General features: G+C 73.7%; 206 protein-coding genes and 7 pseudogenes. 104 read left to right on the plus strand and 109 right to left on the minus strand.

Features of this window, described 5'->3' with window-relative positions; all coding sequences use genetic code 11:
• Positions 1-178: 178 nt before the first annotated feature.
• Entirely contained in the window at positions 179-2263 is a 2085-nt protein-coding gene (locus tag IE94_RS0117990; protein WP_078606519.1) for a DUF1996 domain-containing protein, read from the minus strand.
• 109 nt (positions 2264-2372) lie between these two features.
• Positions 2373-3386, minus strand: coding sequence for a zinc-binding dehydrogenase (locus IE94_RS0117995; protein ID WP_030185254.1), 1014 nt, complete (start codon positions 3384-3386; stop codon positions 2373-2375).
• 113 nt (positions 3387-3499) lie between these two features.
• Between IE94_RS0117995 and IE94_RS0118000 the strand changes: the two genes are divergently transcribed.
• From IE94_RS0118000 to catB, 21 genes are all read left to right on the plus strand, one after another.
• On the plus strand, positions 3500-4084 hold the full coding sequence (locus tag IE94_RS0118000; protein ID WP_030185255.1) for a TetR/AcrR family transcriptional regulator: 585 nt from the start codon (positions 3500-3502) through the stop codon (positions 4082-4084).
• 201 nt (positions 4085-4285) lie between these two features.
• A complete protein-coding gene (locus tag IE94_RS0118005; RefSeq protein WP_030185256.1) occupies positions 4286-5086 on the plus strand; it encodes an SDR family NAD(P)-dependent oxidoreductase in 801 nt (266 codons plus the stop codon).
• A gap of 107 nt (positions 5087-5193) precedes the next feature.
• Positions 5194-5847 (plus strand): class I SAM-dependent methyltransferase, encoded by a 654-nt coding sequence (locus IE94_RS0118010; RefSeq protein ID WP_030185262.1) that lies wholly within the window; start codon positions 5194-5196, stop codon positions 5845-5847.
• Positions 5848-5889: 42 nt separating this feature from the next.
• Positions 5890-6207: a gas vesicle protein GvpO gene (locus IE94_RS0118015; protein ID WP_030185264.1), complete on the plus strand. Its 318-nt coding sequence runs from the start codon at positions 5890-5892 to the stop codon at positions 6205-6207.
• Positions 6208-6243: 36 nt separating this feature from the next.
• A complete protein-coding gene (locus IE94_RS0118020; protein WP_030185266.1) occupies positions 6244-6759 on the plus strand; it encodes a gas vesicle structural protein GvpA in 516 nt (171 codons plus the stop codon).
• A complete protein-coding gene (locus tag IE94_RS0118025; RefSeq protein WP_030185268.1) occupies positions 6756-7568 on the plus strand; it encodes a GvpL/GvpF family gas vesicle protein in 813 nt (270 codons plus the stop codon). Before IE94_RS0118020 ends, IE94_RS0118025 begins: the two co-directional genes overlap by 4 nt.
• A gap of 4 nt (positions 7569-7572) precedes the next feature.
• A complete protein-coding gene (locus IE94_RS0118030; RefSeq protein ID WP_030185271.1) occupies positions 7573-7851 on the plus strand; it encodes a gas vesicle protein GvpG in 279 nt (92 codons plus the stop codon).
• Positions 7848-8441: a hypothetical protein gene (locus IE94_RS0118035; RefSeq protein ID WP_030185274.1), complete on the plus strand. Its 594-nt coding sequence runs from the start codon at positions 7848-7850 to the stop codon at positions 8439-8441. Before IE94_RS0118030 ends, IE94_RS0118035 begins: the two co-directional genes overlap by 4 nt.
• Complete coding sequence (locus IE94_RS0118040; protein WP_030185275.1) at positions 8438-9415, plus strand: SRPBCC family protein; 978 nt, start codon at positions 8438-8440, stop codon at positions 9413-9415. The genes IE94_RS0118035 and IE94_RS0118040 overlap by 4 nt, the downstream gene beginning before the upstream one ends.
• A gap of 21 nt (positions 9416-9436) precedes the next feature.
• The gene (locus IE94_RS0118045) at positions 9437-9781 is read left to right on the plus strand and encodes a gas vesicle protein (RefSeq protein WP_030185278.1); all 345 of its coding nucleotides are present in this window, start codon (positions 9437-9439) and stop codon (positions 9779-9781) included.
• The gene (locus IE94_RS0118050; RefSeq protein ID WP_030185280.1) at positions 9778-10650 is read left to right on the plus strand and encodes a GvpL/GvpF family gas vesicle protein; all 873 of its coding nucleotides are present in this window, start codon (positions 9778-9780) and stop codon (positions 10648-10650) included. The genes IE94_RS0118045 and IE94_RS0118050 overlap by 4 nt, the downstream gene beginning before the upstream one ends.
• Entirely contained in the window at positions 10647-10895 is a 249-nt protein-coding gene (locus tag IE94_RS0118055) for a gas vesicle protein (RefSeq protein WP_209441074.1), read from the plus strand. The genes IE94_RS0118050 and IE94_RS0118055 overlap by 4 nt, the downstream gene beginning before the upstream one ends.
• Positions 10892-11194, plus strand: a complete 303-nt coding sequence (locus IE94_RS0118060) for a gas vesicle protein K (protein ID WP_030185284.1) — start codon at positions 10892-10894, stop codon at positions 11192-11194. The genes IE94_RS0118055 and IE94_RS0118060 overlap by 4 nt, the downstream gene beginning before the upstream one ends.
• Before the next feature lie 115 nt (positions 11195-11309).
• Positions 11310-12413 carry a substrate-binding domain-containing protein gene (locus IE94_RS0118065; protein ID WP_030185285.1) on the plus strand — a complete coding sequence of 368 codons (1104 nt, stop codon included), beginning with the start codon at positions 11310-11312 and terminating at the stop codon, positions 12411-12413.
• 125 nt (positions 12414-12538) lie between these two features.
• Positions 12539-13870, plus strand: a complete 1332-nt coding sequence (locus IE94_RS0118070) for an ABC transporter substrate-binding protein (RefSeq protein ID WP_030185287.1) — start codon at positions 12539-12541, stop codon at positions 13868-13870.
• 25 nt (positions 13871-13895) lie between these two features.
• On the plus strand, positions 13896-14882 hold the full coding sequence (locus tag IE94_RS0118075) for a carbohydrate ABC transporter permease (RefSeq protein WP_030185290.1): 987 nt from the start codon (positions 13896-13898) through the stop codon (positions 14880-14882).
• Entirely contained in the window at positions 14879-15742 is an 864-nt protein-coding gene (locus tag IE94_RS0118080) for a carbohydrate ABC transporter permease (RefSeq protein ID WP_030185292.1), read from the plus strand. Before IE94_RS0118075 ends, IE94_RS0118080 begins: the two co-directional genes overlap by 4 nt.
• A gap of 53 nt (positions 15743-15795) precedes the next feature.
• Positions 15796-16776: a hydroxyacid dehydrogenase gene (locus tag IE94_RS0118085; protein ID WP_051777545.1), complete on the plus strand. Its 981-nt coding sequence runs from the start codon at positions 15796-15798 to the stop codon at positions 16774-16776.
• Positions 16773-18668 carry a DUF2264 domain-containing protein gene (locus tag IE94_RS0118090; protein ID WP_030185298.1) on the plus strand — a complete coding sequence of 632 codons (1896 nt, stop codon included), beginning with the start codon at positions 16773-16775 and terminating at the stop codon, positions 18666-18668. The genes IE94_RS0118085 and IE94_RS0118090 overlap by 4 nt, the downstream gene beginning before the upstream one ends.
• Positions 18669-18882: 214 nt before the next feature.
• A complete protein-coding gene (locus IE94_RS0118095; protein WP_030185301.1) occupies positions 18883-19110 on the plus strand; it encodes a hypothetical protein in 228 nt (75 codons plus the stop codon).
• Positions 19111-19244: 134 nt separating this feature from the next.
• Positions 19245-21524, plus strand: coding sequence for a catalase CatB (gene catB, locus IE94_RS0118100; protein WP_030185304.1), 2280 nt, complete (start codon positions 19245-19247; stop codon positions 21522-21524).
• A 54-nt stretch (positions 21525-21578) separates the two neighbouring features.
• Here catB and IE94_RS0118105 read toward each other — a convergent pair whose 3' ends face one another.
• Both IE94_RS0118105 and IE94_RS0118110 read right to left on the minus strand, forming a co-directional pair.
• Positions 21579-22460 (minus strand): diacylglycerol kinase family protein, encoded by an 882-nt coding sequence (locus tag IE94_RS0118105; protein WP_030185309.1) that lies wholly within the window; start codon positions 22458-22460, stop codon positions 21579-21581.
• Positions 22461-22532: 72 nt separating this feature from the next.
• The gene (locus IE94_RS0118110) at positions 22533-24131 is read right to left on the minus strand and encodes an FAD-binding oxidoreductase (RefSeq protein WP_030185312.1); all 1599 of its coding nucleotides are present in this window, start codon (positions 24129-24131) and stop codon (positions 22533-22535) included.
• Between the two features lie 70 nt (positions 24132-24201).
• On the opposite strand from IE94_RS0118110, the gene IE94_RS0118115 reads away from it, so the two are divergent.
• The gene (locus tag IE94_RS0118115) at positions 24202-24819 is read left to right on the plus strand and encodes a TetR/AcrR family transcriptional regulator (RefSeq protein WP_030185315.1); all 618 of its coding nucleotides are present in this window, start codon (positions 24202-24204) and stop codon (positions 24817-24819) included.
• The gene (locus IE94_RS0118120; RefSeq protein ID WP_030185316.1) at positions 24816-26396 is read left to right on the plus strand and encodes a glycerol-3-phosphate dehydrogenase/oxidase; all 1581 of its coding nucleotides are present in this window, start codon (positions 24816-24818) and stop codon (positions 26394-26396) included. Before IE94_RS0118115 ends, IE94_RS0118120 begins: the two co-directional genes overlap by 4 nt.
• A gap of 91 nt (positions 26397-26487) precedes the next feature.
• On the opposite strand, the gene IE94_RS0118125 is transcribed toward IE94_RS0118120, so the two are convergent.
• Positions 26488-26766 (minus strand): hypothetical protein, encoded by a 279-nt coding sequence (locus tag IE94_RS0118125; protein WP_030185318.1) that lies wholly within the window; start codon positions 26764-26766, stop codon positions 26488-26490.
• A 175-nt stretch (positions 26767-26941) separates the two neighbouring features.
• Here IE94_RS0118125 and IE94_RS0118130 point away from each other — a divergent pair, with 175 nt between their 5' ends.
• The gene (locus IE94_RS0118130) at positions 26942-27307 is read left to right on the plus strand and encodes an STAS domain-containing protein (RefSeq protein WP_030185320.1); all 366 of its coding nucleotides are present in this window, start codon (positions 26942-26944) and stop codon (positions 27305-27307) included.
• An 8-nt stretch (positions 27308-27315) separates the two neighbouring features.
• Here IE94_RS0118130 and IE94_RS0118135 read toward each other — a convergent pair whose 3' ends face one another.
• Positions 27316-27744, minus strand: coding sequence for an ATP-binding protein (locus IE94_RS0118135; RefSeq protein ID WP_030185322.1), 429 nt, complete (start codon positions 27742-27744; stop codon positions 27316-27318).
• 417 nt (positions 27745-28161) lie between these two features.
• Between IE94_RS0118135 and IE94_RS0118140 the strand changes: the two are divergent.
• The 3 genes and pseudogenes from IE94_RS0118140 to csnA all read left to right on the plus strand — a co-directional run.
• A pseudogene (locus IE94_RS0118140) lies at positions 28162-28521 on the plus strand (SpoIIE family protein phosphatase); the annotation flags it as partial.
• A gap of 121 nt (positions 28522-28642) precedes the next feature.
• A complete protein-coding gene (locus IE94_RS0118145) occupies positions 28643-31390 on the plus strand; it encodes a SpoIIE family protein phosphatase (protein ID WP_209441075.1) in 2748 nt (915 codons plus the stop codon).
• A gap of 149 nt (positions 31391-31539) precedes the next feature.
• Positions 31540-32382: a chitosanase CsnA gene (gene csnA, locus IE94_RS0118150; RefSeq protein ID WP_030185337.1), complete on the plus strand. Its 843-nt coding sequence runs from the start codon at positions 31540-31542 to the stop codon at positions 32380-32382.
• A 113-nt stretch (positions 32383-32495) separates the two neighbouring features.
• On the opposite strand, the gene IE94_RS35775 is transcribed toward csnA, so the two are convergent.
• Positions 32496-32669: a CsbD family protein gene (locus IE94_RS35775; protein ID WP_037922932.1), complete on the minus strand. Its 174-nt coding sequence runs from the start codon at positions 32667-32669 to the stop codon at positions 32496-32498.
• 164 nt (positions 32670-32833) lie between these two features.
• Between IE94_RS35775 and IE94_RS39305 the strand changes: the two genes are divergently transcribed.
• Positions 32834-32980 (plus strand): hypothetical protein, encoded by a 147-nt coding sequence (locus IE94_RS39305; RefSeq protein WP_167343967.1) that lies wholly within the window; start codon positions 32834-32836, stop codon positions 32978-32980.
• Between the two features lie 31 nt (positions 32981-33011).
• Here the strand turns inward: IE94_RS39305 and IE94_RS0118165 are convergent, their stop codons facing one another.
• The gene (locus IE94_RS0118165; RefSeq protein ID WP_030185340.1) at positions 33012-34481 is read right to left on the minus strand and encodes an MFS transporter; all 1470 of its coding nucleotides are present in this window, start codon (positions 34479-34481) and stop codon (positions 33012-33014) included.
• A gap of 240 nt (positions 34482-34721) precedes the next feature.
• On the opposite strand from IE94_RS0118165, the gene IE94_RS0118170 reads away from it, so the two are divergent.
• Complete coding sequence (locus IE94_RS0118170; RefSeq protein ID WP_030185342.1) at positions 34722-36086, plus strand: FAD-dependent oxidoreductase; 1365 nt, start codon at positions 34722-34724, stop codon at positions 36084-36086.
• Positions 36087-36176: 90 nt separating this feature from the next.
• Here IE94_RS0118170 and IE94_RS0118175 read toward each other — a convergent pair whose 3' ends face one another.
• Genes IE94_RS0118175 through IE94_RS0118190 form a run of 4 tightly spaced genes read right to left on the minus strand, consistent with a single transcriptional unit; the run spans position 36177 to position 38333 of the window.
• Positions 36177-36551, minus strand: coding sequence for a roadblock/LC7 domain-containing protein (locus IE94_RS0118175; protein WP_030185344.1), 375 nt, complete (start codon positions 36549-36551; stop codon positions 36177-36179).
• Between the two features lie 41 nt (positions 36552-36592).
• Positions 36593-37117 (minus strand): roadblock/LC7 domain-containing protein, encoded by a 525-nt coding sequence (locus IE94_RS0118180; protein WP_030185346.1) that lies wholly within the window; start codon positions 37115-37117, stop codon positions 36593-36595.
• A gap of 38 nt (positions 37118-37155) precedes the next feature.
• Complete coding sequence (locus IE94_RS0118185; protein WP_030185348.1) at positions 37156-37941, minus strand: hypothetical protein; 786 nt, start codon at positions 37939-37941, stop codon at positions 37156-37158.
• On the minus strand, positions 37938-38333 hold the full coding sequence (locus IE94_RS0118190) for a hypothetical protein (protein ID WP_030185351.1): 396 nt from the start codon (positions 38331-38333) through the stop codon (positions 37938-37940). Before IE94_RS0118190 ends, IE94_RS0118185 begins: the two co-directional genes overlap by 4 nt.
• 193 nt (positions 38334-38526) lie before the next feature.
• Between IE94_RS0118190 and IE94_RS0118195 the strand changes: the two genes are divergently transcribed.
• Positions 38527-39627: a YihY/virulence factor BrkB family protein gene (locus IE94_RS0118195; protein ID WP_037922975.1), complete on the plus strand. Its 1101-nt coding sequence runs from the start codon at positions 38527-38529 to the stop codon at positions 39625-39627.
• A 30-nt stretch (positions 39628-39657) separates the two neighbouring features.
• Here the strand turns inward: IE94_RS0118195 and IE94_RS0118200 are convergent, their stop codons facing one another.
• Entirely contained in the window at positions 39658-40452 is a 795-nt protein-coding gene (locus tag IE94_RS0118200; RefSeq protein ID WP_030185355.1) for an SDR family NAD(P)-dependent oxidoreductase, read from the minus strand.
• 194 nt (positions 40453-40646) lie between these two features.
• On the opposite strand from IE94_RS0118200, the gene IE94_RS0118205 reads away from it, so the two are divergent.
• The 4 genes from IE94_RS0118205 to IE94_RS0118220 all read left to right on the plus strand — a co-directional run bounded on the left by IE94_RS0118205 (position 40647) and on the right by IE94_RS0118220 (position 46183).
• Positions 40647-41804, plus strand: coding sequence for a hypothetical protein (locus tag IE94_RS0118205; protein ID WP_106977901.1), 1158 nt, complete (start codon positions 40647-40649; stop codon positions 41802-41804).
• A 668-nt stretch (positions 41805-42472) separates the two neighbouring features.
• Positions 42473-43036, plus strand: coding sequence for a 2Fe-2S iron-sulfur cluster-binding protein (locus tag IE94_RS0118210; RefSeq protein ID WP_030185365.1), 564 nt, complete (start codon positions 42473-42475; stop codon positions 43034-43036).
• On the plus strand, positions 43033-44025 hold the full coding sequence (locus tag IE94_RS0118215) for an FAD binding domain-containing protein (RefSeq protein ID WP_030185367.1): 993 nt from the start codon (positions 43033-43035) through the stop codon (positions 44023-44025). Before IE94_RS0118210 ends, IE94_RS0118215 begins: the two co-directional genes overlap by 4 nt.
• Before the next feature lie 28 nt (positions 44026-44053).
• A complete protein-coding gene (locus tag IE94_RS0118220) occupies positions 44054-46183 on the plus strand; it encodes a xanthine dehydrogenase family protein molybdopterin-binding subunit (RefSeq protein WP_037922936.1) in 2130 nt (709 codons plus the stop codon).
• 67 nt (positions 46184-46250) lie between these two features.
• Here IE94_RS0118220 and IE94_RS35780 read toward each other — a convergent pair whose 3' ends face one another.
• Positions 46251-47678: a hypothetical protein gene (locus tag IE94_RS35780; RefSeq protein WP_106977903.1), complete on the minus strand. Its 1428-nt coding sequence runs from the start codon at positions 47676-47678 to the stop codon at positions 46251-46253.
• A gap of 203 nt (positions 47679-47881) precedes the next feature.
• On the opposite strand from IE94_RS35780, the gene IE94_RS0118235 reads away from it, so the two are divergent.
• From IE94_RS0118235 to tgmB, 3 genes are all read left to right on the plus strand, one after another.
• Positions 47882-48181: a DUF1232 domain-containing protein gene (locus IE94_RS0118235; protein ID WP_030185373.1), complete on the plus strand. Its 300-nt coding sequence runs from the start codon at positions 47882-47884 to the stop codon at positions 48179-48181.
• Positions 48182-48300: 119 nt separating this feature from the next.
• Positions 48301-48492 carry a putative ATP-grasp-modified RiPP gene (tgmA, locus tag IE94_RS0118240; protein ID WP_003978169.1) on the plus strand — a complete coding sequence of 64 codons (192 nt, stop codon included), beginning with the start codon at positions 48301-48303 and terminating at the stop codon, positions 48490-48492.
• A gap of 16 nt (positions 48493-48508) precedes the next feature.
• On the plus strand, positions 48509-49495 hold the full coding sequence (gene tgmB / locus IE94_RS0118245) for an ATP-grasp ribosomal peptide maturase (protein WP_030185379.1): 987 nt from the start codon (positions 48509-48511) through the stop codon (positions 49493-49495).
• Positions 49496-49510: 15 nt separating this feature from the next.
• Here tgmB and IE94_RS0118250 read toward each other — a convergent pair whose 3' ends face one another.
• From IE94_RS0118250 to IE94_RS0118275, 6 genes are all read right to left on the minus strand, one after another.
• Entirely contained in the window at positions 49511-49726 is a 216-nt protein-coding gene (locus IE94_RS0118250; protein WP_030185381.1) for a hypothetical protein, read from the minus strand.
• A gap of 108 nt (positions 49727-49834) precedes the next feature.
• On the minus strand, positions 49835-50326 hold the full coding sequence (locus IE94_RS0118255; RefSeq protein ID WP_030185382.1) for a membrane protein: 492 nt from the start codon (positions 50324-50326) through the stop codon (positions 49835-49837).
• Positions 50327-50578: 252 nt separating this feature from the next.
• Positions 50579-50842: a DUF5133 domain-containing protein gene (locus IE94_RS0118260; RefSeq protein ID WP_030185384.1), complete on the minus strand. Its 264-nt coding sequence runs from the start codon at positions 50840-50842 to the stop codon at positions 50579-50581.
• A gap of 134 nt (positions 50843-50976) precedes the next feature.
• A complete protein-coding gene (locus IE94_RS0118265; RefSeq protein WP_030185391.1) occupies positions 50977-52746 on the minus strand; it encodes an ABC transporter ATP-binding protein in 1770 nt (589 codons plus the stop codon).
• Between the two features lie 181 nt (positions 52747-52927).
• Positions 52928-53473, minus strand: a complete 546-nt coding sequence (locus tag IE94_RS0118270; protein ID WP_030185393.1) for a hypothetical protein — start codon at positions 53471-53473, stop codon at positions 52928-52930.
• A 28-nt stretch (positions 53474-53501) separates the two neighbouring features.
• Complete coding sequence (locus IE94_RS0118275) at positions 53502-53969, minus strand: ATP-binding protein (protein ID WP_245235276.1); 468 nt, start codon at positions 53967-53969, stop codon at positions 53502-53504.
• Positions 53970-54209: 240 nt separating this feature from the next.
• On the opposite strand from IE94_RS0118275, the gene IE94_RS0118280 reads away from it, so the two are divergent.
• Positions 54210-54437 (plus strand): DUF397 domain-containing protein, encoded by a 228-nt coding sequence (locus tag IE94_RS0118280; RefSeq protein WP_030185398.1) that lies wholly within the window; start codon positions 54210-54212, stop codon positions 54435-54437.
• Positions 54438-54560: 123 nt separating this feature from the next.
• Positions 54561-55481, plus strand: coding sequence for a helix-turn-helix domain-containing protein (locus tag IE94_RS0118285; RefSeq protein WP_030185401.1), 921 nt, complete (start codon positions 54561-54563; stop codon positions 55479-55481).
• A gap of 91 nt (positions 55482-55572) precedes the next feature.
• Here IE94_RS0118285 and IE94_RS0118290 read toward each other — a convergent pair whose 3' ends face one another.
• The 10 genes and pseudogenes from IE94_RS0118290 to bdeA form a co-directional block, all read right to left on the minus strand.
• Positions 55573-56391 carry an SAM-dependent methyltransferase gene (locus IE94_RS0118290; RefSeq protein ID WP_030185403.1) on the minus strand — a complete coding sequence of 273 codons (819 nt, stop codon included), beginning with the start codon at positions 56389-56391 and terminating at the stop codon, positions 55573-55575.
• A 147-nt stretch (positions 56392-56538) separates the two neighbouring features.
• Positions 56539-57834 (minus strand): ABC transporter substrate-binding protein, encoded by a 1296-nt coding sequence (locus IE94_RS0118295; RefSeq protein ID WP_030185406.1) that lies wholly within the window; start codon positions 57832-57834, stop codon positions 56539-56541.
• A complete protein-coding gene (locus IE94_RS0118300; protein WP_037922941.1) occupies positions 57831-58991 on the minus strand; it encodes a branched-chain amino acid ABC transporter permease in 1161 nt (386 codons plus the stop codon). The genes IE94_RS0118295 and IE94_RS0118300 overlap by 4 nt, the downstream gene beginning before the upstream one ends.
• Complete coding sequence (locus tag IE94_RS0118305) at positions 58984-59883, minus strand: branched-chain amino acid ABC transporter permease (protein WP_030185410.1); 900 nt, start codon at positions 59881-59883, stop codon at positions 58984-58986. Before IE94_RS0118305 ends, IE94_RS0118300 begins: the two co-directional genes overlap by 8 nt.
• Positions 59880-60116, minus strand: a complete 237-nt coding sequence (locus IE94_RS41865) for an ABC transporter ATP-binding protein C-terminal domain-containing protein (protein WP_425337973.1) — start codon at positions 60114-60116, stop codon at positions 59880-59882. Before IE94_RS41865 ends, IE94_RS0118305 begins: the two co-directional genes overlap by 4 nt.
• Positions 60117-60179: 63 nt before the next feature.
• A pseudogene (locus IE94_RS41870) lies at positions 60180-60626 on the minus strand (ATP-binding cassette domain-containing protein); the annotation flags it as partial.
• Positions 60627-60673: 47 nt separating this feature from the next.
• A complete protein-coding gene (locus tag IE94_RS0118315; protein ID WP_030185415.1) occupies positions 60674-61465 on the minus strand; it encodes an ABC transporter ATP-binding protein in 792 nt (263 codons plus the stop codon).
• Between the two features lie 632 nt (positions 61466-62097).
• Complete coding sequence (locus tag IE94_RS0118320) at positions 62098-63384, minus strand: PucR family transcriptional regulator (protein ID WP_030185417.1); 1287 nt, start codon at positions 63382-63384, stop codon at positions 62098-62100.
• A gap of 120 nt (positions 63385-63504) precedes the next feature.
• Complete coding sequence (locus tag IE94_RS0118325) at positions 63505-66396, minus strand: helix-turn-helix transcriptional regulator (protein ID WP_030185419.1); 2892 nt, start codon at positions 66394-66396, stop codon at positions 63505-63507.
• A gap of 134 nt (positions 66397-66530) precedes the next feature.
• On the minus strand, positions 66531-67463 hold the full coding sequence (bdeA, locus tag IE94_RS0118330; protein WP_030185421.1) for a bis(hydroxyethyl) terephthalate hydrolase: 933 nt from the start codon (positions 67461-67463) through the stop codon (positions 66531-66533).
• Positions 67464-68192: 729 nt separating this feature from the next.
• On the opposite strand from bdeA, the gene IE94_RS0118335 reads away from it, so the two are divergent.
• Positions 68193-69074 carry a Gfo/Idh/MocA family protein gene (locus IE94_RS0118335; RefSeq protein ID WP_030185425.1) on the plus strand — a complete coding sequence of 294 codons (882 nt, stop codon included), beginning with the start codon at positions 68193-68195 and terminating at the stop codon, positions 69072-69074.
• A gap of 45 nt (positions 69075-69119) precedes the next feature.
• On the opposite strand, the gene IE94_RS0118340 is transcribed toward IE94_RS0118335, so the two are convergent.
• Positions 69120-69491, minus strand: coding sequence for a hypothetical protein (locus IE94_RS0118340; RefSeq protein ID WP_030185428.1), 372 nt, complete (start codon positions 69489-69491; stop codon positions 69120-69122).
• A 280-nt stretch (positions 69492-69771) separates the two neighbouring features.
• Between IE94_RS0118340 and IE94_RS0118345 the strand changes: the two genes are divergently transcribed.
• Positions 69772-70974 (plus strand): beta-1,3-glucanase family protein, encoded by a 1203-nt coding sequence (locus IE94_RS0118345; RefSeq protein ID WP_030185430.1) that lies wholly within the window; start codon positions 69772-69774, stop codon positions 70972-70974.
• 257 nt (positions 70975-71231) lie between these two features.
• Positions 71232-72341 (plus strand): PP2C family protein-serine/threonine phosphatase, encoded by a 1110-nt coding sequence (locus IE94_RS0118350; protein WP_030185432.1) that lies wholly within the window; start codon positions 71232-71234, stop codon positions 72339-72341.
• On the opposite strand, the pseudogene IE94_RS0118355 reads toward IE94_RS0118350, so the two are convergent.
• Positions 72313-72688, minus strand: a pseudogene (locus IE94_RS0118355) (MMPL family transporter); the annotation flags it as partial. The gene IE94_RS0118350 and the pseudogene IE94_RS0118355 overlap by 29 nt on opposite strands.
• Positions 72689-72794: 106 nt before the next feature.
• On the opposite strand from IE94_RS0118355, the gene IE94_RS0118360 reads away from it, so the two are divergent.
• Complete coding sequence (locus tag IE94_RS0118360; protein WP_030185434.1) at positions 72795-73016, plus strand: hypothetical protein; 222 nt, start codon at positions 72795-72797, stop codon at positions 73014-73016.
• 55 nt (positions 73017-73071) lie between these two features.
• Here IE94_RS0118360 and IE94_RS0118365 read toward each other — a convergent pair whose 3' ends face one another.
• From IE94_RS0118365 to IE94_RS0118380, 4 genes are all read right to left on the minus strand, one after another.
• Positions 73072-73548, minus strand: coding sequence for a DUF5709 domain-containing protein (locus tag IE94_RS0118365; protein WP_030185436.1), 477 nt, complete (start codon positions 73546-73548; stop codon positions 73072-73074).
• Positions 73549-73620: 72 nt separating this feature from the next.
• The gene (locus tag IE94_RS0118370; protein ID WP_030185437.1) at positions 73621-75138 is read right to left on the minus strand and encodes a hypothetical protein; all 1518 of its coding nucleotides are present in this window, start codon (positions 75136-75138) and stop codon (positions 73621-73623) included.
• Between the two features lie 164 nt (positions 75139-75302).
• Positions 75303-77681, minus strand: coding sequence for a glycoside hydrolase family 65 protein (locus IE94_RS0118375; RefSeq protein WP_030185439.1), 2379 nt, complete (start codon positions 77679-77681; stop codon positions 75303-75305).
• Positions 77678-78418, minus strand: coding sequence for a beta-phosphoglucomutase family hydrolase (locus IE94_RS0118380; protein ID WP_030185441.1), 741 nt, complete (start codon positions 78416-78418; stop codon positions 77678-77680). Before IE94_RS0118380 ends, IE94_RS0118375 begins: the two co-directional genes overlap by 4 nt.
• Positions 78419-78471: 53 nt before the next feature.
• On the opposite strand from IE94_RS0118380, the gene IE94_RS0118385 reads away from it, so the two are divergent.
• Positions 78472-79149: a nucleoside/nucleotide kinase family protein gene (locus IE94_RS0118385; RefSeq protein WP_037922945.1), complete on the plus strand. Its 678-nt coding sequence runs from the start codon at positions 78472-78474 to the stop codon at positions 79147-79149.
• Between the two features lie 5 nt (positions 79150-79154).
• Here IE94_RS0118385 and IE94_RS40400 read toward each other — a convergent pair whose 3' ends face one another.
• Positions 79155-79328 (minus strand): hypothetical protein, encoded by a 174-nt coding sequence (locus IE94_RS40400; RefSeq protein WP_167343968.1) that lies wholly within the window; start codon positions 79326-79328, stop codon positions 79155-79157.
• A 720-nt stretch (positions 79329-80048) separates the two neighbouring features.
• On the opposite strand from IE94_RS40400, the gene IE94_RS0118395 reads away from it, so the two are divergent.
• Positions 80049-80966 carry a MurR/RpiR family transcriptional regulator gene (locus tag IE94_RS0118395; protein WP_030185446.1) on the plus strand — a complete coding sequence of 306 codons (918 nt, stop codon included), beginning with the start codon at positions 80049-80051 and terminating at the stop codon, positions 80964-80966.
• Between the two features lie 303 nt (positions 80967-81269).
• Entirely contained in the window at positions 81270-81650 is a 381-nt protein-coding gene (locus IE94_RS0118400; RefSeq protein WP_030185448.1) for a hypothetical protein, read from the plus strand.
• A 23-nt stretch (positions 81651-81673) separates the two neighbouring features.
• On the opposite strand, the gene IE94_RS0118405 is transcribed toward IE94_RS0118400, so the two are convergent.
• Both IE94_RS0118405 and IE94_RS0118410 read right to left on the minus strand, forming a co-directional pair.
• On the minus strand, positions 81674-82162 hold the full coding sequence (locus IE94_RS0118405; RefSeq protein ID WP_030185451.1) for a flavin reductase family protein: 489 nt from the start codon (positions 82160-82162) through the stop codon (positions 81674-81676).
• 101 nt (positions 82163-82263) lie between these two features.
• On the minus strand, positions 82264-83097 hold the full coding sequence (locus IE94_RS0118410; RefSeq protein ID WP_030185455.1) for an ATP-grasp domain-containing protein: 834 nt from the start codon (positions 83095-83097) through the stop codon (positions 82264-82266).
• Between the two features lie 130 nt (positions 83098-83227).
• On the opposite strand from IE94_RS0118410, the gene IE94_RS0118415 reads away from it, so the two are divergent.
• Positions 83228-83962: a TetR family transcriptional regulator gene (locus tag IE94_RS0118415; RefSeq protein WP_030185457.1), complete on the plus strand. Its 735-nt coding sequence runs from the start codon at positions 83228-83230 to the stop codon at positions 83960-83962.
• 190 nt (positions 83963-84152) lie between these two features.
• Positions 84153-84575, plus strand: a complete 423-nt coding sequence (locus tag IE94_RS0118420; RefSeq protein ID WP_030185460.1) for a Zn-ribbon domain-containing OB-fold protein — start codon at positions 84153-84155, stop codon at positions 84573-84575.
• A 23-nt stretch (positions 84576-84598) separates the two neighbouring features.
• Here the strand turns inward: IE94_RS0118420 and IE94_RS0118425 are convergent, their stop codons facing one another.
• Positions 84599-85006, minus strand: a complete 408-nt coding sequence (locus IE94_RS0118425; RefSeq protein WP_030185462.1) for a PPOX class F420-dependent oxidoreductase — start codon at positions 85004-85006, stop codon at positions 84599-84601.
• A gap of 48 nt (positions 85007-85054) precedes the next feature.
• On the minus strand, positions 85055-86233 hold the full coding sequence (locus IE94_RS0118430; protein ID WP_030185464.1) for a MalY/PatB family protein: 1179 nt from the start codon (positions 86231-86233) through the stop codon (positions 85055-85057).
• A 150-nt stretch (positions 86234-86383) separates the two neighbouring features.
• Here IE94_RS0118430 and IE94_RS0118435 point away from each other — a divergent pair, with 150 nt between their 5' ends.
• Complete coding sequence (locus IE94_RS0118435) at positions 86384-87727, plus strand: S1 family peptidase (RefSeq protein WP_030185465.1); 1344 nt, start codon at positions 86384-86386, stop codon at positions 87725-87727.
• A 72-nt stretch (positions 87728-87799) separates the two neighbouring features.
• Here IE94_RS0118435 and IE94_RS0118440 read toward each other — a convergent pair whose 3' ends face one another.
• The 3 genes from IE94_RS0118440 to IE94_RS0118450 all read right to left on the minus strand — a co-directional run bounded on the left by IE94_RS0118440 (position 87800) and on the right by IE94_RS0118450 (position 89815).
• A complete protein-coding gene (locus tag IE94_RS0118440; RefSeq protein ID WP_030185467.1) occupies positions 87800-87985 on the minus strand; it encodes a hypothetical protein in 186 nt (61 codons plus the stop codon).
• 178 nt (positions 87986-88163) lie between these two features.
• On the minus strand, positions 88164-88859 hold the full coding sequence (locus IE94_RS0118445) for a L,D-transpeptidase family protein (RefSeq protein ID WP_030185470.1): 696 nt from the start codon (positions 88857-88859) through the stop codon (positions 88164-88166).
• Between the two features lie 155 nt (positions 88860-89014).
• Complete coding sequence (locus tag IE94_RS0118450; protein WP_030185473.1) at positions 89015-89815, minus strand: SDR family NAD(P)-dependent oxidoreductase; 801 nt, start codon at positions 89813-89815, stop codon at positions 89015-89017.
• Between the two features lie 50 nt (positions 89816-89865).
• Between IE94_RS0118450 and IE94_RS0118455 the strand changes: the two genes are divergently transcribed.
• Positions 89866-90405 carry a hypothetical protein gene (locus IE94_RS0118455; protein WP_030185476.1) on the plus strand — a complete coding sequence of 180 codons (540 nt, stop codon included), beginning with the start codon at positions 89866-89868 and terminating at the stop codon, positions 90403-90405.
• Here the strand turns inward: IE94_RS0118455 and IE94_RS0118460 are convergent.
• From IE94_RS0118460 to IE94_RS0118480, 4 genes are all read right to left on the minus strand, one after another.
• Entirely contained in the window at positions 90389-91315 is a 927-nt protein-coding gene (locus tag IE94_RS0118460; protein WP_030185482.1) for an SDR family oxidoreductase, read from the minus strand. The genes IE94_RS0118455 and IE94_RS0118460 overlap by 17 nt on opposite strands.
• Positions 91316-91483: 168 nt before the next feature.
• The gene (locus tag IE94_RS0118465; protein WP_030185485.1) at positions 91484-92113 is read right to left on the minus strand and encodes an MBL fold metallo-hydrolase; all 630 of its coding nucleotides are present in this window, start codon (positions 92111-92113) and stop codon (positions 91484-91486) included.
• On the minus strand, positions 92113-93201 hold the full coding sequence (locus tag IE94_RS0118470) for an S-(hydroxymethyl)mycothiol dehydrogenase (protein WP_030185487.1): 1089 nt from the start codon (positions 93199-93201) through the stop codon (positions 92113-92115). The genes IE94_RS0118465 and IE94_RS0118470 overlap by 1 nt, the downstream gene beginning before the upstream one ends.
• 234 nt (positions 93202-93435) lie before the next feature.
• Positions 93436-93720: a hypothetical protein gene (locus IE94_RS0118480; protein WP_030185489.1), complete on the minus strand. Its 285-nt coding sequence runs from the start codon at positions 93718-93720 to the stop codon at positions 93436-93438.
• Positions 93721-93893: 173 nt separating this feature from the next.
• Here IE94_RS0118480 and IE94_RS0118485 point away from each other — a divergent pair, with 173 nt between their 5' ends.
• Positions 93894-94259 (plus strand): nuclear transport factor 2 family protein, encoded by a 366-nt coding sequence (locus IE94_RS0118485; protein WP_030185491.1) that lies wholly within the window; start codon positions 93894-93896, stop codon positions 94257-94259.
• 60 nt (positions 94260-94319) lie between these two features.
• On the opposite strand, the gene IE94_RS0118490 is transcribed toward IE94_RS0118485, so the two are convergent.
• Positions 94320-94982, minus strand: a complete 663-nt coding sequence (locus IE94_RS0118490; protein WP_030185492.1) for a TetR/AcrR family transcriptional regulator — start codon at positions 94980-94982, stop codon at positions 94320-94322.
• Positions 94983-95163: 181 nt separating this feature from the next.
• Here IE94_RS0118490 and IE94_RS0118495 point away from each other — a divergent pair, with 181 nt between their 5' ends.
• Positions 95164-96432, plus strand: a complete 1269-nt coding sequence (locus IE94_RS0118495; protein ID WP_030185493.1) for a YncE family protein — start codon at positions 95164-95166, stop codon at positions 96430-96432.
• Positions 96433-96670: 238 nt separating this feature from the next.
• On the opposite strand, the gene IE94_RS0118500 is transcribed toward IE94_RS0118495, so the two are convergent.
• Entirely contained in the window at positions 96671-97171 is a 501-nt protein-coding gene (locus IE94_RS0118500; RefSeq protein ID WP_030185495.1) for a metallophosphoesterase family protein, read from the minus strand.
• 122 nt (positions 97172-97293) lie between these two features.
• On the opposite strand from IE94_RS0118500, the gene IE94_RS0118505 reads away from it, so the two are divergent.
• Positions 97294-97878 (plus strand): hydrolase, encoded by a 585-nt coding sequence (locus tag IE94_RS0118505; protein WP_030185497.1) that lies wholly within the window; start codon positions 97294-97296, stop codon positions 97876-97878.
• Positions 97879-97893: 15 nt separating this feature from the next.
• On the opposite strand, the gene rfbB is transcribed toward IE94_RS0118505, so the two are convergent.
• The 5 genes from rfbB to IE94_RS0118530 form a co-directional block, all read right to left on the minus strand.
• Complete coding sequence (gene rfbB / locus IE94_RS0118510; protein ID WP_030185498.1) at positions 97894-98868, minus strand: dTDP-glucose 4,6-dehydratase; 975 nt, start codon at positions 98866-98868, stop codon at positions 97894-97896.
• A gap of 154 nt (positions 98869-99022) precedes the next feature.
• A complete protein-coding gene (locus tag IE94_RS0118515; RefSeq protein ID WP_030185500.1) occupies positions 99023-99202 on the minus strand; it encodes a hypothetical protein in 180 nt (59 codons plus the stop codon).
• A 96-nt stretch (positions 99203-99298) separates the two neighbouring features.
• The gene (locus IE94_RS0118520; RefSeq protein ID WP_030185501.1) at positions 99299-99718 is read right to left on the minus strand and encodes a CBS domain-containing protein; all 420 of its coding nucleotides are present in this window, start codon (positions 99716-99718) and stop codon (positions 99299-99301) included.
• Between the two features lie 93 nt (positions 99719-99811).
• Positions 99812-102325 carry a SpoIIE family protein phosphatase gene (locus IE94_RS0118525; protein WP_030185503.1) on the minus strand — a complete coding sequence of 838 codons (2514 nt, stop codon included), beginning with the start codon at positions 102323-102325 and terminating at the stop codon, positions 99812-99814.
• 317 nt (positions 102326-102642) lie between these two features.
• Positions 102643-103884, minus strand: a complete 1242-nt coding sequence (locus IE94_RS0118530; RefSeq protein WP_030185505.1) for a S1 family peptidase — start codon at positions 103882-103884, stop codon at positions 102643-102645.
• Between the two features lie 581 nt (positions 103885-104465).
• Here IE94_RS0118530 and IE94_RS0118535 point away from each other — a divergent pair.
• From IE94_RS0118535 to IE94_RS0118575, 9 genes are all read left to right on the plus strand, one after another.
• The gene (locus tag IE94_RS0118535; RefSeq protein ID WP_030185506.1) at positions 104466-104681 is read left to right on the plus strand and encodes a hypothetical protein; all 216 of its coding nucleotides are present in this window, start codon (positions 104466-104468) and stop codon (positions 104679-104681) included.
• 136 nt (positions 104682-104817) lie between these two features.
• Complete coding sequence (locus IE94_RS0118540) at positions 104818-105624, plus strand: HlyD family efflux transporter periplasmic adaptor subunit (protein WP_030185515.1); 807 nt, start codon at positions 104818-104820, stop codon at positions 105622-105624.
• Positions 105621-107843, plus strand: a complete 2223-nt coding sequence (locus IE94_RS0118545) for an NHLP family bacteriocin export ABC transporter peptidase/permease/ATPase subunit (RefSeq protein WP_030185518.1) — start codon at positions 105621-105623, stop codon at positions 107841-107843. The genes IE94_RS0118540 and IE94_RS0118545 overlap by 4 nt, the downstream gene beginning before the upstream one ends.
• Before the next feature lies 1 nt (position 107844).
• A complete protein-coding gene (locus IE94_RS0118550; RefSeq protein WP_030185519.1) occupies positions 107845-110667 on the plus strand; it encodes an NHLP bacteriocin export ABC transporter permease/ATPase subunit in 2823 nt (940 codons plus the stop codon).
• Positions 110668-110697: 30 nt separating this feature from the next.
• Complete coding sequence (locus IE94_RS0118555) at positions 110698-111732, plus strand: Ppx/GppA family phosphatase (RefSeq protein WP_030185521.1); 1035 nt, start codon at positions 110698-110700, stop codon at positions 111730-111732.
• 16 nt (positions 111733-111748) lie between these two features.
• Complete coding sequence (locus IE94_RS0118560) at positions 111749-111928, plus strand: hypothetical protein (RefSeq protein ID WP_030185523.1); 180 nt, start codon at positions 111749-111751, stop codon at positions 111926-111928.
• A gap of 55 nt (positions 111929-111983) precedes the next feature.
• The gene (locus tag IE94_RS0118565; protein ID WP_030185524.1) at positions 111984-113015 is read left to right on the plus strand and encodes an iron-containing redox enzyme family protein; all 1032 of its coding nucleotides are present in this window, start codon (positions 111984-111986) and stop codon (positions 113013-113015) included.
• A 30-nt stretch (positions 113016-113045) separates the two neighbouring features.
• Positions 113046-113690: a HemK2/MTQ2 family protein methyltransferase gene (locus IE94_RS0118570; RefSeq protein WP_030185525.1), complete on the plus strand. Its 645-nt coding sequence runs from the start codon at positions 113046-113048 to the stop codon at positions 113688-113690.
• Complete coding sequence (locus IE94_RS0118575; RefSeq protein WP_030185528.1) at positions 113671-113919, plus strand: CDGSH iron-sulfur domain-containing protein; 249 nt, start codon at positions 113671-113673, stop codon at positions 113917-113919. Before IE94_RS0118570 ends, IE94_RS0118575 begins: the two co-directional genes overlap by 20 nt.
• Before the next feature lie 157 nt (positions 113920-114076).
• Here the strand turns inward: IE94_RS0118575 and IE94_RS0118580 are convergent, their stop codons facing one another.
• Positions 114077-114511, minus strand: a complete 435-nt coding sequence (locus IE94_RS0118580) for a protease inhibitor (RefSeq protein WP_030185529.1) — start codon at positions 114509-114511, stop codon at positions 114077-114079.
• Between the two features lie 358 nt (positions 114512-114869).
• On the opposite strand from IE94_RS0118580, the gene IE94_RS0118585 reads away from it, so the two are divergent.
• Positions 114870-116039 carry a lactate 2-monooxygenase gene (locus IE94_RS0118585; protein ID WP_030185531.1) on the plus strand — a complete coding sequence of 390 codons (1170 nt, stop codon included), beginning with the start codon at positions 114870-114872 and terminating at the stop codon, positions 116037-116039.
• Positions 116040-116090: 51 nt separating this feature from the next.
• Here the strand turns inward: IE94_RS0118585 and IE94_RS0118590 are convergent, their stop codons facing one another.
• From IE94_RS0118590 to IE94_RS0118600, 3 genes are all read right to left on the minus strand, one after another.
• Complete coding sequence (locus IE94_RS0118590) at positions 116091-117701, minus strand: RICIN domain-containing protein (RefSeq protein ID WP_030185533.1); 1611 nt, start codon at positions 117699-117701, stop codon at positions 116091-116093.
• A 336-nt stretch (positions 117702-118037) separates the two neighbouring features.
• On the minus strand, positions 118038-120281 hold the full coding sequence (locus tag IE94_RS0118595) for a cellulase (protein ID WP_030185537.1): 2244 nt from the start codon (positions 120279-120281) through the stop codon (positions 118038-118040).
• Between the two features lie 179 nt (positions 120282-120460).
• On the minus strand, positions 120461-123547 hold the full coding sequence (locus IE94_RS0118600) for a glycoside hydrolase family 2 TIM barrel-domain containing protein (protein WP_030185540.1): 3087 nt from the start codon (positions 123545-123547) through the stop codon (positions 120461-120463).
• 277 nt (positions 123548-123824) lie between these two features.
• On the opposite strand from IE94_RS0118600, the gene IE94_RS0118605 reads away from it, so the two are divergent.
• Both IE94_RS0118605 and IE94_RS0118610 read left to right on the plus strand, forming a co-directional pair.
• Complete coding sequence (locus IE94_RS0118605; protein WP_030185543.1) at positions 123825-126206, plus strand: SpoIIE family protein phosphatase; 2382 nt, start codon at positions 123825-123827, stop codon at positions 126204-126206.
• A gap of 158 nt (positions 126207-126364) precedes the next feature.
• The gene (locus tag IE94_RS0118610) at positions 126365-127033 is read left to right on the plus strand and encodes a DUF4232 domain-containing protein (protein WP_030185546.1); all 669 of its coding nucleotides are present in this window, start codon (positions 126365-126367) and stop codon (positions 127031-127033) included.
• Between the two features lie 69 nt (positions 127034-127102).
• On the opposite strand, the gene IE94_RS0118615 is transcribed toward IE94_RS0118610, so the two are convergent.
• The 3 genes from IE94_RS0118615 to IE94_RS0118625 form a co-directional block, all read right to left on the minus strand.
• Positions 127103-128071, minus strand: a complete 969-nt coding sequence (locus IE94_RS0118615) for an aldo/keto reductase (RefSeq protein WP_030185549.1) — start codon at positions 128069-128071, stop codon at positions 127103-127105.
• Between the two features lie 78 nt (positions 128072-128149).
• On the minus strand, positions 128150-128713 hold the full coding sequence (locus IE94_RS0118620) for a flavoprotein (RefSeq protein ID WP_030185550.1): 564 nt from the start codon (positions 128711-128713) through the stop codon (positions 128150-128152).
• 9 nt (positions 128714-128722) lie between these two features.
• Positions 128723-129160, minus strand: a complete 438-nt coding sequence (locus IE94_RS0118625) for a nuclear transport factor 2 family protein (protein WP_030185551.1) — start codon at positions 129158-129160, stop codon at positions 128723-128725.
• A gap of 95 nt (positions 129161-129255) precedes the next feature.
• On the opposite strand from IE94_RS0118625, the gene IE94_RS0118630 reads away from it, so the two are divergent.
• Positions 129256-129840, plus strand: coding sequence for a TetR/AcrR family transcriptional regulator (locus IE94_RS0118630; protein ID WP_030185555.1), 585 nt, complete (start codon positions 129256-129258; stop codon positions 129838-129840).
• Here IE94_RS0118630 and IE94_RS0118635 read toward each other — a convergent pair.
• From IE94_RS0118635 to IE94_RS0118660, 6 genes and pseudogenes are all read right to left on the minus strand, one after another.
• The gene (locus IE94_RS0118635) at positions 129740-130945 is read right to left on the minus strand and encodes a hypothetical protein (RefSeq protein ID WP_157849361.1); all 1206 of its coding nucleotides are present in this window, start codon (positions 130943-130945) and stop codon (positions 129740-129742) included. The two genes, IE94_RS0118630 and IE94_RS0118635, sit on opposite strands and share 101 nt — an antisense overlap.
• Entirely contained in the window at positions 130932-132134 is a 1203-nt protein-coding gene (locus IE94_RS0118640) for a hypothetical protein (RefSeq protein ID WP_030185559.1), read from the minus strand. Before IE94_RS0118640 ends, IE94_RS0118635 begins: the two co-directional genes overlap by 14 nt.
• On the minus strand, positions 132119-134788 hold the full coding sequence (locus tag IE94_RS0118645; RefSeq protein ID WP_030185560.1) for a serine protease: 2670 nt from the start codon (positions 134786-134788) through the stop codon (positions 132119-132121). Before IE94_RS0118645 ends, IE94_RS0118640 begins: the two co-directional genes overlap by 16 nt.
• A 7-nt stretch (positions 134789-134795) precedes the next feature.
• Complete coding sequence (locus IE94_RS0118650) at positions 134796-135101, minus strand: trypco2 family protein (protein WP_051777541.1); 306 nt, start codon at positions 135099-135101, stop codon at positions 134796-134798.
• Between the two features lie 146 nt (positions 135102-135247).
• A pseudogene (locus IE94_RS0118655) lies at positions 135248-135436 on the minus strand (ferredoxin); the annotation flags it as partial.
• A 12-nt stretch (positions 135437-135448) separates the two neighbouring features.
• A complete protein-coding gene (locus tag IE94_RS0118660; protein ID WP_030185568.1) occupies positions 135449-136702 on the minus strand; it encodes a cytochrome P450 in 1254 nt (417 codons plus the stop codon).
• A gap of 392 nt (positions 136703-137094) precedes the next feature.
• On the opposite strand from IE94_RS0118660, the gene IE94_RS0118670 reads away from it, so the two are divergent.
• Entirely contained in the window at positions 137095-137544 is a 450-nt protein-coding gene (locus IE94_RS0118670) for a nitroreductase family deazaflavin-dependent oxidoreductase (protein WP_030185572.1), read from the plus strand.
• A gap of 86 nt (positions 137545-137630) precedes the next feature.
• Here IE94_RS0118670 and IE94_RS0118675 read toward each other — a convergent pair whose 3' ends face one another.
• Positions 137631-138551: a cation diffusion facilitator family transporter gene (locus IE94_RS0118675; RefSeq protein ID WP_030185577.1), complete on the minus strand. Its 921-nt coding sequence runs from the start codon at positions 138549-138551 to the stop codon at positions 137631-137633.
• A 285-nt stretch (positions 138552-138836) separates the two neighbouring features.
• On the opposite strand from IE94_RS0118675, the gene IE94_RS0118680 reads away from it, so the two are divergent.
• Both IE94_RS0118680 and IE94_RS0118685 read left to right on the plus strand, forming a co-directional pair.
• Positions 138837-139862: a glutathione S-transferase family protein gene (locus tag IE94_RS0118680; RefSeq protein WP_030185579.1), complete on the plus strand. Its 1026-nt coding sequence runs from the start codon at positions 138837-138839 to the stop codon at positions 139860-139862.
• A gap of 52 nt (positions 139863-139914) precedes the next feature.
• Positions 139915-140214 carry a DUF4235 domain-containing protein gene (locus IE94_RS0118685; protein WP_030185582.1) on the plus strand — a complete coding sequence of 100 codons (300 nt, stop codon included), beginning with the start codon at positions 139915-139917 and terminating at the stop codon, positions 140212-140214.
• Between the two features lie 39 nt (positions 140215-140253).
• Here the strand turns inward: IE94_RS0118685 and IE94_RS0118690 are convergent, their stop codons facing one another.
• Positions 140254-140649, minus strand: coding sequence for a VOC family protein (locus IE94_RS0118690; protein ID WP_030185591.1), 396 nt, complete (start codon positions 140647-140649; stop codon positions 140254-140256).
• Positions 140650-140855: 206 nt separating this feature from the next.
• Here IE94_RS0118690 and IE94_RS0118695 point away from each other — a divergent pair, with 206 nt between their 5' ends.
• Both IE94_RS0118695 and IE94_RS0118700 read left to right on the plus strand, forming a co-directional pair.
• On the plus strand, positions 140856-141797 hold the full coding sequence (locus IE94_RS0118695) for an NADP-dependent oxidoreductase (protein WP_030185593.1): 942 nt from the start codon (positions 140856-140858) through the stop codon (positions 141795-141797).
• 170 nt (positions 141798-141967) lie between these two features.
• Positions 141968-142354: an anti-sigma factor antagonist gene (locus IE94_RS0118700; protein WP_030185596.1), complete on the plus strand. Its 387-nt coding sequence runs from the start codon at positions 141968-141970 to the stop codon at positions 142352-142354.
• On the opposite strand, the gene IE94_RS0118705 is transcribed toward IE94_RS0118700, so the two are convergent.
• Positions 142320-143273 (minus strand): ribose-phosphate diphosphokinase, encoded by a 954-nt coding sequence (locus IE94_RS0118705; RefSeq protein ID WP_030185597.1) that lies wholly within the window; start codon positions 143271-143273, stop codon positions 142320-142322. The two genes, IE94_RS0118700 and IE94_RS0118705, sit on opposite strands and share 35 nt — an antisense overlap.
• 201 nt (positions 143274-143474) lie before the next feature.
• On the opposite strand from IE94_RS0118705, the gene otr(A) reads away from it, so the two are divergent.
• Both otr(A) and IE94_RS0118715 read left to right on the plus strand, forming a co-directional pair.
• On the plus strand, positions 143475-145382 hold the full coding sequence (otr(A), locus tag IE94_RS0118710) for a tetracycline resistance ribosomal protection protein Otr(A) (RefSeq protein WP_030185600.1): 1908 nt from the start codon (positions 143475-143477) through the stop codon (positions 145380-145382).
• Positions 145383-145399: 17 nt separating this feature from the next.
• A complete protein-coding gene (locus IE94_RS0118715; protein ID WP_030185602.1) occupies positions 145400-146083 on the plus strand; it encodes a DUF4230 domain-containing protein in 684 nt (227 codons plus the stop codon).
• A gap of 28 nt (positions 146084-146111) precedes the next feature.
• On the opposite strand, the pseudogene IE94_RS0118720 reads toward IE94_RS0118715, so the two are convergent.
• The 3 genes and pseudogenes from IE94_RS0118720 to IE94_RS0118730 all read right to left on the minus strand — a co-directional run.
• Positions 146112-146600 (minus strand): annotated as a pseudogene (locus IE94_RS0118720) (complex I subunit 5 family protein); the annotation flags it as partial.
• A gap of 256 nt (positions 146601-146856) precedes the next feature.
• Positions 146857-147165 carry a sodium:proton antiporter gene (locus IE94_RS0118725; RefSeq protein ID WP_030185609.1) on the minus strand — a complete coding sequence of 103 codons (309 nt, stop codon included), beginning with the start codon at positions 147163-147165 and terminating at the stop codon, positions 146857-146859.
• Positions 147166-147220: 55 nt separating this feature from the next.
• The gene (locus IE94_RS0118730; protein WP_030185611.1) at positions 147221-147403 is read right to left on the minus strand and encodes a hypothetical protein; all 183 of its coding nucleotides are present in this window, start codon (positions 147401-147403) and stop codon (positions 147221-147223) included.
• Positions 147404-147616: 213 nt separating this feature from the next.
• Between IE94_RS0118730 and IE94_RS0118735 the strand changes: the two genes are divergently transcribed.
• Entirely contained in the window at positions 147617-148156 is a 540-nt protein-coding gene (locus tag IE94_RS0118735) for a VanZ family protein (RefSeq protein WP_030185614.1), read from the plus strand.
• Between the two features lie 130 nt (positions 148157-148286).
• Positions 148287-149561, plus strand: a complete 1275-nt coding sequence (locus IE94_RS0118740; protein WP_030185617.1) for a glycoside hydrolase family 16 protein — start codon at positions 148287-148289, stop codon at positions 149559-149561.
• Between the two features lie 30 nt (positions 149562-149591).
• Here the strand turns inward: IE94_RS0118740 and IE94_RS0118745 are convergent, their stop codons facing one another.
• Entirely contained in the window at positions 149592-149828 is a 237-nt protein-coding gene (locus IE94_RS0118745; RefSeq protein WP_030185628.1) for a hypothetical protein, read from the minus strand.
• 161 nt (positions 149829-149989) lie between these two features.
• Between IE94_RS0118745 and IE94_RS0118750 the strand changes: the two genes are divergently transcribed.
• From IE94_RS0118750 to IE94_RS0118765, 4 genes and pseudogenes are all read left to right on the plus strand, one after another.
• Entirely contained in the window at positions 149990-151003 is a 1014-nt protein-coding gene (locus IE94_RS0118750) for a PHP domain-containing protein (RefSeq protein ID WP_030185631.1), read from the plus strand.
• Between the two features lie 93 nt (positions 151004-151096).
• Entirely contained in the window at positions 151097-151753 is a 657-nt protein-coding gene (locus IE94_RS0118755; protein ID WP_030185634.1) for an HAD family hydrolase, read from the plus strand.
• Positions 151754-151832: 79 nt separating this feature from the next.
• Positions 151833-153099, plus strand: a pseudogene (locus tag IE94_RS35785) (FUSC family protein).
• 357 nt (positions 153100-153456) lie between these two features.
• On the plus strand, positions 153457-154488 hold the full coding sequence (locus IE94_RS0118765) for an SDR family oxidoreductase (RefSeq protein WP_030185637.1): 1032 nt from the start codon (positions 153457-153459) through the stop codon (positions 154486-154488).
• Between the two features lie 63 nt (positions 154489-154551).
• On the opposite strand, the gene IE94_RS0118770 is transcribed toward IE94_RS0118765, so the two are convergent.
• Both IE94_RS0118770 and IE94_RS0118775 read right to left on the minus strand, forming a co-directional pair.
• Positions 154552-154860 carry a hypothetical protein gene (locus tag IE94_RS0118770; protein WP_030185641.1) on the minus strand — a complete coding sequence of 103 codons (309 nt, stop codon included), beginning with the start codon at positions 154858-154860 and terminating at the stop codon, positions 154552-154554.
• 110 nt (positions 154861-154970) lie between these two features.
• A complete protein-coding gene (locus IE94_RS0118775; protein ID WP_030185644.1) occupies positions 154971-156260 on the minus strand; it encodes an ROK family transcriptional regulator in 1290 nt (429 codons plus the stop codon).
• A 192-nt stretch (positions 156261-156452) separates the two neighbouring features.
• On the opposite strand from IE94_RS0118775, the gene IE94_RS0118780 reads away from it, so the two are divergent.
• From IE94_RS0118780 to IE94_RS0118795, 4 genes are all read left to right on the plus strand, one after another.
• Positions 156453-156947: an FBP domain-containing protein gene (locus tag IE94_RS0118780; protein ID WP_030185647.1), complete on the plus strand. Its 495-nt coding sequence runs from the start codon at positions 156453-156455 to the stop codon at positions 156945-156947.
• A gap of 107 nt (positions 156948-157054) precedes the next feature.
• Positions 157055-158311, plus strand: coding sequence for an FUSC family protein (locus IE94_RS0118785; RefSeq protein ID WP_030185649.1), 1257 nt, complete (start codon positions 157055-157057; stop codon positions 158309-158311).
• Between the two features lie 60 nt (positions 158312-158371).
• Entirely contained in the window at positions 158372-159418 is a 1047-nt protein-coding gene (locus IE94_RS0118790) for a hypothetical protein (protein ID WP_030185651.1), read from the plus strand.
• 25 nt (positions 159419-159443) lie between these two features.
• On the plus strand, positions 159444-160667 hold the full coding sequence (locus IE94_RS0118795; RefSeq protein ID WP_030185653.1) for a lactonase family protein: 1224 nt from the start codon (positions 159444-159446) through the stop codon (positions 160665-160667).
• On the opposite strand, the gene IE94_RS0118800 is transcribed toward IE94_RS0118795, so the two are convergent.
• Together IE94_RS0118800 and IE94_RS0118805 are read right to left on the minus strand one after the other, a co-directional pair.
• Positions 160635-161360 (minus strand): DUF2470 domain-containing protein, encoded by a 726-nt coding sequence (locus IE94_RS0118800; protein ID WP_030185654.1) that lies wholly within the window; start codon positions 161358-161360, stop codon positions 160635-160637. The two genes, IE94_RS0118795 and IE94_RS0118800, sit on opposite strands and share 33 nt — an antisense overlap.
• 118 nt (positions 161361-161478) lie before the next feature.
• Positions 161479-162087 carry a TetR/AcrR family transcriptional regulator gene (locus tag IE94_RS0118805; RefSeq protein WP_030185655.1) on the minus strand — a complete coding sequence of 203 codons (609 nt, stop codon included), beginning with the start codon at positions 162085-162087 and terminating at the stop codon, positions 161479-161481.
• Between the two features lie 120 nt (positions 162088-162207).
• Between IE94_RS0118805 and IE94_RS0118810 the strand changes: the two genes are divergently transcribed.
• Complete coding sequence (locus IE94_RS0118810) at positions 162208-163776, plus strand: cytochrome P450 (RefSeq protein ID WP_030185656.1); 1569 nt, start codon at positions 162208-162210, stop codon at positions 163774-163776.
• On the opposite strand, the gene IE94_RS41545 is transcribed toward IE94_RS0118810, so the two are convergent.
• The 10 genes from IE94_RS41545 to IE94_RS0118860 form a co-directional block, all read right to left on the minus strand.
• A complete protein-coding gene (locus tag IE94_RS41545) occupies positions 163738-164586 on the minus strand; it encodes a pentapeptide repeat-containing protein (protein ID WP_030185659.1) in 849 nt (282 codons plus the stop codon). The genes IE94_RS0118810 and IE94_RS41545 overlap by 39 nt on opposite strands.
• 56 nt (positions 164587-164642) lie before the next feature.
• Positions 164643-165599, minus strand: coding sequence for an RNA polymerase sigma factor SigJ (sigJ, locus tag IE94_RS0118820; RefSeq protein WP_425337974.1), 957 nt, complete (start codon positions 165597-165599; stop codon positions 164643-164645).
• 58 nt (positions 165600-165657) lie between these two features.
• The gene (locus tag IE94_RS0118825; protein ID WP_030185663.1) at positions 165658-166401 is read right to left on the minus strand and encodes a PIG-L deacetylase family protein; all 744 of its coding nucleotides are present in this window, start codon (positions 166399-166401) and stop codon (positions 165658-165660) included.
• Between the two features lie 58 nt (positions 166402-166459).
• Positions 166460-167761, minus strand: a complete 1302-nt coding sequence (locus IE94_RS0118830; protein ID WP_030185665.1) for an alpha/beta fold hydrolase — start codon at positions 167759-167761, stop codon at positions 166460-166462.
• Between the two features lie 114 nt (positions 167762-167875).
• Entirely contained in the window at positions 167876-168901 is a 1026-nt protein-coding gene (locus IE94_RS0118835; protein WP_030185672.1) for a LacI family DNA-binding transcriptional regulator, read from the minus strand.
• Positions 168902-168992: 91 nt separating this feature from the next.
• On the minus strand, positions 168993-169313 hold the full coding sequence (locus IE94_RS0118840) for an L-rhamnose mutarotase (protein WP_030185674.1): 321 nt from the start codon (positions 169311-169313) through the stop codon (positions 168993-168995).
• Between the two features lie 35 nt (positions 169314-169348).
• Positions 169349-170431 (minus strand): rhamnose ABC transporter substrate-binding protein, encoded by a 1083-nt coding sequence (gene rhaS / locus IE94_RS0118845; protein WP_030185677.1) that lies wholly within the window; start codon positions 170429-170431, stop codon positions 169349-169351.
• A gap of 41 nt (positions 170432-170472) precedes the next feature.
• A complete protein-coding gene (locus IE94_RS0118850; RefSeq protein WP_030185679.1) occupies positions 170473-171486 on the minus strand; it encodes an ABC transporter permease in 1014 nt (337 codons plus the stop codon).
• Positions 171479-172519 (minus strand): ABC transporter permease, encoded by a 1041-nt coding sequence (locus tag IE94_RS0118855; protein WP_030185681.1) that lies wholly within the window; start codon positions 172517-172519, stop codon positions 171479-171481. The genes IE94_RS0118850 and IE94_RS0118855 overlap by 8 nt, the downstream gene beginning before the upstream one ends.
• Positions 172516-174033 carry a sugar ABC transporter ATP-binding protein gene (locus tag IE94_RS0118860; protein ID WP_030185682.1) on the minus strand — a complete coding sequence of 506 codons (1518 nt, stop codon included), beginning with the start codon at positions 174031-174033 and terminating at the stop codon, positions 172516-172518. Before IE94_RS0118860 ends, IE94_RS0118855 begins: the two co-directional genes overlap by 4 nt.
• A 277-nt stretch (positions 174034-174310) precedes the next feature.
• On the opposite strand from IE94_RS0118860, the gene rhaI reads away from it, so the two are divergent.
• The 8 genes from rhaI (at position 174311) to IE94_RS0118900 (ending at position 184257) form a co-directional block, all read left to right on the plus strand.
• Positions 174311-175471 (plus strand): L-rhamnose isomerase, encoded by a 1161-nt coding sequence (gene rhaI / locus IE94_RS0118865; protein WP_030185684.1) that lies wholly within the window; start codon positions 174311-174313, stop codon positions 175469-175471.
• Positions 175472-175589: 118 nt separating this feature from the next.
• Positions 175590-177629, plus strand: a complete 2040-nt coding sequence (locus tag IE94_RS0118870; protein WP_030185687.1) for a bifunctional rhamnulose-1-phosphate aldolase/short-chain dehydrogenase — start codon at positions 175590-175592, stop codon at positions 177627-177629.
• Complete coding sequence (locus IE94_RS0118875; RefSeq protein WP_030185689.1) at positions 177626-179080, plus strand: rhamnulokinase; 1455 nt, start codon at positions 177626-177628, stop codon at positions 179078-179080. The genes IE94_RS0118870 and IE94_RS0118875 overlap by 4 nt, the downstream gene beginning before the upstream one ends.
• A 78-nt stretch (positions 179081-179158) precedes the next feature.
• Entirely contained in the window at positions 179159-179914 is a 756-nt protein-coding gene (locus tag IE94_RS0118880) for a (Fe-S)-binding protein (RefSeq protein WP_030185691.1), read from the plus strand.
• A complete protein-coding gene (locus IE94_RS0118885) occupies positions 179911-181389 on the plus strand; it encodes a lactate utilization protein B (protein WP_030185693.1) in 1479 nt (492 codons plus the stop codon). The genes IE94_RS0118880 and IE94_RS0118885 overlap by 4 nt, the downstream gene beginning before the upstream one ends.
• Positions 181386-182033: a LutC/YkgG family protein gene (locus tag IE94_RS0118890; RefSeq protein ID WP_030185695.1), complete on the plus strand. Its 648-nt coding sequence runs from the start codon at positions 181386-181388 to the stop codon at positions 182031-182033. Before IE94_RS0118885 ends, IE94_RS0118890 begins: the two co-directional genes overlap by 4 nt.
• 124 nt (positions 182034-182157) lie before the next feature.
• Positions 182158-182943, plus strand: coding sequence for an ABC transporter ATP-binding protein (locus IE94_RS0118895; RefSeq protein ID WP_030185698.1), 786 nt, complete (start codon positions 182158-182160; stop codon positions 182941-182943).
• Positions 182944-182946: 3 nt separating this feature from the next.
• Positions 182947-184257 carry an ABC transporter permease gene (locus IE94_RS0118900; RefSeq protein ID WP_030185700.1) on the plus strand — a complete coding sequence of 437 codons (1311 nt, stop codon included), beginning with the start codon at positions 182947-182949 and terminating at the stop codon, positions 184255-184257.
• Between the two features lie 81 nt (positions 184258-184338).
• On the opposite strand, the gene IE94_RS0118905 is transcribed toward IE94_RS0118900, so the two are convergent.
• From IE94_RS0118905 to IE94_RS0118920, 4 genes are all read right to left on the minus strand, one after another.
• On the minus strand, positions 184339-184698 hold the full coding sequence (locus IE94_RS0118905; RefSeq protein WP_003978039.1) for a cupin domain-containing protein: 360 nt from the start codon (positions 184696-184698) through the stop codon (positions 184339-184341).
• Positions 184699-184777: 79 nt separating this feature from the next.
• A complete protein-coding gene (locus tag IE94_RS0118910; protein WP_030185704.1) occupies positions 184778-185755 on the minus strand; it encodes a pyridoxal-phosphate dependent enzyme in 978 nt (325 codons plus the stop codon).
• Positions 185756-185763: 8 nt separating this feature from the next.
• On the minus strand, positions 185764-186444 hold the full coding sequence (locus IE94_RS0118915) for a helix-turn-helix transcriptional regulator (protein WP_030185706.1): 681 nt from the start codon (positions 186442-186444) through the stop codon (positions 185764-185766).
• 111 nt (positions 186445-186555) lie between these two features.
• Positions 186556-186861: a hypothetical protein gene (locus IE94_RS0118920; protein WP_030185708.1), complete on the minus strand. Its 306-nt coding sequence runs from the start codon at positions 186859-186861 to the stop codon at positions 186556-186558.
• Between the two features lie 144 nt (positions 186862-187005).
• Between IE94_RS0118920 and IE94_RS0118925 the strand changes: the two genes are divergently transcribed.
• Together IE94_RS0118925 and IE94_RS0118930 are read left to right on the plus strand one after the other, a co-directional pair.
• Positions 187006-188667, plus strand: a complete 1662-nt coding sequence (locus IE94_RS0118925; protein ID WP_030185711.1) for an alkaline phosphatase D family protein — start codon at positions 187006-187008, stop codon at positions 188665-188667.
• A 197-nt stretch (positions 188668-188864) separates the two neighbouring features.
• Positions 188865-190241 (plus strand): alpha-lytic protease prodomain-containing protein, encoded by a 1377-nt coding sequence (locus IE94_RS0118930; RefSeq protein WP_030185713.1) that lies wholly within the window; start codon positions 188865-188867, stop codon positions 190239-190241.
• Positions 190242-190303: 62 nt separating this feature from the next.
• Here IE94_RS0118930 and IE94_RS0118935 read toward each other — a convergent pair whose 3' ends face one another.
• The 7 genes from IE94_RS0118935 to IE94_RS0118965 form a co-directional block, all read right to left on the minus strand.
• On the minus strand, positions 190304-191401 hold the full coding sequence (locus IE94_RS0118935) for a serine hydrolase domain-containing protein (RefSeq protein ID WP_030185716.1): 1098 nt from the start codon (positions 191399-191401) through the stop codon (positions 190304-190306).
• Positions 191398-192318 (minus strand): DUF6895 family protein, encoded by a 921-nt coding sequence (locus IE94_RS0118940; protein ID WP_030185717.1) that lies wholly within the window; start codon positions 192316-192318, stop codon positions 191398-191400. The genes IE94_RS0118935 and IE94_RS0118940 overlap by 4 nt, the downstream gene beginning before the upstream one ends.
• Complete coding sequence (locus IE94_RS0118945; protein ID WP_030185718.1) at positions 192315-193280, minus strand: DUF6895 family protein; 966 nt, start codon at positions 193278-193280, stop codon at positions 192315-192317. Before IE94_RS0118945 ends, IE94_RS0118940 begins: the two co-directional genes overlap by 4 nt.
• Entirely contained in the window at positions 193277-193984 is a 708-nt protein-coding gene (locus IE94_RS0118950; RefSeq protein ID WP_030185723.1) for a hypothetical protein, read from the minus strand. The genes IE94_RS0118945 and IE94_RS0118950 overlap by 4 nt, the downstream gene beginning before the upstream one ends.
• Before the next feature lie 20 nt (positions 193985-194004).
• A complete protein-coding gene (locus IE94_RS0118955; protein ID WP_007390169.1) occupies positions 194005-194193 on the minus strand; it encodes a hypothetical protein in 189 nt (62 codons plus the stop codon).
• Between the two features lie 112 nt (positions 194194-194305).
• The gene (locus IE94_RS0118960) at positions 194306-194941 is read right to left on the minus strand and encodes a class I SAM-dependent methyltransferase (protein ID WP_030185727.1); all 636 of its coding nucleotides are present in this window, start codon (positions 194939-194941) and stop codon (positions 194306-194308) included.
• Positions 194942-195081: 140 nt separating this feature from the next.
• A complete protein-coding gene (locus tag IE94_RS0118965) occupies positions 195082-196083 on the minus strand; it encodes a mechanosensitive ion channel family protein (protein WP_030185728.1) in 1002 nt (333 codons plus the stop codon).
• Between the two features lie 142 nt (positions 196084-196225).
• Here IE94_RS0118965 and IE94_RS0118970 point away from each other — a divergent pair, with 142 nt between their 5' ends.
• On the plus strand, positions 196226-196420 hold the full coding sequence (locus IE94_RS0118970; protein ID WP_030185730.1) for a hypothetical protein: 195 nt from the start codon (positions 196226-196228) through the stop codon (positions 196418-196420).
• Positions 196421-196534: 114 nt separating this feature from the next.
• The gene (locus IE94_RS0118975) at positions 196535-196960 is read left to right on the plus strand and encodes a TIGR03618 family F420-dependent PPOX class oxidoreductase (RefSeq protein WP_030185732.1); all 426 of its coding nucleotides are present in this window, start codon (positions 196535-196537) and stop codon (positions 196958-196960) included.
• Positions 196961-196981: 21 nt separating this feature from the next.
• Here the strand turns inward: IE94_RS0118975 and IE94_RS0118980 are convergent, their stop codons facing one another.
• Both IE94_RS0118980 and IE94_RS0118985 read right to left on the minus strand, forming a co-directional pair.
• Positions 196982-199072, minus strand: coding sequence for an MMPL family transporter (locus IE94_RS0118980; RefSeq protein WP_030185734.1), 2091 nt, complete (start codon positions 199070-199072; stop codon positions 196982-196984).
• A gap of 74 nt (positions 199073-199146) precedes the next feature.
• A complete protein-coding gene (locus IE94_RS0118985) occupies positions 199147-199641 on the minus strand; it encodes a MarR family winged helix-turn-helix transcriptional regulator (protein ID WP_030185736.1) in 495 nt (164 codons plus the stop codon).
• A 104-nt stretch (positions 199642-199745) separates the two neighbouring features.
• Here IE94_RS0118985 and IE94_RS0118990 point away from each other — a divergent pair, with 104 nt between their 5' ends.
• Entirely contained in the window at positions 199746-201296 is a 1551-nt protein-coding gene (locus IE94_RS0118990) for an SDR family oxidoreductase (RefSeq protein WP_051777543.1), read from the plus strand.
• A 102-nt stretch (positions 201297-201398) separates the two neighbouring features.
• Here the strand turns inward: IE94_RS0118990 and IE94_RS0118995 are convergent, their stop codons facing one another.
• From IE94_RS0118995 to IE94_RS0119005, 3 genes are read right to left on the minus strand one after another with little or no spacing between them, the layout of a single operon-like run.
• On the minus strand, positions 201399-201836 hold the full coding sequence (locus IE94_RS0118995; RefSeq protein WP_030185742.1) for a hypothetical protein: 438 nt from the start codon (positions 201834-201836) through the stop codon (positions 201399-201401).
• A complete protein-coding gene (locus IE94_RS0119000; RefSeq protein WP_030185745.1) occupies positions 201829-202170 on the minus strand; it encodes a DUF3140 domain-containing protein in 342 nt (113 codons plus the stop codon). Before IE94_RS0119000 ends, IE94_RS0118995 begins: the two co-directional genes overlap by 8 nt.
• A gap of 14 nt (positions 202171-202184) precedes the next feature.
• Complete coding sequence (locus IE94_RS0119005; protein ID WP_030185748.1) at positions 202185-202412, minus strand: hypervirulence associated TUDOR domain-containing protein; 228 nt, start codon at positions 202410-202412, stop codon at positions 202185-202187.
• A gap of 181 nt (positions 202413-202593) precedes the next feature.
• Between IE94_RS0119005 and IE94_RS0119010 the strand changes: the two genes are divergently transcribed.
• Complete coding sequence (locus IE94_RS0119010) at positions 202594-203394, plus strand: thioesterase family protein (protein ID WP_030185751.1); 801 nt, start codon at positions 202594-202596, stop codon at positions 203392-203394.
• Between the two features lie 26 nt (positions 203395-203420).
• On the opposite strand, the gene IE94_RS0119015 is transcribed toward IE94_RS0119010, so the two are convergent.
• The 3 genes from IE94_RS0119015 to IE94_RS0119025 all read right to left on the minus strand — a co-directional run bounded on the left by IE94_RS0119015 (position 203421) and on the right by IE94_RS0119025 (position 205607).
• A complete protein-coding gene (locus tag IE94_RS0119015; protein WP_030185752.1) occupies positions 203421-203873 on the minus strand; it encodes a VOC family protein in 453 nt (150 codons plus the stop codon).
• Positions 203874-203959: 86 nt separating this feature from the next.
• Positions 203960-204961, minus strand: coding sequence for an NADPH:quinone reductase (locus IE94_RS0119020; RefSeq protein ID WP_078606520.1), 1002 nt, complete (start codon positions 204959-204961; stop codon positions 203960-203962).
• A 109-nt stretch (positions 204962-205070) separates the two neighbouring features.
• Complete coding sequence (locus IE94_RS0119025; protein WP_106977912.1) at positions 205071-205607, minus strand: DUF2269 domain-containing protein; 537 nt, start codon at positions 205605-205607, stop codon at positions 205071-205073.
• A 190-nt stretch (positions 205608-205797) separates the two neighbouring features.
• On the opposite strand from IE94_RS0119025, the gene IE94_RS0119030 reads away from it, so the two are divergent.
• Positions 205798-206223, plus strand: a complete 426-nt coding sequence (locus tag IE94_RS0119030; protein WP_030185760.1) for a hypothetical protein — start codon at positions 205798-205800, stop codon at positions 206221-206223.
• Positions 206224-206558: 335 nt separating this feature from the next.
• A complete protein-coding gene (locus IE94_RS0119035; protein ID WP_030185763.1) occupies positions 206559-207224 on the plus strand; it encodes a fascin domain-containing protein in 666 nt (221 codons plus the stop codon).
• Here IE94_RS0119035 and IE94_RS35790 read toward each other — a convergent pair.
• Positions 207199-207876: a PfkB family carbohydrate kinase gene (locus IE94_RS35790; protein ID WP_425337972.1), complete on the minus strand. Its 678-nt coding sequence runs from the start codon at positions 207874-207876 to the stop codon at positions 207199-207201. The genes IE94_RS0119035 and IE94_RS35790 overlap by 26 nt on opposite strands.
• Positions 207877-208115: 239 nt before the next feature.
• Between IE94_RS35790 and IE94_RS0119045 the strand changes: the two genes are divergently transcribed.
• The 4 genes and pseudogenes from IE94_RS0119045 to ilvC all read left to right on the plus strand — a co-directional run.
• Complete coding sequence (locus tag IE94_RS0119045; RefSeq protein ID WP_030185766.1) at positions 208116-208517, plus strand: hypothetical protein; 402 nt, start codon at positions 208116-208118, stop codon at positions 208515-208517.
• 163 nt (positions 208518-208680) lie between these two features.
• Complete coding sequence (locus IE94_RS0119050) at positions 208681-209310, plus strand: LysE family translocator (RefSeq protein WP_030185769.1); 630 nt, start codon at positions 208681-208683, stop codon at positions 209308-209310.
• A 31-nt stretch (positions 209311-209341) separates the two neighbouring features.
• A complete protein-coding gene (locus IE94_RS0119055) occupies positions 209342-210073 on the plus strand; it encodes a GNAT family N-acetyltransferase (protein ID WP_245235278.1) in 732 nt (243 codons plus the stop codon).
• Positions 210074-210370: 297 nt separating this feature from the next.
• Positions 210371-210959, plus strand: a pseudogene (gene ilvC / locus IE94_RS35795) (ketol-acid reductoisomerase); the annotation flags it as partial.

Consider the following 210959-nt stretch of genomic DNA (forward strand, 5'->3'; position numbering starts at 1 on the left):
CACCGCACCAGCGTCCTGTTCGCCATGCTCCGCGACGGAACCTTCTACGAACCCCGAACCCCACAGCTCGCTTGACGAAAGACATAGAGGCACCCCCCCCCCGCGATGGCGTGTTCGACGCGAGGTGTGGGCGGGGAAGGTTCCGCGCCCACACCTCGTCAAGCCGGAGCCGCACTCGTCACAGCGCGCGCCGCCTGGAACGGATCAGCAGCACACACCCGCCGGCGAAGAGCACCCCGCCGATCGCCGCGGGCCACAGGCCCAGCCCGGATCCCGTCTCGGCGAGCCCGCCCTGCGCCTGGGGCCCGGGCGCCGGCCCGGTGCCGTCGGCGTCGCCACCGCTGCCGGCGTCCCGGCTCGCCCCGGTGGCGGCCGCGGCGCCGCTCACACCGTCCGGGGTGCGGGCGGCCGGCGTCGCGGCCCTGGGCGCGGCGCTCGCGGACGCGCGGGCGTCCTGGTCGTCGGCCGGGGGTACGGACTCGTCCCCGCCGGTCCGCCCCCGGTCCGGCTCCTGGTCCTGCTCCTGGTCCTGCTCCTCGTTCTGGCCGGGCGCCTTTCCGCCGTCCTTCCCGTCGTCCTTCCCGCCCGCCTGACCGTCCTGACCGGTGTCCGTGGGTGCCGAGGCGGTGGCGGTCTGTTCGGCCGGGGGCTCGGCGGTCTGGCCGCCGTCGTCGCCGCCCGGCTGCTCCTCGCCCTCGCCCGGCTCGGACCCCGGGGGTGTGTCCGGGCCGCACGTACGGCCGGAGTTGATGCACTCGGCCATCTCGCGCATCAGGTCCTCGTCGAAGACGTTGATGAAGTCGCTGTGGTCGGTGACCGGCTTGTGCAGCTGCTCGGGGAAGGAGTCCACGGCGAACAGCGGAACGGTCCCGCCCCCGTCCTCCAGGCTGGGCGCGGCCACGTCGTAGACCACCCGCTGCACCAGTCGCGGGACGGCCCGGAACCCTTCCGGGCAGCTGCCGTCGGCGGCGGCGAAGGCCATGTGGGTACGGTGGTTGGCGCTGTCGATGTTGCGGCCGTCCCAGCAGCTCTGGAAGGTGAAGGTGCGCACCACGTCGCTGTCCTCGGGGCAGAGCGGGTACTTGTCCTTCAGCTGCCGGTCCTCGAAACCGGTGCAGCTCCAGGAGGCGTTCGCGTTGATGTCGCCGTTCACGAACGCCTTGGCGTCGCCGGTGATGATCCGCAGCAGCCGCGGCATCTCCGTGACCTTGCCACGCTCGTTGCCCTCGAACGTGAGGGTGACCTCGGCCGGCGTGACGATCTCGCCCGCGTTGCCCTCGATGCCGCCGCCCGGTGACTGGGCGTCCTGTTCGGCGGTGCCGTTCTGGAGCCGCAGCACGGGCCAGTAGTACGAGGACTTGTCGCCCTGGTCGGCGCAGCTCGTGTCACCGGCGGCCAGGTCGTCGTCGCCGGCCAGGGCGTTGTTGGCCTGGTTGCCGACGTAGTCGTGGAAGTGGTGGGCGCCGTTGCTGACCCCGGGGGCGGCGATCAGGTTGTCCGAGTTGAACAGGCCCTCGGCGTTGACGCCGCAGCTGGTGGCGAAGGAACCGGTCGAGGCCTTCTTCTGCCGGGGCGCCCGCACGACGTTGGGCTCGACGGACTCGATGTCGACGTAGTCCGCCGCCACGGGGCCGTTTCCCGCCTGTCCGCCGTTGCCGGGCTGCTGCTGACCGTCACCGGGCTCTCCACCCCGGCCGTCCTGCTGCCCCTGCTCCTGGCTCTGCCCCCCTTGCTGCTCCTGACCCGGTGCCTGCCCCGGCACCTGCTGGTCCGGGCTGCCGCTCCCCGGCGCCGCCGAGGTGATCTCGGTGCGGCGCAGGGCGCATTCGGCCAGGGTGTCCAGGCCCTCGGGGCGGCCCCCGGCCTTCTCGACGGCGGCGGCGACGCGCTCGATGGTCGCCGCGCGCTCCTTCTTCAGGGGGTCGAGGATCGCGCCCTCGTCGAGGGTGCCGTCGTCCGCGGTGCGCGCGGCGCCCTGGAGAGCGCGGTAGGCGGCGGCGATCTGCTCGTCGAGGTGGGCGAGTTGGGTGTCGACCTCCGGCCGGGCCTGCTCGGGCACGGCGGTGAGCCGTTCGCTCAGGTCGGGGCAGTCGACGGTGGCCGCCACTCCGGAACTGCCCAGGGGGACGGCCGCGTCGCCCGACTCGGTCGCGGAGGCGAAGACGTTCACGGCCACCAGGCCGCTGCCTCCCAGTATCAGCGCGACCGCTCCGAAGGTCGCGCGCCGCGCCCCGGTCGGGCGTCTGCGCCTGTTGTGTCCCAAGGCGTGCTCCTGTGTCGTGACGGACTCGGACGTGAAAGGCCCCCGGCTCCATACGGAACCGGGGACCGGAGCGTTCAAGTGCCGCTGGAATTCCCAGCGTTCCCTCACGTCACGGGCGCAGCACCAGCCGGATCGGGTCGCCCTCCTTCTTCTCCAGCCGGGCGACCGCAGCGGCGGCCTCGGCGAGCGGCAGCACCCCGCTGGCGGACCCGGAGAAGTCCAGCCGGCCGCCCTGGATGAGCCGCAGGAGCTGAGGCAGGGCCACCGGCATGTCGGAGCCGTAGTGGCCGAGGATGCGCTGCTGGAGGTAGCTGAAGCGGGTCCCGTCCGTGACGGTGAGCGGCTTGTCGGTCAGGCCCACCAGGACCAGCCGCCCCTTGGGTGCGAGGACGGAGACCGCCTGCTCCCGCACGGGCGGCACGCCGGCGAAGTCGAAGGCGGCGGCGAGTCCGAGGCCGCCGGTCGCCGCGCGGACGGTCCCGCGCAGCTCGGGGTCCGCGGAGTCCAGGGCGAGGTCGGCGCCGGCCGCCAGGGCGCGTTCACGGGCGACGGGGCTCGGGTCGACGGCCACGACCGGGCAGGCACCGATCGCCCGGAGCAGTTGCACGGCGTGGACGCCGAGGCCGCCGATGCCCCACACGCCGACCGCCTCGGCGGGCCGGACGGCGCCGCTCTCGGTGATCGCGCCCCAGGGCGTGGACACGGCGTCCGGGATGATCGCGCCCTGCTCGAAGGGGATGGTGTCGGGCAGCGGTGTCATGGCGTCGGCGGCGGAGAGGGCGTACTCGGCCCAGCCGCCGTCGTAGTCGACGCCGCGGGTGTACGTGACGCCGTCGCGCGTCTCACCGGCGTGCAGCACGACCCGCTGCCCCGGCGACCAGGCGGTGACACCGGCCCCGGTCTCGGCGACGGTGCCGGAGACCTCGTGGCCGAGGGTGACGGTGTCGCCGCGCAGCAGCAGGGGGCTGAGGGTGCCGTCGATGAGGTGCACGTCGGACAGGCACACACCGGCCGCCTCCACCTTGACCAGCACCTCCCCCGGGCCGGGCTGCGGGCGGGGCACCTCTTCGAGCCGCAGGGTGCGGCTCGGGACGTGCAGGCGGGCGGCGAGCATCTGCGCCATGACGGGACCTCCTCGGTGCGGTCGCGATCCTGGACGGCCCTCAGCGGTCCATCGCAGGTCGACTTGCGTTAACCGTACACCCAACGCAGGAAGACTTGCTTTACGCTGGTCCGATGAGCTCACCGGAACCCGTCGCCCCGCCCCTGCGCCGCCGCGGGGAGCGGATGCGCAGGGCCGTACTGGCCGCCGCGGTGGACCTGCTGTCCAGCCAGGGCCTGGCGGGCGCGACGGTCGGTGCCGTGGCCCGCGCGGCCGGGGTGCACGAGACCTCCGTGTACCGGCGGTGGGGGACGCGCGAGAACCTGATCCTGGACGCGCTGACCACGGAGCTGGACGCCACGCTGCCGGTCCCGGACACCGGGCGGGTCCGCGACGACCTGCTGGCCTTCTTCTCCGCGCTGGCCCGGCTCCTCGTCACCGCGCAGGGCCGGGCGCTGCTGCGGCTGAGCGTCGAACAGGACGACGCCCTGGAGGACCGGCGCGGTCCCTACTGGAGCGAGCGTCTCGACCGCGCCGTGCTCATGGTCCGGCGGGGCGTCGAGCGGGGCGAGCTGGCCGCGGACACCGATCCCGGGCTGCTGATCGAGGCGGTCAGCGGTCCGCTGTTCGTGCGGGTGCTGCTCAGTGGGGCGCCGCTGGACGAGGTGCTCGTGCGGGGGCTGGTGGACCTGGCGCTGGACGGGGCCCGACCCCGGTGAGCGATCGCTCCGACCCCGTTCCGGACGACGACCCGTGCCGGACGACGGCCCCTTCCGGGCGGCGGCCCCTTCCGGGCGACGGCACCGCCCGGGCGACGGCACCGCCCGGGCGACGGCACCGCCCGGGCGGTGAGGTGAAGGCGGGGATCGGGGGAACCCGGCGGTCGTCAGGGGCGCGGGTGCGCCGAGGACGGAGGAGCCATGGACGGCAGCAGGCCGCTCGCCCTGGTCACCGGGGCGTCCAGTGGAATCGGGTACGAACTCGCCGCGCTGTTCGCGGAGCGCGGCTACGACCTCGTGGTCAACGCCGAGGACGAGCGGCTGGAGCACGCCGCCGAACGGCTGCGGGAGACCGGCGTGGCGGTACGGCCGGTGCGCGCGGACCTCCGGACCCCCGACGGCGTGGACCAGCTGGTCGCCGCCCTGACCGGGCTCGCGGTGGACGTGGCGGCCCTGAACGCCGGGGTGGGGCGGGGCGGCGCCTTCGTCGACACCGGCCTCGCGGACGACCAGTCCGTCATCGACCTCAACGTGACGTCGACCGTGCGGCTCACCAAGCCCCTGCTGCGGGACATGGTGGCGCGCGGGGTCGGGCGCCTCATGTTCACGTCGTCGGTCGCGGCGACGATGCCGGGCTCCTTCCAGTCGGTCTACAACGCGTCGAAGTCGTTCGTGCAGTCCTTCGCGCAGGCCCTCCAGGAGGAGGTCGCGGACACCGGTGTCACGGTCACCTCCTTCATGCCGGGGCCCACCGAGACCGACTTCTTCCGGCGGGCCGGCATGGCGGGCACCAAGGTCGGCACCATGGCGAAGGACGACCCCGCGCAGGTCGCCCGGCAGGCGTTCGACGCCGTCATGAAGGGCCGCGGAAAGCTGGTCACCGGCTCGGCGAAGACCAAGGCCCAGGGGGTGGCGGACAAGGTGCTGCCGGACCGCGTCAAGGCCGCCGTCCACCGCCGCATGGCCGAGCCGGGCACCGCGCGGGACACGGGCGACCGCTAGCACGTCCCGCGGGGACCTGTCGCCCGAAGGGCCCCTTGTGGGCGGCTCGCTCCCGGTGGAACGATGCCCGGGCACCGGCTCACCGCACCGGAACCGGAGGGACCACCGTGACCGACGACCGGGAACGCCCGCGGGCCGCCGCCGCGTTCGACGCCCTGGGTGTCGAGTACGAGAAGGCGTTCGCCGCGTCCAAGCCGCACCGCCGCTCACTGGACTGGCTGCTGGAGCGGCTCGCGCCGGGCAGCCGGGTGCTGGACGTGGGCAGCGGCACGGGCCGGCCCACCGCCGAGACCCTCGCGGGCGCCGGGCACGACGTGCTGGGCGTCGACATCTCCCCGGTCATGGTGGAGCTGGCCGCCCGGCAGGTGCCGGCCGCCACCTTCCGGTGCGCCGACATCCGCGACGTACCGCTGGCGGAATCCTCGTTCGACGCCGTCTGCGTGTACTTCTCCCTGCTCCAGCTGGACCGGGAGGAGCAGGCGGACCTCGTACGGCACCTGGTGCGGTTGCTGAGGCCGGGGGGCTACCTGGTCCTGGCCACCGTGCCGCTGGACGTGGAGGACGTCGACGCCACCTTCATGGGTCAGCCCGTGCGCGTGACCAGCTTCCCCGCCCCTGCCCTGATCGACCTGGCCGAGGAGTCCGGCCTGGAGGTGCTGGCGCAGGAGGCGTCGATGTTCACCCCGGTCCACCCGGACGCCCATCCGGAGCCGCACCTCTTCCTGCACTGCCGGCGCTCGGGCCTGCCCCGGATGGGGTAACTGCGCACGCGGGGATCCGGATCCCACGGTCACAGTGGGCACATGACCGAACCTGGCGAGCGACGGCGCCGCAGCACTTCCACGACCACGCGCGAGCGTGGCGTGCCCGACGCCCGGGACGCCGCCCGGCGCGCCGCCGACGCCCTGTCCGAGCTGATCCGGCACCGCCTCGAAGGGGTCTCCGCGGTGTGCCGGAGCGAGGAGGGCGGCTGGAGCGTCCACGTGGACGTGCTGGAGGTGGCACGCATCCCCGACACCACCAGTCTGCTCGCCACCTACGAGGTCGAGTTGGACCCGGCGGGCGACCTGGTCCAGTACCGCAGGATCGCACGCTACCGGCGTGGTGCCCAGGACCAGTGAGCGGGCCGTGCGGCCCGCACCCGGAAGGACCCCCGCATGATCACCTACGACGACGAGGTCGTCTGCGCGCCCCGCGCCGGAACCCTCTACGACGTCCTCGAACTCATCCTCGACCGCGGCATGGTGATCGACGTCTTCGTGCGCGTCTCCCTGGTCGGCATCGAGATCCTCAAGGTGGACGCGCGCATCGTGGTCGCCAGCGTCGACACCTACCTCCGGTTCGCCGAGGCCTGCAACCGGCTGGACCTGGAGCACGACGTGCGGTCCAAGACCGTGCCCGAGATGTTCGGCAGCCCGGTGGCCAAGACCGTGGGCAAGGCCGGCGCCAGGCGGACGGCACGTTCCCTGACCGACAAGGTGCGCGACGTCCTCACGCCCGAGCACGAGGAGGAAGCGGAGGCGGAGGCGGAGCCCACAGCCCGTCCCCGCGAACGGGCGGAGCGCGGCAGGAGCCCGCAGCGAGCCCGCGGCCGGACCGCCGCGCGCCCCCGCGACGAGGACGACCGCCCCCGTTCCCGCCCCCGCAGGCGCACCGATGAGGAGGACCGATGACCGCGCCCGCCACCACCGACACCGCCGCCGACACCGCCGCCGACACCGCCGTCTCCCCGGACGCACCGGCGCCCGCCCCGAAGGCAGCCCTGTACGTCTACGGCATCGCCCCCGCCGGGATCCGCGCGCCCCGCGCTCCCGGCGTCGACGGCGCCCCGGTGCGGCTGCTGACCGAGTCGGGACTGTGTGCCGCGGTGTCCGACGCACCCCCGCGGCTGCGTCCCCGGCGCCGTGACCTGCTCGCCCACCAGGCCGTCCTGGCCGAACTGGCGGCCCGGGGACCGGTGCTGCCCATGCGGTTCGCGGTGCTCAGTCCGCGGTCCGACACCCTGCTCTCCCAACTGCGTTCGGACTGCCAGCACTTGACGACGCAGCTGGAAGGTGTGCGCGGGTGCGTGGAGCTCAACGTCAAGGGCACGGTGGTACCCGGCCACTTCGCCGACCTGGTCCGCCGGGACGACAGGCTGCGCGGCCTCGCCCTGCGGACCCGGCGCCGGCCCGACTACGAGGCCAACGTCCGGCTGGGTGAGGCGATCGCCCTCGGTGTGCGCCGCGAGGCCCGGCGCGCGGCCCGGGAGGTCGTCGACCGGCTGGCCCCGCTCGCCGTGCGCATGGCAGGAGGCACGACCGACGACGAGCAGGTGCTCAGCACGTCGTTCCTGCTGCGCTCGGCCGACGAGACGCGGTTCCGGGAGGCGGTGGCGGCCCTGGCCCGGACCTGCGGGGACCGGCTGGCCCTCAGCGTGACCGGGCCGCTGCCCTGCTACAGCTTCGTCGACCCGTGTCCCGCGTCACCGGCCGGCCGGTGACCGCATGGGCATCGTGAGCGGCCTCCTCCTGCTGCCCCTGGCTCCGGTGCGCGGTACGGCGTGGATCGCCGACCACCTGCTCCAGGAGGCCCGGCGCCAGGCACACGACCCGCGCGCCGTCCAGGCGCGGCTGGCCGCACTCAACCGAGCCCTGGACGAGGGCACCGTCGACGAGGCGGCCTTCGAACGCGAGGAGGACCGTCTGCTCACCCTCCTCGAACGCCAGACCCGGCCCACCGGCCCTACGGCCACCACGAACCCAGCACGGAGACGACACGTATGAACGACAGCAGGACGACCATGGCGGCCGCCGTGGCGGGCGGATACCTCCTCGGACGCACGAAGAAGGCCAAGCTCGCCTTCGCGGTCGGCTCCTACCTGGTGGGCCGTCGCGTCGGCCTCTCCCCCGGCCAGGTGCTCGGCCAGGGACTGGGCAGTCTGCAACGGGCGCCGCAGTTCCAGGAGTTGAGCGAGCAGGTGCGCGGCGAGCTGCTGACCGCCGGACGCGCGGCGGTCACCGCCGCGGCGAACCGTCGGCTCACCGGCCTCGCGGACAGCCTCCGCGACCGTACCGACGCGCTCACCGGCGAGGGACGGAGGGACGACGCCGGCGACGACCGCGACGACCACGACGAGTCCTGGGACGAGGACACCCCGGACGAGGACGCCTACTTCGACGAGGAGGACCGGGCCGCGGACCGTCGGCCCGCGCCGGCGCCGTCCCGCAGGACGGCCGAGAAGGCCGCGAAGAGGCCACCGGCCAAGAAGTCCCCCGCGAAGAAGGCCCCGGCGAAGAAGGCGGCCGCCAAGAAGGCCGTACCGGCGAAGCGCCCGGCGGGCCCCGGCGGCAGGCGCGGAGGTGGGCGCGGATGACCCCCGACCGGCAACAGGGCGACGGCGGACCGTCGCCCCTCGGCGACCTCAAGGACGCCCTGGGCGGCTACCTCTCCGCCGCGGGCCACGGGCTCGTCGGCAGGGCGGGGGACCGCATCGGCTCCCTGACCGACCGTCTGACCGACTCCGCCGACGGCGGAGGTTCCGAGGGGGGCGGCGGATCCGCGGGAGGGGGCGGTTCCGCGGGAGGCGGTGGCGGTGGCGGTGGCGGTGGTTCGAAGGGCGGCGGCGGCAGCGTCAAGGCGACGCACATCATGGAGACCGTCGACATCGGCGTCCCCCTGCGCACCGTCTACGACCAGTGGACCCAGCTCCAGGACTTCAGCGGCTTCACCAAGGGCGTCCAGAGCGTCAGCCCGCACGACGAGGTGAGCTCGGACTGGACCGCCAAGATCGCCTTCTCGACCCGCAGTTGGAAGGCGACCGTCCAGGAGCAGATCCCGGACCAGCGGATCGCCTGGACCTCCGAGGGCGCCAAGGGGAGCACCAACGGAGTGGTCACCTTCCACGAGTTGGCGCCCCGGCTGACCCGGGTCGTCGTGGTCGTGGAGTACTACCCGGCGGGCTTCTTCGAGAAGACCGGGAACCTCTGGCGCGCCCAGGGACGCCGACTGCGACTGGACCTGAAGCACTTCGCGCGGCACGTGACCATGACGGACGGCGAGGAGGTCGAGGGCTGGCGCGGCGAGATCCGCGACGGCGAGGTCGTCATGAGCCACGAGGAAGCGCTGGAGGAGGAGAACTCCCAGGACTCCGACGACTACGACGACGCCGAGGACGGGGACGACGCCGAGGACGGGGATGACGCCGAGGACGAGGACCGGTACGAGGACGACGAGGAAGGCGAGTACGACGACGAGGAGGAGCCGTATGCGGACGAGGAAGACGCCGAGGACGAGGACGACGAGGAAGACGACGACGCGGACGACCGGCGCGCCCGCCCGCATCGCTGACGCCGCCCCGGGGAGCAGGCGGTGACCGACCTCGACCACCGGTATCCGGGCCCGGAGGCAGAGCCCTACGGGCCCCCTTCGGGAAGCCTCGCCGACCTCCTCGAACGCGTCCTCGACAAAGGCATCGTCATCGCCGGCGACATCAAGATCGACCTTCTCGACATCGAACTGCTGACGATCCGGCTGCGGTTGTTCATCGCCTCCGTGGACACCGCCAAGAAGGCGGGCATCGACTGGTGGGAGACCGATCCCGCGCTGTCGTCCCGGGCCGCGCGGGACGCGCTCGCCGAGGAGAACGCGCGGTTGCGGGAGCGCCTCGACGCCCTGGAAGGGGCCGCCGACCAGACGGCGGGAGCCGTGCGGTGAGCGCGTCCACCGCCGGACCGGCGGCCATCGACCTCGTGTGCGCCTTCGCCGTCACCCGCACCCCGCCCGACCCGGCCGGTCTGGCGGCGGCCAGGGGGCACGAGGAAGGCGGTCCGCTGCGCGTCCTGCGCGCGGGCGGCCTGTGCCTGATCGTGCAGGACGTCCCCGCGGCCCTGTTCGACGAGTCGGCGCTGGCCGAACGCCTCAACCGGCCCGCGGACCTCGAACGCTGCGCCCGCGCCCATCACCGGGGCGTCGAGGCCGCGGCCGGGCGGGGCCCCGTGGTGCCGCTGCCGATGGCGACGCTGTACCGCGGCGACCTGACCGCGGCGCGGGCGGTGACCGCCCGGCAGCCGGTGCTGAACACGCTGCTGGACCGTCTCCGGGACCGTACGGAGTGGGCGGTGAAGGTGCACGCCGCCGAGGCCGCGCCCGAGGCCAGCGGGGACCGCGGCACCGGCGCCGCCACCGGTTCCGGCTCCGGCTCCGGCTCCGGCTCCGGCTCCGGTGGTCGCGTCTACCTCAGCCGGGTCAGCGCACGGCGGCGCGAACAGCGGGGTGCGCACGGGAAGGCGCTGGCCGAGGCGGAGGCCGTCGACGCGGCGCTGCGGCGCCACGCGGTGGCCGCGACCCGGCACCGCCCGCAGAGCGAGCGGCTGACGGGCCGCCGGGCCCCGCAACTGCTCAACGCGGCCTACCTGGTGGCGGACGCGCGGCGCGCCGAGTTCACCGCCGCCCTGGCCCGGTTCACCGCCGGCGGAGCGTATCCGGCCGTCCGGGTGGACGCCTCGGGCCCGTGGATCCCGTACTCCTTCGCCCGCTGGGACGAGGACCCGCGGGCCGACCCGGACCAGGAGGTCCCCTCATGACCGTCCCGGACGCCCGTACCCCGGGCCCGGCTCCCGTGCCCTGGGACGGTCCGGAGCCGTACGCACCGGTCGGGGTGCCCCTGGTCGACCTGCTGGACCGGGTGCTGGCGACCGGGGTCGTGGTCAGCGGCGATCTGGTCCTGGCCGTCGCGGACGTACCGCTGGTGCGGATCTCCCTGCACGCGCTGCTGTCGTCCGTGAGCGAGCGGGTGCCCGCTCCCTGGCCGGACAGCGGGCCGCTGTGACCGCGCCCCGCGACCGTGCCGCCCATGCCCTCGACCTTGACCCCGAGCGGGTCACCAACGACCTCGCCGCGCTGGTCCTGACCGTGGTGGAGCTGCTGCGCCAGCTCATGGAGCGGCAGGCCGTGCGCCGCTTCGACGAGGGGACGCTGAGCGCGGAGCAGGAGGACCGGCTCGGTACGGCGCTCATGCTGCTCGACGAGCGCATGGACGACCTGTGCGCGCAGCACGGCTTGAGCCGCTCCGACCTGAACCTCGACCTGGGCCCGCTGGGCCCCCTGCTGGCGGACCCGGAGCCGTAGGGCACGGCGACGGTGCGGCACCCCGGGCGTGCGGGAAGGCCCGGACACCCGGGACGAGCGATCGTTATGATGGCGCGGAATCGCTCAAACGAACATTCTCGGGTGGGGAGACCTGATGCGGGAGCCGGTCGATCTCAGGCGCCAGCGGATACTGGCGGCGGTCCAGGCGCGCGGTACCGCGCGGGTGCGTGACCTCGCCGACGAGTTGCAGGTCTCGGTGGTCACCGTGCGCCGGGACGTCGAGGAGCTGACGCGCGAGGGCCGGCTGAGCCGGGGCCACGGGGTCGTGCGGTCGACGCTGCCGGCCCGGGAGACCGTCGCCGAGGCGGTCCCGGCGGCCGGGGACCGGGTGGCCGTGGTGGTTCCCGTGCGGCACTCGTACCTGACCGAGACCCTGCACGGGGCCCGCACGGTCCTGGAACGGGCGGGGGTGCGCATGGCCCTGCACCTCGCGCCGCAGGCCTCCGGCGCCGAACGCCCGCTGGTGGAGCGGGCGCTGGCGGACGGCGCGGACGGGCTGCTGATCGCGCCGCGGTGGCGCGCGCGGGCCGACGAGGAGGCCGACCACGAGTGGCTGGCCGGGGTCGGGGTGCCGACGGTGCTGATGGAGCGCCGCCCGTGGCGCGGCAGCGCGCTGCACGCCCTGGACTCGGTGTGCTCGGACCACTGGTACGGCGCGCATCTGGCGGTGGAGCACCTGGTGGGGCTGGGGCACCGGCGGATCGTGTTCGCCACCCGGCACGACAGCCCCACCGCACGCGCGCTGCGTGCCGCGTTCACCGAGATCGCCGGGGCGCATCCCCTGGTGGAGCGGTGGGCGTGGGCGCTGGTGGCGCCGGAGGCCGGGGTCGACGGGCCGTACGGCGCCGACGAGACCGCCGAACCGGCCGCGCTGATGCGCGGGGTCGGTGCGACCGCGATGGTGCTGCACGGCGACGTGGACGCGCTGATGGTCGTCCAGCGGCTCGCGGAGGAGGGCGTGCGGGTGCCGGAGGACTGCTCGGTGGTCGCGTACGACGACGTGGTGGCCGGTCTCGCCTCGCCCCCGCTGACGGCCGTGTCGCCGCCGAAGGCCGAGGTGGGGCACACGGCGGCGGAGCTGCTGCTCCAGCGGCTGGCCGAGGCGCCCGGGAGCCGGCCGGGCCGGCGGGTCGAGCTGCTGCCGCGGCTGATGGTCCGCGGGTCGACCGACCGGCCGTGCGAAACGCTCGGCGAATGAGCGTTTGAGCGTTTCTTTTTCTTCTGATCGATCTATTGACCGTTTGGGTCGGGGCGTTCAGGATTCCCGTGTCTCGAAGAGTCGTGTCCGCACCCGCGCGGACCCGCAGGAGCCGCGGAGGCGCCATGCCCGGACGACCCAGCCGTCGCTCCGTGCTCGCCGCGATGACCGCCCTACCCCTGGCAGGAGCCGCGAGCGCCTGCACCGGGGGGAACGGAGCATCGTCGGCCCGCACGGGCACCACCACCCGCATCACCTTCTGGTCCGCCCTGCGCGGCAGCCAGGAGGTGGTCGACGCGTTCAACCGCACGCACCGCACCGTCCAGGTGGAGTTCCAGCAGATCCCCTCCGGCGGACAGGGCGGATACGCCAAGCTCAGCAACGCCGCCCGGGCCGGGAACGCGCCCGATGTCGCCACCCTGGAGTATCCGCAGGTGCCGGGGTTCGCCATCGACGGCGTCGCCCGCGACATCACCGACCTGGTCAGTGACGGTCTGCGTCGCAAGCTGCTGCCGCAGGCGCTCGGCCTGACCACGTTCGAACGCAGGGTGTTCGCCGTGCCGCTGGACGTCGAGCCCATGGTGATGCACTACCGCGCCGACCTGTTCGACCGCTACGGGCTGGAGGTCGCCCGCACCTGGGAGGAGTTCGCCGAGCAGGCCGCGACCGTGCGCCGCAAGGCACCCGACCGCCGGCTGGTGCTCTTCCCCACCGACGGGATGACCCAGTTCGCCTGCTACGCCTGGCAGGCGGGCGCCCGGTGGTTCGACACCTCCGAGGGCGCCTGGAACGTCTCCCTCGCCGACGCGCCCTCCCGGCGGGTCGCCGAGTACTGGCAGGGGCTGATCGACCGCGACGACGTCTTCGTGAACGCCGTCGAGAGCAGGCAGTCCGACGCGCAGATCGGCAACGGGCTGGTCCTCACCCGGCTCAGCGGCGCCTGGGACGCCGGCGCCCAGATGAACGCGCGACCCGGGCAGAAGGGCCAGTGGCGGATCGCGCCGCTGCCGCAGTGGGACCCGGCGAGCCCCTCGGCCGGCACCCACGGCGGCTCGACCTTCGCGGTCACCAAGGACAGCCAGCACCCGGAGGCCGCGATGGAGTTCATCGAGTGGCAGGTCTCCCACCCCGACGCGCTGCGCGCCCGCCTCTCCAGCGGCACCAGCAGCCAGTACCCGGCGGCGCCGGGACTGGTCTCCGTGGGCCGCGACGCCTTCGACCGCTCGTACTACGGCGGTCAGGACATCTACTCCCTGTTCGAGCGGGAGGCCGCGAAGATCGGCGACCAGTGGCTGTGGGGCCCGCGGATGAGCGCCACCCAGAAGGTCATGCAGGACTCCTTCGCCCGCGTCGGCGGCGGCCAGGGCAGTCTCGTCGAGTCGCTGCGCACCGCGCAGGAGGGCACCATGCCCGATCTCAAGGCCCTCGGCCTGTCCACCACCCAGCGCAGCACCTGAGCCGACGAAAGGCAGGTGACACCCCATGACCACGACGACCCCCGCACGGGTGGCGACCGGCGCCTCGCGCGCCACCGCCCCGGACGGCCCCGCCTCCGGGCTGCGGGCCCGCAGAGCGGCCAAGCGCCGTCAACTGACCGCCGCCGGCGTCCTCATGACGCCGTTCTTCGCCCTGCTGATCACCGTCTTCCTGATTCCCGTCGGCACCGCCGTCTACCTCAGCTTCTTCAGCGACGACCAGCCCGGCCTCGGCTTCGGCCCCGAACGCACGGTCTTCGTCGGTCTGCGCTCCTACGCGGCCGTGCTCACCGACCCCACCTTCCTCGGCGGCCTCGGCACGGTCGCCCTGTACTGCCTGATCTACATCCCGCTGATGGTCCTCGGCGCACTCGCGCTCGCCCTGCTGCTCGACTCCGGCGTGGTGCGGCTGCGCGCCTTCGCCCAGCTCGGCCTGTTCCTGCCGCACGCGGTGCCCGGCATCATCGCGGCGCTGATCTGGCTGTACCTGTACACGCCCGGCATCAGTCCGGTCATCGAGCTGTTCGCGAAGGGCGACATCACGATCGACTTCCTGGGCGTGCACACGGTGGTCCCGTCCATCGTGAACATCGCCCTGTGGAGCAACCTCGGCTACAACATGGTGGTCTTCTACGCCGCGCTCCAGGCCGTGCCGCGCGAGGTGATCGAGGCGTCCGTCGTCGACGGCGCCGGGCCGGTGCGCACGGCGCTCCAGGTCAAGACGCCGCTGGTGCGGGCCTCCATCGTGATGGTCTCGATCTTCACCCTGATCTGGGCGCTCCAGCTGTTCACCGAGCCGATGCTGCTCAGCCAGTCCTCCCCGATGATCAACTCGCGCTTCTCGCCCAGCATGTACATCTACGACGCGGCCTTCACGCGCAACAACTACAGCCTCGCGGCGGCCGCCTCGGTGGTCCTGCTGGTGTGCACCATCGCCCTGTCGTACGGCGTCACCCGCTTCACCAGCCGCGCCGACTCCGAGGAGGTCCGATGAGCGCCGCCGACAGCTCCCTGCTCCGCCCGAAGATGCTGGGCCGGGCGACCGTCAACGTGGTCGTCGCCGTCTCCGTCCTCTACACGCTGCTGCCGGTGCTGTGGCTGGTGCTCGCCTCGGCCAAGAACCGGGACGCGCTGTTCAGCAGCGACCTGCTCTCCCTGAGCGACTTCTCCTTCCTCCAGAACCTGAAGGACGTCTTCGCCATGGACGGCGGGCTGTACGGCCGCTGGTACGTCAACAGCCTGCTGTACGCGGTGATCGGCGCCGCGGTCGGCGCGCTGGTGAGTGTGGCCTGCGGCTACGCCTTCGACAAGTACCGCTTCCGGCACAAGGAGAAGCTGTTCGGCCTGGTCCTGGCGGCGGTCATGGTGCCGCAGACCGTGCTCGCGCTGCCGCTGTACCTGATGGCCTCCGAGGCCGGCCTGGTCAACACCTTCTGGGCGGTCTTCGTCCCGGTGCTCTTCAATCCGTTCGGCGTCTACCTCGGCCGGATCTTCGCGCGGGGCTACGTGCCCGACGAGGTGCTGGAGGCGGCGCGCGTGGACGGGGCCGGGGAGCTGGTGACGTACGCCCGGGTGGCGCTCAGGATGCTCGGCCCCGGCCTGATCACGGTCTTCCTCTTCCAGCTGACCGCGATCTGGAACAACTTCTTCCTGCCCATGGTGATGCTGTCCGACCAGGACCTCTATCCCGTCAGTCTCGGGCTGTACCAGTGGAACAGCTCGGCGTCGGTGTCGCCCGAGTACTACCCCGTGGTGATCATGGGCTCGCTGCTCGCCGTACTGCCGCTCATCCTCGCCTTCGTGCTGCTCCAGCGTTTCTGGCGCAGCGGCCTGACCGCCGGAGCCGTCAAGTGACCGTGCACGCCCCCGACTCCCCCGGCGGGTCCCGGCCCCGCGCCGCCGTGGCCATGTCCCCGGACGCGGCCTCGGCCGTCCTGGACCCCCAGTCGCTCGCCGCGTTCCGCCGGGTCTGCGACCTCGCGCCGTTCCCGGTGCTCGACGACCTGACCACGGCGCGGGCCGCGTCCGTACTGGCGGACGTGGAGCTGCTGATCACCGGGTGGGGCTGTCCGCCCCTGGACGCGCGGGTGCTGCGGGCGGCGCCCGGGCTGCGGGCCGTGGTGCACACGGCGGGCAGTGTCCGCGGCCACGTCACGGACGCGTGCTGGGAGCGGGGCGTCGAGGTCTCCTCGGCCGCCGCGGCCAACGCGCTGCCCGTGGCGGAGTACACGCTCGGCATGATCCTGCTGTCCGGCAAGCGGGTGCTGGAGCGGGCCCGCGACTTCCGGGTGTCCCGGACCCGCGGCAACTGGCTGCGCACCTCGCGCGGAGTGGGCAACTACCGCCGCACGGTGGGGATCCTGTCGGCGTCGCTGATCGGCCGCCGGGTCGTGGAACTGCTGCGGCCGCACGACGTGGAGGTCCTGCTGCACGACCCGTACGTCACCGACGCGGAGGCCGCCGCGCTGGGCGTCGAGAGCGTGGGGCTGCCGGAGCTGTTCGCGCGCTGCGACACCGTCAGCGTGCACACCCCGCTGCTGCCCACGACCCGTGGTCTGGTGAGCCGTGCGCTGATCGACGCGATGCCCGCCGACGCGGTGCTGATCAACACCTCCCGCGGTGCGGTCGTCGACCAGGAGGCGCTCACCGACGCCGTGACGGCGGGCCGGATCAGGGCCGTGCTGGACGTCACCGACCCCGAGGTGCTGCCGCCGGACCACCCGCTGTGGGACTGCCAGCACGCCCTGATCACCCCGCACCTGGCCGGTTCCGAGGGCAACGAGTGGCGCCGGCTGGCCGACCTCGCCCTCGCCGAGACGACCCGCTGGGCGTCCGGCTCCGGCTTCCTCCATCCCGTACGACGCGAAAGGCTGGCGTTCCTGGCATGAGCATCCCGTTCGAACTGCCCACCGAGGACCGTGCGTCGAGCCCGTACACCGGTTACACCCGGGCCCACTGGGAGGCCGTCGCGGACGGGCTGCTGTGGTCCGCGTGGCGCTGGAGCACCCCGGGCCGCGCCCTGCTCGACCTGCCGGGGCGGCCCTCGCGCTCGGGGGTGCGCTCCGACGGTCTGGAGGGCTTCGCGCGGACCTTTCTCGCGGCGGGCTTCCGCGTCGCGGGCGCGGACGGCGCGGATCCGCACGGCTGGCTGGACCGCTACGCCGAGGGCCTCGCCTCCGGCACCCGCACTCCGGGCCGCGAGGACACCGAGTCCTGGCCGCTGATCCTCGACCACGATGTGCAGGGCCAGCCCATGGTCGAGTCGGCCTCGGTGGCGCTGGGGCTGCGGCTGACCGCGCCCTGGCTGTGGAAGCACCTGGACTCCGGGGTGCAGGACCGGGTGGAGGAATGGCTGCGCGGGGCGCTGCGGCATGTCCCGGCCCCCAACAACTGGTACCTGTTCCCCTACACGGTCGCCGGGTTCCTGGAGTCGGTCGGCCGCGGCGACGCCGAGACCGCCGCCGCCAGGGCCCGCGCGCTGGAGCTGATGGAGGGCTGGTACCGGGGCGGGGGCTGGTACGCCGACGGCGACGGACGCGCCTTCGACCACTACAACGGCTGGGCGCTGCACCTGTACCCGGTGCTCGACGCCCACCTCGGCGGCGACACCGACGCACGCGGCCGGTACGGGGAGCGGCTGCGCGCCCACCTGGACGGCTTCGCCCTGATGTTCGGCTCCGACGGGGCGCCGCTGCACTTCGGCCGCTCGCTCACCTACCGTTTCGCCGCGTCGGCGGCCGTGGGCCTGGGAGCGCTGACCGGTCACACCCCGCTGACGCCGGGTGCCTCGCGGCGACTGGTCAGCGGCAGTCTGCGGTACTTCGTGGACCGCGGGGCGCTGACGGACGAGGGGGTGCTGAGCCTGGGCTGGTACGGCCCGCACGAGGCGACCCTGCAGCCGTACTCCGGCCCGGCCTCCCCGTACTGGGCGTCCAAGGCGTTCGTGTCGCTCCTCGCCCCGGCGGACCACCCGCTGTGGACCGCGCCGGAGGAGCCCGCGCCGGTGGAGGAGGCGGACCGCGTCCTGGCCCTGCCCGCGCCGGGACTGCTGGTGCAGGCGACCCGCGGCGACGGGATCGTGCGGCTGCACAACCACGGCAGCGACCACGTCCGGCCGCACGAGGGCGAGTCGGCCGCCGAGGACGACCCGCACTACGGCCGACAGGCCTATTCGACCCGGACGGGTCCCACGGCCGGGGACAACGCGGCGGACAACCACCTGTCGGTCGAGGTGGGCGGCCGGTCCAGTGTGCGGCGCCGGGTCCGTCCGCTGGGGGCGGGGCAGGGCGACGGATGGGGCTGGGCCGCGTCCTGGCACCGGCCCGTCTTCGTGGCCGGGCCACCGATGGTGCCGGGGCTGCGGGTGGAGAGCGTGACGGTGGCCCGGGGGCCGTACGAGCTGCGGGTGCACCGGGTCCTCGGGGCGCCGCCCGGGGCGCGGGTCACCCACACCGGCTGGGCCACCGGTCCCGAGGAGCCCCTGAACTCGGTACTGCACGGCCTGTACGGCTGGGAGCCGGAGGCGGAGACCGTGCGTGCCCCGCAGGGCACCGCGTATGTGCCGTGGGCGGAGCTGCCCCGGCTGTCCGGCCCGGCGGGCGGCACCTCCGTGCACGTCAGCCTGGCCGCGCTGACCGGTGAACCGGTGAGCGTTCCGGCTGCCGACGCCGTGGCGGAGGTGGTGCCGGCCGAGGACGGCGTGGAGGTGGTCTGGTCGGCCGACGGCGCCCGCACCCGGGTGTCGTTCGATCCGGTGGGGGTGACCCACACGCAGGCGTAGACCCGTACGGCGCTTCGAGGGCTCCGACCCGCGTCCGCGGTCGGAGTCCTCCCGCACGCGCCCTCCCGCACGCACCCTCCCGCACGCGCTCTCCCACCTGCGCCCTCCCGCACGCGCCCTCCGCGTGCCTCCTCCCCCGGGCGCGCCACCCCGGTGGCGAGCCGCGCCCGGGCCGGTGAGGCTGGGACGGCACCGGTGAGAAGGAGCCGTCCCCATGCGCAAGTCGTCGTGCACCGTGATCGCGGCCCTGGCCCTTTCGGTCCTGTGCGCCACCGGAGCGCGGGCCTCGGTGCCGCGCGCCCCGGTCCTTCCGAGCGAGGTGACGGCGACCGAGTGCGTCGAGGGCGGCGGAGTGATCGTCATCTCGGCGGACGGCGACGGGAGCGGCGCCTTCACGACGCTCTGCCAGGGCGGCGTCCACGACGGACAGGCCGTCACCTGAGCCGACCGCCTCCGTCGCGCGCGCCCATGCCTTGAGTGCCGAACACTGGGTACGCGGTCACGGCCCACCACGGCAGTCGCTACTCGAACACGACCGGGCGCGTGCAGCGGCCCGCCCAGAACGGAGAAAGGCCGATGAGCGAGGCCAATCCCCTCAAGCGAGCAGTCCACAAGGTGACCGAGGGCCTGCACGGCGAGGCCGGCGGTCCGCCGGACGGCATTCCGGGTCGGCCCGGCCCCCAGTCGCCCCCCGTCGCCGAACCCACCGAGCCCCGTGAGCCGCTGCCCCCCAAGCCTGACCAGAGCGGCCCGGACACCGTGTCGCCGACCGGTCAGCCCACGGGCGCCGACCAGGCACGGGTGGCACAGTCCGGCAGCTACCTGACGGACGCTCAGGGAACGCGGCTGTACGACACCGACCACTCGCTGAAGGCCGGGCCGCGCGGTCCCGTGCTGCTCCAGGACCACCATCTGCGCGAGAAGGTGATGCACTTCGACCACGAGCGCATCCCGGAGCGCGTGGTGCACGCCCGGGGCGCCGGCGCCCACGGGGTGTTCCAGAGCTACGGCACGGCGGCCTCGGTGACCAAGGCCGGTTTCCTGGCCGCGGACGTGGAGACACCGGTGTTCACCCGCTTCTCCACGGTGGTGGGCTCCCGGGGGTCCTCGGACACCGTGCGGGACACCCGCGGGTTCGCGACGAAGTTCTACACCAGTGAGGGCGTCTTCGACCTGGTCGGCAACAACATCCCGGTCTTCTTCATCCAGGACGCCATCAAGTTCCCGGACGTCGTGCACGCCGCGAAGCCGCACCCCGACCGGGAGATCCCGCAGGCGCAGAGCGCGCACGACACCTTCTGGGACTTCGTCTCGCTGCACACCGAGGCGACCCACCACACCCTCTTCTTCATGGGCGACCGGGGCATCCCGCGCTCCTACCGGATGATGGAGGGCTTCGGCGTCCACACCTTCCGGCTGGTCAACGCCCAGGGCGCCACGACGCTGGTGAAGTTCCACTGGAAGCCCAAGCTGGGCGTGCACTCGCTGGTCTGGGACGAGGCGCAGATCATCAACGGCGTCGACCCGGACTTCCACCGCCGGGACCTCGCCGACGCCATCGAGGCGGGCGCGTACCCGCAGTGGGAGCTGGGCATCCAGACCTTCCCCGACAACCCGGAGCAGACCTTCGAGGGCATCGACCTGCTGGACCCGACCAACCTCGTGCCCGAGGAGTTGGCGCCGGTGCAGCCGGTCGGGCTGCTGACCCTGAACCGCAACCCGTCCAACTTCTTCGCCGAGACCGAGCAGGTCGCCTTCCACGTCGGCCACCTGGTGCCCGGGATCGACGTCACCGACGATCCGCTGCTCGCGGGGCGGCTGTTCTCCTATCTGGACACGCAGATCACGCGTCTGGGCGGCCCCAACTTCCCCCAGCTGCCGATCAACCGGCCGCAGGCGCCGGTCAACGACATGCTGCGCGACGGCATGCACCAGAACGCCGTGCACCGGGGGGTGGCGCCCTACCGGCCCAACTCCCTGGACGGCGGCTGCCCGTTCACCGCGGGCGCGGACACGAACGCGTTCATCGAGGCTCCGGTGCGGGTGCCGCAGGGCAGGAAGGTCCGCGAGGCGCCGGAGTCGTTCGCCGACCACTTCAGCCAGCCGCGGCGGTTCTGGCTGAGCATGAGTCCGGTCGAGCGCGAGCACATCATCGGCGCCTACACCTTCGAGCTGGGCAAGTGCTACGAGCAGGCGATCCGGGAGCGGACGCTCCAGGTGCTGGCCAACATCGACCCCGAGCTGTGCGCGGGCGTGGCCGAGGGCCTCGGTCTGCCCGCGCCGGGGCCGACGGTGCCGCTGGCCGACGTCGAGCCGAGCCCGGCGCTGTCCCAGGTGGGCGGTACCTGGCCGCTGGACGGCAGGGTCGTCGGCATCGTGACCGGCGGGGCCGACCTGGAGGGCGTGGGCGCGGTGCGGGAGGCGGTGCTGAACGCCGGGATGGTGCCGCTGGTCGTGGCGCCGACCGGCGGCACCCTCGGCTCCGGCGACGCGGCGCTGACCGTGCAGCGCAGCTATGTCACCGCGCGGTCGGTCGAGTTCGACGCGGTGCTGATCGCGGGGACGCCCGACATGGGCGGCGACGCCTACACCCCGCGCGACTACAAGGCCGGTCCTGCGCCCGCCGGGCCGGGGACGATCGACCCGCGGGTGAGCCTGCTGCTGTCGGAGGCCTACCGGCACGGCAAGGCGATCGGTGTCTGGGCGGGCGGCGAGCCGGCGCTGGAGGCGTCGGGAGTACCCGCCGACGCGCCGGGGGTGATCGTCGCCGACTCCGGCACCGCGGCCCTGGAGCGGGTGACGGAGCTGATGGGCTCGCACCGGGTGTGGGAACGCTTCACCACGCCGCGGGGCTGATCCGGCGGACCGCGGGGCCGGGCGCCGGGGCGGGCGTCCGGTCCCGCGGTGCGTTCAGCACAGGACGCGCAGCGCGCCGGGCAGCACTCTGGCGGTGACGGGCACGACGGCCTCGACCTCGCCGTCGGCGCCGTAGGGTATCGCCCGGTCCGCCTCGATGCGGACCTCCCGGCCGCGCAGCACGCGTACCTGGGGCCGGTGGACGTGGGCGCCGGTCGAGAGTTCGTTCATCAGGGCGAAGAACAGCCGCCGCGGAGCCTGATGGATCATGACCACGTCCAGCAGGCCGTCGTCCACGCGGGCCGAGGGGGCGATGAGGCGGTTGAAGCCGTAGTAGCCGGAGTTGGCGGCCACCACCGTGTAGCCGCTGAAGGCGTGCTCCTCGCCGTCGACCGTGACCCGGTAGCCCGCCGCACGCCAGCCCGCCACGGCCCGCACCGCCCCCACGTAGTAGGAGGCGGCGCCGCGCAGCAGCCGCGCGTGGTTGGCGTGCCGGTTGGCGAGCGCGTCGACCCCGGCGTAGACGCTGCCGAGGACGACGGTGCGCTCGTGCACGGCGGAGGTGACCTCGACGGTGTCGACGGGGCGGGGCTCGGCGCGCAGCAGCACCTCGGCCAGCTCGGCCGCTTGCGCGGGCAGCTTCAGTGCCCGCGCGAAGTCGTTGCCGCGTCCGGCCGGGACGAGCCCGAGCACGGTGCCGGTGCCGCTGAGGGCGCCGCCGATCGAGCCGGCCATGCCGTCGCCGCCGACGGCGAGCACCACCCGTCCCCGCTCCCCCGCCTGGCGGGCGAGTTCGCGGGCGTGCGCGAGGCTGTGGCTGTACTCGGTCTCCAGCCCGGCCCCCGCCTCCCGCAGCAGGCGGGCCACCCCGAGGAGCGCGGCGGCCGAGGTGGCGCCGCCCGCGGTGGGGTTGACGACGGCGGTGAACTGTCGCATCGATGTGCCTCCGGGCTGACGGTGGTGCCGGACAGTTGTCTCACGGGGTGGGGAGAGCGCCGTGCGGCGGGGTCAGTCCGCGGGCAGCAGGACGCCCGGGCTGAGCAGTCCGGCGGGGTCCAGGCTCCGCTTGACGGCGCGCAGGGCCCGGACACCGAGGGGCCCGGCCTCGCGGACGTACCAGTCGCGGTGGTCGGTGCCCACCGCGTGGTGGTGGGTGATGGTGCCGCCCGCGGCGAGGATGGCGTCGTTGGCGGCGTGCTTGGCCCGTGTCCAGTGGGCCACGGCGTCCTCGCCCTGGGCGGAGACGACCGTGAAGTACAGGGAGGCGCCGTTCTCGTAGAGGTGCGAGATGTGGCACATCACCAGGGGCGGGGTGCCGGCCTCGGTGAGGGTGCCGGTGAGCGCCTCGCGGACGGCGGCGTAGAGGGCGGGGAGGCGGGACCAGCGGGCGGCGGTCTCCAGGGTCTCGGCGAGCGCGCCGGCGTCGAGCAGGCAGTCGCGCAGGTACGGCGCCGAGTAGCGGCCGTGGGCCCAGCGCTCCCCCGGCTCCTGTCCGGCGAAGGTGCCGCCGTTCGCGCGCAGTACGGCGGCGGCGCCCTCGCGGCGGTGCGCGGTGTCCTCCTCGGTGCCCTCGAAGCCGACGATAGCCAGGCAGCCGGCGTCCTGCCGCTCCAGGGAGGCGCCGACGGCGTCGGGCTGGGCAAGGCCGACGAGGGTCTCGGTCTCGTCGGACAGCCGCAGCACCGTGGGGCGCGGGCCGTCCTGGGCGAGTCGGCGCAGGGCGGCGGCGCCCTCGTCGAAGGAGGCGAAGCGCCAGCCCTCGTAGCGGCGGACCTCCGGTACGGGGCGCACCCGCACGGTGACGGAGGAGATGACGCCGAACGCGCCCTCCGAGCCGAGGACGAGCTGGCGCAGGTCGGGTCCGGCCGCCGAGCGCGGGGCGCGGCCCGTCTCGAGGGTGCCCTCGGGGGTGGCGAGGGTGAGGCCGAGGACCATCTCGTCGAAGCGGCCGTACCCGGCGGAGGCCTGCCCGCTGGAGCGGGTCGCGGCGAAGCCGCCGATGGTGGCCCACTCGTAGGACTGGGGGAAGTGGCCGAGGGTGTATCCGTGCTCGGCGAGCAGCGCCTCGGCCTCGGGGGCGCGCAGGCCGGGCTGGAGGGTCGCGGTGCGGGAGACCTCGTCGAGGTCGAGCAGGCGGTTCATGCGGCGCAGGTCGAGGGCGACGAACGCGCCCGCCCGACCGGGGGCGAGTCCGCCGACGACGGAGGTGCCGCCGCCGAAGGGGACGAGCGCCAGCCGGTGTTCGGCGCAGGCGGCCAGCACGGCGAGCACCTCGTCGTGGCCGTCGGGCAGGACGACGGCGGCCGGGGTGTCGGTGACGTCACCGGTCCGCATCCGCAGCAGGTCGGGGGTGGACTTGCCGCGGGTGTGCCGGATGCGGCTCTCCGCGTCCGTGCGCACGTCGCGCGCCCGGTCGCCGACGGCCGCCTCCAGCGCGCGGCGGGCGTCCGGGGTCAGCGTCGAGACGGGGACGTCGATCTCCGCCAGCGGAAGGGGGGCGGCGTCGCGGGGGGTGACGCCGAGCAGGTCGCGCAGCAGCCCGGCCACCGTGTCGGGCAGCGGCGTCGCCCTGGCCGGGTCGCCCCAGCCGTTGAACAGCATGTCCATTGCCTGTCGTCCTCACGGTCGCTTCGAGGGATGCCGTACGCACCGCCCCCTGGGCGTTACACTGTTACACATGACGCCCAACCGTCACAACCATGCGAGCAGGCAGGCCCCCTCGGACAACGACGCGGTGCTGGACGCCGTGCGCGACTGCGTGCTGGCCGTCGGGGTGCGGCGCACGACGATGACCGACGTCGCCCGCCGCGCCGGCGTCTCCCGGATGACGCTGTACCGGCGCTGGCCGGACGTGCGGTCCCTGGTCGGCGACCTGATGACCCGGGAGTGGATCGCGGTGGCCACCGGGGCGATCCCCGGCCCGGCCGAGGACGCCGACACCCGCTCGCGCGTCGTCGAGGGTCTGGTGGCCGGGGTGGCGGCCTTCCGCGACCACCCTCTCTTCCGCAAGATCGTCGACGTCGATCCGGAGCTGCTCCTGCCCTACGTCCTCGACCGGCGCGGGGCGAGCCAGGAGGCCCTGCTGGGGCTGCTGGCCGACGCGCTGGAGGAGGGCCACGCCGACGGGTCGGTCCGCCGGACGCACACCGGACGGCAGGCCCGGTCGGTGCTGCTGGTGGTGCAGTCCTTCGCCCTGTCGCTGCGGACCATGACCGACGAGGGCGACGGCGAGCTGACCCCCGCGGCCCTCCTCGCCGAGCTGCGCACCATCCTGGAGAGGACCCTCACGCCATGACCCCCGTCAGCCCCGCCGCCGGGGCCTCCCTGTCCGCCGCCCGGCGCTCGCGCGAGGCGGCCGACACCGTCGGCGGCCCCGAGGTGGACGTCCTGGTCGTCGGTCTCGGCGCGACCGGTGCCGGTGCCGCGCTGGACGCCGCGGCCCGGGGCCTGAGCGTCGTCGCCGTGGACGCCCACGACCTGGCCTTCGGCACCTCCCGCTGGAGCTCCAAGCTCATCCACGGCGGCCTGCGCTACCTCGCCACCGGCCAGCTCGACGTCGCGCACGAGAGCGCGGTGGAGCGCGGGGTGCTGATGGAGCGCACGGCGCCCCACCTGGTGCGCGCCCAGCCGTTCGTCCTGCCGCTCACCCCGCTGGTCTCCCGCGGCCAGGGCGCGCTGGCGTGGGCCGGGTTCCGGGCCGGGGACACCTTGCGGCTGGCGGCGCGCACCGCACGGGCCACGCTGCCCGCGCCGCGCCGGCTGTCCGCGCTGGAGACCCGCCACCTCGCCCCGGCGCTGCGCTCGGACCGGCTGCGCGGCGGGCTGCTCTCCTGGGACGGGCGGCTCACCGACGACGCCCGGCTGGTGACGGCGCTGGCCCGGACCGCGGCGGCCCGCGGTGCGCGGATCCTGACCCGCCTCAGGGCGCTGGAGCTGACCGGGTCCGGCGCCCGGGTACGCGACGAGACGACCGGCGAGGAGGGCGTGATACGGGCCCGCGCGGTGGTCAACGCCACGGGGGTGTGGGCCGGCGGCCTGGTGGACGGCATCCGGATCCGCCCCTCGCGCGGCACCCACCTCGTCCTGCGCTCCGAGCGGCTCGGCCCGCTCCCGGCCGGCCTGCACGTGCCGATCCCCGGCGAGACCAACCGCTTCGTGCTCGTCCTGCCCCAGGGCGACGGCCGGGTCTACGTCGGGCTCACCGACGAGCCGGTGGACGGGGACGTGCCGGACGTGCCGGAGGTGCCCGAGACGGACGTCGGCTTCCTGCTCGACGTGCTCGGGTCGGTGCTGGAGACGCCGGTCCACCGGGCGGACGTGGTCGGCGCCTTCGCGGGTCTGCGCCCCCTGCTCGACGCCGCCCCGTCCCACCGGCCCGGTGCGGGGCCCCGCACGGCCGACGTCTCGCGCCGGCACGCCGTGCTCACCTCGTCCGAGGGCGTGATCACCGTGGTCGGCGGCAAGCTCACCACCTACCGGCGCATGGCCGAGGACGCCGTGGACGCCGCCGTCGCCGCCCGCGGCCTGGCCGCCGGTCCGTCCCCGACGGCCGCGCTGCCCCTGGTCGGCGCCGCCTCCCCGCACGCCTTGACCGGCGTCCGGGCGCCGCGCCGCCTGGTACGGCGGTACGGCACCGAGGCCCCGGCGGTCCAGGCCCTCGCGGCCCGGGACCCCCGGCTCGCCGCACGCGTACTGCCGGACCACCCCGTCACCGGGGCGGAGCTGGTGTGGGCCCTGCGCCACGAGGGCGCCCTCGACGAGGCCGACCTGCTCGACCGGCGCACCCGCATCGGCCTGGTCCCCGAGGACCGCGCGGCGGCCCTGGACGCGGTACGCGACCTCGTCGGCGAGGTCACGGCGGAACGGGGCTGACACCGGCCGGGGCCCGCCCGACGGCCTTCTGCCGGGCGGAGTCGGCATGCGCCGCAGGTGGCCGGGAGGGGCCGGGGCCGGCCCCTCCCCGTCAGGCGTCGCGGTCGTCCTCCTGGACGGCCCTGCGGAGCTTCGCCTCGATCCTGTGCCGGGACTGGCCTCCCTCCTTGACGTACTCGGCCACCGCGGTCCGCGCGTCCCGGTCCAGGTCGCGCCAGGCCCGCACGGCGGTCTCGTACGTGTCCGACTGCCGCGGGGTCCACTGATGCTGCGTGGGAGGCCCGTACGAGTCGCGCAGCTCCTCGACCCGGTGCTGGGCCAGGTCCGCCGCGCGGCGCTTGTGCACGAGCTCCTCGAATGTGTGTGCCACCACACCTCCGACCGTAGTCAGAGGAACGCCGTCGCGCGCGTCGAGCAAGCGACGGCCCGTCCGGCCGATGTGTTCCGGTCCGCCCAAGTGGGCCACGCGGGCCGCGAAGAGCCTTAACATCAAGCCACCGACGGCGGTCGGGGCATATGCGGCGCACACGAGAGACGAGGACAGCGTGGCGGAGATCGAGGGAGCGGCGGTACCGGAGCGGCTGCTGATCACCCGTACCACCACGGGCGGCGGCGTCAGCCTCGTGAGCCTCGCCGGAGAGGTCGATCTCGACGGCAGTGGTCAGTTGCACGAGGTTCTGTTGTCGTCGGTGGAGTCGGCGCCGGGCACCGTCGTGGACTTCGGCGAGGTGGGATTCCTCGACTCCAGCGGCATCAACGTCCTCATCTCCGCGCACCGGGCCGCCGAGTCACGCGGCGTCTGGTTCCGGCTCGCCGCACCGCGCGAGGCCGTCGAACGCGTGCTGCGGCTGGTGGGCGTCGACGCGCTCATCCCGTGCTACCCGAGCGTGGAGCAGGCCCTGACCGCCTGAGCGGAGGGTCAGACCAGGGGAAGGCGCGCGTACACCGTCTTCCCGCTCGCGTGCGGCTTGGTGATGACCTCGCCGCACAGGCGCGTCACGATCTCCAGCCCGTGCCCGCCGACCCGCAGGGGGTCGCGGGGAAGGAAGGTGGGGAAGGCGTCCCCCGTGTCCGACACCGCGAACTCCACCCGGTCGCCCACCAGGGTCAGCTCCAGCCGGCAGGGGCCGGGGGCGTGCCGCAGCGCGTTCGTCACCAGCTCGGTCGCGACCAGCCGGGCGGCGTCCAGGAAGGCGTCCGTCAGGTCCAGGCCCCGCTCGGCGAGCCGCGCGACGAAGCCGTGCACGACGTCCCTGGAGGCGGGGATCATCGCCGGTCCGCCCCCGAACTCGACGGCCGCGGACACGAGGGAGGCATCGCCGGTGTCGGGTCCGTGCGCCGGAGTCATACCGAGCCTCACCGTCCGGTCCGGAGCCGAGTGGAGGGAGCGAAGGTGCCCGGTTCTCACGATACGCATCAGGACGCTTCCCACGAACCCTTTGCCCCAACTTCCGCCGGACGCGCCGGTTTTTGAACGGACCGAGCCGACCGGACCAGGAGGCGGTGCAGGTGCCGACCGATATCTCGAATCGGTGCGCGGGGGCCGTCCGGAAGGGCACGGGCCGCCCGGCTCCACCTGGGCGGTCGAAGATGTCGGTCGTATTTCCTCATGCCGTGGAGGGGATGACGGGCTCCGGACCGTCGGGTCAACGCCCCGTCACCACCGGGTCATGCTCACCTGTGCGGCCCGACCGCGTGCGCGACCCGGGGGCGGTGACGCATTCTCGCTGTGTCGCCCGCGCGGCGGCGCACGGACGAGGTGGGGCCGTTGCTGCGCCACCCGGACGGACGCACCGAGACGCTCGACCTGCCCGGCGGGGTGGTGCTCGGGGTGGCCCCCGGGGCGCCCTGTCCGCTGACCGAGTTCGCGGTCGAACCCGGCGCCGTCCTCGCCCTGTACACCGACGGTCCCGTGGAGCGGCCCGGCACCGACATCGACGAGGGGATCACCGCCCTGCGCCTCGCGCTGGCCGGGGCCGGTGCGCCCGCCGCGCGTCCGGGGAGCCGTTCGCTCGCGGGCGTCGCGGACCGGATCGTCGTGGCCGCCCGCCACACCACGGACCGTCCCGACGACATCGCGCTGCTGCTCGCCACCCGCCGCTCCGGCCCGGCCGGCCCCCGGTGAGCGCGACGGTGCCCGGGTCGGGAGCCCGCGGTTCCCGCGCCCGTGTCCCCCGTCCGGCGGACCCACCCGTCACGGGGGGTGCCCCTCGCCTCTCCGGGCCCGGCAGTGTAGACATGGGCACATGGTCCGACTGATGGGTCGATCGGGAGAACGGTCACCCCGTCGTCCCGGCGGCCCGCACGCCCGACACCGGCAGGACGCCGACCGGTCACGGCGGGGAGGGGGCGCGAGGCGGCCTGCCCCGGCGCTGCGCTCGGCGCTGTCCGGGCGCAGTGTGGCCGGCCAGGTCTTCGTGATGAACGTGGTCATCGTGCTGCTGCTGGTGGTGGCCGCGGCGGTCGCCCTGGTGCTGCAGGTGCGGCGCGACAGCACGGTGGAGGCCCGCAACCGGTCCGTCTCCGTGGCCGAGACGTTCGCCAACTCCCCCGGCATCCTCCAGGCGCTGCGCAGTCCCGACCCCACAGCGGTGCTTCAGCCCCGTGCCGAGGCGGTGCGCAAGGCCACGCACGTGGACTTCGTGGTGGTCACCAACCCCGAGGGCATCCGCTACACCCATCCCAAGCCGGACCGCATCGGCAAGAAGTTCGTCGGGAACACCGCCCCCGCGCTGGCCGGGAAGACGGTGACCGAGGAGATCGAGGGGACCATCGGACCGCTGGTCCAGGCCATCGTGCCCGTCGAGGATCCCGACGGCAGGGTGGTGGGGCTGGTCTCGGCGGGCATCACGACCAAGAACGTGGGCGGTGTCGCCGACCGCCAGCTGCCCCTGATGCTGGGCGCGGCGGCGGCCGGTCTAGCCCTGGCGACCGGGGGCACGGCCCTGGTGAGCCGTCGGCTGCTGCGGCAGACGCACGGCCTGGGGCCGCACGAGATGACCCGGATGTACGAACACCACGACGCCGTGCTGCACAGCGTGCGCGAGGGCGTGCTCATCGTCGGCGGCGAGGGCAGGCTGCTGCTCGCCAACGACGAGGCGCGGCGGCTGCTCACGCTGCCCGCCGACGCCGAGGGCCGGCACGTCGGCGCGCTCGGGCTGCCGTCCGACCTGGCGGAGCTGCTGGCCTCGGGCCAGTCCGCCACCGACGAGGTGCACCTGGTCAAGGACCGGCTGCTGGCCATCAACCAGCGCCCCACGGACGTACGGGGTGGCCCGGCCGGAAGCGTCGCGACGCTGCGCGACTCCACCGAGCTGCGGGCCCTGTCCGGCCGGGCCGAGACCGCCCGGGAGCGCCTGGACATCCTCTACGCGGCCGGCGTGGGCATCGGGACCAGCCTGGACGTCACCCGCACGGCGGAGGAGCTGGGCGAGCTGGCCGTCCCCCGGTTCGCGGACTACGTCACCGTCGACCTGTTCGACACCGTACTGGCGGGCGGCCAGCCCGGCGGGGTGACACCGCTGCGCCGCGCCGCCCTGCGCGGCGTCACCGAGGACGTCCCGCTCTACCCGGTGGGCCGGCAGATCCGCTACGTGGACTCGTCCCCGCAGGGGGGCTCCCTGCGGACCGGCCGGGCCGTCCTGGAGCCCCGCCTCGGCGAGGCCCGGGGGTGGCAGGCGCAGGACCCGGAGCGTTCCGCCCAGGTGGTCGAGTACGGGGTCCACTCGCTGATCACCGTTCCGCTGCGCGCGGGGACGCTGGTGCTCGGCGTGGTGAGCTTCTGGCGTTCGGTCAAGCCCGAGCCGTTCGACGAGGACGAGCTGGCGCTCGGCGAGGAACTGGTCGCGCGGGCCGCGGTCTCCATCGACAACGCCCGCCGCTACACCCGCGAGCACAGCATGGCGGTGACCCTCCAGCGCAGTCTGCTGCCGCGCCGGCTGCCCGAGCAGAACGCGCTGGACGTCGCCTACCGCTACCTGCCCGCGCAGGCGGGGGTCGGCGGGGACTGGTTCGACGTGCTGCCGCTGTCCGGGGACCGGGTCGCGCTCGTGGTCGGCGACGTCGTCGGGCACGGGCTGCACGCCGCGGCCACCATGGGCCGGCTGCGGACGGCGGTGCACAATTTCACCGCCCTCGACCTGCCGCCCGACGAGCTGCTCGGGCTGCTGGACGAGCTGGTCGGACGGATCGACCAGGACGAGGCGGCCGACGACAGCACCGCCCCGGTGACCGGTGCGACCTGCCTCTACGCGATCTACGACCCCGTCGCCGGTTCCTGTGTGATCGCCCGGGCGGGTCATCCGCCACCGGCCCTGATCCGGCCGGACGGCACCGTGGAGTTCCCGGAGGTGCCCGCGGGGCCCCCGCTGGGCCTGGGCGGCCTCCCGTTCGAGATGACGGAACTGCACCTGGCGGAGGGCAGCCGGCTGGTGCTGTACACCGACGGGCTGGTCGAGGACCGCGCGCACGACATCGACGTCGGTCTGGAACAGTTGCGCCGGGCCCTGGAGACGGCCGGCGAGACGCCCGAGGAGACCTGCCGGACCGTCCTGGACGCGCGGCTCCCGGACCGGCCGGGCGACGACATCGCCCTGCTGGTGGCCCGCACCCGGGTGCTCGGCCCGGACCAGGTGGCCGAGTGGGACGTCCCGAACGATCCGGCGGCGGTCGGCGAGATCCGCTCCCAGGTCACCCGGCGGCTGGACGAGTGGGGCCTGGACGAGCTGGCGTTCACCACGGAGCTGATCCTGAGCGAGCTGGTCACCAACGCGATCCGGTACGGCGGCGAGACCGTCCACGTCCGGATGGTGCGCGACCGCACCCTGATCTGCGAGGTGTTCGACAGCAGCAGCACCTCACCCCACCTGCGCTACGCCGCCATGACGGACGAGGGCGGACGCGGCCTCTTCCTGGTCGCCCAGCTCGCGGAGCGCTGGGGCACCCGCTACACGCCGGCCGGCAAGGTCATCTGGGCGGAGCAGCCGGTGCCCTGACGGGGCAGGGCGCCCCGTCGCCCTCGTTCCGTACCAGTTTCGTGCACGACGGGTGTCCAGCACGCGCCTCTTCTGGTAGGAAACTTTCCTATCAGTGCCCGGCACTCCCGTTCCCCCCACACCCCCACTCCCCCACACCTGGAGATTCCGTGAGGCACCCCTTCCGCGACCCGGCGCGCCCCGCAGGCCCCTCGCGCCGTACCGTGCTCGCCATGGCATGCGCGTCCCTGGCGACAGTCCCCCTGCTCACCCCCTCGCGCGCCGCGGCGGCACCCGCGCGCGCGACGGGTCTCGACGACCCGGCGAAGAAGGAGATCGCCATGCAACTGGTGTCGAGCGCGGAGAACTCCTCGCTCGACTGGAAGGCGCAGTACCGGTACATCCAGGACATCGGTGACGGCCGCGGCTACACGGCGGGCATCATCGGCTTCTGCTCCGGCACCGGTGACATGCTCGACCTGGTGGAGCTGTACGCCGAGCGCAGTCCCGGAAACGTGCTCGCGCCCTATCTGCCGGCGCTGCGCCGGGTGGACGGCTCCGACTCGCACGAGGGCCTCGACCCCGGCTTCCCGGGCGACTGGCGCCGGGCCGCCGACGAGGACCCGGAGTTCCGCCGGGCGCAGGACGACGAGCGGGACCGGGTGTACTTCGACCCGGCCGTGCGGCGCGGCAAGGAGGACGGGCTGCGCACGCTCGGGCAGTTCGCGTACTACGACGCGATGGTGATGCACGGCGACGGCTGGGCCCTCGGCTTCAGCAGTATCCGCGAGCGCGCCCTCGGTCAGGCCCGGCCGCCCGCCCAGGGGGGCGACGAGGTCGCCTACCTGCACGCCTTTCTGGACGCGCGCGTGTGGACGATGAAGCAGGAGGAGGCGCACAGCGACACCACCCGGGTCGACACGGCGCAGCGCGTCTTCCTGAACGAGGGCAACCTCGACCTCGAACCGCCGCTGGACTGGCACGTGTACGGGGACGCCTACCACATCGGCTGACCCGCGCCCCGGCCCCGAAGCTCGCACCGGGGGCGTCCGGGCAGGACACGGGCCGCGGAACCGGCCGTACGCCGGTTCCGCGGCCCGTGTGCCGCCGGTCGCGTGTTCCGGCGTCAGTGCCGGAACACGTCCTTGCCCTTCTCCTTGGCCTGCCGGGCGTCGCCCTTGGACTGCTCGGCGCGGCCCTCGGCCGTCATCCTCTCGTTGCCGACGGCCCGGCCGGCCGCTTCCTTGGCCTTCCCCTTGGCCTGTTCCATCTTGGACCTGGACTTCTCCTTGCCGGCCACAGTGGTTCACCTCTCGGCGCTCGTGTGCGATGTCCTGGCCTGCGGGTCGCCCGGTACGGCGGGTCCAAACGTGCGAACGCCCGGCAGGGGTGTCCGGCGGGCCCCGGGGTACGCGCAGCGGCAGGACAGCAGGACGGAACGTCACGTCGACTCGGAGGAACGTCATGGCCGGAGTACTGGACCGGATCAAGCAGTTCGCGCGCAGCCCGCAGGGGCGCCGGGCGACCGAACAGGTACGCCGGGCGGCGTCGGACCCGCGCCGCCGCGCGCAGGCCCAGGAGATGCTGCGCAGGTTCGGCAAGCGCCGCTGAGCGCCCTGGCGCGCGGCAGTCGGCCGGGCGGTCAGTTCTGACCGGCGTGGGTGTGGCTGTGGGACGACTCCGGCGGGCAGTTTTGGTCGCCGCCGGGACGGTCCCGGCGCCAGTCGCGGACCGCGACGGTCAGCGCGCACAGCATGGCGGCGACGCCGGTGCCCACCGACAGGCCCACGGCCTCGTGGTAGTCCTCGTGGGTGGCGTTCAGCGTCAGGTAGAAGAGCCCCGGCAGCGCGGCGGTGCCCACGGCGCCGCCCAGCCGCTGGCCCGTCTGCAGGGCTCCTCCGGCGGCGCCCGCCATCCGCACCGGCACGTCGCGCAGCGTCATGGTGATGTTCGGGGAGATCACGCAGCCGCTGCCGAGCCCGCCGAGCAGCAGGGCGGGGGCGGCGAGCCAGGCGGCCGGGCCGGGGGGCGCGAGCCAGAGCAGCAGCGCGGTCGTGCCCAGACCCACCATGACGGCGACCAGTCCCCACACGGTCAGCAGCCGCCCCAGCCGCTCCACCAGCCGGCCCGCCACGGCGGCGGCGACGGCCGAGCCCACGGCGAACGGGGTCACCGCCAGGCCGGACATGAGCGGTGAGTAGCCCAGGCCGTTCTGGAAGAACAGCGCGAAGACCAGCCACACGCCGCTGAACCCCACGAAGTACAGGGCGGCCAGGGCCGCGCCGGTGGCGTAGCCGCGGGTCTCGGTGAACAGTCCCGGCTCCAGGAGCGGCTGGCCGCCCCGCCGGGCGACCCGGCGCTCCCAGCGCACGAAGGCGGCGAGGACCAGTGCCCCCGCCGGGAACAGCCACCACACCTTGGTCAGGCCGCCGCCCTCGGCGAGGACCAGCGGCAGCATCAGCGCCAGGATGCCCGCGCCGAGGAGCGCCACGCCGACGGGGTCGAGCCGCCCCCGGCCGCCGGGCGCCGCCCGGGGCAGCAGGCGGAAGCCGAGGAGCAGCGCGAGCAGGCCCACCGGCACGTTCACGTAGAAGATCCACCGCCAGCCCTCGGGCCCCGCCAGGGCCAGGATCAGACCGCCGACCACGGGTCCCACGGCGCTGGAGACCCCCACGGTCGCGCCGAACAACCCGAAGGCGCGCCCGCGTTCCGCGCCCCGGAACAACTGCTGGATCAGTGCCGAGTTCTGCGGCGCGATACTGCCCGCGGCGACTCCCTGGGCGAGCCGGGCCGCCACCAGCAGTTCGATGCCGGGCGCGGCTCCCGCGGCGGCGCTGCACAGCACGAAGGCGGCCAGGGCGGCGAGGAAGACGCGGCGCCTGCCGAACGCGTCGCCGATCCGTCCCGCGGTCACCAGGGTCAGGGCGAACGCGAGCGCGTACCCGGAGACGACCCACTGCACGGACGCCGGCGAGGTGCGCAGTCCCTGTTGCATGGAGGGCAGGGCCACGGCGACGATCGTGACGTCCAGCAGGGTCATGAAGCCGGCGACCAGGGTCACCCACAGGGCGCGCCAACGGTTGGGGTCCAGGCTGTCGTCCGGACGCTGCACACGGGCTCCCCTCGTGAGGCGGCACGGGACGCACCGCTGTGTCCCCACGCCTGCGTCACCCGTGACCAGGGCTTCAAACCCGCGCCCGGACGGTACGCCCACCGGAGCCCAAACCTGAACCATGAGATCCCATAAGATGTCCTTATGACCTCATAGACCGGACCCGCGTACCGACTTAGGCTTGCCTTAGCTTAGGCTTCCCGGAGAGTCGATCTGTCACCGCTCGAAGGGAACCTGAACATGCCCCGCCCTCTGCGGGTAGCCATCGTCGGATCCGGCCCGGCCGGCATCTACGCGGCCGACGCCCTGCTCAAGTCCGAAGTGGCCGCCGACCCCGGTGTTTCCATCGACATCTTCGAGCGCATGCCCGCCCCGTTCGGACTCATCCGGTACGGCGTCGCCCCCGACCACCCGCGGATCAAGGGCATCATCACGGCCCTGCACCAGGTGCTCGACAAGCCGCAGATCCGCCTCTTCGGCAACGTCAACTACCCCACCGACATCAGCCTGGACGATCTGCGCGCCTTCTACGACGGTGTGATCTTCGCCACCGGCGCCACCGCGGACCGGGCTCTTTCCCTCCCGGGGATCGACCTCGACGGCTCCTACGGCGCGGCCGACTTCGTCGCCTGGTACGACGGCCACCCGGACTTCCCGCGCACCTGGCCGCTGGAGGCCGAGAAGGTCGCCGTCCTCGGCGTCGGCAACGTCGCCCTGGACATCGCCCGCGTCCTCGCCAAGACCGCGGACGAGCTGCTGCCCACCGAGATCCCGCCGAACGTGTACGAGGGCCTGAAGGCCAACAAGGCGCTGGAGGTCCACGTCTTCGGTCGCCGCGGCCCGGCGCAGGCGAAGTTCAGCCCGATGGAGCTGCGCGAGCTCGACCACTCACCCAACATCGAGGTGATCGTCGACCCCGAGGACATCGACTACGACGAGGGCTCGATCGCCACCCGGCGCGGCAACAAGCAGGCCGACATGGTCGCCAAGACCCTGGAGAACTGGGCGATCCGCGACGTCGGCGACCGCCCGCACAAGCTGTACCTGCACTTCTTCGAGTCGCCCGCGGAGATCCTCGGCGAGGACGGCAAGGTCGTCGGTCTCAGGACCGAGCGCACCGAGCTGGACGGCACGGGCAACGTGAAGGGCACCGGCGAGTTCAAGGACTGGGACGTCCAGGCGGTCTACCGGGCCGTCGGCTACCTCTCCGACCAGCTGCCCAAGCTGCCCTGGGACCTCGACACGGGCACGGTCCCGGACGTGGGTGGCCGGGTCGTCCAGGAGTCCGGCGAGCACCTGCGGTCGACGTACGTCACCGGCTGGATCCGGCGCGGGCCGATCGGTCTGATCGGCCACACCAAGGGCGACGCCAACGAAACGGTGGCCAACCTGCTGGACGACTACGCGGGCGGCCGTCTCCAGACGCCCACCGCACCCGCGCCCGAGGCCGTGGACGCCTTCCTCGCCGAGCGCAACGTCCGCTTCACCACCTGGGACGGCTGGTACAGGCTCGACGCCGCGGAGAAGGCGCAGGGCGAACCGCAGGGGCGTGAGCGCGTGAAGTACGTCGAGCGCGAGGACATGCTCCGCGAGAGCGGCGCCTGAGCCCGGACGCCCGGCGCCGACGGCCTCCTGGCGGGGCTCCGGCGCCGGGCGTGTCCGCCGGGTCCGCGGCGGGCGAACGAGTGGCCGGGCTCAGACCTCCAGTTCGCCCTCGATGCGGCGCAGCTGGTGGCGGGCCATGGCCAGGTTGGCGCGGCCCGCGTCCAGCACCAGGTAGAGGAACAGTCCGTTGCCGCCGCGCCCCTTGAGCAGGCGGATCATGTGGTACTGGCTGCTCAGGGTGATCAGGATGTCCTCGATCTCCTCCTTCAGGCCGAGGTGTTCCATCGTGCGCAGTTTGGACCGTACGACGTCGGTGTTGCCGGCGGCGGCGACCTCGAGGTTGAAGTCCTTGCCCCCGCCCAGGGTGCCGAGCGCCATTCCGCTGGTGTAGTCGACCAGGGCGACGGCGGTCGCTCCGTCGATGGAGCTGAGGCATTCCTTGAGCGAGGTCTCCAGGTTGGCCATGGTGTTCCCTTTCCGGACGTGATCGGTGTGCGAGGGGTGGTTCAGGTCGGCCGGTGGTGACCGCCGGCCTCGGGGGTGGGCTGGTGTGCGGGCCGCTGGGGGGTGCGCACCGGCAGGGTGCCGATGGGGCGGGCCGACTGGGCGGGGAGCACGGCACCGTGCTCGGCGGCCGGGGCGCGGCCCCGTTCCGTCCCGATCCCGGCGGCGACCAGCTCCCCGATCCGCGCGCCGCTGCGCCGGCCCTCCAGGTGCAGCCGGCCCACGTTGACCCGGCCGTCGGCCAGCAGGGTGAGCACGGCGGCCGGACCGGCGGCGTACGTGGCGACGTAGCCGTCGCTCCCGCGCAGCAGCAGCTCGCGGAAGCCGCCGCGCGCGGTGGCCTCGGCCGTGCGGTGCGCGACGCCGAGCGCGGCCGCGGTGAGCGCGGCGAGGCCCTCGGGTTCGGTGCCCGGCGCGTCGTGGGCCAGGACGAGTCCGTCCACGGTGGCCGCGAGCGACCCGGTCAGCTGGGGCACGCGGTTGCGCAGTCGGTGCAGTTCGTCCAGGACGTCGCTCTCGACGGCCATCAGCAGTCTCCTTTCGTCGCGCCGGCGGCGCGCGCGGATCACAGGGCCTCCAAGGCGTCTCGAAGCCGTCGCAGCAGGGCCGTGTCGGGGTCGTCCCACACGACCGCCCGGGGTTCGGGGCCGGGGGGAAGGGGCGGCGCGGTGGGTGGCTCGGCACGGACGAGGCCGTCGGCGGCCAGACGCCGCAGTTCGACCAGGGTGTGGTAGGTGCGGCAGGCGAGCGCCGACGCGATCTCCGCGGCGGTCCGCACCCCGTCGACCTGGGTCAGGGTGCGGCCGCGCCGCACGGGCAGCTCGGCGGTGTCCGTGCCCGGCACCCGGGCCAGGGGCAGGGTGTCGATGGCGGGGTCGGGCCAGATCCGGTCCAGCAGGGCGCGCCGGCGCCCGGACTCGCGCACGACGACCTCCACCGGGACGGAGCGGACCGCTCCGAGCCAGTGCACCGCGCCGGACCGGAAGCGCTGGGCGCGTGTGTCGTGGGTCAGGACGAAGTAGGCGGCGTCGAACAGGGCGCCGAGGTGGCAGACCTCCAGCGCGCCCGCGGTGAGCCGGCCGCTGTCCACGAGCCGGTGGCCCACCCGGTGCTGGGCGCCGCCCCGGTCGACCGCGTCCCACCAGCCGTCCGGGGGGACCGCGCCGCTGCGGGTGAGCAGCGCCCCGAGATCGGGCGTGAAGGCCGACTCCACGTGCACGACGCGGCCCGCCGAGAGGTAGACGATGCCCCGCTCGCCCGACAGGGCACCGGTCGCCCCTTCGGCCGCGAGGGCACCGAGCGCCTCCGACGTCGTCCCGTGCCTGGTCCAGGTGGTCGTCACCCGGGTCATCCGAGCACCAGCCGGTCCGCCAGCTCGGCCAGCCGGATGCGGGCCAGGGCGAGGTTCCCCTCGTCGCGGCCCAGCCACAGGTGGAGGAAGACGGTGCTGTCGAACGGGGTGCTGACGAACCTGAGCAGGTGGTAGGCGTCGCCGGTGGTGGCGATCAGGTCCTCCACCGGGGGTTCCTTCCCCGCCTCCGCGATGCCGCCCGCCGCCAGGGAGCCGCTCTCCGCGACGTGCCGGCCCAGCTCCGCCGTCTCGGCGGCGGTCGCCTCCCAGTCGCCGCCCGGCGCCTCGCCGACGGCGCCGAGCGCGAGCCCGCTGATCCAGTCGACCAGACACGCGCCGCGCGCGCCGGGCAGTCGCATGGCTTCCAGCAGACTCTCGTCGATTCCGGGCACGCCGGATCCCCTCCCCCTGCACGGCTGCACCTCGAACGTGACGACGACACTACGGAAAGTGCACGCATCCGGTGAGCGCTTTGGCATTTTCCAGAGGAACGTGCGCGCGCTCGGGCATACTGCCGTGTTCGGCCGCTTCGGGGCCCGCCGGGCGAAGAAGCGTACGCACGCCCGGACGGGCAACCCGGGGGGCATGGCCCGACTCCACCTCCCCCGCAGGGGGAAGCACCCGAAGGACGCCCCGGCGGACGGACCGGCCGAGGGAACGGACGACGAGAAGACGGCCGAGGACTACGGTCCCGACGCCGCCACCGAGGACGCCGCCCCCGACTCCCCCACCGAACTGCCCGGACGTTCGTGGTCCGCGCTGTCGCGGCGTGTGCTCCACGAGTTCAAGGACGACGAGCTGACCGACCGCGCCGCCGCCCTGACCTACTACGGCATCCTGTCGCTGTTCCCGGCCCTGCTGGTGCTGGTCTCACTGCTCGGCATCGCCGGGGAGTCCGCCACCCAGGAGGTCCTGGACAACGTACGGAAGTTCGCGCCGGGTTCCGCGCGGGACGTGATCACGAACGCCGTGCAGCAACTGCAGGCCAAGGCGGGCCTGGGCTCCGTACTGGCGGTGGTCGGTCTGGCCGGTGCGCTGTGGTCGGCGTCCGGCTACGTGGCCGCGTTCGTCCGCGCCGCCAACGCGGTCTACGACGTGCCCGAGGGGCGCCCGGTGTGGAAGGTGCTGCCGCTGCGGGTGGCGCTGACCGTGGTGCTGCTCGTGCTCGCCGTGGTCAGCGCGCTCATCGTGGTGTTCACCGGAAGCCTGGCCCGGCAGGCGGGCACGGCGCTCGGCGTGGGCGACACCGCCCTGACGGTGTGGTCGTTCGCCAAGTGGCCGGTGCTGGTCCTGCTCGTCACCTTCATGATCGCGATCCTGTACTGGGCCGCGCCGAACGCCCGGGTCAAGGGATTCAGGTGGATCTCTCCGGGCAGCCTGCTCGCGCTGCTGATCTGGCTGCTCGCCTCCGTCGGGTTCGCCTTCTACGTGGCCAACTTCGGCTCGTACAACAAGACCTACGGCACCCTGGCCGGCGTCATCATCTTCCTCGTGTGGCTGTGGGTCACGAACCTGGCCATTCTGCTCGGCCTGGAGTTCGACGCGGAGCTGGCGCGGCAGCGGGTCATCGACGCCGGTTTCCCGCCCGACGACGAACCGTACGTCGAACCGCGCGACACCCGGGCCTGGAACGAGGCGGACCGGCGGCGCGCGGCCGAGGCCGCGGACGAGGACGAGGACGAGTGAGACCGTGGGTGCGACGGCGGGCCGTGGGCGCTACGGCAGGATCGAGTCGACGTAGCCGCCGTCGACCCGGACGGCCGCACCCGTGGTGGCCGAGGCGAGCGGGGAGCTGAGGTACACCACCAGGTTGGCGATCTCCTCCGGCTCGATCAGCCGCTGGAGCAGGGACTGCGGGCGGTGTTCACGCATGAAGACGCGCTGTGCCTCGTCCCAGGGGAGGTCGCGGTCGACCAGCTGGTACACGAAGTCCTCGACGCCCTCGGTGTGGGTGGGGCCGGCGATCACGCAGTTCACCGTGACGCCGCTGCCGGCGGCCTCCTTGGCGAAGCCGCGGCCGACTCCGAGCAGGGCCGTCTTGGACACCCCGTAGTGGATCATCTCGGCGGGGATCACGACGGCCGAGTCACTCGCGATGTACAGCACCCGGCCCCAGCCGCGTTCCCTCATCCGGGGGAGATGGGCGCGCGTCAGCCTGACGCCCGCGAGGACGTTGATCTCGAAGTAGCGGCGCCACTCGGCGTCGCTGATCTCCAGCGCCGGCGCGGCCCCGAAGACGCCGAGGTTGTTCACGAGGATGTCCACCTCGGGCAGCGTCTCCAGGGCCCGCTCGGCACCCTCCTCGCTGCCGAGGTCGGCCGCGACCGGCACGAACGCGCCGTCCGGCACCTCGGCGCGCAGCTTCGCCACGCTCTCCTCCAGGCGGCCGGCGTCGCGCCCGTTGACGCCCACGGTGGCACCGGCCCGCGCCAGCCCGGCGGCGATCGCCGCCCCGATGCCCTGCGAGGAGCCCGTCACCAGTGCGGTGCGTCCGCCGAGGTCGAGGTTCATCAGGTCGCTCCTTCTCGTGCCGTACGGTCGGTCGGGTTGCTCCTGCCCACCCTCGCTCACGACGCACCCGGGCCACGGCCGGCCGCACCGTGGGCCGCGCCGCGGCACGCCCGGTCGGCGGACCCCCGATGCTCTCGGCTGACCTGCGGCGACGATACTTGCCTACGTCCGTGCCCCTGCTGCCCGATGGACCCATGCCGACCTCTCCCACCGCCCGCCCCACGCATCCGCCCACGCTGTGGGCCGCTCGCGGCCGCCATGTCGGCTCCGCGGCCGAGGACACCGTCCTGCTCCGGCTGCGGCGGCTCAAGGACGACCACGTCATCGACGACTTCCTGGAGCCGCCCGACGAACCGGCGGCCGAGGGCCCGCCCGCCGGGGTCCCCGGCCCCCGGATCTTCGAGGCCCGCTGGAAGGCCCCCGGGGCCGTCACCGTGCGGGCCAGACTGATCCTGGAGCCCGGCTCCGCAGGCGGCCAGGACTGGACGCTGCTCGCGGAGGCCGAGGACGCCTGGGACCTCGCCTGGCCCTCCCCCGCCACCGTGTACTGGCCCGACGACCCGGACGTCACCTGGGACCGGGACGCCGCCACGGGGCTGCGGCTGCGGGGCATCAACACGCTGCCCGACGACGACAAGGCGGTGCGCCGGCTGCTCAAGGAGGCCGGGCGCAGCCCGTGGAACATCCACGTCGTCGTGCACGAGGCGATGACCCCGGACCATCGGGGCCGGGTGCCGCTGGCGCAGTGGCTGCCGCCCGGCCTGCGGCACCGGGTGGTCGAGCACCGTGCCGCGCCGCAGCAGTTGCGGGTGGTGAACTGGGCCCTGGAGGACTTCGGCGTCCAGGTGCCGCGCGGCGGCGCGGTGGTGCTGCCCGGCACCCCGGCCCCGGCCGACTACGCCGCCGGTGACTTCTCCGTGCGCACCGTGTTCCTGGACGGCTCCGAGCCCACCGCGCTGATCGCGGCGGTGACGTCGTTCGCCGCGCTGCCCAGGCCGCTGACCGAGGACGCGGTGGCGGCCCTCGGCTCGCTGCGGGAGGACTGGCGGCTGCTGACGCTTCAGGAGGAACTGGAGCGCGAGCGCAGGCTGGTGAAGATGTACGCCGAGGCGCTGGAGGCCATGACCCAGTCCCGCGACCTGTATCGCGAGGCGGCGGAACGCGCGGCCGAGGCCCTCGCCGTGTACCGGGAGTCCGCCGGGGCGGCACCGTCCGGACCGGCCCCGTCCCAGACGCCCCCGTCGTCCCCCCTGCGGAGCCTGACCCGCACCCTGGAGCGGTTCAGGGGCTCCGCACGCCCCGCCCCCCGCGACTCGCCGGAGCCTCCCACGCCCCCGGCGAACGACGACTGACGCCCCCGGATCCCACCGGCCCACCGGCCGGTCCGGCAACCCGGTCGACATCCGACCCGGGGCTCCCCGACGCGCGCCGAGGTCCGGGCGGCCGTCGGACGCCGGGCCCTGCGGGACACCACGGGTGAGGGCCGCTCCGCCCGGCGGGGCACCCCGCGGCCCCACCCGCGACTCCGTCGGACCGCGCCCGGCAGCACGACTGCCCGGCCAACCGTCCGACCACGAGCCCCCGGACCGCACAACGGGCTTCTACCGCCCCTCGGGTACACCGCCCTGCCACGCCGCCCCCGTAGCGGGGCCGGTGCAGGGCGCCTCGGCCGGGTCGGCACCTCGGTCGACATCCAACCCGGGGCCCCCGATGCGCGCCGGGCCCGGCGACCGTCGGACGCCGGACACTGCCGGACACACACCAGCCTCCGCCCGGCGGACAACCTGGGGCCCACGACCACAACCCCGCGGACCGCGCCCCGACCGGACGACTGCCCGCCAACCGCCCGACCACGAGCCCGCCGGGCCGCACAACCGGCCTGTCGCCGCTCGGGCACACCGCCGGGGCGAGGCCGGTGTGGAGCTGCGCCGGGTGAGGGCATCCTCACGTGTCATCCGGCGCGTGGTGGATACGCGGACGGCACCACGAGCACGGCCCGTCCCGGAAGGTCATCGACGCCATGGACAGCCAGCACGACAGCGCCCCCGCTTCCCGCCCACCGGAGTCCTCCCGTTCCCGGACCACGCTCCGCGTCAACGGCACACCGCACACCCTCACCGTCGACCACCGCCGGGTCCTGCTGGACCTCCTGCGGGAGGACCTCGAACTCGCGGGTGCCAAGAAGGGCTGCGACCACGGGCAGTGCGGCGCCTGCACCGTCCTGGTCGACGGGCGGCGCGTCAACAGCTGCCTGCTGTTCGCGGTCGCCCTGGACGGCTGTGAGATCACCACCGTCGAGGGTCTCGCCGGGGACGGCGAGGAGCTCCACCCGGTGCAGCGCGCCTTCCTGGACCGGGACGCCTTCCAGTGCGGCTACTGCACCCCGGGCCAGATCTGCTCCGCGGTCGGCGCGCTCGCCGAGGCCGCCGCCGGGCACCCGTCCCACGTCACCGACCCCGCGGCGCCCTCCGGCGAGCCCGTGACGCTGGACCGGGACGAGATCCGGGAGCGGCTGAGCGGCAACCTGTGCCGGTGCGGCGCCTATCCGCGCATCGCCGACGCGGTCGAGGACGTGATCCCGTGAAGCCCTTCGCCTACGTACGCGCGGACAGCGTCGAGGAGGCCACCGAGGCCTTCGCGGCCCACCCCGGCGCCCGGTACCTCGGGGGCGGCACCAACCTCGTCGACCTGATGAAGCTCGGCGTGGAGGCGCCCGTCGCGCTCGTCGACGTCACCCGGCTGCCACTGGACACCGTGGCGGAACTGCCGGACGGCGGACTGCGGGCCGGGGCGATGGTGCGCAACAGCGACCTCGCGGCCCACCCCGCGGTGCGCGACCGGTATCCCGCGCTGTCCCAGGCACTGCTGGCCGGGGCCTCCGGGCAGTTGCGCAACGCCGCCACCACCGGCGGCAACCTGCTGCAGCGCACCCGCTGCCCCTACTTCCAGGACGTGTCCAAGCCCTGCAACAAGCGGGAGCCCGGCAGCGGCTGCGGCGCGCTGGAGGGCGTGCACCGCGACCATGCGGTGCTCGGCCACTCCGACCAGTGCATCGCCACCCATCCCTCGGACATGGCGGTCGCGCTGGCCGCCCTCGACGCGCGCGTGGAGCTGCACGGCCCCGAGGGCACCCGCAGCGTGCCCGCCGCCGACTTCCACCGGCTCCCCGGGCTGCACCCGGAGCGGGACACGGAGATCCACCCCGGCGAGCTGATCACCGGTGTGGTCCTGCCCGCGGCCACGGCCGGGCTGCCCTCGGCGTACCGCAAGGCCCGCGACCGGGCGTCGTACGCCTTCGCGCTGGCCTCGGTCGCCGTCGTGCTGCACCTCGCGGACGGGGTGGTGGAGCGGGCCGGGATCGCCTTCGGCGCGCTGGCGCACCGGCCCTGGCGGGCCCGGCGGGCCGAGGACGCGCTGCTGGGCGCGGCGCCCACGACGGCGGCGTTCGAACACGCCGTCGACCTGGAGCTGGCCGCGGCCGAACCGCTGCGGGACAACGCCTACAAGGTGCCGCTGGCCCGCCGGCTGGCCCTGGACGTACTGGGCCGGCTCGCCCCGCCGGCCACGACCTGACGACCGAGGCGTCCACGAGGAGGACTCCATGACCGCCACCGATGCCGTCCTGGGCGCGCCCGTCGAGCGCCGGGAGGGGCGGGAGAAGGTCACCGGCACCGCCCGGTACGCCGCCGAGTTCCCGGCGCCGGGAAGGGCCCATGCCTGGCCCGTGCCGGCGACGGTCGTCCGGGGCCGGGTGACGGGCGTCGACACCGCGTCCGCGCTCGCGCTGCCCGGCGTGCTCGCGGTGCTCACGCACGAGAACGCGCCCCGGCTCGGCGTCCCGGACGACCCGACGCTGGCCGTGCTCCAGGACCCGCGCGTACCGCACCGGGGCTGGTTCGTGGGCGTGGTGGTGGCCGAGACGCTGGAGGCGGCCCGCGCCGGAGCCGCCGCCGTCCGGATCACCTACGACACCGAGCCGCACGACGTGACGCTCACCGCCTCGCACTCCGGGGCGTACGTCCCCGAGTCGGCCAACGGCGGCTTCCCGGCCGTCACCGAGCAGGGCGACCCGGACGGCGCCCTCGCCTCCTCGGCGACGCGGCTGGACGTCGAGTACCGGGTGCCGCCGCTGCACAACCACCCGATGGAGCCGCACGCCAGCACGGCCCACTGGGACGGCGACCGGCTGGCCGTGCACTGCTCCAGCCAGGGCACCACGGCGGTGCGGAAGGAACTGGCGCGCCTGTTCGCACTGCCCGAGGACCGGATCACGGTGCGCGCCGAGCACGTGGGCGGCGGGTTCGGATCGAAGGGCACACCGCGTCCCGAGGTGGTGCTGGCCGCGATGGCGGCGCGCGAGACCGGGCGACCGGTGACCCTCGCGCTGCCGCGCCGCTGCCTGCCCGCCGTCGTCGGGCACCGCGCGCCGACCCTGCACCGGCTGCGCCTCGGCGCGGACCGGGGCGGACGGCTCACGTCGCTCGTGCACGAGGTGACGACACACACCTCGCGGGTGAAGGAGTTCGTGGAGCAGGCGGCGGTCCCCGCCCGGGTCATGTACGCCGCTCCCGCCCTGCGCACCGCTCATCGGGTGGCGGCGCTGGACGTGCCCACGCCCTCCTGGATGCGCGCCCCCGGCGAGTGCCCCGGCATGTACGCCCTGGAGTCCGCGATGGACGAACTGGCCGCCGGACTCGGCGTCGACCCGGTGGAGCTGAGGATCCGCAACGAGCCGGAGCGCGAGCCGGACAGCGGACGGCCCTTCAGCAGCAGGCACCTGGTGGAGTGTCTGCGCGAGGGCGCCCGGCGCTTCGGATGGGAGAGCCGTGATCCCCGGCCCCGCTCGCACGAGGCCGGTCCCCTGCTGATCGGCAGCGGGGTGGCCTCGGCCACCTACCCGGTGCTGGTCTCCCCGTGCGTCGCCTCGGCGCGGGCCCTGCCCGACGGCGGGTTCCTGGTGCGGGTCAACGCCACCGACATCGGCACGGGTGCCCGGACGGTGCTCGCGCAGATCGCGGCCGACGCGCTCGGCGCCCGGCTGGACCGGGTGCGGGTGGAGGTCGCCGACAGCGGCATCGGGTTCGCCCCGATGGCCGGTGGTTCCTCGGGCACCGCGTCCTGGGGGTCCGCCGTGCACCAGGCGTGCGTCCGGCTGACCGGCCTGCTGGCGGAGCACTCGGGACCGCTGCCGGACGAGGGGGTCACGGCCGAGGCCGACACCTCGGGGACGGTGGACGCCGAAAGTCCCTTCGCCCGGCACGCGTTCGGCGCCCATTTCGCCGAGGTGGCCGTGGACACCGTCTCCGGCGAGGTGCGGGTGACCCGGCTGCTGGGCGTCTTCGCCGCGGGGCACATCCTCAACGCGCGCACCGCCCGCTCCCAGTTCATCGGGGGCATGACGATGGGCCTGGGCATGGCATTGACCGAGGACAGCACGGTGGACCCGGTGTTCGGCGACTTCGTCGAGCGCGACCTGGCCTCCTACCACGTGCCCGCGCACGCGGACGTCGCGGACGTCGAGGCGCACTGGATCGACGAGGAGGACGACCACCTCAACCCCATGGGCAGCAAGGGGATCGGCGAGATCGGGATCGTGGGCTCGGCGGCGGCGGTGGGCAACGCGGTCCACCACGCCACCGGCATCCGCTTCCGCGAACTGCCGCTCACCCCGGACCGGGTGCTCACCGCCCTGCTCTCGCACGAGCATCCCGCGGGCATGCTGGGCGCCTGACGGCACAGGCGTGGTCCGCGCCGGTTCACCTTCCGGCGCGGACCACGTGCTGTCGGGCAGCGGGCGGTCAGTCCGCGGCGGTGCGGCTCGACACGGTCACGGAACGGGTCGGCCTGCGCCGCGCGGAGGCCGGTACGGCCACGCGCACGCACAGCGCCGTCAGCGCCACGAGCGAGGCGGCCACGGCCACCGCGACCGCGATCCAGAGCGGTGCCAGCGTGAGGTCCGTGACCGGGGACACCCGTGCCGAGGGGGTGGCGCTGCCGTAGAGCTTGGCCGCGGCCAGCGCCGCCGGTCCCACGACCGCGGCGGCGAGCAGCGGTACGGCAGGACGCACGGTCAGCAGCAGGGCGAGCACCAGGCAGAGCGCCGACAGGCCGAGTGCCACGCCGTAGGCCGGTGCGGAGGCGTCGCCGCGGTGCAGCGGGAAGTAGGCCACGCCGCATCCGGCGAGGACCGCGACGGTGAGCCAGGCCGGCCAGGCCGGACCGCGGGCGGCCCGCCGGGCCGCGCGCTCGCGTGCCGCACGGGCCTGGTCGCGGTCGTGCGGGGCACGGGACTCCGTGCGGCGCGCCGCACGGGGTTCCGCACGGTCGCGCGCGGCGCGGGACGCGTCGCGGTCGCGTCCCAAGCGGAACGGCCGGGGCGGCCTGCGGCGTTCCCGGCCGGGGCGGTCCGCCCCGGCCGAAGCGCCGTCGACTGCTGTCGACCGGGCCGCGGGCTCGCCCGGGTCGAGTTCGCCGGCCCCGTCCCGGGCCGACCGCGACCGCCGGGCATCGGGCCGCTCCGCGCGTACGTGTCCGTCCTCGGCGAGCCGGCCGATCAGTTCGACCAGCTCCTCCACGGGCCGGCCGGTGGCGGCGGCGCGCACGGCCTCCTGCCCGCAGCGCGGCTCCAGGGGCGTGCGGTGCAGCAGTGCCATCAGCCGGGTCACGTCCTCCACGGAGCGGCACTCCGCCGCGGCCCGGATGGCCTCGTCCGCGCTGTCGGACGGTCGTGGCGGCCGGGTCAGCAGGCCGACCAGCCGGGTGACGTCCTCGACGGACCGGTTCACGCCGACCGCGCGGAGCGCGTCGACCGTGGCCTGCGCGTAGCGCGGTGACCCCTCCAGCGTCGTGATCAGCTCGACGACCTCGTCCAGCGGCCGGTCGGCGACGGCGGCGCGCACCAGGTCGCCGACGGGGTCGCCGTAGGCGTTCGCCGCACCGTCGGCGGTGCCGGCGTCCAGGTCGTCCCGCGGGTAGGGGGCGGTCTCCGCGTCGGGGGCGGGGAGGTGGGGGTCGGGGTCGAGCTCGGGGAGGTCGGCATCGTCGAAGTCGACGTCCCAGAGGTCTCCCTCCTGCTCGGGCGAGGGCCGGCCGGCGGAAGTCCTGGCCGCGGGTTCCGCGCCCGGTGGTCGCGCCGTGCCGGTGGTCGTGGTCGTCTCGCCGGTGGGCAGATCCACTGCGGATATGGCGTACTCGGGCGAGCGGGGTGATGAAGAGCCGGTGGTCATGATCTCTCCGTGTGGTGGGGGTGCGGCCGCCCTGCGTCCCCGACATGCGACTCGCGCTGTGTGCTGCCATTACTAAGCACCTCCACCACCTCGTGCCACTCCGGTGGGCCACAGGGATGAGAGACCCCCTCACCGAGTCTTGCCGCCACCGGGAGCGGGCATCCGGGTAGGGAGGCGCGTACCGCGCGCCGAAGGAGGGGACCGTGGATACGACCACTGTGATCGTCGTGGCGGTGCTGCTCGCGGCGCTCGTCCTCGCGGCGGCGCTCGCCGTCCTGGTGCGGCTGGTCCGCACCCGGCGGGACCTCAGGCGGGCCGGACTGCCCACGGGCCCGCGCTGGGTCTTCTGGGGCGCCGTCCTCTACCTGGTGCTCCCGACCGACCTCCTGCCCGATCCGGTCTACCTGGACGACATCGGCGTACTGCTCCTGGCCCTGCGCTCCGCGCGCGGGTCCGCGGACGGGCGGCGGGGCACGCTCCCGCCCGGCGATTACGCAGCGTAAGGAAACCATTCACCCGTTCGATTCGTATAAGTCTCTGGAAGCCGAAGGAAGTCGGCGGACCAGGTGACGGTGCACAGGGATCGTCGTCTGATCGGCGCAGCACCGACTAGGGAGAGACGATGCAACCGTTCGCGCTCAACTACGCACGGCCCGCAGTGGAGTTGGAAGCCACCACTCCGTACGTCTATGACTCCGGGCTGCAGTTGAACGTGCTCCTCGACGGGCGGGTGGCCGCCTGCGACCACGCGCTGCTGAGAGAACTGGGGACCACGACCTCCACCGCGGGGTCGAAGACCCACTTCGACGACTGAACACGGGTCGCCGAGAATGACCGTGTTGATCCTGACCAGTGAAGAGGACGTCACCGCTGACATGGTGGTGGTGCACCTGAACGCTTCGGGAGTACCGGTGGTCCGCCTGGACCCCGCCGACCTCACCGACTCCGTGGCCCTGTCCGGCGAGTTCGTGCACGGCTCCTTCAGGGGCCATCTGTCCTCGGGGGGCCGCCTGGTGAGCATCGGCGGGCTGCGGTCCGTCTGGGTGCGCAGGCCGGGCGGCGCGGCCACGCGCGCCGCCGAGCCGTCCGCGTGGCTGACCGAGGAGGCCGGTCAGGCGCTGTACGGCATGCTGCGCGGCTCGGGGGCCCGCTGGATGAACCAGCCCGACGCCGCGCACCGGGCCAGGTACAAGCCCTGGCAGCTGCGTCTCGCCCAGCGGTGCGGCCTGCCCGTGCCGGCGACGCTGATCACGACGTTCCCCCGGGCGGCCCGCGAGTTCGCCGAGCGGTACCCGGATCTGGTGGTCAAGCCCGTCTCGGGCGCCCATCCGCAGGATCCGCCCCTGGCGGTGCCGACCAGCAGGGTGTCGCCCGAGGCCGACTTCTCCGCCGTCGCGCACGGTCCGACCCTGTTGCAACGCCGGGTCGCCAAGCGTGCCGACATCCGGCTGACCGCCGTCGGCGAGGAGTTGCTGGCCGCCCGCAAGACGGCGCTCGCGAGCCTGGACCCCGACGAGGTGGACGTCCGCTTCACGGCGTCGGGCGAGCCGTGGCGGCCTGCCGAGGTGCCGCCGCGCGTCGCCGAGCAGGTGCGCGCCTACCTCCGGGCGGCCGGACTGGCCTACGGCGCGCTCGACTTCGCCGAGGACGGCGACGGTACCTGGTGGTTCCTCGAGTGCAACCAATCCGGGCAGTTCGGCTTCGTCGAGGTGGAGACGGGCCAGCCGATCGCCCGCACCATCGCCGAGTGGCTGGCCCGGCCAGGCGCCGCGGACGCGGTGGAGGCGGGCGGCCCGGACACGGCGGCGGCCGGGTGAGGTTGGGTGCTCCCGTCAGTGCGGGCGCGGGCCGGGCAGCAGGGCGGTGCGCTGCCAGCCGGCGCCCGGGGAGGGCCGGCGCTCGACGCCCGGCAGGTGCCCGGGGGTGCGCAAGGGGCGCATGACCACCTCCAGTTCCCTGCTCACACGCTCGGCGTCCCGCCGCACCTGCTCGGGGACGTCACCGCGTTCGGCGACGAGTCGGTCGTAGATGGGGGAATCCTGGAACACCCGTCAACGTGCCTTTCGTGTCGTCCGCCCCCGTACGGAGGCGCGACTGAGCAGTCTAGGCGCCCGTTCACGCGGTGGTGCGCATTCCGCCAGGATGTGAACGGCGGCTCAGGCCCCGGTCGTGGAGCCGGGCCGGACGATCATGAGGACGGTCACGGCGGCCCACAGCAGGTTGAACAGGCCGGTGAACAGGGCGAGCCGGGCCGTGCGGGCCCGTTCGACGGGCTGTCCGTCGGCCAGTTGGTCGAGCAGCTCCTCCTGGGCCGGCAGGACGAAGGCGGCCAGGAGCCCGGCGGCGACGGCGGTGAGGGTGACGGACGTGATCAGCCAGGCATCCGACAGGACCCCCATCGAGGCGGCGGTGGCGAGGCCGAGGACCGGCACCGCGATGCCGAGACCGGCGTAGACCCGGCAGACGCGGTGCAGCAGCCGGACCGTCCGCACGTCCCCGGCGTCCGCCGCGCCCCCTGCCCCGGCCCCGGCGGACGCGGACACCGGCACCCGGCGGACGGCCGCCGGGAACATGCTGGCCGCGACGGTGACGGGTCCGACGGCGAGGATCGCCGCCAGGACGTGGAGGGACAGCAGAAACGTGCTCATCGGTCGGGGCTCCCGGGAGGCAGGGTCGGTCGATGCGGTGATCGGGACCCACGGTAGGAAGCCGACGGGCGCCGGCACAGCGGCGGAAACGACAGCTTCCAACGGAATCCCGCCAGCGCCTCCACCAGGGGCCGGCCCACTCCACCCGGTCACTCCGAGGAGCACGGCTCGCCCTCCGGCCGCGTCCTCGACGCGCTGCGCCGGGCGGGCGGTGCCAGGGGCTGGCAGGTCCTGCGGCGCGGACCGGGGCCGTCACACGGCCAGGGACAGGCCGCTCTCCCCGTTGGCTTCCGCCGGGGGCGCCTGCGGCGCCGTCCCTCCCTTGGCGAGCAGCAGCGCGTCCGCCTTCGCCACCGCGTCGTGGACGCCGGTCGTCGCCATCATCACGCACAGTGTGTAGCTGACGTCCGCCAGCTCCCGCGCCGTCGCCGGCCGCTGCCGCTCGGCGTGGGCGATCCTCAGCGACGCGTACCGCGTCAGCAACTCCCTGACGACCTTCGGGTCCGGTTCAAGCACGAAGCGCCCCTCTCTCGATTGCGCTTCGTATGCCCGGACCCGGCGGAAGCAATCACCTCCTGTACCTCTCTGCTCCCGGTTGACGGGAATTCGCCGCTTCCGCACCCGTCACCGGGAGGGGTCGCGGCCGCCGCTCAGGCGACCTGGCCGCTGTGCAGCGCGGTGTACGCCCCTCCCCCGGCCAGCAGTTCCTCATGGGTGCCGGTCTCCTGGATCCGGCCGTCGCCCATCACCACGATCCGGTCCGCGCCCCGCACCGTGGACAGCCGGTGCGCCACGACGAACGTGGTGCGCCCGCGCAGCAGCCGGGCCAGCGCCTGCTGGACGAGCGCCTCCGAGCGGGTGTCCAGCGCCGAGGTGGCCTCGTCGAGTATCAGCACCCGAGGGTCCCGGATCAGGGCGCGGGCGATGGCCAGGCGCTGGCGCTGCCCGCCGGACAGCCGCGCCCCGTGCTCCCCGACCAGGGTGTCCAGGCCGCGCGGCAACCGGTCGACGAACTCCAGGGCGTTGGCGTCGCGCAGGGCCCGGCGCACGGTTTCCTCGTCGGCGTCGTCCATGCCGTAGGCGACGTTCTCCCGGATCGTGCCGTCGAACAGGATGGACTCCTGCGGCACCACCGAGACGAAGCGCCGGTAGGTGCGCAGGTCGAGGGTGTTCATGTCGATGCCGTCCAGCAGCAGCCGGCCCGAGGTCGGGCGCAGGAAGCCGATCACCAGGTTGAGCACGGTGGACTTGCCCGCGCCGGACGCGCCCACCAGGGCGATGGTCTCGCCCGGTTCGACGCGGAGGGTGAAGTCGCTGACCGCGGGCCGCCCGTCGCTGTCGTAGAGGTGCTCGACCCCCTCGAAGGTGACGGCTCCGCGCAGCGAGGTCAGCTCCGTCCTGCCCTCGTTGTCCTCCAGTTCGGGGGCCTGGAGCACCTCGCCGACCGAACGGACGGACTCCAGGCCCTTGGTGATGACCGGGGCCAGGCCCGCCAAGGTCGTCGTGGAGTTGGTGAGGGTGGTCAGGAAGGCGCTGAGCATCACGACGTCGCCGGCGGTGACTCCCCAGACGTCGTAGTACGAGACCAGCGCGGCGCCCGCCAGCACCAGGACGCCGACCACGTTGAGCACGACCCAGGACAGCGAGCCGAAGCGCCCGTTGACGAGGTCGAGGCGCATCCCGGAGGTCAGCAGCCGGTCCAGGGTGCCGTCCATGCGGCGCAGCGCCTTGCCCTCCAGGCCGTGGGCGCGGGTGACCGGGATGAGCCGGGTCATCTCCGTGACCCGTGAGGACAGGGTCTCGACCTCGTGGCGGAAGTGCTCGTTGTGGGTGCGCAGCCGGGCACGCAGGCGGGCCACCAGCAGCGAGGCGGCGGGGACGACGACGAGGAAGACCGGCAGGAACTCCGGGGTGCGCACGGCGATGATGACGAGGCCGCCGGTGAGCACGGTGAAGGCGCCGAGCCCGGTCTCGGCGGTCTGCTGCACCATCTGTTCCACCGTCTCCACGTCGCGGACCACCTTGGCCTGCAGGACGCCCGCGCTCACCCGCGAGTGGTAGCCGATGGAGAGCTGCTGCATGCGGGTGCACAGCGCGGACCGCAGTGCGGTGCCCATGCGGCGCACGCTGCCGTACAGGAGTCGGACGTAGAGCAGGTGCAGCGGGTAGTTGACCACCAGGATGAACATGATGATCCCGGTGCTGGTCCACAGGTCCTCGATCGGACCGTGCTGCACGACGGTGTCGATGATGGACGCGGTGATCAGGGGCAGCAGCCAGATGGGGCTGTGCTTGACGGTGAAGACGGCGACCGCGCCGGCCAGGCGGCGGCGGTCGGCGCGGAACAGGTAGACGAGTGTGCGTATCGGGTGTTCGCCCCGGTAGCGGTGATCGAGCGGCTTTTCCATCGACGACGCCATCGGCGTGGTCCTCCTGGTGACCGAGTGGGGCAAGCGCTTACTTCCCGCGCTTTCCTACCCGGTCGGCCGGAAGTACGCCACACCGTTCCGCGCCTCGGAAGGGGGACCCGCGCCTTCTCCCCCGTGGAGGGCGCGGGTCCCGGTCTCCGAGGGCGCGGGGCTCGGTCGCCGAGAGGCGGGCTCAGTCGCCGAGGGTGCGGGCGAGTTCGGTGGTGGCGCGCGTGATCTCGGTGTCGTCCTCGGCCAGCAGCCGCTCGAGACCGTCCCGGCGGGCGCGGACGGCCTGCCGCGCCGCGCGCTCCCAGGCCACCGGGTTCTCACGGTGGTTGAGCAGCTTGGGGTAGGCGGTGGCGGTGGTCTCCCACTGCCGGGCGTCGGCGATGTTCTTGAGCAGCTGGATGATCTGCGCCCGGCAGCTCACCTGGGGCCGCTGCGCCAGCTCCCACAGGAAGGGAACGGTCGCGGCGGTCGCCTGCTCGACGACGAAGCCGTACTGGCAGATGCGCTTGCGCAGGTCGCCGAGGGCGGCGCGGGCGGTCTCGGCGTCGCCCCGGGCCACCTTGCGCAGCAGCCGGGGGATGGCCGCCGCCGAACCGGTGGAGTCCTGGATGTCGCTCCAGGGCACCCCGTCGAGGCCTGCGAGCAGGGTGGTGGTGCGGGGGGAGCCGGGCGACGTCTGACGGTCGGTGCGCTGGATGCTCGGCTCGGGTGTCGGAGCGCTGCGCATGGTGTGGGGCCCTTCCGCGGCAGTCGGGTCAGGTGAGGGGGCGGGTCGACAACGTGGCCCAGACCGTCTTGCCCGCCGGGGGGCGCGGGGTCCAGCCCCACTCCTTGGCGAGGGCGTCGACGATGCACAGGCCGCGTCCGTGCTCCCGGAGTGCGGAGCCGTCGGACGGGTGGAACACGGGCATGTCGTCCCCGGGGTCGGAGACGGTCAGCGTCAGGTCGCCGGAGTCCAGAGCCAGTCCGAGCCTGATCTCCGGTACGCCGGCCGCCGGCGAAGGCACCGCGTGCGTCACGGCGTTGGAGACGAGTTCGGTGACCACCAGGACCGCGTCGTCACCGCGGTGGTCGAGCGACCACCCGCGCAGTGTGTCCCGCGTGAAGCCCCGCGCCCGGGCGAACCCCTCCCCGCTGCACGCGACGCGCAGCGCGGCGGCGGACGGGCGACCGCCGAGGACGGGGCGCCCCGCGTACGGGAGCCCTTCGGAGCGGCTCGTCACTCCTGCCTCCGACACGGGTTCGCCGGGCGACCGGAGCGTTGGATGCGCAGGTGACGGCACAGCATCTCCCTGATGCGACGTCAGGACGGGGCCTCAACCGGGGGGTTGACGCCACGGCTATTATCCACGCTGAGAGCGCTCGCGTGCAATTGCACGAGAAATTGCGCGAAAAAAGTCGGATGGGGGCGCTCGGGGACCGGCACGACTCGGTCCGCTCCCCCGGACAGCAAGGAGACCGCGGTGCCACCAGTGCGCAACGGAGTGCAGGCCAGCCAGTTGAACGCCTGCTGGAAGAAGAGCCGGCACAGCAACGCCGAGGGCAACTGCGTCGAGGTCGCCCTCGTCGACGGAGGCATCGCGATGCGCAACTCCCGCGACCCCGACGGCCCCGCGCTCGTCTACACTCCGGCGGAAGTGGCAGCGTTCCTCGCGGGGGCGAAGGAGGGCGAGTTCGACCACCTGGTGTAGGCCGGGGCGTCGCGGCGGCCCGGAAGCGGAGCCCAACTACCCGATTCCCACGGGCGGATGCGGCGGACACCGACCGGATGAGATAGTGTTTTCTTCAAGTCTGCCGGTCTGCTGGGAGCCAGGATGTCCGCCGCGCCGCATCGCATCTCCCGTCTCGAACCCTACCTGGACCGGGCCGAGCCGGCTCCGACACTCCTCAAGATGCTCGTCGGCGTACAGCTGGCGGGTTTTCGCGAGGATGCCGGCCTCTCCCAGGACCAGGCGGCACGGGAACTGGGCTTCAGTGCCGCGAAGCTCTCGCGCATCGAGTCGGGCAAGGGCCGCAGGCCCCCTTCGGAGAACGACGTCCGCGCCCTGCTCACGCGGTACGGCACCGACGCCTACGAGGCCTCGGTGCTGCTCAAGCTGTTGCAGCGCGCGGGCGAACCGGGCTGGTGGCAGCGGTACGACAAGCGCCTGATGCCCGAGTGGTTCGACCGCCTGGTCGGCCTCCAGGAGGCCGCGGCGACCATCCGGACCTTCGAGATCCAGTACGTCCCCGGGCTGCTCCAGACCGAGGCCTACACACAGGCCGTGGTCGAGCGCGGTCTGCCCAACGCCACCGCGGCCGAGGTCCGGCGCCGCGTCGAACTGCGCAAGCACCGGGCCGCGTTGCTGGACCGCAGGGACGCGCCGCAGCTGTGGGCGATCATCGACGAGTCGGTCCTGCTGCGGGTGCTGGGCAGCCGCGAGGTCATGCGCGAGCAGCTCGACCACCTGGTCACGATGGCGAAGCGGCCCCATGTGACGCTGCAGATCGTGCCGCTGGACGTGACGAACGCGTCGGCGCCCGCGATCCCCATCACCTACCTGCGTTTCGGCGGCGCCGATCTGCCGGACGTGGTCTATCTGGAGCACATCGGGAGCGCCAACTTCCTGGAGGACCGGGACGAGACGGAGCAGTACCGGGTCGCGCTGGACCGGCTGGCCGACGAGGCGCTGACTCCGCGCGCGTCACTGGAGCGGTTGCGCGAGACGATGGCCATGCGCTATCCCGCGCCGTGACGGCACCCACCACGCCACGACGGAGGAGGGGCCACACGCGGTGCGTGTGGCCCCTCCTCCGTCGTGGGTGACCTGCTCGGCTCGTCCCCGGTCAGCGCAGACGGCCCAGACCGCCGAACTCGATCCACTCGTCGGTGAGCTGACGCGGCGCCACCTCGGTGTCCGGACGCCAGGTGGAGACCTCCACCAGACCCGGTTCCAGGATGTCCATGCCCTCGAAGAGGGCCTCGACGTCCTTGGGCTCACGCACCCGGCCCCAGTGGCCCTGCGTCGCCTTGTCCATGAAGTCCGTGACGAACTTCCGCACCTCGGCATCCTCGCTGACCAACTGGCACATCACGGCGAAACTCCCGGGCGCCAGCCGCTCGGTCACCCGGCGGACGACCGCCTTGGGCCCGTCCGTGTCACTGTCCGGAATGCAGTGGAACACCGAGTTGAACAGGACGGCGACCGGCTGCGAGAAGTCGATCAGCCGCTGGGTGTCCGGGTGGGAGAAGATCTCCTCCGTGGCACGCATGTCGGCGTGGATGACGGCGGTCTGGTCGTTCTGGTCGAGCAGGGCCCGGCCGTGGACCAGAACCATCGGGTCGTTGTCGACGTAGACGACGCGCGACTCGGGGGCGACGCGCTGGGCGACCTGGTGCACGTTGTCCTGCGTGGGCAGGCCGGAGCCGTGGTCGAGGAACTGACGTATGCCGTAGTCCTCGGCGAGGACCCGGACGACCCGCTGGAGGAAACGACGGTTGTTCAGTGCCAGCCGACGCGTGCTGGGGACGACCTTGTCGAGTTCGCCCACGGCCGCGCGGTCGGCCGCGTAGTTGTCCTTGCCGCCCAGGTAGAAGTCGTACATACGGGCCGCTGTGGGCACGTTGGCGTCGATCTCCGTGGACAGCTGCTTGTCGGCTTGCATCGTTCCCCCAGCTCCGTACCGGCGCCAACTGGACTGGCATGACAGACAGTACATCCTAAAGACGTAGTGGTCAGCCAAACCAGGGGCCGGATCATGTGGCCGTCAAACCTGTTGCCGGTCGGCTCAGTTGACGGCCACTCGATCGGGTCAGCCGCGTCCGGCCATATACGCGTCCACGCCGGGCGCCTTGTGGGCCTCCTCCACGCCGACCAGGCCGCCCACCGCCTTGGCGTCGGGCTTCAGCACATACGTGGAGCGGCTGGCCGGCGCGGTCACGAGGGTGAAGTCCTGCGGGGTGCCGAGCCCGGTGTCGGCGTTCTTCTGCGAACGGTGCGCCTTGACCACGTCCTGACGGGCGAGGCTGCCGCCCTCACAGGCCTTCTTCAGGTCGGCGCCGGTCAGCTGGGCGGCGTTGTACCCGGAGAGGACGCCGGAGTCGACGGGCTCGCCCGGGTACGCCTTCTGGTAGGAGGCGACCATCCTCTTGACGCCGGGCAGGTCGGAGCTGACCGCCGGTGCGGCGCTGACGACGTGGACCATGGCCTCCAGCGCCGCCGCCGCGGGGGTCTTCAGCAGCTGCGGCGCGTAGCCGGGCGCGCTGCTGACGATCGGCACCTTCAGGCCGCGGGCGGCGGCCACGCCGGCGAGGGAGGCGGTCTGGGCGGGGCCCGCGCTGATGAGGATCGCCTTCACCCCGGCCTTGCTCAGCGCGGACACCTGCGCGGTCAGGTCGGTGTCCGTGGCCTTGATCTTCTGGCCGGCGACCTTCATCCCCGCCTGTTCGGCGGCCCACTCGGAGCCCTCCAGCGCGTTGGCGCCGTAGTCGCCCTCGAAGTAGACGTGACCGATCGTGTCGCCCTTGGCGATCTTCTTGGCGCGGGTGAGGAAGTCGACGGCGGCGATCATGTCGAGGTCGTAGGTGGTGCCGAGGACCTGGACGGAGTCCCGGCCCAGCAGGCTGGCCGCCCAGGCCTGCGGGAAGGTCAGCATGTGGTCCCGCTCGATGTCGTCGAGCAGGGCGGCGACCACCGGGGAGCCGATCACCTGGGGCAGGGCGACGACGTCCGGGGCGATGTCGGCGTAGGCGGTGACCGCCTTCTGCACGTCGTAGCCGTGGTCCTTGACGACGATCTCCACCTCGCGTCCGCAGATGCCGCCCGCGGCGTTGGTCTCGTCGGCCCACATCTGCTGGGCCTGCACGATGCTCTTGCCGAGGGTGGCGTAGGGGCCGGTGAGGTCGGTCAGCGCGCCCAGTCTGATGGTCTTGTCGCTGATTCCGGGGCCGGACTTGACGCCGTCGGCGGCGGCATCGTCGGTGCTCCCGCCGTCCGCCTTGGAGCTGCAGGCGGTGCCCGCGAGCAGCACGGCGGCCAGTGCCGCGGCCAGGGCGGCGGTCCGGGCAGCGGTCCGGGCGGTGCGGGGCCTGGGGTGCGTGACGTTCACGGGGTGTGCTCCTTGGCTCGTGCGGTGGTGTCGGAGGTGTCGGTGGTGGTGGCGCCGGCGGGGCCGGGCGAGGGCCCGGTGCCGGGTGGTCCGGTGACGGGTGGGCGGCGGCGCAGGCGGGCCCGGGTGCGGCGGGCCAGTCCGTGCAGGCCGTCGGGGGCGTAGAGGAGGATCACGACGATCGCCGCGCCGTAGAGGTAGCGGGACGCCTCGGTCGGACCGATCGAGCCGCCGCCGGACCCGGGCGCCGCCACCAGGGGCAGTTGGTCGGCGTAGCGGGTCATCAGCAGGGGCAGCGCGGTGACGAAGACGGCTCCGGCGGTGGCTCCGGCCACCGAGCCGAGACCGCCGATGACGATCATGGCGAGGTAGTCGACGGAGAGGGCGAGGGAGAAGTAGTCGGGCACCACGCGGCGGAAGGAGAGCGCGAGCAGGACGCCGGCAAGGCCGGCGTACATCGACGAGAGGACGAAGGCGGCGGAGCGGTACCGGGCCACGTGCACGCCCATCACGGATGCCGCGGTCTCGCTGTCGCGCAGCGCCACCAGGGCTCGTCCGGGGCGTCCGCGCAGCAGTCCGCGCGCGGTGAACCAGGTGAGGGCGAACAGGGCGAGGCCCAGGTACCAGAGCCGTTCCTCGCCGCCGAACGGCACGCCCAGGACGGTGAGTTCGGGATCCGACTCGGCGAAGGTGAAGCCGCCCAGCTCCAGCGGCGGCACCGAGCGGCCGTTGAAGCCGCCGGTGACGGAGTCCGCGGTGAGCAGGACGTGGTGGCCGAGGAAGACCAGGGCGAGGGTGGCCACGCCGAGGTAGACGCCCTTCACGCGGCCGGCGACGGGGCTGAACAGCCCGCCCGCCGCCCCGGCGAGGAGTACGGCGAGGACGACGGCGAGGGCGGGCGGCAGTCCGGGCCCCGGCTCGCCCGCCAGCCAGACGTAGCCGTAGGCGCCGACGGCGAGGAAGAAGGCGTGCCCGAGGGAGAGCTGTCCGGCCGTGCCGCTGAGCAGGCCGAGCCCCACCGCGCCGATGGCCGCGGCCATGGAGAACAGGCCGATGCGCAGCCAGAAGGCGTCCAGGTAGAAGGGCAGGGCGCACAGGAGCAGTGCGGTCAGCAGGTACGGGCCGCACGTGCGCAGGAGGGGTCGCAGGTCAGACACGGGCCGCTCCCTTGGCCGCGAAGAGTCCGGCGGGGCGCACCAGCAGGACGAGCACCATCACGGCGTACGGCGCGACGTCCCCGAAGCCCTCGCCCAGCACGTGCAGGTCGGACTGGTATCCGGCGACGAAGGCCTCGGTGAGGCCGATCAGCATGCTGCCGACCAGAGCACCGACCGGGGAGGTCATGCCGCCGAGGATGGCGGCCGGGAAGGCCTTCAGCGCGATCTGCCCGGTGGTGCGCTCCAGGCCGGGCGCCGGGAAGGCGACGAGGAAGACGGCGGCGAGTGCGGCGAGACCGCCGGCCAGGCACCAGGCGACGGTGCGCACCCGGGTGAGCCGTACGCCCATGAGGGCGGCGGCCTCGCGGTCCTCGGCCGCCGCGCGCAGCGACAGGCCCCAGGGCGTGAACCGGAAGAGGGCGAAGGCACCGCCGATGGCGACGGCGGACACCAGGATCGCGGCGACGCGGCTGTCGGCCACGGTCACCGGACCCAGGTCCGTCACCGCGTCCCCCCACGGATCGCCGAGCGGCAGCAGGTCACCGCCGATGCGCCGGGCGAGGTCGGTGACCAGGACGATGTCGATGCCGATGGTGACGATGGTCTGGATGTGCGCGGCGTGCGGGTCGCTGCCCCCGACGCGTTGCAGCACCAGCCGGTCCAGCACCCCGGCGACGGCCGCCGTCACCAGGACCGCGACCGCCAGTGCCCCGGCGAAGCCGAGGTCGTCGTGGAGGACGGCGACGAGGTACCCGCCGAGCAGCAGCAGCGAGCCGTGGGTGAAGCTCAGGACTCCGGAGGCCTTGAAGATGGTGACGAAGCCGAGGGCGATCAGGGCGTACACGGAGCCCAGGGCAAGGCCGTTGAACAGACTGTCGAGGAAGCCGGTCACGCCGCGTCCTCCCCCGAGGTGGTGCCGAGGTAGGCGCGCAGCACCTCGGGGTCGCGCCGGACCCGGTCGGGGGTGCCGTGGGCGATGGCCCGGCCGAAGTCGAGGACGGTGACCTCGTCGGCGAGCCGCATGACCAGGCCCATGTCGTGCTCGACCAGCACGACGGAGAGGCCGAGTTCGGCGCGGATCTCCCGGACCACCTCGGTCATGCGGACGCGTTCGGCGGCGTTCATGCCGGCCACGGGTTCGTCGAGCAGCAGTACACGGGGCTCCAGACAGAGGGCGCGGGCGAGTTCGACGCGTTTGCGGTCGCCGTAGGACAGCAGCGCGACGGGTGAGTCGAAGTGGGCGCCGAGGCCGGTGAGTTCGGCGATCTCGCGGGCCTTGGCGAGGTGGGCGCGCTGTTCGCGCACGGCGCGCGGCAGGCGCAGCGCGCTGGCGGCGAAACCGGCGTGGGACAGGGCGTGCCGGCCGAGCATGAGGTTGTCGGCGACGGTGCCCTGGGTGGTGACGATGTTCTGGAAGGTGCGGGCGACGCCCAGCGCGGCGATCCGGTGCGGGGCGAGCCGGGTCAGTTCCGCGGCGCCGAGCCGTACCGAACCGGCGGCGGGGCGGTACAGGCCGGACAGGACGTTGAAGCAGGTGGACTTGCCGGCGCCGTTGGGGCCGATGACGGCGTGCACGGTGCCGGGGGCGACGGTGAAGGAGACGTCGTCGAGGGCGAGGAGACCGGCGAAGCGCACGGTGACGCCGCGCACGTCGAGCGCGGGCGGTGCGGCGGCGGGGGTGGTCACGCGGCCCCCTTGCCGTCGGCGCCGTCGGTGGTCTCGCCCAGGTAGAGACGGCGTACGGCGTCCGTCCGCGCGAGGTCGGCGGCGTCGCCGGACAGCCGGATCTCGCCGACCTCCAGGACGTGGGCCTGTCCGGCGAGGGAGAGGGCCATGCCGGCGTTCTGTTCGACGAGGAGGACGGCGGTGCCCTGGGCGTTGATCTCTCGGACGACCTCGGCGATGCGGTCGACCATCATCGGGGCGAGCCCGAGCGATGGCTCGTCGAGGAGGAGCAGGCGCGGGGCGGCCATCAGGGCGCGGCCGATGGCCAGCATCTGCTGCTCCCCGCCGGACAGCAGGCCGGCGGCCTGGCGGGTGCGCTCGGCGAGTCGCGGGAACAGCGTGAAGACGCGCTCCCTGGCCTCGCGGACCTGGGCGGGGGCCCGGCGGTTGAGGCCGAGCCCGCCGGCCCGCAGGTTCTCGTCGACGGTGAGTCCGGCGAACACCCGCCTGCCCTCGGGCACCTGGACGACTCCGGCGCGCACGGCGGCGACCGGGTCCCGGCCGTCCAGGACCGTGTCGCCGTAGCGGACCCGGCCGGCCGTGATCGCACCGCGGTGCAGGCGCAGGGTGCCCGAGACGGCCCGCAGCAGCGTCGTCTTGCCGGCGCCGTTGGCTCCGAGCAGGGCGACGACGGCGCCGTGCGGGACGGTCAGGGACACGGAGCGGAGGGCGGACAGGGCGCGCCCGTACGTCACGTCGAGGCTCTCGACGTGCAGCGCGGGTGCGCCGTCCGGTGGTGCTGCGGGCATCGCGGCTCCTTGGGACCGGGCCGGGAACGGCGCGGTGACGGTGAAGGGGGGAGCTCACGACAGCACGGGCACGGGGGGCCGTACAGGGGGGCCGGGCAGGGTCGCTGCGGTGTCCCAGTCCGGGGGCGGCGAGTCTGTGCGGATGCCCAGCGGACGGTGCGGGACCGGCTTCCGGGCGCCCGCCCTCGCGGTGCGCGGTGCTGTCACCCGGCGTCCGGCGTCCGGCGTCCTGGCGTCCCGGGCGTCCGGGAAGCACCGCGGGCACCGGCCCCGGAGCGGATCCGGCGCGGCCCCGGCGTGGATCCGGCGTGGCTCCGGCGCGGCCCCGGCGCGGATCCGGCGTGGCTCCGGGGCGGCTCCGGGGCGGCCCGCACGGTGCGCCGAGCGGGACCGTACCGGTTGCGGTCCCGACGCTCACGGACCCCGCCCGTCCCGCCGCCCAGCCGTGGGCCATCCGCCGCCGGATCGTCGCGGCCGAGCCGGAGTCGACGGCACCGACGCGGGAAGGGTGAGCCGGAGGGCGGGACAGGGCGCCGGTGTGAGGGGCAGGGCGCAGGTGTGCGGGACCGGGGCACGCCGTGGCGGCCCGGTGGCTGCGCTGCTCGCGGGGACGTCGTGCCCCGCGCCCGCGCTCAGTCGCGCAGGACCCGTCGGGCCGTCAGGGCCAGGCTGAACTCGACGACGTCGGCCGGGCGGGCCAGGGAGCGCCCGGTGAGCTGTTCGCAGCGGCGGAGGCGGTTGAGGACCGTGTTGCGGTGGCAGTAGAGGCGCTCGCCCGCACGCTGGGCCGAACCGTCGCAGTCGAGCCAGGTGGTGAGGGTGTCGAGGAGCACCTCGCGGTCGGCGGGCTCCAGACGGAGCAGCGGGCCGAGCACCTTCTCGGCGAGCGCCCGGCCCATCTCGGGGCTGGAGACGACCAGGGCGGCCGGGAGATGGTCGGCCAGGCGCACGGTGCCGCCCGCCACCGGGCAGATGGCCAGGGCGGTGTCCGCGAACCTGCGGGCGTCCCCCACGGCGGCGAGTCCGTCGACCGGGCTGCCGACGCCGATCCGGAGCCCCGGAACCGGGGCTTCGGGCGCGGTGTCGATCTCGTCCGGGTCCGGGAGCCCCTCGCCGTGGGCGCCGACCAGGACGATGCCGTAGTCGGCCTCCGCCCCGGCGTGCCAGTGGACGTGGCCCCCGGGCGGTACGGCGGCGGCGCGGGCCGCGGCGGACCGGGCCGGCGGGCCGCCGGTGACGGCGACGACGACGTACCGGCCCTGTTCGGGGAGGTCGAGGGCCCGGGCGGCCTCGGGGAGATCGGCGATGCGGCCGGTGCCGTCGAGCAGGCCGGCCGCCAGCAGCCGGGCCCGGTTCTCGCGGCGCCGGCCGAGCTGCCACTCGGTCTGCCGGTAGGCGTCCGCGACGAGGGTGCAGTGCTCGTCGACGAAGTTCCACACGTCGGCGGCCACGTGCACGAGGAGCCGCACGTCCTCCGGCGCGGCCCTGGACGTCTCCTCGACCAGCCGCTGCCACACCAGCGAGCCGCCCAGGCGGAAGGCGTGCAGCAGCGCGTCCAGCGGGAGCCCCTGCTCGGCGCGGGCGGCGCCGATCCGCCAGGAGCACCGGCGGGCCGCGTCCCGGGCGCCGCGCGGGTCGAGCAGCGAGGCCACGCTGTGCCGCAGCGAGCGGTGGGCCTCCTGCCAGGTGGCGGCGGGGTCCTTCGCAAGGGCGGCCCGGTACGCGGGCTCCTGCTCCCGCAGCAGGGCGATCAGCCGGTCGGTCAGGTCGGGGAGGTCGTCGAGCAGGGCACGGGCGGCCCGGTGCAGGACACGCAGGGCGTCGGCGTCGATCAACGACGTGACGCCGGGTGTCCGCGGGCGTGGAACGGGCGTCAGCCCGGTGCGGATCACTGCTCGTGACCGTACGGCGTGCTGCATCGCGGTCCTCCCCGGGGCAGGGCTGGTGGAGGCGCCGCGCCGCGACGGGCCGTCCCGCCGCGCCGGGCCTGCCCCCTGACTCGTCCTGCCCCGAAGGATGGCATACCGTCCGGTCGGTCCCTAGTGTTGTGCACCGGTCTTTTCGTGGTGCCCGGCCCGGCGGACCCCTCGGGCCCCCTGAGCGTCCTGGGCCTGTTCGGCCTGCCCCACCATGCGGGCCAGCTCCAGACGGGAACGCACGCCGAGTGCGGCGAACACCTTGCGGAGGTGGTAGTCGACGGTACGGGTGCTCACGCCCAGGGCCAGCGCGACCTCCCGGTTGGTGGCGCCCTCGGCGACGTGCCGCGCGATGCGCAGTTGCTGCGGGGTCAGGCGGCCGAGGCGGTTCGGCTTTCCGGCGCCGTCGTCCTGCGGGGCGGCCCCGAGGGCGCGGAGTTCGTCGCGTGCCTGGGCGGCCCAGACGCCGGCGCCGCAGCGCTCGAAGCCGGCCAGCGCGGTCCCGAGCCGGCCGCGGGCCTCGCGCGGTCTGCGGCGCCTGCGCAGCCACTTGCCGTACAGCAGCGCGGTGCGGGCCCGCTCGAAGTCGCCGCCTGCCTCTTCGTGCCGGGCGAGGGCACGGCGGTAGAGGTCGTCGGCGTGCTCGGCGGGGGCGAGGAGGGCGTGGCAGCGGGCCAGTTGGGCGGCGGCCTGCGGGTCGGCGCCGAACCCCGCCCAGTCGGCGAAGTCCGGGAGGACCGTACGGGCGTCCTCGTGGCGTGAGGCCAGCACCGCGGCCTCCACGAAGCAGGGCACGACCAGCCGCCACACCGCGAAGTGGCCCCGCCCCGGCCCGGGCAGGACCAGGAGTCCGAGCCGGTCGGCGGCGTCGAAGGGGCGCCCCCGGCCGAGGTCGGCGCGGGCCGCCGCCCACTGCGCGAGGGTGGCCGCCTGGGCCAGTCCGTGCCGGCGGGCGGTGTCCAGCGCGGCCGTGACGTGCCGGGTGACGACGTCCGGTTCCTCCTCGATCGACGCGGCGAGCGCCAGCACCGCCCGGTGGTGGGCGGCGGTGTTGCCCTGTCCGGCCCGCAGCGCGGTGCGCAGCCCCTCCTCCGCGTGGGTGCGGGCCTGCGGGTGCCGGCCGGCGCGCAGTTCGGCGTAGGCGAGGTACTCCAGTGCCTTCGGCACCAGCGCGTCCGACCCGAGCTGCCGGGCGGCGGCCAGGGCCCGGGCTCCGCCGCTGCGGGCGGCGTCCACGTCCCCGAGCAGCAGCGCGGCCGCCGCCGACCGCAGCAACGCCTCCGGCCGTTCCTCCGTCCTGCCCCGCTCGACCACCTGCGCGAGCGGGGTCCCGGCCCGGTCGAGCCGTCCTTCGAGCAGCGCCCGCATGCCGACGCGGTGGTCCCGTACGACGGCGGCCGTGCGCGCCGCGGGACCGCGGGCGCCGTCGGGGGCGGCGGGCCGGTCGGTCCCGTCAGTCCCGTCGGTCCCGTCAGTTCCCTCCATCCCCTCCGTCCCCTCCGTCCCGTCGTTCCCGTGCGCCGGATTCTCGGTCCGGGGCGGTGGTCCGGGGGCGAGCGTGGCCAGGCACGCCGCCAGGTCGCCGGCCGCCCAGGCCGCGTCGGCGGCGGCCAGTGCGGCGTTCGCGGCCTCGGCGGGCGCCTCCGTGGTGAGCAGGGAGGCGGCCAGGAGCAGGGACTGGTGGGCGTCGCCGACCGGGCCGTCCCTCAGTTCCGTCACGCCGCGCACCAGCTCCGCCCGCCCCCGTACGGCGGCGGGGGCGGCGTGCTCACGGGCCGCGGCGAGCAGGGAACGGGCCCGTTCGGGGCACCCGGCGAGCAGGGCCTGCTCGGCCGCGGCGGTGTAGCGCTCGGCCCGCCGCGCGCCGTCGGCCGTCAGCTCGGCGGCCCGGGTGTACGCGGTCGCGCGCAGTCGGTGCGAGGCGGGCACCGCGCCGTCGGCCGCCGCCGCGAGCCGGTCCGCCGCTTCCGCCGCGAGCCGGTCCGACGACGCGGGCCGGGGCTCCGGGCCGCCCAGCGACCACGAGCGGTGCAACAGACCCGTGAGCCGGTGTCCACCGCCCTCCCACACGTCGGCCAGCGCGCGGTGCACGGCGCGGCGCCGCTCCACGGTGGCGGCGGCGTGCACCGTGCGGCGGACCAGTGGACTGCGGAAGCGGAGCCGGTCGCCGGCCAGGACGAGTTGCTCGGGCAGCGGTTCCGCGCGGGGGTCGGGTCCCGGAGCCGGCCGCAGGCGCCGCAGCGCGTCGTGGACCAGGCCGGCGTCGACGTCGGTGCCGTCCTCGGCCTGCCCGGCCGCCGCTACCGTCAGCAGCAGGTCCCGTGCGTGGTCGGACGGGCCGCTCGGCGCGCCGCCCGCGGTCTCGGCCAGGGCGCTGGCGTCGGCCAACGGGCGGGGCAGCGGCCGGTGTCCGCGCAGTTCGGCGGGTGACAGCCGGCGCACGAGGGCGACGAGGAGGGCCGGGTTCCCCTCCGCCTCGGCCAGGAGTTGCTCGCGGACGGCCGGGGCGGCGGCACCGTCGGTCACGTCGTCGAGCAGGGCGGCGGCCCTCGGCGGGGCCAGCGGGTCCAGGTGGACGACGGGCAGCGGGGCGAGCTCCGGGTCGACGGCGCGGTCCGAGGCGACGGAGAGCAGCAGACCGACCCGGTCGGCGGCGTGCAGGCGCCGCGCCGCGCGGCCGAGCGCCGTCCGGGCCGGCCCGTCCCACAGGTGGACGTCGTCCGCACACACCAGCGCGGGCGCCGCGGCGGTCGCCGTTCGCAGGGTGCCGAGCAGTTGTTCGGCGGTGACGTGCGCGGCCCTGCCCGGGCCCGGACCGAGGTGGAGCACGGGCCCGGCCCGGAAGGAACGGGCGGCCCACTGGAGCAGGGTGGTGCGGCCGAGCCCGGGTTCGCCGGCCAGGAGGAGTTGGCCGCCATGGCTCGGCAGCTCGTCCAACAGCGCGCGCAGCGCCTTGCGTTGCGTGCTTCGGCCGTGGATGCGCACGGCCGTACGTACGGTCGTCTCTCCGGTCATTCCGGGGAGGTTACGCGCGCGTAACCCGAGGCGGAAGGTGCCGGTCCGCCCATGCCCGGGCGGGCGGCACGCGTGCTGTGCCGACGCCCAACCGGCTCCGAGCCCGGTCGTGCGCCGGCACAGCGGACCGGGGCTCAGGAACCGTGCGGGCAGTTGCCCCGGTACTCCTCGATCGTCAGGCTCGGCCTGGGCAGCGGGCACAGGAACTGCTCGTAGCGGGTGTCGTTGTCGATGAACCGCTTGAGCCAGGAAATGCTGTACTTCGCGATCGTCGTGTTGGACGTGTTGGGCGAGAAGTGGGTCGCGGCGTTCAGCTCCAGATAGGCCCGGTCGGTCGCGGAGGGCAGGCTGGAGTAGAACGGCTCGGCGTGCGAGGCCACCGGGGCGATGGTGTCGCCGTCGGCGCCGACGATCAGCGTCGGGGTGCTGACCTCGGGCCAGCTCTTGTCCAGGTTCCAGGGGGTGAGGGGGATCGCCGCCTGGATCGACGGGCGGGACTTGGCGGCCTCCAGGGTGCCGCCGCCGCCCATGGAGTGGCCCATGACGCCGAGGCGGCTGCTGTCGATCCGGCCGCGGACGGAGCTGCGCTCGGTGAGGTAGTCCAGTGCGGCCAGCAGCTGCCTGCCGCGGGAGTCGGGCTGGTCCAGTGTGGTGTTGGTGTCGATGGTGAACACCACGAAGCCCTGGGAGGCCAGCCGCGGGCCGAGCCAGGCCATGGAGGACTGGTACGCGGTGAACCCGGGCGCGATCGCGACGGCGCCGAACGTGCCGTCGCTCGTGCTGGTCGGGTAGTAGATGGTGCCGCCGCCGAAACCGGTGACCGCGAGCGAGGAGACGCTGGTGTCGGCCACGGAGTAGGGGCCGCGCAGTGCCTCGATGCTGGACTCGGTGGGCGCCGGTCCGCGCTCGTACGGGTTGTCGGCGGCCTGGGCGCCCGGGCCGCCGAGGGTACCGAGCGCGACGACCGCGGCCACGGTCGCCGTCAGTCCGGCGAGTCGCCGCTTGGTGCCGTGGAAGGCGCGGCTCGCGGCCCTGGGGGCGGCGTCGGTGTGGGGGTTCTGCTGCACGAGGGGTGGTCCTCTCGGTCGTGGCGAGTCGGCCGCCCGGTGATCGCACACGGCCCGGAACGCGTGGGGTCGCGTCCCGGGACATCCGCCGGGCGGGCCTCGCCGATGGGTTGGCCGTGCCACTGTCGAGCGGCGGAGCGGGCGGGGGGATCGGCAGAATCACCGGTCTCGTACGACGCCGGGGTACGGCCGCCCACCGGCGCCGGCGTACGGCCGCCCACCGGCGCCGGCGTACGGCCGCCCTGCGGCGCCGGGGTACGGCCGCCCTTCCGAGGGCGCGGGGCGTCCGGCGCAAGGTCGGGGGCCGGGACCGTGAGGCGGTTGGGCGAGGGAGCCGGCACGGGCGGGGGCCGGGGCGCGGACGCCGGGCGCGGGTTCGAAACCAGGACGGTGAAGGCGCGGGGCCGTGGCCGTGGGCGCCGACACGGGAGCGTGGACTACGGCACCGTGCGCGGATTCCAGGGCCGGGACCGTGCGGGGGCCCGGGGGCCGCGTCCCGGGCGCGGGTCGGAGCGGCGCGGGGCCGCCCCCGAGCGCGCCGCGCACCCGCGTCCGTGAGGCGGCGTGACCCTCCGGTGAACCGTTCCGCCGCGCCCCGGGCGCCCCTGCCCCTGTCCGCACACCCGGTCGGTGTGACACGCTCGGCGTCGGCCGGGCTGTCGCACGCCGGTCGTCATGGAGGATCGTCGGCGGGCCCTGACCGGGTCGCCGCCGTGGAGAGGCGACGGAATGCGCATCGGACTTCTCGGCACCGGCCCCTGGGCGGACATGGCTCATGCCCCCGCCCTGGCCGGGCACGAAGACCTGGACTTCGTGGGGGTCTGGGGCCGCCGCCCGGACGCCGCCAAGGAGCTGGCAGAGCGGCACGGCACCCGGGCCTACGACGACGTCGACGCCCTGCTGGCCGACGTGGAGGCCGTCGCCGTCGCGCTGCCCCCGGCCGTGCAGGCCGACCTGGCGGTGCGCGCCGCGCGGGCCGGGTGCCACGTGCTGCTCGACAAGCCGCTCGCGACGACGGTGGAGCAGGGGCGGGCCGTGGTGGAGGCGGTGCGGACGGCGGGCGTCGCCTCGGTGGTCTTCTTCACCACCCGGTTCCAGCCCGAGACGGAAGCGTGGATCAGCGAACAGGCCGCCGACGACGGCTGGTTCACGGCACGGGCGCACTGGCTGGGCGCCCTGTTCGGGGACGGCGACAGCCCGTTCGCCGCCTCGCCGTGGCGGCGGGAGAAGGGCGCCCTGTGGGACGTGGGGCCGCACGCCCTTTCCGTGCTGCTGCCGGTCCTCGGTGACGCCCGGCGTGTGGCGGCGGCCGCACCGGGGCCCGGGGACACCGTCCACCTGGTCCTCGACCACACCGGCGGGGCCTCCAGCACGCTCACCCTCAGCCTGACGGCGCCGCCCGCCGCGGCGGGGACCGGGGTGGAGCTGCGCGGCCGGGCGGGGGCGACGCTGCTCCCGGAGACCGCGGAAGGTCCGGTGCCCGCGCTGCGACGGGCCGCGGACGCGCTCCTCTCCGCCGCCGGGGGCGGACGCCCGCACCCGTGCGACGCCGCGTTCGGGCTGCGGGTCACCGAGATCCTCGCCGAGGCCGAGGGCCTGCTGACCCACTGACCTGTCGAGTCGCCGCCTGCCGCCACGCCGCCGGGGTGAGCTCGGTCAGTCCCGGGCCCGTTCCCGCCCGAAGGGCTCGTCGCTCCACCGGAACCAGGCCCGGTCACCCCTGATGTGGAGCAGGAACTCGGCCACCGGGCCCTCGGGCGACACCAGCCGCACCCGCCGTTCGATCTCGGCGTAGGCCGCCTCCCAGCGCGTCCAGTGCTCCGCGTCGTCCGCTTCCGCGAGGGCGAGTTCGCGGGCGAACAGATCACGGACGGCACCGTAGCCCGGACCCGCGCGGAACCGGCCGGACAGCCAGGGGAAGCCGGCGTCGTCGATCACGATCTCCCCGATGTCGCCACACTCCGCGTCGGCCGCCCGGCCCGCCTCCGGTGCCCGGCGCACACGCCAGACCTCGCCCTCGCATCCCATGCCGCCTCCGTCGCACCGTCGCTGCCCGTCACCGGGGGGCCAGCATGCCATCCGACCCGGCGACGGGCCTCGCGCCGCCTCGCGTCGACGATTAGGGGCGCCTTGAACACCGGTTAAGCGTTCCCCGCACGGCATCCCCCATTCCAAGTCCCACCTGGACCAACGGGTTTGACGCAGGCTGCGGACGGTTGGCGGGGCCGACGGTGCTGCGTACCATCGCCGCCACCCCCTGAGAGCGCTCTCAGGATCTGTCAGGCCCCGATCACTGGAGACCCCCCACATGACTCCTCGTCACCGGCGTCCGCTCGCCCGCCGCAAGCTGCTCGTCGCCCTCGGCGGAGCGGTCGTGGCCGCACCCGTCGCCGCCGCCATCGCCCCGCACGCCCTGGCGGGCGTCGGCTCGGACGAACCGGCGCCCAGGGCGGCCGGCGCCCTGGCGCTGACGATCGTCAACGGCACCGGCTCCTTCGGCAACGCCGACGTCCACGTCTACATCGTCGGCAACGTGGACGGCCGCCAGGTGCGGGTCACCCCCGAGGGCACCGTCGCTCCCGTGGCCCTCTCCGACAACGGCGCCGACGGCTACACCGACTACGCGATCGGCCTCGCCGGCAGCGGCGGGACCAAGCTGACTCTGCCCCACCTCTCCGGCCGGATCTACGTGTCCCTGGGAGAGAAGCTGAAGTTCAAGGTCGTCGTGGACGGCGCGGGGAACGCGGCGCTGCAGTACCCGGCGGGCTGGGTCGAGTCCGACCCGAACCACGGGGTGCTGCACGACTGCGCGGAGTTCACGTACAACTCCGCGGGCATGTTCTGCAACACCACCATGGTCGACATGTTCAGCGTGCCGCTCGCCATCCGGCTGACCGGTGCCGGCGACCAGACCACCGGCACCGTGCGTCCGGGTGGCCGGGCGGCCGTGTTCGAGGCGGTGCGGAAGGTGGAGGAGTTCGCCCCGCTGGTCGTGGAGGACACCCGGGTGATCGCCCCCGGCCACGGGCTGGACGCCGGTCTGTTCCCGACGGACTACCTCGCCCCGTACATCGACGAGGTGTGGAGCACCTACACCGCCGGGGACCTCAGGATCACCACCGACGCGGGGACCTTCTCGGGCCGGGTGCGCGGGGACCGGCTGACCTTCGACGGGCCCGCCCAGGTGTCCTTCGCCAAGCCGTCCACCCGGGACGTGCTCTTCTGCGACGGCAATCTCGCCGCCCCCAACGACGGCACGACCGGTCCCGTCGCCGCGGTCCTCGGCGCCGGGTTCAACCGCTCGGCCCTGGTCTCGTCGGCCGACCAGCCCACCACCGACCCCGCGACGTTCTACGGGACCGCGCTGACCAACCACTACGCGAAGGCGGTCCACGCGGCCACCGAGGACGGCAGGGCGTACGGCTTCGCCTTCGACGACGTGGCCGACTTCGCCTCCTACGTCCAGGACACGGCGCCCACCGGCTTCCGGCTGACGCTCGGCGCCCTCTAGGGGGTGTCGTTTGGATCTTGCCGGGGTCGCGGGGTCTGGCACGCACGTCTGCGGCGTTGTCGTCGGTTGCCAGGGCTCCGCCCTGTCGCCCTCCTCCGCCGTGCAGCTGCACGCACCAGACCCCGCTCGGGTCGGCAGCAAGGCACCGTCGCCCGGAGCCGGCCAGCTCCAAACGACACCCCCTAGGACCCGCACGTGCACGGCCGCCGCACCGCCCTCCGCGTGCGGGCGGTGCGGCGGCGTAGGAGCGTAGGGGTGTGCGAAAGGTGTCCGTCCCGCAGCCGCATTGGGGCGAGGAACGGCGGAGCTGGCTGAGCGGGGCGCCGCCGCCCCGCTGGGTGCGGGTGCTGCCGCCGGCCCTCGTGGCGGCGATCTGCGCGGCGACCCTGCTCAGCGACGAGCCCTTGGAGATCGGGTTCCTGCTGGGCGCCATCCCTCCGCTGGCCGTGCTGTCCTACGGCCCGCTGGCGACCGCCGTGCTGGGCGGCGTGGTGATCGCGCTGCTGCACATCCCGGCCCTCCAGCTCGACCGGCCGGGCGACGCCGACCTGCTGACCATCGTCTTCGTCGCCGTACTCAGCGTCTTCGTGTCCTTCGTGCGCAGTCGCCGCGACGCCCAGCTGGGGCTGGAGCGCACGGTCGCCGAGGCCGCGCAGCGTGCCGTCGCGCCGCCGCTGCCCGAGCGGGTGGGGGCGGTGCGCTGCACGGGGCTGTACCGGGCGGCACAGCGCGGGACCCTGGTCGGGGGCGACTTCTTCGACGTGCGGGACGGCCCCTTCGGTGTCCGCGCGGTGATGGGTGACGTGCAGGGGCACGGCCTGTCGGCGGTGTCGACGGTCGCCTCGTTGCTGGGGGCCTTCCGGGAGGCGGTGCTCGACCAGCCGGACCTGGCGTCGGTGGCGGGGCGGCTGGACCGCAGGCTGCTGGTGGACTCGGCGGACGCGCGGCATGCCGAGCTGTTCGCGACGGCCGCGCTGCTGGAGTTCTCCGCCGACGCCCTCGAGGTGCGTGTCGTCGTCTGCGGCAACCCGCCGCCCCTGCTGCTGCGGGGTGCGGACGCCGCGGAGCTGGAGGTCTCACCGTGGACGCCGCTCGGGCTCGGGCTCGCGGACGCCGGGTCGATCGAGGCGTGCACGGTGTCGCTGCGCCCCGGGGACCGGCTCTTCCTCGCCTCGGACGGCGTGGTGGAGGCGAGGGACACCGGCGGCGCGTTCTATCCGCTGGCGGAGCGCCTGCGGAGCCTCGCGGGCGAGGATTCCGCCGCCCTGCCCGCCCTGGTCTGGGCGGACCTCGCGCGCTTCTGCCCGGACGTGCAGGACGACGTGACGATGCTGGTGCTCACTCCTTCGCCGCCGGTCGGGAAGTGACCCCCCGCTCCCCCTCGCCCGCCCCCTCCGCGTCGATGTGCGGCAGGATCCGGTCGAGCCACCGCGGGGTCCACCAGGCGTGCCGCCCCAGCGGGGTCATCACGGCCGGCACCAGGAGCCGGCGTACGACGGTGGCGTCGACGAGCACGCTCACGGCGAGGCCGAGCCCGAGCATCTTGACCACGATGTTGTCGCTGACGACGAACGCGGCGAAGACACTGACCATGATCAGGGCCGCGCGGGTGACGACCCGTGCGGTGATCTCCAGGGCGTGCCACCGCGCCCTCGGCGTCCGCCGTGCGCAGCCAGGCCTCGTGCACCCGGGAGAGGAGGAAGATCTCGTAGTCCTCCGGATGCGCGGGCGGGTTCCGCATTGAATGGTGTTATCGGGATATTCGGGACCGACAAGAGCACGGCACCGAAGCAGCGATCCGGACGCGAGGAGCACTGATCATGTCGACGTCACAGCCCGACGCCTCCCGACCCTCCGAAGCCCGCGCGGGCGAGGACCGCGCCACTCCGGACGACCTGCTCCACGCCCGCACCGGGACGGACGTGTCCCCGGAGGACCTGGTCCTGGCGACCGGCCGGGACGTCACCCCGCAGAACCTGGAGTGGGCCAGGCGCAAGCTGGCCGAGGAGGGCCCTTCGGCCCTCGACAAGCTGCTGCCCTGACCGCCCCGAGCCCCGCCCGGACGCGGTCGTCCGGGCGGGGCTCCGCGGGGTCGTCCTAGGCTTCCGGCAGCTCCGTCTCGTCCTCCACCACGTGCACGGCGGCCTCCTCGGCGCCGGCGGCTCCGCCGTCGACGCCGACGTCCTGCGCGACGGTCTCCTTGGTGGTGTCGGCGCGTACGCCCTCGTCGGGGGCGACCAGGCGGCCGGCCCGGCCGGTGCCCGCCTCCGGGTCGACCGGTTCGCCCTCTCCGCCCGGTTCGTCGCCGACTCCGTCCCCGTCGGGTGCCCTCACGTCCGGCACCTCCTCGGCCAGCCGTTCGTCGAGGCTCTCGCCCTCGTGCTGCTCGGCGGCCGTGGTGCCGTGCTTGGTCACGCCCAGGGGCTTCTCCGGCGGGGAGTAGCCCTCGTCGAGCGTGTCGTCGTAGGTCCGTTCGTCGACGGCGTCCTGGAGGTCGAGGGGCGCGGCGTCCTCCTGCTCCTCGTTGGTTCCGGTGGGCTGGTAGGCGTCGTCGGCCATCGGGTCCGTGCCCATCGCTGCCTCCCTCTCGCGCTGCGTCGGCTCAGTGGTCTCGCTGTCCGGTTCGCGTTTCCCGATACGCGATCTCTAACCCGGGGGTGCGACGCGGATCTCCAGGTCGGTGACGCGGTGCGCGGCCCAGTCGCGGGCGTAGGCGGGCGGGGTGCCGCCGGGCCCGGTGAGGGCGACGACCGGGATGCGCCGGGCGGTGTCCACGATCTCGGCGGCGGTGGTGTTCTCGTTGTTGCCGCCGGTGGCGCCGGAGGAGCAACCCGTGTAGTAGCCGACCGGAATGGACTCGTGTCCGGTGACCAGGCAGGGCGGTCGGACTCCGAGCCGGTGCAGTCCGTCGGCGACGCGGGCCCAGTCCTCGCGGCTGGCGACGTTGCGGTCCACGGTGCCCACGAGCACCGAGAACTGGACCGCGAGGTGCCCGGCCGCGGCGAGCGCGACCAGCGTCGCGGTCACCGGCCGCCACCGGTCCCGCCCGGTCTTGACCAGGTGCCACAGCGCGTCGGCGACCGGGAGGGCGAGCAGGGCGTAGGCGGGCTGGAGGAAGCGGGGCGCCGCGTAGCCGATCAGGAACAGGTACGGCGCGGCGGCCGTGACGGCGCAGGCGAGGGCGACCAGTGTCGCGGTGGCGCGGCGGGCCCGGACGGCGACGACCGCGCCGAGGACGGCGAGGACCGGAAGGAGCAGCCACCACAGGGTGACGACCGGGTGCGGCATGGCTCCGGTGCACGGCCGGCACAGGCCCCGTCCCCCCAGGCTGCGCATCTGGTCGTCGAGGGCGAGGTTCCAGCCGAGGCCGCCCTGGATCTCGGAGGCCCGGGACAGCCGCTCCCCGAGGCCCCCGTACCAGGCGTACGCCTCGACCACCCATTCCCCGGCGCCGGCCGCGAGGCCGCCCGCGAGGGCGAGCAGCAGCGGCCAGTGGCGGCGTACCAGGACGAGGACGAGCAGGGGTCCGGCCACCCAGACCGCGTCCGTGGGCCGCATCAGTGCCATCAGCGCGGCGCCGGCCGCCACCCCCGCCGGCGCGCCCCGGCCCGAGCACCCCCGTCCGGCCCCCAGGGCGCGCAGGGCGCAGCCCACCGTGACGAGGGCGCCGATCGCGACCCAGTAGTTGGGCATGGCCTGCGGGCCGTAGAAGAGGGTCACCCACAGGGTGGCGAGGAACGCGCCGGCCGTGGCGAGGACCCGGGCCGGGAAGAGGCCCTGCCAGGCGCGCAGGCCGAGGTACAGGCCCAGGCCCGAGAGGACGGCGAGGTAGACGCGCAGGAGTTCGGTGGAGGCCGACCAGGAGGCGACGGGGGCCACCAGCAGGGGCACGCCCCGGGAGCGCGGCGCGCTGAAGAAGGCGGCGGGGTGGTGGCTGGTGACCTGGCTGACGTACACGATCTCGTCCCAGCCGAGGCCCATCGAGGGGTGTACGAAGACCAGCTGGGCCAGGACGAAGACGGCGGCCACCACCGCGATCGGTCTGCCGCCGCGCAGCCGCCGGGAGGTGCCGGACCTCCCTGCCCCCTCGCCGTCGCGTCCGACGCCGCGCCCGCCCCCGCGTCCGCGCCCGCCGACCAGGATCGCGTTCGAGCCGTCGGCCATCGTGCACCCCTCACCCCCGCTCGTCGCGGGGTCGCTCGTCCCTCACCTCCTGCCGCCCGTGGCGGGAGCCCAAAACCCGCGGATACGCGGAATCTCGGAAAACATGGTCAAACTAACCCGCGGACCACCGACGTGCAGGGCGGAACTCGGCCAGTCGCGCGGGCTCATTCCTCGCCCGGGACCGGCCGCTCGGTGACGCCCGGGCGGCGGTGCGGGGGCTGTTCGGGGGTGGGCCGCCACTTCGGCGCGGAAATGCCGAGCGTGACGGGCTCCTCCCCCTCGACGTGCACCTCGGTCCCGTGGTGATGGATCGTCAGGGGCGGCCCGGCCAGCAGCGAGTACGACGCCCGGTCGGGAGCGATCTCCACCCGCAGGCAGCGGCCGCGGAACTGGAGCCGGAAGGCGAGGCGGCTGAACTTCTCGGGCAGCCGGGGGGCGAAGCGCAGGCTGTCGCCGTCCCGGCGGGTGCCGCCGAATCCGGCGACCAGCGCCATCCACGTACCGGCCAGCGAGGCGATGTGCAGTCCGTCGCGGGTGTTGTGCTCCAGGTCCGCCAGGTCCATCAGGGCGGCCTCGGTGGCGTAGTCGTAGGCCAGGCGCAGGTGGCCCGTCTGGGCGGCGACGACGGCCTGGCAGCAGGCGGACAGGGAGGAGTCCCGCACGGTCAGCGGCTCGTAGTAGGCGAAGTTCGCGGCCATCTGGTCCTCGTCGCAGTGGGCGTCGAACCAGCTGCCGCAGGCGTACATGGCGAGCACGAGGTCGGACTGCTTGACGACCTGCTTGCGGTAGACGTCGAAGTACGGGAAGTGCAGCATCAGCGGGTACTGGTCGGCGCCGGTGTTCGCGAAGTCCCAGCGCTGGTGGCGGGTGAAGCCGGCGTGCTGCTCGTGGACGCCGATCTCCTCGTTGTAGGGGATGTGCACGGCTTCGGCGGCGTCCCGCCAGGCGGCGCTCTCCTCCTCGTCGACACCGAGCCGGGTCGCCTCCTCCGGGTGGCGTTCGCACACGTCGGCGGCGGCGAGCAGGTTGGAGCGCGCCATGAGGTTGGTGTACGTGTTGTCGTCGACGACGGCGCTGTACTCGTCCGGGCCGGTGACGCCGTCGATGTGGAAGACGCCGTGGGGGTCGTGGTGGCCCAGCGAGCGCCACAGCCGGGCCGTCTCCACCAGGAGTTCGAGGACGGTCTCGCGTTCGAAGTCGGTGTCGCCGGTCGCCGCCGTGTAGCGCACCGCGGCGTGCGCGATGTCGGCGGCCACGTGGAAGGCCGCGGTGCCGGCCGGCCAGTACGCGGAGCCCTCCGAGCCGTCGATGGTGCGCCACGGGAAGGCGGCGCCGCGCAGCCCGAGCTGGGTGGCGCGGTCCCGGGCGGCGGGCAGGGTGGCCTGGCGCCAGCGCAGCGCCTCGGCGACCGCCTTGGGCGCGGTGTAGGTGAGGACGGGCAGGACGAACATCTCGGTGTCCCAGAACGCGTGGCCGTCGTATCCGGAGCCGGTCAGTCCCTTGGCCGGAATCGCGCGCTGCTCGGCGCGGGCGCCGGCCTGGAGCACGTGGAACAGGGCGAAGCGTACGGCCTGCTGGATCTCCTCGTCGCCGTGCACCTCCACGTCCGCGCGGGCCCAGAAGTCGTCGAGGTAGTCCCGCTGTTCGGCCACCAGGCCGTCCCAGCCGCCGTGCGCCGCGGCGGCCAGCGCTGCCTCGACCTGGTCGCTCATCGCGGGCCTGGAACGGGTGCCGGACCAGCCGTGGGCGACGGTCTTCTGCACCCGCAGCCGCTCCCCCGGGTCGAGGACGGAGGTGATGGTCAGACGGGACACGTCCGCGTTGCTCTCGCTGCTGGTGGTGATCTCACCGGGCGCGTCGACGACGTGGTCGGCGGCCACGGCGACCCTGAGGCCGCTGCGCCGGGTGCGGTGCACCAGGCGCAGCCGGGAGCCCATGGCCAGGTCCTCCTCCGGCTCCAGCGGGGACTGGAGCGCCTGGGCCGCCCTCGGGTCGCCGTCGCTGCCGGGCAGGCTCTCGTTGGCGACGAGTTCGGACTGGATGACGAGGCGGGTGCGGCTGTCGAGGGGCTCGACCTCGTACTCCACGGCGGCGATGGCGCGCTGGGTGAGGGAGACCAGGCGGGTGGAGCGCACCCGGACGGTCGTCCCGGCCGGGGAGGTCCACTCGCAGGTGCGCTCCAGCACGCCGCGCCTGAGGTCCACGGTGCGTTCGTGCTTGCCGAGCCGTCCGTAGCGCAGGTCGAAGGGCTCGTCGTCGACCAGCAGCCGCAGCAGCTTGCCGTTGGTGACGTTGATGACGGTCTGACCCGACTCCGGGTAGCCGTAGCCCGCTTCGGCGTAGGGCAGCGGGTGGAGTTCGTAGACGCCGTTGAGGTAGCTGCCGGGCAGGCCGTGCGGTTCGCCCTCGTCGAGGTTGCCGCGCCAGCCGACGTGTCCGTTGGACAGGGCGAAGACGGACTCGCTCTGGGCGAGCAGGTCGAGGTTGAGCGCCGTCTCGCGCACCCGCCAGGGCTCCACGGTGTACGTCCGGTTGGTGATCACGCGTGGCCCCCCAGCTCGGCGAGGTCCTTGACGACGCGGTCGGCGCCGTGGGCGTAGAGGGCGTCGGTCTGGCCGACGCGGTCGACACCGACGACGTAGCCGAAGTGTCCGGAGCGGCCCGCGTCCATGCCGGCCAGGGCGTCCTCGAAGACGGCGGCGCGGGACGGCTCGACGCCCAGGTCGCGGGCGGCGGCCAGGAAGGTGTCGGGGTGTGGTTTGCCCGGCAGGTTCCGTTCCCGGGCCACGACGCCGTCGATCCGTACGTCGAACAGCCCTTCCGCGTCGATGGAGTGCAGCACGTCCCGGGTGTTGGCGCTGGAGGAGACGATCGCGGTGGCGAGACCGGCGCCGCGGACGGCGTCGATGTAGCGCAGCGTGCCCTCGTAGGGTTCCACGCCGTCGGTGCGGATCTTCGCCAGGAGGAGTACGTTCTTGCGGTTGCCGACGCCGTTGACGGTCCGCGCGTCCGGTGGGTCGTCGGGGGTGCCCTCGGGCAGCTCGATGCCGCGGGAGGCGAGGAAGGAGCGGACGCCGTCGGCGCGGGGGCGGCCGTCGACGTACCGGTCGTAGTCGGAGTCGGTGAAGGGGCGGAAGTCGGCGCCGTCCCGCTCGCGCAGGAAGGCGTCGAACGTCTCCTTCCAGGCGGCGGCGTGCACCACCGCGGTCCGGGTGACGACCCCGTCGAGGTCGAAGAGGCAGGCCTGGATGTCGTCGGGAAGTCCGAGCTGCGTCGTCATACCCCCACAGTTCCCCACCGGGACGGGTCCGATCAGGTGACACACTGTGCGGTGTGCCGCTGACTTTCGAGGACCTGCTCGCCCGTGCCCGCCGGCTCCCCCGGGGCGGACGGCGCGCGTTCCTGGGCATCGCGGGCAGTCCGGGCGCGGGCAAGTCGACGCTGGCCGGGCATCTGGTGCGGGAGCTGAACGGTACGGGCGAGCCGTGGGTGGCGCACGTGCCGATGGACGGCTTCCACCTCGCCGACGCGGAGCTGGACCGGCTGGGCCGCCGGCACCGCAAGGGGGCGCCGGACACCTTCGACGCGGCCGGGTACGCGGCGCTGCTGGACCGGCTGCGCGCGGAGCGGGACGACGAGGTCGTGTACGCGCCCGGCTTCGAACGGGTGCTGGAGCAGCCGCTCGCCGGGGCCCTGCCGGTGCCGCCTTCGGCCCGGCTGGTCGTGACGGAGGGCAACTACCTGCTGTTGGAGAGCGGCGCCTGGGCGCGGGTGCGGCCCCGCCTCGACGAGGTGTGGTTCTGCGGGCTGGAGGAGTCGGAGCGCGTCAGGCGGCTCGTGGCGCGGCACGAGCGGTTCGGCAAGTCCCCCGCGGACGCCGCCGCGTGGGCGCTCGGCCCCGACCAGCACAACGCCGACCTGGTGGCGGCCACCCGGCACCGGGCCGACCTGGTGGTACCGGCCCGGGCGGTGCCGGGTGCCCGGGGTCCCGCGCCCTCACCTCCTGGGTGACGCGCTCACTCCTCGTCGAAGTCGTCGGGGCGGACGTGCGCCTCTTCGAGGGCCTCGCGCAGGGTCCGGCCGGTACCGCCCGGCGGGCGGGGTTCGTCGTCCGCGCGCTCGCGCCGCCGCCGACCGAGAACGTCGTCGGTGGTGTCGGTCTTCGGCCGGTTCTCTTCCGGGACGGTCATGACGTCGGCTCCTCGTCCGTCTCTGTGGGTCCTTCCGAGACGGCGGGTTCCCGTGCGACGCGGGGCTATCCCCGTCCGGGGGTGCCGGGGTGCGCGCCCTCCGGGGCATTCCGGAACGGCGGTGAGGTCCCTGCGGGGATGCGGTGAGGCCTCCTCCGGTGGCCGACGGCGGGCGATCCCGGGCCGGTGCGGGCGGTGCCGTCCCGGTCCGAAGGAGGCGCGGGGAGGCCCCCGGAGGCGACGGTGAGCGAATCGGCTCCGGCCCGGGGCGGGCGTCGTCCGGGGAACTGAATCCGACGAGGTCCCTCCGCGGGGCCCGCGATGATGTCTCCCCCGCGGTCGATTCCGCGAGCGGCCCCCGCCGACGGGTCGGCGTCGGCGCAGCCCGGGGGCATGCCGTGCGGTCCTGTCCAGGGGCGACGACGAGCACTCGCCGCCCGGTGCAGCCGACGCCGTCCCCGTCCCCGTCCCCGGGGTGACGCGGCGAGGCCCCTCCGGTGGCGACGGCGGGCGGATCCCGGCCGGTGGGGGCGGTGCCGGTGCCGTCGGGGTTCGCGGGGGTGCGGGTCCCGCGCGGGGCGGGTGGCGCGGGCGCCGTGGTGTCGTCCCTCCGGCGCGGTGCCGTGCGGTCACTCGGGCGCGGCGGTCCTCCCTGCCGGGCACAGGGGGTGGGCTATGTTGACCCCCGTGGGAGACGTGGGAGACACAGGAGGCGCACCCGTGCCATCGCCGCAGCAGGCACGTGCACAGGCCTCGGCGATCACCTCGGGACGGGCCGCCCCGCAGTCGGAGGTCTCCCCCACCTCCCGGCTCAGGACGCTCTTCGACCGGCCCCGCCTCTCCCCCGGCCAGCGGCGCATCGCGCAGTACCTCATCGAGCACCTCACCGAGGCGGCGTTCCTGTCGATCACCGACCTCGCCGACCGGGTGGGCGTGAGCCAGCCGTCGGTGACGCGGTTCGCCTCGGCGGTGGGCTTCAGCGGCTACCCGGCGTTGCGGGAGCAACTCCAGGCGATCGCCCTGGGCGGCCGGGGCGGGTCCGCCGCCGAGGAGTACCGGGGCAACGAACTGCAGGCGGCCGTGGACGCCGAGATCGAGAACCTGGAGAACCTGCGGCGCGACTTCGCCGACGCGGACCGGGTCATCGAGGTCGGCCGCAAGCTGGCCGCCTCGGCACCGCTGACCGTCCTCGGGCTGCGCATCTCCGTCTCGCTCGCCGAGTACTTCGCCTACGCGGCCCGCCGGGTCCATCCCGATGTGCGCCTGGTGACCCGGGGCGGCACGGTCGCCTACGACGCCCTGCTCCAGTCCCGCGAGGCGGGCGGCACCTGGGTGCTGGCCTTCTCCATGCCCCGGCACGCCCACGAGACCCTGGGCGCCCTGCGCGTGGCCCGCGGCGCCGGGCTGAAGGTCGCGCTGATCACCGACCTGGCGCTCGGCCCGCTCGCGGACGAGGCCGACGTCGCCTTCGCCACCGGTACGGGGTCCCGGCTGGTCTTCGACTCCTACGCGGCGCCGGGCGTGATGTGCGCGGCGCTGTTGCAGGCCATGACCGACGCCGATCCCGAGCGGACGCAGGCGCGGCTGGAGGAGTACGAGCAGGTCGCGGACCAGCACCAGTTCTTCCTGCGGGACTGAACGGCCGGGCGACGGGTCGGCGCAGACGGGACCATCCCGACGAAAGCAGGCATGAATGTTTTCATACGTCTTGCAAAGCGGATGGCATATATAAATACTGCTCACGGACCGCGCCCCGGCCGCCCCGGAACGCGTCCGCACCTGCCGCGAACACCTCGGCCGCCGACTCCTACCCGCTCCGGCGCACCGGGTGCTCCGGTCGGGCATCGCCTGCGCGAGCGCCCGCGGCGGCCCCGGTCGTCCCCTGGACCGGGACCGCCCCCACCCGTCGCCCACCCCGTCGACGCCGCACACCCGGAAGCGATGATCATGCCCCTGACGACCACGCGCACCAGCCCGGACTGGCCCTGCCAGGTCAAGCCCCCCGGCAGCCACGACTGGGAACGCTCGGCCACCAGGTGGCTGCGCGAGCTGGTCCCGGCGCGCTACGCCGGCTACCCGGCGCTGATCCGGCACCCGGTGCTGCTCGCCCGCCATGCGCAGATCCAGGTCCAGCACGAGATCCGGGTGGCGCGCACCGCGCTCCAGACCGCCCGCGCGGACCTGCCGCGGCTCGGCCTGCACGAGGCCGCGATCGAGCACACCATCAAGCTGTACGCGGCGGAGGTGCTCCAGTTGCAGCACATCGCGCGCAGCGTACGGGCCGTCACCGCGGCGCTGGCCGAGCGGGGCGCCGCGCGCTGACCGGCGCCGGCGGCGAGGGCGCGTCAGTCCACGGGGTGCCCGGGCCGGACGGTGCGGGCGTCGGCGAGCCGCAGCAGCGGTCCGGCGGCAGGCTCGCGCCCGCCCCACTCGACCGGCTCGAGGACGAAACCGACGTGGTCGCCCCCCGTGGTCCGGTCCACGACCCGTCCGACGAACCACGCCTCGGCGTCCTCCAGCACGGCGGCCCCTCCGTACCCCTCCCGCCAGCGGACCCGTCCGAACTTGTCGACGTCGTCGCCGGTCAGCCCGCCGAAGACCTCGGCCGTCTCGCGCTGATCACGGGCCAGCAGGTGGACCGCCAGGACGTCGGCGGACCGCGCGACGCGGAAGGTCCGGTTGACGTCGGAGATCCACACGCAGTACCGCACGGGCCGGATGGAGCACTGCGAGGAGAACCCGACCAGGCAGCCGGCCCGTTCCCCGTCCGCGGCGGCCGTGACGACGCACATGTCCGGGTCGAGCCGGTCCAGGAACACGTCCATGGCCGCCATGCTAGGCCCCGTCGCCGTCTTCTGGCGTCCGCCCGAGGGGCGGGGGGACGCCGCCGGGCGGGCGGGAAGGTGGCGACGGGGCCTGGGACCGCCGGGGCGGCTCAGGTGGCGAGCAGGCGTCGCAGGGCCGTGCGCAGGGCGGTGACGAAGGCGTCGCGGGCCGGCTCGTCCAGGGCGTCCAGCGACAGGTAGGGGTTGAGGTCCTCCAGCTCGACCAGCAGCAGCTCACCGCCGGGGGTGCGGCAGGCGTCGACGCGCTGGATCCCGTGGTCGACGCCGTTCCACTCGATGAACCGCCGCGCGAAGTCGAGGTCGGCCACGGTGGCGTCGTACGGCTCCAAGTGCCAGCGGCGGTCGGGGTGCGGCGTGCGCAGGGCGTACTGGTAGTCGTGGTCGACGAAGTAGAACGAGACCTCGTGGACGAAGTCGACGCGCGGCTGGACCAGCAGGTCCCCCGCTCCGGCCAGCGCCTCGGACACCCGGTCGGCGGGGACGATCCGCAGGCCCGCCGAGTCTGCGCCGAGCCTGGGCTTGACGACGTACTCCTCCGCGTCGGGCAGCCGGTGCAGGTCCTCGGCGCGGTCGACGGTGGGGATGACCGGGAAGCCCGCGGCGGTGAGGTCGAGCAGGTACTGCTTGCCGACCATGTCCGCCCTGCCGGTGAGCTGGTTGTAGACGCGGGTCCCGCGCTCGGCCGCACGCTCGCGGAAGGCCTGGTAGGCGGCCTCGTACCCCTGTACGGGCCCGCTGTTGCGGACGACGACGGCGTCGAAGGCGTCCAGCAGTGCGACGGCGTCCCGGGGATGGCACAGGGCCAGGTCGAACTCCTCACGCAGCCGCGAGGTCAGGTAGATGTCCTCGTCGCAGTAGCGCCGTCCGCGCGCCTGGTAGGCCAGGTCGGTGACGTACAGGACGCGGGGGCGGGTGAGCGGCATACGGGACTCCTCCGGAGCTGATCGGAAGTGATCGTATGCGACCGGCTTAGCGAGGTGACAAGTGCACTCAGTTCCCTCCCTTCACTGCACTGAGTGCCACACATCTCGCCCACCTGCTACGTTCCCCTTCATGAGCACCAGCAACGCGGCCCCCCGCCGCGGGGACGGGACGGACCCGGCACAGGTCCGGCCGCCGATGCGGGAGGCACTCGTCGCGGCGGCGTTCCGGCTGTTCCTGGAGCGGGGGTACGAACAGACCACCGTGGACGACATCGTCGCCCTGGCCGGCGTCGGACGGCGCTCCTTCTTCCGGTACTTCCCGTCCAAGGAGGACGTGGTCTTCCCCGACCACGAACGGTGCCTGGCCGACATGAAGGCGTTCCTGGCCCGCTCCCCCGAGGGCGCCGACCCGGTGCGGCGGGTGTGCGACGCGGCCCGGCTCGTGCTCGGCATGTACGCCGAGAGCCCGGCGTTCTCCGTCCAGCGGTACCACCTCACCAAGAAGGTGCCGGGGCTGCGCGCCTACGAGTTGTCGGTGGTGTGGCGCTACGAGCGTGCCCTCGCCGAGTACCTGCGCGGGCGGCTGGGCGGACGCCCGGACGGGATCCTGCGCGCGGACGTGATCGCGGCCGCGGTGGTCGCGGCGCACAACAACGCCCTGCGGTCCTGGCTCCGTTCGGACGGCCGCGACGACGCGGGTGCCGCGGTGGACCACGCGCTGGCGTACGCGCAGTCCGCCTTCGGCGACGTGCCGGTGCCGCCCCGCGGCACCTCGCCCGAGGACGTGGTGGTCGTGGCCGCGCGCCGCGGGACCCCCCTGTGGCAGGTGCTGCGGGAGGTCGAGGACGCGTTCGCCCGCGACTGACGGCCGGAGGACCGCGGCCCGCACCGCACCCTCCCCTGTCGATGCCCCATCAAGGGTACCGAGTGCCTTTACGAGTGACACTGAGTGCCATACGCTGTGCTGCGTGCACGGTGGCACGGTGAGCCGCGCACACGCGTGCCCGGTGACCGCGCACGCGGGATTCCGGCCCGAGCGCAAGGAGTTGACCAGCGTGTACCACTCAGGAAACGTCGCTCAGCAGGCGGCCGGCCCCGCGACCGGTCTGCTCGACCCGAAGACCGACAGTCGGGCCCCGGAGACCGAGGCCGTCCTCTACCAGCGCTGCACCTGGTGCGGCACCGCCATGTACCACCGGGTGCTGTGCCCGGTCTGCCGCGGCAGCGAGCTGCGGACGGAGCGGAGCGAGGGCACCGGCACGGTGCGCCACGCGACGGTGGTGCACCGCAACACGCCGGCCGCGCGCAACGTCTCCCTCATCGAGATGGCCGAGGGGTTCGTGCTGCGCGGCCGGGTCATGGGTCCGCTGATCGGCATCCACAGCGGCGACCGGGTGCGGCTGTCCACGGCCAAGGACCCGGTGCGCGGCGAGCCGGTCTTCCAACTGGTCGACGAGCCGTACCGGGCCTGGACCTGACGGGCCGTCCACCTGACGAGCGGTCAGCTCGCCGTCCGCGGTCCGGAGGTGAGCGTGATGCGGATCCCCACGGTGCCGTCGAGCCCCCTGCGCAAGCGGCTGCCGAGGAGCGTGAGCCGGCCGACGACGCCGTACTTGCGGGCGAGCAGCCGCCGGTAGCGGGCGGTGGCGGCCGGGTCGCAGATCTCCGCCGTCCCCGCGACCTGTGCGCCGGTCGGCCTGCCGCGCACGTCGCAGGGGCCCACCAGCACGTCGGCGCGGTTGCGCACCCGCTTGACCTTCCAGGAGTCGGCCACCGTCCAGACGCCGAGCGCGTCCCCGTCCCGGACGACCCACACCGGGGTGGCGACCGGGGTGCCGTTCTTCCGGTACGTGGTGACCAGCAGGTACTTGCCGGCGCCGAGCCGGTCCAGTGACGCGTCGTCGTCCATGCCCGGAAGTCTAGGCGCCCCCGCGCCGGTGCTCCGCCTCCCCCGTGCTCACTCCAGGACCGACGCCATCCTGCGCACCGCCTCCGTGAGGATCTCCGGCGAGGTCGCCAGGTTGAGCCGTACGTGTCCCTCGCCGCCGCTGCCGAAGGGGAGGCCGGAGCTGAGGGCCACCCGTCCCCGGTCGAGGAAGACCTCCGCCGGGTCGTCGCCGAGGCCGAGGGCGCGGCAGTCGAGCCAGGCGAGGTAGGTGGCGTCCCCGGCGCGGTGCACGACCCCCGGGAGCCGCTCGGCGAGCAGACCGGTGAGCAGCCGCCGGTTCTCGTCGAGTCCGGCGAGCACGGCGTCCAGCCAGGCGGTGCCGTCGCGCAGGGCGGCGGTGTGGGCGAGGACGCCGACGTGGCTCGGCCCGTGACCGACCTCCTCGGGCATCCGCGCCAGGTCGTCTGCGGCGGCGGGCCCGGCGATCGCCAGGGCCGCCTTGAGTCCGGCCAGGTTCCAGCCCTTGGACGCCGACATCAGCGAGAGGCCGCGCTCGGCGCCGGGCACGCTCAGGTAGGGCACGAACCGCGCGTCGCCGGTGACGACCGGGGCGTGGATCTCGTCGGCGACGACCCGGACCCCGTACCGCTCCGCCAGCGCGGCGACGGCCGCCAGCTCTGCGGCGGTGTGGACGGTGCCGGTCGGGTTGTGCGGGCTGCACAGCAGGAAGGCCGCCCGGCCCCCGCCCGCGACGGCCCGCCGGAACTCCTCCTCCAGCACGCCGAGGTCGATCCGCAGGTCCGGGCCGAGCGGCACCTCGACCACCCGCCGGTCCAGCTGGGTGACGAACTGGTAGAACGGCGGATACACCGGCGGATTGACGATCACCGGGTCGCCCGGTCCGGTGACCAGCTTGAGCATCTCGACCACGCCCAGCATCACGTCGGGCACGATCGCCGTGCGTTCCACGGCCAGATCGTCCCAGTCCCACCGCTTGCCGGCGAAGGCGGCGAGGGCCTCGGCGTAGGCGGTGCCGACGGGGTAGCCGGTGTCGCCGAGTTCCATGGCCCGGGTGACGGCGCGCACGACGGATCCGGCGAGCGGCACGTCCATCTCGGCCACCCACAGCGGCAGCACGTCCGCGGGGTGGGTGCGCCACTTCATGCTCGTACGCCGGCGCAGTTGGTCCGGCGTGAGCGCGCGCAGGGGGTTCGGTTCACCGGACTGGTCCCACGGGATGCTGGTCATGGGGCCAAGATAGGTCGCCGCGGCGGCGCGGGGAACCGGGCGGCCCTTTGGTGAACACCGGGGTTCCGGCCCCCGTATGGGAGGAGGGCGCTCGACGTCCGGAGGTCCCCGCGGCGGCGACGCCGCGCGGTCGGTTTCGGGAGCGCACGCATGAGGCACGCACGAGGACGCATCGTCCGGCGAGTGGCACGGCTGGCGGCCGTCGGTGGACTGCTGCTCGGAGGGACGATGGTCACCCGGGCCATGGCGAGCGAGCCCCCCGACGCGTCCGCCGCACCGCGCACCCTCGCCCGGACCGCGTCCGCTACCGGCGCCGACCTCGTCTCCCGGCTGGGCACCGACCGTACGGCGGGCCACTGGATCGGCGCCGACGGCCGGCCGGTGGTGGCGGTCACGGACGCGGGCGCGGCCGAGGCGGTGCGGCGGGCCGGTGCCACGGCGCAGCGGGTGCGGCACAGCATGTCGGAGCTGAGGTCGGCGGCCTCGACGCTGCGCGGGGCGCCCCGGGTGTCCGGTACGGCCTGGGCTGTGGACTACCGGTCGAACGAGGTGGTGGTGCGCGGGGACCGCACGGTCTCCCGGGCCGACTGGTCGCGGCTGGCGGGCGTCGCGGAGGGCGTCGGCGCCTTCGTCCGCATGGAGCGCACGGAGGGTGCCTTCACCACCCGCCTGAACGGGGCGGAGCCCATCCTGTCCACGGCGGGCCGCTGCTCGGCGGGCTTCAACGTGACCGACGGCACGAGCGACTTCATCCTGACGGCGGGCCACTGCGGGCCGACGGGTTCCGTCTGGTTCGGTCCCGGCCGGGGTGACCGGCAGGTCGGCAGGACGGTGGCCGGAAGCTTCCCCGGGGACGACTTCTCGCTGGTCGAGTACGCGAACGGCGAGGCGGGCGACGGCGCCGACGTGGTCGCGGTCGGCGACGGCAAGGGGGTGCGGATCACGGGGGCGGGCGCGGCGGCGGTCGGGCAGCGGGTGTTCCGCAGCGGGAGCACCAGTGGGCTGCGCCAGGGCCGGGTGACGGCGCTGGACGCGACGGTGAATTACCCGGAGGGCACGGTCACCGGTCTGATCGAGACAGACGTGTGCGCCGAGCCCGGGGACAGCGGTGGGCCGATGTTCTCCGAGGGCATCGCGCTGGGCGTGACCTCGGGCGGCAGCGGTGACTGCGACGAGGGCGGCACCACGTTCTTCCAGCCGCTGCCGGAGGCCATGGACTCGCTCGGGGTCCGGCTCATCGGCTCCGGAGGGCAGGGCGCCGACGCGGGCCCCTCGGCGACCTCGCCTCCGGGCGCCGCGGCCCCGGGGGCGTCGGCACCCGCGAGGGGTGTCGAGGGTGAGACCCTGCTCGCCCGGCTCGCGGACCGCCGGAACGTGGGCCCGGGGCTGCTGATCATCGCGGGCAGCCTGGTGGCGCTGGTGGCCACGCGGTGGATCCGGACGGAGCGGGACCGCAAGACCTACCGGCGCCACTACTCGGCGACGTGGGGCTGACGGGGCCGGTACGAGGTCCGGCCCCGGGGGCTGCCGGGGTGCGGCCGGGACGGGCGAGGAGCCTCGGGCCGGTCAGGCGGCGTTCACGGACTCCGGGGCCGCGGTGGCCCACTCCATGACCAGCCGCTGGTACTCCGCGCGCTGCTCGACGCTCAGTGTCCCGCCCGACCGGAGCCACAGGGCTCGGATCTCCTCGTTGACCTCGGCAGCCGATCGCTCGGAGGAAGGTTCAACACTGGTGGACATGCTGTGAAGCATACGGCGCCCGGCGTGAAGACGATGTGAGTAATCACGAGCTAAACGGACATAACGGACCGTGTTACTGATCACGTCGATGTTCCCATCTGTCAAGACCTACCGGCGAGTTCGTTCCCACCGGATGTGTCCTGCCGCACACGGTCCATCCGTTCACACCAGAGCCGGGCGCCGCTCTCCGTCAGGTGCCGGGCTTGCGGCCGTACACGTAGACGTCGTCACCCTTCTTCAGCAGCGACCAGTACTTCTTGGCGGCGGTCTTCGTCATGTTGACGCAGCCGTGGGAGCCCGGCGGGTTCCACATGCTGACGCCGACGGAGTGGAAGGCCTGGCCGCCGTCGAAGAACTGGCTGTAGGGCATCGGCACGTGGTAGATGCTCGAGACGTGGTCGATGTTGCGCCAGTAGACCTTCTTGAGGCCGGTACGGGTCTCGTAGCCGTTGCGCCCGGTACGGACCGGCACCGGCCCGTACACCAGCTTCTTGCCGTCCTGGATCCAGCTCAGCTGGAGGCTGAGGTTCACACAGGCGATGCGGCCCTTGTTGGTGGGGCACTTGCCGGCCTTGTTCGGGTTCTTGCCGACGGCCTTCTGCTTCGTCATCAGGTCCATCACGCCCCAGGTGACGGGACCCGCGTAGCCGGCGTTGGGCTGGATGCCGTGCTTGGTCTGGAAGGCGCGGATGGCCTTGCAGTCGGCGGTGGACTGCTTGCCGTCGGCCTTGCGGCCGAGGAACTTCTCCACCTTCTTCTGGTACGGACCCGCCTTCGCGGTGCAGCTCGCGGCCTGGGCCGGTGCCGCCGTGAGCGCGAGTGTGAGCGGTGCCACCAGTGCGGTGACCCCGAGTGCGACGGCTCCCCGTCTGCGTATGTCCCCCATGGCCGGTCATGCCTTTCGCGTCGAGGCGGTGCGCTGTGCGGAAGGTCGCCTTCGTGCGATCCCGGCATGCTAGACCGCCGTCGGGCGGCATTGGTTGCGTACCGCCGTGCGCCGCGACCCAACCGTGACACACAGCACCGGACCGACCCGTTGCGTCAGTCCGGGCCCTCCGCCCCCGCGATCGCCCGCCGGAAGCCGGTGTTGACCGCGGTCAGGCCGCCGTCGACCACCAGGGTGGTCCCGGTGATCCAGGCCGCGTCGTACGAGGCGAGGAAGGCGACGGCCGCCGCGACGTCCTCGGGCTCGCCCACCCGCCCGAGCGGGTAGAGCCCCTGGACCGCGGCCAGTTCCTCGTCCCGGCCCGCCCAGGCCGTGGTGCGCACCGTGCCCGGCGTCACCAGGTTGACGCGGACGCCGCGCGGGGCCGCGTGCCCGGCGAGGGTGCGGGTCAGCGAGCCGAGACCGGCCTTCGCGGCGCTGTAGGCGTGGTTGCCGAAGTCCTGGACCCCGTTGACCGAGCCGATGCTCACGATCGCGCCGCGCCCCGAGGCCGCGAGGTGGGGCAGGGCGGCCCGGCAGCAGCGGTGGGCACCGGTGAGGGTGACGTCGAGGTCGCGGGCCCAGACCTCGTCCGGCTCGTCCTCGAAGAGCGGGGCGTCGGGCGCGCAGGCGAAGGCGTTGTTGACCAGCACGTCCAGGCCGCCGAAGGTCTCCGCGGCGTGGGCGACGGCCGCCTCCACGGACGTCCGGTCGCGCACGTCGCAGGCGAACGCGGTCACGTCGAGCCCGTCGTCCGCCAGTTCCGCCGCTCTCCCGCGCGCCGCGGCGAGGTCCACGTCGGTCAGCAGCACCCGGGCTCCCTCCGTGGCGAGCCTGCGCGCGGTGGCCGCGCCGATGCCCCGGGCCGCGCCCGTCACGAGCGCCGCGTGGTCGGTGAATCGCCTCGTGTCCGTCATGGGCCGACGGTATCTGCCGCGGCGATCACCCCGGCAGATACCGTGCGGCCATGTCCGCGTTCCTTCAGCAACTCCCCGCTCTCATCGGCGTCGTCATCGGCGCACTCGGTTCGTATCTCGCCGTGGTCCGCAGCGACCGTGCCTGGTTCGACCGGGAGACGGCGGCCCGTTGGGAGGAGCGCAGGCTCTCGGTGTACGCCGACTACGCGCGGACCGTGAAGACCTCCGTCACGCTGACGTACCGGATCGCCGCCCACCTCGGCAACGACCCGCACCCGCATCCACTGGCCCCCGCAGATGCCGCGCCCGCCCAGGCCGAGGCCGCTCTGGCCCGGGACCCGGCCGGTGAGGCACTGCTCCTGCTGGGCAGCAAGGACGTGGTGGAGAAGGCGCGGGTCTGGGTGGTGGCGGTGATGGAGATGGAGCGCTTCCTGCGCGGGGAGACCCACGACCCGGCGGCCTGGCGGTCCCTGCTCGAAGGACAGCGCGCCGCACGTGAGGGCTACTACACGGCCGTGCGCGAGGATCTGGCGCTGCCGCCGGGGCACGGGGCACGCTGGCCGTTGCCGCCCGTCAGCGGTAGCCGGTGACGTCGGCGGGCTTGTCCGCGTCCTGGACCTCGACGAGGTAGCGCCAGGCGTCGGGGCGGCTGCCGTCCAGGTCGGTGAAGCCGTACTCCCCGGCGAGGCCGCCGCTGGAGAGGGACTGGCCGTTGAAGCGCGCCACCGTCGGGTCGGCGGCGAGGGCGGCGACCGCGCGGCCGACGTAGCGGGGTGTCTCGGAGATGGCGAAGTGTGGGACCCGGTCGAGGGCGTCGCGCCAGTTCTCCTCGCGTACGCCGAAGTGGTCGAGCATGATCTCCGAGCGCATCCAGCCGGGGGTCAGCGCGACGGCCGTGGCGCCGCGCGGTCCCACCTCGTGCCCGAGGGAGAAGGCCATGCGCAGGACGGACGTCTTGGCGAGGTCGTAGAAGAACGAGTTGCGGTAGTTGTCGCGGTTGTAGGCGTCGGTGCCGTCGGTGACCTCGACGACGAGTCCACCGGGGCGGCGCAGCAGCAGCGGCAGGGCGTGGTGGCTGGTGATGGCGTGGGTCTCGACGGCGAGCCGCAGCAGCCTGAGCCCCTTGTCGAGGTCGTGCTCCCAGACCGGTCTGTCCCACTCGAAGAGGGTCTCGCCGCCCCAGATGTCGTTGACCAGGATGTCGAGGCGGGCCCGCTCGCTGGCGATCCGGTCGACGACGGAGGCGACCTGCGCCGGATCGAGGTGGTCGGCGGGTACGGCGATGCCGTGGCCGCCCGCCTCGGTGACCAGGTCGGCCGTGTCCTCGATGGCCTCGGGGCGGTCGTACTCCGAGCGCCGGGCGCGGGTGCTGCGGCCGGTGACGTAGACGGTGGCTCCGGCCGCGCCCAGTTCGACGGCGATGCCCCGTCCGGCGCCGCGGGTGGCCCCGGCGACCAGTGCGACCCTGCCCGCCAGCGGACCTTTCGATGACCCTGTCATGTCCGGCTTCCCTTCCTCTCCCTCACGTCCCGCACGTGCTCACGTACCGCACGAGCGATGTCGTGTCCGAGAGTGCCCGGGAAACCGGACATCCTCTGTCACCTTTACCGCGTGTCCCGTCCACCGCGTGTCCCGCGCGGCGGGGCGAGCCGGCCGCCCGTGCGCCGATCAGTGCCCGCGCTTGATCCACTCCTCCAGGTGCGGGGCCTCGGCGCCGATGGTCGTGGAGTCGCCGTGGCCGGTGCGGACCTCGGTCTCGGGCGGGAGGACCAGCAGCTTGTCCCGGATCGAGTCGATGATGGTCGGGAAGTGGGAGTAGGACCGGCCGGTGGCGCCGGGGCCGCCCCGGAAGAGGGTGTCGCCGGTGAAGACGGTGCCGAGTCCGGGGTCGTAGAGGCAGACCGCGCCGGGTGCGTGGCCCGGGGTGTGCAGGACGGTCAGGTCGGCGCCGGCGGTCTCGATGACGAGGTCGTCGGTCAGCCACGCGTCCGGGTCCCGGTCGGGGTGGGTCTGCCGCCACAGGGGCAGGTCGTCGCGGTGCAGCCAGATGGTGGCGCCGGTGCGCTCGGCGAGCGCGGGCGCGGCGTCCACGTGGTCGTTGTGGGCGTGGGTGCACACGATGGCGGTGAGCCTGCGGTCCCCGACGGCCTCGGCGATGGCGTCGGCGTCGTGAGCGGCGTCGATGACGACGACCTCGTGGTCGTCGCCGACGAGCCAGACGTTGTTGTCGACGTCCCAGGTGCCGCCGTCCAGGCTGAACTGCCCGGAGGTGACGAGGCGTTCGATGCGGGCGGCCATCAGAGCACCACCACCGAACGCAGCACGTCACCGGCGTGCATCCGGTCGAAGGCCTCCTCCACCTGGTCCAGCCGGATGGTCTCGGTGACGAACTTGCCGAGGTCCAGGCGGCCTTGGAGGTGGAGGTCGATGAGCATCGGGAAGTCGCGGGAGGGCAGGCAGTCGCCGTACCAGGAGGACTTGAGGGCGCCGCCGCGGCCGAACACGTCGAGCAGCGGCAGCTCCAGCTTCATCTCGGGGGTCGGCACACCGACGAGGACGACGGTGCCGGCCAGGTCACGGGCGTAGAAGGCCTGCCGGTAGGTCTCGGGGCGGCCGACGGCCTCGATGACGACGTCGGCGCCGAAGCCGCCGGTCAGTTCGCGGATCGCGTCGACGGGGTCGGTCTCGCGGGAGTTGACCGTGTGGGTGGCGCCCATGCCCCGGGCGGTCTCCAGCTTGCGGTCGTCGATGTCCACGGCGATGACCTTCGACGCGCCCGCCAGGTACGACCCGGCGATCGCCGCGTCGCCGACGCCGCCGCAGCCGATGACGGCGACGGTGTCGCCGCGGCCGACGTTGCCGGTGTTGATGGCGGCGCCGATGCCGGCCATCACCCCGCAGCCGAGCAGCCCGGCCACCTCGGCGGAGACGGCCGGGTCCACCTTGGTGCACTGTCCGGCGGCGACCAGGGTCTTCTCGGCGAAGGCACCGATGCCGAGCGCCGGGGACAGCTCCTGACCCGTCGATGCGAGGGTCATCCGCTGCTCGGCGTTGTGGGTGTCGAAGCAGTACCAGGGCCGTCCGCGGAGACAGGCCCGGCACTTGCCGCACACGGCGCGCCAGTTGAGGATCACGAAGTCCCCGGGGGCGACGTGGGTGACACCGGCGCCGACCGACTCCACGACCCCTGCGGCCTCGTGCCCGAGCAGGAACGGGAAGTCGTCACTGATACCGCCCTGCTTGTAGTGCAGGTCGGTGTGGCACACCCCGCAGGCCTGGATCTTGACCACGGCCTCGCCCGGTCCGGGATCCGGCACGACGATCGTCTCGATCCGCACCGGCTCGTCCTTGCCCGGCGCGATCACGCCGCGTACTTCCTGCGCCATGGTCCTGACCCCTTCCTCGGCCGTTCAGCATTCCCCCCGACCTTACGCGCACGTGATCGCGAAGGAGCAGGTGACGGGGCGGTTCGCGGGGTGGGCACGGCCGACCGGATCGTGGTGATGGGCGAGGGGCGGGTGCGTGCGGTCGGCACGCACCGGGAACTGGGACCGCCGATCCGCTGAACGCGGAGCGGGCGGCCACCCAGTTCCTGGCGTCCGGTGGCTCACGGGGTGGTGTCAGCCCAGGGCGGGGACGGCTCCGAAGAGGGGCGAGACCAGGCCGGTGACCTGCTGGAGCTGCTGCAGGTCTTGCAGCCGGTGCAGCTGCTGGGACGGGAGGGGCATCTGCGCACGGTCCTCGGCGGGCATGTCACCGACCGCGAGGGTGTCGAGGGTGTTCGTCACGCTGAGCTTCTCCGTGCCCAGCGGGCCCCCGCCGGCCGCGCTCGCCATCGGGGCGGCGAGTCCGGTGACACCGGCGGCGAGTCCGACGACGGCGACGATACGTCGTGTTGAGATCATGTGCTGAGCAACGCGGGCGGCCCGGGGGCGGACACGGGCGGGCGGCGCCGCTCACCCGGGAGGACGAGTGTCACGGATGCCGTTGCCGTGGGCGCCGGGACGGAGGAAGCTCGAAGGAGAGGGCCACGGCGGCCCGTCCCCCCTTGGGCCCGCGGCCCTGTGAGGAGGCCGTCATGAGCACCACGGCAGGTCCCGGCTTCGACACCGAAGCGCTGCGCCGGGGCATCGAAGGAGAGACGGCGGCACCCCTGTTGTCGCTGTACGCGCGGGACGCGGAGGTCCGCATCGTCGACCGGTACGACCAGCCGAGCCGACCCAAGGTCCTGCACGGCCGGGACGAGATCGCCGAGATGCTCGACGACGTCTACAGCCGCGACATGACCCACCGGATGGAGCGGTGCGTGGTCCAGGGCGACCAGGTGGCGTTCAGCGAGGCGTGCACCTATCCGGACGGGGTGCGGGTCCTCTCCGAGTCGATGCTGTCGCTGCGCGACGGCGAGATCGTCGAGCAGACCACGATCCAGGCCTGGGACGAGTAGTCCGGGGCCCACGGGCGCCCAGGGTGACGACATGGCCGTCCTGGACGCCGGCGGGGGTGGTCAGCGCGTCGGCGGGTTCCAGCCGGGTGGGCGCAGCAGTGCCAGGAGCTGGCGGACCAGTTCCTCGACGACCTCGTCGAGGGTGGCGTCCACCCAGCCGGCGCTGTAGTCGTGCAGCAGGCCGTTGACGCCGCCGATGAACGCGGTGGCGGCGAGCCGGTAGTCGCGGGGCGCCGCCTCCCCGCGTACCGCGGCGGAGCGGGCCTCGGCGCAGATGAGGTCGACCCAGCGGGCACGGCGGGCCAGCCTTTGTTCCTCCAGGCGCGGGCTGACGCCGATGATCTCCACGAAGGTGATGCGGACCCGGCGCGGATCTCCGGTGACGTCGGCGGCGTAGGCGCGGAAGATCGCGGCGGCGCGCTCGGGCAGCGGAAGATCGCGGGCGCCCTGCGCCGCGGCACGGACGGCGTCCTCGGCCCAGGCGTTGACCTGGAGGTGGAGCGCGGCGAGTACGTCCTCCAGGGTGCGGAACTCCTCGTAGAACTGGCGGGTGGACAGACCGGCGGCGTCGCTGAGGGCCGCGACGGTCGTGGCGCGGTAACCGGGGGCGTCGCCGAACAACTGGAGCGCCGCGTCGAGGAAGCGCCGGCGGCGTTCGGCCTGCCGCTGCGCGGCGGACTTGCCGCCGTAGCGGCCCGTCGGCGCCCTGAGCCTGCCCGCCACCCGCTCTCCTCCCTCGTGCCAACTCCCGCCCGCTCGGCCGATTTTGTCGTGTCCGCGACCTTGTGGAGAAGGGCACCCATTCCTTACTTTGCAGTAAGTTCACTCTGAAAGCGGCTGTGTTCAGACTGCGCGCTCCAGCGCTCCATCACCCCCACCACGCCCCCTGCCGGAGGAGAGCAGCATGCCCGCCTTCACGACCAGGCACCTCGGCGCCGTCGCCACCGCCTTCGCCCTCACCGTCGTCCCTGCCGCCACGGCCTCGGCCGCCCCGGACGCCCGCGCCGGCCTGCGCGAGGTGATGTTCGTCGGCAACAACTGGGACGGCACCGCGGACGTCATCCGGTCCACCGGCGACTTCGCCGGGATCGGCCGCATCGACGTCGTCCCGGACAGGGCGGAGCGGATGGCGGAGATCAACGCCGACCCGATCAAGTGGATCTACTTCCAGGCCATCCGCAACGGCGTGGGCGAGGGACACGACCAGTTCGTCGACGACATGTACTCGACGCCGGACGGCGCCTCGGTGGTCGTCTCCCGGCCGAGCTTCGCCTCCCGGCCGAGCTTCGCCGACGTGGTCTCCCTCGACCTCGCCACCGGCGACATCAACTGGCGATTCCCGGTCTCGGGGTACCGCTCCGACCACATGGCGGTCTCCCCCGACGGCACCCGGGTCGCGGTCTCGGCGTCGACCTCCAACACCGTGCACGTCCTGGACATCGAGACGGGCGAGCAGGTCGGCTCGTTCGGCACCGGCGACAAGCCCCACGAGAACATCTTCAGCCGCGACGGCAGGTACATCTGGAACATGTCCATCGGCGAGGTGAACACCGCGCTCGACGCCCCCTGGCTCGACTGGACGAAGGGCGACCGGCGCATCACGGTCGTGGACGCGAGGACGTACCAGCAGGTCAAGGTCGTCGACATGCGTGAGCGGCTCGACGCGATCGGCCTCGGCGACCACTCGGACGCGGTGCGGCCCGCCGTCTTCTCTCCCGACGAGTCCAAGTTGTACTTCCAGGTCTCGTTCTTCAACGGCTTCTTCGAGTACGACGTCGCCACCGACCGGATCACCCGGACGAAGACCCTGCCGAAGAACCCCGCCACGAGCGAGGACCGCACCACCTGGGTCAACGACTCGCGCCACCACGGCCTCTCGATGAGTCCGGACGGCGCCAAGATCTGCGTCGCGGGCACGATGGACGACTACGCGACGGTCGTCGACCGCGGCACGCTGCGGAAGGGCCCGCTGGTGGCCGCCGCCAAGCCCTACTGGGCCACGGTCAGCGGCGACGGCCGGCACTGCGTGGTCTCCGAGAGCGGCGCGGACCAGGTCACGGCCATCGACTTCGCCACCGGGGAGAAGTCGGTCTCCGTCCCCGTCGGCGACCACCCGCAGCGGGTGCGGATCGGTCATGTGGCGGCGGGCTGGACGGGGCCGTCGGCCGGCTGAGACCCGCTCGCGACCCGGGCCCGGAGAGTCGTCCGCGGCAGGTGTGAGCCTGCCGGGCGCGGGTAGTCGCCCCGCATCGGATGAGGCATGCATGTCCTCGACACCACTGCCCCGGAAGGAGGTCCGTGACAGCGCACTCCAGAAGAAGCGCCCGGGCCGCTTCCCGCGACACGGAGCGGCCCGGTCCGCACCGGGCGGCGCCCCCACGGGTGCCGCCCGTCCCGCTGTCGGCCTCCGCTCACCGTGGGGGCAGGCGGTGCAGCTCGACGTCCCGCAGCCTGCCGTCGGCGACCGTGGCGGTCATGTAGGTGCGGTAGGGCTGACGGCGCCGGTCCGTCGGGGACCCCGGGTTGAGCAGTCGCAGGCCGGTGGCCGCGGTGGTGTCCCAGGGGATGTGGCTGTGCCCGAAGACGAGCACGTCGAGGTCGGGGAAGCGGGCGGCGCAGCGGGCCTCCCGGCCCTGCGCGGCGCCCGTCTCGTGGACGACGCCGAAGCGCAGGCCGCCGAGGTCCGCGTACGCCACCTCGGGCAGCCGGGCGCGCAGCGCGGGTACGTCGTTGTTGCCGTGGACGCCGAGGAGCCGGCGGCTGCGGCTCTCCAGCAGGTCGAGGGTGGCCGTGTCGACCCAGTCGCCCGCGTGCAGGACGACGTCCGCGCGCGGGATCTCCGCCAGCAGCGGCGCCGGCAGTTCCTTGGCGCGCTTGGGCAGGTGGGTGTCGGACGTGATCAGCAGGCGCACGCCTCCAGCTTAATCGACAGGTAAAACTGTGCAGTCGCACTGGACAGTCTTACCTGTGGAATTTACGGTGGGACGTCGATCGCGACCGAACCGTGTGAGAACCATCCGAAAGGCACCACCCCATGGCCGTCACCGCCCTCGACCCCCGCACGGCCCTCGTCGTGATCGACCTCCAGGCCGGCATCGTCGCCGCGCCCACCGCGCCGTACACCGGCGCGGAGGTCGTCTCCCGCAGCGCCGAACTGGCCGAGGCGTTCCGGGCCCGCGACCTGCCCGTGGTGCTGGTCCGGGTCTCCTTCGCCCCCGACGGGGCGGACGCCGTGCCCGGCCGTACCGAGGCCGGCGGCGCCGGCGGCCCGCGGCCCGAGGGCTGGGACGTCGTCGTCGACGAGTTGGCCGGGCACCCCGGGGACATCACCGTCACCAAGCGCAACTGGGGCGCCTTCCACGGCACCGGCCTCGACGTCGGGCTGCGCCGCCGCGGCGTCACCCAGATCGTGCTCTGCGGCATCGCCACCAGCATCGGGGTGGAGTCCACCGCCCGCGCCGCCCACGAACACGGCTACCACGTCACGCTCGCCACCGACGCCATGAGCGACATGAGCGCCGAGGCGCACCGCGGCAGTGTCGAGCGGATCTTCCCGCGCCTGGGCGAGACGGGCTCGACGCGGGAGATCCTGGAACTGCTGGCCAAGACGCACCGCTGACGGGCCGGACGCCTCTCACTCCGCTTCGGTGCGCCGCGCGAGCGGCTCCCACCAGGCCCGGTTGTCCCGGTACCAGGCGACGGTCTCGGCCAGCCCGGCCGCGAAGTCGCGGCGGGGGCGGTAGCCCAGCTCCTCGCGGGCCTTGCTCCAGTCGACCGAGTAGCGCAGGTCGTGGCCCTTGCGGTCCTCGACGCGCACGACCCGCTCCGGGCCCGCGCCGCAGGCGTCGAGGAGCAGGCCGGTGAGCTCGCGGTTGCTCAACTCGGTGCCGCCGCCGATGTTGTAGACCTCGCCGGCCCGGCCCCGGGTGCGCACCAGGTCCACGCCCCGGCAGTGGTCGTCCACGTGCAGCCAGTCACGGACGTTGCGTCCGTCCCCGTACAGCGGGACCCGGCGGCCGTCCAGGAGGCGGGTGACGAACAGGGGCACGAGCTTCTCGGGGAACTGGTGCGGGCCGTAGTTGTTGGAGCACCGGGTCACCCGCACGTCGAGGCCGTGGGTGCGGTGGTACGAGAGGGCCAGCAGGTCGGCGGACGCCTTCGAGGCGGAGTAGGGGGAACTCGGCCGCAGGGGGTACTCCTCGGCCGCCGAGCCGGAGTCGACGGAGCCGTAGACCTCGTCGGTGGAGACGTGCACGAAGGGCGCCACGCCGTGGCGCAGGGCGGCGTCGAGCAGGTTCTGGGTGCCGACGACGTTGGTGAGGACGAAGTCGGACGCGGCGTGGATCGAGCGGTCCACGTGGGACTCCGCGGCGAAGTGCACCACCTGGTCCGCCTCGGCCGTCAGCTTGTCCACCAGCGGCGCGTCCCGGATGTCACCGTGCACGAACTCCAGCCGGGGGTGGGCGAGTTCGAGGTTGGCGGTGGTTCCGGCGTAGGTGAGGGCGTCCAGCACGGTGATCCGCGGCGCCCCGGGCGCGTCGGAGGCGAGGAGCCCGCGGACGTAGTGGGAGCCGATGAAGCCGGCGGCGCCGGTGACCAGGATGTTCATGAGCGGTTGTGTGCCTTGCTGGGTCGGGACGGGCGGTGCGGGACGTCCACGACGCTACCGGCGTGCCCTCGGCGGTCCGCGACCGGCCCGCAACGCGCACCGCGCCGGCACGAAGGCCGGCGCGCTGGGCGGGGTCACCGCCCTCGGGGCTCGCTCAGTCCTCGCCCCGGACGATGTTCGACTCCTGGCCCGGTTGCGGTGCGCGGGTGCCGCCGCCGTCCTCGACGGCCGGCACCCAGGTGCGCATCCCGCCCCTGCTCCGCAGGCGGCGGGCCTTCGACCAGCCGGTCTCCAGCCGACGGACGGCGGGTTTGCCGCCGGTGTCCGTGGTCACGGGCATCATCTTCCTTCTGGTTCCGCGTGGTGCGCTCGCCCTGCGGGTCCCCGGGCGGGGCACCGCGAAACACCAGGCACATGTCGCCCGCGGCGCCTAGGGACCGGGCCGGGCCGCGCTGATGTCGCCCAGGGCCGACTCCGGATCGCGCTCCACGGCCAGATCGCCGAGGGAGACGATGCCGACCGGACGGCCGTCGTCGACGACCGGGACACGGCGCACGGTGTGCTCGCGCATCAGCCGGACGGCACGGTCCAGCTCCTCGTCGGACCGTACGGTGACCGGGTCGTCGCTGCACGCGCCGACGACGGTGGTCTGCTCCGGGTCACCGCCCTCGGCGACCGACCGGACCACCAGGTCGCGGTCGGTGACCAGGCCGCGCAGCCGGTCGCCCTCCGTGACCAGGACGGCGCCGAGGTCCCCGTCGCGCATGATGCGGGCCACGGCCGCGACCGAGGTCAGCGGCTCGACGGTCACCGGATCGCCGGTCATGACGTCGCGGACGTACTGGGTCATGGGTGCTCCTCCCGGGTTCTTCCCCGTTTCCCGGCTCGCTCGTGGCGCGGCCGGGCGGGTACCCGGCGCCGCGGCGGCCCAACCGGAGGACGCTCAGCCGGCACCCACCGGGATCTCGCTCCACACCTGCTTGCCCCCGCTGACCGGCAGCGTCCCCCAGGTCGCCGACATCGCCTCGACGAGGAGGATGCCGCGCCCGCCCGTGGCCTCCCAGCCGATGCTGGTCGGTTTGACGGGCGTGCGCGGCGAGGCGTCGGCGACCGCGACGCGCAGCCGGCCGCCGATCAGGGTGAGGTCGAGCCGCACCTTGCCGTCGGTGTGCACCAGCGCGTTGGTGACCAGCTCGGACACGATCAGCAGCACGCCGTCGATGTCGTCGTCCGGCACCTCCCAGGAGCGCAGGGTGCGCCGGGTGAAGCGGCGGGCGTGCCGCACGGCCTCGGGCAGCCGCCACACCGACCAGCTCTCCCGCAGCGGGCGCAGGGCCATGCCGTCGTAGCGCACCAGCAGCAGCGCGACGTCGTCGTTGCGGCGGGCGTTGCCGAGCAGGGCGTCGGCGACGAGTCCGAGGTGGGCGGGGGCGGAGACGGCCAGGGCGTGCGCGAACCGGTCCATGCCCTCGTCGATGTCGGACTCCGGCGTCTCCACGAGGCCGTCCGTGGTGAGGGCGATCAGCGTGCCGGGCCGCAGTCGTAGCGGGCTCATCGGGAAGTCGGCCTGCGTCACCACGCCGAGCGGGGGGCCTCCCTCCACCTCCGCGATCTCCGTGGAGCCGTCGGGGTGGCGCAGCACCGGCGGCAGGTGCCCGGCCCGCACGCACCAGGCGGAGCCCTCCTCCATGTCGAGGTCGACATAGACGCAGGTGGCGAAGAGGTCGGTCTCCATGCCCGTGAGCAGCCGGTTGGCGTGGGAGACCACCACGTCCGGCGGGTGGCCCTCGACGGCGTAGGCGCGCAGGGCGGTGCGCATCTGGCCCATGAGGGTGGCCGCGCCGGCGCTGTGACCCTGGACGTCGCCGATGACCAGGGCCACATGGTGGTCGGGCAGCGGGATCACGTCGTACCAGTCGCCGCCCAGCTCCAGGCCGGCCGTGCTGGGCAGGTAGCGGGCGACGGCGACCGCGCCGGGCAGCTTCGGCAGGCGGCGCGGCAGCAGCTGGCGCTGGAGCATGCCGACCAGCTCGTGCTCGGCGTCGAAGGCGTGGGCGCGCATCAGGGCCTGTCCGGCCAGGCCCGCGGAGGCGGTGAGCAGGGCGCGCTCGTCGGGGCCGAAGTCGTGCGGGGTGTCCCAGCCGATCAGGCAGGCGCCGGCCATGCGGCCGCCGGCGGGCAGCGGCAGCACGGCCAGGCCGCCGGGGCCGACGTCGGCGAGGGCCGGTTCCAGGTCGCCGGTGCCGGCGGGCCAGATCCGGGCGCGTCCCTCGCGCAGCGCGGCGGCGAGGGTGGGCATGGCCCGTACCGGTGCGTCCGGCCACTCGGTGCGCCACTCCAGGCGCCACAGCTCGGGCCAGGACTCGGGGTCGGGCGGGTCGAGGACGGTGACGACGAGCCGGTCGTTCTCCAGCTCGGCCAGCGCGATCCGGTCGGCCCTGAGCGGTCTGCGCAGGGCGGCGACGACGGCCTGGCTGACGTCGCGGACGGTCCCGGCGGTAGCGAGCGCGGCGGCGAGCCGCTGGACGCGGGCCACGTCGGTCACGTCGGGGCGCAGTGTGGAGGCGTCGGCGACGGTGCCGACCAGGAGGGTGGGCCTGCCGTCGCCGCCGGGCAGCAGGCGCCCGCTGAGCCGCAGCCACTTCGGCGGGCCGGTGGGTTGCAGCACCCGGAACTCCAGCTCGCGCTCGCCGATGGTCATGTGGTCGGACTCGGTCACCGACATCAGCGACGGCAGGTCCTCCGGCACGGTGAGGCCCAGCAGCGTCTCCACCTTGCCGTCGAACTCCTCGGGGGCGAGGCCGAACAGACGCAGGATGTCGTCACCGACCTCCGCACGGCCGGTGTCCATGGCCAGGGTGAAGGCGTCCGGCTGGAGCTCGCCGCCCTCGACCGGCCCCGCGGGGCCGGTGCTCCCGGCGGTCGAGGCGGTGCCGGCCGGGGCGGGGCAGGTCATCGCCTCGGCGATCGACTCCAGGCACGTGCGGCCGTCGGCGTCGAACCCGTCCGGGTGCTCGGTCAGGGCGAGGAGGCAGCCGCCGCCGTCCCCGCGTACGGGCAGGACGGCCAGCGAGAAGCCGCTGGACGGCACGTGCCGCGACTCCGCCGATCCGGCGAACTCCTCCGGCCCGATCCACACCGCCTCGCCAGCGCGGTGGGCGTCGGCTACCGGGGAGCCGCCCGACGCGGGATAGCTGTCGCGGACGCCGTACAGGGTGCGTGGTACTCCGGCCGACTCGACCAGGCAGAGCAGCTCGCGGTCGTCTCCGGGTGCGTAGAGCCCGGCGAAGGAGGCGCCGGCGAAGACCAGCGCCTGTTCGAGGATCGCGCGCAGCCGCTGCTCCGGCCACGGGCCGGCGGCGATCGCCTTCAGGGCGTCCTCGGCACGCAGCGTCCTCGGTCCGCGTTCCGCAGCGCCCTCTCTCACCACCTCGCCATTACAGCGCTTATGGGACATCTGCGCAGCCCCTGCGGACGGGTTCCGGTGATCAGGGGCGCAGCGGAGGCTCGCGGACGGATGCTTCGCGCCTGCGGGCGGGTACGCGTGAGGACCTGCCGGTGGGCCTGGGGGCGGCGTCCGAGCGCCCCGCGTGAGGGACATGCCCGGCTGTCTCAGGAGCGCGGCCCGTGGGCGGAGCGGCCCGGCCGAGCGGACCGGTGCCCGCGGCTCCTGTCGTACGGGTGCGCGAAGGCCGGGAGCCTGCCACCGGCCGCCGCCCGGCCCCGTCGAGGGTCGGTCGGCGGTCCATGGCGGGAGAACCGGGCGTCAGCCCATCACCCCGTCAGCCCCGAACCGTCCCCACCGCCGGCGGCCGCACCGTCACTCCTCCCACCCGCACCGGCGCCGTCGGCACCCGCGTCATCGGCATCACCCGCATCACCCGCACCGGCGGCCTCACCCCCGAGGGTGGCGCCGAACGCGTCCAGGGCCGTGGTCACCGGCTGGAAGAAGGTCTCGCCGCCGACCGTGCAGTCGCCGCTGCCGCCGGAGGTGAGGCCGATCGCGAGTCCGTCCCGGGTGAACAGGGAGCCGCCGCTGTCGCCCGGCTCGGCACAGACGTCGGTCTGTATGAGACCCGTGACCGTGCCCTCCGGGTAGTTGACGGTGGCGTCCAGGCCGAGGACCCGGCCGTCGGCGAGCCCGGTCGTGCTGCCCATGCGGAAGACCTCCTGACCGACCGTCGCCTCGGCGGCCCGGCTGATGGGCAGGGTCTGGTCCCCGAGGTCGACCTCGCTCGGTGCCTCGGTCGCCGGGTCGTCGTAGGTGACGAGCGCGAAGTCGCCCTCACCCGGGAAGACCGCCTGGTCGACGGTGGCGACCGGCTGCCCGCCCTGCGCGTCGGACCACTGGTCGGCCGCGACCCCGCAGTGACCGGCCGTCAGGAAGGCGGGCGAGCCGTCGCCCGCGGTGACGTTGAAGCCGAGTGAGCAGCGCGCGCCGCCGCCGAAGACGGCGTCGCCGCCCGAGGCGAAGGTCTTGAAGGTGCCGGCGGACTTCCTGACCGTCGCCCTGCCGGAGCCGAGGCCCTCGACGGTGGACTCCAGTCGGTCCCAGCGCTCGCCGGTGACGGTGCTGTCGGCGGTCACCAGGATCCTGTTGGTGCGCGGGTCGATCGCCCACGAGGTTCCCGGGATGCTCGCCTCGGACTTCAGGGTCTGCGCGCCGCTCCTCAGCTCCCCCATGGTGTTGTCGACCTCGCGGACCTCCGCGCCCGCCCTCTCGGCCTGGGCGAGGACCTCGTTGTCGTCGCCGGGGACGACGTTGACGACGAGTCGCCGGGCGCCGGAGTCGTAGTAGGAGCCCGCGAAGGTGTCGCCGAGCAGCCCCGCGAGGCGTGCGGCGAGGTCCGGCGCGTCCGCCGCCTTGAGCGTCCTGGGCGCGGCCGCGGCGTCGTCCGAGGAGCCTCCGTCCTGCGAGGCGTTGGCGTTCGGCAGCAGGATGGCGGCCGCGCCGAGCGCCACCACACCGCCCGCCGCCATGGCGGCCCTGCGCTTCGGGATTCGCTTGTGACTCAACCTGCTCGACCTCCTGGGACCGGGGTCCGTGCCCGCCGGTCCGGCAGTTGTGGGGGGCGCCCGGACGGGTGTGGGTACGCACGGGTCGGCCGGGGCGTTCAACCGGCCCGCCGAGCCGCACCGGATCGGCACCCTCCGCGTCCGCCCGGCGACACAGCGTGGTGGGCGCGGAGCGGAATGGCCGCTTCAGCGAATCTGCACATCGAATGCCCAACCCGGTCACTCTCGTTGGAGCATCTGCACAAGCCGGCGGGGGGCGGTACGCCTTTGGGGGCGGAGTGCCCCCATCACCTCCCCGGGGGCAAGGGATCGCACGAGCCGATGTCGCGCACGGTGTGAAGAAGTCGCCGCGAAGCCGTGCGCGCTCCTGCACGCTTGGGTGCTCCGGGGTCGCAAGTGCGCTGGTGGGAGCGGTGATTGATTGGAATCCCGGACCGGCCGCGTGCTTTGATCCATCGCACCGCGGGGGCCGCGGAGGGCTCGGGAAACGGGCGCCCGGCGCCCGCGGTCGCGGCCGTCATCTGTCCCCAGAGGGGGCCGCTCCCCCCTTGTGAAATGGCTATACGAAGGGAAGTTCCATCATGAACTCCACCCCCCAGGTTGAGACCGTCGAGATCTCCGACGCCGACCTCGACAACGTCTCCGGCGGTCTGAACGTGAACGCCGTCGGCACCGTCACCGGCCTGGTGGACGGCGTCGCCCCGGTCTCCGGCCTGCTCAACACGGCCGTCGGCACGATCGAGGGCGTCACCGGCCTGAACACGACCCCGGTCACCAACCTGGTCGCCGGTCTCTGATCGCGCCCTCGCGTCGCTGAGTCCCGGAGCCGTCCAGGCTCCGGGACTTTTCGGCCGTTCTCACACCTCGGCCGTTGTTGTACGTCGGCCGTTCTCGTACTTCGGCCGTTCTCCTCGAGCCCGGGATCCGTCAGCCGTGCAGTTCCGCCAACAGGCCCTCGCCAAACTCCAGTCACCGGAGGAGCTCGATCTCCCGGTGCGCTTCGCCCGTCCCCAGGGCTGGCTGGTGCTGTCCGTGACCGTGGTCGCGATGGCCGCCGCGTCCGTGTGGGCCGTGGGCGGCTCGGTGACCTCCACGGTCTCCGCCCCCGCCGTCCTCACCCACGGACAGGGCAGTTACCTCCTTCAAAGTCCCGTCTCGGGCCAGGTGACCGCGGTCCTGGCGCGCCCCGGGCAGCGGCTGGCCGCCGACGCCCCGGTGCTGAAGGTCCGTACCGCCGAGGGCGAGACGGTGGTCCGCTCGGTGGACGCCGGCCGGGTCAGCGCGCTCGCGGCCACCGTCGGGCAGATCATCAGTACCGGCGCGAACGTCGCCTCGGTCGAGAAGGTCGCCCACACCGACGACCCCCTCTACGCCACCGTGTACGTCCCCGCCGAGAAGGCCGCCGCCATCCCCGCGCACGCCTCGGTCGACCTGACCGTCCAGTCGGTGCCGACGCAGCAGTACGGCGTCCTGCACGGCGAGGTGAAGGCGGTCGACCGCTCGGCCCAGTCGGCGCAGACGATCGCCGCGTTCCTCGGGGACAGCCAGCTCGGCGAGCAGTTCACCGAGGACGGCAGGCCGGTGGCCGTGACGGTGGAGCTGGCGGTCTCGAAGTCCACGAAGAGCGGCTACGAGTGGTCCTCGGCCGACGGGCCGCCGTTCGAACTGACCTCCATGACCCTGGCCTCGGGCTCGATCCGGCTGGCCGACCAGCGTCCCGTCGATTGGCTGCTGCCGTGAGCACCGCACAGGAGACCCGGGGCAGACGCCGCGCCGCCCCGCCGAGGCGCAGCGTGCCGAAGGGCCGCGCGAAGACCGTCCGCACGCCGACCGTGCTCCAGATGGAGGCCGTGGAGTGCGGTGCGGCCTCCCTCGCGATGGTGCTGGGGCACTACGGCCGCCACGTCCCGCTGGAGGAGCTGCGGATCGCCTGCGGCGTCTCCCGTGACGGTTCGCGCGCCAGCAACCTGCTGAAGGCCGCCCGCAGTTACGGCTTCACCGCCAAGGGCATGCAGATGGACCTGGCCGCCCTCGCCGAGGTGACGGCACCGGCCATCCTCTTCTGGGAGTTCAACCACTACGTCGTCTACGACGGCATGGGCCGCCGGTTCGGACGGCGCGGGGTGTTCGTCAACGACCCCGGCAAGGGCCGTCGCTTCGTGTCCCTGGAGGAGTTCGACGGGTCCTTCACCGGGGTCGTGCTGACCATGGAGCCCGGCGAGGACTTCGCCCGGGGCGGCCGCAGGCCCGGTGTGCTCGGCGCGATGCCGGCCCGGCTGCGCGGCACCGCCGGCACCCTGCCCGCCGCCGTGCTGGCGAGCCTGCTCCTGGTGGCGGTCGGCGCGGCGGTGCCCGCGCTCAGCCGCACCTACATCGACATGTTCCTGATCGGGGGGCAGACCTCGCTGCTCGGCGTGCTGTTCGCGTCGATGGGCGCCTGTGTGCTGCTCACGGTGGTGCTGACCTGGCTCCAGCAGGCCAACCTGCTGCACGGCCGCATCATCTCCTCCACCCTCTCCAGTGCCCGCTTCCTGCGGCACCTGCTGCGGCTGCCGGTGACCTTCTTCTCCCAGCGCAGCCCCGCCGACCTGGTGCAGCGGCTCCAGTCCAACGACGCCGTCGCCGAGACACTGGCCCGCGACCTCGCCGCGGCGGGCGTGGACGCGATCGTGGTCGTCCTGTACGCCGTGCTGCTGTACACGTACGACCCGCAGCTCACCTTCGTCGGCATCGGCGTGGCGCTGCTCAACATCCTCGCGATGCGGGTCGTGATCCGGTTGCGGGCGACCCGTGCGGCGAAGCTGCGGGCGGACACGGCGCGGCTGACCAACACCGCGTACACCGGCCTCCAGCTGATCGAGACCGTGAAGGCGACCGGCGGTGAGGACGGATACTTCCGCAAGTGGGCCGGCCAGCACGCCACCACGCTGGAGGAGCAGCAGCGGCTCGGGGTGCCGAGTGCCTGGCTGGGTGTGGTCGCGCCGACGCTGGCGACGCTCAACAGCGCGCTGATCCTGTGGATCGGCGGCATGCGCGCGGTCGAGGGACACATCTCGGTCGGTCTGCTGGTCGCCTTCCAGGCGCTGGTGGTCCGCTTCACGGCCCCGCTGACCCGGCTGAACGGCGTCGCGGGCCGTATCCAGGACTTCGCGGCCGACGTGGCCCGGTTGAAGGACGTGGAGAACTTCCGGGCGGACCCCCTCTACGACCGGCCGGGAGGCGGCGACTCGGCCCGTCGGCTGCACGGCCACGTCGAGTTGCAGAACATCTCCTTCGGCTACAACCCGCTCGACAAGCCCCTGCTCACCGGGTTCGACCTGACCGTGGGGCCGGGGCAGCAGGTGGCCCTGGTCGGTGGTTCGGGCAGTGGCAAGTCGACGGTGTCGCGGCTGATCTCGGGCCTGTACGCGCCCTGGGACGGCGTGATCCGCATCGACGGGCAGCGGCTCGACGACATCCCTCGCGGGGCGCTGGCGTCCTCCGTCTCCTTCGTCGACCAGGACGTGTTCCTGTTCGAGGGCTCGGTGCGCGACAACGTGGCGCTGTGGGACCCGTCGATCCCCGACGACGCCGTGGTGGACGCCCTGAAGGACGCCGCGCTGTACGACGTGGTGATGCGCAGGCCGGGCGGCGTGCACAGCCCGGTCGAGCAGGACGGCCGCAACTTCTCCGGCGGGCAGCGCCAGCGCCTGGAGATCGCGCGGGCCCTGGTGCGGCGGCCCAGCATCCTCGTCCTGGACGAGGTGACCAGCGCGCTGGACGCGGAGACCGAGCTGGTGGTCATGGACAACCTGCGCCGGCGCGGCTGCGCCTGCGTGGTGATCGCGCACCGGCTCAGCACCGTGCGGGACAGCGACGAGATCGTCGTCCTGGAGCACGGCACGGTGGTGGAGCGCGGGCGGCACGAGGAACTGGTGGCGCGTGGTGGTGCCTACGCGGCGCTGGTCAGGGAGCGGTGAGATGACGACCGTGCAGGAGGGGCCGGGCGACCTGGTCCTGGGGGCGCTCGGCCCGCTGGGTACGCGGATCGACTGCGCCGGGTTCAACCGCCTCGACCTGGAGGGGCCGCAGGTGCTGTGGCTGGTGGCGTCCGGCGCGGTGGACCTGTTCGCGGTCGACGCGGGGGAACAGGGCCACTGGCACCACCTGGGGCGCCTGGAGGCGGGCTCGGTGCTGCTCGGACCGGTCGCCGGGCCGCGGCACACCCTGGTGGCGCGTCCGCTGCGGGACTGCGTGGTGCACCGCATCGCCCTGCGCGAGCTGTACCAGCCGGCGAGCACCCAGACCTGGTCGTACGACGCGTACGGCAACCCGCAGTACGTGCCGCCGACGACGAGCCCGCTGGAGTACGCCCTCGCCCTCGGCGTGGGCCGGGGCCTGACCGTCCTCTTCCAGGCGCCGATGGCCGGGGAGCGGCTCGGCGCGCCCACCGACGACGACGTGTTCTGGATGCAGGTGCCGCCGGGGAGCGTGCAGTACGGGGCGGTGTACGGCGAGGAGGCGGCCGCCGATCTGCTGATGGACCCGGCGCTGTGGCAGAGCATGGTCGACCAGCAGTACCGGCTGCTGACCACCCTGGACCGGTGGATCGAGCAGGTCGAGCGCACCCACGAGACGCGGACGGCGGCCGGAATCAAGGCCGGTGAGGCGGTGCGCGCGCAGGCCGACCGGACGTTGCTGGCCTCCATCGGCAGGCGCTCGGCGCGGCGCACCACCGGCGCGGACGCCGACGCCACGTACGCGGTCTGCGAGCTGGTCGCCCGCGCCGCCGGGATCCCGCTCGCCGAACCGGCCCCGGGCGGCACGGAGAGCGACCGGCTCGATCCGGTGGAGCGGATCGCGCTCGCCTCGCGGGTGCGGACCAGGTCGGTGCGGCTGGCGGACCGCTGGTGGCGGGAGGACGTGGGGCCGCTGGTCGGGTACCGGACCCTGTCGGGGGCGCCGGTGGCGCTGCTGTGGCGGCGCGGTGGCTATGTGGCCGTACATCCGGCGACCGGTCGTGAGACGCCGGTGGAGAAGGCGAACGCCGGGGAGTTCGAGCCGCGCGGCGTGATGTTCTACCGGCCGTTGCCGGAGCGCGGGCTGAGTCCGCTGCGGCTGCTGCGGTTCTGCCTGGCGGGCACCCGCGGTGATCTGACCGGTCTGCTGCTTGCCGGGCTGGTGACGGTGGCGCTCGGCGCGCTGGTGCCGATCGCGACGGGCCGGGTGCTCGGCGAGTTCGTGCCGAAGGCGCAGACCGGGCTGATCGTGCAGGTGTGTCTCGCGGTGATGCTGAGCAGTGTCGTCGCGGCGGCGTTCATGCTGGTGCAGAACCTGACCATCCTGCGGCTGGAGGGCCGGATCGAGGCGACCCTCCAGCCCGCCGTGTGGGACCGGCTGCTGCGGCTGCCGACGACGTTCTTCACCGAGCGTTCCACCGGCGAGCTGGCGAGCGCGGCCATGGGCATCAGCGCGATCCGCAGACTGCTCGCGGGGGTCGGACCCACGGTGGCCCAGTCGGTGACCGTCGGCGCGGTGAACCTGGGTCTGCTGCTCTGGTACAGCGTGCCGATGGCGCTGGCGGCGATCGGCATGCTGGTGGTCGTGGCCGGGGTCTTCCTCGGTCTCGGACTGTGGCAGGTGCGCTGGCAGCGCCGGCTGGTGAAGCTCACCAACAAGCTGAACAACCAGGCGTTCCAGACGCTGCGCGGGCTGCCCAAGCTGCGGGTGGCGGCGGCCGAGAACTACGCCTACGCGGCGTGGGCGCAGCGGTTCGCCCACAGCCGGGAGCTGCAGCAGCGGGCGGGGCGGATCAAGAACCTGAACGCGGTGCTCGGGGCGGTGTACCTGCCGTTGTGCACGCTGCTGATGTTCATGCTGCTCGCCGGGCCGGCGCGGGGTTCGATGTCCGCGGCGGAATTCCTCACCTTCAACGCCTCGGTGACGATGCTGCTGACCTCGGTCACCCAGCTGACCGGCGCGTTCGTGTCGGGGGTGGCGGCGCTGCCGCTGTTCGAGGAGATCCGGCCGGTGCTGGACGCGGCGCCCGAGGTGCGCACGGCGAGCACCCGGCCGGGGCCGCTGTCGGGGGCGATCGAGGCGCGCCGGCTGTCCTTCCGGTACACCGCCGACGGGCCGCTGGTCCTGGACGACGTGTCCTTCGAGGTGCGGCCCGGTGAGTTCGTGGCGGTCGTCGGCCCCAGCGGCTGCGGCAAGTCGACACTGCTGAGGCTGCTGATCGGCTTCGACCGGCCGCTGTCGGGCAGCGTCCTGTACGACGGTCAGGACCTGGCCGCGCTGGACCGGTCGGCGGTGCGCAGGCAGTGCGGGGTGGTGCTCCAGCACGCGCAGCCGTTCACCGGCTCGATCCTGGACGTCATCTGCGGCACCGAGCCGTACACGCCCGAGGAGGCGATGGCCGCGGCCGAGATGGCGGGGCTGGCGCAGGACATCAAGCGGATGCCGATGGGCCTGCACACCATCGTCTCGGGCAGCGGCGCGGTCTCCGGGGGCCAGCGGCAGCGGCTGATGATCGCGCAGGCGCTGATCCGCCGGCCGCGCATCCTGTTCTTCGACGAGGCCACCAGTGCCCTGGACAACGAGACGCAGCGCACGGTGATCGAGTCCACCAAGGCGCTCAACGCCACCCGTGTCGTGATCGCGCACCGCCTGTCCACGGTCCTGGACGCCGACCGCGTGATCGTGATGGAGGACGGCAGGGTCGCCCAGCAGGGCCCGCCGGCCGAGCTGCTCGCCGACGCGGGCGGCCGGCTGCGCGAGCTGGTGCGGCGGCAACTGGCCTGAGTGGCGCTCGAATGGGTACCTGTTGCCCTCATGCGGATCAGCGTGGTGGATGTGGGGTCGAACACGGTCCGGCTCATGGTGGCGGACGCCGAGGGCGGAGTGCCGCTGCCGGTGCACACCGCGAAGTGGCGGCTGCGGCTGTCGGAGCAGGTCAGGCCGGGTGGACCGGTCCCGGAGGAGGCCGTGGAGCGGCTCGTCGAGGCGGTCGCCGACGCGAACGTGACCGCGGACCGCTGGGGCGCGTCGGGGCCGCTGGCCTTCGCGACCGCCGTGGTGCGCGCCGCGCCGAACCGGCGTGAGGTCCTGCGCACCGTCCACGCCCGCACCGGAGTGCCGCTGTGCACCCTGCCGGGCGAGGTGGAGGCGGAGCTGACGTTCCTCGGGGCGCGGCGCTGGATGGGCTGGCGGTCCGGGCCGCTCGCCCTGCTGGACATCGGCGGCGGGTCGCTGGAGGTCGCGTTCGGGCGGGGCCGGCTGCCCGGCTTCGTGGCCTCGCTGCCGCTGGGCGCGGCCCGGCTCACCCACGAGTTCCTGGCGGGCGGCCAGGCCCCGGCCTCTGGGGACGAGGTCAGGGCGTTGCGCCGCAGGGTCCGCCACGAGCTGCGGGACGTCGCCGCGCGGATCCGCTGGGAGGGGCCGCGGACCGCCGTGGCCACCTCGCGGACCTTCCAGCAGCTCGGGCGGCTGTGCGGGGCGCCGCCGGGCCGGCACGGGCCCTTCATGGAGCGGCGGATGCTCTGCTCGGACCTCGGGGAGGCGGTGGGCCGGCTGGCCGCGCTGTCCGCCGCCGAGCGGGCCCGGCTGCCGGGCATCTCGGCACCGCGCGCGGCACAGAGTCTGGCCGGTGCCGTGGTGGGGCACACCGCGATGAAGCTGATCGGTATCGAGTCGGTGGCGCTGTGCCCCTGGGCGATCCGTGAGGGCGTCCTGCTGCGCCACATCGAGGACGGCCCGTCCTGGTGGGCCGAGGTCGTCCGCCGCAGCGACGAGGCCGCTCCCCCGCCGCCGGTGCCCCTGCGTCTGGCGTCCGCGTCGCACTCAACGCCCCCCGAACGAGCCGTATGAGGAGAAGGAGGACCCTATGTCCCAGCACGGCGAGCACGACCGCGAGCAGCCCGAGACCGCGGTGGAGGAGGTGCTGCGCGAGATCGAGGAGGCCAGGCCCCGCGACGCGGAGTCCGACCGGGGCGGGCGCCGGGGCGAGGCGGGCGACGCCACCTCGCCGAACACCGGTGCCCAGGAGGACGCCGAGGGCGAGTGACGTACCGCTCCGCGCGGCCGGGGGTGCCGCGGCGGTGTCCGGGTACTCGCGGCCCATGGAGTACGACCGCGAAGGACCACAGGTGCCGACGGCCCGGGGACCGCTCTCCGAGGCCGTCGGCGCACATCTGCTCGGCACGGGCCCACTGCCCTCCCCCGAGGCCGTCGCCGCCGCGCCCGTGTACGGCGACGACCTCCAGCTCGCCCTGTACCAGTGCTACGAGCTGCACTACCGGGGCTTCGCGGGGGTCCGCCCCGACCTGGAGTGGGACCCCGGGCTGCTGGGCGTGCGGGCCGGACTGGAGCGGCGCTTCCTGTCCGCCCTGCGGGCCGACACCCCGGTCCACGACAGTGTGGCGGACGCGGTCGGGGCGCTGCTCGTCGAGCCCGTCCACGGCGAGGGGGTCAGCCACTTCCTGCGGGACGAGGGCGAGTGGTGGCAGCTGCGCGAGTACGCGGCGCAGCGCTCGCTGTACCACCTCAAGGAGGCCGATCCGCACGCCTGGGTGCTGCCGCGGCTGTGGGGCCGCGCGAAGGCGGCGATGGCGGCGGTGGAGTTCGACGAGTACGGCGGTGGCCGCGCCGACCGGGTGCACGCCCGCCTGTTCGCCGACCTGATGACGGACCTGGACCTGGACGCGGCGTACGGGGCCCATCTGGACGCGGCCTCGGCCGAGTGCCTGGCCACGGTGAACATGATGTCCCTGTTCGGTCTGCACCGGTCGCTGCGCGGCGCGCTGGTGGGGCACTTCGCGGCGGTGGAGATCACCTCGTCGCCCGGGTCCCGGCGGCTCGCCGAGGCGATGCGCCGCACCGGTGCCGGTCCGGCCGCCGAGCACTTCTACGACGAGCACGTCGAGGCCGACGCGGTGCACGAGCAGATCGTGCGGCACGAGGTGATCGACGGCCTGCTGGAGCAGGAACCGCATCTCGCGGCGGACGTCGTCTTCGGCATCGACGCCACCGGGTACCTCGAAGAGCGCCTGGGCACCCGGCTGCTCGCCGACTGGCGCGCGGGCCGGTCGTCCCTGCGTACGCCGCTGCCCGCCACGCACCGTGTTCGCGAGGAAATCCCTCATACTTCGTGACGGCCGGGGTACGTGGGATCCGTGAATTTCATGGTGCTACCGGGCGTCTACGCCCCTCAGGAGGACACCGCCCTGCTGGCCGGGGCGCTGTCCGACGAGTCGCTGCGACCGGGCGCGGCCGTGCTCGACGTGGGGACCGGCACGGGTGCCCTCGCCCTGGCGGCGGCACGGCGGGGCGGGCGGGTCACCGCGGTGGACGTGTCGTGGCGCGCGGTGTGCGCCGCCCGGCTCAACGCGGCCCGGGCCGGGCTGCGGATCCGCGTCCGGCACGGCAACCTCTTCACGCCGGTAGGCGGGGAGACGTTCGACCTGGTGCTGGCCAATCCTCCGTATGTGCCGGCGCCCTACTCCGGCCGCCGGACGCGTGGTTCCGCGCGGGCCTGGGACGCGGGCAGCGACGGTCGCATGGTCCTGGACCGGATCTGTCTGGAGGTGCCCCGGCTGCTGCGTCCCGGCGGGGTACTGCTGCTCGTGCAGTCGGCCCTCAGCGATCCGGCGAGGACCGAGGCGCTGCTGCGCGAGGCGGGCCTGAAGGCTTCGGTGATCCGGCGGCGGCGGATCGCGTTCGGGCCCGTGCTGCGCGGCCGGGAGCGCTGGCTGCGGCAGCGCGGGCTGCTGTCCCTGACCGACCGCGAGGAGGAGTTGGTGGTCGTCCGTGCCGAACTCCCCGTCTGAGACCCCGCGCCCGCCGGACGCCCCGCGCCGGATCAAGGTCCAGCGCCGGGGGCCGCTGCTGGTGGAAGGACCGGTGGAGGTGGAGCTGGAGGACGGGACGACGGTGTCCTCCGACCGCTTCCGGGTGGCGCTGTGCACGTGCCGGCGCAGCCGGCGCTACCCCTGGTGCGACACCAGCCACCGCGCCCGGTCGTCCGGCCCCGGTGACGGTCCGGCCGCGGAGAACTGAGCCTCGGCCGGGCCCGTGGTCCGGTGCGGGAGGGCGGCGGACGGCCCCACTCCGTCCGCCGCCCCCGGTGCGGGCCCGCGGGTCCTGTACGGCGGCGCTCGCACTCCCCAGTGGCGAGGCGCCGGCAATGCCGCACGGTCCCGGCGGTCCCGGTCCCTCAGAACGTGAAGACGCTCGCGCTGCCCGCGTTCTTCACGCACTCGTTGGCGAAGGTCCGTTCGTAGGAGAGGCGCCGGCCCTGCCAGACCCCGTCGACGGTGACGACCACGGGGGCGTACTCCCGGGTGCACACCACCGTGTCCTCGGCGGCCAGGGCGCCGGGGTCGCCGTGGGCGGCGCGCAGTTCGGCGCAGGCCGCGTCGGCTGCCGGGTGGGTGCCGGAGGCCGTCGGGGCGCAGGTCAGGGTGACCGCGCGCAGGGGTGCGGCGGTGGCAGCGCTCTCTCCATGCTCCACGCTCAGCACCAGGGCCGAGGGGGCGTACAGCGACGCGGGGGCGGTGGCCGGGGAGGCCAGGGAGGCCCCGGCGAGGGGCCCGCAGACGGTGGTGGCCGTCAGACCCCAAGTCGCTGCCCAGCGCGCGGTGTTCCGCATGGTGTGCATCCTTCCGCTCGTTTCGAGGGTGGTGCCGGCCCGGCCCGGTCGGGGCCTAAACAGCGAGCGCGAGTCTGCCGAGTCCGGCACCGAAACTCATCTCGACCCCACGGGTTTCGGTAACCTTGCGTATTGAATCAGTGGCGTGAAGTCACGAACTTAGAACGTTCCAAGTCCGGAACTGGGCGTTTCTTGATCGATTATTGAGACCGGAACTGGCCGAATGGCGTGATCCACCCCTTCGCCAATAGGCCTGAAACACTCCTGGAACAGGCCCGTCGACCCTGAGGGCAGCCCCTGGCATACCCGCGGGTATGGTGCCGGCAGCGCGAGCTCGACGACGAGAGGCGGACGTGGGATGCCGAAGCACTGGGCGGACTTCCAGTACGAGATCTACCTGAACGGCATGACGGGCGCGGTGCCCCGGCTGCCCACCGACCTGACCCGGCTGGAGGAGCTCACCGAGCGGCGCCTGGGCCCCGGTCCCTTCGGGTACGTCGCGGGCAGCGCGGGCGACGGAAGCACCGCCCGCGCCAACCGGACGGCGCTGGCCAGGCGCCGGATCGTCCCGCGCATGCTGCGCGACGTGCAGGAGCGCGACCTGCGCGCCGAGGTGCTGGGCCGTGGCCTGCCCGCCCCGCTGGCGCTCGCCCCGGTCGGCGTCCTGTCGATCATGCATCCGGACGCGGAACCGGCCGCCGCCCGGGCCGCCGCCGCCCACGGCGTGCCGTACATCCTCTCCTCCGCCTCCAGCACGCCCATGGAGCAGGTCGCCGAGGCGATGGGCGACGCCGAGCGCTGGTTCCAGCTGTACTGGCCGAGGGACCGCGAGGTGGCGCGCAGTTTCCTGGAGCGCGCCGGGGCGGCCGGATACACGGCGCTGTTCGTCACCCTGGACACGCCGCTGCTGTCCTGGCGCCCGCGCGACCTCGACCAGGCGTACCTGCCGTTCCTGCACGGGGTGGGCACCGCCAACTACTTCTCGGACCCGGCCTTCCGGGCCGGTCTGGCCAAGCCGGTGCACGAGGACCCGAACGCGGCGGTGATGCATTTCGTCGGCATGTTCTCCGACCCCGCCAAGTCCTGGCCCGACCTGGCGTTCCTGCGGGAGAACTGGGACGGTCCGATCGTCCTCAAGGGCGTGCTGCACCCGGACGACGCCCGCCTCGCCGCCGACGCCGGGATGGACGGCGTGGTCGTCTCCAACCACGGCGGCCGTCAGGTGGCCGGTTCCGTCGCGGCGGCCGACGCCCTGCCGCGCGTGGTGGAGGCGGTCGGCGACCGGCTCACCGTGCTGTTCGACAGCGGCGTCCGCACCGGCGACGACGTCTTCAAGGCGCTCGCGCTCGGGGCGCGCGCGGTGCTCCTGGGCCGTCCCTACGTCTATGGTCTCGGCCTGGACGGCCAGGCGGGCGTCGAGCACGTGATCCGCTGCCTGCTCGCCGAACTGGACCTCACCCTGGCCCTGTCGGGACACGCCTCACCGGCCACGCCGGGCCCCGCCGACCTGGTCGAGGACCCGCGGTGAACCCGCAGTGAGGGGACGGCGGCACCGTCCCCGCGCGAGGTGTGGGGCCCGTCAGTCGCCGGGCAGCTCCACGGCCCGGGCGTCCGGTGCGCCGGTGCGGGCGATGGACAGCGAGCCGTCCGCCGTCGGCACCGGTTCGGTGCGCCAGCGCTGGTCGTCGGAGCCGTCGTGCACCTTGACGACGATGTCGGCGTCGGGAGCACGGGTGGTGGCGGCGAGCGCGAGCAGTTTCTGCCCGCGCGGCACCAACTCGCCCCGAGCGCCGAGGTCGTAGCGCACGTCGTCGCCCCGCCCGGTGCCCTCGTCGGCGCAGGTGCCGAGGATGACGACACCGACGTCCGCCCGCGCGTCCAGACACAGCCCCGGGTCGGCGACGCTGCGCAGCAGCCCGTCGTCCTCGTGGGTCCACTGCTGGGTCCACGCCTCGGAGCACTCGGCCAGCCGGGCGCCCGCCCCGGCCTTCGGCTCGCCCCGGACGTCGAGGCAGAGGTTCGCGGCGACGTTGCGCAGCCGGGTGTGGTCCGCCGCGGGGGGCATCCCGGCCGCGTCGGGCGGTCGGGGACGGCTCGTGGCGGACGTCTCGCCGTGGTCCTTGTCCACGGCGCTGGTGGAGGCGGCCGGATCGGCGCCGCCGCCGTCGTAGGACCACACGCTCACCACGAGCACGACGGCCAGCACCCCGGCGGAGGCGGCGCCGAGCTGCCGGAGCGCCGACCGGCCCGAACGCGGACGGCCGGGCATCCTGCGTACGGGCACCGGGATCCGGGCCAGCAGCCCGGGACGCCCGCCGCGGTGCCGGGCGCTGCCCTTGGCCAGGGCGCCCAGCGTCGCCCGCGCCGGACGGGAGTCGAGATAGCGCCGGGCGCCCCAGCCGAGCACGGCCTCGGCGATCAGGGTGCCCAGCTCACGCTCGAAATGGCCGAGTTGGTCGGCGGCGTGCCGGCAGTGACGGCAGTCCGCGAGATGTCTGCGGACATCCGGCAGCAGGGCGCCGCCGCGGCGAATCGGGACGTCGAGCAGCCGGCCCTGGAAGCGGCACTCCTGGCTCGGTGCGAGCTGCCGATGGGCGTGCAGACAAGCCTCGCGGAATTTCTCACGCGCTTGTTCGAGAGTGGCCGACGCGGTGTCGATGTCCATGCCCAGCAGACCGGCCGGGACACTTATGGACTCGCCTTCGACCTCCGTGTGCCACAGCAAACAACGGGCGGGTCCGGGAAGAGAGGCGAATGCCCGGGCGGCCAGCGTGCGGTTTTCCGGAGTCAGGGACTTCGCCGCCCGCATGCCCCGTCCGCCGGCGGGTTTGAGCAACTGCGGCAGGACACCGGACATCTCGTCGTCGGCGGACCACTGGCGGACCGTGTCGCGCACGGCCACCAGCAGCCGCGGGCGCAGCGCCGTGGCCGGTTCGCCCTCGGCGAGGCGGGCCAGCACCCGGTGCCAGGCCGCGGCGGTGACCATGGCGGTGACCTGGGCCGAGGTGGCGAGGCAGATGGTCGCGTAGTCGTGCGCGGGCTGCCAGTGGCGGGCCATCAGCAGCCCGGCGATCCGGGCGGTCTCGGTCTCCGGGCCGTCCCGGAGCCGCGCGGCCAGCAACTCGTCGGACTCCCCCGGGTCCCCGCCCGAGGGCGGGTGGGCGGGCCGAGGGGGGTGGGGGGTGGGCACTGAGATGTTTCCTTCCCGCGCACAGGTGAATCAGAAGTTCCGAATCGCCGGAAAGGACCCACGGATAGGTGTGTACCTCTGGGGCGAAGCGCGGGAGGCGTGAATTCGCCATGGCGAAATCGGACCTGATCCGTCAAAGCGCGTGCGAGACCCGGCCTTTACCCCCCGCACGGGTGCTTCACTCTCGCACAACCCCCTCATGGTCAACAAGGCGACCGGACAACATCGGCCGCCTTTGAAAGAAGGTCAGAATCCCCGGCATGCCGAGAGGGCCGCACCGCTTTCCGCTTTCCCCGCGGAAGCGGCGCGGCCCTCAAGGGGGGCCGGGTCGGCCGGTCAGCCCTGGTCCGCCACGAAGGAGGCCATCCGGGCCAGCGCGGCGTTCCAGTTGATGGTGTGCTCGTTGGTCGACCAGGACTGGATGTCGTCGATGAAGCAGAACTGCCCGACGCAGCCCTGGAGTTTGCTCTGCGCGTAGGGGTCCTGGATGCTCGAGTTCGGACCGCCGGACAGGGTGCCGTCGGGAGGTGCGGGCAGGGCCGGGTCGAGCTGGTGGGCGTACCAGCGGCTGTGCTGGTTGTGGGCGTTGACCTCGCCGTACCCGGTGACGTACGACATGTTGAGCGCGTTGCGGCCGAGGATGTAGTCCATGCTCTGCACGGCGCCGTCACGGTAGGCGGAGCCGCCGGTGATGTCGTAGGCGGTGGCGAGGACGACCGCGTTGTTCAGGATCTGGTCGCTGGAGCCCCAGTCGTACACGTTGCCCTCGGGGGCGTAGGGCATGCCGTACGGGTGGGCCTTCAGCGTGGCCAGGTAGCCGTCGGCGCCGCGCACGACGGAGCGGCGCACCCGGTCCCGGCCGGGGAGCCGGCTGGGGACGGTCGCCAGGTCGAGCCGGGCGGCGGCCGCGGTGCGTGCCCAGTCGAAGCCGATCGGGCCGAAGATGTCGGCGGTGTGCACCGGGGAGTTCAGCACGTACTCCTTGAAGTCCCGCTCCCCCGTGGTCAGGTACAGCTCGGCCGCGGCCCAGTAGAACTCGTCGGCGACCTCGGCGTCGGGGTAGGCGCCGCCGCCGATGCCGTCGCTCTCGTCGGCGAGCAGGTCCGGGTGGGCGAGCGCCGCGGCCCAGGCGGTGCGGGCGGCGTCGAGCGCCTTCGCGGCGAAGTCCCGGTCGTAGGGACGGTACAGACGGGCGGCCTGCGCGGCCGTCGCCGCCAGGTTCAGGGTCGCCGCGGTGGTCGGCGGGTGCAGCTCGCGCTTCTGCGGGTCGTCGCTCGGCAGCAGCGGCAGCCCGGTCCACTGCTCGTCGTGGATCTTGTGGTGGGCCATCCCGGCCAGCGGCTGCCCGTCCGGCACCTGCATCCTCAGCAGGAACTCCAGCTCCCAGCGGGCCTCGTCGAGGATGTCCGGCACCTTGTTGCCGCTCTCGGGGATGTCGAGCGAGCCGTCACCGAGCTTCGAGGGCTCCCCGGTGCGGGCGTGCAGCGAGCGCTCGTAGGTGCTGAGCAGCTCCCAGGTGGAGATGCCACCGTTGACGACGTACTTGCCGTGGTCGCCGGCGTCGTACCAGCCGCCGGAGACGTCGAGGGTGTAGTCGCACACGCCGGGTCGGCAGGGCACCTCGGTGTCGCCCTGGTTGGGCGCCGTGCCCACGTGTCCGGCGGGACGTCCGTAGCCGGGGCGGAGGCCGTCGCTGATCGCGGTGCCGCTGCGCTGGGTGTAGTAGTACTTCGCCGAGTCCAGGCGCAGCCGCTCGTAGGCGGCCGTGCCGATGTCGAAGGGGCGGCTGGTCTCGCCGTCGGCGACCAGGGTGTAGCCCTCGCCGCGCTTCGTGTAGCGGCCGAAGTCGATCGAGTGCACGTTCTGCCCGGAGGAGGCGTCGACGCCGCGGGGCTTGCTCCAGCCGTGGGCGACGACCCGTCCGGCGTCGTTCCTCAGCTGCCAGGGCAGTCGGGAGGTCGCGTCGGTGACGAGTGTGGCGTTCTTGGGTCCCGAGGGCAGGTAGGCGACCTGGTTGACCCGCACCCGCGGCCCGGTGTCGGGGACGTACGGCTCCGGTGCCACGCCGCCCAGCAGGGACACGTCGTCCACGCAGAACCGCCAGGCCTCGGGCGTGCCGCCGAGCTGGAACCCCACCTGACCCTGGGTGGTGTCGACGGGCGAGGTGAAGGTGTACGAGTAGGTGTTGCCGGAGACGCTCAGCTGCGGGCTGACCTCGAAGTAGGTGTCGTACGGGGACACCGACAGGCCGACGATCGCCCGGACCACGTGGTCGGCGGGCGCACCGGTGGCGGTGAAGGAGAACTTGTACGACTCCCCCGCGACCAGGGTGACGTCGTTCTGGCCGACGGCGGCGTCCCAGCGGTTGGTGGTGCCGCCGGGGGCGTCGGCGCACAGCCGGCCGTCGGTCACGGCGGCGGTGACGTTGCTGCTCGTCCACCAGGAGTCGGTGCCGTTGTCGAAGGTGCCGTTCCTGACCTGCTCGGTCTCCTCGGCACCGGCCGGGGCGGCGGGCAGCGCGGTGACGGCCGCCGCCAGCAGGGCCGTCAGGGAGACGAGCGCGGTTCTGCGTCTTTTCACGTCCGGGCTCCTCGAGGGAGGTGGCGCTCGCCGGGGAATGGGAGCGCTCCCAAATGCGGTCGCAGGCCATGCTTGTGGCAGACATGACATGCCGTCAACGGTCCGGACGGGACCGGTTTTCCGACCGGTCCCGTCCGGTCCCGTCCGTTCCCGTCCGGGGCGTGGCGTGGCGGGGCGGCTCAGGCGGCGGGAGCCTCCAGGCGGCTGACGCGGATCGCGCCCCGCGCCTCGCCGGGGTGACGGCTGGTCAGCGTGAGGCGGACCCGGGAGCCCCGCAGCGGACGGAATCCGACGACCGTGGGCGCGTCGGAGGCGGTGGCCCAGTCGGTCCGCACGTCCGTCGCCGCCCGCCAGGCGCGGCCGTCCCAGACGGCGACCTCGACCCTCGCGGGCAGGCTGTGCCCCTCGTCCACGGTGAAGGAGACCTCGACCCGGTCGTAGGTGCGCGGGCGCCCGTGGTCGACCGAGATCCAGTCCTCGGCGCGTGCCCCCTCGAAGGCGGGGAGCAGTGCGGTGGCCGCCTTGTGGAAGCCGTTGGACCAGCCGGTGGCCGGATCGCCGTCGAGCACGGCGGCGGGCAGGGTGTCGGGCCGGCCGGAGTAGCTCGCGTCCGCGTGCGGGTGGACCACGGGCGCCGGGTGCTCGGGGCGGAACTCCGGCACCGGTGTGGTCGCCGGGTCCGGGGCCCGCCGGACGCGGACCGTCGCGGTGCCGGTGCGCAGCCCGTCCGCGCGGGCGCTCACGCGGACGGCCCCCGGGCGGGTGCCGGACCGGACGATGGCGAGCGCCTTGCCGTGGAAGGCGGTGCGGGTGCTCGCCTGGTAGCGCTCGGCGCTCTCCTGGCGGCCGTTGTCGAGTCCGGCCAGCGAGCCGCCCGCGACGTCGAAGGAGATCAGGTGCTCGGCGCCGGGCACCACCACGCCCTGCCGGTCGACCACTTCGGCGGTCACGAAGACCAGGGCACGGCCGTCGGCGCCGACGCTCTCCCGGTCCGGGGTGAGGCGCAGGGCGTGCGGCGTCCCGGCGGTGCGCAGCACGTCGGTGGCCACCGTTCTGCCGCCGCGCCGGGCGACGGCCCTCAGCTCGCCCGCCTCGAAGGGCACCCGCCAGGTCAGGTGGAGCTTGCCCGCACTGCCGTTGGGGCTGGTGTAACTGCCGGGGTAGGGGCCGTCGGTGAAGGTCTTGTCGTCGCCGGTGGCCTCGGTGGTCTCCAGGTAGGTCCGGCCGTCGACGGTCTCCTTGCGGTCGAAGCGGCGGGTGCCGAGGGACCTGCCGTTCAGGTACAGCTCGACGGTGTCGACGTTGGTGTAGGCCCAGACCTCGACGGTGTCGCCCTCGCGGTGGTTCCACGTCGTCGGCAGCAGGTGGACCATCGGCTCGTCCGTCCACTGGCTGCGGAACAGGTGGTACATGTCCTTGGGGAACCCGGCCGTGTCGACCGCGCCGAAGAAGGACGCCTTCACCGGGAAGACGTCGTACGGCGTGGGCTCCCCGAGGTAGTCGATGCCGGACCACAGGAACTGCCCGGCGAACCACTTGCGGTCCCGGTCCTTCTTGTGGCCGTACTCGCCGCTCATCGTCCAGGAGGCGAGGTTGTTGTCGTAGGAGGAGGTGGCCCGCCCGCCCGGGGTGTGGTTCTCGCCGGTGTTCAGGTGTTCCGGCTCCTGGTAGGTGCCGCGCGTGGAGGTCTCGGACGACGACTCGGACTCGAAGAGGAACAGGTGCGGGTAGGCCGCGTGCAGATCGTCCACCGACCTGGCGGTGTTGTAGTTGAGGCCGAGCCCGTCCAGCTTGGCCAGCATCAGGTCGGCCGCCGAGCCCTTGGCGGGCAGCCTGCGGTACTTGTCGGAGCCGATGACCAGGGGGCGGGTGGCGTCGGCGGCGCGGATGGCCTCGATGATCCGGTCGGCCATGGCGAGTCCGGCGGTGGCGGTGGAGTCGGGGACCTCGTTGCCGATGGACCACATGAGGACGGCGGGCGAGTTGCGGGCCGCGAGCACCATCTCGGTGGCGTCCCGCTCGCACCACTCGTCGAAGAACCGTCCGTAGTCGTACCGGTTCTTGCCGGTGCGCCAGCAGTCGAAGGCCTCCACCAGCATGACAATGCCCATCTCCTCGCAGACGCCGATCATCTCGGGCGAGGGCGGGTTGTGCGAGGTGCGGAAGGCGTTGACGCCCATCGACTTCATGAGAGTCATCTGGCGGCGGATCGCGTCGACGCTGACGGCGGCGCCGAGCGCGCCGAGGTCGTGGTGCAGGTCGACGCCCTTGATCTTGGCGTACCTGCCGTTGAGGTGGAACCCCTCGTCGGGGTCGACACGGAAGGTGCGGACGCCGAACGGGGTGCGGTACGTGTCGACGCTCCGGCCGCCGACGCGCAGTTCGGTGTGCAGGGTGTAGCGGTGCGGGTCCGCGAAGTCCCACAGCCGCGGGCGCGCGACGGTGAGTTCGTGGGTCTCGGCCGCCGCGTCGGTGACGTCCACCGCGGAGGCGGTGCGGGCCACGGTGCGGCCGTCCGCGTCCCGCACCGTCGAGCGGACCTCGACCTCGCGCGCGGTGCCCGAGGCGTTGACCACCCGCGTCTCCACCCGGACCACGGCGCTGTCCTCGCCCACCCGGGGCGTGGTGACGTACGTGCCCCAGCGCCGTACGTGCACCGGCTCGGTGACGACCAGGCGAGCCTCGCGGTAGATGCCGCTGCCGGAGTACCAGCGGCTGCTCGGCAGTTGGTTGCGCACCTGCACCGCGAGGACGTTCTCGGTGCGGCCGTCGGTGTGCACCAGGTCGGTGAGGTCGAGGGCGAAGCCGGTGTAGCCGTAGGGGTGGTGGCCGACCTCCCGGCCGTTGCAGTGGACGCGCGCGTCCATGTAGACGCCGTCGAACTCGACCGAGATCCGCTTCCCGGCGAGGGCGGGCGGAAGGGTGAAGGCGAGCCGGTACCAGCCGAGGCCGCCCGGCAGGAAGCCGGTGCCGCTGGTGGTGCCGTGCTCGGTGGTGGGCGTCTGCTCGATGCTCCAGTCGTGCGGGACGGCGACCTCGCGCCACGCCGAGTCGTCGTGGTCGGGATCGGCGGCGTCCGCGGTGTCCTCGGCCGAGCCGTCGAGGTCGACCAGCCTGAAGCGCCAGCCGTCGCGCAGGGGTAGGGTGCTGCGGCCCGCGGCGCCGCCGGTCGCGTCCGCGGCCCACGCCGGCGGGGCGCCGAGCGCCATCCCGGCCGCGGGGGTGGCGGCGGAGGCGATCAGAACCGATCTGCGCGTGACCGTCATGGCGGATCTCCCTCATCAGAACTCATCGAGGCTCATCAGAACTCAGAAGTACTCACAAGCAATCGCGAACAAACAGATTCTGACGTCGAGCCGTATGCACTCGTCAAGGCCACGGAAAGCACTTTCTGTCCTGGGCGCACCGGGCTCCTCGGTGACCTGCGCGGCGGCCGGGCCCCGTGCGCCCGGTGGGTTCGGGTCCGCACGGGGCCCGAACCCACTAGGCTGGGAACAAGGTGACGCGCTGATCACTGTGAGTGTGCGCAATGGAGTGGCGACGATGAGTCCGGTCAACCCGTTCGACGATGCCGCCACGGCCCGCGCCGTCATCGACGGCTCCGGCACCCTGCGGGAGTGGAACGAGGGCGCGCGCCTGCTGCTCGGCCACCGAGCCGCCGAGGTCGTCGGGCGCCCCGCCGCGGACCTGCTCGCGGGCGACCCGGACGGCACACCTCCGGGACACGACGACGAGCAGTGGAGCGGGACGGTGGACCTGCGCCACCGCGACGGGCACACCGTGTCGGTGTGGGTGCTCGCGCACCGCAGACCCGAGCAGGACGGCGCCCCGGCCACCTGGCTCGCCGTCACCCCCCTGGACCGCGGTCCCGAACCGGAGGACGATCCGCTGGTCAGAGCCGCGCTCGCGCAGGCCCCCTGCGCCATGATGATCTTCGACGACCGGCTCCTGCTGCGCGGGGCCAACGACGCCATGGCGCGGCTGCTGGGATTCCCCTCCGACCGCGTGCGAGGTCTGCGGGCCACCGACTTCAGCGTCCGGCCCCAGGACGCGGAACTGGAACGCCGGATGCGGCGCGTGCTGGTCTCCGGCGACCGGCACGACATGCAGACCCACCTCAAGGCGCGGGGCGAGGGCCGCGCCCACGCGTGGAACGCCCGGATCGCCCCGCTGACCGACGCCGACGGCCGGGTGCGCGGCGTGTGTGTGAGCGTCCACGACTTCACGGAGCAGCACCGCGCCCGCGAGCGGCTGCAACTGGTCAACGAGGCCAGTGTGCGCATCGGCACCACGCTCGACGTCACCCGTACCGCGCAGGAGCTGGCGGACGTCTGCGTGCCGCCGCTCGCCGACTTCGTCAGCGTCGACCTGCTGGACCCGCGCGAGCACGGCGGTGAGCCGGCCGCCGTGGTCGAGCCGCCGGTCGGCCTGCGCCGCACGGCGCACCGGTCGGTCACCGCGGACTGTCCGCAGGCGGTGGCCGCCACCGGAGAGCTGGACGTCTACCCGGCCGGCTCCCCCCAGGCCGAGTGCCTGCTCTCGGGCCAGGTGATCGTCGCCGCGGAGGCCTACGGCGACCTCGAACGCTGGCTCCAGTGGGACCCCGCCCGCCTGCGGCGGGTGAAGGAGTACGGCATCCACTCCACGATGTCCGTACCGCTCCAGGCCCGCGGCACCACCCTCGGCGTCGCGGTCTTCACCCGGTTCAGGCGTCCCGACCCCTTCACCCACGACGACGTGCTGCTGGCCGAGGAGGTCAGCGCCCGCGCCGCGGTCTGCATCGACAACGCCCGCCGCTACTCGCGCGAGCGCGAGGCCACGCTGACCCTGCAACGCAGCCTGCTGCCCCGGTGGCTGCCGCCCACCGCCGCGGTGCAGGCGGCGTCCCGCTACCTTCCCGCGGCCCGCTCGGGCGTGGGCGGCGACTGGTTCGACGTCATCCCGCTGTCGGGGATGCGGGTCGCCATGGTCGTCGGGGACGTCGTCGGCCACGGCATCCCGGCCTCGGCCACGATGGGCCGGCTGCGTACCGCCGTGCGCACCCTCGCCGACATCGACCTGACGCCCGAGGAGTTGCTCACCCACCTCGACGACCTGGTGGTGCGGCTTTCCGAGGAGTCCGGCGACGACCGGGCGGGCGAGGTCGGCGCGACGTGTCTGTACGTGGTGTACGACCCGGTGTCCCGGCACTGCTCCATGGCCCGGGCCGGGCACCCGGCGCCCGTCCTGGTCCCGCCGGACGGTCCGCCCGTGCAGGTCGAACTGCCCTCCGGGCCACCGCTGGGCGTGGGCGGGCTGCCGTTCGAGTCGGCCGAGCTGGAGCTGCGCGAGGGCAGCGTGCTGGCGCTCTACACCGACGGGCTGGTCGAGAGCCGGGACCGGGACACCGACGCCGGCCAGGCACTGCTGCGCGAGGCGCTGGCCGCCCCCGCCGACTCCCTGGACACCGCCTGCGACCGGGTGCTGCACCGCCTCCTCCCGTCGGGCAGCTCCGCGGACGACGTGGCCCTGCTGCTGGCCCGGACCCGGGGACTGCCCGCCGGACAGGTCGCCACCTGGGACATCCCCGCCGACCCTGCGCTGGTCGCCCCGGTCCGCAAGCAGGTCCTCGAACAGCTCTCCGACTGGAACCTGCTGGAGGCGACCTTCACCGCCGAGCTGGTCGTGAGCGAGCTGGTCACCAACGCCATCCGGTACGGTTCCCCGCCGATCCGGCTCCGGCTGATCCACGACACGGCCACCCTGATCTGCGAGGTCTCCGACACCAGCCACACCGCGCCGCATCTGCGCCGGGCCAGGACCTGGGACGAGGGCGGGCGCGGTCTGCTCCTCGTGGCCCAGCTCACCCAGCGCTGGGGCAGCCGGCACACGGCCGAGGGCAAGACCATCTGGGCGGAGCTGGGACTGCTCGACGACGAGGAGTGAGCCCCTCGCCCCCACGCGGGAGGAGTGCGCCCTCGCCCCTAGGCGGAGTGCGCCCCCTCGTTTCCCGGGCCGCGCGGCGGGACACTCGGCTGTACGGGCGTACGGTGCCGGTCGCGCCGGGGCCGTGCGCGAGAGCCTGACGGGAGTGTGGAGAAGCGATGGCGAACACGCCCCAGCCCCTGCGCCGGACGGCCCTGCTCGCGAGCGGGGTCGCGCTGCTCGGCCTGTTGACCGCCTGCGGAGACGAGAGCACCACGTCGAGCGGCACCCCGCGGCCGAGCGAGGCCGCCCGCACGGCCGCCGCCACGGAACCGGGCAGCGCCACCGCGACGCCCGGCGACACCGCTCCGGCGGTCGGCGCCGCGCCCACCGACACCGCGGGTTCGGCCTCCGCCTCGGCCCGTGGTGACGGCCGCTGCCACACCTCGGAGCTGCGGGCCGCCGTCGGCCGCGTGGACCCGGGGGCCGGTCAGCGCAACTTCCCCGTCGTGCTGACCAACACCTCCGACCGCACCTGCACGGTGTACGGCTACCCGGGCGCCGCCTTCGTGGACGCCTCCGGCAAGCAGCTGGGCCCGGACCCCGAGCGCGCGCCGGGCTCCCCCGAGACGCTCACGCTGACGCCGGGCAGGAGCGCGTGGGCGGGACTGTCGTTCTCCAGTCCGCAGATCAGCGGCGCCCGCACCGCCACCCCGGCGGCGCTGCTCGTCACCCCGCCGGACGAGCGGGAGCCCCTCGAGGTGCGGTGGACGGCCGGCGAGGTCCCCGTCGGCGGCAACGCGTCCTCGGTGTCCGTCACCGCCCTGGAGGCGGGCACCGGCCCCTGACGCACCGGTGCCCGTGGACGCCTTGGCCTCGGCCCTCCAGCTCCCGGCCCCCGGTCCCCGGTCCCCCGGTCAGTGACCGGCGATCGGGTGCGGGGCGTAGGGCCGCTCCAGCTCCTCGATCTCCTTCTCGCCGAGCTTCAGTTCCACCGCCGCCACGGCGTCCTCCAGGTGGCCCGGCCTGGCGGCGCCGACGATGGGCGCGGTCACCGTGTCCTGGTGCAGCAGCCACGCCAGCGCCACCTGAGCGCGCGGGACACCGCGCTCACCGGCGATGCGGGTGACGGCCTCGACCACGGCACGGTCGCCCTCCTGGTAGAGGGTGCTGCCGAAATCGTCGGTGGTGCTGCGCTCGGTGGCGGTGTCCCAGTCGCGGGTGAGGCGGCCGCGGGCGAGCGGACTCCAGGGCAGCACTCCCACGCCCTGGTCCGCGCAGAGGGGCAGCATCTCGCGCTCCTCCTCGCGGTAGACGAGGTTGTAGTGGTTCTGCATGGAGACGAACTTCGTCCAGCCGTGCCGCTCGGCGGTGTACTGCATCTTGGAGAACTGCCAGGCGTACATCGAACTGGCCCCGAGGTAGCGGACCTTGCCCGCCTTCACCAGGTCGTGCAGGGCCTCCATCGTCTCCTCGACCGGGGTGTGCGGGTCGAAGCGGTGGATCTGGTAGAGGTCGACGTAGTCGGTGCCGAGGCGGCGCAGGCTGTGGTCGATCTCGCTCATGATCGCCTTGCGGGACAGCCCCGCGCCGTTGGGCCCCGGTCGCATCCGGCCGTTCACCTTGATCGCGAGCACCACGTCGTCCCGGCGGGCGAAGTCGGCCAGCGCCCTGCCGACGATCTCCTCGCTGGTGCCGTCGGAGTAGACGTTGGCCGTGTCGAAGAAGGTGATGCCGGCCTCCAGCGCCTGCCGGATCAGCGGACGCGAGGCCTCCTCGTCGAGGGTCCACTCGTGCGTGCCGCGGCCGGGGTCGCCGTAGGTCATGCAGCCCAGGCAGATCCGCGACACGTCCAGGCCGGTCGAACCGAGCTTCACGTACTGCATCGTTGCTGCTCCTGTCTTCGCCGATCATCGGTACCAGGGCGAGCGTACGTCTTCGCGCGGGCTCGAACTCCGTCCGGGTCAGTGCCGTTCGAGCAGGTCCAGGGCTCGTCGCCAGCCGAACTCCGGGCGAGTGCCGTCCTTTGCCGCGCCCTGGGTGTCCCCGGCGTACGGGGCGCCGAAGCGCACACCCATCCCGCGCAGCCGGGCGAGGCTCTCCCGGTACGCGGGGTGGGAGGCCAACGCGCCGGTCACGCACGGCAGGACGGCGATCGGGACGCCGAGGCCGCTCGCCTCGCACAGGGTGGCCACGGCGAGGGTGTCGGCCAGGCCCGCCGCCCATTTGTTGATCGTGTTGAAGGTGGCGGGCGCGACCACGACGGCGTCGGGCGGCGGGAAGGGCCGCGGGTCACCGGGCGTGCGCCAGGCCGAGCGGACCGGGCGGCCCGTGCGCGCCTCGACGGCGGCCACGTCGAAGAAGCCGCCCATGGCGACCGGAGTCGTCGTGACCCCGATCTCCCAGCCGCGCACCCGCGCCGCGTCGATCAGCACGCCGACTCCGTCGGCCACGCCCGCGGCGCAGACGACCACGTAGAGGAAGGGCCTCTCGCCCTCGCCGGCTCCGCCCGCACCCTGTTCGCTCACCCCGGAACCCTACTGGGCGGGCCTCGGGCCGTGGATGCGCCGGTCCCGCTCCTCGATGGGCACGTCGTTGATGCTCGCCTCGCGCCGGGTCATCAGGCCGTGCTCGTCGAACTCCCACAGCTCGTTGCCGTAGGAGCGCCACCACTGGCCGTCGGCGTCGTGCGACTCGTACTGGAAGCGGACGGCGATGCGGTTGCCGTCGAAGGTCCACAGGTCCTTGCGCAGCGCGTACTCCCGCTCGCGCGCCCACTTGGCGGTCAGGAACTCGACGATGGCGGCGCGGCCGGTGAGGAAGACGTCGCGGTTGCGCCAGACCGAGTCCTCGGAGTAGGCGAGGGAGACCCGGTGCGGATCTCGGGTGTTCCAGGCGTCCTCGGCGGCCCGCACCTTGCGTTCGGCGCTCTCCCGGGTGAACGGCGGCAGGGGCGGCCGGTCGGTCGTCGTCATGGCTGAACCTCCGTGGGCAGCATCGGAGAACGAGCGTTCTCTCTCCGGCTGCTACCGTAGGAGAACGACGGTTCTCCGGTCAAGGAAGAGGTCCCATGGACAGCGAGGTCGCCCGGGAGAGGGCGCTGGACGCGGCGGAGGGGCTCTTCTACGCACGGGGAGTGCGGGCCGTCGGCATGGACGAGGTCCGCGGCGCCTCCGGCATCTCACTCAAGCGTCTGTACCAGCTCTTCCCGGCCAAGGAGCAGTTGGTCGTGGCCTGGCTGGACCGGCGCGACCTGCGCTGGCGGGGTCGGCTGGCCGAGTACGTCGGCCGGTACGAGGCACCCGGCGCGCGGGTCCTGGCCGTGTTCGACTGGCTCGGCGCCTGGTTCGCCGAGCCCGGCTTCCGCGGCTGCGCCTGGATCAACGCCTACGGCGAACTGGGCCCCGCCTCGCCCCCGGTGGCGGAGCGGGTGCGGGCGCACAAGGCGGCGTTCCGCGCGTTCCTCGACACTCTGGTGGCCGAGGCGGGGCTGCCCGCCCCTCTGGGCGGGCAGCTCTTCCTGCTGGCGGAGGGCGCCATGGTGACGGCGGGTGTCACGGGCGATGCCGGATCCGCTCGCCAGGCACGGGCCGCGGCACGGGCGCTGCTGGCTGCGGCCGGGGCGGAACGACCCGCGGCTGCGCCCGGGGGGTGACGGCGGGCGGCTCTCCCCCGTCCGGGTGCGAGTCGACCCGGGCCAGCAGCGCACGGAGCAGCAACTCGGTGTCCGTCGCGGTGGCGTGCTCGCAGAACCAGGTGAGGGCCGCGGCGGCGACCCTCCCGGCGCCCTGCGGCCCGAGGTCGTTTCGCGGCAGCAGGCTTCTCAGGACGTACCGGACGCTCTTCGCGGCGAGGTGGCGGTCCAGCCAGTCCAGCGCCAGGGAGACCGCCTTCGCCGTGTCGGCCGGACCGAGGTCGTCGCGGGACAGCAGCGGGCCCAGCACGAAGGCGGCGTCGTCGGTGGTGAGGTGACGGTCCAGCCAGGTGAAGGCCGTCGCGACCGCTCTTTCGCGTTCGGCGGGCCTCAGGTCCCGCCGTATCAGCAACGGGCCCAGTACGAAGGTGGCTCCGGCCGCCGTGGCGTACCGGTTCAGCCAGGTGAAGGCCGTCGAAAGTGCTCTGTCGGTGGCCGGGCCGAGGTCGCCGCGGGACAGCAGCGGCTTCAGGACGAAGCGTGCTCGTCCGGTGTCGTAGACCTGGAGCCAGGCGAAGGCCCTGGACAGGACTCGCCGACTGTCCTCGGGGTCGAGTTCGTCGCGGGACAACAGCGGGCGCAGGACGAACACGGCGCCGGCCGCCTTGGGGTGGTGTTCGAGCCAGGTCAACGCGATGGACAGGGAGCGGCGGTCTTCCTGCGGAGTGAGGTGCCTGCGGGTCAGCAGCGGACGCAGCACCCACACCGCGTGCGGGGTGGTGACCTGGTGGTCCAGCCAGTCGAGGGCCGTGGAGACCACGCGGCGGCTGTCCTCGGGGTCGAGGTCGCTGCGGGCCAGCAGCGGGCGCAGCACCTGCTCGGCGTCGGGAACGTCCCTGCGTCCCTCGACCCGGTCGAGAGCCGCGGAGATCACCCGCGCGCGGTCCTCGGGGCCGAGGTCCATGCGTTGCAGCAGCGGGCGCAGGACCAGTTCGGCGTCGGAGGTGGGGATGCGCCCCTCGACCCGGTCCAGAGCCGCGGAGATCACCCGGCGGCTGTCCTCGGGGCCGAGGTCGCTGCGGGCCAGCAACGGACGCAGCACCTGATCCGCGTCAACCGTCGCCACCCGCCCCTCCACCCGATCCAGAGCCGCCGAGATCACCCGGCAAAGCCGCCGAGATCACCCGCGCTCGGTCCCCGGGATCGAGGTCGACGCGCTGGAGCAGCGGACGCAGGACCAGTTCGGCCTCCTGGGGGTGGTGGTCGACCCAGGTCAGGGCCGTGGCGACCACGAGCCGCCAATCGTCGGGGGCGAGGATCTTGCGCTGGAGCAGCGGACGCAGGACGAACTGCGCCTCGGGAGCGACGGGGTGGCGGGCGAGCCAGGACAGCACCATGGAGGTCACCCGCGCGCTGTCCTCGGGGGCCAGATCGCCACGGGACAACAGGGGACCCACGACGAACTGCGCCTCCACGCCGTCCGCGTACCGATCGAGCCACGTCAGCGTCGCGGAGACCGCGCGCGCACTCTCCTCGGCGCCCAGATCACCGCGCGACAGCAACGGACGCAGCACGAACCCCGCATCCGCGTTCCCCGGGTACCGGCCCAGCCACACCAAGGCGGCCGACACCGCACGCCCGCTCTGACCGGGCTCCAGGTCGCCGCGGGCGAGCAACGGGCCCATGACGAACTGCGCCTCCACGCGCTCGGCGTACCGATCGAGCCACGTCAGGGTCGCGGAGACCGCACGCGCGCTCTCCTCGGCGCCCAGATCACCGCGCGACAGCAACGGACGCAGCACGAAACCCGCGTCCTGATTCCCCGCATGCCGGCCCAGCCACGTCAACGCGGCGGACACCGCACGCCCGCTCTCCCCGGAGTCGAGATCGGCACGTGACAGCAGAGCACGCAGGACGAACCCGGCGTCGGCGGTCACGGTGTAGGCGTCGAGCCAGCTCAGAGCGGCGCGGAACACCAGGGCGGGGTGCTGGAGGTCCAGTCCCCTGCGGGACAGCAGAGGGGCCAGGACGAAGCCGGCGTTGGGGTTGCCCGCGTGCTGTCCGAGCCAGGTCAGCGACGCGGACACGGCACACGCGGCCTCCTCGGAACCGAGGTCCGAGCGCGACAGCAACGGGTTCACGACGAACTGCGCCTCGGGTGCCTCGGTGTGCCGGTCGAGCCAGCTCAGCGCCGCGGAGACGGCCCGCGCACTCTCCTCGGGGCCGAGATCCCCGCGTGCCAGCAGCGGGCGTACGACGAACTGCGCCTCCTCCGCCTCCGCGTACTGGTCCAGCCACGTCAACGCGGCGGACACCGCCCGCCCGCTCTCCCCGGCATCCAGATCACCGCGCGACAACGCGGACACCGCCCGCCCGCTCTCCCCGGCATCCAGATCACCGCGCGACAACGCGCCTCCAGCCAGGTCAACGCCGCCAAGACGGCCCGCACACCCTCCTCGGGACCGAGATCCCCGCGCGACAGCAGGGGACGCAGTACGAACCGGCCCTCGGGGCTGGTGGGGTGGTGCTCCAGCCAGCCCAGGGTCGCGGAGACGGCGCGCAGGCCGTCCTGGGGATCGAGGTCGGCGCGGCCCAGCAGGGGGCCCAGCACGAAGTGCGCTTCCGGGACCCCGGCGTGGCGCGTGAGCCAGGTGAAGGTGCTCGTGACGGCCTGCCGTATGGCCACGGGCGGCAGACCGGTGCGCAGTAGCAGGGGGCCGAGCACATAGCCGGCCTCGCGTCGCCGTTCGTAGCTCTTGAGCCAGGCCAGGGCGGTGGGGATGAGGAGCAGCACGCCGTCGTGCGGGAGCCGACGCAGGCCGCGGTAGAGGAGGTGCCGGGCGTCGGTGCCGGTGCCGAAGTCGCTGAGCCAGGGATCGACGACCTGCTGCCAGCACTGCACGGCCGGGACGGACCACGGCGCACCCGAGCAGATGGCGCCCAGCGCGTAACTGCCGGTGCTCGGGTGGCGGCGCATGACCTGCCCGATGGTGTCCGCCTCGTCGGCGAACCAGCGCTCAAGCACCGGAAGGACGACGTCGGCCCGTCCCGCGAGCGTCAGGTCGTTGACGAGGCGGCCGATGTTGAGCGCGAAGCGGCCGACGGTGCGCGGGCTGATGAGGCAGCCGGCCAGCATTTCACGGGTGCGCGACTCGTCCGGGTCCGTGTCGTTCTCGGGGAGCATGACGAACTCCATGAGCTGGTCGGCGACCACGTCATGGGCGACCGAGTACACCCCGTCGTCGTCCTGCTCCAGCCAGCCCAGGGAGATGAGGGTGGCGACGACGTCCTCGGCCCGCGGCGTCGGCCCGTCCGTGTGCGCCAGCGCCGCGCGGGCCGTGGCCGTCACCTCGGGGAGGTCCTGGGGACAGGCGGCCGCGGCCGCCGCGGCCGCCAGCAGTCCGGAGGAGGCGCGCGCGGGCGTGAAGTCGTCCGCACGGCCCGCGACGGTCAGGCCGTCCTCGCTGAGCCGGCTCTCGAGCCAGGCGGACAGCTCTCCCCCGGACCGCAGGCCCGCGGCCTCGGGGAGCGAGATGCCGAGCTCGACGCGGCGCTCGATCTCGCTGGCCACCAGCAGGGCGATGACGGGCCGGTGCCCGCAGATCGCCATCATGTGGTCCACGGTCAGTCGCCGAACGGCGGTCGGAGCCAGGTTCAGCAGGGCGTTCTCGGTGACCTGCCGCTGGAACGACGGGTCCTGCCGCAGTTCCACCTTCTCGAACAGCTCGTGCAGCTGCGCCCGGTTGGCCTTCTGCAGCCAGCCGGGACGCACCGAGGCGAGCAGCGCCACGGTGATGCCGCGCCGACGGGCCTCGGGGATCAGGCGGTGCCGGATCGCGGCCAGGTCCAGCTGGGACTCGTTGAGGCTGTGGTTGAGGTAGTCGATGACCACCAGGGCGGCACCCGGCTCCCCGAGGACCTGTTCGGCGACCTCTTCCGTGATGGCCTTGCTCTCACCGGGCACCACGTGCAGGACGCGCCACCCCGCGTCCAGCGCCCGCCGCCCCACCTCGATGCCGGTGCGGGTCTTGCCGGTACCCGCGGCACCGACCAGCAGCATCCCGCGCTCGGACGACTCCACGAGCCGCTCGAACAGGTTGTCGGCGTCGGCCGGGTGTTGGTCGCCGGGCGACACGTAGGGGAGCTGATCAGCCGTCAGGTTCTTCTTGAAGTCACCGAAGCCGTCGATGAGTTCCCGCTGCGAGAGGACCGACCGGAGCCGGCCTCCGGGCTCCTGTCCGGGCAGGGCGACCGGTTCCGCGTGCGGCCGTACGCCGGCGCGCAGCAGCTCCCGGCGCAGCTGCGGGTCCTTCAGGGCCGGAGCGACGGGTTCCGCCTCCGCGCCGCCCGTGCCCGCGGCCGGCAGCCGGTGTGCCTGCACCCCGACCAGCAGACCGGTGTCGTGCGCGAACAGCGCCGTACCCGACACCCCCTGCCAGGGGTCCTGGCCGTCGGGTCCCTGGGCGGCGGGCGCCGCCGTGGTGAACGTGAGGTCCAGCAGCCGGGACTTCATGTTCGAACCGAGTTGCACGAAGCCCTTGACCAGCCGGCTGTCCCTGCGGCGCAGGCCCCGGAAGCGGGCCGAATCGGGTCGTTGCGCGAAGGCGGGGAAGCCGATCCCCGTGAAGGGCACGCTGCCCACGTCGTCCGGGAGTTCGCCGAAGGCGACCGGCGCCACCCGGTCCGGGATCGCCGCGGCCTCCCCTTGCGCCGCGGCGTCGGCCGGCGCGGTGAAGTCCAGGGAGAGCAGCGCCAGGTCCTGCCCGGCGCCCCGCCACACCGGCGTCGCCGCCAGCTCCGTGTCGCCGCCGCCGAGCAGAACGGTGCAGGCGGGAGATTCGCTCCCGTCCAGCAGGTGACCGACGGTCAGGACGAGCTTCGAGCTGATCCGGTACCCGGATCCGTACTGGACGGTGCGCCCGGACCGCACGACGACCTCGGCCACGCGGGTCTTGTCGAATGCGCTCATCCGGGGGTCAGTCCGCGACGAACAGGTTCGAGACGTCGTCGCCCGTCAGGATCGGATCTCCCGTGTCCGACTCGGCGGTCAGACTCAGCTTGACCACGTGGGTCTGTGCCGACTTCGCACCGGCCTTGCCACCGAGCGACACCACCCAGAACCGCACCCCTGCATTGCCCTCGGCGGACTTCTCCACCGCCACGTTGACTTCCAGGTCGATGGAGTTGATGCGGAAGCGGACGTCCTGACCGCCGGCGTCGATCCGGGCGCGGCTGATCTCGGAGCGCAGCGACTTGAGCAGATCGGCGAGTTCGATGTCCATGTGTCCCCCTGCGACGTCGGTGCCAGCACCGTACCCGCAAATCACACGGGAGGTGGCTTTTCCACAGGGGCTCGGAGAGCGGCGGGGCGGGGAACCCGGCTGGTGTCACCGGGTGTCCGGAAGGGTACGGCCCCCGCGTCCTCCGTCTCCTCGGCGGTGATCGCGCCCACGGGACAGGCGCGGGCCGCCTCCCGCACCAGCGCGCTGCCGCCGCCGTCCTCGCGGCCGGGCCGCAGCGTGCTGTAGCCGTCGTCGTCCTGGGTGAAGACGTCGGGGGCGGTCAGGGCACACTGTCCCGCGCCGATACAGGTGTCCTTGTCGATGCCGATGCGCATGTCCAAAACCTCCTACCAGGCCACGGGGAGTTCCAGCATCCCCTGGATGGTGTCGCCGGGTTTGAAGGGGATCTCGTCGGCCGGGGCGGCCAGGCGCAGCGTGGGCAGCCGGTCGAAGAGGGCGTGCAGGGCGATCTCCAGTTCCGCCCGGGCCAGGTTCTGGCCGAGGCACTGGTGGATGCCGAAGCCGAAGGCGACGTGGTGGCGGGCCGGGCGGTGCCAGTCGAGGGCGTCGGGATCGGGGTAGACGCTCTCGTCGCGGTTGATGAGCGAGGTCGAGAAGACGACCCCGTCGCCGGCCCGGATGGTCTGCCCGTCCACGTCGATGTCCTCGGTGGCCATCCGCAGCAGGCCGTCGGCGATCGACAGGACGCGCATCAGCTCCTCCACGGCGTCGGGCAGCAGCCCGGGGTCCGCGCGCAGTTCGGCCAGCCGGCGGGGGTTGGTCAGGAGGGTGTAGGTGCCCAGCGAGATCATGTTGGCGGTGGTCTCGTGGCCGGCGACCAGCAGGATCACGGCGAACGCGACCAGCAGTTCGCGGTCGAACGCGCCGTCGGCCGACTGCCGCCGGACCAGGTCGTCCAGCAGCCCGTCGCCGGGTGCCTGCCGCTTGCGGTCGACCAGGTCCCCCAGGTACGCCTCCAGCCGGTCGCGGGCGTCCCGGGTGTCGGCGGGCAGGGGGCCGCGCAGCAGCCGACGGGACTGTTCCTCGAAGAAGTCGTGGTCGGCGTAGGGGACTCCGAGCAGTGCGCAGATCACCATCGACGGCACGGGCAGCGCGAAGGCCGTCACCAGGTCGGCGGGCGGACCCTGCGCGATCATCGCGTCGAGCCGTTCGTCGACGATCCGCCGGATGCGCGGGCGCAGCGCGGCGGCGCGCTTGAAGGTGAACTCCGGGAGCACCATCCTGCGCTGGGCGCGGTGCTCGGGGTCGTCCACACCGAGCAGTGCGGTCCGGCGCCCGCGTACGGCGGCCAGACGCGCCGAGGTGGCCGGGAAGCCGTCGCGGCTGCGGTCGGTCGACAGGCGCTGGTCGGCCATGAGCCGACGGGCGGCGGTGTGCCCGGTCACCAGCCAGGCCGGACGGCCGTCGAAGAGCGTGATGCGGGTCAGCGGGCGGGCGGCGCGCAAGGGGTCGTAGCCGGCGGGCGGCTGGTAGGGGCAGGTCCGGTCCTGCGGGAAGGCGACGGAGTCGGCCGCGCCCCTGTCCCGCGTCGGATCCGTGTTCGTGGGGGTGCCGGTGCTCGTCGTGTCGGTGTCCGTCATGGAAGACCTCGCAGACGAAGAGTGCGTCGTGATCATCATTAGATGCCTCGGGCATCTAATGGGGCGACGACAAGTTCGGCCAGATCGGTGGCGGGAGCAGACTGGCCGGGGAACGCCGGTCAGGAGCGGCCGTGTCCTCCCGTGCCGGTCGGATCCGCCCCGCGCGTGGCGCGATCGCGACCTCCGACGGCCCCGGCCGCGCCGCCGAACTGGCCGAGCGGCACGGTGTGGCGACCGGCGGCCGGACCCGCTCCGTCCGGTTGTCCGTGCGGTCGTGGGGTACGAAGGGCAGGATGCGGTAAGGATGGTCACGCGCCGACCGGGGGTGCCCATCGGCCCGGCCGGCCCGGCGACATGACGACACGAACACACGACGACACGGACGGACGCACATGCCTCTTGACGGCGAGTACGAACCCAGCCCTACGCAGTGGGTGCGCGAACAGGTCGAGCTGTACGAGAGCTCGGGCGGCACCGAGGGCACGACGCTGGCGGACACCGGTCTGCCCGTGATCGTGCTGACCACCCGGGGCGCGCGGAGCGGCAAGCTGCGCAAGACGCCGCTGATGCGCGTCGAGCACGAGGGCCGGTACGCCGCGGTCGCCTCCCTCGGCGGCGCTCCCAAGCACCCGGTCTGGTACTTCAACGTGACCGCCGATCCCCGGGTGGAGCTCCAGGACGGCCCGGTGAAGCGCGACATGACGGCCCGTGAGGTCACCGGCGCGGAGAAGGCCGAGTGGTGGGAGCGCGCGGTCGCCGCGTTCCCGTCGTACGCCGACTACCAGAAGAAGACGGACCGGGAGATCCCGGTCTTCGTCCTGGAGCCCTCCGACGCGGGCTGACCCGTAGGCGCCCGACTTTCCCGGATCGGCTCCGGATCGGCTCCGGATCGGCGCGCATGGAACGGCGGGTGCCGGGAAGGCGTCGTTCAGGCCCCGCCGCGTTCCCCCGTCGCGGCGGGGCTTTCCGCCGCCTCCCGCGCGGGGCGGTCGGTGACGTCGAGGAAGACCTGACCCGCCTCGGGGACGGTGTGCGCTATCGACCTCTTGATGCGCACGGCCACCTCCTCCACCCGTTCGCTGTCCAGGCCCGGCACCAGGTCGACGCGGGCCGCCACCAGGGTCGAGTCGAGGCCGGTCTTCATGGTAAACAGCGCCTCGACACTGTCGATCTCCGGCTGGGCCCGCAGCAGCGCCCTGATCCGACCGCTGGCCTCCGGGTCGGCGGCCTCGCCGATCAGCTGGTCGCGGGCCTCGCGGCCCAGCCGGTAGGCAACGTAGACGAGCAGTGCGCCGATGGCGAGCGAGGCGCAGGCCTCCCACACCACCTGCCCGGTGACCATGTGCAGCGCCATACCGGTCATGGCGAGGCAGACGCCGAGCACCGCGGTGCCGTCCTCGGCGACGACCGTGCGCAGCGCCGGGTCCCGCAGCCCGTCGGCGAGCCCGCCCTGGCCACGCACCTGGTGCAACGCCCGCAGCAGGGAGCCCCCCTCCGCGAGCAGGGCGATGCCGAGCACGATCAGTCCGGCCACGTAGCCGCCGAGTTCCTCGTCGGCGCCGGTGCGCAGGGCCTCGACGCCCTGGAAGAAGGAGAAGCAGCCGCCCATGACGAAGATGCCGACGGCCGCGAGGAGCGACCAGAAGAACCGTTCCTTGCCGTAGCCGAAGGGGTGCCGCCGATCCGCGGGGCGGCGGCTGCGGCGCAGGGCGGCGAGGAGGAAGATCTCGTTCATGCTGTCGGCGACCGAGTGGGCCGCCTCCGACAGCAGCGCGGGCGAACCCGCGATCAACCCGCCGGCCGCCTTGGCGGCGGCGATCACCAGGTTGGCCGCCAGCGCCACGAGCACGGTGACGCGTGTCCTGCGGTCGGCCGTGCGGCCCGTCTTCTTCTCTTCCCCGCCTGTCCCACTCACGCACCCCCGACTGCCCCGGCCGGCGCGACTCACACCCCGCCTTGCGGGTGGCCGCCAGTGCCGACGGGCGAAAACGGGGAACGCCTACACAGGGACCCGGAGACACACAGGGACACAAGGACACAGGGACACAGAGAGACAGAGAGACAGAGAGACAGAGAGACAGAGAGACAGGGTCACGGAGAGACAGGGTCACAGGAACAGCGGAAGGGCAGGGTCATGAGCGGTGACGGCGGGACACCCGGGAACAGCGGCTACGGAAAGAAGGCCTTCAAACGGTCCCGGAGCCACTTCGCGGACCGGATCACGGCGGACGGCCGGGACGGCTGGCCCGTGGAGGCCGGCCGCTACCGGCTGGTGGTGAGCCGCGCCTGTCCGTGGGCGAGCCGGGCCCTGGTCTCACGGAGGCTGCTCGGTCTGGAGGACGCCCTGTCCCTGGCGGTCGCCGACCCGATCCAGGACGACCGCAGCTGGCGCTTCACGCTGGACCCGGACGGCCGCGACCCGGTCCTCGGCATCCGCTACCTCAGCGAGGCCTACGACCGGCGGGAGACCGGCTATCCGGGCGGGGTGAGCGTGCCCGCGGTCGTGGACGTGCCCAGCGGGGCGCTCGTCACCAACGACTTCCAGCAGATCACCCTCGATCTCGCGACCGAGTGGACCTCCCTGCACCGGCCGGGTGCGCCCGACCTGTATCCGCAGGCCCTGCGCGACGAGATCGACGAGGTGATGGCCGGGGTCTACGAGGACGTCAACAACGGCGTGTACCGGGCGGGGTTCGCCACCGGCCAGGAGGAGTACGAGGCCGCCTGCGAGGGTGTGTTCCGGCGCCTGGAGCAGTTGACGCCCCGGCTGGAACGGCAGCGCTACCTGGTCGGTGACACCATCACGGAGGCGGACATCCGGCTGTTCACCACCCTGGTCCGCTTCGACGCCGTCTACCACGGCCACTTCAAGTGCAACCGCTGGAAGCTGACGGAGAACCCGGTGCTGTGGGGATACGTCCGCGATCTCTTCCAGACGCCCGGGTTCGGGGACACCGTCGACTTCGACCACATCAAGCGCCACTACTACCAGGTGCACACCGGCATCAACCCGACCGGCATCGTGCCCGTGGGCCCGGACCTGACCGGCTGGCTCACCCCCCACCACCGGCAGGAGCTGGGGGGCCGTCCGTTCGGCGAGGGCACCCCGCCGGGACCGGTCCGGTCCGACGAGGAGGTACCGGTGCGGGGCAGGCCCTGACCCGCACCGGCCGCGTACGACCATTCAGCGCACACCACGCAAGGAGATCCCCATGGCGAAGAAAAAGAAGAAGCTCCCCCTCGCCTACAAGCCCGTCGGGTTCGCGCTCGGCTGGCTGGGCGGCACGCTGGCCGGGATGGCGTTCCAGAAGACCTGGAAGGTCATCCGGCACGAGGACGACGCGCCCGACGCCCTGGACCCGGACCGCGGCTGGGGCGAGATCCTGCTGGCCGCCGCGATCCAGGGCGCCATCTTCGCCGCGGTGCGCAGCGCCGTGGACCGTACGGGCGCCAAGGCCATCCAGCGCTCGACCGGTGCCTGGCCGGTCGCCGAGAAGGGCGGCCGCGACTGACGCCGACCGGGGGGCCGGGGCCTGTCCGTCGGGCGGACCCTAGCCCTGCTTGGGTGCGGTCGGTGCGAGGGCGTGGCGGAGGGTGAAGGAGTGCCCGGCCGGGTCGGAGAAGCCGCGCTCCTCGTGCGGACCGGCCGGGTCCTTCGCCTCCACCGGGCGTCCGCCGAGACCCACGATCGCTCGCTCGGCCTCGTCCAGGTCGGCGACCACGAAGTCCAGGTGGACCTGGAGGGAGTTCTCCGGGCGCGGCCAGCTCGGCGGGGTGGCGTTCACGTCCCGCCGGAAGGCCATCCGGAAGCTCCCCGGGCCCTCGATCTCGATGCGGTTGGCGCTCACGTCGCTCTCCTCGGCGCCCAGCAACTCCTTGTAGAACTCGGCGAGCCGCTCGGGTTCGGCGCAGTCGAGCACCACGACGCCCGCGTTGACCAGTGCCATGTCTCCTCCGAAGGATCACGGGCGCGGGCCGTCGTGCCCCTGCCCCTTGCCTTGCGGATATCCCGGCCCGGCCGAATCAGTCGGCGGGCGGCCGACGGCCGTCGCGATTGAGGTCGCCGCGGTGCCGGGCGGCTCCGGGAATGGCACGATCACTTCGGAGGTTGCCGACCGTGTCGCCCGTCCCCTCCCCGACTTGCGAGGTCTCGATGAACACCATGCGCGCCGTCAGCCAGGACGTCCTCGGCGGTCCGGAGGTCCTGAAGGAGGTACGCCCCGAGCGCCCCGAGCCGCGCCCGAACGAGGTGCTGGTACGGGTGCGGGCCGCCGGGGTGAACCCGACCGACTGGAAGCACCGGGCGACCGGCGGCTTCCTCGGCGAACCGCCCTTCGTACTGGGCTGGGACGTGTCGGGCGTGGTGGAGTCGGTGGGGATCGGGGTGGCCGCCTTCCGGCCCGGTGACGAGGTCTTCGGCATGCTGTCCTATCCCTTCGGTCACGGTTCGCACGCGGAGTACGTCACCGCTCCCGCGCGCGCCTTCACCCACAAGCCGTCGGGGATCGACCACGTCCAGGCGGGCGCCCTGCCCCTGGTCTCGCTGACGGCGTGGCAGGCCCTGGTGGAGCGCGCCGACGTGCAGCCGGGGCAGCGGGTGCTGATCCACGCCGCGGCCGGCGGTGTGGGCCATGCGGCGGTGCAGATCGCCAAGGCCCGGGGTGCCCATGTGATCGGTACCGCCAGCGCGGGCAAGCACGGGTTCCTGCGCTCCCTCGGGGCGGACGAGACCGTGGACTACCGGGAGACGGACTTCGCCGAGGCCGTGAAGGACGTCGACGTCGTCCTGGACACGATCGGCGGCGACACCTCCCTGCGGTCCCTGCGTGTGCTGCGTCCGGGCGGGATCGTGGTGTCGATCCTGCCGGTCGGGTCGGACGAGTTCTTCGAGGAGGCCGACCGGCTGGGCGTGCGGGCGGTGCGGATGCTGGTCGACGCGGACCGGGCCGGTATGGAGGAGATCGCCCGCCTGGTGGAGTCGGGGAAGCTGCGGGCCACCGTCGCCGAGACCTTCCCGCTGGCCGAGGCGGCGCGGGCGCACGCGCTGGGCGAGACCGGCCGCACCACGGGCAAGCTCGTCCTCGTGGTCGACTGACCGCTCGCCCCTCCCGATCGGCGGGCGTCGGCGCAGCGGTGAGATTTCTGTGACATATGTCAATCGAACATGCTCAGATTCGCTCGATCGGGGTAACTTTCCGAGCGGATTGGGTAATTGAGCCCCCGGAAGCAGGCCCGAAAGGCCGCGACAGGCTGGAGGCAAGGTTCGTGCGGCAGGAATCCGCGTCGCCCACCCGGCACCTGCGGGTGCGCCACCACCGGGGGCACACGGTGCTGGAGTTCCGGGGCGAGATCGACATCGCCTCGGCGGCGGAGATCGCCCCGCACCTGGACCGGGAGACGGTACGTCACGGTGCCCGGGTCGTCCTGGACCTCGGCGGCATCGAGTTCTTCGACTGCTCCGGGCTGCGCCTGCTGTGCCGGGCCCGCAGCCAGGTCCTCGACCGGGGCGGGCAGGTGCGCCTGGTGTGCGACCACCCGCTGACCCTGCGCATGCTGCGGATCACCGGCCTGGCGCGGCTGCTGCCGCCGTGGCCGACCCTGGACCAGGCCCTCGGCCTCAGCCCGCCGGCCGGGCGTCGAACAGGGCGCTGACCGACTCGCCGTTGTGGATGCGGCGCACCGCCTCGGCGAGCGCCGGGGCGATGGACAGGATCCGCAGCTTGTCCGTGTGGTCGTCCACCGGCACCGGCACCGTGTTGGTGCACACGATCTCCAGCACGTCCGGTTGTTCGCTGAGCCGACCGAGCGCCCCGGCCGCGAACAGCCCGTGCGTACAGGCGAGGCGGATGGTGCGCGGGCCCGACTCCCGGAGCCGGTCGAGGAGTTCCAGCACCGTGCTGCCCTTGGCGATCTCGTCGTCCAGCACGATGACGTCGCGCCCGGCGACGTCCCCGATCACCGCGCTGATACTGACCCGGTCGTCGGCGTACCGCTGCTTCGCGCCGGCCGCCACCTGAGCGCCGAGCATCCGGGCGAACGCGGCGGCCTCCTTGGCGTTGCCCAGGTCCGGCGAGACCACGGTCGCCCGGGAGGTGTCGTACTGCCGGAAGTGCGCGGCGAGCTCCCGCAGCGCGTGCAGGTGGTCGACGGGGACCGAGAAGAAGCCGTGCACCTGGGGCGAGTGCAGGGTCATGGCGAGGACCCGGCTCGCCCCCGCCGCCACCAGCAGGTCGGCCACCAGGCGCCCGCCCAGCGAGATGCGCGGGGCGTCCTTCTTGTCGGAGCGGGCGTAGGAATAGTGCGGCATGACCACGGTGATGCGGCCGGCCGACGCCCCGCGTGCCGCGTCGCACATCAGGAGCAGCTCGACGAGGTGTTCCTGGACCGGCTTGACCAGCGGCTGGACGAGGAAGACGTCCCGCTCGCGGCAGTTGGCCATCAACTGCACTTCCAGGCAGTCGTTGGCGAACCGGCTGACCCGGGTGGGGCTGAGCGGCACGCCCAGCTGGGCGCAGACCTCCTCGGCCAGGTCGGGGTGGGCACTACCGCTGAACACGGCGATGTCTCGCACGGACCGCTCCTCGCGTGATCCTGTCCGGCCTGGATCCCCAGCTTACGGAAATCCCGTTGCGCCGCTCCCCGGGCCCCGGGCCATGATGGCGCCGTCCACGAACCCGTCCCTCCGCTCACGTCAGGAACCCGCGCATGCGCCGACTCCTCGGACTCCCCCAGCGCCCCCTTCGGCCCACGGCTCCCGAGGACTCCTCCACGCATGCGCACCCTGAACATCGGCATCCTGGCCCACGTCGACGCGGGTAAGACCAGCCTCACCGAACGGCTCCTGTTCGACCACGGCGCCATCGACCGGCTCGGCAGCGTCGACGCCGGCGACACCCGTACCGACGACGGCGGCATCGAGCGCCGCCGCGGCATCACCATCCGCTCCGCCGTCGCCGCCCTCACCGTCGGCGGCACCCGGGTCAACCTGATCGACACCCCGGGCCACTCCGACTTCGTCGCGGAGGTCGAGCGTGCCCTGGAGGTGCTCGACGGCGCGGTCCTGCTGCTGTCCGCCGTCGAGGGCGTGCAGGCGCGGACCCGCGTCCTCATGCGCACCCTGCGGCGGCTGCGGCTGCCCACGCTCGTGTTCGTCAACAAGATCGACCGGGCCGGCGCGCGCACCGACGGCCTGCTCGCGGACGTCCGGCGCCTGCTGACCCCGCACGTCGCACCGCTGACCGAGGTGACGGACGCCGGTACCCCGCGCGCCCGGGTCGCCCGCCGTCCGCCCGACGGACGGACCGCGGAGGCGCTCGCCGAGGTGGACCCCGGCATCCTGGCCGCACTGGTCGACGGCCCCGAACCGACCGCGCGGGACCTGGCCGCCGCCCTCGCCGCCCGTACCGCCGACGGCTCGTTCCACCCGCTGTACCACGGCTCCGCCCTCGGCGGCCAGGGCGTCGCGGAGCTCGCCGAGGGCCTGGTCGGCCTGCTCCCGGCCGCCGCGCCGGGCACGGCCCGCGGCACGGAACCGCGCGGCACGGTCTTCGCGGTGCGCCCGGGGCCCGCCGGCGAGCGCACGGCGTACCTCAGGCTGTACGACGGCGAGGTGCGCCCGCGCCGGCGGCTCACCTTCCTGCGGCGCGAGTCCGACGGGCGGACCACCGAGTTCTCCGGGCGGGTGACCCGCCTCGACGTGGTCGGCGGCGACACCACGCTCACCGCCGGGAACATCGCCGCGCTCACCGTCCCCGGGGGTCTGCGCGTCGGCGACCGGCTCGGTGAACTGACCGATCGCGCACCGCGGTTCGCGCCGCCCACCTTGCAGACCCTGGTCCGGGCGGTGCACCCGGAGCAGGCGGCGCCGCTGCGCTCGGCCCTGCTGGCGCTGGCCGACCATGATCCGCTGCTGCACGCCCGCCCGGCGGCGTCCGGCGCCACCGCCCTGCTGCTGTACGGCGAGGTGCAGATGGAGGTCCTCGCGGCGACGCTAGCCGAGGACTTCGGCATCGAGGCGGAGTTCACGCCGGGCCGCGTCCGGTTCCTGGAGCGCCCGGCCGGTACCGGTGAGGCGGCGGAGGAGATGCCGTGGCTCGACCACACCCGCTACTGGGCGACGATCGGGTTGCGCGTCGAGCCGGGCCCGCGCGGCTCGGGCGGGGAGTTCGCCCACGAGACGGAACTCGGCGCCCTGCCCCGGGCCTTCCACCAGGCCGTCGAGGAGACCGTGCACGCCACGCTGCGGACCGGGCTCACCGGCGCGCCGGTCACCGACTACCGGGTGACGCTGGTCCGTTCCGGTTTCAGCTCACCGGTCAGTACGGCCGCCGACTTCCGCGGGCTGACGCCGATCGTGCTGCGCCGCGCCCTCGCCCGGGCGCGGACCGTGCTGTTCGAGCCGTACCAGGCCTTCGAGGCGGAGGTCCCGGCGGACACGCTGGCCGCCGTGACGGCCCTGCTGGCCTCGCTGGGCGCGGACTTCGCCGGTACGACGGGCGGTGACCCGGACTGGACCGTGACCGGTGAGCTGCCGGCCCGTCGGGTGCGGGAGGCCGAGCTGCGGCTGCCGGGGCTGACGCGCGGGGAGGCGGTGTGGTCGTCGCGGCCCACCGCGGACCGTCCGCTGAAACCCGGAAACGGTGTGCCTGGTACGGGAGTTGGCGGGCATCCGGGTGAGTAGGAAGGAGGGCCGCCGCCATGACGACTCCCGTCAAGAAGCCCACGCGTCCCGTCGAGGGGCCCGTGCGGCGCATGCCCGGCTGGGCGAAGGCGCTGACCGCGTTGGTGCTGGTGCTCGTCGTGCTGTTCGCGGGGCTGCGCCTGAGTGTCGTACCGGGGCTGAAGGACCTGTTCGGCTCCGAGACCCAGGACCGTTCGGGGCCGGCGCTGCTGAAGTCCGTGCAGGACATCAGCCGTTACGACGCCGCGTCGGGCAACTTCCAGGTCGTCGTGGACCTGGAGAAGGACACGAGGTTCCTGCCCGACGCGATCCGCGGCACCCGCACCCTGTACGTCGGCGCGGGCACCGTCGACGCCTTCGTCGACCTCGGGAAGGTGGGCGAGGACGACGTGAGGGTCAACGGCGAGCGGACCTCGGCCACGCTGCGGCTGCCGCACGCGGCGCTGGGCAAGCCGGCGCTCGACCCCGAGCGCTCCTACGCGGTCTCCAAGCAGCGCGGGCTGCTCGACCGGCTCGGCGACCTGTTCTCGGACAACCCGAACGGCGAGCAGGCCGTGCAGAAGCTCGCGGCCCGGCACATCGGCGAGGCTGCGAAGGACAGCGAGCTGAAGGCCCGGGCCGAGAGCAACACCACCGCCATGCTCCGGGGGCTGCTGACCTCCCTCGGCTTCGAGGAGGTGCGGGTGACGTACGGGACCTGACGCGAGGAGGGCGGGCGCGCCGCCGTGCTCACCCGGAGAGGATGGCCGGCAGGGCCAGCGCTCCGAGCACGGTGGTGCCCACCAGCAGCCAGGCCACGTAGTCGCCGATGTGCCCGGACTGCAGCCGCCGCAGGCCCAGCGCCCAGCCCGGCGCGGCGAGCAGACCCGGTCGTGCCACGGCGACCGCGGCCAGGGCCAGGGCCAGCACGGTCAACAGGAGACCGAGGGCGACGCCCAGGGGCGTCCAGTGCACGGAGGTGTGGACGAGCCCGGCCGAGGTGGCCTCGCTCATGGCACGGGCCACCGCGTCGCCGAAGGCGGGCACGGCACCGGCGGCCAGGGCCCCGGCGAGCAGCAGCGCGGGGACCGCCGTCATGGTGCCGGGCACACGGCCGAGCCGCTGCCGGGTCTCGGGTTCCTCCCCCGATCCGGTCGTCTCGTAGGGGTCGGTGCCGCCCTTGCCCTCGGCGTGCTCGGGTGTCGGGCCGAGCCCCAGGAACACCCGGGCCGCCACCCGGCCATGCCGAGCCCAGGTCCGTCGCCGGTCAGGACGATGCCGACGCTGTGGCCTTCGGCGGGCTCCCAGCCGCCCACCCATTCGGTCAGCGGCGGGGAGGAGTGCGCCAGCAGGAGGACCGCGAGCGCCGCGGTGCCGGCCGCGACGGCCGAGGCCACGCTCTCCGCGACGAGGCGGGGCACGAGCCGGCCCCCGGCGGCGAGCAGGGCGGCGCCGAGCAGCGGGACGGCGACGAGGAGGGGCAGCAGGTGGTGCATCAGCCGCGCAGCTCGCTCAGTTCGTCGGGGTCGACCGTGCCGTGCCGCTTGGCGACCTGGACGACCAGGGCGAGCAGCAGGGCGGTGACGGTGGCGCCGACGACGACGTCGGTCAGGGCGAGGGCCTGGACGACGGGGTCCACCACCGGCCGGGAGCCGGGGGCGAGGTCGGAGAACACCGGGGCGGTGGCGCCGTCGCGGTGGCCCACGGCCAGCAGCAGGACGTAGGTGGCGGCCTGGCACACGGACAGGCAGCCCACCGCGTGGATGAGGTTGCGGCTGGTGGCGGGCCGGTCGCCACGCCCCACCGCGTGGCGCCGACGCCGGCGGCGAGGACGACGAGGGCCGCGAGGATCCAGCCGTTCACCGGCCGGTCACCGCCCGCCGCGCGCCCCGGGCGACGAACGCCGCCACGGCCGAGGCGCCCGCGCCCACGGCCAGTTCGAGGGGGTCGAGGGTGCTGACGAGCACCAGCCAGAGCGCGGCGAGCGGGACCCACCAGGCGGCCACCTCGGCCACGGCGAGGAGCGTCCTACGGCTCTTCACACGCCACCTCCACGGACCGGCCCGGACCGGCGGGCCGGGCGGACACGGGACGGGTGGGCAAAACGGGTGGGCGGCACGGGCGAGCCGCCCGGGCGGGCACGGCCGGGCGCGCACGACCGTTCGCGCGGGGGTCGCGCGGTTCACCGGGCATCCTCGGCGGATCGGCGGGTAACCGCCTCATCACGCGGGGAAGTTGACGACTGGAGGACCGACATGGCTCGTGCCGCCTCACGGCCGCGTTCTTGGCCGCGCTCTCGTGCCGCCAAGGCGCGGGAGGGCGACCGTCGCGAACGGCACACGCTCGCCCTGCCGTTGCGCCTGCTGGCGACGGCGTGCGCGTTCGTCTTCATGGTGGCGTTCGCGGTGGTGCTGGCGCGGCTGACCCTCCAGCCCTCCCCCGCGTCCGAGGCCCTGACCCACACCAATCTGCATCCCGGCCGGTCGCTGAGGGCGTATCTGGACCAGCCGGCCCTGCGCGACGCGGTCAAACAGATCGGCGGGAACATCCTGCTCGGCGTGCCGTTCGGGGTCCTCGTCCCGGTCGTCGCCCCGCGCACGCGCGGGGTGCTGCGCGTGCTGCTGCTGACGGCCGTGGTGATGCTGCTGGTGGAGTGCGCCCAGGGCGTGCTGGTCACCGGGCGGGCCTTCGACGTCGACGACGTCATCCTCAACACCGGTGGGGCGCTGATCGGTTACCTGCTTCTCGGCCGGCGGATGAGCCGGACGGTGCACGCGCGCGGGGGGCGCACCTGAGAGCGGGCCATCCGGTCCGTACCAAGGTATTGACCGGCCCTTATCTCACTACTTGAATAAAGAGGCGACACCTCCAACCCCCCACCTCGGTCGGCGTCTTCGCGCAAGACGTCGTACGGAAGGGAGAGCCGTGGCCCGCCCACGCCTGCTTCGCAGATGTCTCCTCGCCGCCGCCCTGTCCGCCGGGCTGGCCGCGTCCCTCGTGACCGGCCCCGCCCAGGCGGACCCGGACGGCTCCCGGGTCTTTCGGGCCGACGGGGCCGTCGGCGCCCCGTCCTCCGCGGCGGCCGCCGTGGCCTTCTCCGACACCTTCGACGGCCCGGCCGGCGCGGCCGTCGACTCCTCGAAGTGGCAGATCGAGACCGGCGACAACGTCAACAACCACGAACGGCAGTACTACACGTCCGGCAACAGGAACGCGGCCCTGGACGGCCAGGGCCACCTGGTCATCACCGCCCGCAAGGAGAACCCGGCCAACTACCAGTGCTGGTACGGCACCTGCCAGTACACCTCCGCCCGGCTCAACACCTCCGGGAAGTTCACGGCGCAGTACGGGCACGTCGAGGCGCGGATGAAGGTGCCGCGCGGGCAGGGCATGTGGCCGGCGTTCTGGATGCTGGGCACGCCGGTGAACTGGCCGGACTCGGGTGAGATCGACATCATGGAGAACGTCGGCTTCGAGCCCTCCACCGTGCACGGCACGATCCACGGCCCCGGCTACTCCGGCTCGGGCGGCATAGGCGCCGGCTACACCCTGCCCGGCGGCCAGGCCTTCGCGGACGCCTTCCACACCTTCGCCGTCGACTGGGCGCCCGACTCGATCACCTGGTCGGTGGACGGCACCGTCTACCAGCGGCGCACCCCGGCGGACCTGGGCGGGAAGCAGTGGGTGTTCAACCGGCCGTACTTCCTGATCCTGAACCTGGCGGTCGGCGGCTACTGGCCGGGCGACCCGGACGGCTCCACGACCTTCCCGCAGACCCTCGTCGTCGACCACGTCTCCGTGACGACCGGCGACTCACCGGCCGGCGGCGCGATCCGCGGCCTGGCCGGCAAGTGCGTCGACGTCGCGGCGGCGAACACCGCCAACGGCACGCCCGTACAGCTCTACGACTGCAACGGTACGGCGGCGCAGCAGTGGACGGTGGGCTCCGACGGCACGATCCGGGCGCTCGGCAAGTGCCTGGACGTCAACGCCGGCGGCACCGCGGACGGCACGGTCGTCCAACTGTGGGACTGCAACGGCAGCGCGGCCCAGCGCTGGGTCGTCACCGCCGCGCGCGACATCGTCAATCCGCAGGCCGACAAGTGCCTCGACGTCACCGGTAGCAACGCCGCCAACGGCACCCGGCTGCAGATCTGGACCTGCACGGGCACCGCCAACCAGAAGTGGACGGTCGGCTGAGGCACCGGGCGGGGCGGCCCGGGACGCGTCCTAGTGCGTGGTCCAGGTGAACTTGTCCCCGCCCACCCAGCGGACGACCTCCGGGTCGTCGAGGTCGTGGACGGTGATGCCGAAGGCGGCGGCGGCCTCCAGTACGTCGGTGACGGCCCTGGCCTCACCGACCACCTGGCCGTCGATCTGCACGATCCGGAACGGGGGCGGGCCCGGGTCCACCCCGTACACGAGGATCCGCGGACTGCCGATGTGCGGGCTGTCGATCTCGGTCATGCCTAGAGGGTAGGCCGCAACCCGCGGGAGCGAGGACCCGGACCCGGGCCGGAAACGGGCACGACCGCCCGGTTCGTGGTGCGGGTCCCGGTGCTCTGGGGAACCCTGGACATGCCGGTGGAGGCCGGTGGGGCCGGTGGAGGCGGCACGAGGAGGTGGCGATGGACCCCGTCGAGGCGCTGGAGCGGATCGCGTTCCTCCTGGAGCGGGCCCAGGCCCCGACCTACCGTGTCCGTGCCTTCCGCACCGCGGCAGGGGTGCTCGGCGGGCTGCCGGCCGCCGAGCTGCGCGAGCGGGCGGGATCCCTGGAGTCGCTCAAGGGCGTGGGGCCCAAGACGGCGCAGGTGGCGCGCGAGGCGCTGGACGGCCAGGTGCCCGGCTACCTCGCCAAGCTGGAGAGCGAGGCGGACACCCCGCTCGCCCGGGGCGGTGAACGGCTGCGGAAGCTGCTGCGCGGCGACTGCCACCTGCACTCGGACTGGTCCGACGGCGGCAGCCCGATCGAGGAGATGGGGCGGACGGCGGCGGCGCTCGGGCACGAGTGGGCGGCCCTGACCGACCACTCGCCGCGGCTGACGGTGGCCCGCGGCCTCTCCCCCGCTCGGCTGCGCGAGCAGTTGGACGTGGTGGCGGAGCTCAACGCCACCTGGGCCCCGTTCCGGCTGCTGACCGGCATCGAGTGCGACATCCTCGACGACGGCTCGCTCGACCAGGAGCCGGAGCTGCTGGAGCGGCTCGACGTGGTGGTCGTGTCCGTGCACTCCAAGCTGCGGATGGACGCCCGCTCGATGACCCGGCGGATGGTGACCGCCGTCCGCGATCCGCACGCCGACGTGCTCGGGCACTGCACCGGGCGGCTGCTGACCGGGCGGGGACGGCCGGAGTCGCAGTTCGACGCGGACGAGGTCTTCGCCGCCTGCGCCGAGTCCGGCACGGCCGTGGAGATCAACAGCCGCCCGGAGCGGCTGGACCCGCCGCGGCGGCTGCTGCGCCGGGCGGTGGCGGCCGGCGTGCTGTTCTCCGTCGACACCGACGCGCACGCGCCCGGTCAGCTGGACTGGCAGATCCACGGGTGCGCGCGGGCCGAGGAGTGCGGGGTGCCCCCGGAGCGCGTGGTCACCACCTGGTCCCTCGAGGAGCTGCTGGCCTGGACGCGTGAGGGCCGTACACCCTGAGAGGGGTGCACCGTCCGGAGTGACGGACCGCTGACGTGGTACCCGCCCGCCGATCCACAGTCCGCGGATCACGGACCACGGAAGGGACAGTGCATGGAACGGGCGGCCGTGTTCGACGTCGACGGAACCCTCGTCGACACCAATCACCTGCATGTGACGACCTGGTGGGAGGCGTTCCGGCAGGCCGGGCACCGGGTGCCCATGCACGCCGTCCACCGGGCCGTGGGCCTCGCCTCGGGCGACCTCGTCGCACGGCTGCTCGGCGAGGACCGGGACAAGGACCGGGACGCGGAACTGAGCGCCGCCCACAAGGCACTCTACGGCCAGTACTTCGACCGGCTTCCGGCGCTGCCGGGCGCCGGGGAACTGCTGCGCCGGCTGGCCGGGGACGGCTGGACGGTGGTACTGGCCACCTCCGCGGGCGGGGCGGAGCTGGGCGCGCTGCGGCGGGCGATCGACGCGGACGACGCGATCACCGCCACCGCGAGCGCCGACGACGTGGACGCGGGCAAACCGGCACCGGAGCCGGTCGAGCACGCGCTGGAGCTGGCCGGGGTCCCGGCCGAGCGGGCCGTCTTCGTCGGCGACACCGTCTGGGACATGCGTGCGGGCAGCCGGGCCGGGGTGCGCTGCGTGGGCGTGCTGTGCGGCGGCCTGCCCCGCGCCGACCTGGAGGAGGCGGGCGCGGAGGCGGTCTACGCCGACCCGGCCGACCTGCTGGCCTCCCTGGGCGGGAGCCCGCTGGCATGAGCGACCGGTCCGCACCCCTCACCGCCTACGTCCCCCGCTTCGAGACGGGTCCGCAGGTCACGCGGGCACCCGGTACCGCATGAGCGCTGTGGCACACACCCTCCGGGAGGCACTGAGGGGTCGGCGGCCCCTGGCCGCGGTGTGGTGGGAGGCGTGCGCCGTCGGACGGGCCGCGCGGGCCGCCTGGCGGGGACCGGGACGGGAGCGCGACCTGGTCGTGCAGTCGCTGAAGGCCGCGGGCGCGGCGCTGATCGCCTGGGCCGTGGCGGGCGTGTGGCTGGACGATCCGATGGCGTTGATGGCCCCGTGGGTGGCGCTCGTCCTGGTGCAGGCCACCGTCTACAGCTCGGTGCGGCAGGCCGGGCAGCAGTTCGCGGCGATCTGCGTCGGGGCGCTGCTGGCATCGGCGGCGCAGGCGATCACGGACGACAACACGGGGGCGCTGGTGCTGTCCCTGCCGGTGCTGATGCTCGCCGCGAACTGGTCCCGCTTCGGCCGGCAGGGCATCTACGCGGCCACCACGGCGGTGTTCGTCCTGGCATCCGGCACCGCGGTGTCGGCCGGCGCGGTCGGTCACCGGGTGGGACAGGCGGCGCTCGGAGCGGTCATCGGCGGTCAACGCCCTGGTGCTGCCCCCGATCCATCTGCGGGACGTACGGGAGAACCTCGCGGCGCTGGCCCGCGAGGCGGGTGACCTGCTGCACTCCGTCGCCGCCGACCTGCGGGAGACCCGGTGGGACGCGCAGAGCGCGGCCGACTGGTCCCGGCAGGCCGCGTGGCTGGAGCGGCGGCTGGACGCGCTGTACTCCGCGCGGTCGTGGAGCCGGGAGAGCCTGCGCCTGACCTCGGGCCCGCTGCGCCGGCTGCACCGCGGGCCCACGGTCGTGCCGCCGGAGGACGAGGACCAGCGGTGGAGCCGGGTCACCGGCAGCCTCACCGCGCTGACCCGGTCCCTGGCCGTGGCGGCCGACGAGCACCGTACGCCGGTGCCTCCCGAGGGGCCGGTCCTCGACCTGTACGCACGCCTGCTGCGGCTGATCGGCGACGCCTGCCACACCGAGGCGCGCGAGCTGGTGGGCGAGCGGGCGGACACCGATCCGGCGGAGGCCACCGGGGCGAGCATGGAGGAACTGCACCGGCGGTTGCAGGAGGGGCTGCGCGAGCAGGCCGGACACGGCGCCGGGCGGACGGCGGTGCTCGGTGCCCTTCTGTTGCAGGCGGAGAACCTGTGGGCCGAGATCGTGCCCGAGCCCCACACGTCCCACGAGACCCGTGAACCCCACGAGTCCAACGAGACCCGTGAGTCCAACGAGTCCCGTGAGTCCAACGAACCCGTCGAACAGTGACGCACATCACCCCAAACCACAACAGACGGTGGAACACCGGCCGGTCGTTCGCCGTTGAACAGACCGTGGGTACGGATGGGACAGTGTCCCCGGGCCTCACCTATTGCCCACAGGGACGATCGTTCGGCTGAAGCCCTGTGGAGCCTTTCGCCGAGAGGCGACCGCCATCCGTATCCGCCCCGAGCCGCCCCGGCCGTGATTCCCCCGTCGCGGTCGGGGCTTCCCCATGCCCGCACGGTCCGGGCCCGCACGGTCCATGCCCGCAAGGCACCGAGCCCGCCCACTTCGCGCGTGCCTTTCCCGGGCGGCGGGTACCCGGTGCTCCCCGCACGGAGGAACGGCCGAGAGGAGCGCAGGGTGAGCAGCGCAACGGGCAGCAGGATCGTGGTCACCGGTGCCACGGGCAACGTGGGCACCAGCGTGGTGCGGCTTCTCTCCGAGGACCCGGAGGTGGGATCCGTACTCGGGCTGGCCCGGCGGATCCCCGACTGGTCGCCCGCGAAGACGGAGTGGGCGGCGGTGGACCTGGCCTCCGAGCAGACCGACCTGACCGGCCACCTCGCCGGCGCCGACGCCGTGGTCCATCTGGCCTGGGCCTTCCAGCCGACGCACGACCCGGCGACGACCTGGCGCACGAACGTCCTCGGCTCCATCTGGGTCTTCGAGGCGGTGGCCGCGGCCGGGGTGCCGGCTCTGGTGCACGCCTCCTCGGTCGGCGCGTACTCGCCGGGGCCGAAGAACCACGCGGTCGACGAGTCGTGGCCGACGCACGGCTGGCCGGATGCCGCGTACTGCCGGGAGAAGGCGTACCTGGAACGGACGCTGGACATCTTCGAACGCGACCACCCGGGGATCAGGGTGGTGCGGATGCGGCCGGCCTTTCTCTTCAAGCGGGAGTCGGCCAGCGAGCAGCGCCGGATCTTCGGCGGCCGGTTCCTGCCGGGTCCGGCGGCGCGTCCGGAGCTGCTCCCGTTCCTGCCGGACGTCCCCGGTCTGCGGGTGCAGGCCCTGCACACGGACGACGCCGCCCGCGCCTACCGGCTGGCGGTGCGTTCCGAGGAGGCGCGGGGCGCGTTCAACCTCGCGGCCGAGCCGCCGGTGGACGCCGAGCTGCTGGGCGAACTGATCGGGGTGCGCCCGGTCCGGCTCCCCCGTACCGCGGCCCGCTCGGCGGTCGCCGCCGCCTGGGGCATGCGCCTGCTGCCCGCCTCGCCGCACCTGTTCGACGCGGTGCTGCGGCTGCCGCTCATGGACTGCACCCGGGCGCGGGTCGAGCTGGGCTGGCACGCCACGCGCACGGCCACGGAGGTGCTGGAGGAGTTCCTGCACGGTCTGCGGCAGGGCGCGGGGGCGGACACGGAGCCGATGCGCGGGCGCAAGGTGGGCTGAGCGCTCACGCGTGGCCGAGCGCCACGCGTGAGCGACGTCGGCGCCCCTGACCGGATCGCCTGTTCAGCCGGAGGACTCGTCGGGCACCGGGTGCTCGGGGTGCACGGCGCCCGAGTGCGGAGCGCCCTGCCGTCCCGTTCCCGCCTCGTCGGTGTCGGGTACGTCGGTCGCGGGTCCGCTCTCCGCGTCACCGGCGCTCTCCTCGTCGTCCTCGGAGCGTTCGCCGTCCAGGCCCTGCCGGTGCTCGCGCTGCTCGCGGGTGGGCGAGGCGGCCTCCCAGGGGTCGTCGTGGTCCCCGGCCTGCTGGTCCGGCATGTCGCGGGGGACGGGGGCACCGTCCTCCCCCGGTCCTGCGTGGCGGTGGTCGGACACGGCGCGCTCCTTCCCGCGGCTGTCTCGGTCTCCGGTCGCCCGACGGTCGTACGGGATCGCCCGACGTCGTCGGAGCGGCGTCGGGTACCTCCTGCGCGGGCGGTGAAACCTCAGTGCGGTGTCCGCTCCGCGAGCGCCGTGCGCCAGGCGGGGACCGGGTACTCCGGGGCCGGCTCGGGGCGCCTGCCGCCCCGCGCGAAGAAGTCGGCCAGGGGCAGGATCGCGGCGCCGACGGTGACGGCGTCCGGACCGAGCCGCCCCAGGTCGACGGTCACCTTCCGGGCGGGGTGGCGCAGCGCGTACGACACGGCGTGGCGGCGTACGGCGGGCAGGAAGCGGGTGCCGAGCTGGAGACCTGCCCAGCCGCCGATGAGGATGCGCTCGGGCTGGAAGAGGTTGATCAGGTCGGACAGGCCGGCGCCCAGGTACTCGGCGGTCTCCTCCAGGACGGCGAGCGCGACCGGGTCGGCCGCCGCGCCGTCGGCAGGGTAGGCGGCGGCGAGCATCGCGGTGAGGGCGCTCTCCTCGTCGGTGCCCTCCGGCACCCTGCCGTCCTCCTCCCGCCAGCGGGCCAGGAGTGACTCGGCGCCCGCGTACGCCTCCAGGCAGCCGAGCGCTCCGCAGCGGCAGCGGCGGCCCCTGACCCGGACCGTCAGGTGCCCCCATTCGACCGCCCTGCCCTGCTCGACCTCGGGGGTGACGAGGCTGGCGCCGACCCCCGAGCCGAAGAGGACCACGACCGCGTTGCGGGCGCCGCGTCCGGCGCCGAACCACATCTCGGCCTGGCCGAGGGTCTTGGCGCCGTTGTCGATGAGGTAGGGCACGGTGTCGGGCAGCGGGGACCCGGCGCGCAGCAGGGCCTCCAGCGGGACCGCGTCCCAGCCGATGGTCTGGCCGTGCACCACGGCACCGCGGTCGGCGGTGTGCTCCACGATGCCGGGGACGCCGATCCCGGCGCCGAGGAGCCGCTCGGGCGGGAGTCCGGCGGCGGCCAGCACCTCGAAGACGCCCTCGCGGATGTGTCCGACGATGACGTCGACGTCGTAGCGCTGCGGGGCGAGCGGGCGTTCGGCGCGGGCGAGTTCGGTGAGCGTGAGGTCGAACAGCTCGACCCGCACCCGGGTCTCGCCGACGTCCACGCCGATCATGTGCCCGCTGGCGGGGGCCACGCGCAGCAGGGTGCGGGGGCGTCCGCCGTCGGAGTCGACGCTGCCGGCCTCCTCCACCAGTCCGTCGGCGACCAGGTCGGCGACCACGTTGCTGACGGAACCGGAGCTGAGTCCGGTCGCCGGGCCCAGTTCGAAGCGGCTGAGCGGTCCGTCGAAGTAGAGCCGTTGCAGCACGGCCGTACGGTTGGCCCTCCTCAGGTCGCGCACCGTGCGCCCGTTCCGCGCCGCCATGTGGTTCCTCCCCGTGCCGTGCCCGGTGTGCAAGATACCTCTGCCGTACGACCGTACGCGACTTCCCTCGGTACTTAATTCATGCTATGAACTCGCCTCTCCGAAATCCGGTGGCGACTCGACGCGTAGGCTATCTACGCTAGGTTAAAACCTAGAGATCCTAGGTTCCTATCGATCAAGGGGAGGCTCCCCGTGAGAGCACTCGGCGAGCAGGACGTCCGCGGCTCCTTCATCAACTGCTCGAAGGGCGAGGCCAAGCGCCTGGCCGTCCCCCGCGACCTGGACGAGCGTCCCTGGGACGATCTCGACTTCCTCGGCTGGCGGGATCCCGGGGCGCCCGACCGCAGCTATCTGGTCGCCGACCTCGACGGGCGCCTCACCGGCGTGGCGCTGCGCTTCCAGCCGGCCAGGAGCGGCTACTTCCAGCGCAGCATGTGCGCGCTGTGCCTGACCACCCACCCCCGGGGCGGGGTCTCGCTGATGACGGCGCGAAAGGCCGGAGCGGCCGGCCGCGAGGGGAACTCGGTCGGCCTGTACATGTGCACCGACCTCGCCTGTTCCCTGTACCTGCGGGGCAGGAAGGTGTCGCAGAGCGGTGCCCGCTTCGAGGAGAGCCTCACCCTGGAGGAACAGGTCGCCCGGGCGCTGGGCAATCTGTCCGCGTTCGTCGCCAAGGTGACCGGCTGACCCGTCCGGCGGCGCCCGGCGCGTGAGAGGGGGTCCGGCCGTCCGCGTCCGGCTACCGTCCTGATCGGGACACGTTCGAAGCGCCTGCGGAAGGGAACAGCCCGAGGATGCGGGATGTGCTTGAGGCCGCGAGGGCGGCTCTGCGGCGGGTGAAGTGGCTGAAGGACCCCCTGGTCGTGCAGGCCCTGCGCTCCGCCGCCGCGGCTTCGATCGCCTATGTCATCGCGGTGCGGCTGAGCCCGGACAAGTCGGCGGCGCCGCTGACCGCGCCCCTGACCGCGCTGCTGGTCGTCCAGGTCACCCTCTACGCCACGCTGAAGATGAGCTTCCGCCGGGTGAACGCGGTGGTCGCCGGTGTCCTGGTCGCCATCGCCTTCAGCCAGTTGGTGGGGCTCAGCTGGTGGAGCCTGGGCCTGATCATCGTGGCGTCACTGGGGGTCGGGCACCTGGTGCGCGCCGAGGAGTTCACCGCCGAGGTGGCGATCAGCGCGATGCTGGTGCTCGGCGTCACCTCGCACGGGAGCCTGGCGTGGGCCCGGGTGGTGGAGACGCTGATCGGGGCGATCGTCGGCCTGGTCTTCAATCTGATCCTCGCGCCACCGGTGTGGGTGGAGCAGGCCGGCGAGTCGGTCGTGGGACTGGCCCGGCAGGTGCGCCAACTGCTGCTGCGGATGGGCGAGGAGGCGGCCGGCAGCACCGCGTTCCACGAGGCGGCGGCCCGGCTGCACGAGGCCCGGCGGCTCGACCACGACATCGGTGAGGTGGACGAGGACCTGCGCCAGGCCGAGGACAGCCTGCGGTTCAACCCCCGGGTGCGGGAGGGACTGCTGCACCGGGTCGTGCTCCGCACCGGCCTGGACACCCTGGAGATCTGCACGGTGGTGATGCGGGTCCTGGCGCGCAGCTTCACCGACCTGGCCAAGGAGCGCGAGCCGGAACCCCTGTTCGCGCCGGAGACGGGGGCGGCGATCCAGCAGTTGCTGTCCGAGATCGCCGACGCCGTGGTGAGCTTCTCGGTACTGGTCACCAGCAGCGTGAGCGAGAACGCCGAGTCCGCGGAGGAGCGTCTGGCCGCCGAACTGCGCCAGGCCGCGAGCACCCGGGACAGGCTGGCCGACCTGCTGCTGGGCGAGGTCCGGCGCGACTCCCGGCAGTGGCAGCTGCGGGGGGCGGTCCTGGCCGAGGTGAACCGGATCATCGACGAGATGGACACCGAGCACCGCTCCCGCCGTCTCCTGGAGGAGCTGGACCGCCACACCCGCGAGCAGCGCGAGCGCATGCCGCGGCTGACCCGGCTGCGGGACCGGGTGCGGGCCGCGCTGCGCGGGCGGAACCGCGGCACCGCCTCGCGGCGTTCCTCTTGAGGACGGCGAACGGCGCACGGTCGGCGAGGGCGTGCGGACGGCGGATGAGGGGGCGTTCGGATGAGCGGGAGCAGGGTGCGGATCGACGGGAACCGGCTGACACTGCCGGGCGGGGCGACGGTCCGCTTCATACGCACGCTGCGGCTGCCGGAGACGGGCACGCATCCGCTGCCGCCCGGGCTCGGCGAGTTCCCGGTCCGCCGGGTCCGCGACTACGCCGACAGCGTGCCCGAGGCGTGGCTGGCCCGGGGCGGCGTGATGCTGCCGGTGTACCTGCGCGAGGCCATGTGGCTGAGTTTCGCGGGCACGAGGGAGCCTGCGGCGCTCCAGGTCGGGGTGGGCAAGGTGTGCGCGGTCTCGGGCAGGCCCTGGAGCGACCGGCTGTCCCGGGATCCGCAGAACTACGTGGTGCTGCCCCGCCAGCCCTGGCTGGACGGCATCAACTCCGGGACCGGCACCGTCCGTCAGTTCGTGGCGGTGCCGCTCGGCATGGGGGCGACGGTCGAGGGCCAGGTCACCGGCGAGGAGGTCTGGGGCGGCGTCCAGTTGCAGGCGTTCACGCTGGGCGACACGGCACTGGCCCGCTGGCGCGAGGAGGAGCGGCGCCGCACGGAGTCGGCCCGCGGGGCGGCGCGTTCCGCCGGGGCGTTCGCGGCTCCGGCGTCCGCACCGGCCGCCCCGGGCGCGGCCCCGGGGTACGGCGGTGGGCCCCGGCCCCGGTCGGCGCCGGCCATGGGGCTCGGCGTCGGCGGCTCCATGCGCCAGGAGGTGTACCGCGACCAACGGCCGTCGACGGACTGGGCCGAGCGGCCGGCGGGCCGGGTCTTCGTGCACCTGGTGACGCCGCCCGAGTGGCACCGCATCACCGGCGAGGCACCGCCGCAGTCCCCCGTGGACCGGGCCGCCTACACCCGGGCCGGTCTGCCCTGGTACGACTACTACGACGAGGACGCCCAGGATCTCGCGCCCACCGAGCCGCTCCAGGACGTGAAGCCGGTCGGGGACTGGATCGGCGACGACCACGAGCCCTGGCAGCCGCCCGCGCCCCAGCAGGTCCACCCGCTGGGCGACGCGCCGGGCAAGCCGGTCCAGGACGGGGACTGGTAGCGGCGGGACGGCACGGGAGGGCCGTATGAACGGTGACCGGTGGACCAGGCGGCGCGTCGTCGGGCTGCTCGCCCGCACGGCCACCGCGGCCGCCGCACTCCCCACGACCGCGGCCTGCGACAGCACCGAAGAGCCGCAGGAGCCACCCACGACACCCACCGCCTCCCGGGCGGGCAGCGGGACGCCGGGCAGGGAGCGGGCGGCCTCCGGTACGCGCCCGTTGTTCCTCGGCACCTACACCTCCGTCGAGGGCGGCGGCAAGGGCGTCGCGCTCGCCGCGTACGAACCGGGCACGGGCCGTATCACCGGCCGGGGCGTCCTCGCCGAGCTGGACGACCCCTCGTACCTGGCGGTGCGTCCCGACGGCCGGATTCTGTACGCGGTCGACGAGCGCGAGGAGGGGGCGGTGACCGCCGTCCGGCTGTCCGACCGCAAAGTGCTGGGCAGCCGCAGCACCGGTGGCGCGGCGCCCTGCCATCTGTCGGTGCACCCCGGCGGGCGCTGGCTGTTCAGCGCCAACTACGGCTCGGGAAGCGTCGCCGTGCACCCGATCGACGCCTCGGGCGCGCTGGGCGAACGCACCCACCTGGTCACGCACTCCGCTCCCCCGCCGGGCCCGGGACAGCGGGGTCCGCACGCCCACCAGGTCGTCACCGCCCCGGACGGGGGCCATGTCCTCGCCGTGGACCTCGGCACGGACACCGTGTACACCTACCGCCTGGACGAGGGCGCGGGGACCCTCGCGGAGGTCGCCCGGGCGCGGACCCGGCCGGGCGCCGGGCCCCGGCACCTCACCTTCCACCCGGGCGGACGTCACGCGTATCTCGCCAACGAGCTCGACAACACCGTCGCGGTCTGCGCGTACGACCCGAAGACCGGGCGCCTGACCGTGGGCGGGGCGCAGTCCACCGGGGCGGGCCCGGGTGGCGGTACGGGCACCAACTACCCGGCGCAGATCCTGGTCACGGCCGACGGCGCGTACGCCTTCCTCGCCAACCGGGGTCACGACAGCCTCGCGCGGTACGCGGTGGAGGCGGACGGCGCCCGGCTCCGGCTCCTCGGCACGGTGCCGGCGGGCGGCGTCTTCCCTCGGCAGATCGCCTTCTCCCCGGACGGCGGGCTGCTGTTCGCGGCCAACCAGCGGTCCGGCACCGTGAGCACGTTCCGCGTGGGCGCGCGGGACGGCGGGCTGCACCCCGCGGGAGAGCCGTTCGCCTCACCCGTCGCCGTCTGTGCGCTGCCGCTGTAGGGCCCGCGGGCGGGAGGCCGCGCCCGCCTGGCCGAGCAGCACGTGCACCCGTTCCGTGAGCTGCGCGACCTCGTCGGCGGGTGCGTGGAAGGGCAGGCGTACGTCGCCGTGGTCACGGACCCGTTCGATGCGCAGGGTCAGTCCGTGCCGGTCGACGGCGAGCGGTCGGACCCGGATCGCTCCGTGCAGGCCGGCCGGGTCGACGAGCCGGGTCAGCCGCTGCACGGCGTCGTCGTGGCAGTCGGCGAGATGGGTCAGCAGCCGCGCCTCGGCCAGGGCCAGCGGGTCGGGCGCGGCGGCGGTGAACTCGTCGACGTCGACCACCACGGCCCCGGACGGCCGCCGCAGCACCACGCGGGTGGGCCGGAAGGCCAGGTGTCCGTCCGCCACGGCGAACCAGCCGGCCAGCCAGAGCCGGGCCCTGATCCGGCCCCGCACCGGGACGGGCGCCACGTCGGCGAACTCCAGCACGGCGGACGGCTCCCCGCGGGGTGCGCACACCGCCGCCGCGAGCAGGGCGCTGTCCTCGGGCACGTGCAGGAGCACCCGGCCGTCGTCGGCCACGGAGTGCGCGCCGACGAACTCCTCCCGGCCGCCCTCCGCGGTCACCGCGCAGGACCAGGCGGCGGCGAGCACCGAGCGGGCCTGCTCCGCCGCGGCGGGCGCGGCCGTCCAGGTGTGGCTGTCACCCATCCCAACCTCCGTTCACGAGTTATTAGGTAAGCCTCACCTAACCTATCGGAGTTCGGGGAGTGCGCCAACCACCGCACCCGCTCGACGGGTCCGGCCGCCGCCCGGCGCGGCAACCCCGTCAGGGCGCGATGGCTCCCAACAGCGCCCGGGCGCACAGGTCCCGCACCTGCTCACGGGCGGGCTCCGGATCCCGCAGCCACTCCAGGCAGACCGCGGTGGTGAAGGCCAGCCAGCCGCGCACCGCCAGCCGTACGTCGCCGCGTTCCTCGAAGGCCGGGCCGAACTCCGGGTCGGCGGCGAGGGCGGCGAGGATCTGCCGCTCCTGCGCGGCGAGCGCCTTCCGGTAGACGCGGCGCACCGCCCGGTCGCCGGCCGCGTCGGCGCGGTGGAAGGCGCGGTAGCCGTGCGCGTGGGCCCGCACGTACTCCAGGTAGGCGTCGAGACCCGCGCCGAGCTGCTCGCGGACCGGGACGCCGGGCACGGCCGCCGTCATCCGCAGCATGCGCTCGCTCTCGCGCTCGACGACCGCCGCGAAGAAGTCCCGCTTGTTCGGGAAGTAGTGGTACAGCAGCCCGCGGGAGACCCCGGCGATCTCGGCGACCTGCTCGATCCGGACCTCGTCGTACGGGCTCTCCGAGAAGAGCCGCGCGCCGACCGAGAGCAACTGCTCCCGGCGCTCGGCGGTGCTGAGCCGGCGGCGGGTGCGCTCGCCCTGGTTCGCGACCATGCCCGCACCTTACTTGACGCCGGTTCAACAACGGGACGAGACTGGGCGCGCTATTGAACCCATGTACAACACGCTCGCCCCGGCTCGTTCGACACGCCGCCGCGTCAGAGAGATCCCGTCATGGTCCAGACAGCGAGAGGAACGGCCCGGGACGGACTGCCCAAGGGCTTCCGCAGCGCCGAGCTGGGCTGGCCCGAACTGCACCGCATCCCGCACCCCCCGTACCGGCTGCCCCTGCTCGGTGACGTCGTGGGCGCGAGCAGGCGCACCCCGATGCAGGACTCGCTGCGGTACGCGCGGCGGCTGGGGCCGATATTCCGGCGGCGGGCCTTCGGCAAGGAGTTCGTGTTCGTCTGGGGCGCGTCCCTCGCCGCGGACCTGGCGGACGACACGCGGTTCGCCAAGCACGTGGGCCTGGGGGTGGCCAACCTGCGTCCGGTCGCCGGGGACGGGCTGTTCACGGCGTACAACCACGAGCCCAACTGGCAGCTCGCGCACGACGTGCTGGCGCCCGGGTTCAGCCGCGAGGCGATGGCCGGGTACCACGTGATGATGCTGGACGTGGCCGGGCGGCTCACCGACCAGTGGGACCTGGCCGAGGCGGCGGGCCGGACGGTGGACGTCCCGGGCGACATGACCAAGCTGACGCTGGAGACCATCGCGCGCACCGGTTTCGGGCACGACTTCGGCTCCTTCGAACGCCCCCGCCTCCATCCGTTCGTGACCGCCATGGTGGGCACGCTCGGCTACGCGCAGCGCCTCAACACGGTGCCCGCTCCGCTCGCCCCCTGGCTGCTGCGCGACGCGAGCCGCCGCAACGCCGCCGACATCGCCTACCTCGACCGCACGGTCGACGACCTCGTCCGGGCACGCCGGGCGGAGGGCGGCGGGGGCGGCACGGGCGACCTGCTCGACCGGATGCTGGAGACGGCGCACCCCGAGTCCGGTGAGCGGCTGTCGGCCGAGAACGTCCGCCGGCAGGTCATCACGTTCCTGGTCGCCGGGCACGAGACGACCTCGGGCGCGCTCTCCTTCGCCCTGTACTACCTCGCCCGGCACCCCGAGGTCGCGGCCCGGGCCCGCGCCGAGGTGGAGCGGGTGTGGGGCGACACCGAGGCGCCCGGTTACGAGCAGGTGGCCAAGCTGCGTCATGTGCGCCGGGTGCTCGACGAGTCGCTGCGGCTGTGGCCGACCGCCCCCGGGTTCGCCCGGGAGGCCCGCGAGGACACGGTGCTGGGCGGCACGTACCCGATGCGGCGCGGGGCCTGGGCGCTGGTGCTCACGGGCATGCTGCACCGCGATCCGCAGGTGTGGGGGCCGGACGCCGAGCGCTTCGACCCCGACCGCTTCGACGCGAAGGCCGTGCGGTCGCGCGCCCCGCACACCTACAAGCCGTTCGGGACGGGGGCGCGGGCGTGCATCGGACGGCAGTTCGCGCTGCACGAGGCCACGCTGGTCCTCGGGCTGCTGCTGCGCCGCTACGACCTGCGGCCGGACCCCGGCTACCGGCTGCGGGTCACCGAGCGGCTGACGCTGATGCCGGAGGGGCTGCGCCTGCGCCTGGACCGGCGGACCCCCTCGACGCCCGCGCCCGCCTCCCGCACGGACGACGCCGGCCAAGCACGGGACGAGGGCGCACGGAACGCCGGTTCAGCGTCCCGCTGTCCAGTGCACCGGGCGGGTGACTGAGTCCGGCAGCCGCGTGCCGGGGCCGCCCCTGGCCGCGTTGACCTGCGGCTGGGTCAGGAAGAAGGCGCCGGTCAGGTCCGCGTCGGTCAGCTCGGCGTCGCGCAGGTCCGCGCCGATCAGGTCGGCGCCCCGCAGGTCGGCGCCGGTGAGGTCGGCGGCGATGAGGAGGGCCCCGCGCAGGTCCGCCCCGGCGAGGTCGGCGCCCTTGAGACGGGCGCCCATCAGGTCGGCGTTGCGGCGGTTCTTCCTCCGGCCGCGGGTGCCGGCCCGGACCAGCTCGCTGGTGCGCAGCAGGAGCACGTTGACCCGCTGCCGGTGCGCGGCCACGTCGAGGGCGGACAGCTCCTCGGGGGTCCCCGCGGCGAGGCGTTCGGTGTCGGCGAGGGCGCCGCGCAGGTCGGCGTGGACCGGGCGGGCGGCGGGCAGGGCCAGTGCCTCGGTCAGGTACCGGAGGAGTTCGTGCAGTTGGCGGACGACCGGGAACACGTCGAACATGCGGCGGGCCCGCTCCGGCGGGCCGGTGCGCCAGTCCCGGCCGCCGAAGGTGACCTGCGAGACCCGCTGTCCGGCGCCGAAGCAGTCGTAGACCGTGCAGCCGGTGAAACCCCGCTCCCGCAGCCTCGCGTGGATGCCGCAGCGGTGGTCGGTGCGGAGGTTCGCGCAGGGGGTGCCGGCGTCCTTGTCGACCGCGAAGTCCGCCGAGCGGGCGAACGGCAGGGCCACACAGCACAGGCCGAAGCAGCTCCCGCAGTCGCCGCGCAGTTCGGCTCCGGGACGGTCGGCCGCCCGGTCCGCCGTGTGTTCTCGCATGCGGTCGAGGATACGGGCCGTCGGCGCGCGGGTCCGGGGGCGGCCCCGCGCCCCGGTCAGACCTCCAGCGCGGACCAGTCCAGCCGGGCCAGCCGCTGCGGGTCGGACAGGATGTACAGACCCGTGATGAGACCGTCGGCGACGGTGACGCAGGTGACCGACCGCGGCTGCCCCTCGGAAACGGCGACGGTACCCACCGAGCCGTTGACCAGGACGAGGCGGGCGAGCGGGGCGAGGTGGCGGAAGTGGAACGCCCCGGTGGCGACCGTCCGCGCGCCCCGCACCACCTTGGAGGCCGCCGCGCCGCGGGCCAGGGCACCGGCGTCGGCCCGCAGCACCACGTCCGGGTGGAGCACGGACACCAGGGCCTCGAAGTCACCGGCACGGCTCGCGGCCAGGAACGCCTCGACCACCCGGCGCTGCCGGCCGAGGTCCGGTTCGGCGGCGGGGGTCGCCTCGCGCACCCGGCGCCGGGCCCGGCTGGCGAGCTGTCTCGTGGCGGCCGGGGTGCGCTCGACGACCGGCGCGATGTCGTCGAAGGGCACGGCGAACATGTCGTGCAGGACGAACGCCAGCCGCTCGGCCGGTTCCAGGGCCTCCAGCACCACCAGCAGGGCGATGCCCACCGAGTCGGTGTGCAGGGCCTCCGCCTCCGGGTCGGCCCGGGGCAGGGCCCGCAGCACGGGGTCCGGCACGAAGGAGTCGAAACCCTCGGTCATCGGCTCCTCCCGGCGCGCGGTGCGCGAGCGCAGCAGGTCCAGGCAGATCCGGCCGGTCACGGTGGTCAGCCAGGCACCCAGGTTGTCGATACCGTCCCCGCCGGAGCGGTCGAGACGCAGCCAGGCCTCCTGCACGGCGTCCTCCGCCTCGGCCAGTGAGCCGAGCATGCGGTAGGCCACCGCCTTCAGCTGTCCGCGGTGCTCCTCGAACCGCTCCGCCAGACGCTGCTGCCCCTGCGCGTCCCGATGTCCCGGCACGTCCCGATGTCCCCGCACGTCCCGATGCCCCCGCATGTCCCGATGCCCCTGCACGTCGCACTCCCCCCGCTCGTCCCGCTCCCCCGCCACGCCGCTACCGTCCGAAGACTTCGAAGGTCACCGCCGGCTTGCCGCCGAACCGCTCCCCGGCGGCGCGGGCGAAGCCGGTGAGGAATCCGCGCACGTACGTCTCCGGGTCCTCCTCGGTCAGCACCTCGATGTACGTGCGGTGTTCGAGCAGCGAGCGCACCGCGCGCTCCAGGCCCGGGGTGGCGTCCACGGCGTGGGTGGGCGAGGAGGAACCGGCGACCGCGACCCAGCGCACGCCGTTCCACGGTTCGAGGCCCTGCTCGGTCAGCTCCGGGAAGATCCACCGGTTGCCCGCGTCGGACGCCGCGTCGAGTGTCGCGCGGCCGACGGCGACGTGGTCCGGGGTGTTCCAGGCGACGCCGCCCCAGGTGTCGCGGTGGTTGAGGGTGATGACCAGCTCGGGCCGGTGCCTGCGGATCGCGGCGGCGATGTCGCGGCGCAGCGCGGTGCCGTACTTGATGACGCCGTCCTGGTGGTCGAGGAACTCCACCTCGCTCACCCCGACGACGGCGGCGCTCGCCCGCTGCTCCCGCTCCCGCAGCGGGGCGCACTCCTCGGGCGGCAGGGTGTCGATGCCCGCCTCGCCCCTGGTCGCGAGGACGTAGGCGACCTCGCGACCCTCGTCGGTCCAGGCCGCGATCGCCGCCGAACAGCCGTACTCGAGGTCGTCCGGGTGTGCCACCACCGCGAGGGCGCGGCGCCAGTCGCCGGGCATGGGCTCCAGTTGCGTGGTCGTCGGCTCCGTCATGCCCGCACACTAACCCGCGCCACCGACATCCCACCCGGACCTGCGCGCCCGGCGTCGTTCAGGCCTCGTCGCGGGCGAGTGCGAGCAGCCGGTCCAGGACCCGGGGGCCGCCGGCCCGTACGCCGTCGTGCTCGAACTCGTCGGTGACCCAGGTGCGCAGGCCCCGGATCGCGCGGGCGGTGGTCAGCGCGTGGGCGGTGTCGACGTACATGTCGTCGTGGTAGACGGCCGCGGCGGCCGGCACCTCGTTGACGGCGAGGCGGGCGGGGTCGTACAGCGGCGTCCAGTCGGTGCGGGCCGCGAGCAGCTCGGCCGTCTCGCGCAGCGGGCGCAGTGCCGGGTCGCAGTCGAACATCCAGGGGTGGATCGACTCGCCGGTGAACAGCAGCGGTTCGTCGCCCGCGAGGGCCTTCGCGGCGTCGAAGCGGGGGAACTCGGCGCGGACCCGCTCGGCCGACCACGCGGTGGGCCGGGCGTCCTGGCCGTAGATGGCCTCGTGGACGACGGCGTACAGCGGGTTGGCCGCATAGGACAGCAGGCCCTGTGCCTGCTCCTGGAAGGCGTCGGAGAGTTCGTGCCCGTTCGGGGTGCGGACGAAGGCGTCCTCCAGGAGGAAGTGCAGCCGGTGGCTGCCCTCGCTGCCGCCGAGCATGATGCCGAGCGACTGGAAGGCCTCCACGGTGAGGCGGTAGCCGTTCGGCAGGACCACGTCGTGGGTGAGGAGGTGGTCGGCGATGCGGCGGGCGCGCTCGATGTCCTGCGGGTAGCGGGCGTAGTGCGCGACGACCTTGCGCTCGATGCGCGGGTAGGCGGCCCGGTAGACGTCGTCCGCGTGGCCGTCCAGGGAGGGCAGGCCGCCGGTGATCAGGGCGGCGCTCAGGCCCTCGGGCGCCAGCGACAGGTAGGCGACGGTGCAGAAGCCGCCGAAGCTCTGGCCGAGGACGGTCCAGGGGGCGCCGCCGGTGACCTGGGGGCGGACGGCCTCGCAGTCGCGGACGATGGAGTCGGCACGGAAGTGGGTGAGGTAGTCGGCCTGCTCGGCGGGGCCGCCGCGCAGCGGGAGCGTCTGGCGGTTGGCCGGGGTGGAGGCGCCGGTGCCGCGCTGGTCCAGGAGCAGTACGCGGTACTCCTTGAGGGCGCGGCCGAACCAGGCGGGACGACCGATGAAACGGTTCGCCCCGAAGCCGGGTCCGCCCTGGAGGTAGACCAGCCAGGGCAGGTCCTTGTCGGCCTTGTCGCTCGCGACGGCCTCGCGGGCGTACAGCTCGATCGTCTCCCCGGTGGGGTCGGCGTGGTCGAGGGGCACGGTGAAACGGCGGTCGGTGAGGACGACGCCTGGCTGGCGGTAGCTGACGCTCAAGGGGTCTCCCGGGGCGGACGGATCTGACGGCCGATTTTCCGGCCGTGTCCCAGTTCAGCACACCGTCCGGCGGCCGCCGACCCCAGGGATCATGAAATCGTGCGGACCGGCCGGTCAGCGGGCGGCGAGGCTGGAGCGCCGCACCACCAGCTCCGGCCGGAGGACGACCCGCCGGTGCGGGTGGGTCCGGTCGGTGCCCTCCAGCTCGGTCTCCTCCAGGAGCAGCTCGGCGGCCATGGCGCCCATGGTGACGGCGGGCTGGCGCACGGAGGTGAGCGGGACGGCCGCGGCGGCGGCGAACTCGATGTCGTCGTAGCCCACGATCGCGAGGTCGTCGGGAACGCCGACACCGGCGGCGTACATGGCCTGAAGGACGCCGAGGGCGAGCAGGTCGTTGGCGCAGAAGACGGCGGTCGGGCGGTCGGCGAGGCCCAGCAGACGGGCGCCGGCGTCGCGGCCCGCGGCGACGTCGAGGCGCTCGGTGGGCAGTTCGCGCAGCGCCTCGGGGCCGAGCCCGGCCTCGGCGAGCGCGGCCAGGGCGCCGGTGCGGCGGTCGCGCACCTGGTTGAGGCCGGGCGGGCCGCTGACGTAGGCGATGGAGCGGTGTCCGGCGTCCACGAGGTGGCGCACGGCCAGCGCTCCACCCGCGACGTCGTCGACGGAGACGGAGCACTCGGTGGTGCCCTCGGCGACCCGGTCGACCAGGACGAAGGGGATGTTGTGGCGCCGGAAGCCCTCGATGTTGCGGCCGGTGGCGTCGGCGGGGGTGAGCAGGACGCCCCGGACCCGCTGCTCGGCGAAGAGCGAGAGGTACTCGGCCTCCTCCCCCGGGTTCTGCGCGCTGTTGCAGACCATGACGCCGAGCCCGGCGTCGCGGGCGGCCCGCTCGGCGCCGCGGGCGACGTCGACGAAGAACGGGTTGCCCATGTCCAGGACGAGGAGTCCCATGATGCGGCTGCGTCCCGCGCGCAGTTGGCGCGCGGACTCGCTGCGGACATAGCCCAGTCGGTCTATCGCCGACTGCACCCGCGCCCGGGTCTCGGTCGCGACGGTGTCGGGGCGGTTGATGACGTTGGAGACCGTGCCCACGGAAACTCCGGCGGCGCGGGCGACGTCCTTGATACCCACGGAATGGGCCATCGGGCAGGGACCTCCGAAGGTCGGGCTGGGTATGGGTGGGGCGGCCGCGGGACCTTGACACAGTACCCGGGCCGCCCCGGTGGGGGCCCCGTCAGGCGAGGTGGAACACCTCGGTGAGGGGCTTCATCGCCTCGTCGGGGCGGGCCCCGTCGAGGGACTCGAACAGCGGGCCCATCTCCGCCTGCCACCGGGCGTTGACCTCGGTGGCCTCCATGCCGGCCTGGGCGGCGGCGAAGTCCTCGGTCTCCAGGTAGCCGACGAGCAGGCCGTCGTCACGCAGGAAGAGCGAGTAGTTGTGCCAGCCGGTGGCGGAGAGTGCCTCGCACATCTCCGGCCACACGGCGGCGTGGCGTTCGCGGTACTCCGCGATGCGGTCCTGGCGGACCTTGAGCAGGAAACAGACGCGCTGCATGAAGTACCGCTCCCGTGACTGGTGCTGGGTGGCGACTAGAAGTTGAACTGGTCGACGTTGTCGGCGGTGAACACGGTCGGCTTGCCGAGGTTGATGACCCCGTCCTTGCCGATGGTGTACTCGCCCATGGCGCCCGCCTTGAAGGTCTCGCCCTCCTTGCCGGTGATCTGCCCGGAGGACAGGGCGACGGCGGTGCGCGCGGCCAGCTCGCCGAGCTTGGCCGGGTCCCACAGCTCGAACGCCTCGACGGTGCCGTTCTTGACGTACTTGCGCATGTCGTTGGGGGTGCCGAGGCCGGTCAGCTTGACCTTGCCCTTGTACTTGGAGCCGGACAGGTACTGGGCGGCGGCCTTGATGCCGACGGTGGTCGGGGAGATGATCCCCTTCAGGTTCGGGTGCTCCTGGAGCAGGCCCTGGGTCTGCTGGAAGGACTTCTGGGCGTCGTCGTCGCCGTAGGCGACCTTGACCAGCTTGATGTCCTTGTACTTCGGGTCCTTCAGCTCGTCCTTCATGATCTCGATCCAGGCGTTCTGGTTCGTCGCCGTCTGCGCGGCGGACAGGATCGCGATCTCGCCCTTGTTGCCGATCTGCTCGGCCAGCTGCTGCACCTGGGTACGGCCGATGTCGTCGGCGGACGCCTGGGAGATGAAGGCGTTGCGGCACTCGGGGTTGGTGTCCGAGTCGTAGGTGACGACCTTGATGTCGTTCTTCATCGCCTGCTTGAGGGCGGTGCACAGGGCGCCCGGGTCCTGCGCGGAGACGGCGATGGCGTCGACCTGCTGCTGGGTGAGCGTGTTGACGTAGGAGACCTGGCCGGCGGTGTCGGTGCCGCTGGAGGTGCCGACCTCCTTGTAGCTGGAGCCCAGCTCCTTGACGGCCTTCTCGCCGCCCTTGTCGGCGACGGTGAAGTAGGGGTTGTTGACCTGCTTGGGCAGGAAGCCGACGGTCAGTCCCTTCTTCGTCGCCGCGTTCGGGTCGGCCTTGCCCGCCGCGGCGGCCTTGCCGCCCTCGTCCTTGACGTCCTCCTTCGTGGTGCCGCCGCAGGCGGTGGCGGCCAGGGCGAGGGTGGTGACGGCGGCGAGGGCCGCGCAGGTGCGGCGGATGGACGACTTGCGCATGGTGGGTTCCTTATGAGGGTGGGACAGGGCCGGGAACAGGGTCAGGGGGTGGGCGCGGGCGTCTTGGACGGGGGCGGCGCCGCCACCCTGCGTCCGGCCCTCGCGAGGGAGATCTGCCGTGCGACCCGGGGGCCGAGCACGGAGAGGACGAGCAGGACGCCGGTGACGACGATCTGCGACTGGGCGGAGACGTCCTGGAGGCTCATCACGTTCTGCAGCGCCCCGAGCAGGAAGACGCCCGCGATCGCCCCGCCCAGCGTGCCCTTGCCGCCGTCGAAGTCGATGCCGCCGAGGAGCACGGCCGCGACGACGGACAGTTCGAGGCCGGTGGCGTTGTCGTAGCGGGCGCTGGCGTAGTGCAGGGCCCAGAAGACACCGGTGAGGGAGGACATCAGGCCGGTCAGGGTGAACAGGATCAGCTTCTGCCGCTTGACCCGGATGCCGGCGAAGCGCGCGGCCTCCTCGCTGGCGCCGATGGCGAACAGGGACCGGCCGAACGGCATGGCGTGCAGGGCGACGACGGCGACGACCAGCAGGACGAGGAAGGGCACGAAGGCGTACGGAACGAAGGTGCCGTCGAAGCGTCCGGCCGCGAAGTCCAGGTACTGCGAGGGGAAGTCGGTCACCGCGTCGGAGCCGAGCACGATCTGCGCGATGCCCCGGTAGGCGGCCAGCGTGCCGATGGTGACGGCGAGGGAGGGCAGCCCGAGCCGGGTGACCAGCAGGCCGTTGAACAGGCCGCAGGCCACGCCGAGCAGCAGGCAGATCGGGATGATCGCCTCGATGGTCATGCCCTGGTTCCACAGGGCGCCCATCACCGCGCCGGACAGTCCCGCGGTGGAGGCGACCGACAGGTCGATCTCGCCGGAGACGACCAGCAGCGTCATGGGCAGGGCGATGAGCGCGATCGGCAGGGTGTTGCCGATCAGGAAGGACAGGTTGAGGGAGTTGCCGAACCCGTCGACGAAGCCGAAGGAGAGCAGCAGGACGACCACGAGGAGGGCGCCGACGACGGTGTCCCAGCGGACGGCGCGCGTCAGGGGACTGTCAGCCATGGCGGGCGTTCCTCTTCTTCAGGGCGTTGGCCACGCGCAGCGCGACGATCCGGTCGACGGCGATGGCGAGGATGAGCAGGATGCCGTTGATGGCCAGCACCCACACGGAGTTGACGCCGAGGGCGGGCAGCACGCTGTTGATCGAGGTCAGCAGCAGTGCGCCGAGGGCGGCGCCGTAGACGCTGCCGGAGCCGCCGGTGAAGACCACACCGCCGACCACCACCGCGCTGACGACGGTCAGTTCGTAGCCGTTGCCGGTGCCGGAGTCGACGTTGCCGAACCGGGCGAGGTAGAGGGCGCCGGCCAGTCCGGCGAGGGCGCCGCAGAAGGTGTAGGCGGCGAGGATCCGCTTGCGGACGGGGATGCCGGCCAGCCGGGCCGCCTCGGGGTTGGAGCCGAGCGCGTACAGCTCGCGTCCGCTGCCGAACTGCTTGAGGTAGTACGCCGTGGCGACGAGCACCACGAGGGCGATCAGTGCCAGCCACGGCACGGCGGAGATGCCGCCGGAGCCGAAGTCGACGAAGCCGCCGGGCAGGTCGGCCGCGGTGATCTGCCGGGAGCCGACCCAGATCGAGTCGATGCCCCGGATGATGTACAGGGTGCCCAGGGTGACGACCAGCGCGGGCACCTGGCCGAGACTGACCAGCAGGCCGTTGAGGAGGCCGAAGCCGATGCCCAGCAGCACCGCGAGCAGCACGGCCACGACGGGGTTGCCGCCGCCCTGGAGGTAGGTGCCGGCGGCGAAGGCGCTGATGCCGAGGGTGGAACCGACGGACAGGTCGACGTTGCGGGTGATCACGACCAGGGACTGCCCGGTGGCGACCAGGACCAGGATGGTCGCGTTCAGCAGCAGGTCCTTGATGCCCTGTTCGGACAGGAACTCGCTGTTGCCGGCCTGGGTGATGGCGATCATCACCAGGAAGACCAGCAGGATGGCCAGTTCGCGCATCTTGAAGATGCGGTCCACCAGCCGGGTGGCGCCGGCCTTGGGCGCGTCGGCCACGGGGGCCTGGTCGGGTGCGGTGACCGTCATGCGGCGGCCCTCCCCGTGGCTGCGGCCATCACGGTCTCCTCGGTGGCGTCGGTGCGGGATATCTCGGCGGTCAGACGCCCCTCGTGCATCACCAGGACGCGGTCGGCCATGCCGAGGACCTCGGGCAGGTCGGAGGAGATCATCAGGACGGCCACGCCGTCGGCGGCGAGCTGGCTCAGCAGCCGGTGTACCTCGGCCTTGGTGCCGACGTCGATGCCGCGGGTGGGTTCGTCGACGATCAGCACCTTGGGGCCGGTGGCCAGCCACTTGGCCAGGACGACCTTCTGCTGGTTGCCGCCGGACAGGGTGGCGACGGTGTCGGCGATGCGGGCGTACTTGACCTGGAGCTTGACCGCCCAGTCGAGGGAGCGGCTGCGTTCGGCGCCGCGGTCCACGAGACCGGCCTTCACGGTGGTCCGCAGGCCGGTGAGGCCGATGTTGCGCTCGATGGACATGTCCATCACGAGCCCCTGGGCGCGGCGGTCCTCCGGGACCAGCGCGAGGCCGGCGGCCATCGCGCTGGAGGGGGCGCCGTTGACGAGCGGCTTGCCGTCGACCTCGACCTCCCCGGCGTCCCAGCGGTCGACGCCGAAGACGGCGCGGGCGACCTCGGTGCGTCCGGCACCGACCAGTCCCGCGAGCGCGACGATCTCACCGCGCCGCACCTCGAAGGAGACGTCGGTGAAGACGCCCTCGCGGGTCAGCCTGCGCACACTGAGAGCGGTCTCGCCGGGCGTGACCTCCTGCTTGGGGTACAGCTCGTCGAGGTCGCGGCCCACCATGCGGCGCACCAGGTCGTCCTCGGTCATGCCCTCCAGGGGCTCGCTGGCGATCCAGGCACCGTCGCGCAGGGTGGTGACCCGCTTGCAGATGTGGAAGATCTCCTCCAGGCGGTGGGAGATGAACAGCACCGCGGCGCCCTGTTCGCGCAGGGTGCGCACCACGCCGAAGAGCCGGGCCACCTCGCTGCCGGTGAGGGCGGCGGTCGGCTCGTCCATGATCAGGACGCGGGCGTCGAAGGAGAGCGCCTTGGCGATCTCGACGATCTGCTGGTCCGCGATGGACAGGCCGCGCGCGGGACGGTCGGGGTCGAGTTCGACCCCGAGGCGCCGCATCAGCTGGGCGGTGGCGTCGTGGGTCGCCTTGTGGTCGATGCGGCCGAGGGCGCGCCGAGGCTGGCGGCCCATGAAGATGTTCTCGGCGATCGACAGGTCGGGGAAGAGGGTGGGCTCCTGGTAGATCACGGCGATGCCGGCGTCGCGGGCGTCGCCGGGGCCGTGGAACACGACCGGAGTGCCGTCGAGCAGCACCTGGCCGGCGTCCGGCCGGTGCACTCCGGCCAGCGTCTTGATGAGGGTCGACTTTCCGGCGCCGTTCTCTCCGGCGAGGGCGTGCACCTCGCCGGGGAACAGCTCCAGGGAGACGTCCCGTAGCGCACGGACCGCGCCGAAGGACTTGGAGACGTCCCTGAGCGCCAGAACCGGGGCCGTACCCGTGTCGGACGGGTGGGTCATTGGGGGCTCCTCGACGACACCGGGTGGGACGGCCCCCACGGCGTCGTGAAAGGTTTCAACTAGGTTGCCGGGGACGTTAGGCAGCGAGGGTATGTCACGTCAATGGTTCTGGGTCGAAAAATTTCCGATCTCCGAAGGTCACGACCGAGTCACGGCCATCTGGAGCGGCGAGAAGGGTTGACACTCCTTCGAGGGACTCATAACTTCGCGTTCTGAATCGTTTCATCCACGGTCGTGCGCACAGCGGACCACGACCCGATGCCACAGGAGCCCCGAAGTGACCGAGCTCGCCGCGGTGAAGGCCGCGCTCAAGACCCAGGCCGTCGAGACGCCGTCGTGGGCGTACGGCAACTCGGGCACCCGCTTCAAGGTGTTCGCCCAGGCCGGTGTCCCGCGCGATCCCTTCGAGAAACTGGACGACGCGGCGAAGGTGCACGAGTTCACCGGTGCGGCTCCGACCGTGGCCCTGCACATCCCCTGGGACAGGGTCGAGGACTACGCCGCGCTGGCCGCGCACGCCGAGAAGCGGGGCGTACGGATCGGCGCGATCAACTCCAACACCTTCCAGGACGACGACTACAAGCTGGGCAGCATCTGCCACCCGGACGCGACGGTGCGCAGGAAGGCCGTCGACCACCTGCTGGAGTGCGTCGACATCATGGACGCCACCGGGTCGCGCGACCTGAAGCTGTGGTTCGCCGACGGCACCAACTACCCGGGCCAGGACGACATCCGCTCCCGGCAGGACCGCCTGGCCGAGGGTCTGGCGGAGGTGTACGAGCGGCTCGGTGAGGGGCAGCGGATGCTGCTGGAGTACAAGCTCTTCGAGCCGGCGTTCTACACGACGGACGTGCCGGACTGGGGCACGGCGTACGCGCACTGCCTGAAGCTGGGCGAGAAGGCGCAGGTCGTGGTCGACACCGGGCACCACGCGCCGGGCACGAACATCGAGTTCATCGTGGCGACGCTGCTGCGGGAGGGGAAGCTCGGCGGGTTCGACTTCAACTCGCGCTTCTACGCGGACGACGACCTGATGGTCGGGGCGGCCGACCCGTTCCAGCTGTTCCGCATCATGTACGAGGTGGTGCGCGGCGGCGGGTTCACCTCCGACGTGGCGTTCATGCTCGACCAGTGCCACAACATCGAGGCGAAGATCCCGGCGATCATCCGGTCGGTGATGAACGTGCAGGAGGCGACGGCGAAGGCGCTGCTGGTCGACGGCTCGGCCCTGGCCGAGGCGCAGGCCGCGGGGGATGTGCTGGAGGCCAACGCGGTGCTGATGGACGCGTACAACACGGATGTGCGTCCGCTGTTGCGGGAGGTGCGGGAGGAGTCGGGGCTGGACCCCGATCCCATGAAGGCATACCGGGCGTCCGGTTGGGGCGAGAAGGTCGTCGCCGAGCGGGTGGGTGGCGAGCAGGCCGGGTGGGGGGCGTAGGAGTCTGCCGGGTTTTCGTTGTTCGCGGACTGCGGGCCGTACATGGCCGGTCGCGCAGTTCCCCGCGCCCCTTGCCGGGGCGCTGCTCCCCGCCCCTCGTTGAAAAGGACTGCCAGACATGGGTACGCACCCCTCAGCCTCCGCCCTCCTCGCCCGTTCCCATCGGCTCGGCGCCGATCCGCGCAACACCAACTACGCCGGCGGCAACGCGTCCGCCAAGGGCACCGAGACCGATCCCGTCACCGGGGGTGATGTGGAGCTGATGTGGGTCAAGGGGTCCGGCGGGGACCTCGGGACGCTCACCGAGGCGGGGCTGGCGGTACTGCGGCTGGACCGGATGCGGGCGCTCAAGGACGTCTACCCGGGCGTCGAGCGCGAGGACGAGATGGTCGCCGCCTTCGACTACTGCCTGCACGGCAAGGGCGGTGCCGCGCCCTCGATCGACACGGCGATGCACGGGCTGGTCGAGGCGGCGCACGTCGACCATCTGCACCCCGACTCCGGGATCGCGCTGGCCTGCGCGGCGGACGGCGAGAAGCTGACCGCCGAGTGCTTCGGCGACACCGTGGTGTGGGTGCCGTGGCGGCGGCCCGGTTTCCAGCTGGGACTGGACATCGCGGCGGTGAAGGAGGCCAACCCGCAGGCCATCGGGTGTGTGCTCGGCGGGCACGGCATCACCGCCTGGGGCGACACCTCCGAGGAGTGCGAGCGCAACTCGCTGCACATCATCCGCACCGCCGAGGCCTTCCTCGCCGAGCGGGGCAGGGCCGAGCCCTTCGGCGCCGTGATCGACGGCTACGAGGCCCTGCCCGAGGCCGAGCGCCGGGAGCGGGCGGCGGCGCTGGCGCCCTACGTCCGGGGGCTGGCCTCGCAGGACCGGCCGCAGGTCGGGCACTTCACCGACGCGGACGTGGTGCTGGACTTCCTCGCCCGCGCCGAGCACCCGCGGCTCGCCGCGCTCGGCACCTCCTGCCCGGACCACTTCCTGCGCACCAAGGTCCGGCCGCTCGTCCTGGATCTGGCGCCCACCGCGCCGCTGGACGAGGCGGTCGCCCGGCTCAAGGAGCTGCACGCGGCCTACCGCGAGGAGTACGCCGCCTACTACCGGCGGCACGCCGAGCCCGACTCCCCCGCCATGCGCGGTGCCGACCCGGCGATCGTACTGGTGCCGGGCGTGGGCATGTTCAGCTTCGGCAAGGACAAGCAGACGGCCCGGGTGGCCGGCGAGTTCTACGTCAACGCCATCAACGTGATGCGCGGTGCCGAGGCGGTCTCGTCGTACGCGCCGATCGAGGAGTCGGAGAAGTTCCGCATCGAGTACTGGGCGCTGGAGGAGGCCAAGCTCCAGCGGATGCCGAAGCCCAAGCCGCTCGCCACCCGGGTCGCCCTGGTGACGGGAGCGGGCAGCGGGATCGGCAGGGCGATCGCGCGGCGGCTGGTCGACGAGGGCGCCTGTGTGGTCGTGGCCGACCTGAACGCGGAGAACGCGGCCGAGGTCGCCGAGGAGCTGGGCGGGGACGACAAGGCCGTCGCCGTGCGGGTCGACGTCACCTCCGAGGAGCAGATCGCCGACGCGTTCCGGACCGCCGTGCTCGCCTTCGGCGGGGTCGACCTGGTGGTCAACAACGCGGGGATCTCCATCTCCAAGCCGCTGCTGGAGACGTCGGCGAAGGACTGGGACCTCCAGCACGACATCATGGCCCGCGGTTCCTTCCTCGTCTCGCGCGAGGCCGCCCGGGTGATGACCGCGCAGGAGCTGGGCGGCGACATCGTCTACATCGCGTCGAAGAACGCCGTGTTCGCCGGCCCCAACAACATCGCCTACTCCGCCACCAAGGCCGACCAGGCCCACCAGGTGCGCCTGCTCGCCGCCGAGCTGGGCGAGCACGGCATCCGGGTCAACGGCGTCAACCCCGACGGCGTGGTGCGGGGTTCGGGCATCTTCGCGGGCGGCTGGGGTGCCCAGCGCGCCGCGGTGTACGGGGTGCCGGAGGAGAAGCTGGGCGAGTTCTACGCGCAGCGCACGCTGCTCAAGCGCGAGGTGCTGCCCGAGCACGTGGCGAACGCCGTGTTCGCGCTGACCGGCGGCGACCTGACCCACACCACCGGCCTGCACGTCCCGGTCGACGCCGGCGTCGCCGCCGCGTTCCTGCGATGAGCCCCGCCATCGACACCGGGGCGTACGCCGCGGTCGACCTCGGCGCGTCCAGCGGGCGCGTCATGGTCGGCCGCGTGGGCCCCGACCGGCTGGAGCTGACCGAGGCGCACCGCTTCAAGAACCGCCCGGTCCGTACGCCCGACGGGCTGCGCTGGGACATCCTGGCCCTGTACGCCGGTGTGCTGGACGGTCTGCGCGCGGCGGGGCAGGTGGACTCGGTGGGCGTCGACTCCTGGGCGGTCGACCACGGTCTGCTGGACGCGGACGGCGTGCTGCTCGGCAACCCCGTGCACTACCGCGACACCCGCACCGAGGGCGTCGCGGAGCAGGTGTGGGCCTCGCTGCCCGCGGGGGAGCTGTACGCGGCGACCGGTCTGCAGTACGCGCCCTTCAACACCCTGTACCAGCTCGTCGCCGCCCGGGGCACGGCCCAGTTCGCGGCGGCCCGGCGGCTGCTGCTGATCCCCGACCTGCTCACCTACTGGCTGACCGGCGAGCAGGGCACGGAGCTGACCAACGCCTCCACCACCCAGCTGATCGACCCGCGCACCCGGGACTGGTCGCGACAGGTCGCGGACCGGCTGGGGATCGACCTCGGCCTGTTCGCGCCGCTGCGCCGCCCCGGTGACGCGGCGGGGCTGCTGCTGCCTCAGGTGCTGGAGGAGACGGGCCTCGCGGGGCCCGTACCGGTGACGGCGGTCGGTTCGCACGACACCGCCTCCGCGGTGGCCGCCGTGCCGGCCTCGGGTGAGCGCTTCGCCTACATCTGCACCGGCACCTGGTCGCTGGCCGGTCTCGAACTGGCCGCCCCGGTGCTGTCAAAGGAGAGCCGGGCCGCCAACTTCACCAACGAACTCGGTCTGGACGGCACCGTCCGCTACCTGCGCAACATCATGGGTCTGTGGCTGCTCCAGGAGTGCGTGCGGGCCTGGGGCGACCCGGATCTGGGCGAGCTGCTGCGGGAGGCGTCCGGGGTGCCGGCGCTGCGGTCGGTGGTGGACGCGGGTGACGCCGCGTTCCTGGCGCCGGGGCGGATGCCCGAGCGGATCGCCGAGGCGTGCCGCGCCTCGGGTCAGCCGGTGCCCGCGACGCCCGCCGAGGTGACCCGGTGCATCCTCGACTCGCTGGCGCTGGCCCACCGCGCGGCCGTCGAACAGGCGCAGCGGCTCGCCGGGCACCCGGTCGACGTCGTGCACGTGGTCGGCGGCGGCACCCGCAACGGGCTGCTGTGCCAGCTGACCGCCGACGCCTGCGGACTGCCGGTGGTGGCCGGGCCGACGGAGGCCGCCGCGCTCGGCAACGTGCTCGTGCAGGCCCGCGCCCACGGCCTGGTCGGCGACCTCGCCGGGATGCGCGGGCTGCTGGCGCGCACCCAGTCGCTGACCCGGTACGAACCGCGCGGCGACACCGCCCGCTGGCGGGCGGCCGCGGCCCGACTCGCCGACCGGTGAACCGGGGCTCCCCCGGTCACAATCGGCCAATTAGTCTGCACTCGTCATTCATCCGATGATCGAACACAAGGAGCCGCGATGCGTGTCGCTCTGTTCCTGACCTGCGTCAACGACACGCTCTATCCGGACACCGGCCGCGCCGTGGTGAGACTGCTCACCAGACTCGGCGTCGAGGTCGACTTCCCGATGGCCCAGACGTGTTGCGGACAGGCGCACTACAACACCGGGTACCGGCACGAGGCCGAGCCGCTGGCCCGTCGCTTCGCCGACGTGTTCGCGCACTACGACGCGATCGTGACGCCCTCGGGCTCCTGCGGCGCGATGGTGCGGGAGCTGTATCCGCGGATGGGTGAGCGGGCGCGCGCCGAGGGGCGCGGGGACGCGCTCGCGGCCGTACTGGCGCCGGTGGTGCCGAAGACGTACGAGCTGACGGAGTTCCTGGTGGACGTGCTCGGGGTGACCGACGTGGGGGCGTACTACCCGCACACGGTGACCTACCACCCGACCTGCCACGGGCTGCGGAGCCTCGGCCTGGGCGACCGGCCGCGGCGGCTGCTGGAGGCGGTGAAGGGGCTGGAGCTGGTGGAGCTGCCGGGCGCGGAGGAGTGCTGCGGCTTCGGCGGCACCTTCGCCGTGAAGAACTCCGACGTGTCGGCGGCGATGGGCGCCGACAAGGTGCGCAACGCGGAGTCGACCGGCGCGGAGGTGCTGTGCGCGGCCGACAACTCCTGTCTGATGCACATCGGCGGGACGATGACGCGGCTGCGCACGGGCATGCGTCCGGTGCACATCGCGGAGATCCTGGCGAGCACCGAGGAGGCGGTGGCCGCATGAGCGGGACCTTCGTGGGGATGCCGGCCTTTCCGCGGGCGGCGCGGGAGGCGGTGGGCAACACCACGCTGCGCGGCAACCTGCGCCACGCCACCCACACCATCCGGGACAAGCGGGCCCGCGCGGTCGCCGAACTGGAGGACTGGGCGGCGCTGCGCGAGGCCGGGAAGCAGATCAAGGACCACACGCTGCGCCACCTCGACCGGTATCTGGTGCAGGTGGAGGATGCGGTCACGGCCGCCGGCGGCACCGTGCACTGGGCCGCCGACGCGGACGAGGCCAACGAGATCGTCGCCCGCCTGGTCGAGGCGACCGGCGAGAGCGAGGTCGTCAAGGTCAAGTCGATGGCGACGCAGGAGATCGCTCTCAACGAGGCGCTGGAGGCCCGCGGCATCCACGCCTACGAGACCGACCTCGCCGAGCTGATCGTGCAGTTGGGCAAGGACCGGCCCTCGCACATCCTGGTGCCGGCCATCCACCGCAACCGGGGCGAGATCCGGGACATCTTCCGCTCCGAGATGAGCGAGTGGGGCCGCCCGGCGCCCGAGGGGCTGACCGACACGCCCGCGGAGCTCGCGGAGGCGGCCCGGCTGCATCTGCGGGAGAAGTTCCTGCGGGCCAAGGTCGGCATCTCCGGCGCCAACTTCGTCGTGGCCGAGACCGGCACCCTCGTGGTCGTGGAGTCCGAGGGCAACGGGCGGATGTGCCTCACCCTGCCCGAGACGCTGATCTCGGTCGTCGGCATCGAGAAGATCGTGCCGAGGTGGCAGGACCTGGAGGTGTTCCTGCAGACCCTCCCCCGCTCCTCCACCGCCGAACGCATGAACCCGTACACGTCCATGTGGACCGGCACCACCGACGAGGACGGCCCGCGCGCCTTCCATCTGGTCCTGCTGGACAACGGCCGCACCGACACCCTCGCCGACGAGGTCGGCCGCCAGGCGCTGCGCTGCATCCGCTGCTCGGCCTGCCTGAACGTGTGCCCGGTGTACGAGCGGGCCGGCGGCCACGCCTACGGCTCGGTGTACCCGGGCCCGATCGGCGCCATCCTCAGCCCCCAGCTGCGGGGCACCGGCAGCGAGATCGACGCGTCCCTGCCGTACGCGTCCTCGCTGTGCGGGGCCTGCTACGAGGTGTGCCCGGTCGCCATCGACATCCCCGAGGTGCTGGTGCACCTGCGGGAGCGGGTGGTGCAGGGCGGGCCGGCGGTCCGGGGCGGCAACCGGGTCGTGCTGAAGCCCGCCAAGGGGCATGCCGCCGAGCGGGCGGCGATGCGGGCGGCGCAGTGGGCGTTCACGCACCCGGGCGCGCTGCGCACGGGGCAGCGGCTGGCCTCGCGCACCCGTCGGCTGCATCCGCGCACGCTGCCCGGTCCCGGCCGGGCGTGGAGCGGCAGCCGGGACCTCCCGGCGGTGCCCGCGGAGCCGTTCCGGGACTGGTGGCAGCGCACGCGCGGTGGGAAGGGCGGAGCGAAGTGAGCAGCAGGGAACGCATCCTGGGCCGGGTCCGGCGCGCGCTGGCGGACGTGCCGGACGACGCCGGGCCCTACGAGGAGGCCGTCGCCCGGGACTATCTGCGCGAGCACGGGCGGCGGTCGGTGCCGGAGACGGTGGACCTCCTCGCCGAGAACCTGGCGGACTACCGGGCCCTCGTGCACCGGTGCGCGGACGGGCAGCTGTCCGAGTTGCTGGCCCGTCTCCTGTCCGCGCACGGTTCGCGGACCGTGGTGGTACCTCCCGGGTTGCCGGCGCAGTGGCTGACGGCCGTCGAGGCGTCCGTCGTCCAGGACCTGGCGTCGAGTACGGCACCGGAACTCGACGAGGTCGACAGCGTGGTCACCGCTTGCGCCGTCGCCGTCGCGGAGACCGGCACGATCGTCCTGGACGGCTCCCCCGACCAGGGGCGGCGGCGCATCACCCTCGTCCCCGACCACCACATCTGCGTGGTGCGGGTACCCGGCCAGGTCGTGTCGTCGGTGCCCGAGGCCCTGGAACGCCTCGACCCGGTGCGGCCGTTGACGTGGATCTCCGGGCCCTCCGCCACCAGCGACATCGAGCTGGACCGGGTCGAGGGGGTGCACGGCCCGCGCACCCTGGAGGTGGTCCTGCTGGGCGACTCGTAGCGCGGCGGGTGTCGCTGGGTACACCCCCCGATACGGGTTCTGCACCCAGTGTGGCCCGGGACCACTCTCCGTAACGTCTTCCACGAGGCACCGCACAGGGCGTGCCACACGGAAGGTGATCGAGATGTTTCGCTCCGGCGCACGAGGCAATCACGACCCGGGCCCCGCCCCCGAGGCCCTCCGGCTCGTCAAGGTGACCCGGACGTACGGCTCGGCGGAGAACGCCGTGACCGCCCTGGACGGGGTGACGCTGAGTCTGGGACGCGGCACGTTCACCGCGGTGATGGGACCCTCCGGTTCGGGCAAGTCCACGCTGCTCCAGTGCGCGGCGGGCCTCGACCGGCCGGACGGCGGCATCGTGTGCGTGGACGGCAAGGAGCTGACGGGCGGCGGCGAGGCGGAGCTGACCAGGTTCCGGCGCGGCCGGGTCGGGTTCGTGTTCCAGCAGTACAACCTGCTGGAGACGCTGACCGCCGCGCAGAACACGGTGCTGCCGCTCAAGCTGGCCGGACGGCGCGTCGACCGCGGGCGGGCGCGGGAGATCCTGACGTCGGTCGGTCTCGGGGACCGGCTCGGACACCGGCCCGACCAGCTCTCCGGCGGTCAGCGGCAGCGGGTGGCGATCGCGCGGGCGCTGGTCACCGAACCGCGGGTGATCTTCGCGGACGAGCCGACGGGAGCGCTGGACACGGGCAGCGCCCGGCAGGTGCTGCTGCTCCTCCAGGAGGCGGTGCGGGTGCACGGGCGGACCGTGGTGATGGTGACGCACGACCCGCTCGCCGCCTCGTACGCCGACTCGGTGGTCTTCCTCGCCGACGGCCGGCTGGCGGGGCGGATGGACGCGCCGACCCCGGAGGCGGTCGCGGAGCGCCTCGCACACCTGGGCGACGACGTGCCGGCGGGGGTGTGAGCGATGTTCGTACTGGCTCTCCGCTCGATCCGGCGCCGTCCCGGGCGGTCCCTGGCGACGCTGCTGTCCGCCTTCCTGGGGGCGGCGGTCGTCATGACGTTCAACTCGATGCACGACACCGCCGGACAGGGCGGCGTCGACCCGGTCAGCTCGGAGACGCTGGGCACGGCGGCGGGGGTCGTCGGCGGGTACGGCACCCTGCTGGTGTTCTTCGCGGTGGCCTCGACGCTGACGGTCAACGTGCGGCAGCGCACCGGCGAGCTGGAGCTGCTGCGCTGCTCGGGGGCGACACCGGCGCAGATCAAGCGGATGGTCGTCGGCGAGGCGGTGGCCGTGGCCCTGGTGGGCTCGGCGCTGGCGGTCGGCCCGGCGACGCTCGGCGGGCGGGTGCTGCTGGACCTGTTCCAGGACAGCGGCCAGGTGGCGCGGTCCGTGGACTACGCCTTCGGCCCCGTCGCGCTGCTCAGCGGGGTGAGCCTCACCCTGCTGGCGTCCGCGGGCGCCGCGTTCCGGGCGGTACGGCGCCTGACGCGGGGCCGTCGGGAGCGGGCCCGGGCGAAGCGGTTCCTGGCCTGTGCGGCGCTGGCCGTCGGAGCCGCGGGTGCCTGCTCCACCTTCCTGTTCTCGGCGACGGACGAGGCGCTGATGGCGGCGCCGGCCAACGGGGCCATCCTGCTGTCGGCCGGTTTCGCGCTGCTGTCGCCACGGCTGCTGAAGGGCGTGCTGAACCGGTTGCCGCTGAGCGGTGCGAGCGGCTGGCTGGCCGTGCGCAATCTGCGCGAGCGCACGGAGCATCTGGCCGGGATCCTCGTGTCGTTGATCACGTTCACCGCCGTGTCGACGGCGACGCTCACGATGCAGGCCGTGGAGAGCAACGCGGTGAGGGCCTCCGGTCTGGTGAAGTCGGTCGACGCCAAGAACCTGGAGACGCTCAACCTCACGGTGGTCGGCGTCATCGCGGTGTTCGTCTGCGTGATGCTGGTCAACTCGCTGTACGCGGCGACGACGTACCGCTCGCGTGAATTCGGTCAGCAGCGGCTGGCGGGGGCGACGCCGGGGCAGGTGCTGGGCGTGGTGGCCGCCGAGGGCGTGATCCTCACGGTGACGGGGATCTTCTTCGGCACCGTGGCCGCGCTGGCCGGTGTGGTGCCGTTCACGGTGGTGCGCACCGACGCGGTGCTGCCGGACCAGTTCCTCGGGGTGTGGCTCGCGATGGTGGCGGTCTCCGCGGCGGCGACGCTGGGGACGAGCCTGGGCACGGCCCGGCGGGTGCTGCGCACCCCGGCGGTGGGCGCGGTGACGCTCGCCGCCTGAGCGGCACGGGCAAGAGGGTGGGGGCGACCGCCGCGGCGGTCGCCCCCACCCCCCTTTTTCCGCTGTCTGCCGGACGTCCGGCTAGTCGGCCTTGGCGTACTCCTTCGCCATGCTGCCGGCGAAGTCGTACACGACGCACTGGGCGTCGCCGACGACCCAGGCGTCGTGGCCGGGCGAACAGACGAAGACGTCGCCGGGACCCACCTCGCTCTCGGTGCCGTCGTCCATGCGGACGTGCATGCGTCCCTCGACCACATAGCAGTTGTGGTGGATCATGCAGCTGTCGGTGCCGGCGATCGGCGCCACGGACTCCGACCAGCGCCACCCGGGTTCGAAGGTGGCGACGGCGAAGTCGAGTCCTTCCATGTGCACGGCCTCGATGTGCCCACGGGGGAAATCGCGCCGCTCGTCCGGCTTGTCGAGCGTCTTTGCCTCCAGCATGACGCTGCTCCTTTCCCTGGCCCCACCACTCCATCGTCCGCCTGTCAACTCGACACCGCCATCCGGGGGAGGCGGGCCGTCAGCGGGGCGCGGCGCAGAGTTCGGCGAAGCGGGCGGCGTCCACGTTGCCGCCGGACAGGATGACGCCGACGCGGTGGGGCAGGGCGTCGATCCGGCCGCTCAGGAGGGCGGCCAGCGGGGTGGCGCCGCTGGGTTCGAGGACGGTCTTCAGCCGTTCGAAGGCGAACCGCATCGCGTCCCGGATCTCGTCGTCGGACACCACCACGACCGAGTCCAGCAGCCGCCGGTTGAGGGAGAACGTCAGCTCGCCGGGGGTGGGCAGCGCCTGTCCGTCGGCGATGGTGCGCGGGACCGGCACCGTCACGCGTCGGCCCGCCGCCAGGGAGCGCCGGGTGTCGTCACCGGCCTCCGGCTCGACGCCGATCACCCGGGTGCCGGGGTGCAGTCCCTTGACGGCGGTGGCGCTCCCGGCGATCAGTCCGCCGCCGCCGACCGGTGCGAGCAGGGCGTCCAGGGCGCCCGTCTCCTGGACCAGTTCGAGGGCCGCGGTGCCCTGGCCCGCGATGACGTGCGGGTGCTCGTAGGGCGGGATCAGGGTCAGTCCCCGGTCGGCGGCCAGGGCCTCGGCGAGGGCCACGCGGTCGCCGGTGTAGCGGTCGTAGGTGACGATCTCGGCGCCGTAGCCCTCGGTGGCCTCCCGTTTGGAGGGCGGGGCGTCCTCGGGCATGACGATCACCGCGGTGGTGCCCAGCTCGCGTGCCGCCAGGGCGACCGCCTGGGCGTGGTTGCCCGAGGAGTAGGCGGCGATCCCCCGGGCCAGCTGCTCCGGGGTGAGGCGGGAGGCCGCGTTGTAGGCGCCGCGGAACTTGAAGGCGCCGACCCGCTGGAGGTTCTCGCACTTGAGGAAGACCTCGGCACCCACGAGGGCGTCCAGGGTGCGCGAGCGCAGGACCGGGGTGCGGTGCGCGACGCCCTCGATGCGGGCGGCGGCGGAGCGCACGTCGTCGAGGGTGACCGGCGGTGCGGTGGTCGTCACGGGTGTCCTCAGGGGGTGTCGGCGGCCGGGCCGGTCGCGGCGCGGGCCTGGGAGAGGTAGTGGTAGGCGGAGGCGCGGGAGATGCCGAGCCGGGCGGCGACGTGCTCGACCGAGCGGCGTACGGCGAAGACGCCGCGCCCGTCCAGGTCGCGGAAGAGTTCGAGCCGCCGCTCCCGGTCCAGCGCGGCCCAGCTGGTGTCCCGGCGCAGCGGATGGGCGTCCACGATGGCGTCGACCACGGCGTCGATGTCGTCGCCGAAGGTGGTCGCCGGGACGTCGGCGGGGGTGCGCGCGGTCCCGGCGAGGGCGCCGAGGAGGGCGTGGGCCCGGTCGACGGCGGTGACGTCCAGGTTGACGCACAGGGCGCCGAAGACGGCGCCCGTGGAGTCGCGCAGCACCATCGTGGAGGACTTGAGCAGGGTGCCGTCGGTGGTGCGCGTGACGTAGTTCAACTCGTCGCGGGCCTCGTCGCCGCGGGCCAGCAGGCGCATGCCGATCTCGCTCATCGCCCCGCCCACCGTCCGCCCGGTCACCGATCCGGCGACGGCCACGACCGAGTGCTCGGGCTGACGGTAGTCGTGCAGCACGGCCTCGCAGACCTGTCCGAACGTGGCGGCGATCCCGTCCACGACGGGACGAAGCGCCGCGAGCACGGCGTCGCGTTCGGCCTCCGGCGCGGGCTCGCTCATCCGGGTCTCCAGTCTGGGGCGTCGAGAGGTCCCAGACTACACGTCCAGCCCATGGACAGGCAGTCCAAGCAGCCGGCGCCCGGCCGGATGCCGTTCGACTGCCCGATCGGGCTACGGGCGCGGGTTGACGCGCCGCCAGGCGGGCCGGGAGTCCGTGCCCCGGCGGCCGGCCGCGGCGGCACAGCGGGGGCAGACCCGGCGAACCGCGTCGGCCGCGCCGCCGGACTCGGGCAGCACGTCGCTCCAGAGGACCGCCGGGAACCGGTAGAGCCGCGAGCGGTGGAGCGAGAGACCGCACACGGTCTCGTTCCTGCCCTGCTCCCAGGCGTGCACCTCACCGGCGGGCAGCCGGCGGTTGTCGTCCTCGTCCCACCAGCGGCCGGAGGCCGCCACGTCGTAGCGCCGTGTCCTGGCCATGGCTGCCGGGTGCCCGCGGGGACGGCGCCCACACGCGCGTACCTCCTCCTGTGTGATCACTCCGCAAGCCCTGCCCGTTTAAGGAGTTTTGTCTGCTTAGCATGCGGGGTCCGCGCATCGCCCCGTTGTACGAGAGGACACCAGATGGCGCCCACGGGCCGTCCCAGCGCACTGGCCGAACACGCCTTCTCCCCGCACGACGCCGTGATGGGCGCCGCCGTCCGGCACCTCGGCCGTCGGCGCTTCCTCACCGTGACCGCGGCCGCCGCCGCGCTCGCCTTCTCCACCAACCTGCCGGCCCGCGGCGCGGTCGCCGCCCCCGAACGCGCCGCCCGGATCAGCAAGGACCCCTTCACCCTCGGCGTCGCCTCCGGCGACCCGCTGCCCGACTCGGTGCTGCTGTGGACCAGGCTGGCGCCCGAACCGTTCCTGGAGGACGGCGGGATGGGCACCGAGCGGGTGACGGTCGAGTGGGAGGTGGCCCTCGACGAGTACTTCGCCGGTGTCCTGTTCCGGGGCACCGCCGACGCCCACGCCGAGTACAACCACAGCGTCCACGTCGACGTGAAGGGTCTGACGCCCGGGACCGTCTACTACTACCGCTTCCGCGCCGGTACCTGGCTCAGCCCGGCGGGCCGCACCCGCACCGCCCCGGCGGCGGGCAGCGCCACCTCGTCGCTGAAGCTCGCGGCTCTCGCCTGCCAGGCCTACATGGACGGCTACTACACCGTGCTGCGCCACGTCTCCCAGGACGACGTGGACGTGGTCTTCCACCTCGGCGACTACCTGTACGAGTACGCGGTGAACTCCGAGGGCGGGGAGCGCCGCTACACCGACGTCACGCTGCCCGACGTGTTCAACCGCGAGACGATGACCCTCGCCGACTACCGGCTGCGCTACTCGCTGTACAAGACCGACGAGGACCTGCGGGCCGCGCACGCCGCGCACCCGTTCGTCGTCGCCTGGGACGACCACGAGACCGAGAACAACTACGCGGGCAGCACCCCGGAGAACGACATCCCCCCTTCGGAGTTCCTGCTGCGCCGCGCCGCCGCCTACCGCGCGTACTGGGAGAACCAGCCGCTGCGCGCCGCCCAGCTGCCCCAGGGTCCGGACGCCCGGCTGTACCGCCGGCTGCACTGGGGCACGCTCGCCCAGTTCGACATCCTGGACACCCGCCAGTACCGCTCCGACCAGGCCTACGACGACCGGCCGCACGCCCCCGGGGCCGAGTCGGACGATCCGGCGCGCACCATCACCGGCGCCGAGCAGGAGCAGTGGCTGCTCGACGGCTGGAAGGGCTCGACCGCGCTGTGGAACGTGATGCCCCAACAGGTGTGCTTCTCCCAGCGCAAGTTCGACGTGACCGCCGACGCCGCGCTGTCCATGGACGCCTGGGACGGCTACCGCGCCTCGCGCGACCGGGTGGTCGCCGGGGCGAAGGCCGCCGGGATCGACAACTGGCTGATCCTCACCGGCGACGTGCACGTGGGCTACGCCCTCGACGTCAAGGAGGACTTCGACGACCCGGCGTCCGCCACCGTGGGCACCGAGGTCACCTGCACCTCGGTGGCCAGCGGCCGGGACGGCGTGGAGAAGCCCGCCAACTGGGACCTGTACATGCGGGCGAACCCGCACATGAAGTTCTACAACGGCAAGCGCGGCTACGTCCGGGCCGAACTCGGCCGCCAGGCCACCCACCTCGACTTCAGGACGGTCCCCGCCATCAGCGCGCCCGGCGCCGCCGTGACCACGGCAGCGTCCTTCGTCACCGAGGCGGGCGAACCGGGGCTGAAGCCCGCCTGATCCGGCCCGCCCGGTGGGAGGCGTCCGCGTACTGCACATGGCACCCACGGCGTCCCCCATAGCGCGAAACAGTCCGGGCCCGGGCATCGCCGGGGATCTTTGCGGCAAGGCCTGTGACTTCGTCGCAGGCGCACCGTGTCCCGCGGTCGCCCACCGAACACCGCTGTCTCGCACAGCGTCCGAAGGAGGCACATCGCATGGTCGGCAGACATGCCGCGCGCAGCCGCCGCGCAGCCCTCACCGCGCTCGGCGCCCTGGTCCTGACCGCACTCCCCTCGGCCGCGTCGGCCGCACCGCCGCCCGCCCCCGGGCCGCGGCCCGCCGTGGCCCGGACACCCGACACGGCCAACGCGCCGGCGCGCATGCTGAGCGCGATGGAGCGCGACCTGAAGCTGGCGCCCGGGCAGGCGGAGGCCCGGCTGGCCAACGAGGCGGAGGCGGGCACCCGCGCGGGCATGCTGCGCAACACGCTGGGCGACCGCTTCGCCGGTGCCTGGGTGAGCGGGGCGACCTCCGCCGAGCTGACCATCGCCACCACCGACGCCGCGGACACCGCGGCCATCGAGGCGCAGGGCGCCAAGGCGGCCGTCGTCGGCAGGAACCTCGCGGAGCTGCGCGCGGTCAAGGAGAAGCTGGACGCCGCCGCCGTCCGCACCCGGACCCGGCAAACGCCGGTCTGGTACGTCGACGTGAGGACCAACCGGGTCACCGTCCAGGCCACCGCCCAGTCGGCCGCGGCCGCCTTCGTCCGGGCCGCCGGCGTGCCGGCCGAGGACGTCGGCGTCCGGGTCTCGCCGGACCAGCCTCGGGTCCTGGAGGACCTGGTCGGCGGCGACGCCTACTACATCAACGACCAGGCCCGCTGCTCCATCGGCTTCTCCGTCACCAAGGACGACCAGCAGGGCTTCGCCACCGCCGGGCACTGCGGCGAACCGGGCGCCACCACCACCGGCTTCAACGAGGCCGACCAGGGCACCTTCCAGGCCTCCACGTTCCCCGGCAAGGACATGGCCTGGGTGGGCGTCAACTCCGGTTGGACCGCCACGCCGGACGTCAAGGCGCAGAACGGCGAGAAGATCCAGCTCGCCGGGTCGGTGGAGGCGCTCGTGGGCGCCTCGGTGTGCCGTTCCGGCTCGACCACCGGATGGCACTGCGGCACGATCCAGCAGCACGACACGAGTGTCACCTACCCGGAGGGCACCGTCGACGGGCTGACCGAGACGACGGTGTGCGCCGAACCCGGCGACTCCGGCGGCCCCTTCGTGTCGGGCACCCAGGCGCAGGGCACCACGTCCGGCGGCTCCGGCGACTGCACCAACGGCGGGACCACCTTCTACCAGCCGGTCAATCCGCTGCTCAGCGACTTCGGCCTCACCCTGAAGACGACCTCCGCCGCGACCCAGACGCCCGCGCCGCAGGACAACGCGGCGGGGGACGCGTGGACCGCGGGGCGGGTCTACGAGGTCGGCACCACCGTGTCCTTCGACGGTGTGCGCTACCGGTGCCTGCAGAGCCACCAGGCGCAGGGCGCCGGTTCACCGGCGAGCACGCCGGCCCTGTGGCAGCGGGTCTGACGTACCGCCGTCCGGCGCGGGGCCGCTCGAAGCGGTCCCGCGCCGCTCCGTGTCCCGGCGTACTAGCCCTGAGCGAGGAGCGCGTAGGCGGTGGCGATGAACGGGTCCCGGGCGCGGAAGCGCCGGGTGCACACGGCGGCCAGGGCGGTGTCCGTGTCGGGCCGGAAGCCCAGGAACGCCTGCTGGCCCAGGGTGGCGCCGCTGTGGAAGTACATGGGTCCGCCGTCCGTGGGGTGCCGGAACCACCCCACCGTGTGCACGTGCCGGTACCCCAGGCCCCGCCGCAGCACCGGCACCCGCGCCGCCCGCAGCGCGCCGGCGGCCGGTGAGCGGGCCGGGTCGAGGTGGGCCTCGAGGAAGGTGAGCAGGTCGTCGGGGGTGGACCGGACGGCTCCGGCCGCCTGGAAGCCGCCCGCGTCGAAGGGCGGGACGGGGGTGCGGCCGTCCTTGCGGTGTCCCACGGCGTCGGTCCGGGGGCCCTTGGCCCGCAGGGCCGTTCCGCTCAGGCCGAGGGCGCGCAGCACCTGACCGGTGATCAGGTCCTCCCATGCGGTGCCGGTGCTCGCGGCGATCGCGTGGCCGAGGACGGAGACGCCGTAGTTGGAGTAGTGCCAGCGGGTGCCGGGACGGTGCCTGGGCCCGTGGCGCAGGAAGGTGTCGGTCAGGCGCTCGGCCGGGTAGCGGGCGTAGGGGTTGGTGCGCCAGGCGGGCAGGCCCCGGCGCAGGAAGTCGGCGGGCAGGGCGGGCAGCCCCGAGGTGTGGGTGATGAGGTGCGCGAGCGTCACGGGGTGCGGGCCGGCCGTCCTGCCGGGGTCCAGGCAGGTGGCCGCCGCCTCACCGCCGGTGAGCACACCGCGCCGGATCAGCCGCGTGAGCAGCAGCGCGGTGAACGTCTTGGACGCCGAACCGATCTCGTAGCGCAGGTCCTCGCGGGGCACGTCGGGCGCGGGGGCGGTGCCGCCCGCGTACACGGTGCGCCGCCCGTGTCGGGAGAGGGCGAAGACGACGTCGGGTGCGTCGGAGGCGTCCACGGCCTCGGCCAGCCGCTCGCGCGGCGCCGCCCCGTCGGCCCCGTCGGCCGTTGCGGGCTCCGGCGGGGTGTGCTCCGCGTGCTCCTCGGGGGCGGGTTCGCCCGGCCAGGGCGTGGGGTGGCCCGTCACGGCGCGGAGTGCGCCAGCTCGGTGAGGGCGCGGGAGGTGGCCAGCAGGGAGGCGAAGGCGGCGACCAGCGTCGGGTGGTAGACCACGTCGAAGACCGTGTCGGGGTCGCCCTCGGGCATCGTGCGGACGGCGGGCATGGCGCCGTCGGGCTGCTGCGCGGCGGCGAAGCCCTGCCAGGCGGCCTCGTCGAGGGTGGGCCGGGGCAGGCAGGCGTCCACGACGAGGAGCTCGCCGAGCAGGTCCCAGCGCTGGAGGTCCAGCCAGTCGTCGATCCACACCGGGAGCCAGGTGGCGAGGTAGTCGGCGACGTCGGGCGGCAGGCCGCCGGGGTTCTCGCCCCAGTCGGTGAGGTGGAAGACGGTGTGCGTGATGTCGTAGGCGGTGTGGCCCTCGACCGTCCACGGCTCGGGGGTGCCGGCCAGCCAGGTGCCGGGGACCAGGTCGGCCTCGGGCGGTCGCGCCGTCAGGCCGAAGCGGCGCTGGAAGGCGGAGAGGCCCAGGCGCCGGGTCGGGGTCACGGGAAGGCGCGCCCAACTGTCCAGCCGGTGGTTGAGGAGGGTCGCGGCTTCGACCTCGGGCTGGCTGTAGCCCAGCTCCTTGAACGGCAGGTAGACCTCGAAGGGGGCGGGCGAGAAGGGTTCGACGCGCTGGCCGCGCACCAGCATGCGGCCGCCGTCCAGGGTCTCGCGCCAGGTGTGGTCGAGCAGTTGGCGCGCGAGCTGGGCCTGCCGGGAGCCGGCGACGCCCTCGCGGAAGAGCACCTTGCAGATGAGGGCGAGTTCGCCGATCGGCTTGAAGCGTTCCAGGAAGCCGATCTCGGGGTCGACGTCCGGTTCGAGGCGGAATCCGTCCCGGTGGGCCCACAGCCACTCCAGGGCGCCGGCTCCGACGCGGTGGATCAGGCGGGTGTCCGTCATCCCGGCGCTCCTTGTCCGGCGTGTCGGGCCGCGTGCCGCACGTCCGGCGGGCGTGCCGCGGCGGCCGTGGCGAGTGCCGCCGCGAACGCGGCCATCAGGGTGGAGTGGTAGCAGTCGGTGAAGTCGTAGGGGTCCTCTCCCGGGTCCGCTCCGGCGGCGTCCTGGGCGGCGCCCTCCTCGGGGATCGCGCCGGAGGTGGTCTGGGCGGCGGCGACCCGCTGCCAGGCGTCCTTGAGGACGGCCGGTTCCGGCGGGCGCGGCAGGCTCGCCGCGACGGCGAGCAGTTCGCAGCTCAGGTCCCACATCCGGGCGTCCAGGCAGGTGTCCAGCCAGGGCGGCAGCCAGTGCAGGAGGTAGTCCGCCAGGTCCGCCGGCACTCCCCGGGTCGTCCGTCCCCAGTCGGTGAGGTGGAAGACGACGTGGGTGAGCGCGTAACCGGCCGCGCGTTCGAAGGTCCACGGTTCCGGCAGGCCGCCCAGCCAGGTGCGGCCCAGCGCCCGCGGTACGTCCCCGTGCGGGTCGATGCCGCTGCGCCGCTCGGCCTCCAGCACGCCGAGGCGGCGGGTGGGGTACTGCTCGGTGAGCCGCCAGCCGCGGGTACGGGTCAGCACCGCGGCGGACGCCTCGTAGCCGGGGTGCCTCAGTCCGGCCGAGGCGAAGGCCGCGTAGACCTCCAGCGGGTAGGTGGCGAAGGGCTCCAGCGTCTGCATGAGCGGGAAGAGCTCGCCCCGGTGGGTCTGCTGCCAGGCGAAGTCCAGGAGTTCGCACACGCGGGTGTGCAGCGGGTCACCGGGCGGGGTGCACCGGGCGACGGAGGCGCAGACCTGGGTGAGCTCGCCCAAAGGCTTCCAGGTCCGGTTGACCTGGCCGTCGGCGGCGAGCGCGTCGTCGCCGAGCGCGAAGCGGTCGCGGTGGGCCCACACCCAGTCCAGCGCGGCCGCCTCGATCTCGCGCACGTTCACAGCAGGACCCCGGCCGGCATCAGCCGCGCCGCCTCCAGTTGCAGGGCCACCCGCGGGTCGGAGCCGCCCATGAGGCGTACGAAGTCCAGGCCGGCCTCCAGGCCGAGGGTGTCGGGCACCCCGTCCAGGAGGGTGAGCCAGCGCCCGGCCCCCGCCGCCTGCTGCCAGTCGCGGCGGCGTACCGCCCGGACGAATCCGCGGGCCACGTCCACCGGGCGGCTGCGCGCCACGCGGGTCACGGCGCACTCCTCGCCGGGCAGCGCGAGCGGGGCGAGGACGGCGAGCTGGTGGGTCAGGAACTGCCAGCCGGCGCCGTCCAGCCAGCGGGCGTCGGGTTCGGCGTCCGGTTCGTCGGCGGGCGGCGTGGTCAGGGGTTGTTCGGCCCGGCGCAGGGCGCGGGTCATGGCCCAGTGGCTCCACACGACGGTGGGTGCCGCCTCGTCGCGCGGCGGATGGGCCGCCACGGCGTCCTTGAACACGGCCAGTTGTCCGGGGTCGGGCGGGATGCGCAGCAGGACGCTGGGCAACAGGGTGTCGGCGCCCAGGACGCGTACCGCCGCACGGGCGACGCCCTCACCGGCGCCGCCTCCCGTCAGGGTGCTCCCCGCTCGCACGTGGTCTCCGCTCCGAAGAGCGGAGACCACGTCGGAAGCGAGGTCAAGCACCGTTCCCTGCAGGAGGGCCGATGTGCTCGACTGCTCCATCACATTCTCCCGTCGGTCCGTCAGCCCTTCTTCGGGCGCGGGGTCGGCGGCGAGAGCAGCAGGTTGGTACCTCCGGACTGGAGGGCGAGCGCGGCGCACTCGCGGCTGTCGCGGAAGACTCCGTCGGGCTCGGCGGGGTCGAGTGCCGCGTCGATGTCGATGTTCTCGGTGCGGGTGACTTCCTCGAGCACCTTGTCCTTGGAAGGCATTTCACCATCTCCCTCTGGTAGCCAAATGGCCTTCACACCCAAGGGTGTCCGGTAAGTCCCAGAACATGCCTTTCTTCACAAAATTCCCAGAAGGTAACTCGTTCAACAAACCTCACGCCCGCCGCAGCCGCCACACGTGGTCCTCGCGGAATCCCTCGACGCCGTCGGGCGAGACGCTCGGCCGGCGGGCGGTCCGACGGGTCTCCACGCTCCACTCCCCCTCGGGCAGGGCGAGTTCGCCGAGGACGCCGTCCAGGGTGGGGAAGACGGCGTCGAAGGGCGGTTCGGTCTGCCAGGAGGGCCAGCCGGCGTGCAGGACGAGCAGCAGGGTGCCGCCGGGCGCCACGGCCCGCGCGGCGGCGCGCAGCACCGTCGGCAGGTCGAGCTCGACCGGGGACTGCAGGTAGTGGGCGCTCACCAGGTCGAAGGACCCCGCGGGGAACGAGGGTCCCAGCTCGTGGCGTTCCCAGGCGACGCGGTCGCCGACCCCGGCCTCGGCGGCGTGCCCGGCGGCGCGTTCCAGGGCGGTGGCGGAGACGTCGACGCCGGTGACCCGCCAACCGCGCGAGGCGAGCCACACGGCGTCCGCCCCTTCGCCGCAGCCGAGGTCGAGCGCGGTACCGGGCGCGAGGCCATCCGCCTCCTCGACCAGCAACTCGTTGGGGCGGCCGCTCCACACGCGGTGGCTGTCGCGGTAGCGGGCTTCCCAGAACTCCGCGGCGGGTGCCGGCGCGGGGATGTCGGTCATGGTGCCTCCTGGGGCGGGCGCGGTCGGCTGCTCGACGGGGGCGCGAGAACCGCGCCCCCCGTGTGCAGGCTGCCCCGGCCGGCCAGGAGGCGCCAAAGATGTTTGCCGGAACGGCAAATCCGGCGTCGGGGGCTCCTCCGTCAGCCCGTGGGCGCCTCCGCCCCGCCGTCCGGGGTCTCGGCGCGCACCCACATCGCCCGGCGCGGGAAGGGGATCTCGACACCCGCCTCGTCCAGCGCCTCCTTGACCCGGCGGCGCAGCTCACGGGTGACGCCCCACTGCTGGAGCGGCTGGGTCCTGACGGCGAGGCGCACCAGCATCCCGTCGGCGTCCAGGGACTGCACGCCCCACACCGCGGGGTCCTCCAGCAGGACGTCCGCGAAGTCCGGCTCCTCGCGCAGGGCGCGGCCGGTGTCCTCCAGGACGCGGTAGACGGTGTCGAGGTCCGCGTCGTGGGCCACGGCGACGTCCAGGACGGCGCGGGCCCACTCCTGGCTGTCGTTGCGGACCCGCAGGATCTCGCCGTTGCGGATGTGCCACAGGCCGCCGTTGAGGTCGCGCACATGGGTCAGGCGCAGGCCGACGTGCTCCACCTCGCCGACGGCCTCGCCGAGGTCGACCGAGTCGCCGACGCCGTACTGGTCCTCGACCATGATGAGCAGCCCCGACAGGTAGTCCGCGACCAGGCTCTGGGCGCCGAAGCCGATGGCCAGGCCGACCACTCCGGCGCTGGCCAGCAGCGGCCCGAGGGCGATGCCGACCTGGTCGAGCACCATGGCCACGCCGATCATGAACAGCACGATGGTCACGGCGCTGCTGAGCACCGAGCCGATGGTGCGGGCCCGCTGTTCGCGGCGCCGGCGCGCCCGGGACCGGTCGCGGTGCAGGACGGCCGCACCGCGGGCCTGCCGGCGCGGGCGCCCGCGCTCGGCCTCGCCCGCCGACGGTTCCAGGACCCGCTGGACGACCCGGGTGATGGCCCGCTTGGCCACCGCGCGCAGCACGAGCAGGATCACGACGATGAGCGCGATGCGCAGCGGTATACCGATCAGTGCCGTGGTGTGGTCGCCGACCCAGTCCGACCACGAGGCCGCCAGCTGCGGGTCCGTGGCCGGTTCGGCGGGCGGGAAGGTGTGCGACATCGGCTCGGCTGCTCCGTTCCTCGGGGACGACGTGTCTGCCGTCGGGGCCGCCTACCCGGGGACCGGCCGAACATGACGGCTTTGAGCGGCGCCCGCCTGGGCACCCGCGGGGAGTCGTCCCACAGCGGAAGGGGCCCGCGGCGTGGTTACCGTTGCCGTCCTGCTACTGCCCGGCCTGGGCCTGCTGCTGTTCGCCATGACGTGTCTGGAGGACCGGCTGTTCGGCGATCCGGCGCCGCCCCGGCACGCCCGGCGCAGGCACCTGCGGCTCCTTCCGGGCGGCGGGCGCGGCGCCGGCCCCGGCGGCGGCCGGGGCTCCGAACGGGACGCCGCCTGAGACCGGCCCCCGCCGCCCCGGACCGCACCCGGGGGGGGACCCCGCCGTGCGGTCGTCGGGCCCGCCGGGCGATGCTGTGGCGGACGGAACACACGGCGCGGGCGAGGAGAGCGGATGGACACCGGGGAACAGCACGAGGCGGACGACGAGTTCGTCCGGTTCTGGCAGGAACGCCGGGTGTGCTTCCTGTCGACGCCGCGGGCCGACGGGACGCCCCACCTGGTCCCGGTCGGGGTGACGTACGACCACGCCACCCGCACGGCGCGGGTCATCACGAGCCGGGACACCGCGAAGGCGCGCAACGTACGCCGGGCCGCCGGGGCGGTCGTCGCCGTGGGCCAGGTCGACGGCAGGCGCTGGTCCACGCTGGAGGGCGTGGCGACCGTGCGGGACGACGCCGGGGCGGTCCGCGACGCCGAGACCCGCTACGCGGCCCGCTACCGGCAGCCCCGGGCGAACCCGGAGCGCGTCGTCATCGAAATCGGCGTACGGCGCTACCTCGGCACGGTGCGCCCCCGCGCGGAGCGTCCGCAGGCGTGACGCCGTCCGGGCCGGGGCGGGTCACCCCTGCCCCGCCCGGTTCTGCCCCGGCCGCCCGGGCCACCAGGCGAGGGCGCCGAGGTCGCGGGCGAGCGCCGGGACCAGCAGCGAGCGCACGACCAGCGTGTCCAGCAGGACGCCGAAGGCCACGATGAAGGCGATCTGCACCAGGAAGGCGAGCGGGATGACGCCGAGCGCGGCGAAGGTGGCGGCGAGGACCACTCCGGCCGAGGTGATCACGCCGCCGGTGGCGGTCAGGCCGCGCAGGATGCCCTCCCGCACCCCGTGGCGCAGCGTCTCCTGCCGGACCCGGGACATGAGGAAGATGTTGTAGTCCACGCCGAGGGCGACCAGGAAGACGAACCCGTACAGCGGGACGGAGGCGTCCGTGCCGCCGAAGCCGAACACATGGGTGAAGACCAGCGCCGAGACGCCCAGGGTGGCCACGAAGTTCAGGGCCACCGTCGCCACCAGCAGCACGGGCATCAGCAGCGAACGCAGCAGGGCGACCAGGATGACCAGGATGATGGCGAGGACCACGGGCACGATGAGCGTCCGGTCGTGCTCGGCGGTGCGCTGGGTGTCGTACTGCTGGGCGGTGTAGCCCCCGACGAGGGCCTTCGCGCCGGGTACGTCGTGGACGGCCGTCCTGAGACGGGCCACCGTGCTCTTGGCGGCGTCGCTGTCGGCGGGGGCCCGGAGCGTGGCGTCGACGCGTACCCGGCCGTCGACCACCTTGGGTTCGCCGCCGCCGGGGCGGCCGGACGCGGTGACCGGGGCGGCGGAGGCGACGCCGGGGGTGGCGCGGGCGGCCGCGAGAACGGGGTCCAGCCGGTCGGCCTCGGCGATGATCACCGCGGGGTTGCCCGAGCCGCCGGGGAAGTGCCGGGCCAGCGTCCGCTGCGCGGCGACCGACGGGGTGTCGTTCACGAAGATCTCGTCCAGGGGCACTCCCCTGGAGCTCAGCGTCGGCGCGAAGGCGGCGCAGGCGAGCAGCGCGGCCAGGGAGATCGCCCAGATGCGGCGCGGGGCCCGGTCCACCCGTTCGGCGACCCGGTGCCACAGCCGGTGCCCGGCCTCCGGGTCACCGGCCCGTACGGGCCTGGCGGGCCAGTAGGCGGCGCGGCCGAGCAGGACCAGGACGGCCGGCAGGAAGGTGAGCGTGCTCAGTACGGCGCAGACGATGCCGATGGCGCCGACGGGCCCGAGCGCGCGGTTGTTGGTCAGGTCGCTGAGCAGCAGTGCCAGCAGCGCGAGGGCCACGGTCGCCGCGCTGGCCACCACGGCACCCCAGGAGGCCCGCAGGGCGGCGCGCGCGGCGGCGAAGCGGTCCGGCTGCCGGGCGAGCTCCTCGCGGAAGCGGGCGGTGAGCAGCAGGGCGTAGTCGGTGGCGGCGCCGATGACCAGGATGGAAAGGATCCCCTGGACCTGCCCGTCGACGCGTACGACGTCCCGCTCGGCGAGCGCGTAGACGATCGCGCAGGCCAGCCCCAGGGCGAAGACCGCGCCCAGGATGATGACGAGGGGGAGCAGGACGCTGCGGTAGACCAGCAGCAGGATCACCAGGACGGTGATCAGCGCGACGCCCAGCAGCAGCCCGTCGATGCCCGAGAAGGCGTCGGAGAGGTCGGCCTGGGAGGCCGCGGGACCGGCCAGCTGGGCCTGGGTGCCCGGCACCCGCCCGGCCGCGTCGCCGATCCGCTCCAGGACGTCGGGCAGTGCGTCGCCGAGGCCGGGCTCGACCTGGACGACCGCCTGGAGGGCCTCGCCGTCGTCGGAGGCCAGCGCGGGCGACGCCTGGCCGACGACGCCGGGCGCGCCCTCCAGCGAGGTGAGGGAGCGGGTGGCCGCGGCCCGGTGGCCGGTGACGGGGCCGCCGTCGTCGGCGGTCCACACGACGATCACCGGAAGCGTCTCGTCCTGCTGGAAGGCCTTGCGGGCGTCGACGACCCGGGTGGACTCCGCGCTGCGGGGCAGGAAGGCGGCCTGGTCGTTGGTGGCGACCTCGCCGAGCTTCCCGGCGTACGGCCCGAGCGTGCCGCCGATGCCGAGCCAGACCAGGAGCAGGACGGCGGTGACGAGCCAACGGGCCCGTCGGGAGGGGGTGGACATCGCTGGCGAGTCTCCAGGTCTGCGGGACGACGGGACAGGAACGCGCGCTACGGCCGGGACGTTCTGTACCCGTCCTACCGCACGAGACCCAGTTCCTCGTTCATCGCCGTCAGGAAGCGGACCACGACCGCCAGTTCCTCGTCGTCGAAGTGCGCGCGGGTCGCGGCGGCGGCCTCGGCCAGCGGAAGGAAGTACGTCCGGGCCGCCTCCCGGGCCTCGGGCACATAGCGCAGGTGCACCACCCGGCGGTCGGCGCTCTCCCGGACCCGGCGCACGTGTCCCGCGCGCTCCAGGCGGTCCACGCAGGCCGTCACCGCACCCGAGGTCAGCCCCAGGTGCTCGCGCAGCCGCCCCGGCGTCATGGGCTCGCCGGCGTCCAGGATCGCGGCGAGCGCCTGGACGTCGGTGGCGTGCAGGCCGTGGCCGCCGGCGAAACCGTGCGTCAGGCGGTTGATCTCGCCGTTCATCCGCCTCAGTTGTGCGGCGAGGACGTGCAGGTCGCCGGAGTCGGGGCCGGGGCCGGCCCCCCGCTCGTGCGCGTGCTGTCCACGCTGGTTCGCTGTCGACACGCGATCAGCGTATAGAAGGGTCGACCTGGCCCGGGACGCGTCCGCCACGGGTCGTTCCGGGGAAGGGGTCTGGGGTACGACTGTCCCGGGAGCGACGGAGCCACATGAGCCAGGCAAGTGAAGGAACCGAACGGGCGGGCGGCGAGGGTGGCGGGGCGGGTCTGCGCTGCCTGGTCACCGGCGCGACGGGGTACGTCGGGGGCCGCCTCGTGCCCGAGCTGCTGGACGCCGGACACCGCGTGCGGTGCCTGGCCCGTTCCCCGGACAAGCTGCGCGACCATCCCTGGGCCCAGAAGGCGGAGGTGGTACGCGGCGACGTCACCGACGCGAACTCGGTGGCGCGGGCCATGGAGGGCGTGGACGTGGCCTACTACCTGGTGCACGCCCTCGGCTCCGGCGACGACTTCGAGGCGACCGACCGGCGGGCGGCCCGCACCTTCGCCGAGCGGGCCGAGGCGGCCGGGGTACGGCGCATCGTCTATCTGGGCGGCCTGACCCCGTCCGGGGTGCCGGAGGGCGAGCTGTCGCCGCACCTGCGCTCCCGCGCCGAGGTCGGCCGCATCCTGCTGGCCTCCGGTGTGCCCACGACCGTGCTGCGCGCGGCGGTGGTGATCGGCTCCGGGTCGGCCTCCTTCGAGATGCTGCGCTACCTCACCGAGCGGCTGCCGGTGATGGTCACGCCCAGCTGGGTGCACACTCGCATCCAGCCGGTCGCCGTCCGGGACGTGCTGCGCGCCCTGGTCGGCAGCGCCACCATGCCCCGGGAGGTGTCCCGGACCTTCGACATCGGCGGTCCCGACATCCTCACCTACCGGGACATGATGGTGCGCTACGCCCGGGTCGCCGAGCTGCCCAGGCGACTGATCCTGCCGGTGCCCATGCTGTCCCCCGGGCTCTCCAGCCACTGGGTCGGGCTGGTCACCCCGGTCCCGGCGGCCATCGCGCGCCCGCTCACCGAGTCGCTGCGGCACGAGGTGGTGTGCGGCGAGAACGACATCGTCCGGTACGTTCCGCCGCCGCCGGGATACCCGCTGGGCTTCGACGACGCGCTGCGGCTGGCCCTGCGGCGGGTGCGGGAGGCCCGGGTCACCACCCGCTGGTCGTCCGCGTCCGTGCCGGGGGCGCCCAGCGACCCGCTGCCCACCGACCCCGACTGGGCGGGCGGCAGCCTCTACACCGACGAGCGCGCCCTGACGGTCGACGCGCCGCCCGAGGCGCTGTGGCGGGTCGTCGAGGGCATCGGCGGTGACAACGGCTGGTACTCCTTCCCGCTGGCCTGGGCGGTACGGGGCCGGCTCGACCGGCTGGTCGGCGGGGTGGGCCTGCGCCGGGGGCGCCGGGACGCCGCGCGGCTGCGGGTCGGCGACTCGCTCGACTTCTGGCGGGTGGAGGAGATCGTCCCGGGGCGGCTGCTGCGGCTGCGCGCCGAGATGCGGCTGCCGGGGCTCGCCTGGCTGGAGATGTACGCCGAGACCGACGACGCCGGGCGGACGCGGTACCGCCAGCGGGCGCTGTTCCATCCCCACGGGCTGGCGGGCCAGGCGTACTGGTGGAGCGTGTGGCCCTTCCACGCCGTGGTCTTCGGCGGCATGGCCCGCAACATCGCCCGCGCCGCCCGCCGCTCGGACCGGGCGGCCGGCGGCCCCGGCTCCTGACACCGGCCCGCGCGGGGCAGCCTCGCCGCCCGCGGCGCCGGGGCCGTCGCCTCCGGATTCGCCGGGAAGTCGCTCCGCACGGCGCCCGGCCCGGCCGGGTCGTCAGGTGCGGGGGCCGTCCGGGCGGGACGTGTGGTCCGGGTGGTTTCGGGACCGGCGGACCTCCTTCAGCTCCGCCTCGTACAGGTGGCGGCGTCCCTCGGCCAGGCGCGCCACCGCCTCCCGCTCCAGGTCCCGGAACGGCTGGTAGTACGTCCGGTCGTAGGCGTCGACGATCTGGAACGTCCAGTGTCCGGGGATGACGTTGCGGCCCAGGATCTCGGTGCGCACGCGTTCCGCCAGCGCCGGGTGCCCCGCCGCGCGCAGCAGCTCGACCGCGCGGTCGAGTTCGAAGTCCGCCGCACCGGTGTGCTGGTGGAAGGCGAACAGGTGCCCGCGGGCGCACTCGGTCGTCTCCAGGGCCTTGGACAGGGATCCGAGGGCCTGGACCGTCTCGTCGCTGACGCCCTCGGGGCGCCGGTGCGGGTCGTCGTCATCCATGGCGTCCCAGGGGGTCGTGGCCCCAGTTCATGAGCGAGTGCCGCCACCGGGTGTCCTCGACGTCGCCCGACGGGCGCTGGGCCAGGTGCCGGCGGACGTAGCCGACGACCTTGCGCATGTGCTCGTAGTCGTCGTCCGAGAGGTCGCCCTTGTTCTTGTGCAGGATCTCGACGATCCGGCGGCCGGACGCGTGCCCGACGGACTCGCCCCCGTCCTGGTGGTGCCCGGCGTCCCGCGACTCGTCGGTGTCGAGCCACCGGTCCAGTTCGGCCGGTGTCATGTTCACCAGCGCGTGGAAGGCGTCCCGGGTCTCGTCCTGTTCGTCTCCGTCCATGACGCCTCGCTTCCTCACTTCTTCTTCTTCAGCGCGGACGGCTTGTGCACCGCCGACCTGCCCGACTTGTCGCTGCGGACCTGGTACTGGGGGTCGTCGGGCGAGGCGTCCACGGTGCGGCCGGCCGCCTCGGTGCGCTCGGTGATCTTCTTCTCCACCTTGCCCCCGGTGCGGGAGCCGTGGCTGCTCCAGGTGACCTCGTCGCCCTTCCCCAGGTGCTCGTCGTCGCGTTTCTCGGCCATCGCGGTACTCCCTACTCCTGCGCGCCGCCTCGGGCGCCCCGGACGGTCAGGGTTCCCAGCCGGGGGCGCCCCACTCGGCCCCGGCCCCGATCGACCGCCGAACTATCCTGGTCGCGGCCCCGGCGCCGCCGTCCCGGCCCGCCGACGTCCTCGTCACCGCCGCCGTTCCAGGAGCAGCCCGTTGAACACCAGCACCGCGACCCCGGACAGCTACTACGAGCGCATCGACGAGCACCGTTACAAGCCGACCCCGCACGCGGGCGGCGCGTGGAGCGCGGACGAACAGCACTTCAGTCCGCTCGGGGGCCTGATCGTCCACGCCGTCGACCGGCATCTCGCGGGCCGGACCGGTGCGGCGATGTCGATGAGCCGCATCAGCTTCGACATCCTGGGCCGCCCGGCGCTGGACGAGTGCGAGATACGGGTGGAGACCGTCCGGCCGGGACGCACCATCGAGCTGGTCGAGGCGACCGTGCTGACGGCGGGCCGTTCGGTGGCGCGGGCCAGGGTGTGGCTGCTGGCGGACGGGGACACGAGTGCCGTCGCCGGCGGCGGTGCCGACCGGCTCACCGGGCCGGACACGCTCGCCCCCCGGCCGATGGACGCCGAGTGGCCCGGTGGGTACATCGCCTCCCTGGACGTACGCCCGCTCGCCCCGCACCGGCCGGGCCGCGCCACCGCCTGGGTCTCCACCGGCCTCGACCTGGTCGCCGGGGAGAGCGCGAGCCCGCTGGCCTCCTACGTCGCGCTGGTCGACACGGCCAACGGCATCGCGGTGCGGCAGTCGCCGCGGGAGTGGATGTTCCCGAACGTGGACCTGACCCTGCACCTGCACCGGGCCCCGCGTGGCCGCTGGACCGGCCTGGACACCACCGTCGTCTTCGGGCCCACCGGCCAGGGCGTCACCAGCACCGTCCTGCACGACCTGGACGGCCCCGTGGGCCACGCGCAGCAGCTGCTGACCGTCCGTCCGCAGCCCTGAGAGGCCCCGCCCGACGCCTCGACGCGTCAGCCCTCTCCCGCCGGCGGATCGGCGAGGATGCCCTCCAGCAGGCCGGTGGCCTGGCCGACCTCGATCAGGTACCCGTCGGGGTCGCGCAGGTAGCACCGCAGCTCGGCCTTGCGGTCGAGGGGCGCCGTGAGGAACTCGGCACCGAGCGCGCTCCACTCGCGGTGGCACCGCTCGATGTCGGCCACCCGGATGTTGAGGAAGCTCGTCGCCGTCCCGGGGTCGTCGGGGGGACGCAGGGTGACATCGGGTTTGTCCGGCGTCGGCCCCCCGCCCGGGTTCATGATGATCCAGCTGTTCGCGAGCTTGACGATGCACGGGTTCTGGGCGAGCACGACCTCGCCGCCGAGCACCTCGGAGTAGAAGGCCCGCGAGCGCGGGACGTCGGCCACGGTGAGGAAGTGGGTGAGCAGCAGCCCCGACTCCGGGGCGGGCAGGTCTTCACGGCGCATTCCTGGACCCCCACGCTCTTGTGACGGGTTTCCGGATTCTTCCCTCGTGTCCATCATGGACCGGGCCCGCCCGGCCGGAAAGACGATCAGGAGGGCGTGAGGACCAGACGCCCCCGCACGACCCCCGCCTCCAGCCTGCGGTGGGCCTCGGCGGTCTTCGACAGGGGCAGCCGGTCGGCGATGCGCGGGCGCCACGGGGTGTCCGTGAGGACGCCCACCACGGCCCGCGCCGCCTCGGCGAGGTCCGCGGTCGTGGCGTTGCTGATCGCGAAGCCCACGATGCTCGCGTCCCTGGTGTAGAGCCGGCTCACGGGCAGCGCCGCGGGTCCGCCGCCCAGTCCCACCATCGCGACCAGGCGACCGCCCCGGGCCAGCGAGTCCACGGCGTCGGCGAGCACCCCGTGCCCGGAGGTGTCCAGGTGCACGTCGTAGCCGTCGGGAGCGGCCCGGCGCATGCGTGCGCCGAGGTCGGGCGCACGGTGGTCGAGGACCTCGGTGGCGCCCAGGCCCCGCACCGCCTCGGCGTCCTCCGCCCGCGCCGTCGCGATCACGCGGGCCCCGGCCCAGGAGGCCAGGGCGACGGCGGCGCCGCCCACGTTCCCTGCGCCGCCGCCGACGTAGACGGTCTCCCCCGCCCGCAGCCGCCCGTGCCGGAACAGCGCGAGCCAGGCGGAGGCGGCCGGGTGGCCGGCCGCCACGAGGTGGTCCGCGTCGATGCCGGGCGGCGCCGCGTAGAGACGTTCGGCGGCGACCGTCGCGTACTGGGCGAAGGACCCCTGCCGGCCCGCGTGCCCCAGGCTGTTGCACCACACCCGCCGCCCGACCGGGAAGCCGGCGGCGCCCGGCCCGGCCACGGCGACCTCGCCGACCAGGTCGCGGCCGACGACGAAGGGCGAGGGCAGGGAGGTGGCGTAGGCACCGGACCGTACGAAGGTGTCCACGGGGTTGGCGGCGACGGCCGTCACCCGTACGAGCACATCCGTGGGGCCCACGGACGGCACGGGCAGTTCCCCGTGGCGGATGGCGTCGGCCGGTCCGACGGGGTCGATGTACGCCGCCCGCATGGTGTCGGGGACGGAGCCGTTCATGATCCCATGCTACGAACCGTCCGGTGGCGGCGCAGCGAGGGTCGCCGCCGTCGCGGCGGAGCCGAGTCCGGTGGTCGCGCGGTCCCCGCGCCCGGGGTGCGTCCCGGTGTCACCCGCTGCCCGAGCGGGTGAGCGGTGGACGGACACCCGCGGGACGCTCGCGCAGCCGGCGCCCGCGGCGGGTGGGCCCCCAGGGCTTGAGGAGTGAGATCACCGTCATGAACACATAGGCGGACAGGGAGACCACCGGCCCGAAGAGCACGTCCCCCGCGTCGGGCAGTGGCCCGCCGGCGGTCACGGCCGCGACCGCCGAGTCGACACCGGGGCGCAGCGCGAAGAACGTGGCGACGGTGGTGCCGAGGGTCAGCCAGAACTTCGTGTACACCCACCGGTGCCGGGCGAGCCCCCACGGCGTGCCCAGGGCCAGCACCAGCCCGCTTCCCAGGGTGAGCAGGGCGAGGGGGAGCAGCAGCCAGTCGGCGAACAGCTTCATGCAGCGGACGGCGGCCTCCACCGCCGCCGGGGAGGCGCCGGTCGCCGCGGTGGCACCGAGCGCCAGCAGCCCGAGGGTGAGCCCGAGCCAGGCGGCGGAGGCGAGGACGTGGACGACGAGGGAGGCCCTGCGTGCGGGGCGGCTGAGTTTCACCCCGCCCACGCTGCCCGTCGGCGGCGACCGGGGCGTCCTGCGGCGGGAGTAACCGCCCGTACCGAGCCGGGCGTACGCGCCGGGGTCGCCGTGACCCGATCGGCGCAGGGCCCCGGACGTCCGCGCTGCGTGGGGGACCCGCTCGCCCTAGCCTGAGCGTGTCTTCGACACATCGCCGCTAGGAGTTCCCATGCGTCTGCCCGTCGAGCTCAGGCATGTCGCCCCGCGACTGGCCACCGGGGCTTTCATTCTCAACTCCGGTCTGGCCAAGCGCGGAGCCGATGAGCAGACCGCCGCCATGATGCACGGAATGGCGAAGAACACCTATCCGTTCCTCGGGAAAATGCAGCCCTCGACATTCGTCCGGCTGCTGTGTGCCGGTGAGATCGCATTGGGCACCGCGCTGCTCCTGCCGGTCGTACCGACGGCTCTGGCGGGCATCGGCCTGACCGCGTTCTCGGCGGGACTGGTGGGACTTTATCTGCGCACCCCGGGAATGCGCGAGGAGGGCAGCCTGCGCCCGACGCAGGAGGGAACGGCCCTGGCGAAGGACACCTGGATGCTCGGCATCGGGGTGGGGTTCGTCGTGGACGGAGCCACGAGCAGGTCGTGCTGACCGCTTCCGCGGCCGGTGGACCGGCTGCCGGGGTAACGGCGAGTTGCCGAGGAATTAACGGCGGACCACGGAATCCGTAATGCCGTCCCATTCCGGTCCGAGATCGTCGGATCGAGGGCGGAACGGTACCGGTTCACACTTCGGCATCACTATGCTGACACCGCTTCGCCCAGTCGGCGCAGCGGCTGCCGGCGCACCCGGGGAGGGGTGCCGACCGCGGCCTTTGGGGGGTGCGGAGTAATTCGGGGGTGACGCCGTCATGTCTGGGTGCCATTTCCCGCGGGATTCTCGTCCCGCCGCCCCGGTATCCGTGTGACGAAAGCCGAGGAATTCCCGTGAGACGTACGACCTCCGTCCTGCTGTCCCTGAGCGCCCTGCTCGCCACGTCCGCGCTGACCGTCCCCACCGCCGTCGCCGCCCCGCGCGCCGACGGGCCCGCCGCCGCGCCGGCCGGATGGGAGGCGGTGGACGCGTCCGCACTGGCGCGGATCACCGGGGAGAAGGACGCCCGGCGCGCCCCGCTCGCCGCCGGGGACACCGCCGCCTCGGAGCCCGAGCTGCTGGCCGTGCAGTCGGCCCGCAACGACCGCTTCGTGGCCACCGAGAAGAACTACGCGGAGCCGAACACCGGTGTCCAGCGGGCCCGTTCGACCGAGTTCGGCGGCTCCTGGGAGAGCTACGCCTTCGAGTGGGACGAGGCCAGCGAGACCTACGCGCTGCGCTCCCTGGCCAACGACCGCTACGTGGCGGTGGAGAAGAACTACACCGGCAGCGCCCAGAACATCCTGCGCGCCCGCTCCACCAGCGTGGGCGGCTGGGAGCGGTTCGTCCTCTACTACAACGAGAGCCTGGACCGCTGGGCGCTCCAGTCCACGCTCAACGGACTCTTCGTCGCCATGGAGAACGGCTACACCGGTTCGCTCCAGTACGCGCTGCGCGCCCGCTCCACCGACGTGACGGGTTCGTGGGAGGAGTTCACGCTCTACGACATCGGCGCCTGACGCCGGTCCTGCTCGGCGAGGGCCGGCATCGCCTCGATAGTGTCCTCGCCGGGCAGGGTTGCGTGGTCACCCACGACCTTCGGCGCGGACGGGGCCGTGAGGTGCGCCCCAGCCGCAGGGCCCTGGTGAGATCCGTGCCGTCGCACAGCCCGGCGAGGAATCCGGCGGCGAACGCGTCGCCCGCGCCGACCGGCTCGACGACCTCGGTGGCCAGGGCGGGCACGGTGCACCTGCCGTGCCCGGCGAACGCGGTGGCGCCCCGCCCGCCGCCCTTGACGACGAGGACCCGCGGTCGGCCCAGCAGCCGGCGGACGTCCCGTGCGCCGAGGTCGGCGCCCCACAGGTCCCGGGCCTCGTCCAGGCCGACGAGGACGATGCCGGCGCGGTCGGCCGGCTCCCGCGGCACGGTGGCGGCTGTGCCCGGCGGCCACCGTGCGGGGCGGTGGTCTGCGTCGAAACTGACGGCTTGGGCACGTCGCTCCGGCGGGGTGCTCGGCGCCCGTTCCACCAGGGCCCGACAGGACGGGGACAGGGCCGGTGTCACCCCGGCGAGGTGGAGCAGGGCGGCCCCGTCGATCCGAGCGTCGCCCCGGAGGCCGGGGCCGCTGGGGCCGAGGGCCGAGGCCGCGAAACCCCCGCGGGAGTGGTGCACACGGGTCCCGGTGGCGCCCGGGTCCTTCAGGAGCAGGCCGGTCGGCCGGGCCCGTCCGGTACTGACGCGGCATCACCGCGACGCGGGGCGGACCGGTGAGCCGACGGCGTACGCCGCGCCCCCGGCACGGCCCTCCGGCGCTGCCCCCTACCCCGGCCACCACATCCAAGTTGCGCGTTTTGCCCGATTCCTCATGGTGACCCGGACGGAGGACACCGACGTGCGACGAGGTGAGAGACATGCTGGTGCTGGGCCTCCTGCTCATGGCGGGCGCCGCCGCCTTCGCGGGCCTGCTAATCGCGTACAACCTGTCCGGCGGTCCGGACTACACCGTGACGCTGCTGGGGAGCGAGCCATTCACGATCAGTACGCTCGGGGCGTTTCTCGGCGGTATCGCCCTGACCCTGATCTTCGGCCTGGGCATGTGGATGCTCCTGGCCGGGACGGTACTGGCGCGCCACCGCGGCAAGAAGCGCCGCCGGGATCGCGAGACCGCCAGGCAAGCCACCGCCGAGCGTGACGCACTGGCCGGACGCCTGGAGGGTCCGGGCAGCAGCACGGACACCGCGGACCAGCCCGCGGGTCACCGCCGTCCGGCCGCCCACCGGCCGCAGTGGCTGCGACCGCACGGCCACCACTGACCGAACGCCGACCAGAACACGGCCGACCGGTCCGGCTCACCCGCCGGACCGGTCGGCCGACCCGCTTCGGGCCCGCTGCGGCCCGTACGGCAGGCACTCAGCCGAGGACCGGGTCACCGGGGCCGCGGGCCGGGCCCGGTTCCGCACATGTGAGACTGACGGGATGCTCCTGCAGTTCGTGGCCGCGGTCGGCGTCCTGGCCGTACTGACCATGGTGCCCGGGCCCGACATGGCCGTCGTGACCAAGCGGGCCGTCGCCTCCGGGTGGCGGGACGGGCTGCGGACGGTGGGCGGGATCACCGCGGGGCTTCTGGTCCGGGGTGTGCTCGCGGTGGTGGGTCTCGCCGCCGTGCTGGCCGCGTCCGCCACCGCGTACACGGCGGTCAAACTGGCGGGCGCCGCCTATCTGGTCCTCCTCGGGGTCCAGGCGCTGCTCCAGAGCCGTCGCGCCCCCTCGCGGTCGGCGGCGGGTGCGCTCGCCCCGCCCCGCGGCAACCCCTGGCGGACCGGTCTGGTCGGCAACGTGCTCAATCCGAAGATCGCCGTCTTCTCCACGGGTCTGCTGCCGGCGTTGGCCCCGACGGGGCTGCCTCCCCACGCCGGCATGGCCCTGCTGGTTCTCGTGCACACGATGCTCACCATGCTCACCGCGGTCCGGCTCGGCGGATACGTGCTGCTGCTGTCCAAGGCGCGCGCCTTCTTCGAGAAGCCCGCCGTACGCCAGGGCATGGACCGCGTCACCGGGACCGTACTGATCGGATTCGGACCGAAGGTCGCCACGGCCCGGCCCTGAGCCCGTGCCCCGCCGGAAGGAGAAAAGCACGATGCCGCACGACGACACGATGCCGCTCGACGACGACCCCGTCCTGGACGATCCGGTGGGCCGGTCGCTCGGCGGCCGGCACGCGCCTCTCGCCCGACGGCTCGGGCGCGCCGCCACCTACCGGGCGGACGTGGCGACGTTCTCCACCGTGTCCACCGCTCCCGATGCGCGGGACTGGGCCGATCTGGCCGAGTTGCTCGGCCCGGCCGCCTTCGCCGACATGTTCAGCTCCCCGGCGGTCCCGCCGCCGGACTGGGAGCCGGTCTTCAGCCTTGAGGGCCGCCAGATGATCTGGCCCGCCGGTGGCCGCCCCGACCTCTCCGGCGCCGAACCCGGCCCGGACGTGGTCGAGTTGGGCGCGGACAGCGTGCCCGAGATGCTCGACCTCGTCGCACGGACCGGGCCGGGGCCCTTCTGGCCGCGCACCCACGAACTCGGCACCTACCTCGGAATCCGCGTCGACGGCACCCTGGTGGCCATGGCAGGAGAACGGCTGCGGCCTCCGGGGTGGACCGAGATCAGCGCCGTGTGCACCGCTCCCGAGGCACGCGGGCGGGGCCACGCCGCCCGCCTGGTCGGTACGCTCGCCTCCCGCGTCCTGGCGCGCGGCGAACGCCCGTTCCTGCACGTGGCCGAGGCGAACACGGGGGCGCTCGCGTTGTACGAGCGCCTCGGCTTCAAGACGCGCAGGCAGGTGACCTTCCGGGGCTTCCGCACCCCTCCGGGGCGCTGACAAACCGGGCGACCGGCCGGGCCCGGAACGCCGGGGCGTCGACCACGGCCCCGGCTCGCGCCATCAGGCTCTGCGCCTGCCCCTTGAGCTGCGTACAGGGCGAGTGAGCAGACCTCTTGCGGTCACACCTTTGGCAGGGATGGGCCGTCACCCGACACACGTATCTGCTCACTTGGGTGTGAGATAGTGCTTCGGCCTGTCGGCCAGCGCTGACACACCACTCGTTCGCGCAGTCACATCCCCCCGGGACGAGTGTGCCGTCCCCCTGGCCTTATGTGTTCAAGAAAGGTGAGTCTCATGGCTGAGTTGTTCTACGACGCCGACGCCGACCTGTCCATCATCCAGGGCCGCAAGGTCGCGGTCATCGGGTACGGCAGCCAGGGCCACGCCCACGCCCTGTCGCTGCGTGCTCATCCCCGACCCCCTCCAGGGTGAGGTCTACGAGAAGGACATCAAGGACAACCTGAAGGACGGCGACGCCCTGTTCTTCGGTCACGGCCTGAACATCCGCTACGGCCTCGTCAAGCCCCCGGCCGGCGTGGACGTCTGCATGGTCGCCCCCAAGGGCCCGGGCCACCTGGTGCGCCGCCAGTACGAGGAGGGCCGCGGCGTCCCCTGCCTCGTCGCCGTCGAGCAGGACGCCACGGGCAACGCGTTCGCGCTGGCCCTGTCGTACGCCAAGGGCATCGGCGGCACCCGCGCCGGTGTCATCAGGACCACGTTCACCGAGGAGACCGAGACCGACCTGTTCGGTGAGCAGGCCGTCCTCGCCGGTGGTGTCACCGCCCTGGTGAAGGCGGGCTTCGAGACGCTGACCGAGGCCGGTTACCAGCCGGAGATCGCCTACTTCGAGTGCCTGCACGAGCTGAAGCTGATCGTGGACCTC

The sequence above is a fragment of the Streptomyces violaceorubidus genome (assembly GCF_000717995.1).
Classification (GTDB): Bacteria; Actinomycetota; Actinomycetes; order Streptomycetales; family Streptomycetaceae; genus Streptomyces; species Streptomyces violaceorubidus.

Bases quoted from the DNA above. Each gene is read 5' to 3' on its own strand.
- IE94_RS0118135 (WP_030185322.1), bottom strand. From the start codon at position 27,744: ATGACTCCGGCGCACGGACCCGACACCGGCGATGCCTCCCTCGTGTCC.
- IE94_RS0118520 (WP_030185501.1), bottom strand. From the start codon at position 99,718: ATGACCCAGTACGTCCGCGACGTCATGACCGGCGATCCGGTGACCGTC.
- IE94_RS0119050 (WP_030185769.1), top strand. From the start codon at position 208,681: ATGCTCCTGCAGTTCGTGGCCGCGGTCGGCGTCCTGGCCGTACTGACC.
- IE94_RS0118535 (WP_030185506.1), top strand. From the start codon at position 104,466: ATGAACTCCACCCCCCAGGTTGAGACCGTCGAGATCTCCGACGCCGAC.
- IE94_RS0118410 (WP_030185455.1), bottom strand. From the start codon at position 83,097: ATGCCGCTCACCCGCCCCCGCGTCCTGTACGTCACCGACCTGGCCTAC.
- IE94_RS0118790 (WP_030185651.1), top strand. From the start codon at position 158,372: ATGAGCGGGAGCAGGGTGCGGATCGACGGGAACCGGCTGACACTGCCG.
- IE94_RS0118670 (WP_030185572.1), top strand. From the start codon at position 137,095: ATGCCTCTTGACGGCGAGTACGAACCCAGCCCTACGCAGTGGGTGCGC.
- IE94_RS0119055 (WP_245235278.1), top strand. From the start codon at position 209,342: ATGCCGCACGACGACACGATGCCGCTCGACGACGACCCCGTCCTGGAC.
- IE94_RS0118325 (WP_030185419.1), bottom strand. From the start codon at position 66,396: ATGACCGGAGAGACGACCGTACGTACGGCCGTGCGCATCCACGGCCGA.
- IE94_RS0118080 (WP_030185292.1), top strand. From the start codon at position 14,879: ATGAGCGCCGCCGACAGCTCCCTGCTCCGCCCGAAGATGCTGGGCCGG.
- IE94_RS0118835 (WP_030185672.1), bottom strand. From the start codon at position 168,901: ATGGCCCATTCCGTGGGTATCAAGGACGTCGCCCGCGCCGCCGGAGTT.
- IE94_RS0118875 (WP_030185689.1), top strand. From the start codon at position 177,626: ATGAGCCCCGCCATCGACACCGGGGCGTACGCCGCGGTCGACCTCGGC.
- IE94_RS0118370 (WP_030185437.1), bottom strand. From the start codon at position 75,138: ATGGCCGACGGCTCGAACGCGATCCTGGTCGGCGGGCGCGGACGCGGG.
- IE94_RS0118015 (WP_030185264.1), top strand. From the start codon at position 5,890: ATGACCGAACCTGGCGAGCGACGGCGCCGCAGCACTTCCACGACCACG.
- IE94_RS0118110 (WP_030185312.1), bottom strand. From the start codon at position 24,131: ATGGACATGCTGTTCAACGGCTGGGGCGACCCGGCCAGGGCGACGCCG.
- rfbB (WP_030185498.1), bottom strand. From the start codon at position 98,868: ATGAACATCCTGGTCACCGGCGCCGCCGGCTTCATCGGCTCCCACTAC.
- IE94_RS40400 (WP_167343968.1), bottom strand. From the start codon at position 79,328: ATGACCGTCCCGGAAGAGAACCGGCCGAAGACCGACACCACCGACGAC.
- IE94_RS41545 (WP_030185659.1), bottom strand. From the start codon at position 164,586: ATGCGAGAACACACGGCGGACCGGGCGGCCGACCGTCCCGGAGCCGAA.
- IE94_RS0118925 (WP_030185711.1), top strand. From the start codon at position 187,006: ATGGCGCCCACGGGCCGTCCCAGCGCACTGGCCGAACACGCCTTCTCC.
- IE94_RS0118685 (WP_030185582.1), top strand. From the start codon at position 139,915: ATGGCGAAGAAAAAGAAGAAGCTCCCCCTCGCCTACAAGCCCGTCGGG.
- IE94_RS0118335 (WP_030185425.1), top strand. From the start codon at position 68,193: ATGCGCATCGGACTTCTCGGCACCGGCCCCTGGGCGGACATGGCTCAT.
- IE94_RS0118625 (WP_030185551.1), bottom strand. From the start codon at position 129,160: ATGACGACGACCGACCGGCCGCCCCTGCCGCCGTTCACCCGGGAGAGC.
- IE94_RS0118745 (WP_030185628.1), bottom strand. From the start codon at position 149,828: ATGACCGAGATCGACAGCCCGCACATCGGCAGTCCGCGGATCCTCGTG.
- IE94_RS0118990 (WP_051777543.1), top strand. From the start codon at position 199,746: ATGAGCCAGGCAAGTGAAGGAACCGAACGGGCGGGCGGCGAGGGTGGC.
- tgmB (WP_030185379.1), top strand. From the start codon at position 48,509: ATGACCGTGTTGATCCTGACCAGTGAAGAGGACGTCACCGCTGACATG.
- IE94_RS0118810 (WP_030185656.1), top strand. From the start codon at position 162,208: ATGGTCCAGACAGCGAGAGGAACGGCCCGGGACGGACTGCCCAAGGGC.
- catB (WP_030185304.1), top strand. From the start codon at position 19,245: ATGAGCGAGGCCAATCCCCTCAAGCGAGCAGTCCACAAGGTGACCGAG.
- IE94_RS0118930 (WP_030185713.1), top strand. From the start codon at position 188,865: ATGGTCGGCAGACATGCCGCGCGCAGCCGCCGCGCAGCCCTCACCGCG.
- IE94_RS0118405 (WP_030185451.1), bottom strand. From the start codon at position 82,162: ATGGCGGCCATGGACGTGTTCCTGGACCGGCTCGACCCGGACATGTGC.
- IE94_RS0118485 (WP_030185491.1), top strand. From the start codon at position 93,894: ATGAGCACCACGGCAGGTCCCGGCTTCGACACCGAAGCGCTGCGCCGG.
- IE94_RS0118055 (WP_209441074.1), top strand. From the start codon at position 10,647: ATGACCGTCCCGGACGCCCGTACCCCGGGCCCGGCTCCCGTGCCCTGG.
- IE94_RS0118320 (WP_030185417.1), bottom strand. From the start codon at position 63,384: ATGCAGCACGCCGTACGGTCACGAGCAGTGATCCGCACCGGGCTGACG.
- IE94_RS0118400 (WP_030185448.1), top strand. From the start codon at position 81,270: ATGATCATGCCCCTGACGACCACGCGCACCAGCCCGGACTGGCCCTGC.
- IE94_RS0118825 (WP_030185663.1), bottom strand. From the start codon at position 166,401: ATGACGGAGCCGACGACCACGCAACTGGAGCCCATGCCCGGCGACTGG.
- IE94_RS0118785 (WP_030185649.1), top strand. From the start codon at position 157,055: ATGCGGGATGTGCTTGAGGCCGCGAGGGCGGCTCTGCGGCGGGTGAAG.
- IE94_RS0118480 (WP_030185489.1), bottom strand. From the start codon at position 93,720: ATGATCTCAACACGACGTATCGTCGCCGTCGTCGGACTCGCCGCCGGT.
- IE94_RS0118695 (WP_030185593.1), top strand. From the start codon at position 140,856: ATGAACACCATGCGCGCCGTCAGCCAGGACGTCCTCGGCGGTCCGGAG.
- IE94_RS35780 (WP_106977903.1), bottom strand. From the start codon at position 47,678: ATGACCACCGGCTCTTCATCACCCCGCTCGCCCGAGTACGCCATATCC.
- IE94_RS0118840 (WP_030185674.1), bottom strand. From the start codon at position 169,313: ATGCAGCGCGTCTGTTTCCTGCTCAAGGTCCGCCAGGACCGCATCGCG.
- IE94_RS0118380 (WP_030185441.1), bottom strand. From the start codon at position 78,418: ATGACGACGCAGCTCGGACTTCCCGACGACATCCAGGCCTGCCTCTTC.
- IE94_RS0118180 (WP_030185346.1), bottom strand. From the start codon at position 37,117: ATGGCCGTCGAGAGCGACGTCCTGGACGAACTGCACCGACTGCGCAAC.
- IE94_RS0118195 (WP_037922975.1), top strand. From the start codon at position 38,527: ATGGCCCGACTCCACCTCCCCCGCAGGGGGAAGCACCCGAAGGACGCC.
- IE94_RS0118025 (WP_030185268.1), top strand. From the start codon at position 6,756: ATGACCGCGCCCGCCACCACCGACACCGCCGCCGACACCGCCGCCGAC.
- IE94_RS0118470 (WP_030185487.1), bottom strand. From the start codon at position 93,201: ATGGCGCAGGAAGTACGCGGCGTGATCGCGCCGGGCAAGGACGAGCCG.
- IE94_RS0118040 (WP_030185275.1), top strand. From the start codon at position 8,438: ATGACCCCCGACCGGCAACAGGGCGACGGCGGACCGTCGCCCCTCGGC.
- IE94_RS0118360 (WP_030185434.1), top strand. From the start codon at position 72,795: ATGTCGACGTCACAGCCCGACGCCTCCCGACCCTCCGAAGCCCGCGCG.
- IE94_RS0118445 (WP_030185470.1), bottom strand. From the start codon at position 88,859: ATGGGGGACATACGCAGACGGGGAGCCGTCGCACTCGGGGTCACCGCA.
- IE94_RS0118870 (WP_030185687.1), top strand. From the start codon at position 175,590: ATGGGTACGCACCCCTCAGCCTCCGCCCTCCTCGCCCGTTCCCATCGG.
- IE94_RS0118950 (WP_030185723.1), bottom strand. From the start codon at position 193,984: ATGGAGCAGTCGAGCACATCGGCCCTCCTGCAGGGAACGGTGCTTGAC.
- IE94_RS0118365 (WP_030185436.1), bottom strand. From the start codon at position 73,548: ATGGGCACGGACCCGATGGCCGACGACGCCTACCAGCCCACCGGAACC.
- IE94_RS0118880 (WP_030185691.1), top strand. From the start codon at position 179,159: ATGCGTGTCGCTCTGTTCCTGACCTGCGTCAACGACACGCTCTATCCG.
- IE94_RS0118645 (WP_030185560.1), bottom strand. From the start codon at position 134,788: ATGAGCGCATTCGACAAGACCCGCGTGGCCGAGGTCGTCGTGCGGTCC.
- IE94_RS0118035 (WP_030185274.1), top strand. From the start codon at position 7,848: ATGAACGACAGCAGGACGACCATGGCGGCCGCCGTGGCGGGCGGATAC.
- IE94_RS39305 (WP_167343967.1), top strand. From the start codon at position 32,834: ATGGCCGGAGTACTGGACCGGATCAAGCAGTTCGCGCGCAGCCCGCAG.
- IE94_RS41865 (WP_425337973.1), bottom strand. From the start codon at position 60,116: ATGAACGCCGCCGAACGCGTCCGCATGACCGAGGTGGTCCGGGAGATC.
- IE94_RS0118315 (WP_030185415.1), bottom strand. From the start codon at position 61,465: ATGCCCGCAGCACCACCGGACGGCGCACCCGCGCTGCACGTCGAGAGC.
- IE94_RS0118750 (WP_030185631.1), top strand. From the start codon at position 149,990: ATGGACCCCGTCGAGGCGCTGGAGCGGATCGCGTTCCTCCTGGAGCGG.
- IE94_RS0118775 (WP_030185644.1), bottom strand. From the start codon at position 156,260: ATGGCGGCGCGGAACGGGCGCACGGTGCGCGACCTGAGGAGGGCCAAC.
- IE94_RS0118440 (WP_030185467.1), bottom strand. From the start codon at position 87,985: ATGCTTCACAGCATGTCCACCAGTGTTGAACCTTCCTCCGAGCGATCG.
- IE94_RS0118120 (WP_030185316.1), top strand. From the start codon at position 24,816: ATGACCCCCGTCAGCCCCGCCGCCGGGGCCTCCCTGTCCGCCGCCCGG.
- IE94_RS0119015 (WP_030185752.1), bottom strand. From the start codon at position 203,873: ATGCGCCGTGAAGACCTGCCCGCCCCGGAGTCGGGGCTGCTGCTCACC.
- IE94_RS0118610 (WP_030185546.1), top strand. From the start codon at position 126,365: ATGGCGAACACGCCCCAGCCCCTGCGCCGGACGGCCCTGCTCGCGAGC.
- IE94_RS0118920 (WP_030185708.1), bottom strand. From the start codon at position 186,861: ATGGCCAGGACACGGCGCTACGACGTGGCGGCCTCCGGCCGCTGGTGG.
- IE94_RS0118975 (WP_030185732.1), top strand. From the start codon at position 196,535: ATGGACACCGGGGAACAGCACGAGGCGGACGACGAGTTCGTCCGGTTC.
- IE94_RS0118650 (WP_051777541.1), bottom strand. From the start codon at position 135,101: ATGGACATCGAACTCGCCGATCTGCTCAAGTCGCTGCGCTCCGAGATC.
- IE94_RS0118095 (WP_030185301.1), top strand. From the start codon at position 18,883: ATGCGCAAGTCGTCGTGCACCGTGATCGCGGCCCTGGCCCTTTCGGTC.
- IE94_RS0118915 (WP_030185706.1), bottom strand. From the start codon at position 186,444: ATGAGCGAGCCCGCGCCGGAGGCCGAACGCGACGCCGTGCTCGCGGCG.
- IE94_RS0118660 (WP_030185568.1), bottom strand. From the start codon at position 136,702: ATGACGGACACCGACACGACGAGCACCGGCACCCCCACGAACACGGAT.
- IE94_RS0118580 (WP_030185529.1), bottom strand. From the start codon at position 114,511: ATGCGGAACACCGCGCGCTGGGCAGCGACTTGGGGTCTGACGGCCACC.
- IE94_RS0118955 (WP_007390169.1), bottom strand. From the start codon at position 194,193: ATGCCTTCCAAGGACAAGGTGCTCGAGGAAGTCACCCGCACCGAGAAC.
- IE94_RS0118005 (WP_030185256.1), top strand. From the start codon at position 4,286: ATGGACGGCAGCAGGCCGCTCGCCCTGGTCACCGGGGCGTCCAGTGGA.
- IE94_RS0118570 (WP_030185525.1), top strand. From the start codon at position 113,046: ATGGTGCTACCGGGCGTCTACGCCCCTCAGGAGGACACCGCCCTGCTG.
- IE94_RS0118565 (WP_030185524.1), top strand. From the start codon at position 111,984: ATGGAGTACGACCGCGAAGGACCACAGGTGCCGACGGCCCGGGGACCG.
- IE94_RS0118170 (WP_030185342.1), top strand. From the start codon at position 34,722: ATGCCCCGCCCTCTGCGGGTAGCCATCGTCGGATCCGGCCCGGCCGGC.
- IE94_RS0119005 (WP_030185748.1), bottom strand. From the start codon at position 202,412: ATGGCCGAGAAACGCGACGACGAGCACCTGGGGAAGGGCGACGAGGTC.
- IE94_RS0118525 (WP_030185503.1), bottom strand. From the start codon at position 102,325: ATGTCCCATAAGCGCTGTAATGGCGAGGTGGTGAGAGAGGGCGCTGCG.
- IE94_RS0118460 (WP_030185482.1), bottom strand. From the start codon at position 91,315: ATGACAGGGTCATCGAAAGGTCCGCTGGCGGGCAGGGTCGCACTGGTC.
- IE94_RS0118145 (WP_209441075.1), top strand. From the start codon at position 28,643: ATGGTCCGACTGATGGGTCGATCGGGAGAACGGTCACCCCGTCGTCCC.
- IE94_RS0118800 (WP_030185654.1), bottom strand. From the start codon at position 161,360: ATGGGTGACAGCCACACCTGGACGGCCGCGCCCGCCGCGGCGGAGCAG.
- IE94_RS0118455 (WP_030185476.1), top strand. From the start codon at position 89,866: ATGTCCGCGTTCCTTCAGCAACTCCCCGCTCTCATCGGCGTCGTCATC.
- IE94_RS0118630 (WP_030185555.1), top strand. From the start codon at position 129,256: ATGGACAGCGAGGTCGCCCGGGAGAGGGCGCTGGACGCGGCGGAGGGG.
- IE94_RS0118940 (WP_030185717.1), bottom strand. From the start codon at position 192,318: ATGACGGACACCCGCCTGATCCACCGCGTCGGAGCCGGCGCCCTGGAG.
- IE94_RS0118220 (WP_037922936.1), top strand. From the start codon at position 44,054: ATGACCGCCACCGATGCCGTCCTGGGCGCGCCCGTCGAGCGCCGGGAG.
- IE94_RS0118415 (WP_030185457.1), top strand. From the start codon at position 83,228: ATGAGCACCAGCAACGCGGCCCCCCGCCGCGGGGACGGGACGGACCCG.
- IE94_RS0118290 (WP_030185403.1), bottom strand. From the start codon at position 56,391: ATGCAAGCCGACAAGCAGCTGTCCACGGAGATCGACGCCAACGTGCCC.
- IE94_RS0118085 (WP_051777545.1), top strand. From the start codon at position 15,796: ATGTCCCCGGACGCGGCCTCGGCCGTCCTGGACCCCCAGTCGCTCGCC.
- IE94_RS0119045 (WP_030185766.1), top strand. From the start codon at position 208,116: ATGCTGGTGCTGGGCCTCCTGCTCATGGCGGGCGCCGCCGCCTTCGCG.
- IE94_RS0118340 (WP_030185428.1), bottom strand. From the start codon at position 69,491: ATGGGATGCGAGGGCGAGGTCTGGCGTGTGCGCCGGGCACCGGAGGCG.
- IE94_RS0118450 (WP_030185473.1), bottom strand. From the start codon at position 89,815: ATGACGGACACGAGGCGATTCACCGACCACGCGGCGCTCGTGACGGGC.
- tgmA (WP_003978169.1), top strand. From the start codon at position 48,301: ATGCAACCGTTCGCGCTCAACTACGCACGGCCCGCAGTGGAGTTGGAA.
- IE94_RS0118105 (WP_030185309.1), bottom strand. From the start codon at position 22,460: ATGCGACAGTTCACCGCCGTCGTCAACCCCACCGCGGGCGGCGCCACC.
- IE94_RS0118850 (WP_030185679.1), bottom strand. From the start codon at position 171,486: ATGGCTGACAGTCCCCTGACGCGCGCCGTCCGCTGGGACACCGTCGTC.
- IE94_RS0118555 (WP_030185521.1), top strand. From the start codon at position 110,698: ATGCGGATCAGCGTGGTGGATGTGGGGTCGAACACGGTCCGGCTCATG.
- IE94_RS0118175 (WP_030185344.1), bottom strand. From the start codon at position 36,551: ATGGCCAACCTGGAGACCTCGCTCAAGGAATGCCTCAGCTCCATCGAC.
- IE94_RS0118255 (WP_030185382.1), bottom strand. From the start codon at position 50,326: ATGAGCACGTTTCTGCTGTCCCTCCACGTCCTGGCGGCGATCCTCGCC.
- IE94_RS0118265 (WP_030185391.1), bottom strand. From the start codon at position 52,746: ATGGCGTCGTCGATGGAAAAGCCGCTCGATCACCGCTACCGGGGCGAA.
- IE94_RS0118755 (WP_030185634.1), top strand. From the start codon at position 151,097: ATGGAACGGGCGGCCGTGTTCGACGTCGACGGAACCCTCGTCGACACC.
- IE94_RS0118895 (WP_030185698.1), top strand. From the start codon at position 182,158: ATGTTTCGCTCCGGCGCACGAGGCAATCACGACCCGGGCCCCGCCCCC.
- IE94_RS0118550 (WP_030185519.1), top strand. From the start codon at position 107,845: ATGACGACCGTGCAGGAGGGGCCGGGCGACCTGGTCCTGGGGGCGCTC.
- IE94_RS0118425 (WP_030185462.1), bottom strand. From the start codon at position 85,006: ATGGACGACGACGCGTCACTGGACCGGCTCGGCGCCGGCAAGTACCTG.
- IE94_RS0118075 (WP_030185290.1), top strand. From the start codon at position 13,896: ATGACCACGACGACCCCCGCACGGGTGGCGACCGGCGCCTCGCGCGCC.
- IE94_RS0119030 (WP_030185760.1), top strand. From the start codon at position 205,798: ATGCGTCTGCCCGTCGAGCTCAGGCATGTCGCCCCGCGACTGGCCACC.
- IE94_RS0118795 (WP_030185653.1), top strand. From the start codon at position 159,444: ATGAACGGTGACCGGTGGACCAGGCGGCGCGTCGTCGGGCTGCTCGCC.
- IE94_RS0118285 (WP_030185401.1), top strand. From the start codon at position 54,561: ATGTCCGCCGCGCCGCATCGCATCTCCCGTCTCGAACCCTACCTGGAC.
- IE94_RS0118735 (WP_030185614.1), top strand. From the start codon at position 147,617: ATGGCTCGTGCCGCCTCACGGCCGCGTTCTTGGCCGCGCTCTCGTGCC.
- IE94_RS0118000 (WP_030185255.1), top strand. From the start codon at position 3,500: ATGAGCTCACCGGAACCCGTCGCCCCGCCCCTGCGCCGCCGCGGGGAG.
- IE94_RS0118210 (WP_030185365.1), top strand. From the start codon at position 42,473: ATGGACAGCCAGCACGACAGCGCCCCCGCTTCCCGCCCACCGGAGTCC.
- IE94_RS0118860 (WP_030185682.1), bottom strand. From the start codon at position 174,033: ATGACCCACCCGTCCGACACGGGTACGGCCCCGGTTCTGGCGCTCAGG.
- IE94_RS0118585 (WP_030185531.1), top strand. From the start codon at position 114,870: ATGCCGAAGCACTGGGCGGACTTCCAGTACGAGATCTACCTGAACGGC.
- IE94_RS0118430 (WP_030185464.1), bottom strand. From the start codon at position 86,233: ATGACCAGCATCCCGTGGGACCAGTCCGGTGAACCGAACCCCCTGCGC.
- IE94_RS0118090 (WP_030185298.1), top strand. From the start codon at position 16,773: ATGAGCATCCCGTTCGAACTGCCCACCGAGGACCGTGCGTCGAGCCCG.
- IE94_RS0118965 (WP_030185728.1), bottom strand. From the start codon at position 196,083: ATGTCGCACACCTTCCCGCCCGCCGAACCGGCCACGGACCCGCAGCTG.
- IE94_RS0118115 (WP_030185315.1), top strand. From the start codon at position 24,202: ATGACGCCCAACCGTCACAACCATGCGAGCAGGCAGGCCCCCTCGGAC.
- IE94_RS0118070 (WP_030185287.1), top strand. From the start codon at position 12,539: ATGCCCGGACGACCCAGCCGTCGCTCCGTGCTCGCCGCGATGACCGCC.
- IE94_RS0118680 (WP_030185579.1), top strand. From the start codon at position 138,837: ATGAGCGGTGACGGCGGGACACCCGGGAACAGCGGCTACGGAAAGAAG.
- IE94_RS0118200 (WP_030185355.1), bottom strand. From the start codon at position 40,452: ATGAACCTCGACCTCGGCGGACGCACCGCACTGGTGACGGGCTCCTCG.
- IE94_RS0118605 (WP_030185543.1), top strand. From the start codon at position 123,825: ATGAGTCCGGTCAACCCGTTCGACGATGCCGCCACGGCCCGCGCCGTC.
- IE94_RS0118270 (WP_030185393.1), bottom strand. From the start codon at position 53,473: ATGCGCAGCGCTCCGACACCCGAGCCGAGCATCCAGCGCACCGACCGT.
- IE94_RS0118995 (WP_030185742.1), bottom strand. From the start codon at position 201,836: ATGGATGACGACGACCCGCACCGGCGCCCCGAGGGCGTCAGCGACGAG.
- sigJ (WP_425337974.1), bottom strand. From the start codon at position 165,599: ATGCGGGGGCATCGGGACGTGCGGGGACATCGGGACGTGCCGGGACAT.
- IE94_RS0118715 (WP_030185602.1), top strand. From the start codon at position 145,400: ATGACGACTCCCGTCAAGAAGCCCACGCGTCCCGTCGAGGGGCCCGTG.
- IE94_RS0118205 (WP_106977901.1), top strand. From the start codon at position 40,647: ATGCCGACCTCTCCCACCGCCCGCCCCACGCATCCGCCCACGCTGTGG.
- IE94_RS0118900 (WP_030185700.1), top strand. From the start codon at position 182,947: ATGTTCGTACTGGCTCTCCGCTCGATCCGGCGCCGTCCCGGGCGGTCC.
- IE94_RS0118885 (WP_030185693.1), top strand. From the start codon at position 179,911: ATGAGCGGGACCTTCGTGGGGATGCCGGCCTTTCCGCGGGCGGCGCGG.
- IE94_RS0118615 (WP_030185549.1), bottom strand. From the start codon at position 128,071: ATGCAGTACGTGAAGCTCGGTTCGACCGGCCTGGACGTGTCGCGGATC.
- IE94_RS0118690 (WP_030185591.1), bottom strand. From the start codon at position 140,649: ATGGCACTGGTCAACGCGGGCGTCGTGGTGCTCGACTGCGCCGAACCC.
- IE94_RS0117995 (WP_030185254.1), bottom strand. From the start codon at position 3,386: ATGGCGCAGATGCTCGCCGCCCGCCTGCACGTCCCGAGCCGCACCCTG.
- IE94_RS0119020 (WP_078606520.1), bottom strand. From the start codon at position 204,961: ATGAACGGCTCCGTCCCCGACACCATGCGGGCGGCGTACATCGACCCC.
- IE94_RS0118505 (WP_030185497.1), top strand. From the start codon at position 97,294: ATGGCCGTCACCGCCCTCGACCCCCGCACGGCCCTCGTCGTGATCGAC.
- IE94_RS0118805 (WP_030185655.1), bottom strand. From the start codon at position 162,087: ATGGTCGCGAACCAGGGCGAGCGCACCCGCCGCCGGCTCAGCACCGCC.
- IE94_RS0118185 (WP_030185348.1), bottom strand. From the start codon at position 37,941: ATGACCCGGGTGACGACCACCTGGACCAGGCACGGGACGACGTCGGAG.
- IE94_RS0118560 (WP_030185523.1), top strand. From the start codon at position 111,749: ATGTCCCAGCACGGCGAGCACGACCGCGAGCAGCCCGAGACCGCGGTG.
- IE94_RS0118465 (WP_030185485.1), bottom strand. From the start codon at position 92,113: ATGGCCGCCCGCATCGAACGCCTCGTCACCTCCGGGCAGTTCAGCCTG.
- rhaS (WP_030185677.1), bottom strand. From the start codon at position 170,431: ATGCGCAAGTCGTCCATCCGCCGCACCTGCGCGGCCCTCGCCGCCGTC.
- IE94_RS0118030 (WP_030185271.1), top strand. From the start codon at position 7,573: ATGGGCATCGTGAGCGGCCTCCTCCTGCTGCCCCTGGCTCCGGTGCGC.
- IE94_RS0118905 (WP_003978039.1), bottom strand. From the start codon at position 184,698: ATGCTGGAGGCAAAGACGCTCGACAAGCCGGACGAGCGGCGCGATTTC.
- IE94_RS0118600 (WP_030185540.1), bottom strand. From the start codon at position 123,547: ATGACGGTCACGCGCAGATCGGTTCTGATCGCCTCCGCCGCCACCCCC.
- IE94_RS0118495 (WP_030185493.1), top strand. From the start codon at position 95,164: ATGCCCGCCTTCACGACCAGGCACCTCGGCGCCGTCGCCACCGCCTTC.
- IE94_RS0118960 (WP_030185727.1), bottom strand. From the start codon at position 194,941: ATGACCGACATCCCCGCGCCGGCACCCGCCGCGGAGTTCTGGGAAGCC.
- IE94_RS0118020 (WP_030185266.1), top strand. From the start codon at position 6,244: ATGATCACCTACGACGACGAGGTCGTCTGCGCGCCCCGCGCCGGAACC.
- IE94_RS0118065 (WP_030185285.1), top strand. From the start codon at position 11,310: ATGCGGGAGCCGGTCGATCTCAGGCGCCAGCGGATACTGGCGGCGGTC.
- IE94_RS0118435 (WP_030185465.1), top strand. From the start codon at position 86,384: ATGAGGCACGCACGAGGACGCATCGTCCGGCGAGTGGCACGGCTGGCG.
- IE94_RS0119000 (WP_030185745.1), bottom strand. From the start codon at position 202,170: ATGGACGGAGACGAACAGGACGAGACCCGGGACGCCTTCCACGCGCTG.
- IE94_RS0118345 (WP_030185430.1), top strand. From the start codon at position 69,772: ATGACTCCTCGTCACCGGCGTCCGCTCGCCCGCCGCAAGCTGCTCGTC.
- IE94_RS0118980 (WP_030185734.1), bottom strand. From the start codon at position 199,072: ATGTCCACCCCCTCCCGACGGGCCCGTTGGCTCGTCACCGCCGTCCTG.
- IE94_RS0118855 (WP_030185681.1), bottom strand. From the start codon at position 172,519: ATGACGGTCACCGCACCCGACCAGGCCCCCGTGGCCGACGCGCCCAAG.